At 74.2% G+C, this 230686-nt stretch carries 174 protein-coding genes and 9 pseudogenes; 87 read left to right on the plus strand and 96 right to left on the minus strand.

The window, feature by feature from the left end; all coding sequences use genetic code 11:
• Positions 1-43: 43 nt before the first annotated feature.
• Complete coding sequence (locus BS72_RS10970; protein ID WP_037909005.1) at positions 44-1276, minus strand: cytochrome P450; 1233 nt, start codon at positions 1274-1276, stop codon at positions 44-46.
• A gap of 479 nt (positions 1277-1755) precedes the next feature.
• Here BS72_RS10970 and BS72_RS39175 point away from each other — a divergent pair, with 479 nt between their 5' ends.
• Positions 1756-6033 carry a carboxypeptidase regulatory-like domain-containing protein gene (locus tag BS72_RS39175; RefSeq protein ID WP_051950930.1) on the plus strand — a complete coding sequence of 1426 codons (4278 nt, stop codon included), beginning with the start codon at positions 1756-1758 and terminating at the stop codon, positions 6031-6033.
• 152 nt (positions 6034-6185) lie between these two features.
• On the opposite strand, the gene BS72_RS10980 is transcribed toward BS72_RS39175, so the two are convergent.
• The 3 genes from BS72_RS10980 to BS72_RS10990 all read right to left on the minus strand — a co-directional run bounded on the left by BS72_RS10980 (position 6186) and on the right by BS72_RS10990 (position 8523).
• Positions 6186-6557 carry a YybH family protein gene (locus BS72_RS10980; RefSeq protein WP_037909007.1) on the minus strand — a complete coding sequence of 124 codons (372 nt, stop codon included), beginning with the start codon at positions 6555-6557 and terminating at the stop codon, positions 6186-6188.
• A gap of 81 nt (positions 6558-6638) precedes the next feature.
• A complete protein-coding gene (locus BS72_RS10985; protein ID WP_037909010.1) occupies positions 6639-7352 on the minus strand; it encodes an SDR family NAD(P)-dependent oxidoreductase in 714 nt (237 codons plus the stop codon).
• Between the two features lie 187 nt (positions 7353-7539).
• Positions 7540-8523, minus strand: a complete 984-nt coding sequence (locus BS72_RS10990) for a helix-turn-helix transcriptional regulator (RefSeq protein ID WP_063836051.1) — start codon at positions 8521-8523, stop codon at positions 7540-7542.
• Positions 8524-8703: 180 nt separating this feature from the next.
• Here BS72_RS10990 and BS72_RS10995 point away from each other — a divergent pair, with 180 nt between their 5' ends.
• Positions 8704-11319: a bifunctional FO biosynthesis protein CofGH gene (locus BS72_RS10995; protein ID WP_037909015.1), complete on the plus strand. Its 2616-nt coding sequence runs from the start codon at positions 8704-8706 to the stop codon at positions 11317-11319.
• Between the two features lie 94 nt (positions 11320-11413).
• Here the strand turns inward: BS72_RS10995 and BS72_RS33915 are convergent, their stop codons facing one another.
• From BS72_RS33915 to BS72_RS11005, 3 genes and pseudogenes are all read right to left on the minus strand, one after another.
• Positions 11414-11779: a UBP-type zinc finger domain-containing protein gene (locus tag BS72_RS33915; protein WP_078901290.1), complete on the minus strand. Its 366-nt coding sequence runs from the start codon at positions 11777-11779 to the stop codon at positions 11414-11416.
• A gap of 169 nt (positions 11780-11948) precedes the next feature.
• Positions 11949-13388: pseudogene (locus BS72_RS11000) on the minus strand (ATP-binding protein); the annotation flags it as partial.
• Positions 13385-15061: an FAD-dependent oxidoreductase gene (locus tag BS72_RS11005; RefSeq protein WP_037909018.1), complete on the minus strand. Its 1677-nt coding sequence runs from the start codon at positions 15059-15061 to the stop codon at positions 13385-13387. The gene BS72_RS11005 and the pseudogene BS72_RS11000, both read right to left, overlap by 4 nt.
• Positions 15062-15348: 287 nt before the next feature.
• Between BS72_RS11005 and BS72_RS11010 the strand changes: the two genes are divergently transcribed.
• Entirely contained in the window at positions 15349-15744 is a 396-nt protein-coding gene (locus BS72_RS11010) for a TOBE domain-containing protein (RefSeq protein WP_037909020.1), read from the plus strand.
• A gap of 63 nt (positions 15745-15807) precedes the next feature.
• On the opposite strand, the gene BS72_RS37160 is transcribed toward BS72_RS11010, so the two are convergent.
• The 8 genes from BS72_RS37160 to BS72_RS11055 all read right to left on the minus strand — a co-directional run bounded on the left by BS72_RS37160 (position 15808) and on the right by BS72_RS11055 (position 26115).
• Positions 15808-17109: a helix-turn-helix domain-containing protein gene (locus BS72_RS37160; RefSeq protein ID WP_198545849.1), complete on the minus strand. Its 1302-nt coding sequence runs from the start codon at positions 17107-17109 to the stop codon at positions 15808-15810.
• Complete coding sequence (locus tag BS72_RS35380; RefSeq protein ID WP_037909022.1) at positions 17013-18386, minus strand: ATP-binding protein; 1374 nt, start codon at positions 18384-18386, stop codon at positions 17013-17015. Before BS72_RS35380 ends, BS72_RS37160 begins: the two co-directional genes overlap by 97 nt.
• A 1951-nt stretch (positions 18387-20337) precedes the next feature.
• Positions 20338-21483 carry a serine hydrolase domain-containing protein gene (locus BS72_RS11025; protein WP_078901227.1) on the minus strand — a complete coding sequence of 382 codons (1146 nt, stop codon included), beginning with the start codon at positions 21481-21483 and terminating at the stop codon, positions 20338-20340.
• Positions 21480-22403, minus strand: a complete 924-nt coding sequence (locus tag BS72_RS11030; protein ID WP_037909024.1) for a DUF6895 family protein — start codon at positions 22401-22403, stop codon at positions 21480-21482. Before BS72_RS11030 ends, BS72_RS11025 begins: the two co-directional genes overlap by 4 nt.
• Positions 22404-23426: a DUF6895 family protein gene (locus BS72_RS11035; RefSeq protein WP_322942194.1), complete on the minus strand. Its 1023-nt coding sequence runs from the start codon at positions 23424-23426 to the stop codon at positions 22404-22406. It lies immediately after the preceding gene.
• Positions 23423-24169 carry a hypothetical protein gene (locus BS72_RS11040; protein ID WP_232792325.1) on the minus strand — a complete coding sequence of 249 codons (747 nt, stop codon included), beginning with the start codon at positions 24167-24169 and terminating at the stop codon, positions 23423-23425. The genes BS72_RS11035 and BS72_RS11040 overlap by 4 nt, the downstream gene beginning before the upstream one ends.
• A 16-nt stretch (positions 24170-24185) precedes the next feature.
• Positions 24186-24374 (minus strand): hypothetical protein, encoded by a 189-nt coding sequence (locus BS72_RS11045; protein WP_037909027.1) that lies wholly within the window; start codon positions 24372-24374, stop codon positions 24186-24188.
• 901 nt (positions 24375-25275) lie between these two features.
• Positions 25276-26115, minus strand: coding sequence for an aldo/keto reductase (locus tag BS72_RS11055; protein WP_037909031.1), 840 nt, complete (start codon positions 26113-26115; stop codon positions 25276-25278).
• 212 nt (positions 26116-26327) lie between these two features.
• On the opposite strand from BS72_RS11055, the gene BS72_RS11060 reads away from it, so the two are divergent.
• Positions 26328-27917 carry a glycoside hydrolase family 43 protein gene (locus tag BS72_RS11060; RefSeq protein ID WP_051950932.1) on the plus strand — a complete coding sequence of 530 codons (1590 nt, stop codon included), beginning with the start codon at positions 26328-26330 and terminating at the stop codon, positions 27915-27917.
• Between the two features lie 258 nt (positions 27918-28175).
• Here BS72_RS11060 and BS72_RS11065 read toward each other — a convergent pair whose 3' ends face one another.
• On the minus strand, positions 28176-29027 hold the full coding sequence (locus tag BS72_RS11065) for a LysR family transcriptional regulator (protein ID WP_037909033.1): 852 nt from the start codon (positions 29025-29027) through the stop codon (positions 28176-28178).
• A 187-nt stretch (positions 29028-29214) separates the two neighbouring features.
• Here BS72_RS11065 and BS72_RS11070 point away from each other — a divergent pair, with 187 nt between their 5' ends.
• Entirely contained in the window at positions 29215-29577 is a 363-nt protein-coding gene (locus BS72_RS11070; RefSeq protein WP_037909035.1) for a DoxX family protein, read from the plus strand.
• Between the two features lie 377 nt (positions 29578-29954).
• Entirely contained in the window at positions 29955-31211 is a 1257-nt protein-coding gene (locus BS72_RS11075) for a cellulose binding domain-containing protein (RefSeq protein WP_051950933.1), read from the plus strand.
• Positions 31212-31318: 107 nt separating this feature from the next.
• On the opposite strand, the gene BS72_RS39840 is transcribed toward BS72_RS11075, so the two are convergent.
• The gene (locus tag BS72_RS39840) at positions 31319-31990 is read right to left on the minus strand and encodes a hypothetical protein (protein ID WP_407638957.1); all 672 of its coding nucleotides are present in this window, start codon (positions 31988-31990) and stop codon (positions 31319-31321) included.
• 108 nt (positions 31991-32098) lie between these two features.
• On the opposite strand from BS72_RS39840, the gene BS72_RS39845 reads away from it, so the two are divergent.
• Positions 32099-32227: a hypothetical protein gene (locus BS72_RS39845; protein WP_407638958.1), complete on the plus strand. Its 129-nt coding sequence runs from the start codon at positions 32099-32101 to the stop codon at positions 32225-32227.
• Here the strand turns inward: BS72_RS39845 and BS72_RS39850 are convergent.
• The 3 genes and pseudogenes from BS72_RS39850 to BS72_RS11090 form a co-directional block, all read right to left on the minus strand.
• Positions 32179-32631: pseudogene (locus tag BS72_RS39850) on the minus strand (cellulose binding domain-containing protein); the annotation flags it as partial. The gene BS72_RS39845 and the pseudogene BS72_RS39850 overlap by 49 nt on opposite strands.
• Positions 32632-32752: 121 nt before the next feature.
• Positions 32753-33268 (minus strand): cupin domain-containing protein, encoded by a 516-nt coding sequence (locus BS72_RS11085; protein WP_037909037.1) that lies wholly within the window; start codon positions 33266-33268, stop codon positions 32753-32755.
• 328 nt (positions 33269-33596) lie between these two features.
• Positions 33597-34334: a YoaK family protein gene (locus tag BS72_RS11090; RefSeq protein WP_051950934.1), complete on the minus strand. Its 738-nt coding sequence runs from the start codon at positions 34332-34334 to the stop codon at positions 33597-33599.
• Between the two features lie 206 nt (positions 34335-34540).
• On the opposite strand from BS72_RS11090, the gene BS72_RS11095 reads away from it, so the two are divergent.
• Together BS72_RS11095 and BS72_RS11100 are read left to right on the plus strand one after the other, a co-directional pair.
• Positions 34541-36085, plus strand: coding sequence for an MFS transporter (locus BS72_RS11095; RefSeq protein WP_037909040.1), 1545 nt, complete (start codon positions 34541-34543; stop codon positions 36083-36085).
• 333 nt (positions 36086-36418) lie between these two features.
• A complete protein-coding gene (locus tag BS72_RS11100; protein WP_063836025.1) occupies positions 36419-37387 on the plus strand; it encodes a COG4705 family protein in 969 nt (322 codons plus the stop codon).
• A 275-nt stretch (positions 37388-37662) separates the two neighbouring features.
• On the opposite strand, the gene BS72_RS11105 is transcribed toward BS72_RS11100, so the two are convergent.
• The gene (locus tag BS72_RS11105; RefSeq protein WP_232792326.1) at positions 37663-38223 is read right to left on the minus strand and encodes a GNAT family N-acetyltransferase; all 561 of its coding nucleotides are present in this window, start codon (positions 38221-38223) and stop codon (positions 37663-37665) included.
• Between the two features lie 386 nt (positions 38224-38609).
• On the opposite strand from BS72_RS11105, the gene glgA reads away from it, so the two are divergent.
• Positions 38610-39782, plus strand: a complete 1173-nt coding sequence (gene glgA / locus BS72_RS11110; protein ID WP_037910086.1) for a glycogen synthase — start codon at positions 38610-38612, stop codon at positions 39780-39782.
• A gap of 186 nt (positions 39783-39968) precedes the next feature.
• Positions 39969-41189, plus strand: coding sequence for a glucose-1-phosphate adenylyltransferase (locus tag BS72_RS11115; protein WP_037909042.1), 1221 nt, complete (start codon positions 39969-39971; stop codon positions 41187-41189).
• Between the two features lie 90 nt (positions 41190-41279).
• Here BS72_RS11115 and BS72_RS11120 read toward each other — a convergent pair whose 3' ends face one another.
• On the minus strand, positions 41280-42122 hold the full coding sequence (locus BS72_RS11120) for an aldo/keto reductase (protein WP_037909044.1): 843 nt from the start codon (positions 42120-42122) through the stop codon (positions 41280-41282).
• Between the two features lie 452 nt (positions 42123-42574).
• Positions 42575-43186: a LysE/ArgO family amino acid transporter gene (locus BS72_RS11125; protein ID WP_037909047.1), complete on the minus strand. Its 612-nt coding sequence runs from the start codon at positions 43184-43186 to the stop codon at positions 42575-42577.
• 229 nt (positions 43187-43415) lie between these two features.
• Between BS72_RS11125 and BS72_RS11130 the strand changes: the two genes are divergently transcribed.
• Positions 43416-44315 (plus strand): LysR family transcriptional regulator ArgP, encoded by a 900-nt coding sequence (locus BS72_RS11130; protein ID WP_037909049.1) that lies wholly within the window; start codon positions 43416-43418, stop codon positions 44313-44315.
• Positions 44316-44384: 69 nt separating this feature from the next.
• Here BS72_RS11130 and BS72_RS11135 read toward each other — a convergent pair whose 3' ends face one another.
• Together BS72_RS11135 and BS72_RS11140 are read right to left on the minus strand one after the other, a co-directional pair.
• Entirely contained in the window at positions 44385-44948 is a 564-nt protein-coding gene (locus BS72_RS11135) for a putative glycolipid-binding domain-containing protein (RefSeq protein ID WP_037909052.1), read from the minus strand.
• A 128-nt stretch (positions 44949-45076) separates the two neighbouring features.
• The gene (locus BS72_RS11140; RefSeq protein WP_037909053.1) at positions 45077-45451 is read right to left on the minus strand and encodes a hypothetical protein; all 375 of its coding nucleotides are present in this window, start codon (positions 45449-45451) and stop codon (positions 45077-45079) included.
• Between the two features lie 261 nt (positions 45452-45712).
• On the opposite strand from BS72_RS11140, the gene ykgO reads away from it, so the two are divergent.
• Positions 45713-45835 (plus strand): type B 50S ribosomal protein L36, encoded by a 123-nt coding sequence (gene ykgO / locus BS72_RS11145; RefSeq protein WP_037909055.1) that lies wholly within the window; start codon positions 45713-45715, stop codon positions 45833-45835.
• Positions 45836-46068: 233 nt separating this feature from the next.
• Positions 46069-46656 carry a DinB family protein gene (locus BS72_RS11150; RefSeq protein WP_037909057.1) on the plus strand — a complete coding sequence of 196 codons (588 nt, stop codon included), beginning with the start codon at positions 46069-46071 and terminating at the stop codon, positions 46654-46656.
• 506 nt (positions 46657-47162) lie between these two features.
• Here BS72_RS11150 and BS72_RS39855 read toward each other — a convergent pair.
• Positions 47163-47717 (minus strand): annotated as a pseudogene (locus BS72_RS39855) (TetR/AcrR family transcriptional regulator); the annotation flags it as partial.
• Complete coding sequence (locus tag BS72_RS11160) at positions 47714-49171, minus strand: MFS transporter (protein WP_078901232.1); 1458 nt, start codon at positions 49169-49171, stop codon at positions 47714-47716. The pseudogene BS72_RS39855 and the gene BS72_RS11160, both read right to left, overlap by 4 nt.
• 588 nt (positions 49172-49759) lie before the next feature.
• Here BS72_RS11160 and BS72_RS39860 point away from each other — a divergent pair.
• From BS72_RS39860 to BS72_RS11185, 6 genes and pseudogenes are all read left to right on the plus strand, one after another.
• Positions 49760-50488, plus strand: a pseudogene (locus BS72_RS39860) (lytic polysaccharide monooxygenase auxiliary activity family 9 protein); the annotation flags it as partial.
• Positions 50474-51067: a cellulose binding domain-containing protein gene (locus tag BS72_RS39865; protein ID WP_407638963.1), complete on the plus strand. Its 594-nt coding sequence runs from the start codon at positions 50474-50476 to the stop codon at positions 51065-51067. The pseudogene BS72_RS39860 and the gene BS72_RS39865, both read left to right, overlap by 15 nt.
• 185 nt (positions 51068-51252) lie before the next feature.
• Positions 51253-51963, plus strand: coding sequence for a class I SAM-dependent methyltransferase (locus BS72_RS11170; protein WP_037909063.1), 711 nt, complete (start codon positions 51253-51255; stop codon positions 51961-51963).
• A gap of 248 nt (positions 51964-52211) precedes the next feature.
• On the plus strand, positions 52212-52568 hold the full coding sequence (locus tag BS72_RS11175) for a DsrE family protein (RefSeq protein WP_037909065.1): 357 nt from the start codon (positions 52212-52214) through the stop codon (positions 52566-52568).
• Between the two features lie 197 nt (positions 52569-52765).
• Complete coding sequence (locus BS72_RS11180) at positions 52766-53407, plus strand: TetR/AcrR family transcriptional regulator (RefSeq protein WP_051950935.1); 642 nt, start codon at positions 52766-52768, stop codon at positions 53405-53407.
• A gap of 306 nt (positions 53408-53713) precedes the next feature.
• Positions 53714-54958, plus strand: a complete 1245-nt coding sequence (locus BS72_RS11185; RefSeq protein ID WP_063836026.1) for an MFS transporter — start codon at positions 53714-53716, stop codon at positions 54956-54958.
• Between the two features lie 92 nt (positions 54959-55050).
• Here BS72_RS11185 and BS72_RS11190 read toward each other — a convergent pair whose 3' ends face one another.
• Positions 55051-55485, minus strand: a complete 435-nt coding sequence (locus BS72_RS11190; RefSeq protein WP_198545851.1) for a universal stress protein — start codon at positions 55483-55485, stop codon at positions 55051-55053.
• 514 nt (positions 55486-55999) lie between these two features.
• Here BS72_RS11190 and BS72_RS33160 point away from each other — a divergent pair.
• Positions 56000-56614, plus strand: coding sequence for a MarR family winged helix-turn-helix transcriptional regulator (locus tag BS72_RS33160; protein WP_063836027.1), 615 nt, complete (start codon positions 56000-56002; stop codon positions 56612-56614).
• 31 nt (positions 56615-56645) lie between these two features.
• Here BS72_RS33160 and BS72_RS11205 read toward each other — a convergent pair whose 3' ends face one another.
• Positions 56646-57065 carry a PPOX class F420-dependent oxidoreductase gene (locus BS72_RS11205; RefSeq protein ID WP_037909072.1) on the minus strand — a complete coding sequence of 140 codons (420 nt, stop codon included), beginning with the start codon at positions 57063-57065 and terminating at the stop codon, positions 56646-56648.
• Positions 57066-57227: 162 nt separating this feature from the next.
• Between BS72_RS11205 and BS72_RS11210 the strand changes: the two genes are divergently transcribed.
• From BS72_RS11210 to BS72_RS11220, 3 genes are all read left to right on the plus strand, one after another.
• A complete protein-coding gene (locus tag BS72_RS11210; protein ID WP_051950936.1) occupies positions 57228-59768 on the plus strand; it encodes a SpoIIE family protein phosphatase in 2541 nt (846 codons plus the stop codon).
• 93 nt (positions 59769-59861) lie between these two features.
• The gene (locus BS72_RS11215; protein WP_037909074.1) at positions 59862-60602 is read left to right on the plus strand and encodes a Type 1 glutamine amidotransferase-like domain-containing protein; all 741 of its coding nucleotides are present in this window, start codon (positions 59862-59864) and stop codon (positions 60600-60602) included.
• Between the two features lie 158 nt (positions 60603-60760).
• Positions 60761-61003, plus strand: a complete 243-nt coding sequence (locus BS72_RS11220) for a DUF6480 family protein (protein WP_157856202.1) — start codon at positions 60761-60763, stop codon at positions 61001-61003.
• Positions 61004-61211: 208 nt separating this feature from the next.
• Here the strand turns inward: BS72_RS11220 and BS72_RS39505 are convergent.
• The 4 genes and pseudogenes from BS72_RS39505 to BS72_RS11240 all read right to left on the minus strand — a co-directional run.
• Positions 61212-61740, minus strand: a pseudogene (locus BS72_RS39505) (helix-turn-helix domain-containing protein); the annotation flags it as partial.
• Between the two features lie 51 nt (positions 61741-61791).
• Positions 61792-62058, minus strand: a complete 267-nt coding sequence (locus BS72_RS11230; protein WP_037910100.1) for a hypothetical protein — start codon at positions 62056-62058, stop codon at positions 61792-61794.
• Between the two features lie 42 nt (positions 62059-62100).
• The gene (locus BS72_RS11235) at positions 62101-63879 is read right to left on the minus strand and encodes an MOSC and FAD-binding oxidoreductase domain-containing protein (protein WP_037909078.1); all 1779 of its coding nucleotides are present in this window, start codon (positions 63877-63879) and stop codon (positions 62101-62103) included.
• Between the two features lie 157 nt (positions 63880-64036).
• Positions 64037-64987, minus strand: a complete 951-nt coding sequence (locus tag BS72_RS11240; RefSeq protein ID WP_037909080.1) for a winged helix-turn-helix transcriptional regulator — start codon at positions 64985-64987, stop codon at positions 64037-64039.
• A 93-nt stretch (positions 64988-65080) separates the two neighbouring features.
• Here BS72_RS11240 and eno point away from each other — a divergent pair, with 93 nt between their 5' ends.
• The 3 genes from eno to BS72_RS11255 all read left to right on the plus strand — a co-directional run bounded on the left by eno (position 65081) and on the right by BS72_RS11255 (position 69928).
• On the plus strand, positions 65081-66364 hold the full coding sequence (gene eno, locus BS72_RS11245) for a phosphopyruvate hydratase (protein ID WP_037909082.1): 1284 nt from the start codon (positions 65081-65083) through the stop codon (positions 66362-66364).
• Between the two features lie 554 nt (positions 66365-66918).
• On the plus strand, positions 66919-68160 hold the full coding sequence (locus BS72_RS11250) for a PP2C family protein-serine/threonine phosphatase (RefSeq protein WP_051950937.1): 1242 nt from the start codon (positions 66919-66921) through the stop codon (positions 68158-68160).
• Between the two features lie 361 nt (positions 68161-68521).
• A complete protein-coding gene (locus tag BS72_RS11255; RefSeq protein WP_051950938.1) occupies positions 68522-69928 on the plus strand; it encodes a glycoside hydrolase family 76 protein in 1407 nt (468 codons plus the stop codon).
• A 165-nt stretch (positions 69929-70093) separates the two neighbouring features.
• Here the strand turns inward: BS72_RS11255 and BS72_RS11260 are convergent, their stop codons facing one another.
• A complete protein-coding gene (locus tag BS72_RS11260) occupies positions 70094-71701 on the minus strand; it encodes a purple acid phosphatase family protein (protein ID WP_078901234.1) in 1608 nt (535 codons plus the stop codon).
• Between the two features lie 495 nt (positions 71702-72196).
• Between BS72_RS11260 and BS72_RS11265 the strand changes: the two genes are divergently transcribed.
• A complete protein-coding gene (locus tag BS72_RS11265; RefSeq protein ID WP_037909085.1) occupies positions 72197-74254 on the plus strand; it encodes a phosphocholine-specific phospholipase C in 2058 nt (685 codons plus the stop codon).
• Between the two features lie 189 nt (positions 74255-74443).
• Here the strand turns inward: BS72_RS11265 and BS72_RS11270 are convergent, their stop codons facing one another.
• The gene (locus tag BS72_RS11270) at positions 74444-75121 is read right to left on the minus strand and encodes a sigma-70 family RNA polymerase sigma factor (protein ID WP_037909087.1); all 678 of its coding nucleotides are present in this window, start codon (positions 75119-75121) and stop codon (positions 74444-74446) included.
• Between the two features lie 146 nt (positions 75122-75267).
• On the opposite strand from BS72_RS11270, the gene BS72_RS32210 reads away from it, so the two are divergent.
• The gene (locus BS72_RS32210) at positions 75268-75723 is read left to right on the plus strand and encodes a hypothetical protein (RefSeq protein ID WP_051950939.1); all 456 of its coding nucleotides are present in this window, start codon (positions 75268-75270) and stop codon (positions 75721-75723) included.
• A 52-nt stretch (positions 75724-75775) separates the two neighbouring features.
• Here BS72_RS32210 and BS72_RS11280 read toward each other — a convergent pair whose 3' ends face one another.
• Positions 75776-76351 (minus strand): LysR substrate-binding domain-containing protein, encoded by a 576-nt coding sequence (locus BS72_RS11280; protein WP_232792327.1) that lies wholly within the window; start codon positions 76349-76351, stop codon positions 75776-75778.
• Between BS72_RS11280 and BS72_RS11285 the strand changes: the two are divergent.
• Positions 76289-77172, plus strand: a pseudogene (locus tag BS72_RS11285) (3-beta hydroxysteroid dehydrogenase). The gene BS72_RS11280 and the pseudogene BS72_RS11285 overlap by 63 nt on opposite strands.
• 69 nt (positions 77173-77241) lie before the next feature.
• Here BS72_RS11285 and BS72_RS11290 read toward each other — a convergent pair.
• Positions 77242-78222, minus strand: a complete 981-nt coding sequence (locus BS72_RS11290; RefSeq protein ID WP_078901236.1) for a LysR family transcriptional regulator — start codon at positions 78220-78222, stop codon at positions 77242-77244.
• A 93-nt stretch (positions 78223-78315) separates the two neighbouring features.
• Here BS72_RS11290 and BS72_RS11295 point away from each other — a divergent pair, with 93 nt between their 5' ends.
• Genes BS72_RS11295 through BS72_RS11305 form a run of 3 tightly spaced genes read left to right on the plus strand, consistent with a single transcriptional unit; the run spans position 78316 to position 81726 of the window.
• Entirely contained in the window at positions 78316-79020 is a 705-nt protein-coding gene (locus BS72_RS11295; protein ID WP_037909089.1) for a succinate dehydrogenase cytochrome b subunit, read from the plus strand.
• Positions 79021-79030: 10 nt separating this feature from the next.
• Positions 79031-80980, plus strand: coding sequence for a fumarate reductase/succinate dehydrogenase flavoprotein subunit (locus BS72_RS11300; protein WP_037909091.1), 1950 nt, complete (start codon positions 79031-79033; stop codon positions 80978-80980).
• On the plus strand, positions 80977-81726 hold the full coding sequence (locus BS72_RS11305; protein WP_037909092.1) for a succinate dehydrogenase/fumarate reductase iron-sulfur subunit: 750 nt from the start codon (positions 80977-80979) through the stop codon (positions 81724-81726). The genes BS72_RS11300 and BS72_RS11305 overlap by 4 nt, the downstream gene beginning before the upstream one ends.
• Before the next feature lie 51 nt (positions 81727-81777).
• Here the strand turns inward: BS72_RS11305 and BS72_RS38130 are convergent, their stop codons facing one another.
• Entirely contained in the window at positions 81778-82050 is a 273-nt protein-coding gene (locus tag BS72_RS38130) for a hypothetical protein (protein ID WP_232792328.1), read from the minus strand.
• Complete coding sequence (locus BS72_RS38135) at positions 82044-82526, minus strand: maleylpyruvate isomerase N-terminal domain-containing protein (protein WP_232792329.1); 483 nt, start codon at positions 82524-82526, stop codon at positions 82044-82046. The genes BS72_RS38130 and BS72_RS38135 overlap by 7 nt, the downstream gene beginning before the upstream one ends.
• Before the next feature lie 107 nt (positions 82527-82633).
• On the opposite strand from BS72_RS38135, the gene BS72_RS11315 reads away from it, so the two are divergent.
• Both BS72_RS11315 and BS72_RS11320 read left to right on the plus strand, forming a co-directional pair.
• The gene (locus BS72_RS11315) at positions 82634-83011 is read left to right on the plus strand and encodes a DUF427 domain-containing protein (RefSeq protein ID WP_037909094.1); all 378 of its coding nucleotides are present in this window, start codon (positions 82634-82636) and stop codon (positions 83009-83011) included.
• A gap of 93 nt (positions 83012-83104) precedes the next feature.
• On the plus strand, positions 83105-83689 hold the full coding sequence (locus BS72_RS11320; protein WP_051950940.1) for a sugar O-acetyltransferase: 585 nt from the start codon (positions 83105-83107) through the stop codon (positions 83687-83689).
• 129 nt (positions 83690-83818) lie between these two features.
• Here the strand turns inward: BS72_RS11320 and uriT are convergent, their stop codons facing one another.
• Together uriT and uriH are read right to left on the minus strand one after the other, a co-directional pair.
• Positions 83819-85288: a uridine transporter UriT gene (gene uriT / locus BS72_RS11325; RefSeq protein ID WP_456049132.1), complete on the minus strand. Its 1470-nt coding sequence runs from the start codon at positions 85286-85288 to the stop codon at positions 83819-83821.
• Positions 85285-86268, minus strand: coding sequence for a uridine-preferring nucleoside hydrolase UriH (uriH, locus tag BS72_RS11330; RefSeq protein ID WP_037909096.1), 984 nt, complete (start codon positions 86266-86268; stop codon positions 85285-85287). Before uriH ends, uriT begins: the two co-directional genes overlap by 4 nt.
• Positions 86269-86795: 527 nt before the next feature.
• Between uriH and BS72_RS11335 the strand changes: the two genes are divergently transcribed.
• Both BS72_RS11335 and rbsK read left to right on the plus strand, forming a co-directional pair.
• Positions 86796-87947, plus strand: a complete 1152-nt coding sequence (locus BS72_RS11335; RefSeq protein ID WP_078901237.1) for a LacI family DNA-binding transcriptional regulator — start codon at positions 86796-86798, stop codon at positions 87945-87947.
• A gap of 33 nt (positions 87948-87980) precedes the next feature.
• Entirely contained in the window at positions 87981-88883 is a 903-nt protein-coding gene (gene rbsK / locus BS72_RS11340) for a ribokinase (RefSeq protein WP_037909098.1), read from the plus strand.
• A gap of 195 nt (positions 88884-89078) precedes the next feature.
• Here rbsK and BS72_RS11345 read toward each other — a convergent pair whose 3' ends face one another.
• On the minus strand, positions 89079-90134 hold the full coding sequence (locus BS72_RS11345; RefSeq protein WP_232792330.1) for a LacI family DNA-binding transcriptional regulator: 1056 nt from the start codon (positions 90132-90134) through the stop codon (positions 89079-89081).
• A 474-nt stretch (positions 90135-90608) separates the two neighbouring features.
• On the opposite strand from BS72_RS11345, the gene BS72_RS11350 reads away from it, so the two are divergent.
• Positions 90609-91196, plus strand: a complete 588-nt coding sequence (locus BS72_RS11350) for a helix-turn-helix domain-containing protein (protein ID WP_037909104.1) — start codon at positions 90609-90611, stop codon at positions 91194-91196.
• A 148-nt stretch (positions 91197-91344) separates the two neighbouring features.
• Here the strand turns inward: BS72_RS11350 and BS72_RS11355 are convergent, their stop codons facing one another.
• From BS72_RS11355 to BS72_RS11415, 13 genes are all read right to left on the minus strand, one after another.
• Positions 91345-93312, minus strand: coding sequence for an N-6 DNA methylase (locus BS72_RS11355; protein ID WP_063836028.1), 1968 nt, complete (start codon positions 93310-93312; stop codon positions 91345-91347).
• 311 nt (positions 93313-93623) lie between these two features.
• Positions 93624-94652: an SDR family oxidoreductase gene (locus tag BS72_RS11360; protein WP_037909106.1), complete on the minus strand. Its 1029-nt coding sequence runs from the start codon at positions 94650-94652 to the stop codon at positions 93624-93626.
• Positions 94653-94772: 120 nt separating this feature from the next.
• Complete coding sequence (locus tag BS72_RS11365) at positions 94773-96032, minus strand: beta-ketoacyl-[acyl-carrier-protein] synthase family protein (RefSeq protein WP_037909109.1); 1260 nt, start codon at positions 96030-96032, stop codon at positions 94773-94775.
• Positions 96029-96409, minus strand: a complete 381-nt coding sequence (locus tag BS72_RS11370; RefSeq protein ID WP_232792331.1) for an acyl carrier protein — start codon at positions 96407-96409, stop codon at positions 96029-96031. The genes BS72_RS11365 and BS72_RS11370 overlap by 4 nt, the downstream gene beginning before the upstream one ends.
• 185 nt (positions 96410-96594) lie before the next feature.
• Positions 96595-97893, minus strand: coding sequence for an aspartate aminotransferase family protein (locus tag BS72_RS11375; protein ID WP_198545853.1), 1299 nt, complete (start codon positions 97891-97893; stop codon positions 96595-96597).
• Entirely contained in the window at positions 97890-98453 is a 564-nt protein-coding gene (locus BS72_RS11380) for a type II toxin-antitoxin system RatA family toxin (protein WP_037909111.1), read from the minus strand. The genes BS72_RS11375 and BS72_RS11380 overlap by 4 nt, the downstream gene beginning before the upstream one ends.
• Positions 98441-99658, minus strand: coding sequence for a GNAT family N-acetyltransferase (locus tag BS72_RS11385; RefSeq protein WP_037909114.1), 1218 nt, complete (start codon positions 99656-99658; stop codon positions 98441-98443). The genes BS72_RS11380 and BS72_RS11385 overlap by 13 nt, the downstream gene beginning before the upstream one ends.
• 191 nt (positions 99659-99849) lie before the next feature.
• Complete coding sequence (locus tag BS72_RS11390; RefSeq protein ID WP_037909116.1) at positions 99850-100980, minus strand: acyl-CoA dehydrogenase family protein; 1131 nt, start codon at positions 100978-100980, stop codon at positions 99850-99852.
• A 52-nt stretch (positions 100981-101032) separates the two neighbouring features.
• The gene (locus BS72_RS11395; RefSeq protein WP_051950941.1) at positions 101033-102235 is read right to left on the minus strand and encodes a cytochrome P450; all 1203 of its coding nucleotides are present in this window, start codon (positions 102233-102235) and stop codon (positions 101033-101035) included.
• A gap of 764 nt (positions 102236-102999) precedes the next feature.
• Positions 103000-105393 carry a beta-xylosidase/alpha-l-arabinosidase gene (locus tag BS72_RS11400; protein WP_037909121.1) on the minus strand — a complete coding sequence of 798 codons (2394 nt, stop codon included), beginning with the start codon at positions 105391-105393 and terminating at the stop codon, positions 103000-103002.
• On the minus strand, positions 105390-106208 hold the full coding sequence (locus tag BS72_RS11405) for a carbohydrate ABC transporter permease (protein WP_037909124.1): 819 nt from the start codon (positions 106206-106208) through the stop codon (positions 105390-105392). The genes BS72_RS11400 and BS72_RS11405 overlap by 4 nt, the downstream gene beginning before the upstream one ends.
• The gene (locus BS72_RS11410; RefSeq protein ID WP_037909127.1) at positions 106208-107140 is read right to left on the minus strand and encodes a carbohydrate ABC transporter permease; all 933 of its coding nucleotides are present in this window, start codon (positions 107138-107140) and stop codon (positions 106208-106210) included. The genes BS72_RS11405 and BS72_RS11410 overlap by 1 nt, the downstream gene beginning before the upstream one ends.
• Before the next feature lie 13 nt (positions 107141-107153).
• Positions 107154-108458 (minus strand): ABC transporter substrate-binding protein, encoded by a 1305-nt coding sequence (locus BS72_RS11415; RefSeq protein WP_037909130.1) that lies wholly within the window; start codon positions 108456-108458, stop codon positions 107154-107156.
• A gap of 139 nt (positions 108459-108597) precedes the next feature.
• On the opposite strand from BS72_RS11415, the gene BS72_RS11420 reads away from it, so the two are divergent.
• Entirely contained in the window at positions 108598-109620 is a 1023-nt protein-coding gene (locus BS72_RS11420; protein WP_037909132.1) for a LacI family DNA-binding transcriptional regulator, read from the plus strand.
• 310 nt (positions 109621-109930) lie between these two features.
• Here the strand turns inward: BS72_RS11420 and BS72_RS11425 are convergent, their stop codons facing one another.
• Positions 109931-111037, minus strand: a complete 1107-nt coding sequence (locus tag BS72_RS11425) for an alcohol dehydrogenase catalytic domain-containing protein (RefSeq protein ID WP_051950942.1) — start codon at positions 111035-111037, stop codon at positions 109931-109933.
• 253 nt (positions 111038-111290) lie between these two features.
• On the opposite strand from BS72_RS11425, the gene BS72_RS11430 reads away from it, so the two are divergent.
• Positions 111291-111509, plus strand: a complete 219-nt coding sequence (locus BS72_RS11430) for a TrfB-related DNA-binding protein (protein WP_037909134.1) — start codon at positions 111291-111293, stop codon at positions 111507-111509.
• Between the two features lie 302 nt (positions 111510-111811).
• Here BS72_RS11430 and BS72_RS11435 read toward each other — a convergent pair whose 3' ends face one another.
• Both BS72_RS11435 and BS72_RS32215 read right to left on the minus strand, forming a co-directional pair.
• Positions 111812-112117: a hypothetical protein gene (locus BS72_RS11435; RefSeq protein WP_037909136.1), complete on the minus strand. Its 306-nt coding sequence runs from the start codon at positions 112115-112117 to the stop codon at positions 111812-111814.
• A gap of 725 nt (positions 112118-112842) precedes the next feature.
• Positions 112843-113319, minus strand: coding sequence for a DUF6233 domain-containing protein (locus BS72_RS32215; RefSeq protein ID WP_051950943.1), 477 nt, complete (start codon positions 113317-113319; stop codon positions 112843-112845).
• Between the two features lie 310 nt (positions 113320-113629).
• Here BS72_RS32215 and BS72_RS11450 point away from each other — a divergent pair, with 310 nt between their 5' ends.
• Positions 113630-115660, plus strand: coding sequence for an NPCBM/NEW2 domain-containing protein (locus BS72_RS11450; RefSeq protein ID WP_051950944.1), 2031 nt, complete (start codon positions 113630-113632; stop codon positions 115658-115660).
• 150 nt (positions 115661-115810) lie between these two features.
• Here BS72_RS11450 and BS72_RS11455 read toward each other — a convergent pair whose 3' ends face one another.
• Positions 115811-117937, minus strand: coding sequence for an ATP-binding SpoIIE family protein phosphatase (locus BS72_RS11455; protein WP_232792332.1), 2127 nt, complete (start codon positions 117935-117937; stop codon positions 115811-115813).
• A 227-nt stretch (positions 117938-118164) separates the two neighbouring features.
• On the opposite strand from BS72_RS11455, the gene BS72_RS11460 reads away from it, so the two are divergent.
• The 3 genes from BS72_RS11460 (at position 118165) to BS72_RS11470 (ending at position 120348) form a co-directional block, all read left to right on the plus strand.
• The gene (locus BS72_RS11460) at positions 118165-118899 is read left to right on the plus strand and encodes a hypothetical protein (RefSeq protein WP_051950945.1); all 735 of its coding nucleotides are present in this window, start codon (positions 118165-118167) and stop codon (positions 118897-118899) included.
• A 181-nt stretch (positions 118900-119080) separates the two neighbouring features.
• On the plus strand, positions 119081-119335 hold the full coding sequence (locus tag BS72_RS11465) for a DUF397 domain-containing protein (RefSeq protein WP_232792333.1): 255 nt from the start codon (positions 119081-119083) through the stop codon (positions 119333-119335).
• 185 nt (positions 119336-119520) lie between these two features.
• The gene (locus BS72_RS11470; RefSeq protein WP_037909138.1) at positions 119521-120348 is read left to right on the plus strand and encodes a helix-turn-helix domain-containing protein; all 828 of its coding nucleotides are present in this window, start codon (positions 119521-119523) and stop codon (positions 120346-120348) included.
• A gap of 79 nt (positions 120349-120427) precedes the next feature.
• Here BS72_RS11470 and BS72_RS11475 read toward each other — a convergent pair whose 3' ends face one another.
• The 7 genes from BS72_RS11475 to BS72_RS11505 form a co-directional block, all read right to left on the minus strand.
• The gene (locus BS72_RS11475; RefSeq protein ID WP_265736795.1) at positions 120428-121246 is read right to left on the minus strand and encodes an SAM-dependent methyltransferase; all 819 of its coding nucleotides are present in this window, start codon (positions 121244-121246) and stop codon (positions 120428-120430) included.
• Between the two features lie 318 nt (positions 121247-121564).
• The gene (locus tag BS72_RS11480) at positions 121565-122296 is read right to left on the minus strand and encodes a methylated-DNA--[protein]-cysteine S-methyltransferase (protein WP_232792334.1); all 732 of its coding nucleotides are present in this window, start codon (positions 122294-122296) and stop codon (positions 121565-121567) included.
• Positions 122297-122329: 33 nt separating this feature from the next.
• Entirely contained in the window at positions 122330-122950 is a 621-nt protein-coding gene (locus tag BS72_RS11485; RefSeq protein WP_107498735.1) for an RNA polymerase sigma factor, read from the minus strand.
• 191 nt (positions 122951-123141) lie between these two features.
• Positions 123142-123948: a family 1 encapsulin nanocompartment shell protein gene (locus tag BS72_RS11490; RefSeq protein WP_037909140.1), complete on the minus strand. Its 807-nt coding sequence runs from the start codon at positions 123946-123948 to the stop codon at positions 123142-123144.
• Positions 123945-125114 (minus strand): Dyp-type peroxidase, encoded by a 1170-nt coding sequence (locus tag BS72_RS11495; protein ID WP_063836029.1) that lies wholly within the window; start codon positions 125112-125114, stop codon positions 123945-123947. Before BS72_RS11495 ends, BS72_RS11490 begins: the two co-directional genes overlap by 4 nt.
• Before the next feature lie 289 nt (positions 125115-125403).
• Positions 125404-125961: a GNAT family N-acetyltransferase gene (locus tag BS72_RS11500; protein WP_051950946.1), complete on the minus strand. Its 558-nt coding sequence runs from the start codon at positions 125959-125961 to the stop codon at positions 125404-125406.
• 48 nt (positions 125962-126009) lie between these two features.
• The gene (locus tag BS72_RS11505; RefSeq protein ID WP_078901239.1) at positions 126010-127362 is read right to left on the minus strand and encodes an MFS transporter; all 1353 of its coding nucleotides are present in this window, start codon (positions 127360-127362) and stop codon (positions 126010-126012) included.
• A gap of 309 nt (positions 127363-127671) precedes the next feature.
• Between BS72_RS11505 and BS72_RS11510 the strand changes: the two genes are divergently transcribed.
• The 8 genes from BS72_RS11510 (at position 127672) to BS72_RS11545 (ending at position 141441) form a co-directional block, all read left to right on the plus strand.
• Positions 127672-128598 (plus strand): LysR family transcriptional regulator, encoded by a 927-nt coding sequence (locus BS72_RS11510; protein WP_037909143.1) that lies wholly within the window; start codon positions 127672-127674, stop codon positions 128596-128598.
• A gap of 496 nt (positions 128599-129094) precedes the next feature.
• Positions 129095-129748: a hypothetical protein gene (locus tag BS72_RS11515; RefSeq protein ID WP_037909146.1), complete on the plus strand. Its 654-nt coding sequence runs from the start codon at positions 129095-129097 to the stop codon at positions 129746-129748.
• Between the two features lie 411 nt (positions 129749-130159).
• Positions 130160-130387: a hypothetical protein gene (locus tag BS72_RS11520; RefSeq protein ID WP_037909148.1), complete on the plus strand. Its 228-nt coding sequence runs from the start codon at positions 130160-130162 to the stop codon at positions 130385-130387.
• A gap of 658 nt (positions 130388-131045) precedes the next feature.
• The gene (locus BS72_RS11525; protein WP_037910156.1) at positions 131046-131918 is read left to right on the plus strand and encodes a DMT family transporter; all 873 of its coding nucleotides are present in this window, start codon (positions 131046-131048) and stop codon (positions 131916-131918) included.
• 505 nt (positions 131919-132423) lie between these two features.
• Positions 132424-132627 carry a hypothetical protein gene (locus tag BS72_RS11530; protein WP_037909151.1) on the plus strand — a complete coding sequence of 68 codons (204 nt, stop codon included), beginning with the start codon at positions 132424-132426 and terminating at the stop codon, positions 132625-132627.
• A 174-nt stretch (positions 132628-132801) separates the two neighbouring features.
• Positions 132802-135099: an FUSC family protein gene (locus BS72_RS11535; RefSeq protein WP_232792335.1), complete on the plus strand. Its 2298-nt coding sequence runs from the start codon at positions 132802-132804 to the stop codon at positions 135097-135099.
• Positions 135100-135320: 221 nt separating this feature from the next.
• On the plus strand, positions 135321-137912 hold the full coding sequence (locus BS72_RS11540) for a polysaccharide lyase family 8 super-sandwich domain-containing protein (protein WP_037909154.1): 2592 nt from the start codon (positions 135321-135323) through the stop codon (positions 137910-137912).
• Positions 137913-138270: 358 nt separating this feature from the next.
• The gene (locus BS72_RS11545; RefSeq protein WP_232792336.1) at positions 138271-141441 is read left to right on the plus strand and encodes a GH92 family glycosyl hydrolase; all 3171 of its coding nucleotides are present in this window, start codon (positions 138271-138273) and stop codon (positions 141439-141441) included.
• Between the two features lie 97 nt (positions 141442-141538).
• Here the strand turns inward: BS72_RS11545 and BS72_RS11550 are convergent, their stop codons facing one another.
• Positions 141539-142510, minus strand: a complete 972-nt coding sequence (locus BS72_RS11550; protein WP_037909157.1) for an NAD-dependent epimerase/dehydratase family protein — start codon at positions 142508-142510, stop codon at positions 141539-141541.
• Between the two features lie 324 nt (positions 142511-142834).
• Here BS72_RS11550 and BS72_RS11555 point away from each other — a divergent pair, with 324 nt between their 5' ends.
• A complete protein-coding gene (locus BS72_RS11555; RefSeq protein ID WP_051950947.1) occupies positions 142835-144118 on the plus strand; it encodes an MFS transporter in 1284 nt (427 codons plus the stop codon).
• A 6-nt stretch (positions 144119-144124) separates the two neighbouring features.
• Here BS72_RS11555 and BS72_RS11560 read toward each other — a convergent pair whose 3' ends face one another.
• Positions 144125-144484 (minus strand): hypothetical protein, encoded by a 360-nt coding sequence (locus tag BS72_RS11560; RefSeq protein WP_037909160.1) that lies wholly within the window; start codon positions 144482-144484, stop codon positions 144125-144127.
• Between the two features lie 167 nt (positions 144485-144651).
• Between BS72_RS11560 and BS72_RS11565 the strand changes: the two genes are divergently transcribed.
• A complete protein-coding gene (locus BS72_RS11565; RefSeq protein WP_051950949.1) occupies positions 144652-145095 on the plus strand; it encodes a universal stress protein in 444 nt (147 codons plus the stop codon).
• A gap of 223 nt (positions 145096-145318) precedes the next feature.
• Here BS72_RS11565 and BS72_RS11570 read toward each other — a convergent pair whose 3' ends face one another.
• The gene (locus BS72_RS11570; protein ID WP_232792337.1) at positions 145319-146620 is read right to left on the minus strand and encodes an MFS transporter; all 1302 of its coding nucleotides are present in this window, start codon (positions 146618-146620) and stop codon (positions 145319-145321) included.
• Between the two features lie 111 nt (positions 146621-146731).
• On the opposite strand from BS72_RS11570, the gene BS72_RS11575 reads away from it, so the two are divergent.
• Positions 146732-147859 carry a LysR family transcriptional regulator gene (locus BS72_RS11575; protein ID WP_063836030.1) on the plus strand — a complete coding sequence of 376 codons (1128 nt, stop codon included), beginning with the start codon at positions 146732-146734 and terminating at the stop codon, positions 147857-147859.
• A 119-nt stretch (positions 147860-147978) separates the two neighbouring features.
• Here BS72_RS11575 and BS72_RS11580 read toward each other — a convergent pair whose 3' ends face one another.
• Positions 147979-148692 carry an endo alpha-1,4 polygalactosaminidase gene (locus BS72_RS11580; protein WP_198545854.1) on the minus strand — a complete coding sequence of 238 codons (714 nt, stop codon included), beginning with the start codon at positions 148690-148692 and terminating at the stop codon, positions 147979-147981.
• Positions 148693-149558: 866 nt separating this feature from the next.
• Between BS72_RS11580 and BS72_RS11585 the strand changes: the two genes are divergently transcribed.
• Positions 149559-150368 carry a transglycosylase SLT domain-containing protein gene (locus BS72_RS11585; protein WP_037909161.1) on the plus strand — a complete coding sequence of 270 codons (810 nt, stop codon included), beginning with the start codon at positions 149559-149561 and terminating at the stop codon, positions 150366-150368.
• 271 nt (positions 150369-150639) lie between these two features.
• Here the strand turns inward: BS72_RS11585 and BS72_RS11590 are convergent, their stop codons facing one another.
• Positions 150640-150963: an L-rhamnose mutarotase gene (locus BS72_RS11590; protein WP_037909163.1), complete on the minus strand. Its 324-nt coding sequence runs from the start codon at positions 150961-150963 to the stop codon at positions 150640-150642.
• A 346-nt stretch (positions 150964-151309) separates the two neighbouring features.
• Here BS72_RS11590 and BS72_RS11595 point away from each other — a divergent pair, with 346 nt between their 5' ends.
• Together BS72_RS11595 and BS72_RS11600 are read left to right on the plus strand one after the other, a co-directional pair.
• On the plus strand, positions 151310-152353 hold the full coding sequence (locus tag BS72_RS11595; RefSeq protein ID WP_037909165.1) for a zinc-binding alcohol dehydrogenase family protein: 1044 nt from the start codon (positions 151310-151312) through the stop codon (positions 152351-152353).
• Between the two features lie 158 nt (positions 152354-152511).
• Positions 152512-152787 carry a DUF6191 domain-containing protein gene (locus BS72_RS11600; RefSeq protein ID WP_037909167.1) on the plus strand — a complete coding sequence of 92 codons (276 nt, stop codon included), beginning with the start codon at positions 152512-152514 and terminating at the stop codon, positions 152785-152787.
• A gap of 128 nt (positions 152788-152915) precedes the next feature.
• On the opposite strand, the gene BS72_RS33935 is transcribed toward BS72_RS11600, so the two are convergent.
• Positions 152916-153257 (minus strand): chaplin, encoded by a 342-nt coding sequence (locus BS72_RS33935; protein WP_078901242.1) that lies wholly within the window; start codon positions 153255-153257, stop codon positions 152916-152918.
• A 230-nt stretch (positions 153258-153487) separates the two neighbouring features.
• On the opposite strand from BS72_RS33935, the gene BS72_RS11610 reads away from it, so the two are divergent.
• Entirely contained in the window at positions 153488-154234 is a 747-nt protein-coding gene (locus BS72_RS11610; RefSeq protein WP_037909170.1) for an SOS response-associated peptidase, read from the plus strand.
• A gap of 124 nt (positions 154235-154358) precedes the next feature.
• Here the strand turns inward: BS72_RS11610 and BS72_RS11615 are convergent, their stop codons facing one another.
• Positions 154359-154826 carry an SRPBCC domain-containing protein gene (locus BS72_RS11615; RefSeq protein ID WP_037910179.1) on the minus strand — a complete coding sequence of 156 codons (468 nt, stop codon included), beginning with the start codon at positions 154824-154826 and terminating at the stop codon, positions 154359-154361.
• Between the two features lie 545 nt (positions 154827-155371).
• On the opposite strand from BS72_RS11615, the gene BS72_RS32220 reads away from it, so the two are divergent.
• Positions 155372-156625 carry a polyprenyl synthetase family protein gene (locus BS72_RS32220; RefSeq protein ID WP_232792371.1) on the plus strand — a complete coding sequence of 418 codons (1254 nt, stop codon included), beginning with the start codon at positions 155372-155374 and terminating at the stop codon, positions 156623-156625.
• A 48-nt stretch (positions 156626-156673) separates the two neighbouring features.
• Here BS72_RS32220 and BS72_RS11625 read toward each other — a convergent pair whose 3' ends face one another.
• Complete coding sequence (locus BS72_RS11625) at positions 156674-157849, minus strand: esterase-like activity of phytase family protein (RefSeq protein WP_037909173.1); 1176 nt, start codon at positions 157847-157849, stop codon at positions 156674-156676.
• Between the two features lie 678 nt (positions 157850-158527).
• Between BS72_RS11625 and BS72_RS11630 the strand changes: the two genes are divergently transcribed.
• Positions 158528-159532 (plus strand): AI-2E family transporter, encoded by a 1005-nt coding sequence (locus BS72_RS11630; protein WP_232792338.1) that lies wholly within the window; start codon positions 158528-158530, stop codon positions 159530-159532.
• Positions 159533-159637: 105 nt separating this feature from the next.
• On the opposite strand, the pseudogene BS72_RS33940 reads toward BS72_RS11630, so the two are convergent.
• From BS72_RS33940 to BS72_RS11645, 4 genes and pseudogenes are all read right to left on the minus strand, one after another.
• Positions 159638-160126: pseudogene (locus tag BS72_RS33940) on the minus strand (universal stress protein); the annotation flags it as partial.
• A 137-nt stretch (positions 160127-160263) separates the two neighbouring features.
• Entirely contained in the window at positions 160264-162384 is a 2121-nt protein-coding gene (gene glgX, locus BS72_RS11635) for a glycogen debranching protein GlgX (protein WP_037909178.1), read from the minus strand.
• A gap of 142 nt (positions 162385-162526) precedes the next feature.
• A complete protein-coding gene (locus tag BS72_RS11640) occupies positions 162527-163399 on the minus strand; it encodes an aldo/keto reductase (RefSeq protein ID WP_407638964.1) in 873 nt (290 codons plus the stop codon).
• Positions 163400-163673: 274 nt separating this feature from the next.
• Positions 163674-164645, minus strand: a complete 972-nt coding sequence (locus tag BS72_RS11645) for an aldo/keto reductase (RefSeq protein ID WP_037909182.1) — start codon at positions 164643-164645, stop codon at positions 163674-163676.
• A gap of 142 nt (positions 164646-164787) precedes the next feature.
• Here BS72_RS11645 and gndA point away from each other — a divergent pair, with 142 nt between their 5' ends.
• The 7 genes and pseudogenes from gndA to BS72_RS11680 all read left to right on the plus strand — a co-directional run bounded on the left by gndA (position 164788) and on the right by BS72_RS11680 (position 170732).
• Positions 164788-166230, plus strand: a complete 1443-nt coding sequence (gndA, locus tag BS72_RS11650) for an NADP-dependent phosphogluconate dehydrogenase (RefSeq protein WP_037909183.1) — start codon at positions 164788-164790, stop codon at positions 166228-166230.
• Positions 166231-166377: 147 nt separating this feature from the next.
• The gene (locus BS72_RS11655; protein WP_037909187.1) at positions 166378-166734 is read left to right on the plus strand and encodes a PRC-barrel domain-containing protein; all 357 of its coding nucleotides are present in this window, start codon (positions 166378-166380) and stop codon (positions 166732-166734) included.
• A gap of 141 nt (positions 166735-166875) precedes the next feature.
• Entirely contained in the window at positions 166876-167058 is a 183-nt protein-coding gene (locus BS72_RS11660) for a hypothetical protein (protein WP_037909189.1), read from the plus strand.
• On the plus strand, positions 167055-167669 hold the full coding sequence (locus BS72_RS11665) for a DedA family protein (RefSeq protein ID WP_037909191.1): 615 nt from the start codon (positions 167055-167057) through the stop codon (positions 167667-167669). The genes BS72_RS11660 and BS72_RS11665 overlap by 4 nt, the downstream gene beginning before the upstream one ends.
• Positions 167670-168260: 591 nt before the next feature.
• Positions 168261-168650 (plus strand): DUF4232 domain-containing protein, encoded by a 390-nt coding sequence (locus tag BS72_RS36445; RefSeq protein WP_157856203.1) that lies wholly within the window; start codon positions 168261-168263, stop codon positions 168648-168650.
• A gap of 10 nt (positions 168651-168660) precedes the next feature.
• Positions 168661-169503: a GH25 family lysozyme gene (locus BS72_RS11675; RefSeq protein ID WP_037909192.1), complete on the plus strand. Its 843-nt coding sequence runs from the start codon at positions 168661-168663 to the stop codon at positions 169501-169503.
• Positions 169504-169699: 196 nt separating this feature from the next.
• Positions 169700-170732: pseudogene (locus BS72_RS11680) on the plus strand (PHP domain-containing protein).
• Between the two features lie 261 nt (positions 170733-170993).
• Here BS72_RS11680 and BS72_RS11685 read toward each other — a convergent pair.
• Both BS72_RS11685 and BS72_RS11690 read right to left on the minus strand, forming a co-directional pair.
• Positions 170994-171737 (minus strand): 3-keto-5-aminohexanoate cleavage protein, encoded by a 744-nt coding sequence (locus BS72_RS11685; RefSeq protein ID WP_037909195.1) that lies wholly within the window; start codon positions 171735-171737, stop codon positions 170994-170996.
• A 294-nt stretch (positions 171738-172031) separates the two neighbouring features.
• The gene (locus BS72_RS11690) at positions 172032-174116 is read right to left on the minus strand and encodes a cellulose binding domain-containing protein (RefSeq protein ID WP_232792339.1); all 2085 of its coding nucleotides are present in this window, start codon (positions 174114-174116) and stop codon (positions 172032-172034) included.
• A gap of 463 nt (positions 174117-174579) precedes the next feature.
• Here BS72_RS11690 and BS72_RS11695 point away from each other — a divergent pair, with 463 nt between their 5' ends.
• Complete coding sequence (locus BS72_RS11695; protein ID WP_037909197.1) at positions 174580-175548, plus strand: DUF4184 family protein; 969 nt, start codon at positions 174580-174582, stop codon at positions 175546-175548.
• Between the two features lie 736 nt (positions 175549-176284).
• Entirely contained in the window at positions 176285-176761 is a 477-nt protein-coding gene (locus BS72_RS38150) for a hypothetical protein (protein WP_232792340.1), read from the plus strand.
• A 36-nt stretch (positions 176762-176797) separates the two neighbouring features.
• On the opposite strand, the gene BS72_RS11705 is transcribed toward BS72_RS38150, so the two are convergent.
• On the minus strand, positions 176798-177298 hold the full coding sequence (locus tag BS72_RS11705; RefSeq protein ID WP_037909198.1) for a MarR family winged helix-turn-helix transcriptional regulator: 501 nt from the start codon (positions 177296-177298) through the stop codon (positions 176798-176800).
• Positions 177299-177644: 346 nt separating this feature from the next.
• On the opposite strand from BS72_RS11705, the gene BS72_RS11710 reads away from it, so the two are divergent.
• From BS72_RS11710 to BS72_RS11720, 3 genes and pseudogenes are all read left to right on the plus strand, one after another.
• Positions 177645-178460 (plus strand): DUF899 family protein, encoded by an 816-nt coding sequence (locus BS72_RS11710; RefSeq protein WP_037909199.1) that lies wholly within the window; start codon positions 177645-177647, stop codon positions 178458-178460.
• 1372 nt (positions 178461-179832) lie between these two features.
• Positions 179833-182166: pseudogene (locus tag BS72_RS11715) on the plus strand (GH92 family glycosyl hydrolase); the annotation flags it as partial.
• Positions 182167-183360: 1194 nt separating this feature from the next.
• Positions 183361-187302: a GH92 family glycosyl hydrolase gene (locus BS72_RS11720; protein ID WP_078901244.1), complete on the plus strand. Its 3942-nt coding sequence runs from the start codon at positions 183361-183363 to the stop codon at positions 187300-187302.
• A gap of 109 nt (positions 187303-187411) precedes the next feature.
• Here the strand turns inward: BS72_RS11720 and BS72_RS11725 are convergent, their stop codons facing one another.
• From BS72_RS11725 to BS72_RS11740, 4 genes are all read right to left on the minus strand, one after another.
• Positions 187412-188584 (minus strand): carboxylate-amine ligase, encoded by a 1173-nt coding sequence (locus BS72_RS11725; RefSeq protein WP_063836033.1) that lies wholly within the window; start codon positions 188582-188584, stop codon positions 187412-187414.
• Positions 188585-188769: 185 nt separating this feature from the next.
• Positions 188770-192102, minus strand: coding sequence for a TIM-barrel domain-containing protein (locus tag BS72_RS11730; RefSeq protein ID WP_107498737.1), 3333 nt, complete (start codon positions 192100-192102; stop codon positions 188770-188772).
• A gap of 232 nt (positions 192103-192334) precedes the next feature.
• Complete coding sequence (locus BS72_RS11735; RefSeq protein ID WP_232792341.1) at positions 192335-194812, minus strand: beta-L-arabinofuranosidase domain-containing protein; 2478 nt, start codon at positions 194810-194812, stop codon at positions 192335-192337.
• Between the two features lie 344 nt (positions 194813-195156).
• A complete protein-coding gene (locus BS72_RS11740; RefSeq protein ID WP_078901245.1) occupies positions 195157-197391 on the minus strand; it encodes a glutaminase family protein in 2235 nt (744 codons plus the stop codon).
• A 606-nt stretch (positions 197392-197997) separates the two neighbouring features.
• Between BS72_RS11740 and BS72_RS11745 the strand changes: the two genes are divergently transcribed.
• The 9 genes from BS72_RS11745 to BS72_RS11785 all read left to right on the plus strand — a co-directional run bounded on the left by BS72_RS11745 (position 197998) and on the right by BS72_RS11785 (position 211779).
• Positions 197998-199116: an ABC transporter substrate-binding protein gene (locus tag BS72_RS11745; RefSeq protein ID WP_037909201.1), complete on the plus strand. Its 1119-nt coding sequence runs from the start codon at positions 197998-198000 to the stop codon at positions 199114-199116.
• A gap of 128 nt (positions 199117-199244) precedes the next feature.
• Positions 199245-201011, plus strand: a complete 1767-nt coding sequence (locus BS72_RS11750) for a sugar ABC transporter ATP-binding protein (RefSeq protein ID WP_051950952.1) — start codon at positions 199245-199247, stop codon at positions 201009-201011.
• On the plus strand, positions 201008-201976 hold the full coding sequence (locus tag BS72_RS11755; RefSeq protein WP_037909202.1) for an ABC transporter permease: 969 nt from the start codon (positions 201008-201010) through the stop codon (positions 201974-201976). The genes BS72_RS11750 and BS72_RS11755 overlap by 4 nt, the downstream gene beginning before the upstream one ends.
• On the plus strand, positions 201973-202980 hold the full coding sequence (locus BS72_RS11760; RefSeq protein ID WP_037909203.1) for an ABC transporter permease: 1008 nt from the start codon (positions 201973-201975) through the stop codon (positions 202978-202980). The genes BS72_RS11755 and BS72_RS11760 overlap by 4 nt, the downstream gene beginning before the upstream one ends.
• A gap of 146 nt (positions 202981-203126) precedes the next feature.
• Positions 203127-204152, plus strand: coding sequence for a LacI family DNA-binding transcriptional regulator (locus tag BS72_RS11765; RefSeq protein WP_037909205.1), 1026 nt, complete (start codon positions 203127-203129; stop codon positions 204150-204152).
• Between the two features lie 315 nt (positions 204153-204467).
• Positions 204468-205553 carry an aldose epimerase family protein gene (locus tag BS72_RS11770; RefSeq protein WP_037909207.1) on the plus strand — a complete coding sequence of 362 codons (1086 nt, stop codon included), beginning with the start codon at positions 204468-204470 and terminating at the stop codon, positions 205551-205553.
• Between the two features lie 197 nt (positions 205554-205750).
• Positions 205751-209053, plus strand: a complete 3303-nt coding sequence (locus tag BS72_RS11775; RefSeq protein ID WP_051950953.1) for a GH92 family glycosyl hydrolase — start codon at positions 205751-205753, stop codon at positions 209051-209053.
• Between the two features lie 115 nt (positions 209054-209168).
• Positions 209169-211028 carry a phospholipase C gene (locus tag BS72_RS11780; RefSeq protein WP_051950954.1) on the plus strand — a complete coding sequence of 620 codons (1860 nt, stop codon included), beginning with the start codon at positions 209169-209171 and terminating at the stop codon, positions 211026-211028.
• Positions 211029-211455: 427 nt separating this feature from the next.
• Positions 211456-211779: a hypothetical protein gene (locus BS72_RS11785; RefSeq protein WP_157856204.1), complete on the plus strand. Its 324-nt coding sequence runs from the start codon at positions 211456-211458 to the stop codon at positions 211777-211779.
• 216 nt (positions 211780-211995) lie between these two features.
• Here the strand turns inward: BS72_RS11785 and BS72_RS11790 are convergent, their stop codons facing one another.
• Complete coding sequence (locus BS72_RS11790) at positions 211996-212493, minus strand: NUDIX domain-containing protein (RefSeq protein WP_037909211.1); 498 nt, start codon at positions 212491-212493, stop codon at positions 211996-211998.
• Between the two features lie 102 nt (positions 212494-212595).
• The gene (locus BS72_RS11795; protein ID WP_037909215.1) at positions 212596-213255 is read right to left on the minus strand and encodes a hypothetical protein; all 660 of its coding nucleotides are present in this window, start codon (positions 213253-213255) and stop codon (positions 212596-212598) included.
• 143 nt (positions 213256-213398) lie between these two features.
• Between BS72_RS11795 and corA the strand changes: the two genes are divergently transcribed.
• Positions 213399-214382: a magnesium/cobalt transporter CorA gene (corA, locus tag BS72_RS11800; protein ID WP_037909217.1), complete on the plus strand. Its 984-nt coding sequence runs from the start codon at positions 213399-213401 to the stop codon at positions 214380-214382.
• A gap of 87 nt (positions 214383-214469) precedes the next feature.
• Here the strand turns inward: corA and BS72_RS11805 are convergent, their stop codons facing one another.
• Together BS72_RS11805 and BS72_RS11810 are read right to left on the minus strand one after the other, a co-directional pair.
• Positions 214470-216845, minus strand: a complete 2376-nt coding sequence (locus BS72_RS11805; RefSeq protein WP_037909219.1) for a glycoside hydrolase family 65 protein — start codon at positions 216843-216845, stop codon at positions 214470-214472.
• Positions 216842-217585 carry an HAD family hydrolase gene (locus tag BS72_RS11810; protein ID WP_037909221.1) on the minus strand — a complete coding sequence of 248 codons (744 nt, stop codon included), beginning with the start codon at positions 217583-217585 and terminating at the stop codon, positions 216842-216844. Before BS72_RS11810 ends, BS72_RS11805 begins: the two co-directional genes overlap by 4 nt.
• Before the next feature lie 600 nt (positions 217586-218185).
• On the opposite strand from BS72_RS11810, the gene BS72_RS11815 reads away from it, so the two are divergent.
• A complete protein-coding gene (locus tag BS72_RS11815; protein ID WP_037910208.1) occupies positions 218186-219406 on the plus strand; it encodes an alpha/beta hydrolase family protein in 1221 nt (406 codons plus the stop codon).
• A gap of 267 nt (positions 219407-219673) precedes the next feature.
• Here BS72_RS11815 and BS72_RS11820 read toward each other — a convergent pair whose 3' ends face one another.
• The gene (locus tag BS72_RS11820; protein ID WP_051950955.1) at positions 219674-220648 is read right to left on the minus strand and encodes a PfkB family carbohydrate kinase; all 975 of its coding nucleotides are present in this window, start codon (positions 220646-220648) and stop codon (positions 219674-219676) included.
• Between the two features lie 47 nt (positions 220649-220695).
• Positions 220696-221181, minus strand: a complete 486-nt coding sequence (locus BS72_RS11825; protein ID WP_037909224.1) for a MarR family winged helix-turn-helix transcriptional regulator — start codon at positions 221179-221181, stop codon at positions 220696-220698.
• A 286-nt stretch (positions 221182-221467) separates the two neighbouring features.
• On the opposite strand from BS72_RS11825, the gene BS72_RS11830 reads away from it, so the two are divergent.
• Complete coding sequence (locus BS72_RS11830; RefSeq protein ID WP_037909227.1) at positions 221468-222688, plus strand: MFS transporter; 1221 nt, start codon at positions 221468-221470, stop codon at positions 222686-222688.
• 93 nt (positions 222689-222781) lie between these two features.
• On the opposite strand, the gene BS72_RS11835 is transcribed toward BS72_RS11830, so the two are convergent.
• The 3 genes from BS72_RS11835 to BS72_RS11845 form a co-directional block, all read right to left on the minus strand.
• Positions 222782-223309 (minus strand): GNAT family N-acetyltransferase, encoded by a 528-nt coding sequence (locus tag BS72_RS11835; RefSeq protein ID WP_407638959.1) that lies wholly within the window; start codon positions 223307-223309, stop codon positions 222782-222784.
• A gap of 125 nt (positions 223310-223434) precedes the next feature.
• Positions 223435-223836, minus strand: a complete 402-nt coding sequence (locus tag BS72_RS11840; protein ID WP_037909229.1) for a DUF2795 domain-containing protein — start codon at positions 223834-223836, stop codon at positions 223435-223437.
• Between the two features lie 164 nt (positions 223837-224000).
• Complete coding sequence (locus tag BS72_RS11845) at positions 224001-224759, minus strand: G1 family glutamic endopeptidase (RefSeq protein WP_037909231.1); 759 nt, start codon at positions 224757-224759, stop codon at positions 224001-224003.
• Between the two features lie 603 nt (positions 224760-225362).
• Between BS72_RS11845 and BS72_RS11850 the strand changes: the two genes are divergently transcribed.
• Positions 225363-226304 carry an NADP-dependent oxidoreductase gene (locus tag BS72_RS11850; protein WP_198545855.1) on the plus strand — a complete coding sequence of 314 codons (942 nt, stop codon included), beginning with the start codon at positions 225363-225365 and terminating at the stop codon, positions 226302-226304.
• 221 nt (positions 226305-226525) lie between these two features.
• On the opposite strand, the gene BS72_RS11855 is transcribed toward BS72_RS11850, so the two are convergent.
• Positions 226526-228142: an MFS transporter gene (locus BS72_RS11855; protein WP_051950956.1), complete on the minus strand. Its 1617-nt coding sequence runs from the start codon at positions 228140-228142 to the stop codon at positions 226526-226528.
• Positions 228143-228396: 254 nt separating this feature from the next.
• Between BS72_RS11855 and BS72_RS11860 the strand changes: the two genes are divergently transcribed.
• Positions 228397-228909, plus strand: coding sequence for a peptidylprolyl isomerase (locus BS72_RS11860; protein WP_037909232.1), 513 nt, complete (start codon positions 228397-228399; stop codon positions 228907-228909).
• 160 nt (positions 228910-229069) lie between these two features.
• Here BS72_RS11860 and BS72_RS11865 read toward each other — a convergent pair whose 3' ends face one another.
• Positions 229070-230320, minus strand: a complete 1251-nt coding sequence (locus BS72_RS11865; RefSeq protein ID WP_078901246.1) for an alanine--tRNA ligase-related protein — start codon at positions 230318-230320, stop codon at positions 229070-229072.
• Positions 230321-230686: the final 366 nt, after the last annotated feature.

Consider the following 230686-nt stretch of genomic DNA (forward strand, 5'->3'; position numbering starts at 1 on the left):
GGGGCGGGGCGGGACGGACGGGGGCGGGGCGGGCGGCTCGCCGTCACCAGGCGACCGGCAGCTCGTGCAGGCCGTAGACGGCCATCTCGTGCCGGAAGCGGAGGTCCTCGAACGGGACGGCCAGCCGCAGGCCCGGCAGCCGGTCCAGGACGGCGGGCAGCGCCACCCGCAGTTCGAGCCGGGCCAGCGGCTGGCCCAGGCACTGGTGGACGCCGAAGCCGAACGCCAGGTGCCGCCGGGCGCCCGGCCGTTCGAGGTCCAGCTGGTCGCCGTCGGGGAAGGCCGCCTCGTCGCGGTTGCCGGTGCCGAGCATGCACAGCACGCCCTCGCCGGCCCGCACCAGCGTGCCGCCGACCTCGACGTCCTCCACGGCGACCCGCGAGAGGCCGCTGTGCACCACGGTCAGGTAGCGCAGCAGCTCCTCCACCGCGGTGTCCAGCGCGGTGCCGTCGCCCTCGGCGTCCTGCCGGGCCGCCTGGCGCAGCCGCTCGGCCTGGGCGGGCTCGCGCAGCATCGCCAGCACCGACAGCGAGGTCATGTTCGCGGTGGTCTCGTGCCCGGCGACCAGCAGCAGCCGGCCCATCGAGGCGATCTCCTCGTCGTCCAGCTCGCCCTGCGCGACCAGGCGGCTGATGATGTCGTCGTCCGGTGCGGAACGCTTGGCGCGGGCGAGTCCGGTCAGGAAGTCCAGCAGCCGCTTCTGGGCGCCGCTCACCTCCTCGGGCGGCGCGTCGGTGCGGAGCATCGTGGAGCTGCACTCCTGGAAGAACGCGTGCTCGGCGTAGGGGACGCCGAGGAGCAGGCAGATGACGACCGACGGCAGCGGCAGCGCGAACTCGGCGACCAGGTCGGCGGTTCGGCCGGGGCCGGCCGTCATCCGGTCCAGCAGGTCGTCGGCCACCGCCTGCACGGCCGGGCGCATCGCGGCCACCTTGCGGATCATGAAGTCGGCGGTGAGCATGCGGCGGAGCCGGGCGTGCGCCGGGTCGTCCATCCGGATGAAGGTGGGTAGGTCGGTGGTCAGCGCCCGCCGTCCGGCCGACAGGAACGGGAAGCCGGGCCGGGACGCGTCCGCGCTGAACCGCTGGTCGCGCAGCACGGAGCGGATGTCCGCGTGCCGGGTGACCATCCAGCACGTGGACCCGTCCCACAGCTGGACGCGGCTCAACGCCTGCTCGTCGCGGGCCTGTTCGTACGCGGGCGGGGGGTCGAAGGGGCAGCCCCCGCGCGCGGCGGGGACGGTCAGGGGAGCGGACGGGTGCGCGGCTGTGGTCATGGCGGACTCTCCTCCGAAGCAGTACGGAAGGTGCCGAAGAGGTACCCGAGGTGGTTGGGGTCGATGCTCCCAGCAGTAGATGCTGTAGGCAACTAACCAGTTGATCACGTTAGTTGACCCTCCGTGCCGACGGAAGGCCGAATCCGGGCCGTGCCGGAATCTGGCCCGAACCCGACCCCGGCCGCCGCGCCGATCCGGCAGCGGGGCGTGAACCCGACACGGCGGTAAACCGCCAGGGCGCCGCGTTGACCCCGGGGCGGCCCATGGGGATCTTGAGTCACATCGCGTCCGCCCGACACCACGGGCCGCCCTGAGGTCGTCAGCCTCACCACCCACGGGAGATGACCCTTGCCCGCCGTATCCCCGCTCGCCCCGCGTCCTTCCGGGGGTGTTCCCAGACCGCGTGCGAGGACCTCTCTCGCCGCCTTCGCCGTCACCGCCCTGCTCGCCTGCTTCGCCCTGCTGCTGCCGGCCAACGCGTGGGCAGCCCCGCGCAGGCCCCGGCGCCCACCACGGCCGCTGCCACCGGTGCCACCGCCGCCACCAACTCCGCCGGTTCCAAGGCCGGTTCCCAGGCCGGTTCCGCCGCCGCCGCCGAACCGCTGTGCGGCACCCCCAAGCCCGGCGCCTTCACCTGCTTCGCGCTGCGCCGCACCGACACCCGCCGCGCTCTCGGCCTGCAGCGCGACACCGCCGGCCAGGCCACCGCGCCCGCCGGCCTGTCCCCGGCCGACCTGCTGTCCGCCTACGCCCTGCCCGCCGACGGCGGCCAGGGTGCCACGATCGCGATCGTCGACGCCTTCGACGACCCCACCGCCGAGGCCGATCTCGCCGTCTACCGCGAGCAGTTCGGGCTGCCCGCCTGCACCGCCGAGTCCGGCTGCCTGCGCAAGGTGGACGAGCACGGCGGCGCCGACTACCCCGCCGCCGACGAGGGGTGGGCCGGGGAGATCTCGCTGGACCTGGACATGGTCTCCGCGGTCGCCCCCGAGGCGCACATCCTGCTGATCGAGGCCGCGAGCGCGAACACCGACGACCTCGGCACCGCAGAGGACACCGCCGTCGCCCTGGGTGCCCGCTACGTCTCCAACTCCTACGGCGCCTACGTCGACGACCCGGCCGAACCGGCCATCGACGAGGCGTACTTCGACCACCCGGGCACCGCGCTGGTGTTCTCCTCCGGTGACGACGGCTACGGCGCCACCTACCCCGCCGCGTCCCCCTACGTGACCTCCGTGGGCGGCACCAGCCTCACCCGCGACACCAGCGCCCGCGGCTGGACCGAGTCGGTGTGGAACTCCACCGTCACCGACGGCTCCGGCATACCGCACTGGGGCGCCCCCGCCTCGGGCTGCTCCTCCGCGGAGCCCAAGCCCGCCTTCCAGACCGACGCCGGCTGCCCCGGTCGGACCGTCACCGACGTCAGCGCCGTGGCCGACCCCGCCACCGGCGTCGCGGTCTACAACAGCTTCTCCGACGGCGGCTGGAACGTGTACGGCGGCACCAGCGCCTCGGCCCCCATCATCACCAGCACCTACGCGCTGGCCGGCGCGCCCGTCTCCGGCACCTACCCCAACTCCTACCCGTACAACAGCCCTTCGGCGCTGCACGACGTGACCACCGGCGACGACGCCAGCTGCGCCGACGCGTCGCTGTGCGGCTTCGGGACGACCCCGAGCTGCGACCCGTCCTACCTGTGCGCGGCCCAGGCCGGCTACGACGGCCCGACCGGTCTCGGCACCCCCGACGGCCTGGCCGCCTTCCGGCCCGGCCCGCACGCCACCGTGCACGGCACCGTCACCGACGCCGACACCGGCAAGCCCGTGGCGCAGGCCGCCGTCGACATCGGCGGGCACCAGACCACCACCGGCTCCGACGGCACCTACCGGATCGACGTGCCCGCCGGCTCCTACCCGGCGCACGCCGGGGCCTTCGGCTACGCCGACCACGACCTCGGCACCCTGGACCTGCCCGACGGCACCGACCTCACCGAGGACATCACCCTCACCGCGATACCGGCCGAACCGGTCTCGGGCACCGTCAAGGACAGCGCCCACGCCTGGGGCGTCTACGCCCGCGTCACCGTCGACGGTGTGCCCGGCCAGACCTTCAGCGACCCGGCCACCGGCGCGTACCGGCTCACCGTCCCGATGAACCGCGACTACACCGTGCACGTCACCCCGCTGGTGCCCGGCTACCAGCCGCTCACCCGCGAGGTCCAGGTCGGCGCCACCGCGCTCACCGGCGTCGACCTCGTACCGCAGCTGAACACCTCCGGCACCCTGCCGGCCGGCTACGAGATCACCTACCACGGCGGCGGGCAGCAGCACTTCGACACCGCCGCCACCCCGCAGGGCTGGACCGTCAAGAACAACACCCCGGCCGGCGGCTGGCAGTTCGACGACCCGCTCAACCGCGGCAACCAGACCGGCGGCACCGGCCGGTTCGCGATCGTCGACGACTTTGCCGACGGCTGGTCCCCCGTCGACACCGAACTCATCAGCCCGGCCTACGACTTCAGCGCCGAACGCACCCCCGAAGTGGACTTCGCGAGTGCCCTGCCCGCCGACTACCGGCTGTTGGACGCCACCGCCGACGTCGACGTCAGCACCGACGGCGGCTCCTCCTGGACCACCGTGTGGCACCACGAGGACCTCGTGCCCGGCCCCTCGTACCAGAGCGTGCCGCTGGACGCCTACGCCGGCGACCCGTCGGTCCGGCTGCGCTTCCACTTCACCGGAAGCCTCACCGGCATCTGGGAGCTCGACGACGTCGCGGTGGGCACCCGGACCCTCACCGCCCTGCACGGCGGCATGATCGTCGGCCGGGTCACCGACGCCAACACCGGCGCCGGCGTCCCCGGCACCGTCCTGACCGTGCCCGGCGGCAGCGGTGAACCCGACGCCACCGCCCGTGCCGTCGCCTCCCCCGGCGACCCGGCCGTCGGCGACGGCGTGTACTGGCTGTACTCCGACCGCACCGGCAAGCAGACCCTGACCGCGGGGCTGCCCGCCTTCGGCTACCCCGACACCACCGCCAAGGCCACCGTGACCGCCGACCGGGCCGTCACGGCCGACGTCGCGCTCCACCCGGGCCGGCTGGCCACCGCGCAGACCGCCCTGTCCACCTCCGTGGCCTGGGGCGACAGCCGTACCGCGAACCTCACCCTGACCAACACCGGCGGCTCCCCGGTCACCTTCTCCCTCGGCGAGCAGAACCTCCCCTCCAGCGTGCCGGGTTCGGCCGCCGGCACCGGGAACGCCCCGGCCGTGACCGCCCCCACCACGCTCACCCCGCTCACCGCCTACGCGCCCGCCGCCCGGTCCGGCGACCCCGCGAACAGCACCCCGCAGGGACCCACCGCCGACCTCACCGCGCACGCCGCCGCCGGCACCCCGGCCCAGGGCTGGCAGACCCTCACCGATCTGGCCGTACCCAGCTTCGGCGGTGTCGCCGCCACCGACCAGGGCGTCCTCTACGAGGGCCTCGGCGTCGGCTCCGACGGCAGCTGGACCACCGACTTCCGCGCCTACGACCAGGCCACCGGGGCCTGGCGGCAGCTCGCCTCCCCGGTCACCAAGCGGGACTCGCCCGCCTACGGCTTCATCGGCGGCAAGCTCTACGTGGTCGGCGGCCGCGACGAGTCCGGCCACGGCATCCGCGGCGGCGAGGTCTACGACCCGGCCACCGACACCTGGGCGCAGATCGCCGACGCGCCGCTGGGCTTCGGCGGTTCGGCCTTCGGCACCGCCGGCGGCAGGCTGTACGTCATCGGCGGCTGCGACTTCTCCGTCGGCTGCGGCACCACCGACGTGCAGGTCTACGACCCGGCCACCGACACCTGGAGCACCGGCCGGCCCTACCCCGAACCGGTCTCCTACGCCGCCTGCGGCACCGTCGACTCCGTGCTGACCTGCGCCGGCGGCTCCTACGAACCCGTCGACGGCGGCGTCCAGGACAGCCGCCACACCTACCGCCTCGACACCGCCACCGGCAGCTGGCACAAGGTCGCCGACGCCCCCGACGCGTTCTGGGGCGCGGCCGGCACCGCCGCCGACGGAGACCTGCTGATCGCCGGCGGCGCCAGCTCGGCGACCGGCGAGATGACCGGGCAGACGTACGCCTACGACCCGGCCGCCGACGCCTGGAACCCGCTGCCGGGCCTGCCGCAGCCGCAGATCCTCGGCCAGGCCGCGCCCGGCTGGTACGTGCTCGGCGGCGAGAACGCCGAGGGCGGGGTCCTCGGCAGCGCCCTCCAACTGCCCGGTTGGGACGCACCGCACGCGGACGTGCCCTGGCTCGCCGAGAGCGCGCAGAAGTTCACCCTCAAGGGCGGCGCCTCCACCACCGTCAAGGTCACCTTCGACGCCACCGCGATGGGCGCCGCCGACTACGGGGACCACCGGGCCGCCCTCGTCGTCGACAGCGACACCCCGTACGCCTCGCTGACGGTGCCGCTCACGATGTCGGTGACCGCCCCCGCCGGCTGGGGCGAGCTGTCCGGCACCGTCACCGGGCAGACACCGGACGGCGGGACGGCGCCGCTGCCCGGGGCCGTCGTCGAGGTGGACAGCAAGAACGGCGACACCACCCTCACCACCGGCGCGGACGGCGGCTACCGGCTGTGGCGTCCGGTCTCGGACGGCAAGCTCACCGTGATCACCGCCGCCGACGGCTACCGGCCCGCCACCCGCACCCTCACCCTCGTCAGGGGAGGTGCCGTCACCGCCGACTTCACGCTGGCCGCGCTGACGTAGGCGCAGCCCCCACGGTGCCGCCCTGCCGGTGCCGGCGCGCGACCCGCGCCGGCACCGGCCCCCCAGGGTCGTCCGTGCCGGGCACACCGCCTCGTCACGGACGCCCCGAGCGGCCTCCGCCGGTCCGGCTCCCGCCTGGCGCGGGGGTCGGATCAGGGCAGGCTGGACACCTGGTAGTGGGCGATGTACCAGCCGTCCGCGAGGCGCTTGAGCAGCAGCCCGAGGCTCACGTTCAGCGGCGGCCGCCCGCTGAAGGCGAACACCACGCTCTGGTATCCGAGCAGGAGGTCGTCGGCGAGCCGGCGCGTCTCCAGGATCTCGTACCGGGCCGTCATCCCCAGCGGCTGCGAGGCGTAGTAGGCGACGACGCCCTGCCGCCCGACGCTGTAGGGGTGCAGCCCCTGGAAGATGGCGTCCTCCGTGAAGCGCGCGGCGACCCGCTCCGGTTCGTGGGCGTCGACGCCCGCCTTCCACGCGTCGAGCACCTCGCGCAGGACCGCTTCGTCGTCCGTCGTGCCGGTCATCGGGCTCTCCTGTCGTTCTGGACGCGGGCGCGGGCGGACCGCCGTGCCCGGGACGGGATCGGCCAAGGGCCGACCGGTTGTTCAGTGGCCCGCGCTCTGCCCGCCGTCGACGTGGGAGATCTCGCCGGTGACGAACGGGGCCTGCTCCAGGTAGAGGACGGCCCGGACCACGTCGTCGACCTCGCCCATCCGCCGGACCGGGTGCAGGGCGGCCTGGGCGCCGCCGGGGTCGGCCGGGTGCGTCGGGGCGCGGATCACGCCGAGGGAGACGGCGTTCACCCGGATGCCGCGGGTGGCGTACTCGATCGCCAGCGATCGGGTGACCGCGTTCAGACCGCCCTTGGTCAGGGAGGCGAGGCCGCCGGTGACCCGCGCGTCCGCGTTGTCGACCAGGCTGGTCGAGATGTTCACGACGTGGCCGCCGCCCTCACGGGAGAGCATCGCGGCGATCGCGCTGCGCGAGAACGCGAAGAAGCCGCGCAGGTTCACCCCGACCACCGACGCGTAGTCCGCGTCGGTGTACTCGGTGAACGGCTTGGCGACGAAGACCCCGGCGCCGTTGACCAGCGTGTCGACGCGGCCGAACCGTTCCACCGCCGCGCCGACGACCCGGGCGCCCGCGCCGGCCTCGGCCACGTCGCTGGGCACGGCCAGCACCTGGGGGTCGTCCGACACCTGGAGGGACCGGGCGGTCGCGGCGACCGCGTAGCCGAGCGAGCGGTAGGCCGCGACCAGGGCCGCGCCGATACCTCGTGAGGCTCCGGTGATGACGGCGACCTTCTGCGGGGAGTCCATGACCGGATTCTCACCCCGCCCCCGCCCCCGCCGCCCGGCGCGCGCACCGGGCGGTGTGTCGTGGCGTGCCGCCCGGGACGGCCGCCGGGGTGCCGCGGAGGACGCCGGCCCCGTACCGGCGGGGCCGGTGTCGGCGACTCGCGCGGGTCCGACCCCGCCGGGCAGGGCGCCGACGGCCGCGGAGGGGTCAGTCCCGCGGGCGCCACCACCCCCGGTCCGCGGCCAGCACCCCGGCCTGGAAACGGCTGGCCGCCCCCAGCCGCTGCAGCAGCGCCCGCACCCGGCGCTGCACCGTGCGCAGGCCGATGCCCAGCTGCCGGGCTATCGCCTCGTCCGACAACCCCACCGCCAGCAGCGACAGGATGCGCCGCTCGTCGGGCGTCGGCCCGTCCTCGGCCTGCGTCCCGCCGCCGTCCGGCACGTAGGGCTGCGCCTGCTGCCACAGCGTCTCGAACAGCTCCGACAGGGCGTCCAGCAGCGCCGAAGGGCGCACCAGGATGCAGGAGTCCAGCACCTGAGGCGTCGCCACCAGGGGGATCAGGCCCGCCTGGCCGTCCGCGAGGATGAGCTTCATCGGGGCCCGGGGCAGCACCCGGATCTCCTCGCCCTGCGCCATGTCCCGCTCGATCCGGTGGATCGTGCCCGGCCGGGTCAGGTTCTCCCGGCCGTGGATGAACCGGCTGCGCACCCCCGGTGAGGCCATGTTCCTGCTGGAGTTCACCGCCGCGCCGTCCCTGGCCAGCGCGTACGGCGGGGCGTCGACGCCGCGCAGCTCCCGCTCCACGCTGGTGAACAGCTGCTGGCCGCACCGGGCCACCGCCTCCGGGCCGTTGATCACCTCGATCAGCCCGGCCGAGCCCTGCCCGACCCGGCCCTTGCGGTGCTTCTCACCGAGCCACTGGGACAGCGCCCGAACCCGGCGGATGTCCCGCTCCCGGGCCAGCAGCAGCACCTCGATGGCGTGTTCCGGAGGCAGCGCCGTCCACCGGGCCGGCTCCCCGGGCAGCCGCGACACCAAGCCCCGGTCCTCCAGCCGGGTCAGCGCACCCCGGACCGTCTCCGGCTCCAGGGCGGTCCGGGCGACCAACTCGTCCCGCCCCAGCGGGACGCCCTCCAGGAGCACGAAGTAGGCCGCCTCCTGACCGTGGTCGAGCCCGAGTACCTCCAGCACCCCGCCCACCTCCCCTCCACAACCTGAACAGCGCGCGGCACCCCGCAATTCCGCCGGGGAACACTGCTGGACGAATTCCGTCCAGTCTGGCCCGTCCGGGCACTCCGGCGCGCGGAGCACGAGGCGGAGGGCGTCGGGACGTGCCTCCACCACCCCGGCACATCTGCTTATGCTCGACCAATGACGACGCCTTCTCCCGTTGCCTCCGAAGAGCCCGCGGGCGCCCCGCACTCCGCTCCCTCCCCGAACGCGATGCGCCGGGCGCTGCACCGCGCCGAGGAGGGAGTCGCGCTGGACACCGCCGAGGCCGCGGTGCTGCTCCAGGCCCGGGGCGCCGACCTGGAACGGCTGTCGGCGGTCGCCGCGCGGGTGCGCGACGCGGGGCTGGAGGCCGCCGGCCGCCCCGGCGTGATCACCTACTCCCGCAAGGTCTTCATCCCCCTCACCCGGCTGTGCCGGGACCGGTGCCACTACTGCACCTTCGTCACCGTCCCCGGCAGACTGCGCCGCGAGGGCCACGGCATGTTCCTGTCGCCCGACGAGGTACTCGACATCGCCCGCCGGGGCGCGGAACTCGGCTGCAAGGAAGCCCTTTTCACCCTCGGCGACCGCCCAGAGGAGCGGTGGCCCGAGGCCCGCGAGTGGCTGGAGGCGCACGGCTACGACGACACCCTCGCCTACGTGCGGGCCATGTCCGTGCGGGTACTGGAGGAGACCGGCCTGCTGCCGCACCTCAACCCCGGGGTGCTCACCTGGACCGACTTCCAGCGGCTCAAGCCGGTCGCGCCCTCCATGGGGATGATGCTGGAGACCACCGCCACCCGGCTGTGGTCCGAGCCCGGCGGCCCGCACCACGGCTCGCCGGACAAGGAGCCCGCCGTACGGCTGCGCGTGCTGGAGGACGCGGGACGCTCCAACGTGCCCTTCACCACCGGCATCCTCATCGGCATCGGCGAGACGCACGAGGAGCGCGCCGACTCCCTCTTCGCGATCCGCCGCGCCCAACGCCGCTACCACGGCGTCCAGGAGGTGATCGTGCAGAACTTCCGCGCCAAGCCGGACACCGCCATGCGCGGCATGCCCGACGCCGAACTGGACGAACTGGCAGCCGCCATCGCCGTCGCCCGCCTCGTACTCGGCCCGGCCGCCCGCATCCAGGCCCCGCCCAACCTCGTCGACGGCGAGTACGGCCGCTTCCTCGCCGCCGGCATCGACGACTGGGGCGGGGTCTCCCCGCTCACCCCCGACCACGTCAACCCCGAGCGGCCCTGGCCGCAGATCGACGAACTGGCCGCCCGCACCGCCGAATCCGGCTTCACCCTGCGGGAACGTCTCACCATCTACCCGGAGTTCGTCCGCCGCGGCGAACCCTGGCTGGACCCGAGGCTGCTGCCCCACGTCACCGCCCTGGCCGACCCGGAGACGGGCCTCGCCCGGGAGGACGTCCGGCCCGCCGGCCTGCCCTGGCAGGAGCCCGAGGACACCTTCAGCGCGGCCGGCCGCACCGACCTGCACGCCACCATCGACACCACCGGCCGCACCGCCGACCGCCGCGACGACTTCGACGAGGTCTACGGCGACTGGGCCGAACTGCGCGAGCAGGCCGCCCCCGGCATGGTGCCCGACCGGGTCGACGCCGACGTCAGGCAGGCTCTGAGCACCGCCGCCGACGACCCGACGCGCCTCACCGACGACCAGGCCCTCGCCCTCCTGCACGCCGACGGCCCCGCCCTGGACACGCTGTGCCGGATCGCCGACGACGTGCGCCGCGACACCGTCGGCGACGACGTCACCTACATCGTCACCCGCAACATCAACTTCACCAACGTCTGCTACACCGGCTGCCGGTTCTGCGCCTTCGCGCAGCGCCGCACCGACGCCGACGCCTACACCCTCTCCCTCGACCAGGTCGCCGACCGCGCCGAACAGGCGTGGGAGGTCGGCGCGGTGGAGGTGTGCATGCAGGGCGGCATCCACCCGGACCTGCCCGGCACGGCCTACTTCGACATCGCCCGCGCCGTGAAGGCCCGGGTGCCCGGCATGCACGTCCACGCCTTCTCGCCGATGGAGGTCGTCAACGGCGCCTCCCGTACCGGCATGTCGATCCGCGAATGGCTCACCGCCGCGAAGGAGGCGGGCCTGGACACCATCCCGGGCACCGCCGCCGAGATCCTCGACGACGAGGTGCGGTGGGTGCTCACCAAGGGCAAACTCCCCACCGCCACCTGGGTGGAGGTGGTCACCACCGCCCACGAGCTCGGCATCCGCTCCTCGTCCACGATGATGTACGGGCACGTGGACCAGCCCCACCACTGGCTGGGGCACCTGCGGCTGCTGGCCGAGATCCAGCAGCGCACCGGCGGCTTCACCGAGTTCGTCACGCTGCCGTTCATCCACACCAACGCGCCGGTCTACCTGGCCGGCATCGCCCGCCCCGGGCCGACCACCCGCGACAACCGCGCGGTCACCGCCATGGCGCGGCTGCTGCTGCACCCGCACATCCCCAACATCCAGACCAGCTGGGTCAAGCTCGGCACCGAAGGCGCCGCCGAGATGCTGCGCGGCGGCGCCAACGACCTGGGCGGCACGCTGATGGAGGAGACCATCTCGCGGATGGCCGGCTCCTCCTACGGCTCCTACCGCTCCGTCCGCGACCTCGCCGCCATCGCCGAGGCGGCCGGCCGGCCCGCCCGGCCGCGCACCACCACCTACGGCCCGGTGCCCGAGGAGCGGGTGCGGGCCGCGCTCGCCTCCGACGGCCACCTGCCGCGCCTGCTGCCGGTGCTCGGCGGCTGAGGCGCCCCCGGCCGGACCGGCGGCACGTCAGCCGGGCCGGCCGGGGCCTCCGGCGGCGGTTCGGTGCGGCCCGCGGGTCGGTCCGGCGCGGCCGTCAGCGCAGCCTCGTGCGCCAGTCCGCCGGGAGCCGGTCGGCCGGGCCCGGCACGGACTGGTCGCCCGGGTGGCTCTCCGGGGGTGCCAGCCGCGGGCCGTCCTCGACGTACTGCGCCCGCGCGTAGTCCCAGAACCACTCCTCGCCGGGTTCGAAGCTCTGCACCACGGCGTGGCCGCTGCCCGCGGCGTGGGTGCTGGCGTGCTGCGCCGGGGAGGAGTCGCAGCAGCCGACGTGGCCGCAGGCCGCGCAGCGGCGCAGGTGGAACCACCAGCCGCCGCTCGCCTCGCAGTCCGCGCAGCCGGTGCCGCTCGGCGGCACCGACGGATCGATGTTCGTGCTTCCCTGACGGTCCGGTGTGGTCATGCCGACGGCTCCCTACTGCTCGGCTCGGTCCGGTTCCGGCTTCGGCCCCGCCGGGTCGGGCTCCCGGTCCGGGTCCGGCCCTGCTCCCGGGCGGCCCCGGTGGCGGGTGCGGCTCGCGGGCCCGCGCCTCGCGCCGGGCGGCGTCGGCGGCGTCCGCCGCGCGGTCCGCCGCCGCGGCCTCGCTCTCCGGCGCGTCCAGCGGCAGCCGCACCCGGAAGCGGGTGTCGCCCGGCTCGGAGCGCACCTCCAGGTCGCCGTGGTGCTTGTTCACCACGATCCGCCAGGAGATGTCCAGGCCCAGGCCGGTGCCCTGCCCGACCGGCTTGGTGGTGAAGAACGGTTCGAAGATCCGCTGCCGGATCTCCGGCGGAACCCCGGGCCCGGTGTCCTGGAACTCGACCACCAGCCGGTCGGGCTCCTGCCACGTCCGCACGGTGAGCGTGCCCTCGCCGGCCATCGCCGAGACCGCGTTGTCCACCAGGTTCGTCCACACCTGGTTCAGTTCGCCCGGGTACGCCGGAATCCGCGGCAGGCCGGGGCCGAACTCCCGCACCACCCGGATCTTCGGGCCGATCTTGCCGGTCAGCATCTGCAGCGTGCTGTCCAGGAGTTCGTGGACGTCCACCACCTGGTACGGCGCCCGGTCGACCTGGGCGTACTGCCGTGCCGCGCCGACCAGGCCGGAGATGCGGGAGGTGGCGTCCTCGATCTCGTTCATCAGCAGCTCGGTCTCCACGGTGTAGTTGAGCCACCGCACCGCGCTCTCCAGCAGGCCGCCGTCCACCGCCGCCGCGACCTGGTCCAGCCACTCCGCGTCCAGGCCGGCCTGGACGAAGACCGGCGCCAGGTCCCAGCCGCCCGAGATGCCGTGCGCGTCCATCCAGTCGGCGACGGCGTCCTCGCGGTCGGACTCCTCCATCGGGCCGAGCTGTTCGGCCTTCGCGACCTTCTCCGCGGCCCGTTCCTGCACGCCGACCAGCGTGTCGAGGTCCGCCTGCCGGTAGGGCCCGCCGGCCAGGACGCGCAGCTTGTGGCGCATCCCCGCCACCCGGTCCCGCAGGCTGGCGGTGGCCCGCAGCGCGGCCGCGGCCGGGTTGTTCAACTCGTGCGTCAGCCCCGCCGACAGCGAGCCCAGCGCCAGCAGCCGCTCGCGCTGGCTGATCGCCTGCTGTACCGCCTTGTTGCCGAAGAACAGCCCCTCCAGCAGGTGCACCGCCATCGGGAACCAGTCGGCGACGATCCGGGCGAAGTCGTCCGCGGGCAGCACGAAGAACCGCGAGGGAACCGTCACCCGCAGCGAGTTGGTGTAGTGCTGCGGCACCCGGTCGCCCAGGTATGCCTGGAACGCGCCGCTGTACACGCCCGGTTGGGAGGTGCGGTTCACCTCCACCTCGTCCGTGCCGACCCGGCGGCTGGTCACCACCTCGCCCTCCAGCAGCACGTAGAAGCACGTCGCCAGCTCGCCCTCGGCGAACACCGGACCCGGCTCCATCCGCTCCACCCGGCCGGTCCGGCACAGCTCGGCCAGCTGGTCCGGCGTCAGGCGCTCGAACAGGAAGAGCGACCGCAGCTCGTGCGGGTCGCAGGGACAGGGATTCTCGCCGCTCACAGGCCCTCCAGGTAGCGGTGCGCCAGCATCACGGCCATCGCGCCCTCGCCCACCGCCGAGGCCACGCGCTTGGCGGACTCCGAGCGCACGTCCCCGGCCGCGAACACCCCGGGCACGCTGGTCTCCAGGTGGTACGGCAGCCGGTCCTGCGACCAGCCGGCCGGCGGCCGCCCGTCGTCCAGCAGGTCCGGGCCGGTCAGCACGAACCCGTGGTCGTCGCGCCGCACCACCCCGTCCAGCCAGCCGGTGCGCGGCGCCGCCCCGATGAACACGAACATCCGCTGCGCGTCGACCAGTTCCGTCGAGCCCGAGGCGGTGTCGCGCAGCGTCAGCCCCTCCAGGTGGTCCTCGCCGTGCACCCCCTCCACCTGCGTGGAGGTACGCACCCGGATCGTCGGGATGTCCGCGATCTGCTGCACCAGGTAGTACGACATCGACGCCTCCAGTGCCGCCCCGCGCACCAGCAGCGTCACCGACTTCGCGTGTTGCGACAGGTAGACCGCCGCCTGGCCGGCGGAGTTGGCGCCGCCGACGATGTAGACGTCCTGGCCCTCGCAGCCGGCCGCCTCGGTCAGCGAGGAGCCGTAGTACACCCCGCGGCCGGTCAGCTCCTCGACGCCCGGCACGTCCAACTGGCGGTACGTGACACCGGTGGTGAGGATGACGCTCTGCGCGGAGACCGCCAGCCCGTCGGAGAACCGCACGGTGCGTGTCGGCCCCTCCACGTCCAGCGCCGTCACCTCGCACGCCGTCAGCAGCTCGGCGCCGAACCGGCTCGCCTGGCGCCGCGCCCGGTCGGTGAGCTGCGCGCCGGAGATCCCGTCGGGGAAGCCCAGGTAGTTCTCGATCCGGGCGCTCTGGCCTGCCTGGCCGCCGGTCGCGGTGCGCTCCACCAGCACCGTGCGCAGCCCCTCCGAGGCCCCGTACACCGCCGCGCCCAGCCCCGCCGGGCCGGCGCCGACCACCACCAGGTCGTAGAACTCCTCGGCCGGCGCGGTGGACAGGCCCACCCGCGCCGCCAGGTCGTGGTCCGAGGGCTCCAGCAGCACCTCGCCGTCCGCGGTGATCACCACCGGCAGCCGCCGCTCGTCGCAGTCGGCCGCGGTCAGCAGCCGCCGGCCCTCCGCCTGGTCCGACAGGTACCACCGGTACGGCACCTGGTTGCGGGCCAGGAACTCCCGGACCTTCGACGACCGGGCCGACCAGCGGTGGCCGATCACCTTCGTCTCCGGCACCGGCCGGTGGTCCGAGGCCAGCCACGCCTCCAGCATCTCGTCGACCACCGGGTACAGCTTCTCCTCCGGCGGGTCCCACGGTTTGAGCAGGTAGTGGTCCAGGTCGACGACGTTGATCGCGTCGATGGCGGCGCCGGTGTCGGCGTAGGCGGTCAGCAGCACCCGGCGTGCGCCCGGGTAGACGTCCATGGCCAGTTCGAGGAACTCGACGCCCGTCATGTTCGGCATCCGGTAGTCGGCCAGGATCACCGCGACCAGGTCGCCGCGCAGCTTCATCTCGCGCAGCGCGTCCAGCGCGGCCTGGCCGGACTCCGCGCGCACCACCCGGTACCGCTCGCCGTAGCGGCGCCGCAGGTCGCGGGCGACGGCGCGGGAGACTCCCGGGTCGTCGTCGACGGTGAGGAGCGCGGCGCGGCGCGTGCCGTCCGGCTCGGTCATGGGCATCCCCGTCCCCGTCGTCCACGTGTTCGGCTGCCTTCGGTTCAGCCTAGCCGCTGCACCCTGCCGGGGCGCGGCGAGCAGACGCCGCTCCCGGCCGCCGCGGCCGTCACCGCCCGCCGGGCGCCGGGCCGCCGCCATCCGCGTGGCCGTCGCTGATGTGCCGCCCGGCGTGCTCGGGGGTCCTGGGGGCGGTGTCCGGCCGGCCCCGTCCGACCGCTCCCGGAACCTCCGCGCCGGTGCGCTCGGCGGGCCGTGGGCGGGAGCCCCGCGCTTAGGGTGGCCGCATGCAGTCGTACACGATCGGGCAGGCCGCGCGCCTGCTGGGCGTCAGCCCGGACACCGCCCGCCGCTGGGCCGACGCCGGGCGGGTCGCCACCCACCGCGACGACGCGGGGCGGCGCCTCATCGACGGCCGGGACCTGGCCGCCTTCTCCGTCGAGCTCGCCCAGCAGGCCGACGGCGGCCAGGAGCCGGCCCGCACCTCCGTCCGCAACGCCTTCCCGGGCATCGTCACCGCCGTCAAGCTCGGCGACGTGGCCGCGCAGGTCGAGATCCAGGCCGGCCCGCACCGCCTGGTCTCCCTCGTGACCCGCGAAGCCGTGGAGGAGCTCGGCCTGGAGGTCGGCGCGGAGGCCGTCGCCCGCGTCAAGTCCACGAACGTGCACATCGACCGCCCGTAGCCCCGGCCCGGCACCCCACCGCCGTCGACCGACGGTGCGCGGCGGCGCGCGGTGGGCCGTCCGTCAGGCGTTCGGGGTCGGAACCGTCGCGCCGGCCGGGTGCGGCCGGCGGGGGTGCGGGAAGCGCCGGTCGCTCCACTGGGCCGGAACAGCCGCCGGGCGCCCCATCGACACCCCCTGGACCAGCCAGGCCGGCAGATCCGACCGCCGGGTCACGCTCAACTTCCGGTAGACCCTGGTGAGATGCTGCTCCACCGTGCTCACCGTGATGTTCAGCAGGTGGCTGATCTGCCGGTTGCTCTGCCCCCGGGCGGCGAGTTGGGCCACCCTCCGCTCGGCGGCGCTCAACTGCTCGTCCAGGGAAGCCTCCTGCTCGGACAGCTCGGCGGCGTCCCCCGCCGGGCCGAACCAGCCGTCGGCCAGGACCGCCCCCGGCGGCATCCCGCCGGGCTCCCACACCGTCCCGCCCTCGTACCCGCACTCCGCCACCGCCCGCAGCAGCTGCCGCTCGCAGACCCGGACCCCCTCGGCGTCGCCCACCGCGCCGTACGCCGCCGACAGGTCGGCCAGCACCGGCATCAGCTCCACCGCGTCCGCCGGCTCCCGCAGCAGCCCGGCCGCCTCCCGCAGCAGCGCGACCCGCTCCTGCGGCCGGGCCGTCGCCGCCAGCGCCCGCAGGCCCACGGCCCGCACCCGGGGCCCCGCCCCACCGCGCATCCGCAGCTGCTCCTCGGCCAGCGCCCGCGCTCCGGCGCGGTCGCCGAGCCGGGCCAGGGCCAGCGCGCAGTCGCCGCGCCACGGCACCAGCGCCGGCAACTCCACCGTCCAGGACGTCGCCAGCTCCCCGCACGCCCTGAAGTCCGCCAGCGCCAGCCGGGGTTGGCCCGCCTCCAGCAGCCAGTGCCCGCGTGCCCGCAGGAACAGCGCCGCCCGCAGGCCGCGCCGCACCACGCCCTCCGGCTGCTCCAGCCGCTCCAGAAGCCCGGCCGCCGACTGGTGCCCGAGCGCGAGCCTCGCTCGCAGCAGCACCGACAGCGGCACCCCCACCAGCACACCCCAGTCCGCCGCTTCGAGCGCCCCCAGCGCCTCGGCGGCCCACTGCCGCGCACCGGCCTCCCGGCCGTCCAGCAGCGCCGCCTCCGCCCGCACCGCCGCCAGCCGAGCCCGCCACAGCGGTACCCTCGGCGCCTCGTCCCGCTCCAGCAGCACCCCGCACCAGCGCTCGACCCGGTCGCCGCGCCCGGCGTGCAGCAGCACCTGCAACGCCGTCAGCAGTGTGGCGAACGTTCCTGCTGAAGGCGGCAGTTCGGCCAGCACCCGTTCGGCCTGCGGCACCGCCGCGCGCCCGGCCCGCTCGTACACCACGGACGCCAGCGCGTCCGCCGCCGACAGGCCGCCACGGGCCGTCGTGCCGGTGTCCGGGCCGGAGCCCGGACCGGGCTCCGCCGGGGACGCCACGACGGGCGCGAGCCGCGCCGTCGGCCGCGCCCCGGCCGGCGCGCCCCGGCCGGCCCCTCCCCGCCGGCCGGCGGCTCCGTCCACGGTGACGGCAGGCGCAGCCGGGCCGGTCCGGGGCGGCCCGGCCCGCGGCCGCCTGCGGTCAGCAGCCACCGGTACGTCTCCAGTGCCTCCTCGTCGCGGCCGAGCCACAGCAGGCCGCGCGCCAGGAACGGAGCCAGTTCCGGTTCCAGCCGCCCCGCCGCCAGGTCCTGCCGCAACGGCTCCAGATAGCGGGCCGCCGCCGACAGCCGGGTGGGCCACAGCAGCCGTATCAGCTCCACCGCGAGCCCGGCCCGCACCGACGCGTCCTCGCAGCAGCGGTACGCCGCCTCCAGGAGCTCCAGCCGCGCCGCAGGCTTCTCGCGGGCCGCCCCGTCCGCGGCGCGCCGCAGCACGTCCACCGCCCACCGCTCCCGCACCGGGCCGGCCGCCAGCAGGTGCCGCGCCACCCGGGCGGGCGGGCGTCCGTCCGCCCTCAGCATCCGCGCCGCCGCCAGGTGCAGCCGGGCGCGCTGCGCCTCGACCAGCGAGTCCAGCACCGCGGAGTGCACGGCCGGTGCGCGGAACCAGCCGCGCTCCAGCAGCGCCGACTCCGCGAGGGCGGCCAGTGCCCGCCGGACCCGTCCACCCGGCAGGCCGGTCAGCCGCGCCACGTCCTCGGGCGGCGCGCCCCGGCCGAGGACGGCCAGGCCCCGTGCGGTGTCCACCGTGGCCCGGTCCCAGCGGTACAGGCAGCCCAGGACGGCCTGGCGGAAGAAGCCCCCGGTGACCGGGCGGGCCGGCAGGCTGCCGGGCCCGTCGGGCGGCGCGGCGGCGCCGTCCTCCACCAGTCCCTGGAGGAGCAGCGGATGTCCGCCGCTGGCCGCGTGGTAGGCGGGCGCCAGGCGCGCGGCGCCGGTGCCGCCCACCGCCGTGGTGAGCGCGGTGCGCACCCCCGACGGCGGCAGCAGCGGCAGCGTCATGCGCTGGCAGCCGGGCAGCGCGAGCAGCGCGGCGCGGGCGGTGGCCAGCTCCGGCGGCGGTGCGTCGCGCTCGGCGAGCACGACCAGCAGCCGCGCCCCCGGCAGTCGCGCCATCGCCGAGGCCAGCGCCTCCACCGAGCGCGGCTCGGCCAGCTGGAGGTCGTCGACGGTGACCAACACCGTTTGCTCCGCGCCGCGTCGGCGCAGCACGGCGGCCAGGGCTGCGGCGGCGCCGGTGGGGGAGGGGCCGGCGGAGGAGGGGCCTTCGTGGACGTTCGCGCGGCCGGGCCCGGTGCCGGGGGCCGCGGGGAGCCGGCGGGCGGATCGGTGGGCGGGGCCAGCCGGGCGGCGCGTATGAGCAGGTCGGCGACGTCGAACGGGGTGGGCGGCTGCGATCCGGGGGCCGCGGCCGCCAGGACCAGGCCGCCGCGCCGGGAGACGTGTCCCTCCAGGTCCTGGAGGAGTTCGGTCTTGCCGCTGGCGACCGGCCCGTCCACCAGGAGGACGTGCGGCCCGCCCCGTCCGCTGCTGGCGTACAGCTCTCTCAGCCGCGCGGCCTCCGAGCAGCGTTCGATAAACGCCATACCCAATCGCCCCCGTGCGAAAGTATTGACCGTCACGCGTGAACATATCATCCCCGGTAATGCGTGCCGATGCCGTCGGTACCTCCGCCGGCTCTTAGTCCGGCCCCCGGAGTGCCCCCGGCGCCCGGAAGCGCCGAACGGCGTACCGGTCCGTGCGGCTCCGGATATCCCGGAAAGAGGCCGTCCCCCGCCCGGCATTTCCGGCCCGGCGAACGCGGGCACCGTAACGCGGCGGCAAAGAAACCGGGGCACCATTGCGGCCTTTCCCGGGCCGAGTGCTCACCGCCGGGGCCGTACCCGAGACCCCTCCCCGGTCCTCTCCGATCCTCTCCAGTGCTCCTCGACGGTCCCCGACGGACCTCGGCCGCACCGGCGGGGCGGGAGTCATCGCTGGTGGGAGCGGTGCGCGGAGCGGCCCAGCCGCGACGGCGGCCGGATTGCCCGCCCCCTGGCGCGGGTGCCCGAGGCGGGTGTCGGCGGCCGGAGCCGACGAGCCTCCCGGGGGTGGCACGGCGGGGCCCCTGGGGCCCCCGGACCGTTCGGTGCGAGCCTCGGACCGGCGCTCCGAGGTGGCGTTCCTTGCACTTATGCACCGTGCCGGACATCCGCCTGGCGCCGCCGCCGCGCCGCCGCCGAACCGCTCCCGAACGGCCGTCGAGCGGTCCTCGGGTCATCCGCCGCCGGCCGGCGGCGGATGCGGCGTGCTGACGCTCCCGGGCGGCCGGGGCGGCGCGTCAACGGGGGGCGGATCGGTGCCGGCGGCTCCACTCGGCGTCCGGAAAAGGAAGACGGTGGCCCGGCGAAAGGGAATCGCCCGGCTGTGTGCAGCGGATGCCGGGAAAACCAGTGGTTTTCCCGGGTGAATTCGAGAGGTGGAGTGGTGGCGTCCGTTCGCGGAATACCGATTCGACGGAGAGTGATATCCGATGCTCGTCGGCCCGGGCCGGTGATGTGGCGGTGCGGTAAAGGGGCCGACGGGGTGGCGTTGCGGAATGCGTTCCGCGGTGAGGCCGGTGGAGCTCGGTCGCATTGGTGAATCCGGTGAATCCGGTGAATCGGCCTCCGGCCGGTGCCGTGCGTCGGGGTGACGGCCGTCGGTGCCGCGTGTGACGCTGTGGCCAGCGGCTTTCCCGGGTCGGCCGGCCGGCTGCCGGTCCACGCGCGCGCCAGGGTCGGGAGCGGTCGGGCCCGGCTGGGACTACTCGCGGGTATCGAACCGGTATACGACGGCTTGGCCGGGTGACGCCGGATGACGCTCCCGGTGCGAACGGCGGCCGGCGGCAATCCCGTCGGCGCGGAACCGCCCGGTACGCCCGGCCAATCCCCGTTCCCGCTACCGCTGTTGGAGCTCTCCGATGCCGGCCCGGCCCAGGGGCCCGCATTCCGAATCCCGCCCCCGGCCGAGGCGGCACCGCATTACCCCGGGAGGCGGATTGGCGGCCTTTCCCGTACATACGGCCGTTTGCTCCGGCGGCCGGCCGCTCCTCCCGACGGCGCGTCCAGACGGCGCCCGCTCCTCCCGGCGGCGCGCCGGGTGACGGCTCCGGCTATCCGAGCCTCGCCAGTTCCTGGAGGAGCCCGTAGCAGGCGTGGACCACCGCGCAACCGCGGTCGTGGCGGGTGGCGACGCCGGCGACGGCCGTACCCGTCGCGGGGTGGAAGCCGGCGAAGGACTGCTGGCCGAACGTCGACCCCGCGTGGAAGAGCAGCGGCCCGCGGGCCGCCGGGTGGAGGAGCCAGGTCAGCGTGTGGGTGTGTCGGCGGCCGAACCCGCGCCGAAGCTGCGGTACCTGGACCGCGCGCAGCGCCGCCGCGATGGGCGTGGCCTCCGGTCCGAGGTGGGACTGGGCGTAGGTGAGGAGGTCGGTGGCGGACATGCGCAGCGCGCCCGCCGCCGCGAACGCGCCCATGTCCGTGGGCGGCAGCAGGGTGTACCCGTCGCCCCTGCGGCCGACGGCGGGTGTGCGGCCGTCCTCGGCGGCGCCGGATGCGGACAGGTCGGCGGGCGGCCGGGTCGTACCGGAGGTGAGGCCCAGGGGAGCGAGGACGTGCCGGGCGAGAAGGTCCGGGTACGGCGCGCCCGCGGCCGTCTCCAGCGCCGGGCCGAGCAGCGCCACGCCGAGGTTGGAGTAGTTCCAGCGGGTGCCGGGCTCGTGACGGGGCCGGGCGCGGGTGAGGGCGTCGAGGAGGCGTTCGCGGGGGTAGCCGGCGTACCCGTTGGCGTAGGGGTGCAGGAGCGCTCCTGGCACCAGGTCGCGCGGGACGCGGGGCAGCCCCGAGGTGTGGGTGGCCAGGTGCCGCAGCGTGATCCGGCGGGTGGCGTCGTACCGGACGGGCAGGCCGGGGAGGTGGGCGGTGAGCGGGTCGTCGAGGCCGAGCACCCCGCGGTCGGCCAGGTCGGCCAGGAGCAGCACGGTGAACGTCTTGGTGAGCGAGCCGAGTTCGTACACCAGGTCTTCCCGGGGCGCCGCCGGGGCGGGCCCGGTGCCGTCCGAGGCGACGAACCGGCGCCCGCGCCGGGCGGCGGCCATCGCCACGTCCGGCGCCCGCACCCGGGCGACGGCGGCGGCGAGCAGTTCGGCGGTGCCGTCGTCGGGCTGCCCGACGTCCCCGCGGCCGGCCCGGACCCCACCGGCCGGCTCGACGGCCCGGCCGGTGGCGGTCACCCCGGTGGGCGGGAGGGCGCCGGTCACGCGGCCACGTCCGCCGAAAGGGCCCGCGAGGTGGCCATCGCCGACGCGAACGCCGCCACCAGCGTGGGGTGGTGGACCTGGTCGAAGACGTCCTGCCGGCTGCCCGTGGGCATCGCCCGCTGCACCGGCATCGCGCCCTGCGGGTCCTGCGCCGCCGCGTACCGCTCCCACGCCTGGGCGTCGAGGGTCGGGCGCGGCAGGCAGGCGTCGATCACCAGGAGCTCGCCGAGCAGGTCCCAGTGCTCCAGGTCGGCCCAGTCGGCGATCCACGCGGGCAGGTACAGCTCCAGGTACTCCGCGATGTGCGGGGGGATCCGCTCGGGGGCGGCGCCCCAGTCGGTCAGGTGGAAGACGGTGTGGGTGATGTCGTAGGCGATGTGGAGCTGCACCGTCCACGGCTCCGGCAGCTTGCCCAGCCAGGTGGCGGCCAGGGCCTGTTCCGGGTCGCCGCTGGGCACCAGGCCGAGCTTGCGCTCGGAGTTGAGGATGCCGAGGCGCCGGTTGGGCACCGTCTCCAGGGCGCGCCAACTCGCCGTGCTGCGGGCCAGGTCGATGGCGTCCTCCAACCCCGGGTGCCGGTAGCCGAGTTCGTGCAGGCTCGCGTACACCTCCAGCGGGACGGGGGAGTGGGGCTCGTCGCGCTGGAGGGCGGCCAGCAGGTTGCCGCCGTCGAGCAGGTCGCGCCAGACGTGGTCGAGCAGCCGCACCGAGATGTCGTGCATCCGCGAACCGGCCACCCCCTCGCGGGCCAGCACCCGCATGTTGACGGCCAGTTCGCCGACCGGCTTGAGCCGCTCGACGATGCCGCTGCCGGTGGCCAGGTCCTCGTCCGTGAGGCGGAAGAAGTCGCGGTGGGCGTCGAGCCAGCCCAGCGCCTGGTCGCCGACGCGGTGCAGCAGTGCGGGGGGAGCGGCGGTCACTTACCTCGCCTCGCTTTCTCGCGGCACAAGGACGGCTCGCGGCACAAGGGTGGGGGGACGGGTCCGGGCCAGGGTCGCTGCGAACGCGGCCACCAGCGTGGAGTGGTAGCAGGCGGTGAAGACCTCGCCGGGCGGCGTGTCCGGCGGCGGGGGGCCGTCCACCTCCGGCAGCTCCCCGCCGGCGGCGCGGGCCGCGGCGAGCCGCCGCCAGGCCACCGGGTCGTAGGGGGCGCCGGGCAGGACGGCGGAGACGGCCAGGAATTCCCCGGCCAGGTCCCACAGGCGCTCGTCGAGCCAGAGGTCGGTCCAGGCCGGCAGCCACAGCCGCAGGTACTCGGCCTGCGGCGCGGGCAGCCCTCCGGGGGTGCGGCCCCAGTCGGTGGCGTGGAAGGCATCGTGCGTGATGCCGTAGGCGGCCTTGCGGTCCAGTGCCCAGGGCTCGGCCAGCTGGCCCAGGCCGGTGCGGGCCAGCACCGCCGCGAAGTCGGCGTGCGGCGGCAGCCCGATCCGCCGTTCGGCGTTGAGCACGTTCAGGGTGCGGGTGTGGTCCTCGCGCGGCACCCGCCAGCGGCGCAGCGAGGTGGTGGCCGCGATCAGCTCCTCGGTACCCGGGTGGCGCAGTCCGGCCCGCGCGAACACCCCGTAGAGCTCCACCGGGTAGACGGCCAGCGGTTCACCGCGCACCAGGTCGGCGAAGAGCTCGCCGCCGCGGGTCTCCTTCCACGCGAAGGCGAAGAGGTCCGCCGCGGCGTCCCGGATCTCGGGCACCGGATGCAGACTGATGACGACATGCGTCAACTCCGCGAGCTCACCCAGCGGTTTGAGGGTGAGGTTGGGGTCGGCGTCGGTGGCCACGTCGTCGGGCAGCCGGAACGACGGGCGCATCGCGGCGAGTTGCCGCAGGCTCCCGGCCGCCACGTCGTCCAGCAGTTCGGCGTCCGGGTGCGCCGGGTAGGCGGCGCACTCCGGGGACGGGCGCTCGTCGTCCGGGGCGGCTCCGGCCCTCGGCGCGGGGCCGGTCACCGCGGCCCGCGGCCGTGGAAGCGGCGGGCCGCGGCGGTGTGGAGTGCCACCCGGGGGTCGCCGCCGCTCATCCGCCGTACGTAGACCATTCCGGCGTCCAGCCCCAGCGTGTCCGGGACCCCGGGCAGCCCGGCCAGCCAGCGGCCCACCCCGGCCGACTGGAGCCAGTCGCGGCGCCGTACCGCCCGGACGAATCCGCGCGCCAGGTCCTCCGTCCGCGCCGCGAGGCCGGCCGTCAGCGCGGGTGCCAGCCCGGGCAGCGAGAGCGCCGCGAGCTGGGAGGCGCGGTGCGCGAGCTTCGGCCACGGGGCTTCCGCCAGCCACCGCGAGCCCCCGTCGGGCAGCCCCGGCCAGCCGTCGGAGCCGCCCGGCAGGTACGCACGGGCCGCCTCCGCCAGGCCGCCGTAGGTCCACACGGACACCTCGGAGGCGTCCGCGCCCGGCGGGTAGGCGGCCAGCGCGGCCCGCACCAGCCGCTCGTCGGCACCGCCGCCCGCAACGGACGCGGCACCGCCGGCCCGGCCGCCCGCCGACGCGCCGCTGTTCGCGCCGCCGCCCGCGTAGGGGGCGAGCACGTCCGCGCCCAGGACCCGGATCACGGCGAGCGCCACCGCCTCGTCGTGCACCAGCAGTTCCGACAGCGCATAGGAGCCGTGCTCACCCTCAAGGGCGAGCACGACTCCCGATGCGACGTCGGCAACCGCAGTGCTCAGCGAGGTGTTCTCCTGCGCCTGCTCTGCCAACGCTCTCCCCTAACCGTCAGCTGTTGTCCGTCTTGGTCGGGCGCGGGGTCGGGGGCGAGATCAGCAGGAGGCCGAGAAGTAGCAGACCTCCGAAGCACTCGCGGGTGTCACGGTAGATGCCTTCGGGTTCGGCGGAATCCACCAGGCCTTCGACCTCGGCGGCGAGAGCAGCCGTCTCGATGGGGGCAGTGAGCTCCGAAGCCATGAGACCATCTCCTTTGTTCGGGGGATCTCCAGATTGGCATCGGGTACATAACCCCGCAAATCGGACAACTGTAGCAATGGTGCACCCCCCTTGGCCGCGCCGCATGTCCGCCCCGTGTCCGCCCCGGAGTCCCGCCCCCCGCGGGACGCGGGCGGGCACGTAGAGCTCTGGAGCCCGGGAACTCAGAAGCAGGTCCGCGCCGTGGCGTGTGGGAAGGGCCGTGCAGGCGCCTTCCGCCGCGCGGCCGGAGACCGTCCCGTCCGCGGGCAACGCGCGGCGCCGGGCTTCCATGGCTCCGGTCCAGTCGTCCGCGCGGCTCGGCTCCTTGAGCCGGCCGACGCAGCCGACGTACTCGCGCGAGGACGGGGAGGGCATGGGGGCGATGGTCTGCGGCATCCAGGCGACCGCCGTGCGGAGGGCCCTGCTCCCGGCGCCGAGGTCACCGATGCGCACCGAGGCCGGGTGGCGGCGCACCGAGGCCGGGCGGGGGCGGACCGCCGGCGCCGCGAGCCGGAGCGGGCCGACTTGGCGGCTCCGTGGGGGCCGACCAGCACGGTCGGCCCGCCTGGAAGCCGGTCGCTGGATTCGCTGACTTCGCCGAGGACCGTCGGCCTACGCAAGCCGGCAGCCGTACGCGCGGGAATCCAGAACCACGGCCATGGAGACCTCCCCGGCGAGCGGAGCCCGCGCGAGGATTCCTCCGGCGGGGACCAGCCGTGCTCCGTCCGCGCGGTGGAGAGCCGCCGGCGGCTCGGGAGCGATCGCCCTGGGGTGCGGTGGGCGCGGTGGGCGCGGTGGGCACGGTGGGAGCGCCCGCCCGCACCCCGCGGCGCGGAAGGCGAGGGCCCGGGCGGCCGCGGCTCCGCCGGCCGCCGCGACCACCCGGGTCCCCGGTGCGAGGTCAGAACTCCTCGTGCGTGTCCGGGTCGCCGCCCAGCCGGCGCTGCTCGCCGCTCGCGATCGCCGCCATCTCCTGCTCGGTCAGCTCGAAGCCGAAGACGTCCAGGTTCTCCCGCTGCCGGCGCGGGTCGCCCGACTTCGGGATCGGCACCGCCCCCAGCTGGACGTGCCAGCGCAGCACCACCTGCGCGGGAGTGCGCCCGTGGGCCTCGGCGACGGCCGCCACCGCGGAGGAGGTGAGCAGGTCGCTCTTGCGCCCCAGGGGGCTCCAACTCTCCACCGCCACGCCCTTGGCGGCCATCTGCGCGCGCAACTCCGCCTGCGGCAGCAGCGGGTGGAGTTCGACCTGGTTCACCGACGGCAGTACGCCGGTCTCCCGCTCCAGCCGGTCGACGTGCGCCGCGGTGAAGTTGGAGACGCCGATGGACCGGACGACGCCCTCCTCGCGCAGCTTGACCATCGCGCGCCACGAGTCCACGTACTTGTCGACCCGCGGCAGCGGCCAGTGGATCAGGTACAGGTCGACGTACTCCAGGCCCAGCCGCTGCCGCGACTCCTCGAACGACGCCAGCGTCTGCTCGTAGCCGTGCTCCCGGCCCGGGAGCTTCGTGGCGACCACGACCTCCTCGCGCGGAACGCCGGAGGCCCGCACTCCGCGCCCGGTGCCGGCCTCGTTGCCGTACCGCACGGCCGTGTCGACCAGCCGGTAGCCGGCGTTCAGCGCCTCCGCTACCGCGCGCTCGGCCGCCGCGTCGTCCATCGGGTAGGTGCCGAGGCCGACCCCGGGCAGCCTCGTGCCGTCGTTGAGGTCGTACAGGGGGGCCGGTGAGGGTGTGGACATGCGGACCGCTCCGTTCCATCGGGTGGCGCTGGGCTGGACCCGGCCCCGCTTCCGGTGCCGGACGGACAGCCCATTATCGGCATCCGCCCTGGTCCGGCAGTCCCGGGCCCCTCGTGGCACGGCCCTGGACCGGCACTGGCCCTCCGATCGGGCGTATGGCAGCCTGAGCCCGCAATGATTCGTACCGACGCACGAAAGTTTCGCCTCCTCTTATGGCCACCGAACCGCCCGCCCGGTCCCAGCTCCAGCCGTCCGTGACCGCGGTGAACCCCGTACTGCCCGGCTTCCACCCCGACCCGTCGGTGTGCCGGGTCGGCGACGACTACTACCTGGTCACCTCCACCTTCGAGTTCTGGCCCGGCCTGCCGCTCTTCCACAGCCGCGACCTGGTCCACTGGCGGCCCGTCGGCCACGCCGTCGACCGCCCCGGACAGCTCGCGCTCGACGGCGTCCGCCCCTCGGGCGGCCTGTACGCGGCCTCCCTCACCCACCATGACGGCCGCTTCCACCTGGTGTGCACCCTGGTCGACGGCCACCAGCGCTCGGGCAACTTCCTGCTCACCACCGAGGACCCGGCGGGCGACTGGTCCGATCCGCTGTGGCTGCCCGACGCCCCCGGCTTCGACCCCTCCCTCTTCTTCGACGAGGACGGCAGCGCCCATCTCCTCGGCACCCGGCAGACCGACGAGGAGGGCCACACCGCCATCTGGCTGCGCTCCCTCGACCTGGCCACCGGCGCTCTCGGCGAGGAGCACGTCCTCTTCCGCGGCGCCCTCGTCGACGCCACCTGGGCCGAGGGGCCGCACCTGTACCGGCACGGCGGCTACTACCACCTGCTGCTCGCCGAGGGCGGCACCGAGGACGGCCACGCCGTGACCTCCGCCCGCAGCACCAGCCTCACCGGCCCCTACCGGAACAACCCGCGCAACCCCGTCCTGACCCACCGCCACCTGGGAAGCGGCCAGCCGGTGACCGGCGTCGGCCACGCCGACCTCGTCGCCACCCCGGCCGGCGACTGGTACGCGCTGCTGCTCGCCTCCCGCCCCTACGGTGGCGGCCCGCACGCCAACCTCGGCCGCGAGACGTTCCTCGCCCGGGTCGAGTGGCAGGACGGCTGGCCGGTGGCCAACCCCGGCGTCGGACGGCTGGAGGAGCGCACCACCGTCGCCCTCCCGCCGCACCCGTGGCCCGCGCGGCCGGCCCGCGACGACTTCGACGCGCCCGCACTCGGGCCGGAATGGAACCTGCTGCGCACCCCGCGCACCGAGCTGCTCACCCTGACCGAGCGCCCCGGCCACCTGCGGCTGCGCCCGCAGCCGGCCACGCTCGCCGACACCGCGTCCCCCGCCTTCGTCGGCCGCCGCCAGCAGCACGCCGACGCCGCCGCGCGCACGTTGCTCGACTTCACCCCGTCCGGCGAGGGCGAGGCGGCGGGGCTGGTCGCCTTCTACGACCACCGCCACCACGCCGCGCTGCTCGTCGTCCACGACGAACAGCACGGCCGGGCGCTCCGGTTGACGGTGTGCGACGCCGGCGTCGAGACGGTACGGGCCGAACTCCCGCTGGTGCCCGGTCCGGTGGAGCTGGCGCTCACCACCCGGGGCCAGGAGTACACCTTCGCCTTCACCCCGGCCGGCGCCGCCGAGCCCGTCCGGCTGCCCGCCGTCGACGGCCGCCTCCTGAGCAGCGCCCACGCCGGCGGCTTCACCGGCACCCACCTCGGCGTGTACGCCACCGCGCCGGAGCCGGGCGGCGTGTGCGACGTCGACTGGTTCGAGTACGGCCCGGCCGAGGAGGCGTAGGCGGCGCGGCCCGCCGATCCCCGGGGAGTCCGCCCCGCCCGCGTGAGGCCGAACGTACGGCGGCAGCGCTCGCAGTGCTGTGACGCGCCCGGCTCCAGTGAGTCGGGCGCACGCCGCGGCGGGCACGTCCGGGCCGACCGGGCAGGGGGCGTGTGCCTCGCGGGCCGCTGCCCGCGGTCAGGCGCCGGGAGGTGCCCGGTCCGCGTGGAGCGGCCTCTCCTCCCCGGGGCCGGGCGGCGGTTTCGCGCGGGCCCGCGCTCAGCCGCCGTAGGTGGAGGCCGCGAGGTCGACGAACGAGCGGATCAAGGGGTTGGTGTCGCCCTTGTTCCAGGCCGCGACCGCGCGGCTCGGCGGCATGTCGGCGAGCGGTACGACCACCAGCCCCGCGCCCGGCTCGTGGCCGACGAGTGTCATCCCGACCGTCCCGTTCCACAGCACGGCCTGCCGGCACTCCTCGACGGCCGTCACCACCGGGCCCCGCCGGGGCGCGCCGCCGTTCCAGTACCTCTGCCAGACGGGGTCGGTACCGTCGGGGAAGCGGAACCAGCGGCGGTCGGCGAGGTCGGCCAGCCGGAGGCTGCCGCGGCCGGCCAGGGGGTCGTCGGCGCGCAACAGGGCCCCCACCGGGTCGGTGCGCAACTCCCGCACGGCCAGGCCGCTCTCGTCGAACGGCCCGCGGGTGAGCGCGATGTCGACGGCCCCGGTGAGCAGGCCGCAGGTGGGGTCGGGGAGCTCCGTCTCGCGTACCCGGACCTCGACGCGGGGGTGCCGGTCGCGGAAGGCGGCGGCGAGCCGGTGCGCGGCCGGATCGGTACCGCCGCCCAGGACGCCCACGGTGAGCGCCGCGCTGCCGGCCGCGTCGGCGACGCGCTCCCGTACCCGCTCGGCGTGGTCGAGCAGGGCGCGGGCCTCGCCGGCCAGCACCTCGCCGACCGGGGTGAGGCGGACCCCGGCGGGCGAGCGGTCGAACAGCGCGGCCCCCACCCCGGCCTCCAGCGCCTTGATCGCCCGGCTCAGCGGCGGCTGGCTCATGTGGAGCCGGGCGGCGGCCCGGCCGAAGTGGCGTTCTTCGGCGACCGCCATGAAATAGCGCAGCGTACGCAGCTCCATACTGCAACGATACCCGCAGGGTATCGGCTGTGCGGAACAGGTCTTGGACACGCGCCTCGCTCCTGCGGTGGGATCGTCGTATGACCTGCGTACCAAGAGTCCCGGCCCCCTCGGGCCGGACGATCGCCGGCGGCAGCGGATCGGCGGCCGCCGCCGACACTTCGGTCCTGGGCCGGGGAGGTCGGCCGTGACCGTCGCGTACTGGATCGTCGCCGCACTGCTCGCCCTCTTCTACCTCTACGGGGGCGCGCTGAAGATCGTCCGCAGCCAGGAGCAGCTGCTGCCGATGATGGCCTGGGTGGACACCACTCCGATGCCGGCCGTCAGGGCCATCGGGGCGGCCGAGGTGCTGGGCGCGATCGGCCTGGTCCTGCCCCCTCTGACCGGCGTCGCCCCCGGACTCGCCCTCGCCGCCGCCGTCGGCCTCCTGGTGGTCCAGGTCGGCGCGATCCCCGTCCACCTGCGGCGCGGCGACCGCCAGGTCGCCATGAACGTGGCACTCCTCGCCGCGGCGGCTGCGGCCATCTGGCTCTCCACGACCTGGCTCTGACCGCGTGGTGCGCCGGTGCGCGCCCGACGTCGAACGCCGGCGGGGCGCGCGCCGTGGACGGCTTCTCCGCCGGCGGCGGAGGCGTCCTGGAGGGCGCGCCGAGCCGTCCGTCCGCGGCGTTGACGCGGGGAAGCGCCGGGCGGAGTATGGGAGCGCTCCCACGGTCGTCGGGGCCGGGGAGTCCCCCCACCACGGAGACGAGAACCGATGAGACCTCCGCGCTTCCTGCCACACCGCCGCAGGCGGCTGACCGCCCTGCTCGCCGCCACCGCGGGCGCCGCCCTCGCCTGCGCGCTCACCCTGCTGCCCGCCCCGCGGCCACCGCCGGCTCCCCGACCGCGGGAGCCGGCGCCCAAGCGGCCGCGGCCGCCGCCGACGTGACCGGCAACGCCACCCACTTCGACGGTCTCGGCCAGCCCTACGGCGGCTGCGGGCTGCCGCAGGCCCAGCTCGACAGCCAGGACTTCGTCGCCCTGAACGTCTTCAACACCCCCGGCGACTACACGGCGTACCCCAGGCCCGTACCGGCCGCGCAGAGCGGCATCATCGGTGCCTGGGACAACGGCCTCAACTGCGGCCGCTACGTACAGGTCACCATCGGCGACTACTGCACCGGCACCAACGACGGCGCCCCCGGACAGCCGTTCTGCCGCGGCGGCCAGTGGGTCTCCGACGACTACGACGGCGCCACGCTGACCATGGTCGTCGCCGACAGCTGCGCGGACGCCAACGCGTGGTGCCGCGACGACCCGAACCACCTCGACCTCGACACCGCGTCCCTGGGCCGCTTCGCCAAGAGCGGCACGACCGTCCAGGGGCTGGCCGACCACTGGAACAACCGCCACATCTCCTGGCACTACGTGGCCGCGCCCTCCTACACCGGCGACATCAGGATCGGCTTCCTCCAGGGCGCCCAGCGCTACTGGGCCGCGGTCTCCCTCTCGCACCTGCCCAACGGCGTCCACGGGGTGCAGTACCTTTCCGGGGGCACCTGGCAGGACGCCGTGATGAACAGCGACATGGGCGAGTCCTACATCCTCAAACCCACCACCGACGGCGGCACCGACTTCAGCATCCGCGTCAAGGACGCCTCCGACGCCTACGTGTTCGGCGGGCGCGTCTACGACTTCTCACTGCCGGCGGCCTGTTCGAGCACCTGCTCGGCCGCCTACACGGGCGTCGACTACACCACGGAGGGCGGCACGGGCTCGCCCACCACGCCTCCGACCACTCCGCCCACCACTCCGCCCACCACGCCTCCGACGACGCCTCCCACGACGGCCCCGCCCACCACGCCTCCGACGACCCCGCCGACCACGCCGCCGTCCGCCGGCAAGAGCTGCGCCGCGTCGGCGCAGGTGACCAACTCCTGGCCGGGCGGCCTCCAGGCGACCGTCACCGTCACCAACACCGGTACCGCCGCCACCGCCGGCTGGACCGCGGCGACGGTGCTGCCCGGCGGCACCTCCCTGGCCACGGCGTGGAACGCCGTGGCGAGCACCTCGGCCTCGCCCGCGACCTTCGCCAACGCGGCCTGGAACGGCGTGCTGTCGCCCGGCGCCACCACGACGTTCGGGCTGACGCTCAACGGTTCCGCCACGAGCCTCGGCGCCCTCACCTGCCGTGCCACGTAAGGCCCTTGGCCGTCCGGGCCGGAGGTGAACCCCTGCGGCCCGGACGGCCTGCCGTGCCGGGTGCCGCGCACCCGCCGGAAGCCTCCGGCGGGTGCGCGGGCCGCGGTTCAGCAGCCGATGGGGGAGGAGCCGACGGCCACGTCGTCGAACCACAGGGTGTCGTCGCCGGTGCTGTAGCTCTCCCAGCCCAGCCGCAGTGCGGTCGGGCGCGGCGGCGTGGTGGAGCTCAGCCACTGCTGGTCGACGTCCTGCGTCGGCACGCCGTCCACGTGCAGGCCGGGGACCTGCGTGTCGCCCAGCCAGGTGTCCAGGGCGGGCTTGGTGGTGTCGACGGCGAACCGCAGGCACTGCCAACTACCCGTCGGCAGCGGCGTGCTGAGCGCCACACCGGCGGGGCTCTGGGCGGGCAAGGTGGCGTCGTCGCTCTCCCGGTTCCACTGGAGGGCGCCGTTCTGGCCGCCGATCCGCAGCGCCTTGCCGCCCTGCGAGGAGTCCGGCATCGACACGAAGGCGACGTGCCCCGACGGCAGGGCGGTGGTGTGCCGCACCCACAGCCGCACGTACATCACCGGGCCGACGGCCGACAGGTTCGCCGTACTGGCCAGGAACGCGTGGTTGCAGTAGCCGGCCTTGCCGTCCACCCGGACGGAACGGGTGCCGCTGTGCGCCACGGAGGTGTCGACGGAGACGGTCCCGGTGCCCGAGCAGTCCGGCGCGGCCACCGTCCAGCCGCCCGAGGGGGTCGTGCCCGTCTGGTCCTCGAAGCCCGAGCAGACCACCGCCCCGGAGCAGCCGGCGGGCGGCGTCGTCGGAGGAGTCGTCGGTGGCGTGGTCGGCGGGGTCGTGGGGGGAGTGGTCGGCGGCGTGGTGGGGGTGTGGTGGGCGGGGTGGTGGACGTCTGGCCGGTGCAGGCGGCGCCGTTGAGGGTGAAGGCCGTCGGCGCCGGGTCGGCGGCGGACCAGGTGCCCTGCACGCCGAAGTCCACCGAACCGCCGGTCGCCAGGCTCGCGTTGTAGCTCTCGTTGACCGCCGTGACGGCCGTGCCGCTCTGGGTGACCTGGGCGTTCCAGGCCGACGTCACGTGCTGGTCGCCGCCGTACGTCCATCCGATGGTCCAACTCCCGAGCGGATCGCCGAGGTTGGTCACGTGGATGCTGGCGGTGAAGCCGCCGGTCCACTCGTTGGCGGTGTAGGCGGCCTGGCAGCCGGCGGTGGCGCCGCTCGCGGGCAGGGCGGTCAGTGCCGGGACCGCCCCGGCGGCCACCAGCGCGGCCGCGACCAGCGGCCTCAGCCACCGGTGCCGGACGGCGCGTCGCAGGAAGGTGCGCACGGGTGCTCCTCCGTTCGTGGGGGGAAGTGTGGGAGCGCTCCCACATATAGAAGCGGGCCCGTGCCGTGTCAATGCGCCCACCGGCCACACCTGCCGCGCCCCGCGAGGGCGGTGGCCGTGCGCCCCCGTGCGGCGTGCGAGCCGTCGTCGGCGCCTGCCGCGAGGGCGGCAGATGGGCCGACATGTCCTCGCGAGGGCAGGGCGGTTGCTGTCAGCGCGCCGCGCCGCCGGGGGCGGGGCGGGCCCGGTCCCAGACCTCGCTGCCGCGGAAGTACGTGTCGTACAGCTCCTGGACGTCCAGCAGGGACTGCGGCGGCTGCCTGCCGTAGGCGACGCGCTCCAGGTGGCGGAAGTACGCGAAGCGCTCCACGCCCGGTGTGATGACGATGAGGATGTCGGCGTCGTGGCCGGGTGCCGCCGCGAAGGCATGGGCCAGGCCGGGCGGGACGACGACCAGGTCGCCGCGTTCGGCGGTGACGACCTGCTCGCCCGACAGGAGTTGGGCGGTGCCGTCGATCAGGTAGAACAACTCGGCCGAGCCGGCGTGGTGGTGCGGTTCGGCGCCGTCCGCGCCGTCCAGGAGGGTGACCCGCTGGGTGGAGAGCGCGCCGCCGGTGGCGCTGCTGTCGGCGAGCAGCCGGACCGTCGTCGGGGCACGGCCGACGACCTCGGCGTCGGCGGAGCGGACGATCACGGACTCGGTGAAGTCGGGGAGCACCAGCGACATACGGCGTACCTGCTTCCTCGGACCGGGCGACGCGCACAGGCGGTGCGGGCGGGTGGGAGCATGCAACCACGGGACGGGCCCGCCGGCCCCCGCCCGTTCCGGGGACTCGCGCGATCAGGCCGCGGCCGCCGGCCGTTCCGGGGCATCGTCCGGGCGGTGGGGTTCCCACACCTGGCCCCCGCCCGTTCCGGGGACTCGCGCGATCAGGCCGCGGCCGCCGGCCGTTCCGGGGCATCGTCCGGGCGGTGGGGTTCCCACACCCGGCCCCGCCCGGTCCGGGGACTCGCGCGATCAGGCCGCGGCCACGGCGCCCGGGACGCCGCTCCCGTCACCCGGGGCGCCGCGTCCAAGGGGCCGAGGAACCGCGCAGCGGGACCAGCACCGCCGCCACGGCCGCCATCAGCCCGGCCGCCACCCGCAGCGGCACGTCCGCCACGCCGTGGCGGATCAGGACCGTCCCCAGCAGGGCCCCGGCGAAGAGGGCCACCGGTCCGGCCAGCCGCCGCGCCAGGCGCGGGTCCCGTCCCCCGGCCAGCCGCGAGTCCGCCGCCAGGCCGGTCAGCGTGGACGTCAGCACCGTGGTGCGCAGGTCCGGCACGGCCAGCCCGGCCACCACCGCGTTCTGCAGCCCCATCGCCACCGCCAGCAGCACCACCAGGGCCGCCCGCGCACCGCCCGACGGGGGCAGCCGCACCGCCTCGGCCACGCCCAGCGCCGCCACCGCGAGGACGGCCTGCGCCACCTGACCCCACAGCAGCAACCGTGCCCGGTGCCGCGCCACCAGCACCCCCAGCCGCCCGCCGAGCACCGCACCCAGCCCGAAGCCGCCGAGCGCCAGCAGCGAGGCCGCCACCGAGAACCCCTTCGCGCCGGCCAGCGAGAACGCCAGGAAGATGACGTTGCCTGTCATGTTCGAGACGAAGACGTGGCCGAGCGCCAGATAGCTGAACGCGTCCACCAGCCCCGCCACCAGCGTCAGCACCAGCAGCAGCGGGGGCAGCGGGCCGTGCCGCCCGCGCACCCCGAGCAGCGCGCCCACACCGGGCCGGTGCGGCGACCCTGTCACGGCGGCCCCTTTTCCGTAGCCGTGCGGACCGTGGCGCGGCGCCGGACCGGCCACTGGCAGGCGTACCCCGGCGCCGCCCGGGAAAGGCGGTTCGCGCGGAGACAGCGAGGTTAACCCACAGCGGTGGCCGGGCCGCTCAGCCGGAACCGGCCGCCGCGCGTGTCCTCGCGCCCGATGCTTCACTGACCGGCAGGAGGTGATCTTCCATGGCGACGTCCGCCCCGGACTCCGCCCCCACCCCGCATCCCCGACCCGGCCCGCCCGACGACGGACCGACCGTCACCACGGACGTGCCCGCCCGCCTCGACCGGCTGCCCTGGTCGCGCTGGCACTGGATGATCGTGATCGGACTGGGCACCGTCTGGATCCTGGACGGCCTCGAAGTCACCATCGTCGGCAACATCGCCGGCCGGCTGTCCGAGCCCGGCTCCGGACTGTCCATCAGCTCCTCGCAGATCACCGGCCTGGCCGCGGCCCTGTACGTCACCGGCGCGTGCGTCGGCGCGCTCTTCTTCGGCTGGCTCACCGACCGCTTCGGCCGCAAGAAGCTCTTCATGGTCACCCTGGCCGTCTACCTCAGCGCCACCGCCATGACCGCGCTGTCCTTCGCGCCCTGGTGGTTCTTCACCTTTCGCTTCCTCACCGGCTTCGGCATCGGCGGCGAGTACGCGGCCATCAACTCCGCCATCGACGAGCTCATCCCGTCGAAGTACCGGGGCCGGGTCGACCTCATCATCAACGGCACCTACTGGCTGGGCGCCGTCGGCGGCTCGCTGCTGTCCATCGTCGCCCTGAACACCGGGATCTTCCCCAAGGACCTCGGCTGGCGGCTGACCTTCGCGCTCGGCGTCGTCCTCGGCCTGGTCATCCTCCTGGTGCGCCGGCACGTCCCGGAGAGCCCCCGCTGGCAGTTCATCCACGGCCAGGGCGACGAGGCGAGCAGGCTGGTCGACGACGTCGAACGCCGGGTGGAGGCGGAGAAGGGCACCCGCCTGCCGCGCGCGGAGCGCGAGATCACCATCCACCAGCGAAAGAGCGTCGGCTTCGGCACCATCGCCAGGACGGTCCTCCTGGTCTACCCGCGCCGTGCGACGCTGGGCCTGTCGCTGTTCATCGGGCAGGCGTTCCTTTACAACGCGATTACCTTCGGCTTCGGCACCATCCTGATCACGTTCTTCCACGTCGGCACGGGCAGCACCGGCTACTACTTCGCCGTCATCGCCGCCGGCAACCTCCTCGGCCCGCTGGTGCTCGGCCGCCTCTTCGACACCGTCGGCCGCCGGGTGATGATCACCTCCACCTACCTGCTCTCCGGCATCCTGCTGTTCGTCACCGCCTGGCTCTTCGACCGCGGTTCGCTTTCGGCCACCACGCTGACCGCCTGGTGGTGCGTGGCGCTCTTCTTCGCCTCGGCGGGCGCCAGCAGCGCCTACCTGACGGTGTCGGAGATCTTCCCGATGGAGACCCGGGCGATGGCGATCGCCTTCTTCTACGCCGTCGGTACGGCGGCCGGCGGTATCACCGGCCCGCTGGTCTTCTCCGACCTCACCTCCTCGGGGAAGGTCGGCGACACCGTGCTGGCCTTCTGCATCGGCGCCGCGCTGATGTGTGCGGGCGGTATCGTGGCCGCCTTCCTGGCCGTCGACGCGGAGCAGAGGTCGCTGGAGGACATCGCCAGGCCGCTGTCGCAGGCGGACGCGCCCGACGGGGCCTCCGCCGAGCCGCCCTCGGCTGCCACGGAACGCGGCTGACCCCCCGTCCGCCGGCTCGGGGAACGGGTGAACGCCGGCCTGAACGCGGTGAACACCGGCCCGTTCGCCGGTCCGTCCGCGGTCTGTCCGCCGGTCTGTCCGCCGGTCCGTCCGCCGGCCCGTCCGGTGGTCCGGAACGCGGTGAACACCGGCCCGGGGGAGCCCTGGACGCCGCCGGGGACCGCCGTGCGGACGACGCCGTCCCGCCCCGGGGAACGTACGGCCGCCATGGACCGTCTACAGTCATGTAGACAATGGCAGGCCCGCGCCGCCCCCGGACGGCCGCGCGGGCCCGGTGGCGGCGCCGTGGGGCGCCGGAAGGGTGGCGGTGCGGTGGAGCACACGGGTTACGACGCTGCGGGGCCGGCGGGCCGGGAGGGCCTGGCGGACCCCGGCGGCCGCGCGGCCGGGCGGTCCCGCCGGCAGGCGGGGCGCGGCCGCCGCGCCGCGCCGGCCCTGTCCAAGGTACCCGAGGCCACGGTCCTGTTCTGGATCGCCAAGGTGCTCACCACCGGCATGGGCGAGACCCTGTCCGACTTCCTCGCCCGGGTGCTCAGCCCCGTCGGGGCCGGCGTGATCGGGCTGGGCGGCCTGGTGCTGCTGCTCAGGGCGCAGGTGCGCGCGCCGCGCTACAACGCGTGGCTCTACTGGGGCACCGTGGCCATGGTCAGCGTCTTCGGCACCATGGCCGCCGACGTCGTGCACGTGGTCGCGGGGGTGCCGTACCTGGTCTCCGCCTCCGTCTTCGCGGCCGGCCTGGTGTGGGTCCTGACAGCCTGGTACCGCTCGGAGGGCACGCTGTCGATCCACAGCATCCGCACGCCCCGCCGGGAGCGCTACTACTGGACGACGGTCCTGGTGACCTTCGCGCTGGGCACGGCGGTCGGCGACCTGACGGCGGGCACGTTCGGGCTCGGCTACCTGCCCTCCGGGGTGATGTTCGCCGTCCTCATCGCGGTGCCGGCCGTGGGCGCGCTGCTGGGGCTCAACCGGGTGGCCGCGTTCTGGACCGCCTACGTGCTCACCCGGCCGCTCGGGGCGTCGTTCGCCGACTGGGCGGGCGCGTCCACCCACCACCACGGCCTGGGCTGGGGCACCGGACCGGTCAGCCTGGTGCTGATCCTCGCCATCGCCGGGGTGGTCGGCCTGCTGGCCGTACGGCAGCGCGCGGACGCGCTGTACGCCGCCACCGCGACCGGCCCGGCCGGCGGCGAGGGCGGTGCCGACGGCCCGGCGGACCCGAGCGCGGCCGGCGCCGCCGAGGGCCGGGCGCGCCACGCCGCCCCGGAGCCGCCGGCCTGACCCGCCGGCCGCCTGACCGGCCGGCCGCCTGACCGGCCGGCGCACCGCCCGGCGCACCGGCCGGGCGGGCGCGGCCGAGAGTGCTCACCCCCGGGACGGGGCAGGGCGCTGCGGGCCCGGGTCGGTCGTGCAGCCGCCTTTGCGGCAGTTCACGTCGGGGCAGGACATCGCGGATCACCTCCTCTGGGCCGAGGTCGTCGGGCGTCGCGCGGCGCGGTGCCGTCGCGTGGGGTGTCGTCGGGTGCGGGATGTCGTCGGGCACGGGGTCGGCCGGGTCAGGGGGCCTTGTCGGCCAGGTCGCCGGGCAGGCAGTCCAGCAGCAGCTTGTCGACCCGCCGGCCGCGCCACAGCGCGGCCTGCCGCAGCCGTCCCGCGGTGCGGAAGCCCGCCTTCAGGTAGGCGTTGACGGCGGCGGTGTGCGGGGCCAGGACCTCCAGCCACACCGCGCTGAGCGAGGCGATACCGAAGGCCCACTCCAGGGTCAGGGCCGTGGCCTCGGCCGCGTAGCCGCGGCCGCGGTGCTCCGGCGCGATCACCAGCGTGAACTCGGCGCTGTTGACGGACTGGTCGACGTTGAGGGCGGTGGTGCCCACCGGCACCCCGTCGGCGGTGACCAGCTCGAACAGCTGGTAGTGGTCGGTCGTGTGGGAACTGAGGAAGCGGGCCTGGAACACCTCCCAGGACACCGGCCAGCGGGCACCGAACCCGACCACGGTCGCCGGGTCGGTCTCCCACCGGTGGTAGTCCTGCATCATCTCTTCCCTCGCCAGCGCCAGGGCCAACCGCTCGCCGGCGTGCAATGGCACCGGGGCGGGGGAGTGCGGGATGGTCGTCACGGTCGGTCTCTCCTAGGTGTGCCCGGAACCGGGCAGGGGCAGCCGTCTATAAATCGTCATTCCGCCGCCGGCCGCCCCGCACCGGAACGGCCGTATTGGCCCGTACCGGGTGGTGAGGGGTTGACAGACCCGATACCCCATCCGCCACGCCCGCCGCGTCCGCCCCAATCCGGCGGTGCCGTGGCAGGGGCCGTCGCGCCGCGCCGACCGGCGGTCACCCGCCGCTTCTGGCCGGATCGGCGTCAACCGGGAAGGCGTCCACGGCGTCCGCCCCCATCCTGCGCCCCGGCGGCGCGCGGCGAAACCGGGGCGCTCCGGCGGGGTAGGCGGGGCCCGGCCGGGGAAGGCAAAGGAGCACGGTTGCCTTGCCACCGCTGGAGGTCTGGATGAAGGTCGGGCTGCTGACCCGGGAGTACCCGCCGGAGGTCTACGGGGGCGCGGGCGTCCACGTCGAGTTCCTCGCCCGGGAGCTGCGCGGCCTGCTCGACGTCGAAGTGCACTGCTGGGGCGAGGGCGACGGCCCCGGCGTGGTGCGGCACGGCCCGCCGCCCGACCTCGGCACCGCCAACGACGCGCTGCGCACCTTCGGCGTCGACCTGCGGATGGCCGCCGCCCTCCAGGGCCGCGACCTGCTGCACTCCCACACCTGGTACGCCAACCTCGCCGGGCACCTGGGCAAGCTGCTCTACGGCGTGCCGCACGTGCTGACCGCCCACTCCCTGGAGCCGCTGCGGCCGTGGAAGGCCGAGCAGCTCGGCGGCGGCTACGCGCTGTCCGGCTGGGCCGAGCGCACCGCCATGGAGTCCGCCGACGCGGTCGTGGCCGTCTCCGACGGCATGCGCGAGGACATCCTGGGCTGCTACCCCGCCCTCGACCCGGACCGGGTGCACGTCATCCGGAACGGCATCGACACCGGCACCTACCGCCCCGACCCGCGCACCGACGCCCTCGCCCGCGTCGGGATCGACCCGGGCCGCCCCTACGTGCTGTTCGTCGGCCGGATCACCCGCCAGAAGGGCGTCCCGCACCTGCTGCGCGCCGCGCGCTTCGTGGACCCCGACGCGCAGCTGGTGCTCTGCGCCGGCGCCCCCGACACGCCCGCCCTGGACCGGGAGTTCCGCGCGCTGTTCGACGAACTCAGCGCCGTACGGGACGGGGTGCACTGGATACCGGCGATGCTGCCGCGCCCGGCGGTCATCCAACTCCTCACCCACGCCGCCGTGTTCGTGTGCCCGTCGGTCTACGAGCCGCTGGGCATCGTCAACCTGGAGGCGATGGCGTGCGGGACGGCCGTCGTCGCCTCCTCGGTCGGCGGTATCCCCGAGGTCGTCGAGGACGGCGTCACGGGCCTGCTCGTCCCCTACCGCGAGGGCGCGGAGGAGGAGTTCGAGGCCGGGCTGGCCGAGGCCCTGGACCGGGTGCTGGGCGACCCGCGGGCGGCCGGGCGGATGGGCGAGGCCGGACGGCTGCGGGCGGCGGCCGAGTTCGGCTGGGACGCCGCCGCGCGCCGCACCGCCGCGCTCTACGAGAGCCTGCTCGCCCCCGGCGGCGCGAGCTGAACAGCCCGGGCGCGCCCGGCCCGTACCCGCATCCGGGTCCGTGCCCGTCCCTGTACCTGTACCTGTACCCGCTCAGTGTCCGCTCCGTATCCGACCCACCTGGTCGCTCGCCGTTCCACAGCACACACACCACCCGTCCAGCGGGTCCGCCCGGTGCGGGCCGGACAACCAACAAGGGGGAGCCATATGCGCGGTGGCGGACCATCGGTCCTGGGCATAGTGCTGGCCGGCGGCGCGGGCAAGCGGCTGATGCCGCTCACCGCGGACCGCGCCAAACCCGCTGTGACCTTCGGCGGCACCTACCGGCTGGTCGACTTCGTCCTGTCCAACCTCGTCAACGGCGGCATCCTGCGCGTCTGCGTGCTCACCCAGTACAAGTCGCACAGCCTCGACCGCCACATCACCACCACCTGGCGGATGTCCAGCCTGCTGGGCAACTACGTCACGCCGGTGCCCGCCCAGCAGCGGCTCGGGCCGCGCTGGTTCCTCGGCAGCGCCGACGCCATCCTCCAGTCCCTCAACCTCGTCCACGACGAACAGCCCGACTACATCGCGGTCTTCGGCGCCGACCACGTCTACCGCATGGACCCGCGGCAGATGCTCGAAGCGCACCTCGACAGCGGCGCCGGAGCCACCGTCGCCGCGCTGAAGGTGCCGCGTACCCAGGCCGCCGGCTTCGGGATCATCACCCCGGCCGCCGACGGCACCGCGATCGGCCGCTTCCTGGAGAAGCCCGCCGACCCGCCCGCCCTGCCCGCCGACCCCGAGCACGTGTACGCGTCCATGGGCAACTACCTCTTCACCACCAAGGCGCTCCTGGAAGCCCTCCGTGACGACGCCGCCGACCCCGAGTCCGTCCACGACATGGGCGGCAGCATCCTGCCCCGGCTCACCGCCCGCGGCGAGGCGCGGCTGTACGACTTCGACGACAACCACGTTCCCGGCGAGACCGCCCGGGACCACGGCTACTGGCGCGACGTCGGCACCCTGGACACCTACTACGAGGCCCATATGGACCTGGTCTCGGACACGCCCGCGTTCAGCCTCTACAACCGGGCCTGGCCCATCCACACCAACCCCGGCTCGCTGCCGCCCGCGAAGATCGCCGCCGGCGGGATCGTCGGCGAGTCCGTGCTCAGCCCCGGCTGCGTCATCCGGGGCCAGGTCACCCGCTCGGTGCTGTCGCCCGGCACGATCGTGGACGCCGGGGCCGTCGTGCAGGGCTCGATCCTGCACGACAACGTCCGCGTCGGGCGCGGCGCGGTGGTGCGCGGCGCGGTGCTGGACAAGAACGTCGACGTGCCGCCAGGAGCGACCATCGGCGTCAACCCCGACCGCGACCGCGAGCTCTACGCCGTCTCCCCGGCCGGCGTCATCGCCCTCGGCAAGAACCAGCGCGTCCGCTGACCGCCGGGCGCGGGGGCACCGTCGGCGGGCGGCGGGGCGGCCTCCCCGCAGGAGGCCGCCCCCGCCGCGTCGTTCCCGCGAACCCGTCGGTCAGGGAACCCAGTTGAAGGTGTCCGGATCGGGTCCGGTGCGCTCGCCCCGGTCCAGGGCGGTGAGTTCGGCCATGTCCTGCGAGCTCAGCTCGAAGTCGAACAGCCGGAAGTTCTCCGCGACCCGCGCCGGCGTCACCGACTTGGGGAAGACGATGTCCCCGCGCTGGATGTGCCAGCGCAGCACCACCTGCGCCGGCGTGCGCTCCACCCGCCGGGCGACGGCCCCGACCACCGGGTCGCCCAGCACCTTGCCCTGCGCGATCGGCGACCACGCCTCGGTGGCGATGCCGTGGTCGGCGTCGAAGGCGCGCAACTCGTCCTGCGCCAGGTACGGGTGGACCTCGATCTGGTTCACCGCCGGCACCACCCGCGTCTCCTGGAAGAGCCGGTCCAGGTGCGCGATCTGGAAGTTGGACACGCCCACCGCCCTGGCGCGGCCCGAGCGGCTGATCTCCTCCATCGCCGTCCACGTCTCCACGTAGCTCCCGACCCCGGGCAGCGGCCAGTGGACCAGGAAGAGGTCGACGTAGTCGGAGCCCAGCTTCTCCAGGGTGCGGTCGAAGGCCGCCAGCGCGGCGTCGTAGGCGTGCGCGTCGTTGTTGAGCTTGCTGGTGACGAACACCTCCGAGCGGGGCAGCCCGGACGCCGCGACGGCCTGGCCGACCTCCTTCTCGTTTCCGTACATCTGCGCGGTGTCGATGTGCCGGTAGCCGGTCTCCAGCGCGGCCAGCACCGCGGCCTTGGTGTCCTTCGGCTCGATCTGGTACGTCCCGAAGCCGAGCTGCGGGATCGAGGTGCCGTTGTTGAGCGTGATGTTCGGGATCTCGGACGCTGAGGGCATCGTGCGCGACTTCCTTGCGTGGTCGGCTGTGTGTGCTCGTTGTGGGTGTCCCGGGCCTGGCCGGGTTCTGCCCGGCGCCCGGAGCGCGCGGCGTACACCGCTCCACCCGGGCCTGCCGGGCGGCCCCGTACCTCCGTCGTACGGCGGGACCCGCGGCCCGCGACCCGCGCGGACCCGCCGCGCGGCCCAACCTCCACCGTAGCGTCGACCACCCGGCGAGGCCCCTCGGGCCGGACACCGCACCGGGCTGCCGGCGGCGTGCGGCGAGCCGGTCCGGGCCGGACGGAACCCGGAGCCGTGACCGGCAAGGTTTGCCCCGCTCGCCGTCCTGGCACGGCCGTCCGCCGCGTTGCCGTACCGGCCGAGCAGGCCCACGACGAGGCCGGTTCGGCGCCTTGCGGCCGACCGCACCAGGACACCTCGCCACCGGGCGAACCGTGCCGGTCGCGGCCCTAGCCGTTCAGAGCCATCCGCACACCGAGGGCGACCATCGTGCAGGCGATCACCCCGTCGAGCACCCGCCACGACGACGGGCGGGAGAACGGCCCGCTCAGCAGCCGCGCGCCGAACCCCAGCCCGCTGAACCACAGCACGCTGGCCGCGCAGGCCCCCGCGCCGAACGGCCACCGATCGGCGCCGTAGCTGTTGGCGACCGAGCCCAGCAGCAGCACGGTGTCCACGTACACGTGCGGGTTGAGCCAGGTCAGCGCGACACACGTGACGGCGGCGGCGCGCGGCGACAGGCGCCGGCCGGCCTCCGCGGTGAGCCGGTCCGGCCGCAGGGCGCGCCGCGCGGCCAGCACCCCGTACCCGCAGAGGAACGCGCCGCCGAGCCACGCGACGGCCTCCACCGCCGCCGGCCGCCGCCCGATCAACGCGCCGACGCCGCCGACCCCCGCGCCGATCAGCGCCAGGTCGGAGACGGCGCACACCGCCACCACGATCAGCACGTGCTCACGGCGCAGGCCCTGGCGCAGGACGAAGGCGTTCTGCGCGCCGATGGCCACGATGAGCGACAAACCTGTGCCAAGACCCGCCAAGGCAGCGACAAGAGACGTGTGCATGGCGGCAGGCTAGGCTTCCGATCGACCATCACACCAGCTCAGGATTCTTATGCCGCATTAGCCTGGCTTCATTTGCGGGTGTGCGCGCCGCGCATCGGTGACGCCCGACACAGCACCCGCCCGCCTCTCGCCCCCTGGACGCCTCATGCCGCACCCGGACCCCGCACCGGACCCCGCTCCCGCCGCCCGCCCCCCGAGCGCCGCCCGGGCGCCGTCGCCTTCCGGAGGCGTGGCCGACCTGCCGCTCGAACTCGTGCGCACCCTGCTGGCGGTCGTCGACGAAGGCACCTTCGACGCCGCGGCGGCGGTCCTGCACGTGACGCCCTCGGCGGTGAGCCAGCGGGTGAAGGCACTGGAGCAGCGCACCGGGCGGGTGCTGCTGCTCCGCACGAAGCCGGTCCGGCTCACCCCCTCCGGGGAGGCGGTGGAGCGCTTCGGGCGGCAGGTCGCGCGGCTGGAGCGGGACGCCGCCGCCGAACTCGGCATGGCGGGCGCGGCGGGCCCGACCATCCTGCCGATCGCCGTCAACGCCGACTCGCTGGCCACCTGGTTCCTGCCCGCGCTGGCCGAGGCCGCCGCCGGGCGCGAAGGGCTGGCGTTCGACCTGCACCGCGAGGACGAGGACCACACGGCCGCCCTGCTGCGCGAGGGCCGGGTGATGGCGGCGGTCACCTCCTCGCCCCGGGCGGTGCAGGGCTGCTCGGTGCGCCCGCTGGGGCGGATGCGCTACCGGGCCATGGCCACCCCCGCCTTCGCGGCCCGCTGGCTCGGCGGCGGTCCGCTGCCGGAGGCGCTGCCCGGCGCGCCGGCGGTGGTCTTCGACCGCAAGGACGGCCTCCAGGACACCTTCCTGCGCTCCGTCGCGCCGGACCGGGAGCCCACCTCGGCCCGGCACGCCATGCCGTCGACGGAGGCCTACCTCGAAGCGGTGGCGTACGGGCTGGGCTGGGGCATGATCCCGCAGCTCCAGGCCGGCACCCACCCCGCCGCCGCGGGGCTGGTCGAGCTCGCCCCGCGGCACCCCGTGGACGTGCCGCTGTACTGGCAGCAGTGGCGGCTGGACTCCCCGGCGCTGGGCGACGTGGCCACGGCGGTGGAACGGGCCGCGGCCGCCGCACTGGAACGGTGACGCGGGAGACCGGAGGCGCGGCCGCGCGCCGGGCGGAGGGCGGCGGTCGGAACCGGCCGGCCGGCGAGGTCAGGCGGGGGTGGGCGGCACCTCGCGCCGCTCCAGGCGGCGGGCCATGCCCGGGTACTCCAGCACCAGCGCGTCGGCGTCCACCGTCAGGTCGGCGTGGAAGGAGCCCGAGGCGTACCGGACGCGGCCGGGCCCGAGGTGGGTGTAGGTCTGGACCGACGGGACGACGGCCAGGTCCGGCACCCGCACCATCGCCATGGTGAAGCTCCGCTCGCCGGGGACCCGGTGCAGGCCGCGGCGGCGCACCGGCAGCGTGTTGGTCAGCGCCGACAGCCCCAGGTCGCAGTCGAGGGCGCCGGCCAGCTCCGGCGCCGGCACCCCGTCCACGGACCAGTCGCCGTCGTCGTGGCGCCGCAGGTCCAGCGCCCGCACGCCGCCGGCGGTCTCGGCGCTCACCCGCAGCCGGCGGGTCGTCCAGTCGGCCGCCGTGACCAGCTCGTAGTCGAGCCAGTAGGGCTCAGGACGGGTGCCGACAACCCGGCCGCGGGCCCGCAGGCCGCCCCCGTTCCACTGCGCCCACGCGGTCTCGAAGCCGTCGCTCTCCGGGATCCGCCACGTCAACATCAACGCCACGGTCCCACCGTAGCGGTACGAACGCCCCGGCGTCGGCCCCGGCCCGGGCCCGGCTGGTGTTCGGGTACGGTGCAACAGCCGTGCGGAGCGGGGAGGTTGGGGCGGCCGGGGTGCTCCGGCTACCGCGCCGTACCGTCCCCGCGGCGCTCGTCGCCGGCGTCGGCGTCCGGGTCGAACGGCTCGTCCAGCGAACCGGGGCTGGTGAAGTCCGGGCTGGTGAAGCCGGGCGCGCTGTACCCGGCCTCCTCCGGTACCAGGTCGTCCGCGTCCTCCGCCTCGTAGTCGGGGCCCGTGAACGGCGGCACCTCGTACGGCGGGACCTCGTACCCCGGCAGCGGCTCGTCCGGGCCGCTGAAGTCGGGGCTGCTGAAGTCCGGACTGCTGAACCCGGGCGGCGAGTAGTCCGGCTCAGAGAAGCCCGGGTCGAACCGCTCCCCGTCCTTCCCGCCGGCCCCGCGCCCGTCGTGCTCCCGGTCCTGGCCCGAGCTTCCCATGGCCTTCCCCTCCACCCGTCGCCGCCCGCTTCGCGCCCGCCGTCCCGAGGCCGGCCGGGACCCGGCCGGCCTCGGGACGGAAGCGGAATGAACCCGGTCCCGCCGACGTTGGCAAGGCCGTGGCACACAGGCTACGAGAAGACCGCGAGACCGCGGAGGCGGTCGGCCGACTCGGTGGCGGACTGCGTGCCGGCTGAGGAGGACGTCCAGCAAGGACGTCGAGCACCGTCCAGCAAGGACGTCGAGCAGAAAGGCGCGCCGATGAAGGTCCGCAACTCCCTTCGCTCCCTGAAGAACCGCCCGGGCGCCCAGATCGTCCGGCGCCGCGGCAGGGTCTACGTCATCAACCGCAAGGACCCGCGCGGCAAGTCCCGTCAGGGCTGAACCCGTCCGACGGCGGCGGTCCCCAAGACCGCCCCGGTGACCCAGGCGCGCCATCCCGCGGCTCGCGGGCGGGCGCGCCGTTCCGTACCCGGCCGCGGCAGCCGCCGTCGAGCGTCGCGGGACGCCGCCGGGGTACCGCTGAACACCGCCGAAGACCGCTGAGATCCCCGCCCGGTCCCGTCCTGGCGCCGACATGCCGTGGACGGTGACGACAGGAGCGGCACACTGGTCCGATGACCGGATCGGATGTGAAGGCGGATCTCCGCCTGTACCTGCGGGACGCCCGCGAGGCGCTGCTGTGGAAGCTGGACGGCCTGTCGGAGTACGGCGTGCGCCGGCCCATGACGCCGACGGGAACCAACCTGCTCGGGCTGGTGAAGCACCTGACCGGCGCCGAAGCGGCGTACTTCGGCGAGATGTTCGGCCGGCCGGTCCAGGCGCCGCCGCTCTGGATCGCGGGGGGCGCCGAGCCGAACGCCGACCTGTGGGCGACCGCCGACGAGACGCGCGAGCAGATCGTCGACGACTACCGCCGGGTGTGCGCTCACTCCGACGTGACGATCGAGTCGCTTCCCCTCGACACGGTCGGCCGGGTGCCGTGGCATCCGCGGCCGGAACTGCCCCTGCGCCGGATTCTCGTGCACATGATCGCCGAGACCCAGCGGCATGCCGGCCACGCCGACATCGTCCGTGAACTCATCGACGGCGCCGCGGGCCAGCGGCCCGGGAGCCGCAACCTGGCGCCCGGCGATCCTGCCTGGTGGGAGGGGTATCGAAGGCGGCTGGAACAGGCGGCCGAGGACGCGGACCCCGGCGTGTAGTGGGGCGTTGCCGTGCGTGTGGCGGTGGGCATCGGTGACGCGTTCGGAGACGACCGCCGGCACCGCTGGGTCCGCCGTACCGGGCGCGGTCTCCGTCCGGCCGAGGCTGGTGCCGCGAAAGTCCGACTCCGTCGCGGGGAGCCGGCTGGTTGGCCGGTTGGCCGGCCGACCGGCCAACCGGCACTCGTCGGCACCCGCCGGTCAGACCGGCCGGTGCGGCCGTCCGCCGTGCGGATGGCCCGCCGCCCGTTCCGCGCCTGCCGTCCGGTCCCGGTCCCGGTCGCGGGCGCCGTGGGGGCCTTCGAGGTTCGCTGGCCCCCGGGGTTCGCGAGGTCCTGAGGGCCGTCCTGGGCCCGAGTCGCGCCCGATCCCGTACCGTGCGCCTTCTCGGAGATGCGGACCAACTGGTCGCGGTCCACCGGCGGCAGGGAGTCGAGCGGGCCGGGGGCCCGCAGCCCGGCGAGGTGGAGCGCGGCGAAGCGCCGCCACGCGTCCGGCGCGACCGCCCCGGACGTCTCGACCACCCCGCGCAGGGCCCACACCAGCGCCATCACGTCGCCCAGGGCCACCTCGGGTGCGACCCGGCCGGCCTGCCGCGCCTGCTGGAGCAGTTGGCCGATGATGTCCCGCAACTGCTCGACGTGGGACGCCTTGGTCGGCCCGAGCACCTTGTCGGCGTAGCCGCGGTGCTCCGACAGCCACCGGCCCAGGCTGAGGACGAACGCCTCCAGGCCGCCGCCGTCCGGCAGGCCGATGGCCGAGCGGGCCTCCTCGACGAGGTCGCCGAGCAGCTGCCCGGCGACCTCCTCCACCAGCGCCTCCTTGTTGGGGAAGCACCGGTAGAGGGTGCCCACGCCGACGCCGGCCCGGGAGGCGATCAGCTCCATGCTGGCGTCGGTGCCGTGCTGGACCAGCACCTCACGGGCGGCGGCGACCACCAGCCCGTGGTTGCGGGCGGCGTCCCGCCGCAGCGGCCGCCGCTGCGGCTCGGTCCGGTCGGACCCCGCCGCGGCGGCCGCCGCCCGCTCCCCTCCCACGGCACCGGAGGACGCCGGCCTCATGCGGAGGAGTCGTCCCCGACCGCGGCGAGCTGGACCGCACCGTGCTCGTCCTCGGAGACCGCGACCACGCTGGCCCGGCGGCTGATCGGGATCAGCAGGGCCATCAGCGCACCCAGCAGCAGAGCGCCGGCGAGCATCGCGAAGCCGTTGGTGTAGCCGCTCTCGCGCGGCAGGCCGTCGGCGGCGGGGGAGGCGGTGACCACCGAGGTCATCAGCGCGGCGCCGATGGAACCGCCGATGGTGCGGATGTTGGCGTTCATGCCGCTGGCCACACCGGTCTGGGCCGGCGGCACCGCCGCCACGATCAGGCTGGACATGGCCGCGAAGGCCAGGCCGAAGCCGACACCCATCACGGCGGTGGCGACGTACAGCTCCCAGGTGTGGCTGTGCGCGAAGGCCAGCAGCGCCATGGACGCGGCGCCGATGAGGGAGCCCACCAGGACCACGGTCTTGCCGCCGATCTTGGCGGCCAGGCCGTTGGCACCCATGCCGACCAGGAACATCATCACGGCCATCGGCAGCAGGATCAGACCGGACTCGGTGACGGACGCGCCGAAGCCGTAGCCGGTGGCCTTCGGGGTCTGCACGAACTCCGGCAGGAACGCGAACACGGCGTACATGCCCACGCCGAACAGCAGCGCCACCGCGTTGTTGGTCCAGACCGCCTTACGGGCCATCATCCGCATGTCGATCAGCGGGGCCTGCGCGCGGCGCTCCATCTCGACCCACGCCACCGCGAGCACCACGGCCGCGACGAACAGGCCGATCACCCGGCCCGAGCCCCAGCCCCACACCGGTGCCTGGCTCAGCGCGACCAGCAGCGCCACCAGCCACGCGGACAGCAGGATCGCCGGCAGCCAGCTGATCCGGCCCGGCGTCCGCTCCTTCGACTGCGGCACGAACATGAAGGTGGCCACGGCGGCGAGGATCGTGACGATCATCGGCAGCCAGAACAGCCAGTGGTAGTTGAGCGCGTTGACGATCGGGCCGGCGAGCACGATGCCCAGACCGCCGCCGACCGCGACCAGGGAGGCGATGGCACCGACCGCGCCGCTGAGCTTCTCGCGCGGGAACTCGTCGCGGACGATACCGAAGGCCAGCGGCAGCACACCGCCGCCGACGCCCTGGATCACGCGGGCGATGATCATCACCGTCACGTTGGTGGCCAGCGCGGCCAGCAGGGAGCCCGCGGCCAGCGCCACCAGGGTGGCCACGAAGACCGGCTTCTTGCCGACCACGTCGCCGATCCGGCCCATGATCGGGGTGAATATCGAGGCCGACAGCAGGTAGGCGGTCAGCACCCAGGTCACGGTGTTCTGCGAGGTGTGCAGAGCGTTCTGGATCGTCGGAAGGACGGGGGTGACCAGTGACTGGAGCAGCGCGTACGCGGTGACGCTTGCCGCCAGGACCGCGAACGTCACCTGGTGGGGCGCGCGCCGGGTCTCGGACGCCATGGATCTCCTTAAGCAAGGGGCAGAGCGGTGGAACGGCTGCGCCGGTCGGGCGTGGGGTACCCGTACGGCAGCCGTGTGGATGCGAGCAGTGAGGGGAACGCGCGATCCGGAATAGGCATTCCGCGTCCCGCTCACAGGATAGCCGTATCCGGATGGCAGCTCCGTTTCCGGTGGGTGAGATGTGGCGCACACCCCCCGGCGCGCGGTGGTCCGACCGTAAGGCGGCAGGCGCCCCCCGCGCCCCTCTCCCGTTGCCCTTCGGGAGCGCCCTGCCGCCTGCGCCGGGCCCCGCCCGTGGGCGGGGAGCCTGTCCGAAGGGGTCGGTTAACCGGTTCAGGCATGCCCTGAAAACGCCTCTCCGGATGTCCGGGAAATCCGGCTTAAGCGTTTACAGGTCCGGCCCCGCGCGCTACGTTCCGTTGATGGGAGCGCTCCCACTCGCCCCACCCCGATCCACCACCCGCACCACTCGCTCCAGTCGCAATCGCTCGCGCCACCCCGCGGAAGCCTCCCGCTCCCGGTGGATCCCACGCGGCTCCCCCGAGAGATCCCCCCACGCATCCCCCCACACGAAGGGACCCGCATGTGATGACGCTCAGACGACTGGCGGTGCCAGGCGGACGCCCGCTGAAGCTGGCTCTGCTCACCGTCGTGGCGACCCTGGCCGCGTTCACCACCGTGCTGCTCACCGGCGGCTCGGCGACCGCGCACGGGGCGCCCATGAACCCCGGCAGCCGTACCTTCCTCTGCTACGAGGACGGCCTCTCCAGCACCGGCCAGATCATCCCGCAGAACCCGGCCTGCGCGGCGGCCGCGCAGGTGAGCGGCACCACGCCGTTCTACAACTGGTTCAGCGTGCTGCGCTCGGACGGCGCCGGCCGCACCTCCGGGTTCATCCCGGACGGGTCGCTGTGCAGCGGCGGCAACGCGACGTTCGCCGGCTTCGACCTGCCGCGCAACGACTGGCCGGTCACGCACCTGACCTCCGGCTCCAGCTACGCCGTCCGCTACAACGCCTGGGCCGCGCACCCGGGCACGTTCTACATGTACGTGACCAAGAACGGCTACGACCCCACCAAGCCGCTCGCCTGGAGCGACCTGGAGGCCACACCGTTCTCCACCGCCGACCACCCGCCGGAGACCGGCCCGGTCGGCACGCTCGACGGCCACTACGACTGGACGGCGCAACTGCCGTCCGGCAAGACCGGCCCGGCGGTCATCTACACCGTGTGGGCGCGCTCGGACAGCACCGAGACGTTCTACAGCTGCTCCGACGTCGTCTTCGACGGCGGCAACGGCCAGGTGACCGGCCTCAACGGCGGCACGTCGTCGGGCACCACGGCGGGGACCACCTCGGGGACCACGTCCGGTACGACCACTGGCACGACGGCGGGGAGCACGTCCGGTACGACCGCCGGTTCGTCGTCCGGTACGACGGCGGGGACCACCTCGGGCACTTCGGCGGGGGCCACGTCCGGTACGACCGCTGGTTCGTCGTCCGGTACGACGGCGGGGACGACCTCGGGCACTTCGGCGGGGACCACGTCCGGTTCGACGTCCGGGAGCAGCGGCGGCACCACTCCGCCGGTCGGGACGTCCTGCTCGGCCAGGTTCTCGGTGACGAACTCGTGGAACGGCGGCTACCAGGGGCAGGTCACGGTGGCCAACTCCGGCACCGTGCCGCTGCTGGGCTGGATGGTGATGTGGTCGGAACCGGCCGGCAACACCTTCGCCAGCTCGTGGAGTGCGAACTTCAGCACCATGGACGGCCAGCAGATGGCCGAGAACCTCGACTGGAACGGGTCACTGGCAGTCGGGGCCTCGACCACCTTCGGGTACGTGGTCAACGGGAGCGCGCCGTCCCCCGCGCCGGCGTTCTCCTGCCAGCCCGGCTGAGCACCACCGCGCGGCCGTGACGGGACGGCGGCGGTCAGGTGCGGCGGAGTACCGGTGCCCCGGCGCCGCCGCCGCACCACCCCGTACCCGCCCCCGGCCGCCCGCCCGCACCGTGGGCCGTCCGGCCACCGCGCCCCGGCGAGGTGGCCGGACGGCCCTCCCGCCGAGGGCACTACGCTGGCCGGGTGTTCTCCCCGCAGGGGCCAACCGCCCGCGAGTTGGCCGTCCAGGCGCTGTCGTCCGTCGAGCACGGGTACGACCTGCTGGCGCCCTCGTTCGACCACACCCCCTTCCGCACCCCGGACCGCGTGCTGGACGCCACCGGGCGGGCGCTGGCCCGGCTCGGACCGTTCGGTGCCGGGCTCGACCTGTGCTGCGGGACGGGAGCCGGGACCGGGGTGCTGCGCCGGGCGTGCGTGGGGGAGGTCACCGGCGTGGACTTCAGCGCCGGGATGCTCGCGCAGGCCCGCGCGGCCCACCCCGGGGCCCGCTGGGTACGGGCGGACGCCCGCGCGCTCCCGTTCGCCGGAGGCTTCGACCTGGCCGTCAGCTTCGGCGCGTTCGGCCACTTCCTGCCCGCCGAGCGGCCGGCCCTCTTCGCCGGGGTGCGCCGGGCGCTCGTCCCCGGCGGCCTCTTCGCCTTCCCCGTGGGCGCCCCGCCGCGGCCCGGCTCCGCGTGGTGGTGGGCGGCGGCCGGCTTCGACGCGGCCATGCGGGTGCGCAACGCGGTGCGGCGGCCGACGTTCGTGATGTACTACCGCACCTTCCCGCTCGCGGCGGTCCGCGCCGACCTCACCGCGGCCGGGTTCTCGGTGCGGACGGCCGCGCTGGAGGAGTTCGGGCGGCGGCCGGACGGCAGTCCGCGCTGCCGCCTCGTCCTGGCCCGCCGGACCTGACCGCCGTGACCCGCGCAGGAAGGCGCGGGGAGCGCGGAGAGTGCGGAGAGCGGAGAGCGGAGAGCGCGGTGAAGCCGTGCGCCGCGTCGAAGCCGTGCGCTGAGTCGACCGGCCCGCCGCGCCGGGTCCGGTCCCGCCGGGCCTGATGCCCGCATCGACCAAATAGTGAGACGGTTGATCTTCTATGCCGAGACGCGCTTACGGTATGGCCGTTCACACGTGCAGCTGAGCAGAAGGTGGGGCCGCCCATGTCCAAGACAGTCATCCACGTCTTCCATGACGACGACGACTCCCTTGTCACGGGAAGCCGCGTCGCGCAGCGCATCCAGGAGATCGCCCCGGAGCACGGGAGCGAGGTCGAGGTCTTCTGCTTCGGTCCCGCGCAGCGCCGTCTCACCGGGGGCGGCACGACGTCCGCCGACATCGTCTTCAACCGCCAGGTCGACGAACTCGTCGCGGGCGGGGTCACCGTTCTGGCCTGTGTGAACGCGGCCCGGGCCGACGGGGTGGAGGCCGAACTGGCGAGCCGCGGCCTCACGCTCCGGGTCGCGCGGGACGAGTTCCTCCGCTGGACCCTGGAAGGGGCCACCGTCGTCACCTTCTGATCTTCCGGTCTACCGGGCCCTCTGATGTTCCGGCCTTCCGGCCTCTGACCTGCCGAAGCGCGCCACCCCCCCGGGCGGGCTGCCCGGGCGGCCCGTGCGGTCCGCCCGCGGTGCTTCGCGGTGCCGGAGCGGCCGCGCGCCTATCATGAGCCGCCTGGTGCAGTGCCAGAGAAGCGCGTGGTGGGGAGGTTCCGGCCGTGGCGACCGCGGACGAGGGCGGCGGGAGCAGGGCCGGGAGGCCGGGACGGCCGCGCAGCGAGTCGCGGCGGGCGGCCATCCTCTCCGCGGCCGGGGACCTCATGATGGAGGGCGGCCTGCGTGCCGCCACCATGGAGGCCATCGCGGCCCGCGCCGGAGTGAGCAAGGCGACCGTCTACAAGTGGTGGCCCTCCCGCGGCGCGGTGGCCCTTGAGGGGTTCGTGCGGCGGGCCGCCGGCTGCTGGACGCCGCCGGCGGGCGCCGGTGCCGTGCAGTCGCTGCGGTTCCTGGTGGTCGCCGCGGTCCGGCTGTTCACCACCACGCCGGCGGGGCCGCTGATGCGCTCGCTGGCCGCCGACGCGCAGTCCGACCCGGAGATCGCGCGGGCGCTGCGCGAACAGTGGCTGGGGCCGCGCCGGGCGGTGGCCGCCGAGGTGATCCGGCGCGGGATGCGCGAGGGCGAACTGCGGGCCGGCCTCGACGTGGAGGCCACCCTGGACCTGCTCTTCGCCCCCGTCTACTACCGGCTGCTGCTCGGCCACGCCCCGCTGACCGAGGAGTTCGCGGCGGCCTGCGTGGACCAGCTGATGGCGGGCGTCCGCGCCGTCCCCGCTGAGACCGGGGGAGAGGCCCGCCCGTAGGCGGCCGCCTCCAGGCCGCACCGCGATCCGCCCCCGGAGGGGCGGCCGTCCGTCCCCCGGCGCGTGCGGACGCGGGCGGCCCGGCCCTTCGGGGCCGACGGACCCGGGCTCGACCCCGTGCGCCCGCCGTGTCCGGCACCGGCGGTGCCCGGCGTCAAACGGTGCCTGTGGTGCCCGCGGTACCCGCGGTGCCCGCCGTGCCCCTGCTGTCCCACCAGGTGGACACGGAGCGGATCGGGGAATACGGCGCTCCGGTCGGACGCTTCCTGAACGCCACGTTCAGGAACAAGATCCGGAGCAGCCCTGATGAGCAGCCCCACCCCGCCCGGCACGACCACCGAGGCCCTCGCGGCCGGTCGGCAGCCCGCCGAGCCCGCCGGGCTGCCGCGCTCGCTGCGCTGGACGATCCTCGTCCTGGCCTTCGCCTGCGGTGCCAGCGTGGCGAACCTCTACTACGCCCAGCCGCTGCTGGGCGAGCTGGGCCGCGCCTTCTCGGTCAGCCAGGGCGCCGCCACCGTCATCGTCACCGTCACCCAGGTCGGGTACGCGATCGGCCTGGCCTTCTTCCTGCCGCTGGGCGACCTGCTGGAGAACCGGCGGCTGGCGTGGCGCACCCTGCTGGTGACCGCCGTCGCGCTCGCGGTCGCCGCGGCCGCCCCGGACTTCTGGGTGTTCCTGGCGATGTCCGCGCTGGTCGGCGTCTCCTCCGTGGTCGCGCAGGTGCTGGTGCCGCTGGCCGCGCACCTGTCGCCGCCGCACATGCGCGGCCGCCTGGTCGGCCAGGTGATGAGCGGCCTGCTGCTGGGCATCATGCTGGCCCGTTCCGTGTCCAGCTTCGCCGCCGCGGCCTGGGGCTGGCGCAGCATCTACGCGATCTCCGCCGGCGTGATGCTCTTCACCGCGCTGGTGCTGGCCCGGATGCTGCCGCGCAGGCAGCCCGAGCACTCGGCCGGCTACGGCTCGCTGCTGGCGTCGGTGGTGGTGCTCGCCCGCACCCAGCCGGTGCTGATCCGCCGTGCCCTCTCCCAGGCGTCGATGTTCGCCGCGTTCACCGCGTACTGGACGGCGATCTCCTACGAACTCGCCGACCGCCACCACATGTCGCAGAACGGCATCGCGGTCTTCGCCCTGGTCGGGGCGGCCGGCGCGATAGCCGCGCCGGTGGCCGGCCGGCTCGGCGACGCCGGCCACGGTCCGGTCGCCCGGGCCGGCGCGACAGCGCTCGGCGCCGGGGCGATGGTGCTGGCCGGTCTCGGCGCGGGCAGCGTGGTGCTGCTGGCGGTGGCCGCCGTCCTGCTGGACTTCGCCGTGCAGGGGCACCAGGTGCTCAGCCAGCGCGACATCTACGCGCTCGCCCCGACCGCCCGGGCCCGCGTCAACTCCGTCTACATGACCAGCGTCTTCCTCGGCGGCGCCGTGTCCTCGGCCGCCACCGGCGCGGTCCACACGGCGTGGGGCTGGACCGGGGTGACCGTCATGGCCCTGCTGTTCACCCTCGTGGCGCTCGCGATCCGCCTCACCGAGCGCGCCCCGCACCGCTCCGGCCACTGACGCGATGCCCCCCGGGGCCCGCGCGCAACGAGCCCTGCCTGGCGCACGGTTCCCGCGCGCGTTCCGACCCGGGCGGACGGGAGCCGACCCGGTCACGGCACCACCGTGATGGGGCAGGTGACCCGGCGCACCGCCCGTACCGCCTTGGAGCCGAACAGGCGGCGGCCGAAGGCACGGCTGGCGCCGACCACGACCGCGTCGGCCCGCCGTTCCGCCGCCAGCGCGGCGAGCACCAGCACGGGCTCCCCCGAGCAGCAGACGAACTCGGTGGACACCCCGTACTCGCGGGCCAGTTCGGCCACCTCGTCCCGCAGGCCCGGCGCCGCCTCGGCTTCCCACCCGCCCTGGCCCAGCGGCGTGCCGTCCGGGGCGAGCGCGACGGTCACCGCGAAGACCGCCAGCACCGTGCTGCGTTGGCGGCGCGCCAAGCCGACGGCGTAGTGCAGCGCCCGCCACGAGCCGTCGGAGCCGTCAACGCCGACGACGACCACCGACGGCCCGTCGCAGCCGAGTTCGAAACCCTCCACGCCCTCCACATCCATGCCGGCCCCGGCTCAGGGCCGCCGCGGGGCACGGCCGGCGCCGCCCCCGAGGGACCGGCCCCGGCCCCGCGCCCAGTGCGCCCGGGGCCGGCGGAACGGACTCGGGCGCTCCGACGCGCCAGCCGTGCCCGGCCTGGCGGACGACGGGTCGCACGCCGGAGAGGACGGGGTGGACGGGGTGGACGAGCGGCTCATGGCGGCGCCTCCGATCCTCGCGCGTCCGACCGCCCGAGCGGGGGGGCGGTCCGTGGACGCGCGGTCTTTCCGGTACCAGGCCCGCGGTGGACGCGGGAGGGTCTGCCTTGACGCGATGATCGTATTGATCATCTATATACAGCGTCAATGCGTTCCCTGAGGTGTCCCGGCTGCTGGCTATGCTGCCGACATGAGCCGACCACCCGCACCGCCGCCGGGCGCCACCGCGACCTCCAGCGGTGCAGGGGCCCCTACCCCGCCGGACGCTCCGTATGCCGCAACGGGTCCTGAGGACGCGGAGGATGTGGAGGGCGCAGAGGCCGCAGAGGGCGCAGAGGGCACGGACGCCGAGAGCGCTGACTCCGACTCCGACTCCGACTCCGACTCCGACGGGCACGGGCTGCGGTCGGCGGTCGCCGTGCACGGCCTCCTGGCCTCGCTGCTGCGGCACGCCCCGCGCGACCTCAGCCTCACCTCGCTGGGCGTCCTGTCGACGCTCGACCGCTGCGGTCCCCGCCGGGTGACCGAGCTGGCCGCGCTCGAAGGGGTCACCCAGCCGTCCGTCACCACGCTCGTCAACAGTCTGGAGCGGGCCGGATACGCCGAGCGCCGTGCCGACCCCGCCGACCGCCGGGTCGTCCTGGTGGCCCTGACCCCCGAGGGCGCGGAGTACCTGCACAGCCGGCGCCGGACCAGCGCCGAGACCTACGCCCGGCTCATCGCCCGGCTCACCCCCGAGCAGGGCGCGGCGCTGGCCGAGGCCGTGCCGGCGTTGGAACGGCTGCGCGAGCTGGACGACGAGGAGCGCGAGCCCGGCACCCCCGCGTCCGGCCCGCGCCGACCCGACGAGCCCGGACCCGACGCGCCCGGGCCGGGCCTGCTGCCGCCTGCCGAGGAGGAGGCGGAGCCCGGGGCGTAGGCGGGGCCGAGGCCGCGCGGTCCGGGGGCTGTCAGCCGACCTGCTCGTTGTCCTTGTGCGCGCCCCAGCCGTGCCAGCGGTCGACCTCGATCCACGCGCTGTAGCGCTTCCGGTCGCGGACGGGGTAGGCCTTGCCGGTGTACTGGCGCGAGAGCCGGTCGATGTCGGCCAGGTCGCTGTCCTCGGTGATCCCGGTGATGTGCCCGACGATGCTGATGTGCGTGTACCAGGCGTCCCCGTCCAGGACGGTCAGCGACACCCGCGGGTCGTTGCGCAGGTGCTTCAGCCGCACCCGGCCCTCGTCCAGGTTGATCAGCACCCGGCCGTCGTCCCACAGGTACCAGGTGGCGGTGGTCACCGGCCGGCCGTCGGAGCGCAGCGTGCTCATCACGCACGGGTTGGGCTTGGCCAGCATGGCGACGGCGTCGGCGGGCAGCGGCGGTTTGGACATGGCGCGCCTCTCTCGGGTGGTCCGGGACGGGGAGGGGTCGGTCGTTCCCCACGGGGACGCATCCCCCGTGGCTGCGAAGCGTAACCATGCCGGGTCATCCGGTATACCCGCCGGTATACTCGTTGCGGAATGGATTCCTCCGCTCGCACCGGGAGCCCGCCGATGGGCGTAGCGCAGGGTGGTCGCGGTGACCAGGGGTTCGTCTTCCCTGCGCTGGCCGCCGCCGTCGTGGACCGCGAGGGCCGGATCAGCGGCTGGTCCGAGGCCGCCGCCCGCCTCCTCGGGTTCTCCCCGCAGGCCGTGTGCGGCCGCCCGTTCGCCGGCCTCCTCGCCGACGCCGACCCCTCCGTCGGCCCTTCCGCCGGTCCCGGGCAGCCGCCCCCCGCCGCGCCCGCCGCGCCCACGTCGCCCGCCTGGCCCGGCACCCTGGAGGGCCGCCGGCTGCTCCGTACGGCCGATCGCGGCGCCGGCGCGGGCACCGTGGCCGTCGACCTCCGCGCGCTGCCGCTCCTCCCCGCCGCCGAACCCCCCGGCGGTGAACGCGGTACCGATCGCGGTGACGAGCCTCCCAGCGGCACCGACGAGGCGTTCGCGGCCGCCGCCGGGTCCAGCCTGCTGCTCTTCGCCCCCGTCCGCCGCACCGACGAGTGGGGGTACGGCGTCTCCCTGATGCACGCGCTGCTGCGCCAGCGCGAGTTCGGCGTCGTCGTACACGGCCCTGACCTGCGGGTGGCGTTCAGCAACATGTACCCGGACATGTTCGGCGGACACAGCCCGTCCCCCGGCGAGGGGCTCGCCGACGTCGCCTACGACCACGAGGCCAGGGACGTGGAGGAGGTGCTGCGGAAGGTGCTGGACTCCGGGCAGACGACCCGGATCGACGAGCAGCGCCTGACCTCCCCGAGCCGCCCGGGCCGGGAGTGGACGCTCACCTGGTCCGCGCTCCAGCTCGCCGACGCCCGGGGCCGGCCGGCCGGTGTCGCCGCCGTCATCGAGGACGTCACCCAGGAGGCGCAGACCAGGCGCCACCGCGACCTGATGCAGCACGCCGCCTCCGCCATCGGCCTCTCCCTGGACCTGCGGCGCACCGCTCAGGAGCTGGCCGACGTGGTCGTCGGGGGCGGGCTGTCCGATCTGGCGGCCGTCGACCTCGCGCTGCCGGTGCTCGACGGTGAGGAGCCCGCGGCGGCGCTCGGCAGCGGGCCGGCGCTGGTCCGGGTCGCGACGGCGGCCGTGGGCGGCGGCTGGCCCGACGGGCTGCTGGGGGCCGGCGACTCCTACCCGCCGCTGCCCGAGGGACCGCGGATGTCGACGCTCCAGGGCGGCCGCGTGCTGCGCCTCCCCCGGGAGGACGTCGTGGGCGCGCTCGGCTCGGAGCGGCTGGTACGGCTCATGGTGCCGGCCGGCGCCCACTCGCTCATCGTGGCGCCGCTGACGGCCCGCGGCCTGATGCTGGGCACCGTGACGGCATGGCGCACCGCCCGCTCCCCGGCCTTCGACGGCGCCGACACCCAGCTCCTCGCCGAGATCGCCTCCCGCGCCGCGCTCGGCATCGACAACGGCCGCCGCTACACCCGCGAGCACGCCGCCGCGGTCGCCCTCCAGCAGCGGCTGCTGCCCCGGGCCGACGTGGACACGCCCGCGGCCGAGGTCTCCGGCACCTACCTGCCGGCCGGCGGCGGCACCGGCGTCAGCGGCGACTGGTTCGACACCCTCCCCCTGCCCTCGCTGCGCACCGCCCTCGTCGTCGGCGACGTGATCGGCCACGGCCTGTCCGCGGCCGCCACCATGGGCCGGCTGCGTACCGCCGTGCAGACCTACGCCGACCTGGAGCTGGACCCCGGGGAGGTGCTGTCCCAGTTGGAGGCATTGGTGCACCGGCTGGTCGCCGAGGCCCCCGCGGACCAGCGCGACGCGGTGGGTGCCAGCTGCCTGTTCGCGCTCTACGACGCCACCACGGGCGAGTGCGCCGTGGCCAGTGCCGGCCACCCGCCGCCGGTGGTGTGCGCGCCCGACGGCACCGTCCACGTCCCCGACGTCCGGCCCGGCCCTCCGCTCGGAGTGGGCGGGGTGCCCTTCCAGACCGTCACGTTCCCCGTGGAGCCCGGCAGCGTCATCGCCCTCTACACCGACGGGCTCTTTCAGCTCGACCGCTACGACGGCCCCGACGGCCCGGCCGCCCTCGGCGCGGAGCTGGCCGCCAGGCGCTCCTCCGGCGGGCCGCTGCGGGAGGTCGGCCGCACCCTGGTCGACCGCCCGCGCAGCCGTCCCCCGCGCGACGACATCGCGCTGCTGCTGGCCCGCACCAAGGCCGTCGACCCCGGCCGGATCGCCGCCTGGAGCCTGCCGCCGCGCCTGGACTCCGTGGCCGAGGCCCGCGCCAAGGCGGTACGGCAGCTGAGCGAGTGGGGTTACGAGGAGCTGGCGTTCACCACCGAGCTGGTCGTCAGCGAACTCGTCACCAACGCCGTACGGCACGGCTCCGGGCGCGTCGGCCTGCGGCTGATCCTCGACCAGGTGCTGGTCTGCGAGGTGTCGGACGCCAGCAACACCCAGCCCCGGCTGCGCCGCGCCGCCGAGACCGACGAGGGCGGCCGCGGCCTGTTCATCGTCGCCCAGTGCACCACCCGCTGGGGCTGCCGCTACGGTGCCCAGGGCAAGACGATCTGGACGGAACAGCCGCTCAGCGGCCCCTCCCTCTGAGGCGCCCCCGCTGGTCGGCCCCGGTGCGGGGCGGGCGAACGGAGACGGGGGCGCCCCTCGGACGGCCCAGCCGCTGCCCGTAGGATCGCGGCCATGACGGCACCCGAACCCACCATCCTCGCCACCTCCGGCGGCCACCGAGCGGCCGCGCGCACCCGGGTGGAGTTCGACGCCCTGGTGCACCACGCGGTGGAGCTGTCCGGTGTGCACGGGCGGCGGCCCCGCGTGATGTACGTGGGCACCGCGATCGGCGACAACGAGCACATGGCCGCCCGCATGGCCGAGGCCGCCCGGGTGTCCGGCTTCGACCTCACCCCGCTGGCCCTCTTCCCGATGCCGAACGTGGAGGACGTCGAGGGGGCCGTGCTCGACCAGGACGTCGTGTGGGTGATGGGCGGTTCGGTGGCCAACCTGCTGGCGGTGTGGCGGGTGCACGGCCTGGACCAGGTGATGCGCCGGGCCTGGCAGGCCGGGGTGGTACTCGCCGGGGTGAGCGCCGGCTCCATCTGCTGGTTCCGGGGCGGCACCACCGACTCCTACGGCCCGCGGCTGCGCCCGGTCACCGACGCACTCGGCCTGCTGCCCTACGGCAACGGCGTCCACTACGACACCGACCCCGGCCGCCGCCCGCTGCTGCACCGCCTGGTCGCCGACGGGACGCTGCCGGAGTCGCACTGCACCGACGACGGGGTCGGCCTCGTCTACCGGGGTACCACCCTGGTCGAGGCCGTCGCCGAACAGCGCGGCAAGGGCGCCTACCGGGTGCTGCGCGACGGGGACGCCGCGGTGGAGGAACGGCTCACGCCGCGGCTGCTGCCGCCCGTCGGGCGCTGACCCGCCGACCCTTCCGCTTCCGTCCGCCACGGGGGATGGCCGACAGGTCCGCCGTGCCGGGCTTCGACGCGCTCGGGGTGGGTACCCGTGAGGGCCGGGGGAGGGCCGTCGGCCATCCGCGCGGGCGGCACCGGCAGTACCCGACGGGAAGGACCACCATGGCCGTCACCACCGTGCAACCTGGCCGCCACCTCGCGGACGAGGGCATGGGCGTACCCGAGGACGCCGTCCAGCGTGCCGGGCAGGCACCGCCCGCGGAGTCCGGGGTCTCCGCGCTGGACGCGCGCGAACCCAACCGGCTCACCAAGGGCTGGGTCTGGACACCGCTCGCCCTGATCATCTTCGTCGTCGCGCTGTTCATCGCAGGGACCCTGGCGCGCGCCATCTCCCTGATGACCTGACGAGCCGAGGACCTAACGAGCCGAGGACCTGACGAGCCGAGGACCTGATGATCTGACGACCAGGTCGCCAGGTCGCCAGGTCGCCAGGTCGCCAGGTCGCCAGGGCCGGCGGACCCGGGCGGCCGACCCGGACCCGCCGACCCCGGTTCCGCCGGGGACCCGGGCCGGTGGCCCGCCGTCTGGGCCGGGGGTCCCGGTCGGGGTCCTAATGCCGGCCGCTGCGTTCGGCCCACTGGCGTCAGGGGTGCGGCTGGAGGTTGAGCGGGCCGAACTCGTCCATGCGGTGGATGACCTCCGGCTCGCCTTCCTCGCGGAGCAGGATGCGCAGGCCCTTGTGGCTGATGTCCTCGACCACCCCCCTCGGCGACCAGGAAGTCGGCCGGCCTGACCAGGCTCCACGTCGAAAACGGCAGGTTGTGCTCGGTCGGCTCGGACGTGGCGGTCTCCTTGATCTCCCGGCGCTCGGGCAGGGTGAAGGTCTTCGGCCGTCCGCCCTTGCCCTTCGGGTGAAGCGTTGCGAAGCCGCCGGCGTCGAAGTTGCGGATCACACCCCGAACCCGGTCCGCACTGGTGAACGTGACCTCGGCGGTCTTCGCCACGGCCATGCCCTGCGCGGACAGCAGCACCGTCTGGGCCCGGCGCCAGGTCACCACCGCCACAGTGCCGCGGCGGATGATCCGCGGCAACCGCCGGCCCTCGTCGTCATCCATCTCACGAATTCGTACCCGCTCGGCCATACGCACAGCCTGCCAGCGCCCTGGACCCTGGCCGCCGGAATCCCGGCCGTGTCACACCATTCGGCGGTTCCTCAGCTCGGCGAGCCAACCCCCCACTTGCTCGTCGTCGTGCAGGTAGCCGCCGCCCTCATCCGCGGGCAGGTCGATCCCCCACAGGAGGTTCAGCGCCCACCACGAGATGTCGTCCCAAGCAAGCCGGTCGTCGGCCACCCACCGCGAAGCCCAGCGATCAGCCTCATCCCTCGTCAGCCGCCCCTCGACGAGCGACGCGAGGCAACCCTCAACCTCGTCAAGCGTCGGCTGCCCCCCTGCATCCATGTCCTGACCGTACAGCCAGGGCACACCTTGCCGGGAGCGGCACTAGAGGTCCAGGACCACGCCCTCCGGCCCCTGGGCGGGGGTGGAGCAGCAGATCAGCGCGTTCCCCTCGGCCGGCGGCTCGACCGGCTCGGGGGAGTACGCCACCGAGCCCGCGAGCAGCGACAGCTCGCAGGTGTGGCACACGCCCGTGCGGCACGACCAGCGCACGGGCACGTCGCACGCCTCCGCCAGCTCCAGCAGCGTGGCCTCCCGCTCCGGCCGCCACGGTACGGTCAGGCCGCTGCGGGCGAAGGTGACGGCGGGGCCGGTGCCGGGCTCGCCGGGCGGCTGGTGCGGGGCCCGGGCGGCGGCCGGCGCGCCGATGCCGGGGGTGATCGCGGCGGCCGACCCGAACGGCTCGGTGTGCACCCGCGACGGATCGAGCCCGGCCGCCGCCAGCGCGGCCGTCAGGTCGTCCATGAACCCGGCCGGCCCGCACACGTACGCGTGCGCCGCGGCCGGCAGGCCGAGGCCGCCCACCAGCGCGGGGGTGAGCCGGCCGGCGTCGGTGTAGTCGGTGCCGAGGCGGTCGGCCGGCCGGGGGCGGCTGTAGCAGATCCGGGTGGTGGCGGCGGGCAGCGCGGCCAGCAGCCGGCGGCTCTCCGCGGCGAACGGGTGCTCGCCGCCGTCGCGCGCCCCGTACAGCCACCACACCGGACGGCCGGACCCGGAGCCGGCGAGCGCGTGCAGCATCGCCAGCACCGGCGTGGCGCCCACGCCGACGGAGGCCAGCACCACCGGATCGTCCCCCTCCGCGAGCCGGAAGGTACCGCGCGGCGCTGCGGACTCCAGTTCCCCGCCGACCGCCGCGTGGGCGTGCAGATAGCGGCTGGCCCGGCCGTCCGGCTCCCGCTTGACGCTGATCCGGTAGCCGCCCGCGCCCGGATCGCCGGACAGCGAGTAGCTGCGCACCAGCGGCGGCGCCTCCGGGCCCGGCCGGAGCCGTACGGTGAGGAACTGCCCGGGCAGCGCCCGCGGCAGCGGGCGGCCCTCCGGGTCGGCCAGCCCCAGCGACAGCACGGTGGCGCTCTCCGCGCGCACCTCGGTGACCCTCAGCGGCCGGAACCCCGGCCAGGCCGGGGGCGCGGCGGCCGGCTCGGTCAGGCCCGCGTTGCCGCCGCCGGCGCCGCCCCGCTCGTCCGCGTCGCGCAGCGCCCGCATCGAGGCCTGCCAGCCGGGGCTGAGCGCGGGGATGCGCAGCGCCCGCTCCACCTGCTCGCGGCGGTGGCCGGGCAGGTAGAGCAGGCCGTCGATCTCCGCCACCGTCATGCCCTCCGGACCGTCGGCGACCTTGGTGATCTCCTGCCCGGCGGCCACCTCGCCCTCCTGGACCACCCTGAGGTAGAAGCCGGGCCGGCGGTGCGCCACCAGCAGCGCCGCCATCCGCGGCTCGTCCAGCCGCAGGCCCACCCGGTAGCACGTCACCCTGGGCTGGGTGACCTCGAAGACGGCCCCGCCGACGCGGTAGCGGTCGCCGACGCACACCTCGTCGTCGGGCAGCCCGTCGACGGTGAAGTTCTCCCCGAAGCACCCCGGGTTCAGGTCGTCGCGGTCCAGCTCCCGCGCCCAGTGGCGCAGCGAGTCCAGCTGGTAGACCAGCACCGCCCGCATCTCCCCGCCGTGGCCGGCCAGGTCGCCCTGGCCGTCGCCGTCGATGTTCAGCCGCCGCACCCGGCGCGGGCCCTCCACCGGGTGCTTCCACACGCCGGTGTGGACCGTGCGGCCGCGCCAGGGCACGTCCTTCGGCATACCGACGTTCACCGACACCAGCGTGGCCATGGTCCACCTGCCTGCCTGCCTGCCTGCCTGCCTGTCCGTCCGGCCCGTCCCGGGTCACGGCCCCACCTCCAGCATTTCGCCCCACCCGGTGCCCCGCCACCGCGCCCAGGGAGCCCTCGTGCCGTGGTCCCCGGCCGCCTCACCCGGCGGCTCCCCCTCACCCGGCGGCGACCGCCGAGGACAGGTCCAGTGCCGCGCGGACCGCGCCCGGGATGTCCTCGACCGGGAACAGCACGTGCCGCACCGTCCGCTCCCGGTCGGCGACGAGGACCAGCCGCCTCAGCCGCAGCCGGCCGGCGCCGCGGAAGACCGGCAGCCGCAGCGCCGCCGCCAGCCGCTGCCGGGCGTCCGACAGCAGCGGGAACGGCACACCTTCGGCCCGCGCGAACGCCGCCTGCTCGGAGGGGAGTTGCGTGCTCACCCCGTGGACGGCCACGCCCGCCCGGCGGAAGTCGGGCCAGGCGTCGCGGAACAGCCGGTTCTCCAGGGTGCAGCCCGCCGCCCCCGGGATCGCCCCGTCCCAGGCCACGCCGGTGCCCGGGTAGCAGAACACGACGGTAGCCGCCGCGTCCGGCGCCACCACGGGCAGTTCCCCGGTGCCCGGCCCCTCCGCCGGAGCGTCCGGGACGCACCCGGCCTGCTCCGTACCGCCGTCCCCGGTCGCGGCGGCCGTCACGGTGGCCGGCAACGTGGCCGGGAGGGCGAGACCGGCCGGCAGCCGCTGCCCTGCCAGCGCGTGCACCCGGGAGTGCTGGGCGCCGTCCACTGCCGCTGTGGCCGTGGCGGTGCCGTCGCCGAGCACCCACTGGTCGCCCCAGTCCTGGAGGGCGACCAGCACCGGCAGCAGGGCGAGCCCGGAGTCCGTCAGCAGGTACTCGTAGCGCACCGGGCGTCGCTGGTAGAGGTCGCGGCGCAGCACGCCGAGCGCGACCAGGCCCCCCAACCGCTCGGTCAGCACCTTCCGGGACAGGCCGAGTTCGGCGGCGAGCGCGTCGAAGCGGACGTGCCCGCGTGCGACTTCGCGCAGCACCAGCACGTTCCACCAGTCGCCCATGACGACGGCGGCCTGGGCGATCCCGCAGTTCTCGTCGGCGTTGTGCATCCTCATGGAGCCATAGTAGGTTCCTTTTCGGAACTGACTATGTTTCTGTGCGGAACTAACGCCCCGCCGCCGCGCGGGCCGAACGCGAGGAGCAGCACCGTGACCGTCATCAGCCGGGTCGTGGGACGCGAGATCATCGACAGCCGGGGCAACCCGACCGTCGAAGTGGACGTGGAGCTGTCGGACGGGTCGCTCGGCCGCGCGGCCGTCCCCTCCGGCGCCTCCACCGGGACCCGGGAGGCGGTGGAACTGCGCGACGGCGACCCCGCCCGGTTCCACGGCAAGGGCGTGCGGCGGGCCGTGGACGCCGTCAACGACGCCATCCGCGACGCGGTCGTCGGCCTCGACGCCGACGACCAGGCGGCCGTCGACACCGTCCTCATCGACCTCGACGGCACCCCGGACAAGGGCCGGCTGGGCGCGAACGCGCTCCTGGGCGTGTCGCTGGCCGCCGCCAAGGCCGCCGCCGCCGGCCACCGGATGCCGCTGTACCGGTACGTCGGCGGCGTGGACGCCCGCCTGCTGCCGGTGCCGATGATGAACATCGTCAACGGCGGCGCGCACGCCGACAACCCGCTGGACTTCCAGGAGTTCATGATCGCCCCGGTCGGCGCGGCCTCCTTCGCCGAGGCCGTCCGGATGGGCTCCGAGGTCTTCCACACCCTCCGCCGCGACCTCGCCGCCGCCGGCCACAGCGTCAACGTCGGCGACGAGGGCGGCTTCGCCCCCGACCTGCGCACCGCCGAGGAGGCGCTGGAGTTCGTCGTCGGCGCCATCGAGCGGACCGGCTACCGCCCCGGCACCGACATCACCCTCGTCATGGACCCGGCGAGCTCGGAGTTCTTCCACGACGGGGTCTACGACTACGCCGGCGAGGGCGTTCGGCGCACCCCCGAGGAGCACGCCGAGTACCTGGCCGGACTGGTCGAGCGCTACCCGGTCGCGTCGATCGAGGACCCCATGGCCGAGGACGACCACGACGGGTGGCGGCTGCTGACCGAACGCCTCGGCGACCGCTGCCAGCTCACCGGCGACGACGTCTTCTGCACCAACGAGGCGCTGGTGCGCGCCGGTATCCGCGACGGCATCGGCAACTCGGTGCTGATCAAGGTGAACCAGATCGGCACCCTCACCGAGACCCTGGCCACCATCGCCACCGCCCACCGCGCCGGGTGGACCGCCGTGATGTCCCACCGCTCCGGGGAGACGGAGGACACCACCATCGCCGACCTCGCCGTGGCCACCGGCTGCGGCCAGATCAAGACCGGCTCGCTGTCCCGCGCCGACCGCACCGCCAAGTACAACCAGCTCGTCCGCATCGAGGAGGAGCTCGGCAGCCGGGCCCGCTACGCCGGCGGCGAGGCCCTGGGGCTGCGCCGCTGACCACCCGGACCCGGGCCCGGCGCCGAGCGGCGCCAACCGGGTGGCGGGGAGGGCCGGCGGCGGCGTGGCGCGGTCCGTCGCCGGCCGTGTCGCGCACCGCTTCCAGGGCCACGGGAACCTCGTGGCAGTCCTCGGCGAAGCGCCGGAACGCTTCCGGCGAGCGGTCGACCAGGAGTCCGAACAAGCCCGTTGCCCCGTCGGGGTCGGAACACCCGGCGGGGAAGTCGACAACGCCGTGCCGCCACCGACCATCCGCTGCCTCCCGCCACGGGCAGGCCGTTCACGCCCAGTAGCAGGGCCGGGAGCCGGATTGATCACCTGGCGACAGGTGAGCGCGCGAGCCCGCCAGTACCGAGGCCGGTCGCGCGCGGACCGGGCGGCCGGCGGACGGTGGTGGGGGCGGCCCAGAGCCGAGCGGCCGTCGCCTGACACCCTGCCCCTCCGCCACCCGGGTGACACAGGTGGCCGATCCCGTGGCGATATGTACCGTATGGGACCAGTGCCCGGAACCGGCGCGGAGCAGCCACGGGGAACGGCGGACGAGGGAGGGCCGGATGGCGCGGGGCGAGGGCGGTGCGGGCACCGGCCGACGGCGGGTGGTGCGCTGGCGCCGGCCCTTCCCGACCGCCGAGCCGTCGCTGCGCGTCCGCGACGTCGACGTCACCTGGCTGCTGCCGCTGCTGCTGCTGGTGGCGATCGCCTTCCTCGACTGGAACAGCTCCGGCGAGTTCCGCGTCGTCACCTGGATCGTCCTGGTCCCGCTGACCGCCTCCGCGCTGTCCGGGCCGCTGCCCACCCTGGTGTTCGCCGTCCTCGCGCCGCTGGTCTACCTCGGGCTGGACCGGGCCTGGCCGAGCCGGGAGCGGATGGGCGCCGGCGACTTCCTGCTGGTGGTGGCCTGCGGGGTCGGCGCCGTCGTGGCCTCCTGGCTGCGCCTGCGGGCCGGCCGCCGGACCCTGAGGATGCAGGACGCCGCCGAGGCCACCCGCAATGTCGTCCTGCGGCCCATCCCGCAGGGCATCGGCGGCCTCGACCTGGCCGACGTCTACCTCGCAGCCGACTCCCAGGCCCGTATCGGCGGCGACTTCTACGACGTGGTGCCCAGTCCGCACGGCGCCCGCGTGATCCTGGGGGACGTCCAGGGCAAGGGCATCGGCGCGGTCTCGGCGGCCGGCGCGCTGGCCGGCACCTTCCGCGAGGCCGGCTGGCACGAGCCGGACCTGGCGGTGGTGGCCGGCCGCCTGGAGCAGCGCATGCTCCGCAACAACGCCTACATGAAGGACCTGGGCACGCCCGCCGACCGGTTCGCCACCGCGGTGCTCATCAGCTTCCCGCCGCCCGGGCCGGGCGGCACCGTGCCGGGCTGGATCGAGCTGGTCAACTGCGGCCACGAGGCGCCGCTGGCGCTGTCCCGGCGCGAGGTGCGCGCGCTGCCCAGCGGCACCGGGGCCCCGCTGGGCCTGGCCCGGCTGACCGGACTCGCGCCGCGCACGCTGCGCGTCCCCTTCGGTCCGGACGAGACGCTGCTGCTCTTCACCGACGGCGTCACCGAGGCGCGCGACCGGCACGGGGAGTTCCTGCCGCTGCGCGCCGTCCTGGAGCGGGCGCTGGCCGCCGACCCCGCCGGCGCGACGACCCCGCGTTCGCTCGTGGCCCTGGTGGAGGCGGCTGTCCGCGCGCACAGCGTCGGCGCCCTCCACGACGACACGGCGATCCTGGCCGTCCGCCGGCTGCGCCCCGCGATTCCGGCGGTGCTCGACGAGGACGCGCTCGGCGGCGGACGCGACGACGGCTGAGGCGCGGCGCGCGCGGCTGCGCGTCCGGGCTGGGCGCGGCCGCCGGAAAGGGTCCCGCGACGGTCCCGCGAGGTTCCGTCTGCCGTCCCGCGAGGTTCCGCGGCCGTCCCGCGAGGTTCCGCGGCCGTCCCGCGAGGCTCCTCGGTCGGCGGGCCCGTCACCGGCCGTTCGCTTCCCGACTTCCGTGCGTGCGCGTTCCGTTGACGCGGCGCGGCGCTGTGGCTACGGTCCCAGGAGAGCGCTCTCTCCTCCTTGGTGGCGTGTGATCCCGGGCGCCACCGTCGACGCGGACCAGGCTCAGGAGCCCCCCATGAGTGCAAGACCACGTGGGACGACCGTACTCACGGTCGTGCTGACAACGATGTCAACCCTACTGGCGGTACTGCTCGCCACGCCGGCCACCACGGCTGCCGCGGCCAACGCGAGCATCTGCAACCGCTACTGCGACACGCGCGACCCGGCGCTCAGCCCGACGGACCGCCAGCCGGTGACCGCCGCGGTCGACTCCCGCACGCTCGTGCTCCACTTCGACGACACCGACGCGATGGGCTGGGCGTCGATCGGGGGCGGCGGCGCGGGCGACGAGGTGTGGCTGGACCGGTCCATGGACGGCGGCCGCACGTGGAGCGACGGCAGCAAGCTCGGCGACACCAAGGTGCCCTCCGGCCAGACCGGCTGGCGCACCCTGATGTACAACGTGGACGACTGGAACACCGAGGGCGTCGGCGCCCTGCGCGCCTGCGGCGAGCCGGCCGGCAGCTCCGACATCGCCTGCACCCCGTGGGCGCGCACCACATGGAACGCCGGCGAGCGCCGCACCGCGGCCGCCACCGCGCTGATGATGTCGTACGACCGCGGTTCCAAGCTCTTCGGCGGCAACGGCTGGTGGACCAGCGCCAACGCGCTCACCGCGATCATCGACAACATCCGGGACACCGGCATGGGCAGCTACGAGTACGCCATCGCCGACACCTACAACGCCAACCTCGGCGCCCAGGACGGCAACTTCACCAACGAGTACCTCGACGACACGGGGTGGTGGGGACTGGCGTGGGTGGACGCCTACGACCTGACCGGCGACAGCCGGTACCTCGCCACCGCCCGCACCGACGCCGACCACATGTGGGCCAACTGGAACAGCACCTGCGGCGGCGGCGTGCGGTGGAACACCGGCGGCGAGTACAAGAACGCCGTCACCAACGAGCTGTTCCTCGAACTGGACGCGGCGCTGCACAACCGGATCTCCGGCGACACCACCTACCTGAACCGGGCCCAGCAGGAGTGGTCCTGGTTCAGCGCCAGCGGCATGATCAACAGCAGCCACATGATCAACGACGGCCTCAGCGACGCCTGCGTCAACAACGGCCAGACCACCTGGACGTACAACCAGGGTGTGATCCTTGGCGGGTTGACCGAGCTGTACAAGGCGACCGGCGACAGCAGCCTGCTGACCACCGCCCGCACGCTGGCCGGCGCCTCCACCGTGGGCCTGGAGTCGAACGGCGTGCTGCGCGAGCCCGGTGAGGGCGACTCCTGCACCGGCGACGGCCCGTCCTTCAAGGGCGCCTACGTGCGCGGGCTCGGCCGGCTCAACTCCCAGCTCTCCGACCACCCGTACTCCTCCACTCTGAGCGCCTGGGCCGCCTCGGCGTACGCCAACGACCGCGACGCGCTCGACCAGTACGGCCCGCACTGGGCCGGCGGCGCCGGCAGCAGCGACTACGGCTGCCAGCAGAGCGTCCTGGACCTGCTCAACGCGGCCGGCTGAGCCCCCGCGCGGGACTACGCGAACCCCGCTGGCCCGGTGATCCGCTGACGTCACGTCAGCGGACCACCAGGCGAAGCCGGGACGCCGGGACCGGGCCGCCCCGCGGAGCGCGCCAGCGGGCTCGGCGGTTCTCGGCGGCTACCGGTGGCTCAGCGGCTCCGTGGCTCAGCGGGGGCCGTCGGAGCGCTTGCGGTGGAGCGTGAACTGCTCGAAGACGGACAGCCGGCCCTCGGGCTTGTCGACGTTGTAGTACGTGACGTGCATGCGGGTGGTGTCGCCCGGGAAGCGGCCGGGGTCGACGGTGAAGGCGGCGAAGCCGTAGGGGTGGTCCACGTCGCGCACCGCGCTCCACACGGCCTCCTCCTTGGTGAAGACGGAGGCGCGCTTGCCGTTGGACCCCACCGGGGCCACGGAGGTGATCACCTTGGCCGAACCGTCCTTGAAGAAGGTCTGGTTGCTGGTGCCGGAGACCCCGCCTCCGCCGAGCACCATGTGGACGGTGCCCAGGTTGGTGTCGATGTCGTCGGTCCGGGTGGAGGCCGGGGCCGGGGTGAGCGTCTCACTGCCGGAGACCACGCCGCGCACCGCGAGGGAGCGCTCGTAGTCGTGCTCGTGCCCGCACACCACCAGATCGACCTGGTAGCGGTCGAAGAGCGGCCCGTACGTGGCGCGCAGGCCGAGGTCGGCGCCGTTGAAGTCGGCGGAGCTGATCATCACCTGGTGCATCGCCACGACCACCCAGTCGATGTCGCGGCTCGCCCGGGCGGCCTTCAACTCCTTCTCCAGGAAGGCGAGCTGGCGCCCTCCGGAGTAGCCGTTGACGTAGATGTCGCCGCCGTCCTGGAGGCAGTTGTCGTCGTTCTGCAGCACGATCACCCGCACCGAGCCGGCGGTGAACGCATACCAGAGCCCGGCGAGTTCGGCGTCGGTCTCGGTGGACGGGAGCTGGAAGTACGTCTGGAACGCGCCGAAGCCCACCGGACCGTTGCCCGACTCGATCTCGTGGTTGCCGGCGGCCGGCATCCAGGGCCGGAAGCGGGCCGAACGCTCGTTGTTGGCGAAGAAGTTGTTCCAGGTGCGGACCCGGTCCACGTCCAGGTTGGCGTAGCACAGGTCGCCGTTGAGCAGGTGGAACAGGGGCGCGACCTGCTCGATGCCGGTGACCACGTCCTTGGTGGCCGGGGTGGAGTTGGCGTCCAGGCCCACCGTGCCGTCGGCGTTCCACGTCACCTGCGGCGCGGACTGGTCGCCGAAGCTGGTGAACGTCAGCGGCCTCCGTCCGCGCGGCGCGGTGGTGAACGTGCCGGTGCCCGGGGTGGAGCCGTCGTGCGAGGCCACGTACAGGTACTCGGTGCCGGGGGCGAGCCCGTCCAGCAGCGCGTGGTGGACGTACACGACCCGGCCGGACTTGCCGTCGGTGTAGCTGCGGGTGCGCGCCTGGGCGCCCTGCCCGAGCCCGTGCTCCAGCGTGCCGTACAGCACCCGGGGGCGCTTGACCGGCCCGTCGGTCAGCCAGGACACCACCATCTGGCTCGCCGGATCGGCGCCGAACTCCAGGTGCAGGCCCTGGATCGGGGGCGCGCCCCCGGCGTCGGGGGAGGGGAGGAACGCGGCGGTGGACCCGGACGGGGCGGCGGCGGCCGGCGTCGCGCCCAGCAGCGGCGCGGCCACCGCGGCGGCCCCCGCGGTGCCGAGCATGCCGACGGCGGTGCGCCGGCCGATGCGCTGCCCGGACGGCTCCTGCGGCGTCGCGTTCGTGTTGTTTGCGACCATCTGTGCTCCTCGGTGCGAAGGCGCGGTTCGTCGTGCGGGGACGGGCACGGGCGCGGTACGGGCGGTACGGGCACTGCGGGCGGTACGGGCGGTACGGGTGGCGGGGGCCCTCCGCGGGCCCCGCCGCCGGTGCGGCGCGGCGCTGCTTTCGGGCCACCGACCGTCGTGCAGGCTTCCGCCCCCCGGCGACATCCGGTTGAACAAGGGATGGCCGCCGGACGGCGGCTGCTCCCTCCGGAGGCGCCGCGACCGGGACGAGCGGCGCCGTCCGGCGCCGGACCGCCCGCCGCGCGGCCGGCCACCCGTCCGGTCCGCGCCGTCCCGGGTCCGCCGGCGGGGGCTGTTCGCCACGCGTACCGCCGGATGCCACCTCGCGGCAACGGGTCCTTCGCCCGCGATCGCTGACCTTGGACCGCCCCGCCCCACCGCTGGACCGGGCCCGACCCGGGCCCGTACCGAGCCACCGCACACCCGAGCCAAAGGGGTCTCGCGAGCATGAACGAACCCAACCGGCGCCGTTTCCTGCAGACCGCCGGAGCCACCCTCGGCTTCGCCGCGCTGTCCGGGAGCATCACCCGCGCCGCCGCCATCCCCGCCGCGCGGCGCACCGGGACCCTGCGGGACGTCGAGCACGTCGTCGTCCTGATGCAGGAGAACCGCTCCTTCGACCACTACTTCGGCTCGCTGCGCGGGGTGCGCGGCTTCGGCGACCCCCGCCCGGCGACGCTGCCCGGCGGCAAGAGCGTGTGGCACCAGCCGAACGGCACCGGCGGCGAGGTGCTGCCCTACCACCCCGAGGCCAAGGACCTGGGCCTGCAGTTCATCGAGGGCCTCAACCACGAGTGGACCGGCAGCCACGCCGCCGTCAACGGCGGCCGCTACGACCAGTGGATCGCCGCCAAGTCCCCGGCCACCATGGCCTACCTGACCCGGCAGGACATCCCCTTCCACTACGCGCTCGCCGACGCCTTCACGGTCTGCGACGCCTACCACTGCTCGCTGATCGGCGGCACCGACCCCAACCGCTACTACATGTGGACCGGTTGGACCGGCAACGACGGCAAGGGCGGCGGCCCGGTCGTCGACAACTCCGAACTCGGCTACGCCTGGACCACCTACCCCGAGCGGCTGGAGCAGGCCGGGATCTCCTGGAAGATCTACCAGGACGCCGGCGACGGCCTGGACGCCGCCGGCGGCTGGGGCTGGATCGAGGACGCCTACCGCGGCAACTACGGCGACAACTCCCTTCTGTACTTCGACCAGTACCGCAACGCCAGGCCCGGCGACCCGCTCTACGACAAGGCCCGCACCGGCACGAACGTCAAGGGCGGGGACGGCTACTTCGACCAGCTGCGCGCCGACGTCACCGCCGGCCGGCTGCCGCAGGTCTCGTGGATCGCCGCGCCCGAGGCGTTCTCCGAGCACCCCAACTGGCCCGCGAACTACGGCGCCTGGTACGTCTCCCAGGTGCTGGACGCGCTCACCGCCGACCCCGAGGTGTGGGCCAGGACGGTCCTGCTGATCACCTACGACGAGAACGACGGCTACTTCGACCACGTGGTGCCGCCGTTCGCCGCCGCCGAGGGCCAGGGCGGCTCCACCGTCGACACCGCCCTGGAGCACTTCGCCGGCGACTCCACCTACGCGCCCGGCCCCTACGGGCTCGGCCAGCGGGTGCCGATGCTGGTGGTCTCGCCGTGGAGCACCGGCGGCTACGTCTGCTCCGAGACGTTCGACCACACCTCGATCATCCGGTTTCTGGAGCGCCGCTTCGGGGTGCACGAGCCGCAGATCTCGCCGTGGCGCCGCGCCGTGTGCGGTGACCTCACCTCCGCGTTCGACTTCTCCCTCCGCCAGGACCGTCCGGTGCGGCTGCCGGACACCGAGGGCTTCCAGCCGCAGGACTCCGACCGGCACGACTCCTACGTGCCCGTGCCGCCCGCCCAGCAGGCCCTGCCCCGGCAGGAGAAGGGCCACCGGCCGGCCCGGCCGCTGCGCTACGTGCCGCAGACCGACGCCGCCGCGGACCCGGCCCGCGGGCACGTCACCCTCACCTTCGGCGGCGGCCCGGAGGCCGGCGCCGCCTTCACCGTCACCGCCGCCGACCGCACCGACGGACCCTGGACGTACACGGCCGCGGCCGGCCGTACCCTGTCCGGCAGTTGGGACACGGCCGGCACCCAGGGCGGCTACGACCTGACCGTGCACGGCCCCAACGGCTACCTGTGCGCCTTCGCCGGGACCGTGCACCGCTCCGGTCCCGAGGTGATCGCCCGCCACGAGGGTGCCACCGGCCGGGTGGACCTCACCCTGGTCAACGACGGTGCCACGGACGTCCGTTTCACCGTCCGCGACGGCTACGCGGGCCATCAGCGCACCGTCGTGGTCCGGGCCGGCCGCCGCACCGGCTACCCGGTGGAGACCTCGGCGAGCGGGCACTGGTACGACGTCACCGTCGTCACCGACCACGACCCGGCCTTCGCCCGCCGGTTCGCCGGCCACGTGGAGACCGGCCGCCCCAGCGTCAGCGACCCCGCGATCGCGACGGCCTGACCCGCGACCGCCGCCCGCGCGTACCGCTCCCCCCGGGCAGCACCGCCCGGGGGGAGCGCCGTTCCCGTCCTCCAACGGCCCGGCTACCCGCGGCAGGCGCCGCCGCCGAGGGGCCTTGAGCCGGCTCTCGTCGCGACGACACACGGCCTGACGGCCGCGCTGTCCCGTTGGGCCGGCGGCGTGGACACGTCAGGCAATGAGGCGGCGGAGTTCGGCCTGGGCGCGTTCGACGAGCTTTCTGGCGGTGTGGTCGGAGACCCCGAGGAGACGGCCGATCCGGCGGTATGACCGTTCCGGCTGGTCGTCCAGGCCGTAGCGCAGGGTCAGCGCCTCGGCCTCGCGTGGGTCGAGGCGGGCCCAGGCGATCCGGGCCGCGCTGGCGAAGTCCCGGCCGACAGCCGCGTGTTCGGGGTCGGTCAGGGCGTAGCCGGGCGCGGGCAGCTCCTCGTCGTCCTCGGCGGCCGTGGTGCGGAGCTGCCGGTGGAGCGCTGCGACGGTCGTCGGCGAGATGCCCAGCGCGGCAGCCGCCAGGTTCAGGTCGCCGGCGTGCTCGTCGAGGGCGCGGCGCAGGACGACGGCGCGGCCGATGAGGTCCGCCGGCAGGACGGCGGGGAACTCCTGCTGGGCGACGGCTCGCTGGATCTCCTTGCGCACCCAGGTGTGCGCGTACGCCCCGAAGGGCACGGCGCGTTCGGGATCGAAGCGGCTCGCGGCGATCAGCAGTCCCAGGATGCCGGCCTGCCGCAGGTCTGCCCGGTCGATGTGCCAGGTGCGGTAACGCGCCGCCTCGCGCTCGACCAGGTGCCCGTGCGCGGTCACGAGGCGTTCCCGCTCGCGGGCGTCGGGTCCGGCCTGGTGACTGCTCACAGCGGTGGTCTCCCTGGGGTTCGGTGTCCGTCTGGTCGCTGTTCCCGGGGATACCGGGCCGAGCACGGAACGCGAGGTTCGCATCGCGGCCGATCGCCGGTATCCCCCTGCCGACCGAACAACGTCCTGCTCTGAAAGGCCGCCGCATGTCCGAGGTCAGCGATGCCGTCTGGCGACCACTGGAGATCGTCCCGTACGGGGTGGTCCTGCACGTGCCCGCGGGCTGGGAGGCGCTGCCTCCCGTTCCGGCGAACGGGCCGGAGATCCTGCGAGCCACCGGGGGCCCGGGCCGGAACCTGATCGTCTTCAAGATCCCCGCCAGGGCGATGACCGCCGCGCGGGTGGCGGACGTGGCCCAGGAGAAGCTCGCGGCCCACGGCTACGGCGACTTCACGCGCGCCGAGACCCGGTTCGCCGGACAGCCCGGGGTGATGCTGGACTTCGTCACCCGCAACAGCGGGGGAACGGTCGTCTACCGGACCCGGGAGTACTTCGCGGTGCGCGGACACGCGGCCTTCGTCCTCGGCATGGGGAGCACGACCTGGGAGGAGCACCTGCCGCTCATCGAGCAGATCGCCGCGCGCTTCGAGTTCGCCGAGTGAGCTGACTCCCGCCGCTGCCGAGCCCCCCACCCGGTCCCCGCGCTGAGCGGCGCTAGAGCGCGGGGACCTGCCGGCCGGTGCCGGTCGTTCCCGTCGGCGGGGCCACCGCCGCGGCCAGGTGGTCGCGGAACCAGCGGTGGGCCGGGTCGGCGGAGTTGCGCGGGTGCCAGGCCATGCCGAGGTCGAGCGGGGCCAGGCCGAGGGGGATGGGGAAGGTACGCAGGCCCATCGCCGCGACGGTGTCGGGGAGCCAGTCCGCCACGGTGAGGGCGACCAGGTCGCTGTTCCTGGCGAGGATCATGGCGCTGGTGTGGCTGGGCACCACGACCGGGGTACGGCGCCGCAGGCCGCGGTCGGCGAGCGCGCTGTCGACGGGGCCGAGGCGCTTGCCGAGCCGGGAGATGCCGATGTGGTCGACGGCGGCGAACCGGCGGGCGTCGATCCGCCCGCTGAAGAGCGGGTGGTCGCCGCGCGCCACGCCGACCAGCGTCAGCTGCCGGAGCCGACGGGTCCGGATCTCCGGGTCCAGGGCTCCGAGCACGCCCAACTCGACGTCCACCCACCCCTGTCGCAGCGCGGGCCCGCCCTCCATCGCCTCGGGTACGAAGACCACGTCCACGTCCGGCACGAGGTCGTCGGCCTCGCCAGGTCGGAGAAGTCCGCCGAGACCCTGGCCGGGAAGGGGGCGGCCGTGCTGCGCGGCGACCTGGACGACACGGACTCCCTGCGCCGCGGGCCACCGCCGCGGACGGGGTGGTCCACCTGGCCAACAAGCACGACTGGGGCGACCCGGCGGAGTCCGACCGTGCCGAGCGGGCTGCGGTCGGGACCCGCGCCGAGGCCCTGGCCGGCACCGGCCGGCCGCTCGTCGTCGCCGCCGCCGTCTCGGGCATCGTCCAGGGCCGGCCCGCGGTGGAGTCCGACGCCTCACCGGCGGTGGGCCCGGGTTCGGCCAGGGGCGGCAGCGAGAACCTCGCGCTGGACTACGTCGACCGGGGCGTGCGGACCGTCGTCAGCCGCTTCGCCCCGAGCGTCCACGGCGCCGGGGACTGGGGGTTCGTGAACTTCCTCGTCGGGGCCGCCCGCAAGCACGGGGTCTCCGGCTACGTCGGCGACGGCTCGGCGTCCTGGTCGGCGGTGCACCGCTCGGACGCGGCCCGCCTCGTCCGCCTCGGCCTGGAGCACGCCCCGGCCGGGACGCGGCTGCACGCGATCGCCGAGGAGGCCGTCACCACCCGGACGATCGCCGAGGCCATCGGCCGGTACCTGGAGATCCCCGTCGTCTCCGTCGCCCCCGCGGAGGCCGACGCGCACTTCGGCTTCGTCGGCGGCTTCTTCGCCCGGACGATGACCGCGTCGAGCGACGTCACCCGCGAGGCGCTGTCCTGGACGCCGACGGGGCCGTCCCTGGTGGAGGACATCGCGGCCGGCGCCTACGCCGAGGGGTGAACCGTGCCCCCCCGGCCACCGGCCGGGGGGACTTCGACGGGCAGCGGCCCCGCACCGTTGACGCGGGGCTCAGCGTCCGGGGGCCGGCGCGGCGCCGGGCGGCGGGTTGAGGCCGGGCGCCCGGACGGCCTGGCGGGCCGCGGCCTGGAGCACCTCCTGGAGCACCCGGGCCGCCCGGGGCGGGGCCACGTCGCTGCGGTGGGCCAGCGCCACGGTGCGGCGCAGGCCCGGCGGCGCGATCGGCGTCATCCGCAGCCCCGCGGCCCGCGCGGCCACCGTCGTCGGCACCACGCCGATGCCGAGCCCCGCCCGGACGAAGCCGAGCACCGCGTCCATCTCGCCGCCCTCCACCGTCAGGTACGGCTCGAAGCCGGCCGCCCGGCATGCCGAGAGCGTCAGGTCGCGCAGGTCGTAGCCGTGGCGGAACATCACCATCGGCCGCCCCGCCAGATCCGCCACCCGCAGCGGCGACGGCAGCGCGTCGCCCCGGCTCTCCGGTGGGGGCTCCCCGTCCGCGCGGGCCGGGACCGGGTCCGCGGAGACCACCACCAGGTCCTCCTGGAAGAGCTCCACCGTGGTCAGCGCCGGCGAGGGGCTCGGCAGCGGCAGCACCACCAGCGCGAGGTCCAACTGCCCGCGTGCCAGCTCGCGCACGAGGTCGTGCGAGCCGCCCTCCTCCACCAGCAGCCGGATGCCCGGGTGCCGGTCGTGGAAGGCGCGCAGCACGTCGGGGAGCAGCCCCGTGCACAGGCTCGGCGTGGCGCCCAGCCGCACCCGGCCCCGGCGCAGCTGCGCCAGCTCCAGCACCTCCTGCCGGGCGGTGTCCGCGTCGGCCAGGATGCGGCGGGCCAGCGGCAGCAGTGCCTGGCCGGCGTCGGTCAGCGCGATGTTGCCGCGCGCCCGGCTGAACAACGGCGAGCCCAGCTCCTGCTCCAGCGCCTTGACCTGCTGCGACAGCGAGGGCTGCGAGACGTGCAGGTCCTGCGCGGCCCGGGTGAAGTGCCGGGTGTCCGCCACCGCCACGAAGTACGCCAGTTGCTGGAGCTGCACAGCCCCACCCTACGCCTTGATAGGCATTGCCTATCAAGACAAGCCCGATCATGTCTTGGACCACTGGCGGGGTCTCGTCCTACTGTCGCGTCCATGGCACTGGCAACGCGTGCGAACCGCCCGCACTCCACCGCCCGCACCCTGTGGGACTCCACCGTCGGCAAGAAGGCCGTCATGGCGGTGAGCGGTCTGGTGATGCTCCTGTACCTGCTCGTCCACATGCTCGGGAACCTGAAGATCTTCTTCGGCGCGAACGACTACAACGGCTACGCGCACTGGCTGCGCACCCTGGGCGAGCCGGCCCTGCACTACCAGTGGGCGCTGTGGATCATCCGGGTGGTGCTGGTCGCCAGCGTCGTCGCCCACGGGGTGAGCGCCTACCAGCTCAGCCGCCGCGACGCCAGGGCCCGACCCGTCGGCTACGTCCACCGCCGGGCCCGCTCCAGCTACGCCACCCGCACCATGCGGTGGGGCGGGGTGATCCTGGCCCTGTTCATCGTCTGGCACCTGCTGGACCTCACCACGCTCACCGTCAACCGCAACGCGGAGCCGGGCCACCCCTACCAGAACGTCGAGGCCACCTTCCACACCTGGTACGGCGACGTCATCTACATCGTGGCGATGCTCGCCCTCGGTCTGCACGTCCGGCACGGACTGTGGTCCGCCGCCCAGACGCTCGGCCTCGGCAGCCGCAGCCGCGACCGCGCGCTCAGGGCCGCCGCCACCACCGTCGGGTTCGTCCTGGCCGCCGGGTTCATCGCCGTACCGGTCGGCGTCATGACCGGAACCATCAACTGAGGGAGCCGAGTTGACCGCCTACACGCACTACGGCACCGGCGAGCCGATCGCCGACACCAAGGCCCCGAAGGGCCCCATCGCCCAGCGCTGGGACGACCGCAGATTCTCCGCGAAGCTGGTGAACCCCGCCAACCGCCGCAAGCACACGGTGATCGTGGTGGGCACCGGCCTGGCCGGCGGCTCGGCCGGCGCCACCCTCGCCGAACAGGGCTACCACGTCGTCCAGTTCTGCTACCAGGACTCCCCGCGCCGGGCCCACTCCATCGCCGCCCAGGGCGGCATCAACGCGGCCAAGAACTACCGCAACGACGGCGACTCGATCCACCGCCTGTTCTACGACACCGTCAAGGGCGGCGACTTCCGCGCCCGCGAGTCCAACGTCCACCGCCTGGCCCAGATCTCGGTGGAGATCATCGACCAGTGCGTCGCGCAGGGCGTGCCCTTCGCCCGCGAGTACGGCGGGCTGCTCGACACCCGCTCCTTCGGCGGCGTCCAGGTCTCCCGCACCTTCTACGCCCGCGGCCAGACCGGCCAGCAACTGCTGCTCGGCGCCTACCAGGCGCTGTCCCGGCAGATCGCCGCCGGGAACGTCGAGATCCACCCGCGCACCGAGATGCTCGACCTGCTCGTCGTCGACGGCCGGGCCCGCGGCATCGTCGCCCGCGACCTGGTCACCGGCGAGGTCAGCACCCACACCGCGGACGCGGTCGTGCTGGCCAGCGGCGGCTACGGCAACGTCTTCTACCTGTCGACCAACGCCATGAACTCCAACGCCACCGCGGTCTGGCGCGCCCACCGCCGAGGCGCCCTGTTCGCCAACCCCTGCTTCACCCAGATCCACCCCACCTGCATCCCGCGCACCGGCGACCACCAGTCCAAGCTGACGCTGATGAGCGAGTCGCTGCGCAACGACGGCCGCATCTGGGTGCCCCGGGCCAAGGGCGACACCCGCCCGCCGGCGCGGATCCCCGAGGAGGAGCGCGACTACTACCTGGAGCGGATCTACCCCTCCTTCGGCAACCTCGTGCCGCGCGACATCGCCTCCCGCGCCGCGAAGAACGTCTGCGACGAGGGCCGCGGCGTCGGCCCCGGCGGCCAGGGCGTCTACCTCGACTTCGCCGACGCCATCGCCCGCATGGGCCGCGACAAGGTCGCCGAGAAGTACGGCAACCTCTTCGACATGTACCAGCGGATCACCGCCGAGGACCCCTACGAGGTGCCGATGCGGATCTACCCGGCGGTGCACTACACGATGGGCGGCCTGTGGGTCGACTACGACCTCCAGACGACGATCCCCGGCCTGTTCGCCGTCGGCGAGGCCAACTTCTCCGACCACGGCGCCAACCGGCTCGGCGCGTCCGCCCTCATGCAGGGCCTGGCCGACGGCTACTTCGTCCTGCCGGCCACCCTCAACGACTACCTCGCGCGGCACGCCGGCGCCGAACCGGTGGCCCCCGACCACCCCGCCGTCACCGCCGCGGTCGAGGACGTCACGACCCGGCTGCACCGCCTCACCACCGCGGACGGCGACCGCACCGCCGACTCCTTCCACCGCGAACTCGGCGAGATCATGTGGGAGTACTGCGGCATGGCCCGCACCGAGGAGGGCCTGCGCAAGGCCCTGGACCTCATCCCGCGGCTGCGCGAGGAGTTCTGGCGGCGCGTCAGGGTACCCGGCAGGGAGGACGAGTTCAACCAGTCCCTGGAGCGCGCCAACCGCGTCGTGGACTACTTCGAGCTCGCCGAACTCATGTGCCTGGACGCCCTGCACCGCCGCGAGTCCTGCGGCGGCCACTTCCGCGAGGAGTCCCAGACCCCCGACGGCGAGGCCGCCCGCCAGGACGACGCGTTCTCCTACGCGGCCGCATGGGAGTTCACCGGCACCGGCGAGGCACCGGTCCTGCACAAGGAAGACCTCGTCTTCGAACACGTCCACCCCACCCAGCGGAGCTACGCATGAGGGTCACCCTGCGCATCTGGCGCCAGCCCGGCGCCGACGCCCCCGGCGCCATGAAGACCTACGACGTCGACGGCATCTCGCCCGACATGTCGTTCCTCGAAGTCCTCGACACGCTCAACGAACGGCTCACCCTGGAGGGCGGGGACCCGGTCGCGTTCGACCACGACTGCCGCGAGGGCATCTGCGGCGCGTGCAGCCTCGTCATCGACGGCCAGGCGCACGGCCCCGAGCGCACCACCTCCTGCCAACTGCACATGCGCTCCTTCCGCGACGGCGACACCATCGACGTCGAGCCCTGGCGGGCGGCTGCCTTCCCCGTGGTGCGCGACCTCGTCGTCGACCGCGGCGCGTTCGACCGCATCATCCAGGCCGGCGGCTACGTCAGCGTGGCCACCGGCTCCGCGCCCGAGGCGCACGCCACCCCCGTGCCCAAGGCCGACGCGGACCGCGCCTTCGAGCACGCCGAGTGCATCGGCTGCGGAGCCTGCGTGGCCGCCTGCCCCAACGGCTCCGCGATGCTCTTCACCTCCGCGAAGATCAACCACCTCGGCTCCCTCCCGCAGGGCGCGCCGGAGCGGGAGACGCGGGTGCTGGACATGGTCGCCCAGATGGACGCCGAGGGCTTCGGCGGCTGCACCCTCACCGGGGAGTGCGCGACCGCCTGCCCGAAGGGCATCCCGCTGATGTCCATCACCTCGATGAACCGCGAGTGGCTGCGCGCCAACCGCAAGGCCACCCGGCGCTGAGCAGGCGGGCTGACGGGCTGGTGACACGCACGGCCCGGCCCCTCCCCGCCCTCAGCCCAGCAGCGGCAGCCGGTCCGCGTCCGGGCCGAGGGCGCGCCGCTCGGCGGAGGTGAGCCGGGCCCGGCCGGTGGCCGCGCGGGCGTAGTACGCGTCGTCCCAGTCCAGCGGCACCGGGCGGCCGAGCAGCCCGTCCAGGGTGGCCCGGACCGCGGCCAGGCCGGGAGCCGACGGGCCGGGCGCCGACGGAAGGCGGGCCACCAGGTCCAAGTGGTGGATCGTCGCCTCCACCGCCAGCGTCGTCAGCAGGTCCGCGGCGGTCAGCACATGCCCCTGCGTACCCACCCGCGCCGCCGGGTCCGCCGCCGCCCCGCGCGCGCCGCGGCCGACGCCGTCTCCGCGTACAGGCCGCGCAACTGGTCGAAGAGCAGGAACATGCTCGCGCCCACCCGCACGAAGCGCCGCCCGTCGGCCGCGCCCCGGGTGCCCGGCCGCCAGTCCGCCCAGTAACCGGTCGCGTCCCGGTCCGGCGGCCCCGCAGCCGGGGTGTGCAGCGCGACGAGACCGCGCTGCGCGTCCATCACCAGGTGGAACACCAGATCGCGCACCGCCCAGCCGGTGCAGGCCGTCGGCCGCCACGACGCGTCCTCGTCCAGCCCCGCGAGGACGTCGAGCAGTGCCCGGTAGGAGGCGTCCAGCACCTCCGCCGCGCCCGCCGCCCCCGCGGCGTCCGTACCCGATCCCGCCGTGCCCGATCCCGTCCGCCGCCGCGCGTTCGCGCGGGCGGCCGCGCGCTCGTCCATGGCCCGTCAGCCTAGGCAGCGACGCCGGAACGGTCCAGCGGCGGCTCCCGGGGCGGGGGAGCGGAGTTAGCCTGGAACCGACCGGTCAACCCAATGGAGGCAACGCCATGGCACGCACCGTCAAGACGCCGGGTCCCGACCACCCGATCACCGTCGAACCCACCGGCGCCCGCGTCGTGGTGCGGGCAGGCGGCCGCGTGGTCGCCGACACCACCGCCGCGGTGACCCTGTGCGAGGCCGACTACCCGCCCGTCTACTACCTCCCGCTCGACGACGTCGCCCCCGACGCGCTGCGCCCGACCGACAGCCACACGTACTGCCCGTACAAGGGCGAGGCGTCCTACTACACGCTGGTGGGCGCCGCCGGGGAGGCCGCCGACGCGGTGTGGACGTACCCGTCGCCGTACGACGCGGTCGCGGAGATCGCCGGGCACGTGGCGTTCTACCCGCAGCACGTGGACATCCTGGTGGAGGAAGCCGCCTGACGTCCCCGCCCGGTACCCCGTCGGCCGCCCCGGCCGGCGGGGTACCGCGCGTTGGCGGCACCGACGCCGCCCGGGGACCCGCACACTGGGTCCATGGGCGAGAACAAGAGGCGGATGCTGGCGGGCGACTGGTACATCGCCGACGACGAGGAGCTGGCCGCGGACACCGAGCGGCGCGAACGGCTGTGCCGGGCCTTCAACACCGCCGAGGACCGCGCCGAATGCCGTTCGGCACTGGCCGAGTTGCTCGGCTCGCTGGGCGAAGGGGCCGCCGTCCGCGCGCCGTTCCAGTGCGACTACGGCACCCACATCAGCATCGGACCGCGCACCTTCGTCAACTTCGGCGCCGTCTTCCTGGACGCCGCCCCGATCACGGTGGGCGCCGACGTGCAGATCGGGCCGAACGTCCAACTCCTCAACCCCACCCACGAGATGGACGCCGAACGGCGCCGCGCCGGCTGGGAGAGGGCGCTGCCGGTCACCATCGGCGACAACGTCTGGCTCGGCGGCGGCGCCATCGTCTGCCCCGGCGTCACCATCGGCCCGGACACGGTCGTCGGCGCCGGCTCGGTCGTCACCCGCGACCTGCCCGCGGGCGTCCTGGCCGTCGGCAGCCCGGCCCGGGTGGTGCGCGGCCTGGACCGGACGGCGGAGTCCGGCGCGCCCGACCACCGCTGACAGCCGGCCCCGAGCCGGCCCCGGCGGCTTCCCGGGCGCCCCGGCACGCGAACGGGCCGCCGCCCCGAAGTGGGACGGCGGCCCGTGGTGCCGGGAGGGGCGAGCGGTCGCAGGGCAGGTGCCGGAGGGCTACGCCTTGGCCTCCGCCTTGACCGGCTTCGGTATCAGGAACGACACCGCGAGTGCCAGCAGGATCAGCACCAGACCGGCGATCATCGCGGAGGAGTAGCCGGTGGTCGACGAGGCCGAGGACGGCTTCGTGGCGTTCTGGACCGCGTCGAGGATGACGAAGCTGATGCCGGCGCCCAGGTTGAACGCGCCCGCGTTCAGGCCGGGCAGGAAGCCGGGGTTGTCGTCGGGGGACAGGACGATGCCCAGGCCGTTGAGGATGATGTTGCCGATGCCCGCGTAGGTGATGCCGACGAGCAGCGAGCCGATCAGCAGCCACGCCCGCGAGTCGAGGTGGATGGTGGCGGCGAGGATCGCGACGGACACCACGGAGCCGATCAGCCCGACCCGCAGCACGCGGCCGTAGCCCCAGGTGGCGGCGGCGCGGCCGGCCAGCGGGCCCATGGCGAAGCCGGCGAGGGCGTACGGGGTGAGCGTCCACCAGGCCGAGCCGGTGGCCGACATGCCGAGGCCCGCGTGGGCGTCCTGGGCGAAGGCGGGCACGAGGCCGTTCATGATCGCGAAGACGCCGGTCATGGTGAGCAGGGTGCAGGTCAGCAGCGACCACGTGGCGCGGCGCTTCAGGTGGTGCAGAGCGGCCAGCGGGTGGGCCGCCCGGCCCTCGTTGCGCCAGAAGAGGGCGAAGGAGACGACCGCGATGACGGCCATGACCGCGACGTACGCCCAGTTCGCCGAGCCGAGCTTGCCCGCCTCGTCGAAGGCGAGCAGCAGGGTGCCCACCGACACGGCGAGGAAGAGCGTGCCGAGCCAGTCCATGCGGGTGGTGCCGGCGGCGGCACGCGACTCACGGGTGAGGGTCGCGACGAGCACCGCGCCGATCGCGGCGACGGCGGCCATGGTCCAGAAGACGGCGCCGAAGCCGAAGTTGTCGGTGAGCGAGCCGCCAGCCACCGAGTCGATACCGGCGATGCCGCCGTTGACGGCGGTGATCACGCCGAGCAGGGTGCCGTAGAGCTTCGGCTCGCGGACCTCGTTGCGCAGCATGATGAGGCACAGCGGCACGGTCGGTCCGCTGATGCCCTGGAGCACGCGGCCGACGAACAGCACCGGCACGTTGCCGGCCAGCGCGGAGATGACGCACCCGATGACCATCAGGGCGAGCATCCCGACCAGGACGCGGCGGCGGCCGATCAGGTCGCCCAGGCGCGGCAGGAAGAGGGAGAAGACGGCCGCGGAGGTGAAGAACGCGGTCTGGGTGTTGCCGATGGACACCGACGAGGTGTGCAGCGACGTCGCCATGTCCGACAGCGCCGGGCTGAGCATGCTCGCGTTGAGCTGGAAGGCGAAGCAGGCGACCAGCAGGGCCGCCATGAGGGCGCCGATCCTGGCCGGGCGGCCGGACCGCTCGTCGAGCCCGCCCAGGGCTCCGGCGGCCTCCCCGGCCGGCGCGGGTGCGGGAGAGAAGTTCACGCCTGCTCACCCTTCGTGGCGTCGGCGCCGTCGGCGTCGCCGCCCTCGCCGATCCGCTCCAGGGCGTCGACGACCATGTCCCAGAAGCGGTCGCGGTCGAGCTTGACGGCGACCTGGGTGCGGCAGTCCTCGGGGGCCGGGCGGCGGAAGTCGGCGACGGTCATGCCGACCGTCAGCGAGCCGTGCAGCTCGATGTCGACGGGGGCGCGGCGGACCGTCATCACGTCGGGGTCGATGACGTAGGCGACGGCGCACGGGTCGTGCACCGGCGGGTGCTCGAAGCCCTGGGCCTCCAGGTACATGGTGCCGAAGAAGTCCAGCAGCTCACCGACGAAGCGGGCCGGGCGGGTGCCCACGGCGGCGATCTTCTCGCGCACCTCGGGCGTGGCCAGCGCCTGGTGGGTCAGGTCCAGACCCACCATGGTGACCGGCCAGCCGGCGTTGAAGACGATGTGCGCGGCCTCGGGGTCGATGATGATGTTGAACTCGGCGACCGCGCTCCAGTTGCCCTCGTGGTAGCCGCCGCCCATCAGGACGACCTCGCGGACACGCTCGGCGATGCGCGGCTCCTTGCGCACGGCCAGGGCGATGTTGGTCAGGCCCGCCGTCGGGACGATGGTGATCTCGCCCGGCTCGTGGGACATCACGGTGTCGATGATCAGGTCGACCGCGTGCCTGCGGTCCAGCTCGATCTGCGGCTCGGGCAGCACCGGGCCGTCCAGACCGGACTCGCCGTGGATGTCGGGGGCGGTCTCGATCTCGCGGACCAGGGGACGCGGGCTGCCGGCGGCGAACGGCACGCCGGTGATGCCGGCGATCCGGGCGACCGACAGGGCGTTGCGGGTCACCTTCTCCAGCGTCTGGTTGCCGACCACGGTGGTGACGGCGACCAGCTCAACGCTGGGGCTGCCGTGAGCCAGCAGCATGGCGATCGCGTCGTCGTGTCCGGGATCGCAGTCGAGGATGATCTTCCTGGTCAACGTGAGCCCCTTTGCTCTGCCGGGCGGTAGGTAGTGCCCGCCGGGGATACCGGCGGGGAATCCGTGGAAACGATTGCCAGCGCATGCCGCTGCCGAAGACACCCCGGTGATGGCTCCGGCCTCGGCCGCACGGGCGGCCGATGTGACGTATCCCATGGCCGGTGCCCTCAGTGTTTCCACCGCTCAGGGCGGATCACGGGCACGTCCCGGGGGATGGACGCTGTCGGCGCGACACGTTACCGGAGTCTGATCGTCCGGTTCTGCATGCCCTGCGAGAGGGCCTTGCGGTGCCTGCGGTCACGACATCAGGAAATCGTTCTCCGAAGGAAGAGTGCGGACGCGCCCCCCGAGTTGTCAATGGATGAGGCGCACATCACGTTTCATGCCGTCCGTCCGGTGAGTGGAGCCGTGACCGAGTCATCACCGTGTCGACCAACTGGCCCCACCTCGGGGTGATAACGTTTGCCGGCATCAAGGGTGACGTGGTCCGCAGTGCGGCGGTCCGCGGTGAGCGAGGAGGCTGCCCGGTGAGCGAGGTGACCCTCAGGGACGTTGCGTCGCTGTCCGGCTGCTCGGTATCGACGGTCTCCCGCGTGCTCGCCGGCACCCGGCCGGTCGGCGAGGAGATCGCCGTCCGGGTCCGCGCCGCCGCCGAGACCCTCGGCTACGTGCCCAACCAGGTGGCCCGTTCGCTGCGCAGCCGTTCCACGGGCACCGTCGGCCTCGTCCTGCCGCAGATCACCAACCCGTTCTACCCCTCGCTGGTGCGCGAGTTGACGCACGTCCTGCACTGGTACGGGCGGGCGGCACTGCTCGCCGACAGCGACGACGATCCCGAGGTGGAGGCCGGACGGATCGCCGACCTGCTCGGCCGCAGGGTCGACGCCCTGCTGGTGGTCCCGGTGGACGAGCGGCTCAGCCGCCCCGCGGTCGCCGAGGCGGCCGGGCGGGTGCCGCTGGTGCTGCTCGACCGCGGCTGCGGGCCGGGCGTCGCGGACCTGGTGGCCGTCGACAACGCCGCCGGCATCGTCCAGATCCTGGACCACCTGGCCGCCACCGGCCGCCGCCGCCCCTGCTTCGTCGGCGCCGCCGGCACGGACTCGGCGGCGGCGGAGCGCCGGGCCGCCTTCGACGCCGGCGCCGCCGCGTTCCTCCCCGAGGGGGAGCGGGCCCTGGTCGAACTCGGCGACTTCTCCGTCGCGTGGGGCCGGGCCGCCGTCGACCGGCTGTGGCCGTCCCGCCCCGACGCCGTGGTGTGCGCCAACGACCTCATTGCCATCGGGGCCCTGCAACGCCTCCGCGAGCTGGGCGTCGACGTGCCCGGCGACGTCGCCGTGACCGGCTTCGACGACGTGCCGATGGCGTCGCTCACCGCCCCGGCGCTCACCACCGTCCGCCAGCCGGTGCACGAACTCGCCTCCGAGGCGGCCGCGTTGCTGGAGAGGGGGATCGACTCCGGCGGTCCGGGGGCCGAGGGGCCGACGGAACGGCCGGCAGCCGGCGGGTCCGTACGGTACGGCTCACACCGGAGCTGGCCGTCCGCGCCTCCAGCGTTCCGCCGGTCGCCGGGCCCCGCCCGGCCCCGGAGCCGAGACCGCCGCCGCCCCGCCACCCCGAACGGGGTCCGGCAGGCCCGGCCTGCGCCGGAAGGACGCCGTACCCCGCCCCCGCCCCCATGACCGCAACGACCCGAACAGCGTGAGGAACCAGCAGTGATCACCGTCGTCGGAAGCCTGAACCTCGACCTCGTGGCGCCGGTGCCGCGCCACCCCGTGCCCGGAGAGACCGTGCTGGGCGGGGACATCGCCCAGCACCCCGGCGGCAAGGGCGCCAACCAGGCCGTCGCCGCGGCACGCCTCGGCGGGCAGGTCGCCTTCGTCGGCCGGGTCGGCGACGACGACGCGGGCCACGTGATGGCCGAAGCGGTGCGCGGCCAGGGTGTCGACACCACGTACGTGCGCACCACCGCGGACACCCCGACCGGCCGGGCGATGATCGCCGTCAGCCCGGTGGGCGAGAACAGCATCATCGTCAGCCCGGGCGCCAACTCCCGCCTCACGGCCGCCGACTGCGAGGCCGCCGCCGACGTGCTGGCCCGGTCGGCCGTCACCGTGCTCCAGCAGGAGGTGCCGGACGAGGCCAACCACGCCGCGGCCCGGCTCGCCGGCGGGACGGTGCTGTACAACCCGGCGCCGGTGACGCAGGAGTCCGTCCCGCCGCCGCACGTCGACCTGCTGGTGCCGAACCGCACCGAGCTGGCCGCGCTCACCGGCACGGACGTGCCCCGGACGATCGACGAGGTCGTCACGGCCGCCCGCCGGCTGCGCGGCGCGGGCGCGGTCGTCGTCACCCTCGGCGGCGACGGCGTCCTGCTGCTGGAGGGCACGGCGCACCTGCACCTCCCGGCCTACCGCGTCGAGCCGAAGGACACCACCGCCGCCGGTGACTGCTTCTGCGGCGCCCTCGCGGTCGGGCTCTCCGAGGGCCGCTCCCTGGAGGAGGCCGCCCGCTGGGCCTCGGCGGCGGCGGCGCTGAGCACGACCCGCGCGGGAGCCCAGTCCTCCCTGGCGACGCGGGACGAGGTCGAGGCCTTCATCGAGCGCAACCGCGCCTGATCAGGGCGTCACCCGCTCTGAGCCGCGCGGGAGCCGGGCGCGTCCGCTCGCTTGCGGGCTTACGGGCTTGCGGGCTTGCGGGCTTGCGGGCTTGCGGGCTCCGGCATCGGACCACGCCCTCGGACGCCGGCGTCGGTCCCCGGACCGCGGGCTTCGGCCACCGGGAGCCGGGCCCCGACCCGGAGGGGGCGGCGCTCAGACGACCGGCGCCGCCCCCTCCGGGACGGGGCCGGTGGAGCCGCGTACGACCAGCTGCGTCGCCAGCTCGACGTGCAGGGTGTCCACGGTGTGCCCGTCCAGCAGCCTGACCAGCAGGGACACCGCTATCCGCCCCATCTCCCCCAGCGGCTGCCGCACCGTCGTCAGCCGCGGCACCGTACTGCGGCTGAGGTCGATGTCGTCGAAGCCGGCCACGGACACGTCACGGGGCACCCGCAGCCCCCGCTCGTACGCGGCCCGCAGCGCCCCGACGGCCGCCTTGTCGTTGAACGCGACCAGGGCGGTCGGTCGCCGGGGCAGGTCCAGCAGCTCGCACGCCGCCGCGTACCCGTGGTCGGCGGTCGGCTCGATGCTGCGGACCAGCTCCGGTGCCGGGAGCACCCCGGCCTCGGCGAGCGCGGCGGTGTGGCCGGCCAGCCTGGACTGCCCGGCCAGCCAGCCGGCCGGGCCGCCGATCACGCCGATCCTGCGGTGCCCCAGCTCCACCAGGTGCGCGCTCACGCTGCGGGCACCGGCGAGGTTCGCCGCCGACACCGACGCGATGTCGCCCGGCAGCGGCGTGCGCGGGTCCACCACGACCAGCGGAAAGTCCACCGCCCGCAGCGCCTCCAGCTCCCGCACCGGCTCCGGCGGAACGATCAGCACCGCCCCGGCGATGCCCGGGTCACGCGGCAGGCCGTCCAACACGTGCGCGTCGCGCGCCGCGTCCCCCGCGCTGAGCACCAGCCGCCGCCCGTGCAGGTCCAGGGCCTCGGCGATGGAGGAGACGATCACCCCGAAGTAGTCGGTCAGCACATACGGGCAGCGTACGTAGATCGCGCCCGCGGCCGACCCCGCGGCCGCCCCCGGCCGGGCCGGCGCGGGCGCACCCAGCCGGGCCACCGCCCGCCGCACCAGCTCCCGGGTCTCCGGCGCCACGTGCGCGTGGCCGTTCATCACCCGCGACACCGTGGCGATCGACACCCCCGCCTCTGCCGCTATCGCCCGCACCGTGGCCCGCCCGCCGCCCCGTCCCGCCCCGGCCCCAGCCACGCGTCACCTTCCCCCGTCCACCCGCGCATGCTAGCGCCTCTCCCGGCCGGGTGTGCCCCGCTCGCCGCCCTGGCACGGCCGTCCGCCGCGTTGCCGTACCGGCCGAGTAGGCCCGCTACGAGGCCGGTTCGGCGCCTTGCGGCTGACCGCGCCAGCGCACCTCGCTACCGGGCACACCCTGCCGGTCACGGCGCTCGCCTCTCCCGGCCGGGTGTGCCCCGCTCGCCGCCCCGGCACGGGCACAGGCACTCGCCGTGTCGGCCGAAAACGCGACCAGCCCGCTACGAGGGCTTCCGGCCGCCGTGCGATCGCCCGCGCCAGGACACCTCGCCACCGGGCACATCGTGCCGGTCACGGCACCAGTACCCCTTCCCGCCGGGCGCGCGCCCCGGGCCGCCGCCCCGGCGGTGGTGGCGGCCGGAGAGCCGCCGTGCCGGTTTGACAAACCACCTTGCCGTATCGGCACATGGTGGCATGGAGGAAACCGACGCCGTCCTGGCCGGTGTGGGAGCGCGGCTGCGCGCCCTGCGCACCGCCCGTCAGACCACCCTGGCCGCCGTGTCCGAACGCACCGGGATCTCGGTGAGCACGCTGTCCCGGCTGGAGTCCGGCCACCGCAGGCCCACCCTGGAACTCCTGCTGCCCCTGGCCCGGGAGTACGGCGTCCCGCTCGACGAACTCGTCGGCGCCCCCGCCACCGGCGACCCCCGCATCCACCCCCGCCCCTTCACCCGCGACGGCAGGACCTACGTGCCCCTCACCCGCCACCTCGGCGGGCTGCACGCCTACAAGCTGGTCGTCCCCGGGGTCCGGCCCGGCCGCACCGACCGTCCGGAGCTGCGCACCCACGACGGCTACGAGTGGATCTACGTCCTGTCCGGCCGACTGTGGCTCGGCCTGGGGGAGCGGGAACTCGTCCTCGGTCCCGGCGAGGCCGCCGAGTTCGACACCCGCGTGCCACACGCCTTCACCGCGGCCGACGAGCGGGCCGTCGAGTTCCTGAGCCTCTTCGGCCCCCAGGGCGAGCGGCTCCACGTCCGCGCCCGGCCCGCCTCCTCCTGACCCGGCCCCTCCCAACCACCCGCCCGACCACCCCGCCCCACCCCACCCGCCGGCCTCCGCCCCTCGGGCCGGATCGAGTACGCCCGCCCAGGGAACGGGATGTGACGACCCGTCGGCCGACCGGTCCGGCGGGCGAGGCGGCGCGCCGTCACCCGGGCGTGTCCACCACCGGGTCGGAGTCCAGCGCGCCAAGCCCGCCGATCGGACCGCCGCGGTCGGCCAATCCGTCCTCAAGGCCGTCCGCCAGGCTGTCCTCCAGGCTCTGTTCCAGGTCAACCAGCTCCGGCGGACCCTCCGGCCCCTCCGCGGCCGGATGCGGGCGCCCGGCAGGATGGTCCGCCCGGTCCGCCCGGTCCGCCCGGTCCGCCCGGTCCGCCCGGTCCGCCCGGTCCGGGTAGTCCGGATCGCCGGGACCCAGGTCCGCGGCCGGGCCGTCCCACCGGGCCGGCGCGCCGTCCTCGGCTGCCGGCGCCAGCGCGCCGCTGACCAGCCCCGTCCGCCCGAGGGACACCAGCTCGCCGCACAGCTCGGCAGCGTCCCGCGCCTGCTGCTCCAGGTCGCGCAGCGCCCGGAACGCCGCGCCGTACCGCCGCTGGTCGGCCAGGCCCAGCTGCGGTACCCGGGTTCCGCGCACGTCCGGGCGCGAGGAGCCGATCGTCCCGCCCGCCCGCCGCCGCGCGCCGCCCCCGAGCGGGCCGGACAGGAACCCCTGGAGGAAGTCGGTGTCCAACTGCTCGCTCACCGACACCGGTTCGCCGTCGGCGAACTCCACCAGCCCGGCCCGTGCCAGCTCCGCCACCCCCGGCAGCACTCCGTCCGAGCCCGACCCGGCGCCGGGGCCCGCCGCGAGCTCGGGCAGCGCCCCCCGCAGCGCGGCCAGCAGCTCGTCCAGCCGGTCGCACAGCCGCCGGTACTCCGCCGCGGTGTCCCGGCGCACACCGGCCACGTGCGCCGCCGGCGTCAGGTCCACCACCTCGTCCAGCAGGTCGATCAGCGGCACCTCGGCGACCTGCTCCGGGCGCGGCGCGAACGGGCCGCCCGGCGGGTTCCCCGACACGTCGACCATCCGCACCGATCCCGTGCCCCCGTCCACCGGGCGGGTGAGGAACCACAGGTGGACCGGCAGCGTGTGGCCGGAGGCCACCCCCGGAGGCAGCCCCACCACCTGCCGCAGCACCCCCCGCCGCACCAGCTCCGCGCGGATGCGCCGCCCCGCCTTGCGGTACGCCACCGACGCCGGCATCACCAGCACCGCGCGGCCGCCGGGCGCCGTGTGCGCGTACGCGTGCTGGAGCCAGGCGAGTTCGCTCTCCGCCCGGGACGGCACCCCCAACTCCCAGCGCGGGTCCAGGAGCAGGTCCTCCCGGCCCCAGTCCACCCAGCCCGACGGGGGATCGCACACCACCAGATCCGCCCGCGCCCCCGCCCACCGGTCCGCCCGCAGCGAGTCGCCCGACCGTATCCGGGTCCGCCCGCCGCCGGCCAGTACCGCCCGGAGCCGGGCGAACTCCGCCATGTCCGGGTCGAGTTCCTGGCCGAGCCGGACCGCGGCCGACTCCCGGCCCACCCCAAGCAGCAGCGACCCGACACCGCACGCCGGGTCGAAGACCGTCGCTCCGTCCGCCACCGGTTCGGTGAACCAGCGCACCGCCGCCAGCAGTCGCGAGGACGTGACCGGCTCCGCCCCCGCCCGCCGCGACGACTGGAGGAACCGCCCGGTCAGCGCCTCCAACAGCTCGGCCGGGGCGACCTCCTGAACCGTCCGCCCGATCTGCTCCACCAGCTCCTTGTCCAGCTCCGCGGGCACCGAGGAGTCCACCAGCAGCCGCGCCACCGAGGCCAGCCCGCGCACCAGGTCGTCGCCGAACTCCCCGCGCAGCAACCGCCATACGCGCTCGGCGCCGCCGGCCTCCTGGCCCTTCTCCTGCCGGGCCAGCCACGCGCGCACCTCCGCCAGCCGGAACAGCGGGCTGTTCGCGCGGCCGCCGGCCGGGGCGGGGAAATCCTCGTGCCGCCGACGCCAGTTGGACACCGCCGCCCGGGTCACCCCGGCCAACCGGGCGATCTCCGCACCGGTGACGAGCGGCTCGGCGGCCGAGCGGGGGTCGACGCTCATGGCGGCAACCGTACACGGCCCCCCGACTCCGCTCCAGGGCCGGATATGTTGGCGTCGTACACGCATCTGCCGCGTATCCTCCCGTCGGACATGAACGCTCGGTGAAGACTCCTGCACGCCGGTACCACGGCGGACCGCTCTCACGTAGGGCCCGGAGGGGCTCCGTCCGGCTCTCCGTCCGGCTCGACGGCCCGTCGCCGTGCTCGGTCCAGCCCGCCGCGCGGGGGGCGCGGACCGCCGTGGGTGGTGGGCACGCCCTGCCCGGTGTCAGGCCCTGCCCGGACGGCGGCCCGTTCGGCGGCGTTTCCGCGTCACGAGGTGAGGAGCGTCCAGGGGTTCGGGGCGGCGAGGGCGAGGCGGGGTCTGCGCGAGGCCCAGTGGCGTACCGCGGTCTCCATGACCGCGGCCGGGTCGCGGACCGTCCTCGTGGGCTCGAAGGGCGACGACATGCTGGTGTAGCTCTGGAACATGGCCAGGAGCCGGACCGCGTGGTGCTGGAACGGCGACAGGTACCGCTCCGCCAGCGGCAGGTAGAACCGGTTCCACGTCTCCGTCGGGACGAACGGCGGCTGGTCGACGGGGGCGACACCGTGGCGGGCCCGGACCTCGTTCAGCGTCCGGCAGGTGATGCCGATCATGGCGGACAGGCGCAGGCTGCCTCCGCCGCCCGCGACCACCTCGACCCGCGGGGACGCCGGGGGCGGGGCGAGCGCGGCCGCGGCGACCGCCTCCGCGACGTCGTCGACGGGGCTGATCTCCGCGTAACCGTCCGGGTCGCCGACGACGACGGCGGCGAGGCCGGAGACCAGCGCGTGGATGATCGTGTACGGACCGGAGAAACGGGCGATCCGTCCGTTGTCGCGCCGGCCCACGATCAACGGCGGCCGGACGATCGTCAGCGGCCCGCCGTGCTCCTCGCGCACCAGGGACTCGCAGGCGGCCTTCGACCACTCGTAGCCGTTGCGGTACCCGTCGAAGTCCGCGCCGCGCAGGTCGGCGGAGGCCCGCGACCCGCCCACGTACGCCGTCGAGACGTGGACGACGTGGGTGTCCCCGTCGGCCAGGGCCAGCACCGCCCGCAGCGGTTCCACGTTGGCCGCCAGCGCCTCGGCCCTGCTCATGGTCCAGCGGGTGGAGGCGGCGGTGTGCACGATGACGTCCCAGTGCCCCGACAGCTCCCGTGGCGGCGGCTCGCTCCCGATGTCCCAGGCCGTCAGTTCCGCGTCCGAGGCCCTTCTGGCCACCCGGGTGAGCGGCCCGGGACAGGAGGGGTCCGCGCGCAGCCGGTCGACGACTTCGGTGCCCACCACCCCGGTGGCGCCGGTGACAAGGGTTCGCATGTGTTGGCCGTTCCGTGAGTCGGAGCAGGGGCAGGGGCAGGGGCAGGAGCAGGGGTAGGAGCAGGGGTGTCGGCGGTGGGAGCGCGCACGGGTACGGGCGGCTGCGGCGGGCCGGGCCCGTCAGGCCGGCGGCGCCAGCACCAGGCACGCGTTCTGCCCGCCGAACCCGAAGGAGTTGGAGAGCACGGGCCCGGGGGCGATCGTGCGGGGCGCGCCGATCACCACGTCCACCAGGCCGGACTCCGGGCTGCCGAGCGTGTTCGCGATCGGCGGGACCACCCCCCGGGCGGCGCAGAGCAGCGCCAGCAGCGCCTCCAACGCGCCCGATCCGCCGATGAGGTGGCCGCTCACGCCCTTGACGGCCGTCAGGGGCGGCGGCCGTCCCGCGAAGGACCGTTCGACGGCGGTCGCCTCCGCCCTGTCGTTCAGCAGCGTCGAGGTGCCGTGCGCGCTGATGTGGCCGATGTCGGCCGGCGCGAGGCCGGCGTCCGCGATGGCGAGCCGCATGCACTCGGCCGCCGTCGCCGCCTCGGGGTCCGGCGCGGCGATGTGGAAGGCGTCGCAGTTGGCGGCGTAGCCCGTGACCTCGCCGTAGATCCTCGCCCCCCGGGCGAGGGCCAGGTCCCGTCTCTCCAGCACGAGCACGGCGGCTCCCTCGCCGATGACGAAGCCGTCCCGGTCGGCGTCGAAGGGGCGGCTGGCCAGGCCGGGTTCGCCGCTGCGCGAGGACAGCGCCCGCATCTTCGCGAAGCCGCCCACGACGGTGGTCGTGACGGGCGCGTCGACGCCGCCCGCCACCGCGGCGTCCAGCTCGCCGTACTGGATGCGGCGGGCGGCCTCGCCGATGGCGGTGGTGCCGCTCGCGCACGAGGTGGAGTACGTCGTGCAGTTGCCGCGGAAGCCGTAGCGCATCGCCACCCGGCAGGCCGGCGAGTTCGTCATGGCCCTGGGGACGGTGTGCACCGGCATCGTCATCGGCCGCGCCCCGTAGTCGAAGGTGGTGGCCTCCATCGTCACGAGCCCGCCGATCCCCGTACCGACCTGGACGCCCACGCGCGAGGGCGGCAGGTCGGCGAGGGCCTGCTCGCCCGCGTCGGAGACCGCGTCCACGGCGGCGCAGAGCAGCAGCGTCGTCGGCCGGTCCAGCTGGCGGCGCTCGCGCCGCGTGATGTACGGGTCGACGTCGAACTCCGGCACCAGGCAGGCGATGGTGACGGCGACCTCGGCCCGCGCCTCCGCCAGGTGCCGCGCGACGGCGGCGGTCGACTCGGCGGAGAGCAGCCGCGCGTAGGCCGCCTCGGCGTCGTTGCCCGCGGACGACTTGACGCCGAGGCCGGTGACGACGACCCGGACCCGCCCGGGCGGGGGGCCGCCGCTCATGCGGGCCGTGCCAGGCGCTTCTCGAGCAGGTCGACGGCGTCGCCGACGGTCCTGGCCTCCAGGAGGTCGGAGACCGGGATCTTCACCCGCAGGACGTTCTCCAGCCGGGCGCCGACGTCCATCAGCTCCAGGCTGTCGATGCCGAAGTCGGCTCCGAGGTCGGTGCTCTCGCCGATGTCGTCCAGCTCCGTGCCGAGGACGTCCGAGACGGCCGTCCTGACGGTGCGGGAGAGTTCCGCCCGGGTGAGGGCGGGGGCGGGCGCGGTGCCGGTGGCCGGCCCGCCGGGGCGGCCACCGGGGTCAGCCGGTTCCGCCCCGCTCACCGGTCCGGCCGGGTCCGTCGGCGAGCGCTCGCCCTGCCGCTCCATGCGGTCCATACCTGTCTCTTCCGTGTGCGGTGTGGGGGCGTCGCCGGCACGAGGGGCGGTGCGTGCCGCGTGCCGGGTTGCCGGGTGCCGTGGAGGTGCGGAGCCCTCTCGGGGCTGGGAACGGGTCTGGGAACGGGGCCGGGACGGGGGTCGCTCGGGCGGACGGCCGGGCCGCCGGGCCGCCGGGCGGCCGCTCACCGCTGCGCCGCCCCGGCGGCCGAGCGCGCCGCCACCGTGATCGCCGCGTCGAGGATCTCGGCCGCCTCCGCGATGTCCGACTCCGTGCTGACCAGGGGCGGGAGCAGCCGTACGGTGCCGGGGCGCCCCAGGCACGGCGACACCAGCAGCCCCGCGCCGGCGAGTTCGACCACCACCGATCCGGCCACCGCGGGCGTGGCGAAGTCGATCCCGCGCAGCAGGCCCCTGCCGCGGATCGCGGCGATCACCTCGCCGTGCCGGCCGGCGAGTTCGTCCAGCGCGGTGTCCAGCGCGGCGGCGAGGACCCTGCCGTGTGCGGCCGCTGCCTCGATCGCGGTGAGCGCGGCGGGCAGCGCCGCGCAGCTGAGCGGGTGGCCCCCGAAGGTCGCCGAGTGCAGGAAGGGGTCGGTGCTCAGCGGGGCGTACAGCTCCTCCGAGCAGACCAGGGCCGACAGCGGTACGACGCCTCCGCCCAGCGGCTTGCCGACCAGTACCGCGTCGACGGGCAGACCGGCGGCGAGGGCGAGGGAGCGCTCCCCGCATCTGCGCAGTCCGCACTGGATCTCGTCGGCGATGGTGAACGTGCCGTGCCGCGCGGCGTCGGCGCACCACTGGCGCAGCACGTCGACGGGAAGGACGGCCGCTCCGTTCTCGCCCTGCACGGGTTCGAAGACGACCGCGGCGACCTCCCCGCCGCGCACCTCCCGCAGCACGGCGCCGGGGTCGTCGGGCGGGACGTGGACGACGTCCACGGCCGCGCCCAGCAGCCCCCGCCGGTAGAGGGGGCTGTGGGTGAGGGCCAGGGCGCCGAGGGACTTGCCGTGGAAGCCGCCCCGCACCGCCAGGACCCGGCCGCGTCCGGTGACGAGGCGCGCGAGCTTGACGGCGACCTCGACGGCGTCGGCGCCGTTGAGCCCGAAGTACACCTTCGGGAGGGCCTGCTGGAAGTACTCCGCGAGGTGGGCCGCGGCGCGCGCGGCCGTGGGGTTGGCGAGGCTGCGGGTCGAGGTGGGCATCGCGTCGAGCTGGCCGCGTACGGCCGCTAGGACGTCCGGGTGCCGGTGGCCCAGCAGGGTGACGGCGTACGAACCGAAGTCGAGGGCCGTACGCCCGTCGGACAGCGTCACCCGGCAGCCGTCGGCCGCCGTCTCGGTGGCGCCCCGGCCCGCGAACGAGCCGGTCAGGGCGAGCCGGGGCGACAGGTGGCGGCGGATCAGGTCGAAGGTGTCGCCGGACGGGACGGGGACGGCGCGGGGGGCGGGAGGTCCGCCGGACGCGCCGAGAGCTGCGGTCATACGCGGTCGCGCTCCTCTTGGGCTTCGCGGGCGGGAGGGGGCACACTCGCCGGAGCCGCCGCCCCGTCGCCGGCCGGGCTCCCCGCGGCTCCCGGACCGCACCCCCCGGCGGCCGCCCCGCCGGCCAGCAGCCGGCGCTCCAGCGCCGTCAGCATCTGGGCGGCGTTCTCCCGCAGGGCGTCCGCCGCGACGGGGTTGAGCAGGTCGGCCAGGAGCGGAATGCCGATGTCGAACGTGACGTGCAGGCAGACCCTGCTGTGTCCGCCGGGCGCGGGCCGCACCCCCCAGTGGCCGGCGAACTCGCCGAGGTCGCCGGTGACCTGGCGGAAGTCGAAGCGGCGGGCGACCGGGTCGATCACCTCGTCCTCGGTCCACTGGAGCACGGACCCCTTGAGCCGCACCGACCAGGCGCTCGTACGGCGGTGTTCGTCGGCCTGCCGGATGATCGTGACGGAGTCGACGCTGTCCATGCACGCGGCGAAGGACTCGACGTCCACGACGGCGGCCCACGCGGCCTCCGGCGGTACGGCGATGGGGAGATCGACCTCTACTCGGGGCATGGAGAGGGGGCACCTTCCTGGTCGGCGTTGCTCGGGGGCTCCGCGGCCCGCGCGGGTGGGTGCGGGCCGAGTGCCTGCGTCCGGGCGGCCGCGAGGGCCGGCGGCAGCAGCCGGCGCAGCACGGCGCGGGGCAGCGGACGCAGGTGGGTGATCGCGTACGACTGCTCGATCAGCCGGCAGCCGAACTCGACCTTGGGGGTGTACGCGGTCTGCGCGAAGCGGATGTGGCGGCATCCCGCGTCGAGTGCCAGGCGGATCGCCGCGTAGTGGACGTTGTGGTAGAGGCGGGCGTCGTGCGCCAGCGCGTAGTCGAGGCCGATTCTCGCCCCGGTGGCGCCGCGGCCGCTGAAGAGGCAGAGCAGGAAGGCGACGAGCCGTTCACCGTCGAAGCAGGCCACGAGGCGCCGGTCCGGCCCGGGGCCGGCCGCGAGGGCGGTGAGGAAGCGGGCGTCGAGGACGTCGAGCCGTTGGTCGGCGCGCTCCATGACCTGCCGGTAGAGGTCGAGCATGTCCGGTACGAGGTGGCGGAAGTCCTCGACGGTCTCCATCCGCAGCCCGGGGTGGGCGGCGAACTTGCGGATGTTGCTGCGGGCGTTGCGCCGCGGTTTGGCCGGGAGCCGCTCGACGTACTGGTCGAACGTGGCTGCGGAAAGGGGGAGTTCGGTGTCGGGCAGGCTCGGCACCGAGAAGAAGCCGGCGGCGCCGAGGGCGGCGCGCAGCGGGGCGAGGCCGGCCTCGGCGAAGTCCTTGAGGACCACGGTGCCGAGGCGCTCGGTCCGCGCGAAGCGGAGCACGGCGTCGACCAGCACCCCGCCGACCTCGTCGGTGAGCGGCCCGGCGGTGAGGACGTGGCCCTGGCCCAGGAGGTTGCCGCAGAAGAGCATCGGCACCCGCAGCAGGCCGGGCGCCACCTTCCGCACGGGGGCGAGGAGTCCGCGCTCACGCGGGCCGACGACGTCGTCGAGCCGGAGGTTCCTGAAGAGGCACAGGGGCAGGACCGCCTCGGCCCGGCTGCCTCTGCGCACCACCAGATAGGCGTAGCCGTCGGGCCCGATGCCGCCGCACTCCATGGCCCGGAAGACGGCGGGGGACCACATGGGGTCGTCGGGCGGGGCCAGTTCACGCCAGACCGACGGCGGCAGCGCGTCGATCGAACGCAGCACCTCGACGCGGCAGGCGGCACCGTCGTCACCTTCATGCTCCATGCGCCACCAGCTCCTGCTCCCTGTCGGTGTCGGGTCGATCCGGGCGGGGTACGGCGGGTCGGGGCCGCCGCGGCCGGACGCGCGGGGCGAGGGGCTGGGGGCGAGGGGCCCGCCGTGCGCGTCCGGCGGGCGGAGGCGCGGAGGCGCGGGGCGTCCGGGGCTGTCCCGGGGCCGCCCCGGGGGCCGCGCCTTCAGCCGATACGCAGGGGGGCGCCGTTCAGGAAGTCCCGCAGGGGGCCGCCCATACGGGCCCGGGACGGCGGGTGGAAGGTGAGGCAGGTGGCGGCGGAGGCGAGGTAGGCGGTGTCGGGCGCTCTGATGAACGCCATGCCGCCGAGCGCCGCCTGGCAGGCCGTGGTGGTGCGGGCGATGGCGTCCTGCGCCGCGTATCTGGCCGACAGCGCGTCGGCGAGCAGTCCCTCGCCCCACTCCTCCGTGTCCATGGCTCTGGCGACCGATTCGACGGAGAGCATCGCGGCCTCGATGTCGACCAGGAAGGGCGTCGGGTCCTGCGGGCCGCCCCCCTTGCCGAGGACGCGCTCGACGAGGGCGCTGGCGACTCCGATGTAGCCGGCGGTCAGCAGGAGTTCGAACCAGAGGAAGCCGGCGAGGTTCAGCTCGTCGGGGACGGCGTCGGCGGTGACCCGGGTGACGACCACCATCGCGGGGTCGAGTTCGACGTCGGTGAGCACGACCTGGTCGCTCTCGGCGCCGGCGAGCACGGGAGAGGACCAGAAGGGGCGCACCTCGATACCGGGTGAGCCCGCGGGGACGAGGGCGACGGCGAGCCGGTCGACGCCGTCCTCGTCCGCCATCACGACGGAGGCGGTCAGCAGGTCCATCGAACGGGACAGGCTGCACGGCATCTTGCTGCCGTTCAGCAGGACCTGTCCGCCGGCCGTGCGGCGGGCGGTGAGGTGCGGCCCCAGGATGTTCTGCCCGGTGTTGCCCTCCGCGAACGCGGAGGCGAGCAGGAGCCGGTCCTTGGCGATGGCTTCGAGCAGCAGCCCCTCCGTGCCGTTGCCGTACGCGGCGGCCCGGACGAGCCCCGCGATCGAGAAGTGGTGCATGGTGGTCGCCACCGCGAGTGAGGGGCAGCGGGAGCCGACGGCCCGTTGTACCCGTACGGCCTGCAGGGGGGTGGCCCCGATGCCGGCGTTCTGGGTGGGGACCAGCAGGGCGGGGCCGCCCGCGGCGCGGAACTCGGCGATGGCGGGGCTCGGCGCGCTTTCCAGTTCGGTCAGCGGATGGCGGGCAAGGGCCGCGTCCAGCCCCGGCAGCAGGGCTTCGACGGTGGCGCGTTCACGGTGCAGGAACGTCACGGGTGGTGCCTCTCGTCCGGCGGCGGTGGGGGCCGGTTCGGTGGGGGCGGCGTCAGCCTCGCGCGGTCAGCGGCAGGTTCTCGAAGGCCCGCAGGCTGATGGACGCGCGACGCAGGGGCGGGCCGGCCGCGATCAGGGACGGCAGGCGCTGCGGGAGCTGTTCGAGGAGCTCCCCGCCCTCCACGCGGGCGAGCGCCGCGCCCAGGCAGTAGTGGAGTCCCGCGCTGAAGCCGAGCACCTTGATGTTGTCGCGCCGGATGTCGAACGTGTCGGGGTCCGGGTGGCGTTCGGGGTCGCGGTTGGCGGCGGCGAGCACGGTGGTCACGTTGGCGCCCTCGGGGACGGTCACCCCGGCCACGTCGATCGGCTCGGCGGCGACACGCTCGGTCATCCGCACCGGGGTGTCCCAGCGGAGGGCCTCCTCCACGGCCTGCGGGGCCAGCTCGGGTTTCCTCGCGAGCAGGTCCCACTGGTCGCGGTGGGTGAGCAGGGCGTGCACCGCCAGGCCGAGCAGGCTGGCGGTGGTCTCGAAGCCGGCGACCAGGACGAGCAGGAGCGTGTCGACGAGTTCGGCCTCCGAGAGGCGTCCGTCGTCGGTGTCGCGTACCGCCAGCAGGACCGAGGTGAGGTCGTCGGCCGGCTGCCTTCTGCGGAGGGCGATGAGGTCGGTGAAGTACGCGCGCAGTGCCACCACGGCCTGGTCGGCGCGCTGCCAGTCCTCCGGGGAGCGGACGGGTTCGAGGATCCGGCCCGCGTCCTGGCCGAGCCGGTGGAACTGCCCCTGCTCCTCGACCGGGACCCCGATGAGATGGCCGATGACGGCCACGGGCAGGGGATAGCCCACGAGTTCCTGGAAATCGGCGCTGCCGCCGTCCGAGGTGGCGTCGGCGAAACCGTCGAGAAGGCGCGCGGTGATATCCCGGACGGTGTGCCGCAGCGCGCCGACGCGGCGCGAACTGAAGCCGCCGCCGACGAGGCGCCGCAGCCGTGCGTGATCGGTTCCGTTGCTGCGCAGCATCGAGGAGTAGAAGAATTCGGCGCTCGGGTGGTCGCGCCAGTCGGGCACCTCGCGTGCGCACCAGTCGAGGTCGGGAACGAGGAATTCGGGATGGGTGAGGACGGCCTGGCAGTCCGCGAACCGGGTCAGGAAGTACGTGTCGAATTCTGCGTTGTAGTAGACGGGTTCGGTCCGCCGGAGCTCCGCGAGTGCCGGGTAGGGGTTTTCCCCGCCCTCCGGGGTGAAAATCGAGAACAACAGCGCTTGCGGATCCACCTGATCCTCTTCGGTCTTCGTTGCTCTGCCCTGGCTCTTCTCTGCCCTGGCTTTTCTCTGAAGGGGGAGACGCAGGCGGTGTCCGGCATGCGGCGTGCGGCATACGGCCTGTTCCCGCAACGAAGCTTAACCGGCCCATCAAATTCGCTCGGGTGGGTCTGTCTGCTTACAAGCGGTTTGGGCGGTAATAATCGCCCCTGACGAATGAACGAGGGCACTGGTGTGCGCATGAGCATGGCCCATGTGAATGGGTCATAGGATGAGGAGGATATCGGCTTTCGTTACCCGCGGCGCGGATTCGGCCCCCCGGCCTTGTAGGGGACACCTGTTCCCGTTTTCTGCGTCAGCGCCCCAACGGGCCGCCGGCTCGGCACGCGGGGTAGCCGGACGGAAGCCGGACGGAAGTCAGAGCGGAAGCCGGACGGAAGCCGGACCGGTATCCGAACGAACGCGTCCCGGAAGCCGGACCGTTGAAACGCCGGCGCCCGCACCCGGTCCCCGCCGGGTACGCGGCGGCCCCGGCCCCCGCGACCTCCCCCGCCGGGAGGCTGCGGGCGACCGGGGCCGCCGTTCGTGCCGCGCCCCGCGTGGGGCGCGGCCTCCTCGCTCCCTCGGGCCCTCACCCGAACCCGAAGGGGCGTTCCTGTGCGCGGCGGGCCGTCCGGAGCCATTCCGCTCCGGTCGGCCCGCCGCGCCGAGTGCGACCGGGCCGTGCCGTCAGCGGATCGGCCCGAGGCGGTCCCGGGTCAGGACCGCTCGGCGCCGTCACCGCCGAGGTCGACGCCGAACTCCGCGTGCAGGCGCCGCGTGTGGTCGACGTACCGGGCCTGGCCGGTCAGCGTGGCGGCCACGGTCAGCCGCAGGTCCGTGCTGGACGCGCCGAGCCGCAGCTCCAGCGCGCCCGGCTCGACCACGCGCCGCCCGTCGCGTCCGGTGAAGGACGCGAGGTCGGCCGGGACCTCGACGCTCACCCGGGCGGACTGCCCGGGCGCCAGCGGCAGCCGCTGGTAGCCGACCAGCCGCTGCACCGGCTGCACCACCGAGGCCACCGGGTCGTGCAGGTACATCTGCACCACCTCGGTGCCCTCGCGGTCACCGGTGTTGCGGACCGTGAAGGAGAACCGCAGCTCTCCGTCGGTGCCCGCCTGGAGCTCCTCGACCTGGAGGTCCGTCCACTGGAAGGAGGTGTACGTCAGGCCGTGCCCGAAGGCGAAGGCGGCCGTCGGGTCGATGTTCGACGCGTCGCTGCGCTGGCCGAGCTTCGCCGTCAGGTAGGTCGCCGGCTGGCTGCCGGGACCGCTCGGGACGCTGACCGGCAGGCGGCCGCTGGGGGACACCCTGCCGGAGAGGATCCCGGCCAGCGCCTGGGTGCCGGCCTCGCCCGGGAAGAACGTCTGGACGATCGCCGCCGACTCCGTGACGGCCCGGCCCAGCGCGTAGGGGCGGCCCGCCAGCAGCGTGACCACCACCGGCGTGCCGGCGTCCAGCAGGGCGTCGAGCAGCTGCTGCTGCACGCCCGGCAGGGCCAGGGACTCCGCGTCGCAGCCCTCGCCGCTGGTGCCGCGGCCGAACAGGCCGGCCCGGTCGCCCAGCGCCAGCACCACGACATCGCTCTGCCGGGCGAGCGCCACGGCCTCGGCGAAGCCGTCGGTCTCCGGCGTGTCGACGGTGCAGCCGGCCGCCACGATGATCTCGCTGTCCGGGAACTCCGCGGTCAGCGCCTCGCGCACGGTGGGCAGTTCGACGCCGACCGGCACGTCCGGGTGGTGCACCCCGACGTGCATGGGGAAGGCGTAGCAGCCCAGGACGGACGTCGCGGTCTCGGCGTTGGGGCCGATCAGCGCGATGCGGGCCGGGCGGTCCAGCGGCAGGGCGCCGTCGTTGCGCAGCAGCACCACACTCTCCTCGGCGACTGCCCGGGCCACCTCGCGGTTGGCGGGGCTGTCGAGGTCGACGGTGCCGCGCAGCACCTCAAGGTCGCTGGTGTCGACGCCGGCCAGGACCGGCGGAACCGGGTCCCAGTCGGGGTCGAGCAGGCCGATCTCGGCCTTCTGGGCCAGCACCCGGCGCAGCGCCTGGTCCACGAGCTCCTCGGGGACCACGCCGTCGGCGATGGCCTTCAACAGCGGCTCGCCGAAGGCGTTCACGGTGGGCAGTTCGACGTCGACGCCCGCGGCCAGCGCGGCTCCGGCCGCCTCGCCGAGGGTGGCGGTGACGCGGTGCTGCGTGTGCAGGAAGGCGACGCCGAAGTAGTCGGCGACGATGGTGCCGGTGAAGCCCCAGGTGTCCCGGAGCAGGCCGGTGAGCAGGTCCTTGTCGGCGTGCGAGGCGATGCCGTCGGTGTCGGTGTACGCCGCCATCACCGAGCGCACACCGCCTTCGCGCACCGCCATCTCGAACGGCGGCAGGATCACGTCGGCGCGTTCGCGGGGGCCCATCCCGATCGGGGCGTGGTTGCGCCCGGCCCGGGAGGCGGAGTAGCCCGCGAAGTGCTTGAGGGTGGCGATGACGCCCGCCGACTCCAGACCGCGCACGTAGGCGGTGGCGATGGTGCCCACCAGGTACGGGTCCTCGCCGATGGTCTCCTCGACCCGGCCCCAGCGGGCGTCGCGCACCACGTCGAGCACCGGGGCCAGGCCCTGGTGCACGCCGACGGAGCGCATGTCGCGGCCGATGCCCTCGGCCATGGTGCGCACCAGGTCGCGGTCGAAGGTGGCACCCCAGGCGAGGGGCACCGGGTACGCGGTGGCGCCCCAGGCGGCGAACCCGGCGAGGCACTCCTCGTGGGCGATCGCGGGGATGCCGAAACGATTCGCCGCGGTGATGTTGCGCTGGGTGCGCAGCAGGGACAGGGCACCGACCGCCGGGTCGACCGGCACGGTGCCGAACGACCTGGTGAGCTGGCCCAGCCCCTGGGGGAGCAGCTCCTCAAGGGGAACCGGCTCCTCCATCTCGTGCTGGAACGGGGCGACCTCGCCGCCCTCGTTCGAGGCACCGACCCACACGCCGTAGAGCTGGGCCACCTTCTCGGGCAGCGTCATCGCCGCTATCAGGGCGTCGGCGCGTTCCAGGGGGGACAGCGCGGAGTCCGCCCAGGGCGGGGTTTCGCGTTGTGTTTCTTCGACCACGGTGTCGGTCACTTTCCTCCGACGCCCATGAGTCCCTGGACCAGGGCCCGGCGGGCGAACAGGTAGACGATGAAGATCGGCAGCATCGAGAGCACCACTGCCGCCAGCAGGCTGGGGATGTCCACGCCGTGCTCGGTCTGGAAGTCGTACAGGCCCAGGGTGACGACCTTGGACGAGTCGGACTGCGTCAGCACCAGCGGGAACAGGAATCCGTTCCACGCCTGGAGCGCCGAGAACACGATGATCGTGGACAGGCCGCCCTTGGACAGCGGCAGCACCAGCTGGCAGAACACCCGCCACGGCGGGGCGCCGTCCATGGCCATGGCCTCGTACAGCTCGGGGCTGATGTCACGCATCACGCCGGTGAGCACGAGGGCGCAGACCGGCATGGAGAACGCCGCGGTCGGCAGGATGACGCCGATCAGGTTGTCGTACAGACCGGCCTTGTTGATGACGTAGAACATCGGCACGATCACCGCCTGGGCGGGGATCGCCAGACCGAGCAGGAACAGCCGGAAGGCGCCGGTGCTCAGCTTGCCGTTGCTGCGCACGATCGCGTAGGACAGCGGCGGTATCAGGAGCAGTACGAGGGCGACGACCGCGACGGTCACCAGCACCGTGTTGAGGAAGTACTGCCCGAAGCCGTTGCTGAAGTCCTGCGTGTAGTTGTGCAGCGTGAAGTGCTTGGGGAAGGACAGCGGGCCGTTCTCGCTGTAGTCGCTCTGGCTCTGCAGGGTCGCCGCGAGCATGACGTACAGCGGGAAGCCGACCACGAAGAGCCAGACCAGCGAGCCGAAGCCGGCGAGGAAGTTGGGACGCCTCTTCATCACACGCCCTCCGAGGTGCTGCGCATCTTGTCGTAGCCCGACACGCGCACGACGACGAGCGAGATGACCGTGGCGATGACGACCAGGACCAGAGCGATCGCCGAACCGCCGCCGAAGTTGAACGACTTGAAGGCCTGTTGGTACATGTAGTACGCGCTGATCGTGGTGTCGGTACCCGGTCCGCCCTGGGTCAGGATGAGCACCGTGTCGAAGGTGGTCAGACCGCCGACGATCATCAGGATCATCGAGGTGATCATGGTGTTGCGCAGCTGCGGCAGCGTGATGTAGAAGAACTGCCGCACCCGGCCGGCGCCGTCGAGCGCCGCCGCCTGGTAGAGCACCGGCGGGATGGCCCGGGTGGCGCCCTGGTAGATCAGGGTGTGGAAGGGCGTGTACTGCCAGGCGCCGACGAAGATCAGGACGCCGATGGCGCCCTTCTGCTCGCCGAGCAGGTTGCCGTTGCCGAACAGCCACTTGGCCTGCGCGGGCACACCGAAGTTCGGGTCGAGCAGCGCGCGCCACAGCACGGAGACCGCGGTGGCCGACAGCAGCAGCGGGATGAAGTAGACCGCCGACAGGATGGCGCGGTTGCGCTGCTTGCCGGCCGCCCACACGCCGAGCAGGATGCTCAGCGGAGTCTGGACGACGACGCCCAGCACGGTGATCAGGACGCTCAGCCAGAGGCTCTGGATCATCGTGTGGTCGTGGATGAGCGCGCGCCAGTTGGCCGTACCGGCCCACTCGGGGGAGCCGAGGCCGTTCCAGTTGGTGAACGACAGGACCGCGACCAGCACGAGCGGGAGGACGGCGAAGAGGACGAAGAACAAGGTGGCGGGGACCGCCCAGGCAAAGCCTGGGCGGGTCACCGCGGCGCCGGCCCGGCCGCGGGCAGCGGTCCGGCGCCTAGCCACCGTGGGTGAGGTGGTGGTCATCAGGATTCCTGGGTCAGGGCAGCTGCAGGGCCTGCATGGCCTTGATGAAGCCGTCGGCGTTGATCTTGCCGTCGGCGAACTCCTGCACGGCGGTGTGGATCGGGGTGTTGTCCGACGGCGGGTACGCCTGGTCCCACGAGAGCTGGAACGACGGCGCCTTCTTGACCAGGTCGTACTGGTACTGCGCGTAGGCCGGGTCGGCGGCCTGGCTCAGGAACTGCGGCGTGTTGGTGGTGGTGGGCAGGTTGCCGATGGCCAGCTGCGCCTTCACGAACTCGTCGGAGTACATGAGCTTGAGGAAGCTCGCGACCGCGTCCGGGTACTTGGTCTTCTTCAGGACCGAGTAGTAGTTGTTCGTGTTGCCCACGATGTCGTCGGCCGCGCCCTTGCCGCCCGTGACGGTCGGGAAGTTGCTGTAGCCCAGGCCGTCCTTGGCGAAGTCCGGGTGGTCGGACTGCTGCTGCGAGTAGTACCAGGAGCCCATGAGCTCGAAGCCGGCCTTGCCGGTGGCCACCAGGGCCACGGAACCGCCGTCGGTGTACTTCACGGAGTCGTAGTTGCTACCGAAGGCGCCGGCGTCGATGAGCTGCTTGAGCATCGACAGGGCCGTCTTGCTGTCCGCCGTGTTCCAGGCGCTCTTGTCGCCGGACAGCGCCTTCTCGAACAGGCCCGGGCCCGCGACGCGGTCGTAGAGGTACTCGTACCACATCTGCGTCGGCCACTGGTCGCCGCCGCCGAGCGCGATCGGCGTCTTGCCCTTGGACTTGAGTATCTTGACGTCGTTCAGCAGGTCGTCCCAGGTGGCCGGCGGGGAGCTGATGCCGGCGTCCTTGAGGACCTTCTGGTTGTTGAAGAGCAGCACGGGCTGGGTGCCGCGCATCGGGACGCCGTAGGACTTGCCGTCCACCACGGCGCCGTTGAACACCGACGGCAGGAAGTTCGACTTCAGGCCCGGGTCCTTGGCGATCATGCTGTCCAGCGGCATGAGCAGGCCGGCCTTCACGAAGGGCTGGATGCTACCGCCACCCCAGTTGTAGAAGACGTCGGGGGCCTGCTTGGTGTTGATGATCGTCTGCAGCTTCTGCTGGTAGTCGGCACCGGGGATGGTGTCCAGGACCGCCTTGACCTTGGAGGTCTTGTTGAAGGTGTCGACGATCTGCTTCTCCACCTTGTTCGACGCGTCGCCGTAGACGAGCACGTGGAAGGTGCCGGAGCCGTTGGACGAGCTACTGCCACCACCACAGGCGGCGAGCGTCAGACCGAGCGTCAGAGTCACACCGCCGGCGACGGCGCGAGGGAGCCAAGCGCGCTTCTTCATCGGGTAGCCTTTCGAAAAGTTTCGGCATCCTCGCCGAAATTTGCTGCGCGCTGTGACGCTAAGGTGTGGACTCTGGGGGGTCAACCCTCAAGAGACGGGTTATCAAAGCGTTACAGCCGTGTGCCGTTACGCTGCGGGCATGGAGGATCAGGTGGCGGGCGAGCGGGTGACCCTGGCGCGAATCGCCGAAACTGCCGGCGTATCGGTGTCGACTGTTTCGAAAGTACTCAACGGCAGACAGGACGTGTCAGCGCCGACTCGACAACGTATCGAAACTCTCCTCGAAACTCACGGCTACCGGAGAGGGGCCAGGTCGGCGGCCGAGGCCCCGCTGATCGAGATCGTCTTCCACGAACTCGACGCGATCTGGGCCATGGAGCTCATCCTCGGGGTGGAGCACATCGCCAAGGACCACGGAGGCAGCGTGGTCCTCACCCAGTCCGGAACCCGCCACTCACCCGGGCCGGACTGGATCGAGGGTGTCATGCGCCGCAGGCCGCTCGGCGTCATCCTCGTCTTCTCGGCGCTCCCGGAGGAGTTCAAGCACCAACTGCGGTCCCGTTCCATCCCGTTCGTGATCATCGACCCGGCCGGCGACCCCGACCCGGACGTGCCCTCCGTGGGCTCCGCGAACTGGTCCGGCGGTCTCGCCGCCACCCGCCACCTCATAGAGTGCGGCCACCGCAGGATCGGCATCATCACCGGACCCGAGGACATGATGTGCTCCCTCGCCCGGCTCGACGGCTACCGTTCCGCGATGACCACCGCCGGACTGACCGTCGACCCCTCGCTGGTCGCGTTCGGCGACTTCCACGTCGAGGGCGGCTACTCCTACGCGGCCGAGATGCTCGCCCGGCCCGACCGGCCCACCGCGATCTTCGCCGGCAGCGACCTCCAGGCCATAGGGGTTCTGGAGGCGGCCAGCGCCCTCGGGCTGCGCACCCCCGAGGACCTGTCCGTGGTCGGCTACGACGACGTGGCGGTCGCCCAGTGGTCCCGGCCCGCGCTGACCACCGTCCACCAGCCGCTGCGCAAGATGGCCGAGGCCGGCGCGGAGATGCTGCTCCGGCTGCGGGCGGGCGAGGCCACCACGACGCGCATGGAGCTGGCCATCAGCCTCGTCGTCCGCAAGAGCACCGCGCCGCCCCCGGGCACCCTCTGAACCGGCCCTCGGGCGCGGTCCTCGCGGCCGGGCCCGAGGGCTCGCGGCCAGGCGCCGACGGCTGCCGGCGCACCCGGCGGAGGCGACCTCCGTACGGCCTCGACCCGGAGCCGCGGGGGCCTCGCGGGGCCATGCGCGTGGCCGCCCGGGACCGCCCGGGGGCCCGGGGCCGCGCTGGGCGAGGGGGAGCGGGTTCGGCGGAGCCCCGGTCCGCCACGCCGCGGGGGTGTGGCAGACTACCGCGCACCCGGACGGCGAGGGCGGCGCCTGGCATGGGGGTGCGACCTCCGGCGTTCGACGAGGCCGCCGGTCAGCGGGCCGCCTCCTGGCGGGTGTCCGCGCCCAGGTCCGACCGGGAGCGGAGGCCGACCGCGTCGTGGGTGGGCCCGCCCAGGACGACCTTGAGGGCGCCGGTGTCGGCGGCGCGCTCAAGGACCCCGTAGGCCTCCGCCGCGGCGTCCCACGCGAAGACATGGGTGACGAACTCGGAGGCGGGCAGCCGGCCGTCGGCCAGCATCCGCAGCAGCGTCGGGATGGAGGAGGTGTCGACCAGGCCGGTGCGGATGGTGAGATCCCTGCTCCACACCTCCTCCAGGTGCAGCGCGGCAGGTCCGCCGTGCGCGCCGATGTTGGCGACGGTGCCGCCGGGGCGCGCCATCCGCACGCACTGCTCGAACGCCTCCGGGGCGCCCACCGCCTCGACCACGACGTCGGCGCCGAGACCTCCGGTGAGGTCCTCCACCAGTGCCTCGGCCTCCTCCGGACCCGCGACCGCGTCGGCGCCGAGCCGCTTCGCGGTGTCCAGTCGGGAGGTGTCGACGTCGACGGCGACGGTACGGGCGGGCGAGAGCAGTCGGGCGGTCGCGACCACCGCCAGCCCGACCGGACCCACGCCCACCACCGCCACGGTGTCGCCGGGCCGGACCCCGCCGCCCAGGACGCCCAGCTCGTAGGCGGCGGGGAACACGTCGGCGAGCAGCACGGCGTCCCGGCCCGACACCGCCTCGGGCAGCGGGTGGAGCGCCAGATCGGCGTAGGGGACGCGGACGTACTCGGCCTGGGTGCCGTCCGCGGTACGGCCGAGCACCCGGCCGCCGCCCTCCCGGCACTGGCCGTAGACGCCACGGCGGCAGTACGCGCAGCGGCCGCACCCGCTGACGCACGAGACCAGCACCCGCTCGCCCGGCACCGCCCCGCGGACGGCCGCGCCCACCTCCACCACCTCGCCCACGGCCTCGTGGCCCAGCACCGTGCCGGGCCGCACCTCGGGCACCTCGCCGCGGCGGACGCGCAGGTCGGTGCCGCAGATGGCGGCGGTCTCGACGCGGACGATCGCATCGGCGGCGTCGCGGGGCTCCGGGTCGGCCACGTCCCGCCAACCGATCTCGCCTGGGCCCTGGTAAACGAGCGCCTTCATGGGAACCTGCCCCTCCGTCGACGGTCGGCGGGGCCGCGCGCGGGCCGGCGCGGAGGGCCGGTGCACGCTCCTCGCCCTCCCCTCCAGCCTGCACCCCCTGGTGTCGGGCCGCGCGGGGCTGATCCGCCCGGGCCGACGGGATGCCCGGCCGGCACCCGCGAGGCCCGGCGCGAACCGCCGGCCCGCCCGCGGGCGAACGCCGCCATGTCAACGAGGGGTTGACGTGACAACCAGGGGTTGTCATTCTGGGGGCATGGCTGATCCCCAGGACCTCGCAGCGTTCGCGTCGACCTTCGCCCACATCAAGGAGGTGCGGGAGAAGGCGATCCACCACACCCGGCTCGCCCGGCAGTACGCCGTCGAACGGCGTGAACTGATGCAGGGCCTCCTCGACCAGGGCGTCACCCAGGCCGACATCGCCCGCGAACTGGGCGTGACCCGGCAGGCCATCCAGAAGATGATGGCCTGCTGAGCCTCCGCCGCGGCGGCGGGTCCGGCCTCCGGCCGCCCGTTCCGAGGAGTCCCCGGAGATCCGAGCCTTCGTCGTCCGTCTCCTCTCCGGGCGCCGGCGGTGGGCGGAGACCGGGGCGGAGCGAGCGCCGGAACGGGCCCGGCCAGTGCCGTGACCGGCGAGGTCGGTCCGGTGGCGGGGGTCCTGGTGTGGGCGATCGCCAGGCGGCCCGAAGCCCTCATGGCAGGCTGTTCGGGTTTTCCGCCGACGCGGCGCGTGCCCGTACCAGGGCGCGAGCGGGGCAGACCTCGCCGGGAGAGGCGTTAGCGCGACGCTCTGGCGGCGACCACCCACGACGCCGCGGCTACGCCGCCCGCCACGGTGAAGACGGCCGGCCACGCGCCGACCTTCTTGGCCAGCGGGTGGGAGCCCGCGAACGCGGCCACGTACGCGCCGGTGAGCGCGGCGGCCGGCACCGGCCCGGCGGCGCGCCGCCACTGGCTGGCCGCGAGCACGCCCGCCGCCGCCAGTGCCGCACCGCCCAGCTCGCGCCGCCCCGTCCAACGGGCCACGGCGTAGCCGCCGATCAGTCCGCCCGCCGCGGCGGCGGTCGCGATCACCTTTGCCATCACGTTCCTCCTCGTACTTCCCGGCCTCCGGGCCTGCCCGGATCTCGACCTCCTGAGGCTAACCCGTGGCGCGCGACCGGCGTCGAGGCCCCTGTGGACAACGCTCCGGACCCCCGACGGACAGCGGTTTTCGAACCGGTCGCGCGCCGGTCGGGCACCGTACTCGGGACGTTCCCGGTGCAGGCCCGCCGGGAGCCCGGTGGGAGCCCGGTGGAAACGACCCGAACGGGTACTCGGGCCGCATGAGCCCAGACGACGGACCGCATCTGACCCCCGACCTTCCGCCGGGCACCGAAGCGCCGCCCCTGCGCGGCGAGGTGCATCCGCACCCCGAGGAGAGCCGCATCGGTCGCAGCGCGCCGCTCCCCATCCCCTACGGCCGCGACCGCGGCGAAGCGGAACCGGCGCGCGGGAGCGGCCGACCCGGTGCCGCCGGCCGCGCGGCGGCGGCCCCGGACGCCGGCCCGCGACGCCGCCAGGGGCCCCCGCCACCCGTCCGTTCCTGAGCCGCCGCCGACCGCCGACGGGCGCACCGCGAGGCAGACCTCCCGGTGCGCCCGTCGGCTGGCCGGATCCGGTCCGGCAGAAGATCGTCGTCCGCGCTCGGGCAGGGCTGTGGGGGCACCCCCGTGCGCGGCGGAGGGGAGCGCGAGGCGCCGCCGGCCGTGCGCGACCTGCCAGTCGGGCCGGGGGTGGCCGGGGGCAGGGCTGGGGGAGGCCGGGCGTCAGCGGGCCATGAGGGGGCGGTCGGGGCGGCAGACCGGGCAGGGCGCGGCCGCCGCGTCGCCGAGGGCCTCGCGGGCCTGGTCGGTGGACACCGGCCGGGAGACGTCGCGGACCGCCCGGCAGTCGCCGCGGTGCACCAGGCGCGACGGGCCGCGCTCCGCCCCGAAGTACACCGGTTCCTCGATCCGCCAGCGCGGCACCACGCCGTGGCGCTCGGTGGGCACGTCCGCGTAGTCCTGGCCGGGGACCGGCGTGCAGTGCCCGGCGGGTACCCGGAGGTCCACCGAGGAGGGCTGCGCGACCAGCCGCCCGCGCTCCTCGGCCTGGCTGGCCAGCTGGACCTGGAGGTCGTACCACCAGGAGCCGTCGCGCTCGCGGCGGCGCCGGCGCACCACCGCGTACAGCCGCTGCCCGTCCGGCAGTGCCAGGCGCACCAGCGGGCCGTCGGCCGCCGGCAGCTCCTCGCTCTCGCTCATTGTTCGATTCTAGTTCGAATGTGACGCGACCCGTCCATCGGACAACCGCTCCCTGGTGGCGCCCCGGGTGGGTCGGGTGGTGGGTGCATGCACGTGTCTTGTCAAAGTCACGTCACCGCTCCTACGGTGAGGCGTGTTCGGAAAATGCTCGACTCTGTTGCATTGCGTTTGATCGGTGTCGCCGAAGGGGTGTACCACCCCGCTGGTCGGCACAATTACCCACGCCCGCGGACAGTTGGACGCCGTCCCCGGGCGGGCAGCCGCACCACTCGTACTTCCTCCATCACCCGCACGCAGAGGACGACTGCTCATGCCACGATCCGTCCGCAGGCTGCTCGCCTGCGCGACCGCCGGCCTGCTGTGGACCGGCGCCCTGGGCGCGGTGGCCGTGACGGCGAACGTCGCCGCCACCGCCACCCCCGCCGCGGCCCTCGACAACGGGCTGGCCCGCACGCCCCCGATGGGCTTCAACGACTGGAACGCCTTCGGCTGCGACGTCAGCGAGCAGCTGATCGAGCAGACCGCCGACTACCTGGTCTCCTCCGGCCTCAAGAGCGACGGCTACACGTACGTCAACATCGACGACTGCTGGATGACGCACACCCGCGACGCCCAGGGCCGCCTCGTGCCCGACCCCGCGAAGTTCCCCGACGGCATCAAGGGCACCGCCGACTACGTCCACGCCAAGGGCCTCAAGCTCGGCATCTACGAGGACGCGGGCACCGCCACCTGCGCGGGCTACCCCGGCAGCCTCGGCCATGAGACCACCGACGCGCAGAGCTTCGCCGACTGGGGCGTCGACTACCTCAAGTACGACAACTGCAACAACCAGAGCGACGGCACCCGCGCCGACTACCTCAAGCGGTACACCGCCATGCGCGACGCGCTCGCCGCCACCGGCCGCCCCATCGTCTACTCGCTGTGCGAGTGGGGCGACCAGGACCCCGCGGAGTGGGCCGGCGACATCGGCAACTCCTGGCGCACCACCGGCGACATCAGCGACAACTGGTCGAGCATGCTCTCCATCACCCAGGCCAACCTGCCGCTGGCCGGCGCCGCGGGCCCGGGCCACTGGAACGACCCGGACATGCTGGAGGTCGGCAACGGCGGCATGACCGACACCGAGTACCGCAGCCACTTCTCGCTGTGGTCGATGATGGACTCGCCGCTGCTCATCGGCACCGACCTGCGCAAGGCCACCCCGGCCACCCTGGCCATCCTCGGCAACAAGGACGTCATCGCGCTCGACCAGGACCCGCTGGGCGCGCAGGCCACCGTGGCCTCCTCCGACGGCGGCACGTACGTGATCACCAAGCAGCTCGCCGGCGGTGACCGGGCCGTCGCCCTGTTCAACTCCACCGACCAGCCGCAGCACATCTCCACCACGGCCACCGCCGCCGGCCTGCCGAAGCGCGCCGCCTACGCCGTGCGCGACCTGTGGGCCCACAAGGACTACAACTCGGCCGGCACCCTCTCGGCCACCGTGCCCGCGCACGGCACCGTGCTGCTGCGGGTCGACGCGAGCGTGCTGGCGGGCGTCGGCTCGCTGCTCGACCCGGTGCTGGCCGACACCGGCACCACCGGCGGTCCCGACCACGTCGAGCCCGGCCAGAGCGCCACGCTGGACACCTACGCGACCAACCTGGGCGCCCTGCCCGCCGCTCAGGTCACGGTGCGGCTCACCGCCCCCGACGGCTGGACCGCCAAGGCCGCCGGCAGCACCCGCGCCGCGCTGCTCGCCCCGGGCCGCAGGCTGACCACCCCGTGGAAGGTCACCGTCCCGGACGGCACCGCCCCCGGCACGTACCCCCTCACCGGCACCGTCAGTTACGACAAGCCCGGCGGCGGCACCGCGACGGTCCCGCTCACCGGCGGCCTGACCGTCAAGGTCCCGCCGCCCGCCGGCACCAGCTACCTGAGCGACCTCGCCTGGACCTCCTCCAGCAACGGCTGGGGCCCGGTCGAGAAGGACACCAGCAACGGTGAGACCGCGGCCGGCGACGGCAACCCGATCACCATCGGCGGCACCGTCTACGCCAAGGGGCTGGGTGTGAACGCGCCGGCCACCATCACCTACTACCTCGGCGGGTCCTGCTCCCAGCTCACGGCCACCGTCGGGGTGGACGACGAGAAGAACGGCAAGGGCACCGTCGAGTTCGAGGTCGACGCCGACGGCAAGCAGGTCGCCGACAGCGGGGTGCTGAAGAACTCCGACGGCCCCAAGCCGCTGGCCGCCGACGTCACCGGCGCCCAGGACGTCCAGCTGGTGGTGACCGACGGCGGCGACGGCAACGACAGCGACCACGCCGACTGGGCGAACGCCCAGGTCACCTGCTCCTGACCGGCGGCAGCCCGGGTAGCCGCGGCTCCGCGGTCTGACCCCCGGCGGCCGGCCGGGAGCGCGGCACCCGCCCGCTCCCGGCCGGCCGCCGCACGCCGTACCGGGCCGACCCTTGCCGCGGGTCGGCACGCGGAGGTCGTACCACGCGCCTCACGCGGGCGTCTGGTCCTCGTGGAGCGCGTACCAGACCGTCTTGCCCTCGGCCTCGGGACGCACCCCCCACTGGTCGGAGAGCAGGTCGAGCAGGACGAGGCCGCGGCCCGAGGAGGCCATCTCGCCCGGCGCCCGCTGGTGCGGCAGCTCGTCACCCCGGTCGGTGACCTCCACCCGCAGCGTGCGGCGGCCCGCGTCGCCGCTGACCAGGGCGTTGAACGTGGCGGTCTGGTCGGTGTGCACCAGCACGTTGCCCAGCAGCTCGGAGGCGAGCAGCACCGCGGTGTCGACCTGGTCGGGGCGCGCCCAGTCGTGCAGCAGCGCCCGCAGCTCGGTGCGGGCCCCGGACAGCGCCTCCGCCCGGTCCTGCGCGATGGTGAGCACCAGCCGCCGCTCCCGCCGGTTCGCCCGGCCGGCGCCGCCGTCCCGCCGCACCAGCAGCAGCGCGATGTCGTCCTCGTTGCGCGGCCGGTAGTCGCGCCGCAGATCAGGCTCCGGGCCGCGCTCCGCCTCATCGGGCGACGGTCCGGTGACAGCCCGCACCAGCCGGTCCGCCATGCCCTCCAGCTCCCGCGCCGGGGCCGGCGACATCGCGTCGCGCACCCGCACCCACCCGCTGTACATGTCATGGCCACCGGTCTCGATCAGGCCGTCGGTGCACAGCATCAGCACCTCGCCGTCCCGCAGCTCGACCACGCTCACCGGGTAGTCCTCGTACGCGCCCGCCCCCGGGATCAGGCCCAACGGCAGGCCGCCGCGCACGTGCTTGATCATGCAGGTGCCGTCGGGCAGCCGCAGCACGGGGTGCGGGTGGCCGGCCCGGGCCACCTGGAGCATCCCCGTCGCCGGATCGGCCTCCATGTAGATGCAGGTGGCGAAGCGCTCCTCGTCGAGGGCGGCCAGGAACCGGGACGCGCGCGCCAGCACCGCGTCCGGTCCGTGCCCCTCGGCCGCGTAGGCGTGCACCGCCGTGCGCAGCTGCGTCATGATGCCGGCCGCGTGCACGTCATGGCCCTGGACGTCGCCGATGACCAGGGCCAGCCGGCCGTTGGGCAGCGCGATGCTGTCCACCCAGTCCCCGCCGACCACCAGCCCGCCGCCGGTCGGCACGTACCGGGTGGCCACGCTCAGCCCGGTCACCGACGGGCCGGCCACCGACGTCCCGGCCCGGCCCATGCTGCCGCGCAGCCCACGGGACAGGGCCAGCTCCGCCTCGCCGGTACGGGTGCGCTCCAGCGCCCGGGCCACCAGCCGGGACGCCACCGTGAGCAGCGCCCGCTCCTCGGCGGTGAAGGCCACCGGCTCGCGGAACGCCGCCAGCCAGACCCCGCTCAGCCGGCCCCCGCTCACCAGCGGGACGTACGCCCACGACCGGCGGCCCTTGCGAGCCGTCAGCGGGTACGTGCCGGGGAAGCGGCTGCGGTACTCCTCGGCCGTGGCGAGGAACACCGGGCGGCCGGTGCGCACCACCTCCACCGCCGGGTAGTTCGTCGACAGCGGCATCCGGAAGCTGCGGTCGGTGCCGCCGGGACGGAACCCCTCGATCGCCTCCGAGGTCAGGAAGTGGCCCTGGACGCCGAAGACCGCCTGTCCGTCCAGGCGGAAATCCGGCGCCGCGAGGGCGCTGAGCGCCTTGAGGGCCTCCTCCATGGAACCGGCGTCCGCCACGGTGTGGCCGGTGTCCAGCAGCGCCGCGTCGCGAGCGCGGTCCCCGCCGCCCCGCGCGGAGGCCCGTCCGCCGGCCGGCGCCGGGGAGCCCTCCGGACCGCCGCCTCCGGGACCGGCCGGCTCGGCCTCTGGCACGGCCCTGTCGCCGCGGGTCGGCACGGACCTGCCGGCTTCGGGGGGCAGCGGACCCTCCAGCCGGTTCAGGGCGTCGATCTGGCGGAGCTCGGCCTCGTCCGCCTCCGGCCCCTGCTGCCCCTGCCGCCGTTCCTGCCGCTGCTCCGGCTCGCGCCGCTCCCCGTGCTCGGCCTCGGCCGGGTGGCCGCGCTGCTCCCCGCCGGGCGATCGCGCCGTGCGCCGCGCCTGCTGTCCACCACCCATCCGTGCCCTCTCGTCCGCGTCCGTGCCGCCTCGCGGCGGCCACGTGCCGTATTCGGGTGATATGTCGCTGTTCTCCACGATGGCACACTTGCGTCCGATGATCCGCCGCATCCGTGCCTTCCGCACTCCCCGGCGGCCTGCCGCAGGCCCCCGGGTCCCTCTCGGCGGCGGCGCACCCGCCCCGACCCGGCGTGCGGCCAGGTCCGCGCGCTGGGGTCGTGCCTCCGCACGCTCCTTCCCCAGGGCCGCGGGGGCGTCCTTGACTGAGGGGACACAGAGGCCGGCTCACCCCACAGGAGCACGCCATGACCGCACGGCCCGCCGACCCGCCCGTGGCCCCCGTCGTCTTCGACGCCCCCTTCTCCGACCGGAACGCCTGGGCGGTGGGCCGGACCTCCGCCTACCCGCCCGGCGGGCGCAACCCCGGCGACAACAAGCTCGACTGGATCGGCCCGCTCTACGGTCCCACCGACGACGGCGTCTTCCGGGCCCGCCGGGCCACGGGCGGCCTGTGGCACACCGACCTCGTCTCCACCGAGTACGCCCCCGGCGGCTTCGAGCTGCTGCCCGGCGACGAACTGTCGGCGACCTGCACGGTCGAGGCCGTACGCGGCATCTGGCCCGCCCTGTGGACCTGGGGCCGCGACACGCCGGGCGGCCGGCCGCAGCCCGGCCACGGAGAGGTGGACGCCTTCGAGTACCACGACAGCAACCCGACGTTGCTGGAGCTGTCCAACCACGTCGGCGGGGCCGGGCGCGACGTCGACGGCTTGGTGGAGCCCGGCCGGCCGTTCCAGCTGCGGGTGGTGCTGGGCGCGGACTCCGTGCTGTGGCAGGTCGACGGCACGACCGTCTTCGACGACCAGCGCGGGGTCGGCGCCGGCTGGCGCGCGTGGCTGGTGGTCAACATCAGCGTGGCGGCCGGCGCCTACGGCCACCTCCCGCCGCTGCCCGGGACCCGCGAACTCAGCTGGCGCTGCACCGGACTGGAGGTCCGCAGGCCCGCCGGAACTCCTTCGCACACCCCCGGCCGCGGCTGAACGACGGGTCGACTGGCCGGATTTGACGGGGCGGCGCGGCGAAACCGGTGGCCATGTGGCCACTCTGGCCGCCGGGGCGCATGGAACGGGTGCGGTGCGGCCATGATTACTGGTGGCCGCGATATGCAATTGCACATCACGGCCGCACCGTCTGCTGTCGACGTCCGAGGAGGATCAGCGCATGACCAGTCCGGAGCACGGCCTTCGGCGCCGCGAACCGCCGTACGGAGCCGGGATGGCCGGATTCCGCGCCTGCTGGCGGAAGAGCTCTCACAGCAACCACCAGAGCAACTGTGTGGAAATCGCCGAACTCGGCCCGGAAACGGTGGGTTTCCGGGACTCGAAAGATCCGCTGGGCCCGGTCCTCGCCTTCCCGTCCGCCGCGGTACGCGCCTTCGTGGGCGCGGCCGCGCGGGGCGAGTTCCCCTGCCTGTGACGAGATCCGGCCAGATACGGCGGAGAGTGGGCCTGGATGTGGCACCTGCGGCACGATAGACGGGCCGCGCAAGAGGGGCTGTGGCCCCGCGAAGGAGTCCGTCCGTGCCAGCTCAGCCGTCGCGAGCCCCGCGAGGAGCCCGTAATGTACACGACCTCTCGGGTCGGCCGCCCACGGCGCAGCGCATGATTTTCGGCGCCACCCTGCGGCAGCGCAGGGAGGCGCGAGGTCTGACCACCGAGGACGTCGGCCGCCACATCGGGCAGTCGGCGTCCAAGGTCAGCCGTATGGAGAACGGCCGCCACGACTTCAAGGAGGAGGACCTCCACCGGCTGTTCGGCATCTACGGCATCACCGAGCAGGCCGAGCGGGAGCGCCTCCTCCATCTGGCCCGCAAGGCCAACGAGCGCGGCTGGTGGGACGCGTGGAGCGACGTGTCCACCAAGACCCTCCAGACGCTGGTCAGTCTGGAGGACATGGCGCAGCGCATCCGCTGCTACGAGATAGGGCAGCTGCCGGGCCTGGTGCAGACCACCGACTACACCCGGGAGCTGATCCGCGCCAACTCGCCCGCCAGGGAGGCCCAGGAGGCGGAGCGGGCCGTGGAGCTGCGGGCCATGCGGCAGTTGAGGTTCGCGGAGGCGGGCGACAGGAAGCTGCTGTGCGTCCTGGACGAGGTGACGCTGGTGCGCGGCTACGGCACCCGGCAGGTGATGCGCCGTCAACTCGAACACCTCGTGGCGCTGTCCGAGCGCCCCGACATCAGCCTGCGGCTCGTCGAGCTGACCCGGCTCAACCTGCCGGTCCAGATCGGCACCACCACCATCTTCGACTTCGCGGACGGCAGACTGCCCGACATCGTGTACATCGAGCGGCCCAACGGGGGCCTGTACCTGCACGACGAGAGCGAGGTCGACGAGCACGTCAAGGGCTTCGACCGGCTGCTGTACGCCTCTCTCGGGCACCACGCGACGGTGCGCCGCATCCAGGACCACCTCAAGAAACTGCGCTGACGGGGCGTTGACCGGGCGCGTACCGGGCGCCGGCCGGCCCGGTACGCCGTCGGCCCCGGCCGGGGCCGGGGCCCCGCGGCTACTCCTTGCGGGCCATCCCGACGTACAGCGACACCACGTTGTCGCCGAGCTGGACGGCCGGGCCGTCGGCCGGGTCGGGCCGCCACCGGTGCGCCAGCACCACGCCGGGGTCCTCCAGGACCAGGCCGGAGAAGAAGCGTTCCACCTCCGCGTGGCTGCGTACCTGCGCCGGGGTGCCCCCCTGGGCGTAGACGCCGACCACTTCCGCCCACACCTCCGGGGCGAAGTCGCCCGTGGCATGCGACAGCGTCAGGTAGGAGCCCGGCGCCAGCCGGTCCATGAGCGTGGCCACCACCGCGTAGGGCTCCTTGTCGTCCGGTACGAAGGGCAGCACCGCGTTCAGGCTGAGCGCCACCGGTTCGGACAGGTCGAGGCATCCGCCCGCGGCCACCGCCGCCAGCAGCCCGGCCGGCTCGGTGAGGTCGGCCTCCACGTAGCCGGTGCGGCCCTCGGGGGTGCTGCCCAGCAGGCTGTCGGCGTACACCAGCACGATCGGGTCGTTGTCGGCGTACGCCACCCGCGCCTCCGGCACCTCCGCCTGCACCACCTCGTGCAGGTTGGGCGCGGTCGGTATCCCCGTTCCGATGTCCAGGAACTGGCGCAGGCCCCGGTCCCGGGCCAGGAAGCGTGCCGCGCGGTGCGTGAAGGCACGGTTGACGCGCGCCGTGACCCTGATGGCGGGGAAGCGCCGCATGACCGTCTCGGCGGCCTCCCGGTCCACCGCGTAGTTGGTCCTTCCGCCCAGGTAGTAGTCGTACATCCGCCCGCTGTGCGGACGGTGCTGACGCAGCCGGTCGGCCGCCACCGGGTCGGCCACGGCGGCGCCGGCCGGCTCGGTCCCGTCGACGCGCCGGACCCCGTCGATCACCTCAACCCCTTCGCTCCGGATGGACCCTCCTGCCTCGTCGGTCCCCTCCGCCATGTCAGGCCGTCCAGCGCTTCCGGCACGCTCCGGGCTGTCGGTCGACCCCGGCCCGTGTCCGGGCGGGCGCCCTTCCCCTTCGGCCACGCACACCTACCCCCTCCACCACGCTGTGCCCAGTGGTTACCCTCCGGCACCCTTCCCTATCCCGCCCGGTGCGCGCCAGCCCCCGTCGGAGCCCGGGAGCGCACCCGGCCCCCGGGCCCGGCCAGCTCACGCGCCGGACTCCAGTGCGAGGAGGGCTCGTTTGGCCGCCTCCCCGCCCGCGTACCGGCCGGGTGTGCCGTCGGAGCGCACCACCCGGTGGCACGGCACCACCAGCGGCAGCGGGTTGGTGGCGCAGGCCGTCCCCGCCGCCCGTACCGCCCGCGGGCTGCCGGCCGCCGCCGCCACCTGTGCGTAGCTGAGCGTACGGCCATAGCCGATGTCCCGGAGGCGGTCCAGCACCGAGCGCCGGAAGCCCGTCGACAGCCGCTGGTCGAGTGGCAGTTCGAAGCGGCGCAGCCGACCGGTGAAGTACCCGTCGAGCTGCCGGCTCGCCTCGTCCAGCCGGGCCGGCGCGTACAGCACCCGCGGGCTGATCCGGTCGGCGAGCTGCCGCAGCACCGCCTCGTGGTCCTGCACTCCGAACGCCACCCGGACCAGGCCCTGTTCGGTGGCCGCCAGCAGCAGCGGGCCCACCGGGCTGTCCAGCGTGCGGTACGCGACGTCGAGCACACCCTCGGCCTCCGCCCGCCGGGCCAGCCGGTCCCGCAGCCGCTCCATGGCGGGCGGGTCCTGCTCCGGCAGGGCCGCGAACAGCTCCGCGGCGTCCTTCTGTTCGAGCGGTGCCCGGCCGAGGCCGTCACCGTTCGCCGACCCGGTCATCGTGATCCGCTCCTCGGTCTCCGTCGTCGTGCCCGTCGTCGTCACCGTCGTCATCCCCGTCGTGGTCCCCGTCGTCATCCCTGTCGCACCTCCGTCATCATCGGACGCGGCTCATCTCCGCCGCTCGTCACGGTGCCGTGCCGTGCCGCGTCGGGCGCCGCCGGCCGGACGGGCCCTCGCGAGTGTGCTGTCACCGGCCGCCGCCGGCCCTGTCCGCTGCCGGGCGCCACCGGCGCCGGTGCCGGCCCGCCCAGCGCCCGCCGGGTCCGCGTAGGCGCGGCGCAGCGTCTTCATGCCGTCGGCTGCCGCTCGCCGGGCAGCGTCCGCGGTGCCGCCGAGCAGCTCGGCGATCGCCTGGTACGGCAGCCCGGCCAGGTAGTGGTAGGCCACGGCGTGCCGCTGGCGGTCGGGCAGCGCCCGCAGGGCGCGCCACAGATCCGGGTCGTACTCCTCGGGGCGGCCCGTGGAAGCGGGCCGGTCGGGCGGCTCGGCCACGGGGACCGCGCGGCGCCCGGCGGCGCGGACGGAGTCGATCGCCTTGCGGTGGGCGATGGTCACCAGCCACGCCTCGACGTCCGCGTCCTCCGGCAGCGCCGGGTAGGCGCGCAGCGCCGCGACGAACGCCTCGGACCAGGCGTCCTCCGCCTCGTGCGGGCCCAGCACGGCCCGCACCACGCGCAGCACCATCGGCCCGTGGCGGCGGACGACCTCTTCGAACGGCGGCTTGCTCACACCAGGTAGACGCGCGCGGGGCACGGAACGTGAGATCCGGTCCTCGCACAGGGGCGGGGCGTCCCACGGCTCGCGGCAAACGGGCCTCGGACGCCGGACGGGAAGGGGACTCGTCCCGGACGGAGGGCGCGGACGCCGCCGGGGGACGCGCGGCGCCGGGGGGACGTTCGGCGCCGGGGGAGGGCGGACGGTCAGGTGCCCGCGGGCCTGAGGGCGACGCTCGCCTCCGAGGTGTGCACCAGGAAGGTCAGCGACTCCTGGAAGTACAGCTCGACGCTGCGCGCGTCGTGCCCCAGGTAGCCGATGGAGACGTCCTGGCCGAGGACCAGCTCGAAGTCGCCGCCGCGGGTGGCCAGCAGGAACGCTCCCTCGATGGCCGGCGCCCACACGATGTCACCGCTGAGCAGCCGCGCCAGGTGCTGCACGATCGGGTATCCGTGGTCCGAGGTCTCGTTGACCGCCGTGTACGCCTCGGGGCTGAGCGCCAGCGTGTACGCGCCGTCCACGCCCGCCAGCCGCAGGGTGGTGACGGCGTGGCTGATCGCGTCCGGGTAGTCCCGCACGTCGGACGGCAGGGTCAGCTGGGGGTTGGACGAGGCCGCGCGGATGCCGGTGATCCCGGCCGCCGGATAGCCCTCGAAGACCGCCCGGTCCTCCGCCCGTGCCAGCTGCCGGGCGGCGTCCTTCACCGGCTGCCAGTCGGTGTCCTTCGCACCGCGCTCCACGTCGTCCACCTGCCCGCGGTCGACGGTGAACGGCACCCGCAGCTCCACCACCGGCTGCGCCCTCCGGGTGCGGGCGATCACGCCTTCGGCGGGGGCGGCGGTGTCGGTGAGGTGGCCGAGCGGGACGGCCGCCAGCCGCGGGCCGGCCGGCTCGGGCACGTCCACGATGCGGCGGGCCGCGACGTTCCGCTTGAAGGTGCGGCGGGCCTCGGCCTCCAGGTCCGCCCAGGCCGCGTCGGAGATCGGGGCGAGTTCGCGGTGCAGGTTGTTCACGAGTGCCTCCTCCTGTTCAGACTGCCGATGCCGAGACTGCCGTCCGCGCACCGGGCGGGGCCTGGCGCGGCGGGCGGTGCGGGTGCCCGCCGTGCGGGTGCCGGCGGTTCGGGCGCGGGCCCGGGGACGGTGGGGCCGGCCGGGAGCGAACCGGGCACGGTGGGCGCGGGAGCGGGGGACGCGGCGGCGCCGGTGAGTGCCTCGGCCGGGGCGCCGGCCGAGGCGGCGGGCGGCGGGTCGTCGAGGAAGTCCGCCGACGGGACGAAGAACAGCGCGCCGGTGACCGCCGTGGAGAAGTCCAGGATCCGGTCGTGCGTGGCGTCCGGGGTGCCGAGGAACATGTTCCGCAGCATCTGCTCGGTCACCCCGGGGTCGCGGGAGTACCCGATGAAGTACGTCCCGAACTCGCCGCGGCCGGGGCTGCCGAAGGGCATGTTGTCCCGCAGGATGTCTCGCTCCCCGCCGTCCGGCCCGGTCACCGTCGTGAGCGCCACGTGGGAGGCACCCGCGTCCAGTTCGACGTTGGCCGCCTTCGTCCGGCCGATGATCCGCTCCTGGGCCTCCACCGGCAGCGTGTTCCAGTCCGCCACGGCGTGCAGGTACTTCTGCACGTGGACGTACGAGCCGCCCGCGTGCTCCGGGTCCTCCGCGCCGACCAGGACGGCCGCCCGGGCGCCGGCGCCCACCGGGTTCTCGGTGCCGTCGACGAACCCCAGCAGGTCACGCCGGTCCAGGAAGCGGAAACCCTGCACCTCGTCCTGGACGGTGACCGCGCCGCGCAGCCGCTCCAGGATCTCCGAGACCAGCGCGAAGCAGAGGTCCAGCCGCTCCGCCCGCAGGTGGAACAGCAGGTCGCCGGGGGTCGCGGGGGCGGTGTGCCGGGGGCCCTTCAGCTCCGGGAAGGGGTGCAGGGAGGCGGGTCGGGGCGCGTCGAAGAGGCGGTCCCAGGCGTCCGAGCCGATCCCGGTCACGCAGGACAGCGCCGCGTCGGGCGAGCCGAACCCGTAGGCGCGGACCAGCCCGGCCAACTCCGGCAGCAGCGCGCGCACCTTCTCCTCGCCACCGGGGTCGACCGTGGCGACAGTGAAGACGGCGGCCGCCGACAGCGGGCCGACGACCGCCTGCGGTTCCGGTTCTTCCGGGCCGTTCAGTGGGTCGGTGGCCACGGCGTACCCCCGATCTGTCGCGACGTCCTCACGGACGGTGATCAAGATGACTGCCTCGGACCTTACTGCCGCCGGGGTGCGAACAGGCAATCGACTCGCCGTCGCCGGGACGACGCCTGCCCGCTCGGCGAAGAGCCTCGTCCGCGAACAACCGCTTCCGCCGACCACGCCGCGCCTCCGGCGAGCGGGTGCCGCCCAACGGAGGCGCGGCCCTGGCGTGCGGTCTCCCGTCCTGGCCGTCCCGAGTCCAGGGGGAGCCGGCCGCGGCCCCGCCCGCGGGGCAGTTCAGCTAGGGCTCCGGCTGCTCCTGCGTACGCAGGTCGAGGCGCCAGTCGTTGGACGCGATCCAGGTGCCCTTGGGGTACTCGAAGCGGACCGGGCCGAGGAGGGTGAAGCCGGCGCGGCGGCACACGGCGTTGGACGCCGGGTGGTCGGTGGAGGGGAAGGCGTGCAGGTACCTGTTGCGGCCGTCGTCTCGGGCGGCGGCCGCCACCGCGCGGGCCGCCCGGGCGGCCAGGCCGCGGCCCTGGAACTCCGGAAGGACGCCCCACCCCGTCTCGTAGACCGTGGAGCCCTCCCACTCCCGCTGCCAGAAGCCGATCGAGCCGACCGTCCGGCCGCCCGCCACCACCCGGAACATCTGCCCGGGCACGGACAGCCCCAGGTAGCGCCGGTGGCGCTCGGCCAGCCGCTCCGCGCTCTCCGGGCCGCCGAGGTGCTCGGTCATCTCCGGGCTGTTGGTGCGCTCCAGCAGCCAGAAGTCGCCCTCCCCCCACGGCTTCAGCCGGACGCCGCCGTCCCCACCCGCCGCCGCGCCCCATGCCTGGGCGTCCGCTTCCGTCTCCATGATCCGGACCCTAGCGCCGACCACCGACACCGACGGGCTGGGCGACCGTCAGCCCGCCGCCGGAGCCGCGGGCGGGCGCCGCAGTGCGACCGGCGCCGCCACGGCCATCGCCGCCAGGGCGACGGCGACAGCGGCACCCCATCCGGCCGCGTGGTAGGCCGCGGCACCCAGGGTGCCGCCGAGGCTGTTGCCGACGTAGTACGCCGTCAGGTAGAGCGCCGACGCCTGGGCGCGACCGGTGGTGGCGGTGCGGCCCACCGTCCCCGACGCGACCGAGTGCCCGATGAAGAACCCGCCGGTGACCAGTACGAGGCCGCCCAGCACCGCCGTCAGCGGTCCGGCCAGCGTCAGCAGCAGTCCGCCCGCGCACAGCAACAGCGCCACCAGGAACGCGCCGCGCCGCCCGATCCGGGCCACCAGGGTGCCCGACCCGGCCGAGGTGCCGGTGCCCACCAGGTAGACCAGGAACACCGCGCCCACCGCGGACTGCGACAGGTGGTAGGGCGCGCCGGTGAGCCGGTAGCCGAGCACCGTGTACAGCGCGCCGAAGACCGCCATGAACAGCAGCCCCAGCGCGTACAGCCGGCGCAGCCGGCCGTCGCGCAGGTGCCCTGCCACGACGCGGGCCACGGCAGCCGGGTGGACCGGGCCCGGGGTGAAGTGCCGGGCCTTCGGCGCCAGCAGCCGGAAGGCGGCCGCGCAGGCCAGCGCGGCCACCCCGACCACCAGCAGCGCGGTGCGCCAGCCGTGCGCCTGGGCGATGGCACCGCCGGCCACCCGGCTGCTCATGCCGCCGACGGAGTTGCCCGCCACGTACAGGCCCATCGCCGAGGGCACGGCCGACGGGTGCACCTCCTCCGACAGGTAGGCCATCGCGGTGGCCGGCAGACCCGCCAGCGCGACCCCCTGCAGCGCTCGCAGGACCACCAGCACGGTGAGGTCCGGTGCGAACGGCACCGCGAGGGCCAGCAGCGAGGCCGCGAAGACGGAGGCGGTCATCACCGGCATGCGGCCGTACCGCTCGCTCAGCGCGCTCACCGGCAGCAGCGCCACCGCCAGCGCGCCCGTGGCGGCCGACACGGTCAGGCTCGCCCGAGCGGGGGACAGGTGCAGGCCGGAGGAGAGCGCGGGCAGCAGCGCCTGGGTGGAGTACAGCAGCGCGAAGGTGGCCAGACCGGCCGCGAAGAGCGCGAGGATGGCCCGCCGGTACTCCGGGGTGCCCGCCCGCAGGCGTTCGTCGGGGTGCTCGGCCGTCCGGGCCCGAGCAGCGGCGGCCGGGGCCGTGGTCACGGGGCCGGGGGCGGCGGTTGCGGGGGTCGCGGGGGAAGGGACGGTATCCGGTCCGGTGCGGGCACGCTCCGCCGTCCGGTTGGCGGCTGGACTGTCGGCGGATGGCTCCATGCGTGTGACGCTAGGGCGGTCGCGTTTCATGCGTCCAATGCATGGAAGATGGTACGTCGATCCCTTCACGCATGACCGCACGTCACAGGGGGCTTTCTTGGCCGGCGAGGACACCGCGAAACCGGACGACCCGCGTCCGGAAGGGGAGGGGAGACCGGGGTCGGCGGGCTCGCGCGAGGCCCGGGGGCGGTCGGCCCGGACGCCGGATGCGCCCACGGGGAGGCCGAAGGGCTGCTGGCGCGGACCCCGGAGCAGTCGTCAGGGGCGGCTGCGGCGCGGCCGGCCGGCGACGGGCTCCGGGACGGGCCCGTGGCCCGCGCCGGACTGGACGGTGACGCCTGGGCGGCCGCCCTCGCCCCGCGGCTGGCGCGGTTCGCGGCAGTCGCCCGGCTCCAGCACATGACCCGCGCGGCCCAGCAGATGGGCGTCCCGCAGTCCACGCTCAGCCGTTCGGTGGCCCGACTGGAGGCGGAGCTCGGGGTGACCCTGTTCGCGCGGCAGGGGCGCGCCCTGCGGCTGACCCGGGCCGGGCTGACCTTCCAGGGCGCCGTGGAGCGCGCGCTGGCCGAGGTCGAGCGGGCCGCGGAGTCCGTGCGGGCGGACGCCGACCCGGACGCCGGCCGGGTCGCCTTCGGCTTCCTGCACGCCCTCGGCCACGAGACCGTGCCGGCCCTGCTGAGCGCCTTCCGCGCCGACCACCCCCGGGTGCGGTTCCAGCTGGCGCAGACCTACGGCGAGGAGCTGCTCGCCCGGCTGCGCGCCGGTGCGCTCGACCTGTGCCTGATCTCGCCGCTCCCGGACGCGCCCGGAGTCGTGGTGCGCCGCCTGGACGAGCAGCGTCTGCGGCTGGTGGTCCCCGCCGGGCACCGCCTGGCCGGGCGCAGCCGGGTGCGCCTCGCCGAGTTCGCCGCCGACCCCTTCGTCACCCTGGAGTCCGGGTACGGGCTGCGGCGCATCACCGACGCGCTGTGCGCCGAGGCCGGGTTCACCCCCAGGGTGGCGTTCGAGGGCGAGGAGGCGGAGACGCTGCGCGGCCTGGTCGCCGCCGGGCTGGGCGTGGCCCTGCTGCCGCCGCCCGCCGCGCCCCGGCCGGGTGTGGCCGAGCTCGACCTCATGGGGCAGCGGGCGGTGCGGGAGATCGGGGTGGCCTGGCTGGACGGCCAACGCGACACGCCGCCGGTGGCGGCGTTCAAGAGCTTCCTGCTCGGACGCAAGGGACGGCTGATGCCGCGCTGAGTGTCCGGGTGCCGGGGTGCCGGGGTGCCGGGGTGCGGGGCGCGGGGGCACCGGGTGTCGGGGTGCGGGGGCGCCGGGTGTCGGGTGTCGGGCTATCCGGCTGCCGAAGCGGCGGCCCGAACCCCCGGGACCGACCTGATCGCCGCCCGGTCTCGGCGGATTTCCGGGTGATCCTTTTATGTATTTCCCGCGCGGCCCCTGGCTGGCCGGTGTTCTTTCATGGAACTCGTTCGACTGATTATCCACCGATACCATCGGTATTCATCTCGCGTCCCACTGGTTGCACCGTGAGAGCGCGCTCGGAGAATCGTGCACGCTTGCGATACGAGAGAGCTGAATCGCGAGAGTTCGCAGGTCGCGGCCGAGGTGGAGAGCGATCCAGGAGGTGGCGGGCGGTTTTTCCGTCCTCCTGAATTGATTATTCCGTGAGAACCCGATGAACGATCATGAAATGTGGGCTATCGTCGCGCGCAAGTCAGAATCCGGAGGCAAACCGATGACTGCTGCAGATGCCGCGCAGACGCTGCCGAGGCCGCGCGCCGACGCGTTCTACAGACTGGCCGTGGGGGCCATCACCAGTGAGGAGGACGCCGAGGCGGCGGCGCGGCGGATCGCCGAGGCGCACGAGAGCGAGCGCGCCGCGTGGGACGCGCGCTGGCGCGGCGTGCAGGCCGAGGCGTCGCAGATGTCCGCCGACCTGCGCCGCCGCGTCGAGATGCTGGGCCACGCCGCCAACGTCGCCAGCCGCGAACTGGCCGCCGGTGCCGCGATGGCCGCCACCGTCGCACACCAGGCCACCCTGCTCGCCCGGCTGCGGTCGGCGGCGCAGCAGTCGCTGGACGGCACCATGGCGGCGGTGGACGTGCTCGCCATGCTCAGCGAGGACGTCCCCGCCCCCGACGTGCAGCCCATGGTGGTCGGGTTCGTCGCCGACTCCCGCTTCCGCAGCGGGAGGTTCGCCAGCGGCTCGGGCGACATCACCGTGGTCTACCCGTTCGTCGGCTACTCGCTGATCGTGCGCGGCCCGGGCACCGGTGCGGACGTCGAGCCGACGTTCCTGGTCGAGGACCGGGCGCTGTGCCGTTCGGCGATCCAGATCGAACGGGGACTCATCATGCAGGGCGCGCTCCAGCCGACCGTCACCCGCTGAGCGCTCCGGCGGCCCCCGTGGGGATCTCCGGCCGGCGGAGTCCGGGCACCCGCCCGGCCCTGCCCAGGCTCGGGACCCTTCCGCCCGGGTGGCCGCGTTCCGGCCGCGCCGGGCGTCGGGTTCCCGTCGCGGTCGGCCCGGGGACGGTGTGTGGCGGGGAGCCGCGCCGTCCCCGGGCGGGTTGCGCGGCGCGCTCGTCGCGGCCGTCGTAGGTCGCCGTGGGCTGCCGCCGGCCCTTGGGGGCGGCCGTGGGCCGTCGTCGTCTTCGTGAACGTTTCCCATGGGCCCGCGCCGTCGCGGGTCCCTTCGTGTCCGGCCCGCCGGGTCATCAGGCGCCCACCGCCGTGCCCGCGGCGGGCGGACGGGCGAGGAGCCCGGATGCATGCTCACCGCAAACCGAGGAGAACGGGGGTGGGAGGGCCGCGGCGCGCCGCCGCTTCCGCCGCCGGAGAGATGTTCCTGGTCGGGATGGACCGTCAGGGCGTGGTGCGGATCAGCCGTGCGGTCGACGAGCGCACGCTCGGCCTGTACCTGAGGGAGATCGCCGACGAGCTGATGGGCGGCCCCGGCCCCGGCCCCGGCCTCGGCCCCGACTCAGGTCCGGGCTCCGGTCCCGGGGAGGGACCGTCGGCCCGGTGATCTCTCGAACGCGCTTTCCTTTCACGATCTCGCGAGGGTGCATATATGCCCCCAACTATGGCGGTGGTGGCCGATCAAGTGCTAAGAAAGGCGGGACGGTGAAAGCGATGTCGCGGATCAGGCGCCGTCGCCGCCCTGTGGACCCGGCGACCCGCCGAGCGGCGCGCCGTCGCACGTGATTCCACGTGATTCCACGTGATTCCACGTGATTCCACGTGATTCCGCTTGGCGCCGCCGAACGCGGCCGGAGCAATCCGCCACGGTCACGGGAAAGGTCGCCGGTACGGACCGCGCCGGGCCATCCGGAGGCAAACCAGGGCCCGGCGCAGCCTTGAGAGGGCGCTTGAGAGCACCCGATCCCACGCAGAGCGTACTGGTTCGTTCCCGGGCTCCGGAGTAATACGGTCGGACGGCCCCCCGATTTCCGATCTTCGGGCGGGAATGGTGGAACGTGTGCTATTCGCCGATGGCAATGGCGGCCCCCGCTCCTGGCCTCCGCCGGCGGAACAGGCCGGCCCGCTGCCGTCATCCGAGGGCCGTCCGCGAGGGCCGGCCCCGCGAACCGCGCCCGGCACGGGGCGCGGAGCGGGGGCGGCCCCCGGAACAGGCGGGTAGGTTGGCAGCAGGGGGCGTCGCTTCTGGCTACGGGAGGTCCGCCCTGCTGGCGTTGTGCGTGGTCTTCGCGCTCTTCGGCGCGGCGAGTAACGCCGCCGGGACCGTGCTCCAGCGCAAGGCGGCGCTGCGGGTACCGGCCGAGGACGCCATGCGCTTCCGGCTGCTGTTGGACATGGTCCACCAGTCGGTGTGGCTGCTGGGCATCGGCGCCGTCGCCGGGGCCGCGCTCTTCCAGGCGCTGGCCCTCGTCACCGGCCCGCTGGCGCTGGCCCAGCCGGTGTTCGTCCTGGAGCTGCCGTTCGCGCTGCTGATCGCGATCCCGCTGCTGCACCGCACCCTGCCGGGCAGGGGCTGGGTGGCCGTCGGCGCGATGGTGGTCGGGCTGGCGGTGGCGCTCGCCTGCGCGGCACCCGGCGGCGGCAGCGTGCAGGCGCCGCTGGACCGGTGGATTCCCGCCATCGTGGTCGTCGGCGGCCTGGTCGTGGTCATGGTCGCGCTGTCCCGGCGGCGGCGGAACGGCGCCGTGCGCGCGGCGCTGCTGGGGGTGGGTGCCGCCGCCTCCAACGCGCTCACCGCCGCGATGATGAAGTCGGCCGCCGACACGTTCTCCGACCACGGCTTCGGCGCCTTCATCACCTCCTGGCAGACCTACGGCTTCGCGGTGTTCGGGATCACGGCCGTCTTCCTGCTGGAGAACTCGCTCCAGGCCGGCACCATCGCCGCCTCGCAGCCGGCCCTGACCCTCGGGGACGCCACGATCAGCCTGGCGCTCGGCCTCACCGTCTACGGCGAGACCGTCCGTACCGGCTGGTGGCTGCTGCCCCAGCTGATCGGCGTCGCCCTCGTGGTCGCCGGCACGTTTTACCTCTCCAAGGCCGTCACGCTGACCCGGGAGCTGACGGCGAACCGCCGCTGACGGTGCCGGTCAGGTGGGCCCGGACGCTCCCGGACGATGTGGTGGGTCGGTGGGTCGGTGGCTCGGCGGTCCGCCCCACGCCGTACCGGCCCGGCCTCCCGCGCGTGGTCGAAAATTTCGCCGGGCACGCGTAGGCCGGCTTGCCGGAACGGCCCCCCGCGCATCCTCGGGGCGGCGCCGTCCGTTCCGATGCCCTTCACCACCCCGCGCTCACGGGGTGGTGAAAAGCCGAACTCACGTGCGGAAACGCCGATCCTGCCTGGTGCGGGGCCCTGCCGGGGCGGCCGACCGGGAATTTCGGTGCCCTTTCGGAAACCTCCGTTGACCGGGGGCGCCCGGCAGGGCCACACTCGTCACCGCTCCCGTCCCCCGGCCCCGGAAGCACTCCGCAGCCACGCCCCGGCCACCTGTGCAAGCGCCCCCAGATCTGCCTGCGGCGCCCCGCCGCCCGCCGTGGACCCGTACGCCGTCGGCCGGCCGGACCGACCCGGAGGAGAGGAACGACATGACCGGCGCATCCCCCCGCACCCGCGGCGCGGCTCCACCATGGCGCCACTCGCGCGCCCATCGGCTCCTGGCGGCCGCCGCGGCCGGCCTGCTGGCGGCGACGGTGCTCATCCTCCTGTCCGCGACGGCCCACGCCGCCGGTCCGTCCGGCCCCCGGCTCCCGTCCGGCAGCCTCCGCTCCGGCGCTCCGCCGGCCCGCTGACGTCCCCGCGCCACCACGGCACCCGCGGCACCGGCCCGGCCCGCGCCCCAGCCGCGGGACGGACGGCTCGCGGCGGCGCGCCGTCGGCGACGCGGGGCCCCCTGTACCTCCTCCGGCGCTGTGACGTGCGATGCTGGGCCCATCGACGCCGCCGTAGGGAGCGCGCACGTTCGGATGACACGCACACGCAGGGCACTGGCCGACCTCTGGGACCGCTACGCGGCGTCCGACCCCGGGCTCCTGAGGCTCATGGCCGGGCTGCGCACGGTCGGCTCCATCGGTCTGGCGCTGGTCGCGCTGTCCCTGCTCGGCAGCGCCATCCCCCAGATGGTCGCCGGGGCGATAGTGGCGATGGTCTCCACCTTCGCCATCCGCGAGAAGCGGCGCGGCCGCCAGGCCGTGACCCTCGCACTGGGCCTGCCCACCGCCCTCGCGTCGGTCTCGCTGGGGGCCGTACTCAACCAGTACGTCGTCATCGGCGACATCTTCTTCGTCCTGCTGATCTTCGGCGCCGCGTACGTGCGCCGGTTCGGTGAGCGCTGGACGGCACTGGGCCTGATCGGGTTCCAGGTCTACTTCGTCTCGCTGTTCGTCCACGCCACGCCCTCCGCCCTGCCCCGGCTCTGGCTGACGCTGGCCATCGCCTTCGCCTGCAGCGCGCTGGCCCGTTTCGCCTTCGTGACCGAGACCCCCGAGCGGACCCTGCGCCGGCTGCGGCAGGCGTTCCGGGCCCGCACCGCGCAGCTCGTCGACACCCAGCGCGAGGTGCTGACCGCCGACGCCGAGGACCTCGAAGACGTCGTGGCCCACCTGCGCAAGGCCACCGCGCGGCTGCACGAGACGGCCCTGATGATCCAGGACCGGCTGGAGGACGGCACCCGCGACGAGGCCACCGCCAACCTCGTCCAGCGCCGCGTCGTCGACGCCGAGATCGCCGCCGAGCGGCTGGGCATCCTGCTGCTCAACACCCGCAGCACCGGCCGCACCGACACCCTCACCCTGCACCTGCCCGGCGCCACACTGTCCGCTGCCGCCCTGCCGCTCTCCCAGGAGGACGAGGCGGTGGCCAGGCTCGGCCGCGAGATGGCCGCGCTCCACCTGCTCGTCACCCGGCTCTCCGAGAACCGGTCCGGCACCGCCGTCACCATGCTGCGCAACCGGCTGCTCGCCTACCGGGACGAGAAGAACGTGCCGCAGGCCACCCCGGCCGTCCAGGACGCCTTCCGCGGGGTCGGCGAGGCCGCCCGCGCCGTCCTCGGCCTGCGGCTGGCCCTTGAGGGCACCGGCGTGGCCGACGCCGAGCCCGACAGCGACGACGCGCCCGAGACGACCCGCTCCCGCGAGGAGTTCGAGGCCGAGGACCTGGCCCTCGCCGACCAGGACGCCCCCGTCGCCGCCCGCACCGGCCTGGACCGCCGGACCACCCGCGCGGCCTTCCAGGTCGCCACCGGCTCCGCGCTGGCCGTGGTCGGCGGCGAGTTCCTGTCCTCGCAGCGCTGGTACTGGGCAGTCCTGACCTGCTGGGTCGTCTTCCTCAACACCACCTCCACGGCCGAGATCCTGGTCAAGGGCTACCGGCGGCTGATCGGCACGATCGCCGGCGTGGTCGCGGGCGTGCTGCTCGCCGGCGCGGTCGGCCACCACACCTGGACGGCCTTCTCGCTGGTCCTCGTGCTGATCTTCGCGATGTTCTTCACGGCGCCGCTGTCGTACGCCCTGATGTCGTTCTTCGTCACCGCGATGCTGGGCCTGCTCTACACGCTCCTGCACACCTACAGCCTCGCGGTGCTGGTGCTGCGGATCGAGGAGACCGCGCTCGGCGCAGCCTGCGGGTTCATCGCCGCCGTGCTGGTCCTGCCGGTGCACACCGACGAGCACACCGACGAGCAGCTGATCACCGTCCTGGGCAGGCTGCGGGACGTGTCCACCGCCGCCGTCGACCAGCTCAGCGGCGGCCCCGCCACCGACCTGGTGGACATGGCCCGCGACCTGGACTCCGCACTCGACGCGCTGCGCCGCTCCACCGCCCCGCTGGTCTACCCGATCACGCCGCTGCGGGTGCGCCGCCAGACCGCCCGCTACCTCGTCGCCCTCCTGGAGACCTGCGCGTACCACGCCCGCTCCCTGGCGGCGACCTCCGAACTCGTCCCGCACAGCAACAGCGTCGCCGCCGACCCCAGGCTGGCCGCCACCGGGCCGCGGCTGGCGCACAACATCGACGCGCTCATCGCCCACCTCCGGGGCGAGGACGCCGGGCAGCGGGTGCGGACCGGTCCCAGCATCGCCTCGATGTTCGAGGGCTCCGGAGCGCCGCCCGGACTCCGCTCGGGCACGGTCACCTACCGGGTGCTGCGCCACCTCCAACGGCTCGACGAGAGCGTCGCCGCCCTGGCCCGTCCGCTGAAGGTCCCCACCGACCGCGACTCCGCCGCCCCCGGCGGCGCCCCCCGCCCGGCTCCGTCCCGTCCCTGAGGGCCCGCGTGCCTGAGGGCCGCGTGCCTGAGGGCGCCGCCTCTGACGGCGCCGTGGGCCCTTGAGGGTTCCGCCGCGTCCGGCGCCTCCACCGCGGGCCCGGCGGACGCGGGCGGACCGAAAACCCGCAGCGGCCCTAGTGACAGCCGGGGCCGGTGTTGCTTCAATGCCGAAAGCGCTTACTGCTCCGCCCCGCCCGTCCACCCCCGGGAGCGTCCGCCGTGCAGCTTTCCCGCCGTGCTCTACTGGCCACCGTCCCCGGCGCCGCGCTGCTGGCCGCAGCCGGGCCCCTGCGCGCGTGGGCGGACGGGACGGGAGGCGCGCCGGGCGCGGCCGGAGCGGCCGGGGGAGCGGCGGACCGGGCCACCGTCCTGGCCAACACCGTGGCCGTCTTCGCCGGGACGGCCGAGTCCAACGCCCGTGCCGACATCGCCGGCAAGCTCACCGCGATGGCGGCCACCGCCCGGACCCGGCTGGCCGCGATGGACGCCGCCGGCAGCGGCGAGCTCTTCTCCGGCCTGCCGCTGGGCACGGACGACGCGCACCTCACCTCGTCCTACCAGTACCTCTACGAGATCGTCCTGGCCACCCGCGCCCCCGGCGCCGCCGCCCCCGACCTGTCGGGGAACACGGGCGTGCAGCAGCGCGTGGCCGACGGCCTGGCGGCGCTGTACGACGGGTACTTCGGCGACCAGGCGGCCGGCTACTACGGCAACTGGTTCAACTGGGAGATCGGCATGCCCCAGTACGCCACCAAGGCGCTCATCCTGCTCAAGGACACGGCAGCCGTCCAACGCCCCGGCCTCGCCGCCGACTACGTCGCCGCGATGGACGGCTACCTGCGCAACGGCAAGGACGGGGACGTCGACCTCGACTCCCGTTTCCACACCGGAGCCAACCTCGCCGACATCACCACCGACCGCATCCTGCAGGGCGCGCTCCTCGACGACGACGCCCGCATCACCAAGGCCGTCTCCGACCAGTCGACGGTGCTCGCCGCCATCGACCCCTACGCCCTCCGGCACGGCGTCACCGACGGCTTCTACGCCGACGGCTCCTTCGTCCAGCACGGCTCCGTCGCCTACACCGGCTCCTACGGCACCGGCCTGCTCACACGGGTGGTGCAGACCGTCAAGCTGCTCGACGGCACCGGCTATCCGGCCGGCGCGGACCTGGCCGGCGCCGCGCGCGGCTGGGTGGCCGGCAGCTTCGCCCCGCTGCTCTTCGAGGGCTGGATGATGGAGGCGGTGAAGGGCCGCGCGGTCTCCCGCACCACCACCGGCTACGCCGACGCCGCCACCGTGGTCGAGTCGGCGGTGGACCTCGCCGAGTACTACACCGGCGACGAGGCGAGGGCACTGGCCGGCTTCGCCAAGTACGTGCACACGGTGTCCCGTTCGGCGCCCTCCCCGACCTCCTTCACCTCGCCGGTCAGCGCCGCCCGCTTCGCCGACATCCTCGCCGACGCCTCCGTGCCCGCCGCCGACCTCAACGCCCCCGCCCAGCACAGCGCGTTCAACGCCATGGACCGCACCGTCCATCGCCGCCCCGGCTGGACCTTCACCCTCGCCCGCAGCTCCACCCGGATCAGCGGCTACGAGTACATGAGCGGCGAGAACCTCACGCCCTGGTTCCAGGGGGCCGGCGCGCACTACCTCTACCTGTCCGGGCAGGACCAGACCCAGGCGTTCGGCGTCGACCACTTCACCGCCGTCTCCCCGTACGCGCTCGGCGGGACCACCGCACCCGTCGAGGAACGCGAGACCGTGCCCGAGCTGTACGGCACCGCCTGGTACGACAACCCCGCCGCCGGGTTCACCTCCTCCTCGGACGCGCAGAACGCCTACGTCTACTTCCCGCTGTCCACCGGCGCCCACTCCGGCGGCGCCCGGCTGGGCACCTACGGCACCGCAGCGCTGGTCCTCTCCGACGACGCCGCCTGGGCCGCCGAGCAGGCCGGGCTGCTGCCCGCCGACTTCACCGCCTACCGCAACGCCCAGGCCGTGAAGTCCTGGTACATGTTCGACGACGAGATCGCCGTCCTGGCGGCGGGCGTCGGCGACGCGGCCGGCCGGGCCGTCACCACCACCTTCGACACCCGGATCGCGGCGGCCGCCGACCCGGTCGCCCTGACCGGGCGGCTGCGCGACGGCAGCCCGCTGGCCGGCCCCGGCACCGCGCCACTGGCCTGGCTGCACTACGCCGACCCGGCGCAGGGGGTCGCCGTCGGGTACGTCCTGCTCGACTCGCCCGGCGCCGACCCGCGCGCCCGCCACCGCGTCACGCTGGAGACGGTGACCCGCAGCCGCCGGCTGGTCCGCACCTCCAACCCGGACACCGCCGTCACCAAGCAGGTGTTCTCCCTCGGCCACGACCAGCCGGCCGGCGCCGCGCACACCGCGCTGGCCTACGCGATCCTCCCGCAGGCCGCGCCGGACGCCCCGGCCGCGCACCACCGCGACCGGCCCCTGACGGTGCTGGCCAACTCCCCTTCGGCGCAGGCGCTGCGGCACGAGCGGCTCGGCATCACCGCCGTCAACACGTTCACGCCCGGCATCCACCGGGTCGGCCCGCTGGAGGTCGACGGCCCCGCGTGCGTGCTGCTGCGCGAGCACCGCGACGGCACGCTGGAGGTGGCCGTCAGCGACCCCACCACCGGGCGCGACACCGTGGGCCTGAGCGTGCACGGCCGGCCGCGCCGGGCGGGCGCCGCCGACGCCGGGATGACCGTCACCCCCGTCCCCGGCGGCACCCGCGTCCAGGCGGCCACCCGCCACACCTACGGCGCCACCCTCACGGCCACCCTGCGCTGACGGGCACCGCGCGGCCGAAGGCGGCATGCGCCGACAGGTACCGCGCGCCGAATGCGGCATGTACGGAAGGCCGTTGGCATGCGGGGTGGCCAGATCACCGCTCCGCCGATTCGTGCCGTCGCGCCAGGTCCTCGGCTCCCACCGTCGACCTGTCGAACTGATGGTTTGTCATCTCCCGTGGTCGTGACCGGGTGATGGCCGCCCCTGGTCCTCCGCCGGCTCCGGTCGTCCGCAAAGGGTCCTGACAGCAAACTCCTTGACGGGGTTCGCCGTTCCGGACAAGACTGCCTACGCGCTTTTGACAACGATGTCAAGCAAGTTATTTGACATCATGCTCCGTACGAAGGGTCAGGGAACCGTGACACGGACTCAACCGCAGGCCGGCGAGCCGCTCCGCCGCGCCCGCAACCACAGCCGGACACGCGGCAGATGGGCCAGAATCGGCGTGGTCGCCGCCGTTCTCGCGGCCTGCGCCGGCACCGCCCCGGTCGCCGCGCAGGCCGCCGGCTCCGGGCGCTCCGGGCTGGTGGCCGATCCGACCGGCTACGTCAACCCGTTCATCGGCACCCAGAAGGGCACCGACTGGGAGAACACCTTCCCCGGGGTCACCGCGCCCTTCGGGATGATGCAGTTCAGCCCGGACACCGCCAGCGGCCCCACCGGGTACGACTACGCCTCCGACCAGATCCGCGGCTTCAGCTTGGACCACTTCTCGGGCGGCTGCTCCTCCTTCGGCGACATCCCGCTGCTCCCCGTCACCGGTGACGTCGGCGCCAACCCGGCCGCGCGGACCGAGCACTTCTCGCACGCCGACGAGCAGGCGTCCCCCGGCTCCTACGACGTGAAGCTGGCGGACTCCGGCGTCCAGGTGCGGCTCGGCGCCACCACCCGCACCGGCATCGCCGACTTCCGCTACCCGGCCGGCAGCCAGGCCCAGGTGCTGGTGAAGTCGGGGACCAGCCTCGGCGGCGACCTCTCCTCGCACGTCCAGTTGGTCAACGACCACGAGCTGGTCGGCACCTCCACCCCGCACGGGCTGTGCAACAACAGCCAGTACACGATGTACTTCGACATCGTCTTCAACCGGCCGTTCACCGCCCACGGCACCTGGCAGGGCGGCACCGTGACGCCCGGCGCGTCGAGCGCCGACGGCTCCGGCTCCGGCGCCTACCTCACCTTCGACACCGCCAAGAGCACCGAGGTCACCGCCAAGGTCGGCATGTCGTACGTGAGCACCGAGGGCGCCGCCGCCAACCGCGCCGCCGAGATCCCCGGGTGGGACGTCGCCAAGGTGCAGGACCGGACCCGCGACGACTGGCGCGACGTGCTGCGCAAGGTCGACGTGGGCGGCGCCTCGAAGGACGAGCTGACGACCTTCTACACCTCGCTCTACCGGAGCTTCCAGTCGCCCAGCGTCTTCAACGACGTGGACGGCCGCTACATCGGCTTCGACAACGCGATCCACACCGTGGCGCGCGGCCACACCCAGTACGCGACCTTCTCCGACTGGGACATCTACCGCTCGCTCGCCCCGCTGCAGACCATGCTCTACCCCGACCGGGCCGGCGACATGGCCAACTCGCTGCTGCGCGACGCCCAGCAGCAGGGCGGCTGGTGGCCCAAGTGGCCCTCGCAGAACATGACCGGAAACGTCATGAACGGTGACAACGGCGTCCCCCTGTTCGCCCAGTACGTCGCCTACGGCGCCCGCGGCGTGGACGTCCGCGACGCCCTGCCGATCATGGAGAAGGCCGCCAACCACTCGGAGAAGGTCGGTTGGGGCTGGGTGGAACGCCCCGGCGTGGAGGACTACGTCAAGCTCGGCTACGCGCCCAACGACGCGGTCTCCCAGGGCGACCACGGCCTCCAGGGCGCGTCCGAGACGCTGGAGTGGGCCACCGACGACTTCACCATCTCCCAACTGGCCGCGTCCGTCGGCGACTCGGCGACTGCCGCCACCTACGCCAAGCGCGGCAACAACTGGCAGAACATCTACGACCCGGCCACCGGCTACCTGCGCCCGCGCGACGACAACGGCGCGTTCCCGGCCGGCCCCGGCTTCCAGACCCCGCCGGCGGGCGCGTTCGGCCAGGACGGCTACGACGAGGGCAACGCCGCCCAGTACAACTTCTCCGTCCAGCAGGACATCGCCGGACTGGTCACGGCGATGGGCGGCGCCCAGCAGGTGGTGCCGCGGCTGGACAGCTTCTTCTCCCAGCTCAACGCGGGCGGCAACGACCCCTACGACTGGGCCGGCAACGAGATCGACACCACCGCCCCGTGGATGTACGACTACGTCGGCCAGCCGTGGAAGACGCAGGAGGTGACGCGCCGGTTCGAGACGGAGCTGTTCACCACCGCGCCCGACGGACTGCCCGGCAACGACGACAACGGCGCCCTGTCGTCGGAGTACGTCTGGGCGGCGCTCGGCATGATCCCCGCCACCCCCGGCACCCCGACGCTCGCGCTGAACAGCCCGCTGGTGAAGAAGGCGGTGATCAGCCTCGGTACCGGCCACAAGCTGACCATCGACGCGCCCAAGGCGGCCGACAACGCCCCCTACGTCACCGGGATGACCCTCAACGGCCGCTCCTACCAGGCCCTTTCGCTGCCCGCCGACACCGCCACCCGCGGCGGCGCGCTCCACGTCGACCTCTCCACCCGGCCCGACACCCACCGCTCCACCGCGGCGCAGGACGCGCCGCCGTCCTACCGCACCGGAGAGGTGCCGGCGGTCGGCTACCTCACCCCGACCGGCAACCAGGTCACCCAGCCCGGCAGCAGCGTGGCCGCCACCGTCGGCGTCTCCACGCTGGCCGGACACGCCGGCAAGGTGCGCTGGACGGCCACCACCGACAACCCCGGTGTGACGGTCACCCCGTCCTCCGGCACCCTCGACCTGAGCCGCGCCGACCGGGCCACCGCGCCGGTCACCGTGAAGGTCGCCGGCAGCACCCCGTCCGGCTACCACCCGGTGCAGATCTCCTTCACCACCGCCAGTGGCCAGAAACTGCCCGGCGGCGCCACCGTGCTGACCGTGCCCGCCGCCGACGCCACCGCCACCTCCTGCGACACCCTCGGTGCCACCGACACCGAGTGCGGGCTGCGGCTGCGCGACAACGGCGACGGCCACACCGTCCCCGTCACCCTCGGCGGGCGCTCCGGCCGCTCCACCACCGACGGCTCGCCGTACGAGTACTTCGACATCGACAACACCACCGTCCCCGGCGGCGACTACCACGCCACCGTGACGATCGACTACTACGACCACGGCACCGGCAGCTGGACCCTCCAGTACGACGCGGTGGGCAACGCCTACAAGAACAGCGCGCCGGTCCAGAAGACCGGTACGGACACCTGGAAGACCGCCACCTTCACGGTGGACGACGCCGCCTTCCACAACGGCGAGAACGCGGGCACCGACTTCCGCGTCGCCAACGGCGGTGACACCGGCACCCTCGGACGCGTCCGGGTCGCCGTCTCCGGTGGCAACGTGCTCGCCCTCCACCTCTGCCCGGACGAGAGTTGATATAGCGTCAGGCTGACGATACGTCACATCCGTGCATTCCGGCGCCCGCCGGCCGACCCCGTCACGGGTCGGCCGGCGGGCCCGTCCGTCTCGGGCGTCAGGGGGTGGGGCGGCGCTCTCCGTGGCAGCCGAGCAGGGCCCGCTCCTCCTCGTCGCTCGCGCCGGACCGGAGCGGCGGCTCGCCGCGCTCGCGGTCCCAGGCCAGCACGTCGGCGACGGTCGCCTCCAGCGGAGTCGACGGCATCCCCGCCGCCCGGGCCCGCGCTGCGCTGCGCTGCTGCCCGGCCCAGTACGGCCGCACCAGCGGGAAGGACCGCGACACCGCGTCCACCGGCACCGGCACCAGCTCCACCTGCGTGCCCGCCACCCGCGCGCAGGTCTCCACCAGGCCGCCCAGTGTCACCGGCCGCTCCGGGCCCACCGCGTGGAACGCGCCCGCCCGGCCGTCCTCGACCAGCCGCACCACCAGCCGCGCCAGGTCCCGGGAGTCCACCACCTGCACGGGCTGCCGCGGGTCGCCCGGCAGCGCGACCCGGCCGCCGCGCGCCGCGCGGCGCACCCAGTAGGCGAGCGTGTCCTCCGGGTCGTGCGGCCCCACCACCTTGCCGGGCCGCACCACCGTGGCCCGTTCACCGAAGCGCTCCCGCACCTCCTGCTCGCAGGCGACCTTGGACGGGCCGTAGGTGTCCTCGTCGAGCACGGGCGGATCGACCACCGGCGGCCGCAGCGGGGTGTCCTCGTCGGAGCCCGGGGCCACACCGACGCGGACGTACACCGCGTGGCTGGAGACGAACAGGTACCGCCCGACCGCCCCCTCCAGCACGTCCGCCGCCTGCCGGACCTGCCGGCGCAGGTAGCCGCTGACGTCCACCACGGCGTCCCAGGCGCCGCCGCGCAGCGCCGTGTAGTCGCCGGTGTCGCGGTCGCCCACCAGCCGCCGCGCCTCGGGGAAGAGGTCGCGGCCGGTCCTGCCGCGGTTGAACAGGGTCACCTCGGCGCCCGAGGCCAGGGCGTCGGCCACGATCGCCCGCCCGACGAACTCGGTCCCTCCAAGCACCAGAACGCGCATGGCCGCTGATCCTAGAGCGGCGGCCCCGGTACGGGAAGGCGTGGTGTCGGAGCGTGCGGGATCTCCGTCGGAGCCTGCCCGCAGGCGCCCTACCCGCTTGCGGCGGGCCGTCCTGTGCCGGGTCGACCGCGCGTCGACGCGCGGGAGTTCCGGCGGGTGCCGGTCCGCCCGCCCGAGGCGCGCCCCGGGGTGGAAACGCGGTTGCGGCCCGCAGCCCGTCCCGCTACGTTCCGCGCATGACCGCTGCGTCCCGTATCTCCTAGCCAGGTCACCGGACTCGACACCATCCGCGTGCCCTTTGCTGACTACGGAGCGTAACCTCTCATGCGTCCTTCCCACCGATCCGCTCTACCGCGGAACCGGGACTTCTCGCTGCTGCTCGGCGGCCGGCTGGTCTCGGCCGTCGGCGACCAGGCCCAGTCCATGGCACTGCCGCTGCTCGTGCTCACCCTCACGGGGTCGGCCGCCAGGGCCGGGATCGTGCTCGGCCTCGGCACGACCGCCTTCCTCGTCTCCGGGCCGGTCGCCGGCGCACTGGCCGACCGCTGGGAGCGCAGGGCAGCCATGATCTGGTGCGACGTCGGCCGCGCGGCGCTCACCGGCGGCGTCGCCGTCGCCGGGCTGCTGCACCGGCTGGCCATGCCGCAGTTGTACGCCACGGCCGTCGCCGCCGGGGTGCTGAGCACCCTCTTCGAGGCCGCCGGCACCGCCGCGCTGCCCCAGGTGGTCGGACCGCGGCAACTGCCGGCCGCGCTCGGGCTCCAGCAGTCCGCCGCGGGGGCGGCAGGCGTGTTCGGGGCACCCCTCGCCGGGGTGCTGTACTCCGCCGGGCGCGCCGTGCCGTTCGCCGTCAACGCGGCCTCCTTCGCCGTCTCGGCGCTGTCCTTGAGCCTGGTCCGCACCCGGTTCCAGCAGGAGCGGCCGGCCACCCCCGCCCGGCTCGCCGACGAGGTCCGGCAGGGGCTCGGCTGGCTCCGGCGCCAGCCCGTCGTCCGGTTCCTCGCCCTGGTGTCGGCCGCCGACAAGGTCCGCTACGGCGCCGGGTACCTGCTGATCATCACCCTGGCCCGGCGGCTCGGCGCCTCCCCGTTCCAGGTCGGCGCCGTCTTCGGCGGCGCGGCCCTGGGCGCCATGGCCGGGGCCCTGGCCTCGGGGCGGATCGCCCGCCGCTTCCCGCTCGGCCGGATCGCCGTCGCGACGCTCTGGCTGGAGGCGCTGATGTTCCCGCTGTACGCCCTCGCCCCCGACCCGCCGGCGCTGGCGGCGGTCGCGGCGGCCGAGTCGCTGCTGGTCCCGGTGTACACGGTGGCCATGACGACCCACCAGCTGGCCGTCACCCCCGACGAGCTGAGGGGCAGGGCGACAGCGGCCGTCTCCGCCCTCACCACGGGCGCGCTGTCGATGGGCACGCTGGCGGGCGGTGCGCTGATCACCGCGCTGGGCCCGACGACCCTGGTGTGGGTCTGCGGCGCCTGGCTGCTGGCCCTGGCCCTCGCCACGACGGCCAACCGCGCCGTACGGCAGGCCCCTCCGGCCGGCGCCCTCCCGCACCAGCGGCCCGCCGCCGGGGAGGGGGAGGCAGTGGAGCCGGCGGAAGAGGTCAAGTGACCACTGCTACCAGATGACGATCCCACCGCCTGCGGCCTTGGCGCGCAGTGCCGCCGCGACGATGTTGTCGAAGCACCTGGTGACGTACCCGGCCGGGTAGCCGCCCTGCCCGGCGAGGCGGTCGAGGTGGGGGCGGAGTGCCTCGCACTCGGCGAGGAACCCGTCGAGCTCGTCATGCTCCACGTAGAGGTCGTCGCCGTCGAGGCGCGGGAAGAACCGGGAGCCCAGGGCCCGTATCGCCGGGGAGCCCCACAGCCGGGTCCTGGTGCTCTCGAAACCGGCCAGGGTCCCGCCGTACGCGGGATCCTCCAGGAAGTCGCGGCGGCCGTCGGCATCGAGGACGACGGTGTGCACGAGAAGGCTCATGGCCGGATCTCCGAATCAGAATCCGCTGCTACCGGACCTCCCACCGGTCGGCCGGGAGCGAAGTGGCGTGCGCCACTCTCGAACGGGGAATCGATCTTCACACGCGGAAGCTGAGCCTTGTGGGGGAGAGCACGGTGCGACCCCCTCCGCAGAAGGAAGTTGGTCCCATGTACAAGAAGATCCTCGCCGCCGTCGACGGTTCCGACCACGGTGACGCCGTCCTCGACGCCGTCTCGTCGCTGGCCAAGCTCACCGGCGGCACGGTGCACGTCGTCCACATCCGCCCCTCGCAGGTGCTCGGCGCCGGCCTGACCACCGCGGTCACCCCCGTCGAGGACGCGGAGGAGAGCCGGAAGGTGCTGGACGACGCGCTGGCCCGGGTGCGCGGCGCGGGCGTGACCGCCGACGGCGAGGTGGACGAGGGGCTGAGCCAGGACCTCGCGGCGATCCTCGTGGAGCGGGCCGAGCAGCTCGGCAGCGACCTGATCGCGGTCGGCCCCGGCCACTACAGCGGCATCTCCGCCCTGCTGCACCCCAGCGTCAGCCGTGGCGTGGCCAAGACCGCGCACGTCTCCGTCCTGCTGGTGCACAGCCAGGCCGAGGAGGTCTGAGCCGGCCTCCGCGGCGCCCGGTTGCGCACCGCGCCTGACCGCGCGGTCCACCCGGTCCGCCGCCCCGGTCCGCGCCGTCCTCCGACGGCCGCGTCCCCGGACCGACTTCCCGGCCCGGCCCGTCAGGGCCGGAGCGCGACGACGGCGCCGCCCGCGAACCTCGCGGGCGGCGCCGTCGTCGTGTCCGGGGCGCCCGGGGGCGGTGCCCCGGACCCGGCCGGTCTCAGCCGACCGGCCGCGCCGCGGCGTGCCGGGCGCCGAACGCCGCCGAGAGCGCCGCGCCGAGGGTGAGCAGCACGGCGAAGCCGACCATCGTCGACTGGACGCTGACATGGTGGGTGACCACGCTGAACAGGATGGACGGCCCGCCCAGGCCCAGGTAGCCGGCGGTGAAGTACACCGCGAGCACGCCGGCCCGGGAGGTCGGCTCCGCGCTGGCGCTGGCCATGACCACACCGCCCTTGAAGAGCACGCCGGCGCCCGCGCCCGCGATCACCACCGCCACCAGGAACAGCCACAGCGCCGGGTGGTAGAGGGAGAGCGCGACCAGCCCCAGGCCGACCGCGAAGACCGCGGCGCCGGTGGCCGTCATCCGCGCCGGCCGCATTCCGCCGAGCAGCAGCTGGCCCACCGCGGAGGCCGCGAACATCAGGAACGGCGCCAGCCCCGCGATCAGGTGCGAGGAGATGTGCAGCTCCTCGTGGAGCATGATCGCGCCGAGCGAGCTGAGCAGCCCCAGCAGCGCGAAGGAGAAGAACGCCAGCGCGAGCGAGGCGGTGAACGGCCCCTGGCTGCCGGGCCGCAGCGCGAACCGGGCCGGCCGGCCCTGCGCCCGCCGCTCGGCGTCGACGGTCTCCGGCGTGGACAGCGACAGGACGAGGCACACCGCCATCGCCACCGCGAACCCGATCTGCGTCGCGGCCAGCGGGTGCGGCGCCCACTCCGCGACCAGTCCGGCGACCAGCGGTCCGAGCGCCAGGCCGCCGAGGTTCGCCATCGTGGCCACGACGCCCGGCAGCGTGGAGCCGGGACGCTCCGGGTGACGCTGGTGGTACAGGTCATGCAGGTAGGCGGTGGCGGTGGAGGCCATCAGGCCGATCGCGACGCCGTTGAGCACCCGCCCGGCCAGCAGCCCGGGCAGGCTGGGCTGGATCGCCAGCACCAGTGCCGCGACGATGCCCACCAGCAGCGAGGGCACCACCACCCGGCGGCGCCCGAACCGGTCGGAGAGGTGTCCCAGTGCCACGAAGCCGAAGGCGGAGCCCACCACCAGGACGGCGTAGGCCACCGTGACGGTCGTCGCGCCGAACCCGTCCCGCGCCTCGTACAGCGGCCACAGCGGGGTGGGCGCGGTGCCGAACGCCATCAGGACGGCGAAGGAGGCCGCCACGAACCAGAAGCCCACCCCCGACGGGGCCTGCGGGACCGGGCCGCCCCCGCGTGCGGCCCGGCCGGCGGCCGGTATCGCCGTCTGCCGCGGGCCTGTGGCCCCGCGGTCGGCCGTGCTGGTGCTTCGTGACGTCATCTGCGCCCCCTGAGTCGGATTCTGCTGCCCCTCCAGGGTCTCCGACCTGGGGCATCTCGTCCAACGCGTTCTTGCGCTGATCTCCATCGCGAATCGTGATAGACCTCTGGGGTGAACCTGCACCACCTTGAGTACTTCGTGGCCGTGGCCGCCGAGCTGAACTTCACCCGCGCCGCGCAGCGGCTGCACGTGGTGCAGTCGGCCGTCTCCGCGGCGGTGCGCTCCCTGGAGCGGGAGCTGGGCGCGGAGCTCTTCGAGCGCACCTCCCAGCGGGTGGCCCTCACCGGCGCCGGAGAGGCACTGCTGCCCAAGGCGGTGGCCACGCTGGAGGCCGCCCGGGAGGCGCGTGACGCCGTGGCCGGCGCGCGTGGCCGGCTGTCCGGAACGCTGCGGCTCGGCGGGATGCCGCTGGGCGGCCTCTTCGACGTGCCGGGCCTGCTCGGCGACTACCGGGAACTGCACCCCGAGGTGGCGCTGCGGGTGCGGCTGTCGCCCGAGGGGACCGTCGGCCTGGTGGACGGGCTGCTGACCGGCGAGATCGACGTGGCCTTCGTCTCGCTGGGCACGCGCACGCCCGCCGGGATCACCGCCCGCCGGCTGGCCGCGGCGCGGATGACGCTGGTCGCCCCGGCCGGACACCGGCTGGAGGGCCGGGGCCCGGTGCCCCTGGCCGAGCTCGGCGAGGAGGACTTCATCGACGCCCCGGCCGGCTACGGCAACCGCGACCTCGGCGACCGCGCCTTCGCCGCGGCGGGCGTCAGCCGCCGGGTGGTCGTGGAGGCCGCCGACGTCGCCACGATCACCGGTTTCGTCCGGCGCGGTCTGGGCGTGGCGTACCTGCCCGAGTTCCTTCCCGCGGTCGACCCGCACGGACTCGCCGTGCTCCCCGCCCTCGCGCCGCCGACGCACTGGACGCTGTCGCTGGCCTGGCCGTCGCGCCGGCCGCCCGGCCCCAGGTCAGGGCCCTGCTGGAACTGGTCGACGACCGCCTGGAGGGCTACCTCGGCATGCCGGCCGCGGACTCGGCGGAGGAGGAAGCCGGCTCTGGCCTCGGCTCCAGCTCCGGCTCCCGGCATCGCGAGGCATAAGGCCGTCGCGCAGGCAGCGCGGGGCAGCAGGCGGGAGGCAACTCGGCCGTTGCGGGCCGGAGGGGTGCGCTGGGCGAACGGGCCGTTACGGGGCGCGCGCACCCCTGGAGTGCCTTGTCCCCTCTATAGAGGGGGCCTCGGAACCCCCTAAAGGATGACCTCTTTACAGGGGCCGCGATGACCCCTCTATAGATGTCCCCTTATATAGGGGACGCCCGGCGGCGGGCCCGTGAAGGGCGCGTCGTCGGGCGTCCGAGCTGGGCCGCCGCGTCAGCAGGCGCGGCGGAGGTAGCCGCGGTCCGACGGAGTGACCAGGTCACGGTCACGCTCCACCAGCAGCGGCACGCGGTCCGACGCGGAGCACAGGCTGTCGAACGACACCTTCAGGTCGTCGGGGTACTCGACCTCCACGACGCGCTGCCCGTACACGGACGTGTACTGCCCGCACTCGTCGTAGACGTGGCACTCCTCGGCGATGGCGAAGTCGAAGCCCCAGTCGTCGTGGGCCGTGCGGGAGTACTCCGCGGCGTTCTTCTGCGCCGCCGCGAGCCCGGCCTTGTGCGCGGCGGCGGTGTACGCCTGGGCGAGCGCCGCCGTTCCGGACTCGGGGATGCTGGAGAAGCGGGTGAACGTGTCCAGGTTGTCGAACTCGACCGCCTTGTAGCCGTCGTTCGCACACCCGGTGATCAGCGGCTGCATGATCGCGAGGATGCCGGCCCGGTTCGCCGCCGTGGACGGGTCGAGGACGTACTCGCCGGGCCAGTTCGGGTCGGACACCACCTTGCCCTTGGAGTCGTGCAGCAGCAGCCCCGCGTGCTGGCCCGTCCACTCCGAGGCCTGGTCCGCCTGGGTCTGGAAGCCGTTGATGTAGCAGATCGAGTACACCCCGGCGGCAGGTTCGGCGCTGGCGTCGCGGACCACCACGGTGACCCCGCTGGGCGGTGTGTAGGCGCCGCCGAGCTGGTAGTCCACACCGCCGGTCACCGGGAGCGGGGTGATCTTGGACGTGGTGGACGTGGAGCCGGAGGTGGCGCTGGGGGACGGTGTCGGGGTGGCGCTCGGCGGGGTGTGCTGCCCTGGGTGGGCGTGCTGGTTCCGCCGTGCGTGCTGCCCTTGCCGTGCGTGCTGCTTCCGCTGTGCGTGCTGCCCTTGCCGTGCGTGTTGCTTCCGCCGTGCGATTCGCCCTTGCCGTGCGAGTCGCCCTTGTCGTGCGAGTCACCCTTGCTGTGCGTGCTGTACGCGCTGCCGGCATTGGCCATGCCGTCCGTGCTTTCCGTACTGCCGCCGCCCGCGCAGCCGGCGGTCACCGCGACCGCCGCCGCTGCCAGCAGTACTCCCAGGCGCCGGGCCCGTGCCCCGCGCATCGCCCTGATGTCCATCCGCTACCGCACCCCTCGGTTTTCTGTGATCCCTCCCCGTCGCCGAGGAGGCTAGCAGCGGTTCTGGGCCGGCTCTGACGGTCTCCGGCGGTCGCGTGCCCTCGGCGGGTGCGGCCGGGTCCCGGGTGTGTATCCCGGCGGACGGGCCAGGAAAGCCGCCGTGAATTCCCGGTGGATGGGCCGCCGAACGGCGCCGTCACCCCCGAATTCCACCGACAGAGCGCGCATGTCCGCTCACCGTGTGTCGGCCCGACGGGGGGCCGTTGTGATGCTCTCGATATAGCCCCGGTCACATACGACGTTCTTTAGTACCCATATGTCTGATTTGCACCCCCTGGGTATGGGGATATGCGGTGATGTCCAACCTCTTCATGGGCCATCTACGGGAATGTCCGTAGATGAGCTCTTTGACCGTTGAATCCCGAATATCTAAGACTTTGGGTGTCCCCGAACGGAAGAGGTACTTCCCGCATGCAGTTCCCCACGATCCCGAACCCGAAGAAGGCCGTCGCCGCGTTCACCCGGCTCCCCGCGAAGCGCAAGGTCACGGCAGTCGGCTCCGCAGCCGCCGCCGCGGCGGTGCTCGCAGCCGTCGGTGTGCAGGCGACAGCTGGAGCCGGCTCGGCGACCGCGGCGGGTAACGCCACCGGGTTCACCGTCTCCACCGGCCAGCACCTGAAGTCGGACGTCCAGTCCGGCGTCCAGACCACTGACCTGGGCACCCACACGACCGTCCACAGCGCCTCCCCGCAGGCCATGGCGCTGACCGGCTCGGTCGAGAAGCCCGCTCCGGCGGCGAAGAAGGTCGCTGCCCCGAAGAAGGCGACCACCGTGAAGAAGGCCGCCACCGTGAAGAAGGCGACCTCCGCGAAGAAGGCGAAGAGCACCGCGACGCACCACGCGACCGCTTCGCACGCCTCCAAGCCCGCCGCCAAGCGCGCCGCGAAGGCCGTGACCTACCCGAACAACCTGGACGGCTGGATCCGCCAGTCGCTGGCGATCATGCACGCCAAGGGCATACCAGGCACCTACGAGGGCATCCACCGCAACATCATCCGGGAGTCCAGCGGCAACCCGCAGGCGATCAACCTGTGGGACATCAACGCCCGCAACGGCATCCCCTCCAAGGGCCTGCTGCAGGTGATCGACCCGACGTTCCAGCGGTTCCACGTGGCCGGCACGTCCTGGAACATCTACAACCCGGTCGCCAACATCACCGCCGCCTGCAACTACGCGGCCGACCGCTACGGCTCGATGGACAACGTCAACTCCGCGTACTGACCGCCGTCCGCTGACGGCCCGGGCCGAGCCCGGTGACGCGAGAGAACCCGGCGCGCCCAGCGTGCGCCGCACACCACCGCCGGAGGGCGGCGGGACCCCTACCCGGGTCCCGCCGCCCTCCGGCGGTGTTTCCGGGCCCGGCTGCCGAACGCCTCCAGCGGCGGACGCCGGCCTCCTTCAGCCTCGGCGACCCGGCCCGGCCCCGGTCCGCGCGGGCCCGGCCGCGCGGGCCGGAGCGCCGACGGCTCGGGAGGCCCGACCGGGCCGGGGCTCAGTCGAGGTGGAAGACCTCCTCCGCCGGGGCCCACCACTCGCCGTCCGCGGCGCTGTCGAGTGGCTGCTGGCACGGATCGGTCACCTCCCACCACTGCCGGGTCGTGGGGTCGGCGGCGATGGCCGCGGTGTCGGCGGCGTAGTCGTCGCCCGTGTACTCCAGGTAGCTGAAGAGGAGGCCGTCGCGCAGGAAGATCGAGTAGTTGCCGATGTTCGCCCGCTTCAGAGCAGCCCGCACCCCCGGCCAGACGTCGGCGTGGAGCCGGCGGTACTCCGCCTCCTTCTCCGGCCGCAGCCGGATGACCGACGCGAAACGCTGCATGGGTGCCCCTTCCTGAACGGCCCGGACGGTTCCGCGCGGGCGGCCCGACCCGCGACCTGGGCCGACCCGACCCGACCCGGCCCGACCTGATCCGGCCCTGCTCCGGCCCTGACTCGGGCCTGCTGATACGTCGGGTCATTACCCTAGGCAGAGGCAAGCTGGTTGATCAATCCGTCGTCACGGGCTTCTCATGATTCCAGCGAGCGTCTGGTGGCGGGGTTCCAGTGGAGGTGAGTCGCCGTGATCGCCGGCCGATGTGGGGGGCGACAGATCCGATGTATCCGGTGGTGGCGGGCGCCGACAAGGCGGGATTGCCCGGTGTGCGGCCGCGCGCGACCCTGGTGTCATGACTGCTGACCGCGCAGCTGCGGGGGAGCTCACCGGGTGGGCGGTGGCCGATCCCGGACCGGTCGCGGGCGGCCCGCTGGCCCGGGTCACCCGTCCGATACCGGAGCCCGGCCCCGGAGAGCTGCTCGTCCGGGTCGAGGCGTGCGGGGTGTGCCGCACCGACCTGCACCTGGCCGAGGGCGACCTGCCCCCGCACCGCCCCCTGACCGTCCCCGGGCACGAGATCGTCGGCCGGGTGCTGGCCGCCGGACCGGGCGCCGAGGCAGCGGGGACCCGGGTCGGGGACCGCGTGGGCGGCGCCTGGCTGCGGCATACCTGCGGGGTCTGCCGCTACTGCCGGCGCGGTGACGAGAACCTCTGCCCGTCCTCCCGCTACACCGGCTGGGACGCCGACGGCGGCTTCGCCGACCACGCGCTGCTGCCCGCCGCGTACGCCTACCCGCTGCCGGAGGACGCCGACCCCGCCGAGCTCGCCCCGTTGCTGTGCGCCGGCATCATCGGCTACCGCGCCCTGGCCCGCAGCGCCCTTCCGGCCGGCGGCCGCCTCGGCATCTACGGCTTCGGCGCCTCGGCCCATCTGACGGCGCAGCTCGCCATCGCCGACGGCGCCACCGTCCACGTGCTCACCCGCTCCGAGCAGGCCCGCTGCCTCGCCCTCGACCTCGGCGCCGCCTCCGCCCGCGCCGCCGCCGAGGAGCCGCCCGAGCCGCTGGACTCCGCGATCCTCTTCGCCCCCGTCGGCGACCTCGTCCCAGTGGCACTCGCCGCACTCGACCGGGGCGGCACCCTGGCGGTGGCCGGCATCCACCTCACCGACATCCCCGCCCTGGACTACCAGCGCCACCTGTTCCAGGAACGGGACCTGCGCAGTACGACCTCCAACACCCGCGCCGACGGGCGCGCCTGGCTGGCCGCCGCCCGGCGGGCCGGCGTGCGTCCCACCGTCACCCGCTACCCGCTCGACCGCGCCGACCGGGCCCTCGCCGACCTCGCCGGAGACCGCGTCAACGGAGCGGCCGTCCTGATCCCCGACCCGTCGTGATCCCCGGCCCGTCCGGAGCCCGTCAGGCCCGCCGCTCTTCGGCCCCGTCCCCGTCCGCCGTCCCGCCGCCGTCCGAAGGGTCCCTGCGCACCGGTGACCAGCGGCCCCGGCCCACGTACGCTGGGAGGGGCAGCAGCCGCGCTGGGTAGGAGGCCCCGATGTTCAACGTTCTCGACCAGCTCTTCAACCCTGGCCGCAGGCACACCGAGGACGAGGAGCACCGGCTCCAGCTGACCCGTGACGAGGAGGGCAACGGCGACCCGGGGCGCGGGCCGATAGACCTCGAATCGGGGGCCGTCATCATCCGCCCACCGCGCGGTCCGGCCGGGACGGCCCACCCGGCGGACTCCGTGCCCCCCGAGCAGACCGCCCCCACGACTCCCGGCCCCGGCGCGGCCACGACCACGACCACGACCACGGTCCAGGGCACCTGACCGTACGCACGCCCGGGGTGCCGCACCGTACGAGGACAGGGACGATGCGCCGCGTCCTCGCGGAACACCGCCCCCGTCTCCGACGGCCGCCTCCGGGCAGGGCCGGGACACGACCTCAGCGCACCGAGTCAGCAGTCGTCGGAGCCGCTGTCGTCCGACGTGTCGGCGTATCCGCTGTCGGCACTGTGAGCCCCGGCGGAGGTGGCGGCGCTCCGGGCCCCCTTGGAACCGCTCACGTTGGCACAGGTGTTGCCGAAGGCCGGGTTGAGCAGGCCGATGATGTCCAACGAGTTGCCGCAGATGTTGACCGGGATGTTCACCGGCACCTGGACGACGTTGCCCGACAGCACGCCCGGCGAGCCGGCGGCCAAGGCCCCGGCGCCGGCGTCGGCCGAGGCGACACCGCCGGCGGCCAGTACGATCCCGCCGGCCAGCGCCGTCAGCGCCATACCCACGCGCACACGATTCACGTTCGCTCCTGAGTTCCTGGTTGTTCAGGTGCGGCCCCGCCGTGCCCGCACGGTGCCGCGACGGCCTTCCGCAGCCTCCGGCGTGCCGGGACCCGGCCCGCGACGGCGCCCCAGCGGGTCACCCGAACGAGGCGCGGCACTGGGCGTTTCGGCCCAACGGGGCCGCTCCGGCCGCAGGAGCCCGGCCGACCCGGCCCTGCGTGCCGCACGGCTGTGGCAGGGTGGAGCACATGTGCGGACGGTACGTCTCCACCCGGAGCCCGAAAGAGCTGACGGGCCTGTTCCACGTCACCCGCGAGCCGGAGCCCGCCGAGAGCCTCGGCCCGAGCTGGAACGTCGCGCCGACCGACGGCGTCTGGGCCGTGCTGGAGCGCGCCGACCACGACAGCGGCGAGGTGCTGCGGCAGCTGCGGGCGCTGCGCTGGGGGCTGGTCCCGTCCTGGGCGAAGAGCCGTGACGTGGGCGCCAGGATGATCAACGCCCGGGTGGAGACCGTCCACGAGAAGCCCGCCTACCGCCGGGCGTTCGCCAGACGCCGCTGCCTGCTGCCCGCCGACGGCTTCTACGAGTGGCAGGCCCTGGCCGCGACCCAGGAGCACAAGGCCCGCAAGCAGCCCTACTTCATCACCCCCGAGGGCGGCGGTGTGATGGCGCTGGCCGGGCTCTACGAGTTCTGGCGCGACCCGGCTGCGGCCCCGGACGACCCGGCCGCCTGGGTCGTGAGCTGCACGATCATCACCACCGAGGCGACGGACGCGGCCGGCCGGGTGCACCCCCGGATGCCGCTGGCGGTGGGCCCCGCCGACTACGACTCCTGGCTCGACCCCGCTCTCCAGGACGCCGCCGAGCTGCGGTCCCTGCTCACCGCGCCGGCCGGCGGCCGGCTGGACGCGCGGGCCGTGAACCCGGCCGTCAACAGTGTCCGCAACAACGGCCCCCACCTCCTCGACCCGCCCGAGGACGCCCCCGAAGCCTGACCGGCTCCCGGCCCCCAGGTGGGGGCACGCGCTCCGGTTACCGGGCCCCTCCCGGCGAGGTGCGCCCCGTTCGCCGCCCGCGCCAGGACACCTCGCCACCGGGCACACCGTGCCGGTCGCGGCGTCAGGAAGCGCGCTCTGCCTCCACCAGGCGGGCGAGCCGGTCCAGCGCCATCCGCAGGCCGGCCTCGTTGTCGGCGGCCGGGACCGCGTCCGGTACGCCCGCGTGGACGACGGTGACGCGCGTACCCGCGCCTTCGTCCGCAAGCGTCGTGGTCATCGTCATCACGCCCCGCAGCGCCGCGTCCGCCGTCTCGAACTCCAGCTCCTCCACCACCCGTTCACCGGCGGCCAGGTCGCGGAAGGTGCCGTGGTACGTGTCGGTGCGGCCGTGCGACTTGCCGTGCGCGCCGGGCGTGTCGTAGGTGAGGGACACCCGGAACGCCCCGCCGGGCCGCGGATCGAAGGAGTGCACCAGAGCCCGCATCCCGTCCGGGAACCGCCAGCGGGCGACGGCGTCGCCGTCCGCCAGGGCCTGGAAGACGGCTGTCCGCGGCGCGTCGACGTGCCGGGAGACCCGTGTCGTGTACATCCCGGCATCGTACGGGCCGCCCTCCGGCGGGCGCACCGGAGCGCCGTACAGGGGGCTCCGTACACGGGGCATCCGCCGCGGGGGGTGGGGGCGCACGGGGAGTCGTCGGGTGTGCTCCGGCGTGGCGGCGAGGCCGCCACGACTGGCCTCCGGCGTGTCGCCATGTCGGTGCGGCGTTCAGGACGGCCGGTCGGCGCGTCGACAATGCGACGAGCCGTCGAGTCGGCGGACCGGGCGGCCCATCCGGGCGCGGCGGATCGCGCCGTCCGGCCGCAGTATGGGACGGGAGGCCGGTCGGCATCCGATCCGGCCCGGTCCAGCGGCGGCGGCCGGACGGCGGCCCGGGGGCGGGCCAGCGCAGCCTTCGAAAGGGAAGCAACCATGCACCGGGTCCGGCCCACCGCCCGCCAGCCGCGCCGGGCCGGCCGGTGACCGGGCCCTCCGGCGCCGCCGCCCGCAAGGCCGCCGAGGCCCAGGCCGCCGACGCGGTCGCGCGGGCCGACGCCGACCCCGCCGGCGCCGTGGGTGCCGCGTTGCGTGCGCTCCTGCACCGCCGACTCGCCGGAGCCGCCGCCCTCGACGAGCGGTTCGCCCGAGAACTGGCCCACCCGCTGGCCGACTTCACCCTCAGCGGCGGCCACCGGCGCCGTGCCGCGCTGCTCTGGTGGGGCTGGCGCGCATGCGGTGGAGCCCGCCGAGGTGAGCGTCCGGACGCGGTCCTCGACCTGGCGGCGGCCGTGGAACTCATCCAGAGCTGCGCCCTGGTCCACGACGACGTCATGGACGGCTCACGCACCCGCCGCGGCCGGCCCGCCCTGCACATCGCCCAGGCGGCCCCGCCACCGACCCCGTCGGACGGACGGCCTGAGCACGCGCGGCCTGAGCCTGGACGGCCTGGACACGGGCCGGCGGAGCGCCCGGCCCCGCACGTCGAGGAGCGCGGCCGCGCGGCCGCCGCCGAGGCGCGCCGCCGGACTCCCGAGCCGGACCGTCCCGGCAGCGAGCCCGACACACCCGGCAGCCACCCGACCGCCGGCGCCGGGCCCGGCTCGGCGGCCGGACGGGAGGGCGCGGCGCCCTACGGCTGGTCGGTCGCCGTGCTGGCCGGGGACCTGGCGCTGGCCTGGGCCGACGACACGGTGGCCGAGGCCGGGCTCACCGTCGAGGCGCGGCGCCGCGTCGAGGCGGTGTGGCGCGACCTGCGCACCGAGATGGTGGCCGGACAGTACCTCGAACTGCGCGCCCAGGCCGCGGGCGACCGGTCGGCCGGGCAGGCACTGCGCACCGCCCGCCTCAAGAGCGCCCTGTACTCCGTGGCCCGCCCGCTCGACCTCGGCGCCGCCGTGGCCGGCGCGGGCGAGGAGGTCAGGCGCGGCCTGCGGCTCGCGGGCGGCTGCGCAGGGCTGGCCTTCCAGCTCCGCGACGACCTGCTCGGCGTCTTCGGCGACCCGGCCGAGACCGGCAAGCCGTCCGGCGACGACATCCGCGAGGGCAAGCCCACCTACCTCGCAGCCCTCGCGCGCGCCCGGGCCGCCGCGGCGGACGACCACGGCGCGCTGCGCGTCCTGGACTCCGCCATGGGCGACCGCGCCCTGGACCCGGCCGCGCTGGCCGCCGTCCGCGAGGTGATCACCGCCACCGGGGCCCGGGCCGCGGTGGAGTCCCGCATCGCACTCCTCGCCGAACGCTGCGCGCACCGCCTGCGCGAACTCCCGCTGGACGCCTGGCCCCGAGCCCGCATGCTCGACGTCCTCCTCACCGCCACGGGACTGCCGCCCGGCTCGGCCCCCGGGCGCTGAACCGGGCGGGCGCGCACCGGCAGGTGCCCGTCCGCCCGGCTCCGGCGGTCAGTGCCCCACGGGCAGGTGGGAGGGGAGCCGTACGGTCAGGCGGAGCAGCCGGGTGGTCTGCGCCGTGCTGGAGTTGTCGTCGCTCACCAGCACCAGGCCGGCCAGGCCCAGCGGGTGCGGGCCCGGCTCGATCGCCATGCCCTCGTAGTTGTCCATCAGCGGGTTCTGCTGCGTCTCGCGGGCGATGGCACCGAGCGACGGGCACTGGTCGACGGCCGCGACCAGCACCTTGCCGGCGAGCTTCGGCGCGGGCGCGTCGCCGAGGTCGCCGACCTTGGACACGTCGGGGGCGTGCAGGGCGTCGGGCGCGGCGTACACCGCGATCGTGTTGCCCACGGCGGCGGACCAGGCGGCCTCCAGCACCAGCAGGCCGTTCGGACCGTACGCGGCCACCTCGGATATGCGGTTGCCCGGCTGGAGCCGGTAGCCGACCTCCTTCACCAGCCGGTAGCCGCCCCGGCCGTCGGCCTGGTACACGAGGATGCGCCGGTCGTCCGCGTTGCCGGACGAGGAGACGTCGCCGGACAGCACGCCCTCCATGGCGGCGTAGACGTAGCGGCCGTCGGGGGAGACGCTCAGCCCCTCCAGGGTGGCGTTCGAGGTGGCCTCGCCGGCCGGGGCGACCCGGAAGCGGGCGGGCACGGTCAGCTCGCCGCGCTGGACCCCGTCCCGGCCGAACTCCCGGATGGACGGCTCCACCTCGGAGCTGACGAGGTAGTCGCCGTTGGGCAGCACGGTCAGGCCCTCGGCGTCGAAGTCCGTGTCGTCGTACGGGGTGCCGTCGGCCTTGCGCAGCACGAGCGTGCCGGTGATGCGGGGGTTCGCGGGGTCGGTGAAGAACCAGAGCCGGGCCTGCCGGCCGGTGGCGTGGTCGATCACCGACGCGTACGCGTGGCGGCGGGCGTCCCAGGTGAGCGCGGACAGGTCGCCGACCGTCTCGTCGCCGACGGGGAGCTTGTTCAGGGCGTCGCTGTAGCCGTCGACCCAGCCCGCGGTGCCGCAGGCCTGGGGCAGCCTGCTGCTGGCCGGAGCCTGGGCCGCGGGGGTCCGGGCGGAGGCGGTGGCGCCGGGCAGGGCGATGGTGGCGGCGGCGGCCAGGCAGCAGGCGGCGGCCGCGGCACGAGGGCCGAAGGCTCTGCGCGGCCGGGTTCCGGTGGTGCTCGACGGGGACATGGGTCCTCCCAAACAGGCATGCCGAAATCGGCAGTTGGGCAAAGGATTGGAGTCAGGCCCATCCCCCTTGCAGGCCTGCGAGCGATGATCATATGACCCCCGCATACGTTTGTCCGCGCTTTCCACCAGGCACCGGGGCGGGTACCAGGGGCGCTGTGCGGCAGCCGACGGGTGCCTGGCGCGTCGGCGGGCACACCGTGTGGGGGACGTCGGTGCCGTGCCTCCCGTCCGGCCGACCCGCCCTGGGGCGCCGCAGCCGCGGAGATACGTGAACGGGCGCGGGCGGGTGCGGCTGGGTGCGGCTGGGCGCGGGCGGGCGCGGGTGGACGGACAGCTCCGGCAGGTCGGCGACGCCCGGCCCAGGGTCCACACGGCCCGGCAGGGGGCCATACGGACCAGTGCGGTGCTCCTCCGGTAGGCCGCTCAGGGGGTTCGGGGTGACGGCGGTGGCCGGTCCGCGTTGACAGGTGAACGGGCGCCCCGCGGCTGCGGCGCGGCCCACCGCCGCGAGGGAGGACGCACAGCCATGGCCGACCTGCCGGTCGAGACGGTGCCGGTCGAGACGCCGCCGGGCACCGCCGGGGACCGGCCGCCGCCCCCGGCGCGGCGGCGCGGCGCCGGACACGTCCGCTGCCGTCCCTGCCGGGCACGGCGGCGGGCCGCCGCTCGTGGTTCACCGTGGGGTTCGGCCTGGGGCTCGGCATGCTGTCGGCCTGGCTGCTGGTGCGCACGGTGCTGCGGATCGGCGAGTTGCTGACGCTGCTGACGCTGTCGGTGTTCATCGCCGTCAGCCTGGAGCCCGTGGTGGCCTGGCTGTGCCGGCTGGGGCTGCGCCGGGGCTGGGCGGTGCTCGCGGTGGCCGGCGGGCTGGGCGGGGTGCTCGCCGGGTTCGTCGCCCTCGTCATCCCGCCGGTGAGCGCCGCGGTGGCCGCGCTCACCGCCGACGTGCCGCGCTGGAGGCAGCAGTTGCGGGACCACCACTCCGCGCTCGGCCGGCTGGAGGACCACTACCACGTGATCGAACACCTGCGGGAGCGGTTCGGCTCGGGCGGCGGCGCGGCGGAGGTGGCCGGCGGGGTGCTGGGCGCGGGGCAGGTGGTGCTCTCCGCGCTCGCGTCGGTGGGCGTCACCGTCACCGTCACGCTCTACGTGATGGCGGCGCTCCCGACGGTCAAGCGCTTCGGCTACCGGTTCGTGCCGGGCAGCAGGCGGCCCCGCGCCGAGGCGGTCTGCGAGGAGATCCTCAGCCGGGTCGGCCGCTACATGCTCGGCAACGTCGCCACCTCGGTGGTCGCCGGGGCGGCCACGTTCGCCTGGTGCGAGGTGTGGAACGTGCCCTACCCGGCGGCGCTCGGCTTCTTCGTGGCACTCATGGACATGGTGCCGGTCGTCGGCTCGACCGTCGGCGGTGTGGCGGTGAGCCTGGTCGCGCTGGCGGTGTCGCTGCCCACCGCCCTGGCCACCGCCGCCTTCTACGTCGGCTTCCGCCTCGCCGAGGACTACCTGATCATGCCGCGCGCGATGCGGTTCGCCGTCCACGTGCACCCCGTCGTGACGGTCGTCGCGGTGCTGGCCGGGGGGTCGCTGCTCGGCGTCGTCGGCGGCCTCGTCGCGATCCCGGCGGCGGTCGCCCTCGGCATCGTCCTGGACGAGTACGTCTTCCCGCGCACCGACGCGGCGTAGACGGCAGGGGGCGGGCGCCCTCGCGGGCGCCCTCGCGGGCGCCCTGGCACGGCTCACCCGTGGCCGGGGGGCGGTGGCTCCGGGGGTGGTGCGGGTCGCGGGCCCGGGCGGGTGCGGGGGAGGGGGCGGCACCGTCGCGGTGTCCGGCGCGGACTCCGGCCACACCAGCAGCACCGGGCAGGGCGCGTGGTCGACGACGAACCGCGCGCCCGGCGCGAGGCTGCGCGGCCCGAGCCGGCTGCGGTCCCCGTCCCGGGCCACCACGAGCAGGTCCGCGCCCTCCGCGGCGGCGACCACCTCCCGCTCGACCCGGCCGGTGCGCTCCACACGGGTGCACGGCCGCCCCAGCCGCTCGGCCGCCGCCGCCAGCAGGCGGTCCGCGGAGGCGGCGGCGAGCCGCTCCACCGCGGTGCCGGGGTCGCGCTCGGGATGGCCCCGGCCCAGCAGCCCCGCGAACACCCCGTGCGCGGCACCCGGCACGTCGGGCGTGTCGACGTGCAGCAGCACCACCTCGTCCGCGTCGGACGCGTGGGCCCGGGCGGCGTCGACGCACGCGGCCCACGTGCCCTCGACGATCCAGGCGATGACGGCCATGCGGCGGTCCTCCGTTCGTTGGCTGCACCCCCACCCTGCCACCCCGGCGGCGGATGGAGGAGGAGGCGGCGCCGAAACGGCCGTGCCCGGCCCGTCCGCCGACGGGCTGTCGCCGGGTCGCGTCTGGCGCGGAGCCGTCAGGGCGCCTGGACGAGCAGCAGCGCCGAGCGGGCCTCCAGTTTCAGCGACTCGCCCGCCGAGAAGCCCGGCTCCCCGGCGGGAGTTGACGGTCCGCAGGGTTCTGCCGCGGTGTCCACGACGACCGACCAGGCGGCGCCGAACTCGGCGGGAGGCAGCCGGAACGCCACGTGTTCCCAGTGGGCGTTGAGCAGCAGCAGGAACACGTCGTCCACCACGGGCTGCCCATGGGCGTCCGCCTCGGGGATCGCCGCGCCGTTGAGGTGGACGGCGAACGCGTGCGCGTCGCGCCGCGCCCAGTCCGCGCGGCCCATCTCCCGGCCGTCCGGGCGCAGCCAGGTCAGGTCGCCGGGGCCGCCGTCGGCGGACCGGCTGCCTCGGAAGAAGCGACGGCGGCGGAAGACGGGGTGTTCGCGGCGCAGCGCGATGAGCCTGCTGGTGAAGTCGAGGAGGTTCAGGCGTTCTTCGTCGAGGTCCCAGTCGGTCCAGCTGAGTTCGGAGTCCTGGCAGTAGGCGTTGTTGTTGCCGTGCTGGGTGCGGCCGAGTTCGTCGCCGTGGCCGAGCATGGGGACGCCCTGGGAGAGCAGCAGGGTGGTCAGGAGGTTGCGCTGCTGGCGGGCGCGCAGGGCGAGGACGGCGGGGTCGTCGGTAGGGCCCTCGGCGCCGCAGTTCCAGGAGCGGTTGCGGCTCTCGCCGTCGCGGTTGTCCTCGCCGTTGGCCTCGTTGTGCTTGTCGTCGTAGGAGACGAGGTCCCGCAGCGTGAAACCGTCGTGGCAGGTCACGAAGTTGACGCCGGCGCGCGGTCGGCGGTGCTCGCCGGCGTACAGGTCCGAGGAGCCGGTCAGCCGGGTCGCCAGCTTCGGCAGCATCCCGTCGCGGGAGCGCCAGAAGTCGCGGACGGTGTCGCGGTAGCGGCCGTTCCACTCGCTCCACAGCGGGGGGAAGTTGCCGACCTGGTAGCCGCCGTCGCCGACGTCCCAGGGCTCGGCGATGAGTTTGACGCGGGAGACCACCGGGTCCTGCTGCACGAGGTCGAAGAACGCCGACAGCCGGTCCACCTCGTGGAACTGCCGGGCCAGCGTGGCCGCGAGGTCGAAGCGGAAGCCGTCGACGTGCATCTCCGTCACCCAGTACCGCAGGCTGTCCATGATCAGCTGGAGGACGTGCGGATGCCGCATCAGCAGGCTGTTGCCGGTGCCGGTGGTGTCGAAGTACGACGCCGGGTCGTGGTCCACCAGGCGGTAGTAGGAGGCGTTGTCGATGCCGCGGAGGGACAGCGTGGGGCCGAGGTGGCTGCCCTCGGCGGTGTGGTTGTAGACCACGTCGAGGATCACCTCGATACCGGCCTCGTGCAGCGCCTTGACCATCGCCTTGAACTCCGCGACCTGGCCGCCGCTCCCGCCCGCCGCCGCGTAGCCGTTGTGCGGGGCGAAGAACCCGATCGTGTTGTAGCCCCAGTAGTTCGACAGCCCCCGGTCCAGCAGGTGCCCGTCCTGCACGAACTGGTGCACCGGCATGAGCTCGACCGCCGTCACGCCCAGCCGGGTCAGGTGCCCGACCACCTCGGGGTGCGCCAGGCCGGCGTAGGTGCCGCGCAGCTCCGGCGGCAGTGCCGGGTGGCGCATGGTCAGGCCGCGCACGTGCGCCTCGTACATCACCGACTCGTGGTACGGGCGCTTGAGCGGCCGGTCGCCGCCCCAGTCGAAGTACGGGTCCGCGACCACCGACAGCATCGCGTGCGGCGCGCTGTCCAGCGTGCTCGGCAGCTCCGGGCGGCCCGCTTCGTAGCCCAGCAGCGACTCGTCGCCGTCGGCCTGCCCCTCGATGGCCTTGGCGTAGGGGTCCAGCAGCAGCTTCGCCGGGTTGCAGCGCAGACCGCGCGCCGGGTCGTACGGGCCGTGCACCCGGTAGCCGTACCGCTGCCCGGGGCCGACCCCCGGCAGGTGGGCGTGCCAGATGAAGCCGTCGACCTCGTTGAGGGCCACACGCGTCTCGCGGCGCCGCTCGTCGACCAGGCACAGCTCGACCTTCTCCGCGACCTCGGAGAACAGCGCGAAGTTGGTGCCGGAGCCGTCGTACGCGGCTCCGAGGGGAAAGGGGTGGCCGGTCCATTTCTGCACGTCCGCGACCCTACTGGCGATCCTGCCCGGGCCCGGGACCACCACGCCCCGACGCGCGGACGACCCCCGCGGGGAGGTACCTGGCCGGGCGGGTGGCCACCCGCCCGGCCCAGTGCCCCGCCGGGGCCGGGGTGCCGCCGGATCAGCCGGTGGCGGCCGACAGCTCGGCGAACTCCTCGTCGGTCAGCTCCAGCTCCGCGGCGGCGACGTTGTCCTCCAGGTGCGCCACCGAGGACGTGCCGGGGATCGGCAGCATCACCGGCGAGCGGCGCAGCAGCCAGGCCAGCGCCAGCTGCGACGGGGAGGCGCCGTGCCGCTTGGCCGGCGCGTCGAGCGGGCCGCCCGGCCGCGCCAGCTCACCGGTGGCCAGCGGGAACCACGGGATGAAGCCGATGCCCAGCTTCTCGCTGTGCTCCAGCAGCGCCTCCGACTGGCGGTTGGCGATGTTGTACAGGTTCTGCACCGAGGCGATGGGCGTGACCGCGCGCGCCTGCTCCAGCTGGTCGACGTCGACCTCGGACAGGCCGATGTGCTGGATCTTGCCCTCCTCCTGGAGGAGCTTGAGCTCGCCGACCTGCTCGGCCAGCGGCACCTTCGGGTCCACCCGGTGCAGCTGGAAGAGCGGGATGCGGTCGAGGCCCAGGTGGCGCAGGCTCATCTCGGCCTGCTGGCGCAGGTACTCCGGCCGCCCCACCGGCCGCCAGTCGTTCGGCCCGGAGCGGGTCAGGCCGGCCTTGGTGGCGATCACCAGCTCCGCCGGGTACGGGTGGAGCGCCTTCTTGATCAGCTGCTCGGCCACCACCGGCCCGTAGGAGTCGGCGGTGTCGATGAAGTCCACGCCGAGCTCGACGGAGCGGCGCAGCACGCGCACCGCCTCGTCCGGGTCCTTGGGATCGCCCCACACCCCGGCGCCGGTCAGCTGCATGGAGCCGAAGCCGAGGCGGGTCACGGGCAGGTCGCCGCCGAGGGAGAAACTGCCCGACGCCTGCGCGGGCCGGGTTCCGGTCGTCACGATGATCGCTCCTAAGCGGGTCCGACAAGATACACGTACGGTTCACGGTCTCCGTACGGCAGTGGGAAGCCCGGGTCCGGCTCCCGGTATTCCCGGCGGGTACCCGAATCCGAGGAGTCGACCCGGACGGCCTATACGCGACCGGGCCGACCGGACGGCGCCCCCGCCCGGGCCCCGGGCAGCGCGAGCCGCGGTTGCGCGGTGCCGGGGGCGGGGCCGGGAGGCTCGGGCGGGCGGCGGCACGGTTCTCGCAGACCCGTGTCCGCCGCCGACCGGCCTACCGGAAGCCCGCCACCTGGTGGGGCGCGTACGGCTCCTCCAGCAGGGCCGCCTCCTCGTCGGTGAGCTCGATCTCCAGGGAGGCCACGGCGTCGTCGAGGTGCCGCTCCTTGGTCACGCCGACGATGGGCGCGGTGACGTCGGGGTTGCGGTTCAGCCAGGCCAGGGCGACCTGGGCGGCGGGGACGCCGCGCTCGGCGGCGACCTGGGCGACGCGCTCCACCACGGTCCTGTCGGACGGGTGGTAGAGGGTGCGGCCGAACTCGTCGCTCTCGGCGCGGGCGGTGGTCTCGTCCCAGGGCCGGGTGAGGCGGCCGCGTGCCAGCGGGCTCCAGGGGATGACCCCGATGCCCTGGTCGGCGCAGAGCGGCAGCATCTCCCGCTCCTCCTCGCGGTACAGCAGGTTGTAGTGGTTCTGCATGGACACGAAACGCGTCCAGCCGCCCAGGTCGGCGGTGTAGAGGGCCTTGGAGAACTGCCAGGCGTGCATGGAGGACGCGCCGATGTAGCGGGCCTTTCCGGCCTTCACCACGTCGTGGAGGGCCTCCATGGTCTCCTCGATCGGCGTGTCGTAGTCCCAGCGGTGGATCTGGTAGAGGTCGACGTAGTCGGTGCCCAGGCGGCGCAGGCTGTGGTCGATCTCGCTCATGACGGCCCGCCGGGACAGGCCGCCACCGTTGGGGCCGGGCCGCATCCGGCCGTGCACCTTGGTGGCGATGACGACCTCGTCGCGGTCGGCGAAGTCGCGCAGCGCGCGGCCGGTGATCTCCTCGCTGGTGCCGTCGGAGTACACGTTGGCGGTGTCGAAGAAGTTGATCCCGGCGTCGAGGGCGCGTTTGACCAGACCACGGCTGGCGTCCTCGTCCAGCGTCCACGCGTGGTTGCCGCGTCCCGCGTCGCCGAAGCTCATGCAGCCCAGGCTGAGGGCGGAGACTTCCAGTCCGGTCGAGCCCAGTCGTGTGTACTGCATCCGGGTCGCCTCCTCGGATTTCGGGTACCCGCCGGGAATACCAGGAGCGGAACCCGAGGTTCCCCGGTGTGTACGGAGATTGTGAACTGTACGTACAGTTTATCGGACCCGCTTAGGAGCGATCCTCGTGACAAGCAGGCAGATGAGTACGCAGGCCGACATCGGCGTCACCGGACTGGCCGTCATGGGCGGCAACCTTGCACGTAATTTCGCCCGCAACGGCTACACCGTAGCCCTCTACAACCGCACCGCCGCCCGTACCAGGGCGCTGGTCGACGAGCACGGCGACGAGGGGGCCTTCGTCGCGACCGAGACCCCCGAGGAGTTCGTCGCGGCCCTCAAGAGACCCCGCCGACTGCTGGTCATGGTCAAGGCGGGCGAAGCCACCGACGCCGTCATCCGGCAGTTCGCGCCGCTGCTCGAAGAGGGCGACGTGATCATCGACGGCGGGAACGCCCACTTCGAGGACACCCGCCGCCGCGAGCGGGAACTGCGCGAGCAGGGCCTCCACTTCGTCGGCACCGGCGTGTCCGGCGGCGAGGAGGGGGCGCTCAACGGTCCCTCCATCATGCCCGGCGGCTCCAAGGAGTCCTGGCAGTCGCTGGGCCCGATGCTGGAGAAGATCTCCGCCAAGGCCGAGGACGGCGCCCCCTGCGCCACCCACATCGGCCCTGACGGCGCCGGCCACTTCGTCAAGATGGTGCACAACGGCATCGAGTACGCCGACATGCAGCTGATCGCCGAGGCGTACGACCTGCTGCGCCGGGTCGCCGGGTACGAGCCCGCGCGGATCGCCGAGGTCTTCCGCACCTGGAACACCGGCCGGCTGGACTCCTACCTGATCGAGATCACCGCGCAGGTCCTCGCCCACACGGACGCCGCCACCGGCCGGCCCTTCGTCGACGTGGTCCTCGACCAGGCCGAGCAGAAGGGCACCGGCCGCTGGACGGTGCAGACCGCGCTCGACCTCGGGGTTCCCGTCTCCGGCATCGCCGAGGCCGTCTTCGCCCGCTCCCTGTCCGGCCACGCCGACCTGCGCGAGGCATCCCGGGAGCTGGCCGGGCCGCGGCCCACGCCGCTGTCGGAGGAGGCGGCGGCCGCCTTCGCCGACCAGGTCGAGCAGGCCCTGTACGCGTCGAAGGTCGTCTCCTACACCCAGGGCTTCCACCAGATCGCCGCCGGGTCGCAGACCTATGACTGGGACGTCGACCTCGGCCGGGTCGCGTCCATCTGGCGCGGCGGCTGCATCATCAGGGCCGCGTTCCTGGACCGGATCACCGCCGCCTACGACAAGGACCCGGCACTGCCCAGCCTGCTGTCGGACGAGCGCTTCGCCGAGGAGACCGCCGCCGCGCAGGACGACTGGCGCGCGGTGGTCTCCGCCGCCGTCCAGGGCGGCGTCCCCGTGCCCGGCTTCTCGGCGGCGCTCGCCTACTACGACGCGCTGCGCGCCGAACGGCTGCCGGCCGCCCTCACCCAGGCCCAGCGGGACTTCTTCGGTGCCCACACCTACCGCCGGACCGATCGCGACGGGGCGTTCCACACCCAGTGGGGCGGCGACCGCAGCGAGGCCGACGCCGGCTGACACCTCCGCGGCGGGGCGGGGACCGACCGGGTCCCCGCCCCGCCCGGCGGGACCGGCACAGGAGTGAGCCCGCGGTGCGGGGGAAGGCGACTCCTCGCGGGGCACCGGAGCGTGTCGGCCGTACGACGGCGGAAAGGCAGGTGGACGATGATCCGACCCGCTGATCTGCGGGAGTGGCGCGACCGCGAGGTGGTCGACGAACACGACCGCAGGATCGGTGTCCTGGAAGCCGTCTACGTGGACACGGCGACGGATCTGCCGTCGATGGCCACGGTCCGCACCGGACTGCCCACCCGGCACCGGCTGGTGTTCGTGCCGGTCGCCGAGGCGGTCGTCGGGCCGGACTACGTACGGGTCCCTTACGACAGGTCGCTGGTGAAGTCGGCCCCCTCGATCGGGACGGACGACGTCCTGCCGGTCGAGGACGAGGAGGCGGTCTTCCAGCACTACGGCCTACGCTACAGACCCGGGCCCGACGGCGGACGCCAACTCGCCCGCCGCTGACCGCACGCCCCGGCCCCGCCCCGCACCCGAACCATCCGCACCCGGAATCCCCATCAGCACCAGGAATCCCCATCCGCACCCGACCAGAGGGCCCCGACCCGAACCCCTGTCCGTCACGAAGGCGAAGAAGAGAGGCCGCGCATGAGCTTGTTCCTGCTGCTGCTCCTGGCGGCTGTCGTGCTCGGTCTGATCGGCGCCGTGGTCCACGGGCCCGGCCGGCTGCTCGCTGTCGGAGCGGTGCTCCTCGTCGCGGCCCCGGCTACGGGCTGTGGCGGCTGCGCGGCCGCGCCCGCCCGGTGCGCTGACCGGCCGGCCGCCGCATGAACTCCATCACGGACTGGCTCGACCACTCCTCGGGGCCGACCGTCTACGCGGTCGTCGCCGCCCTCGTCTTCTGCGAGGACGCGCTCTTCTTCGGGTTCGTGCTGCCGGGCGAGACCGCTGTCGTGCTCGGCGGTGTGGTGGCCAGCCGCGGCGGCGTCGACATCGTCTGGCTGTGCGTGACGGTGGTGCTCGCCGCGATCGCCGGCGACAGCGTCGGCTACGAGGTCGGCCGGAAGTTCGGCCCGCGCATCCTGGAGACCAGAGCGCTCAGCCGCCACCAGGAGCGCATCGGCCGCGCCCAGGAGCTGATCCGCCGCCGCGGGCCGGCCGCCGTCTTCCTCGGCCGCTTCATCGCCTTCTTCCGCGCCCTCATGCCCGCTCTGGCCGGCATCTCCCGCATGCCGTACCGCGTCTTCCTGCTCTTCAACGCCCTCGGCGGGCTGGTGTGGGGCGTCGGCTTCACCCTGCTGGGCTACTTCGCCGGAGACGCCTACAAGCGGGTGGAGAAGACCGCGGGCACCGCCGTCGCCATCGTCGTGGCCGTCGTGGTCGTCGCCGCCTTCGTCTTCTGGCAGATCCGCCGCCACCGCAACTCCTCCGACTCGGAGTGACCCGGAACGGACCCTGGAGCCCCCGCGACGGACTTCGCGGCGGACCTCGCGGCGGGCCCCGGGGGCAGGACCTTCCCGCCGCGCTCGGAGCCGCAGCCGGGCGCCTCGCGGCGGCGTGACCGGCGGAAACCTGGACGTGAACCGAACGACCGTCACCCGAAAGACGGTACGCGGTCCGAACGTGTTGTAGGGGAACGGCAACAATCGGCCGGTCAGCGGTATGGACCCCGCCGGGGGCGAGTATCCGCTAGGTATGCCTGAGACATCCAAGACCAGGGGGAACCGGACCCCTCGCCGCGCGGTACCGCTTCTCGCCGCCGGGCTGGCCGCACTCGCCGTGTGCGCCGCCGGCTGCGGCAACGGCACCGCAACCACCGGCGACACCGCCACGCAGGGCACCCCCGGCACCGGCGGCACGACCTCGGCCGGCGGCACGACCTCGGCCGGCGCCCCGGCCACGGCCGCGCCCCGCGGCCGGCCACCACCACCCCGGCCCCGCAGGGCACCGCGGACACCGCGCCGCCCGCCTCGTCCCCGCCACCCGGCAGCACGAGCACCGCCGCGCCCCAGGCGGCGGGGACACGCTGCACCGTGACGGACCTGAGGATGACGCTGGGCGCCGGCGACCCCGGCGCCGGCAACATCTACTACCCGCTGACCTTCACCAACACCTCCAGCCGCCCGTGCGTGCTCGACGGCTTCCCCGGCGTGTCCCTCATCCGCGGCGACGGCAGCACCATCGGCCGGGCCGCGGGCCGCCAGGGCGGGTCCCAGGGCACGGTGACGCTGAGTCCGGGCGCGTCCGTCCAGGCCGACCTGCACACCCTCAACCAGGGGGTGAAGGGCGACGAGTGCTGGCGCAGGCCCACCTTCATCAAGGTCTACCCGCCCGGTTCGAAGGACTCGATGACCCTGGCCACCTCCAGCCCGCAGGTGTGCGGCGACACCTTCACCGTGGGCTCCGTCCACTCCGCTCACTAGGAGGCCTGCCATGTCCGTCCACGGGGTCGACGTCGCCTCGTACCAGCCCACCGACTTCGCCACCTCCGGCCAGGACTTCGCCTTCGTCAAGGCCACCGAGGGCACCAGCTACGTCAACCCCCACCACGCCGGGCAGGCCGCGCACGCGCGAGCCGCGGGCCTGGTCGTCGGGCACTACCACTTCGCACGGCCCGGCTCGGCGGCGGAGCAGGCGGCGTACTTCCTCAAGCACGCCGCCGCGAAGGCCGGCGACCTGCTCGCCCTGGACTGGGAGGACGCCGACGTGTCCGGCTCCGCCAAGGACACGCTGCTGCGGCAGATCCAGCACGAGGCAGCCGGCCACCGCGTCCTGCTCTACTGCAACCGCGAGTTCTGGCTTCAGTACGACAAGACGAGTTTCTGCGGCGACGGCCTGTGGATCGCCGACCCCTCGGCCTCCGCCGGGCACCCCCGCGTCGAACACTCCTGGACCCTCCACCAGTACGGCGAGAGCGGCGGCCTGGACCGCAACCTCGGCGCCTTCGCGTCCAAGGCCGCGCTGACCTCCTGGGCGGCGAAGAAACCGGCCTCCGACGGCACCCCGCACTACGTGCCGTTCCCCGGCTCGGACTGGTTCACCGCCGGACGTCGCTCGCCCGTGGTCGCCGCGATGCACAGCCGGCTGGTCGCCGTCGGCTGCGACCACTACCACTCCAGCAGCAACAAGGACGTCATCGGCTCCGGGGACGTCGCCTCCTACGAGGCATGGCAGCGCAAGTACAGCACCCAGCACGACAAGGGCTGGACCGGTGCCGCGCTGAAGTGGCCGCCGGGAAAGGAGAGCTGGGACGCCCTGCACGTCCCCGAGAGCTGACCGGCCGCCCGGCGCGGGCCACCGCCGGCACCCGGGCCGTATCCGTACGGTCCGATGGGTCGTCCGCCGGGGTCTCCGTCGGGACGTCCACCGGGTCCCGTCCGTACGGTCCACCCGGCCCGTCGTTCGCGGGCCGGGCGGGTGACAGCGGAGACGCACGCCGTTAGGCCGCGGGGCGACGGGGAACCCGCACCCCATGGAGCCCGTCGAGGCGCTGGACCGCATCGCCTTCCTGCTGGAGCGCGCACTCGCCCCCACCTACCGGGTGCGCGCCTTCCGCAACGCCGCGGAGGTCGTCGCCGCCCGCTCCCGCGCCGACGTCGAGCGGCTCGCCGCCACCGGACGGCTCACCACGCTCAAGGGCATCGGCAGGACCACCGCGGGGGTCATCACCGAGGCGTGCGCGGGCCGCACCCCCGGCTACCTCGCCGACCTGGAGCGCGAACAGGCCGACGCACTCCCCGAGGAGGCCGGCCGGCGGCTGCGGGCCGCGCTGCGCGGCGACTGCCACGTCCACTCCGACTGGTCCGACGGCGGCAGCCCCATCGAGGCCATGGCCCGCACCGCCCGCGACCTCGGCCACGACTGGATGGTGCTCACCGACCACAGCCCCCGGCTCAAGGTCGCCCGCGGCCTCACCGCCGACCGGCTGCTGCGCCAGCTCGACGTGGTGGCCGAGACCAACCAGCGGCTCGCCCCCTTCCGGGTGCTCACCGGCATCGAGTGCGACATCCTCGGCGACGGCTCGCTCGACCAGGACGACGGCCTGCTCGACCGGCTCGACCTCGTCGTCGCCTCCGCCCACTCCGAACTGCGCATGCCGAAGGCGGAGTTCACCCGGCGGCTGGTCGCCGCGGCCGGCAACCCGCTGGTGGACGTGCTCGGCCACTGCACCAACCGGCTGATCGGCGAGGCCAGGCCGCGCCGCAGTCCGCCTTCGACGCCGAGCAGGTCTTCGCCGCGTGCGCCGCCGCGGGGACCGCCGTCGAGATCAACAGCAGCCCCACCGCCTCGACCCGCCCCGGCCGCTGCTCGCCCTCGCCCGCGACCTCGGCACGCTCTTCAGCGTCGACAGCGACGCCCACGCACCCGGCCAGCTCGACTGGCAGCGCCACGGCTGCGCCCGCGCGGAGGAGGCGGGCATCACGGCCGAACGGATCGTCACCACGTGGAGCGCCGACGAGGTGCTGCGCTGGACCGCCACCCGCACCGCGCCGGGCGGCGGCTGACCCGGCCCGCGTCCCGCCGCCCCCGCGGCAGCCGTCACAGGCTCAGCGGCAGATCAGATCCCCTACCGGCGCAGTCCGGGACAGGAACGGGTGGTGGCCGACGTCCGGCGCATGGGGCCGCGGCCGCCCGCCGCCCGCATCTCGCCGTCCGCCACCCGTCTCCCGCCGAAGGCCGCCGTCCCTCCTGGCACCCTCCCGTAGCGCCGAAGCGGAGGCACACCGCCCCGGCGTCGACGCCGTCGGCCCGTACCCCGGCGAGCGTCAGCGGCGGCTCGCGCCCGTCAGCACCGCGCGGGCCGCCTCGACCAGCGCCGCGTTGTCCGGGGCCGGCGAGCCGTCCGGGAGCAGCAGGGTGTCCTCCAGGCCGATCCGGGTGTCCAGGCCGCGATCGGCGGCCAGCGCCAGCACCGGCCACGTGCCGCGCTCCTGGCCGTGCAGCAGCACCGGGCCGCGCCCCGCCGGCCTCAGATCCAGCGCCTCGATCCGCACGAGCAGGTCCTCGGCCGCCGCGACGGCCGCCTCGGCGTCCTCCGCGACCACCTCGGCCATGACCCGCAGCACACGGCGGGCCCGCGGCCACGCCCGGAGCCGTTCGGGAGCGCCGGTCCCGGAGAACAGCCCGGCCTCCACCCCGATCCGGGCCTCCAGCAGCGCGTCGGCCACCAACTCGGCGCCCTCCTCGTGCCAGTTCACCGACGCGTGGTCGGGCAGCACCGACCACGAGCGCACCAGCGCCGCCCGGCGTTCGGGGTCGGCTTCCGTCCAGGCGCCCGTCGTCACGCCGATCGGGACCCCCGGGGCCGACGCGCGCACCGCGGCGACGGCGGCGTCGACGTGGACGGCCGCCAACGTGTCGGCGCCGTCCGCGTTTTTGGGATGGATGTGGATGGAGCGGGCACCGGCGGCGACGGCCGCCGCTGCCGCGTCGCCGAGCTGCTGCGGGGTCACCGGCAGCACCGGGCACGCGTGTTGTGTTCTCGCGCCGTTCAGGCAGACCTGGAGCATGGCGTGATCATCCCAGCCCCCGCCCGGAAGCGGCCCCGTCGAGCACCGCGGAATGCTGTCGTGTTCCGCCGAACGGGTGACATCGGAGGGTCGACCGCGAACGTCGGAAGCCGGGCCGGGAGCGGAGCGGACCGGGGCCGGGCCTGAGCGGGATGGTGAGCGGAGTCGGAGTCGGAGTCGGGGTTGGAGCCGGGAGCCGGGTCGGTGCGTCGGGCGGCGGGGCCAGGCGGCGGGCAGGCGGCGGACCCGGCCGACGAGCAGCCGGGTCCGCCTCATGCGCACGGTCCGTACGGGTCAGGTGGTCGTGCAGACCGTGCCGTTCAGGGTGAAGACGGTCGGCGACGGGTAGGCGCCGTTGTTGGAGCCGGTGAAGCCGAAGTCCGCTGAGTTGCCGCCGTTCGCGGCCAGGGTGCCGTTCCAGTCCACCGGGGTGGCCACCACGGTCTGGCCGCTCTGGGTGACGTTCGCGTTCCAGAACCCGGTCACCTTCTCGTCGGCGCCCGCCGGGAAGGAGAACGCCAGCGTCCAGCCGGTGATCGGGTTCGGGCCGGTGTCGGTGACGTTCACGTCGGCGTTGAAGCCGTTGCCCCAGCCGCCGGTGAGCTTGTACGACACCCGGCAGCCGGACTGCTGCGGGGTACTGGTGCGCACCGTGACCGGGGCCGAGGGGCGCGAGAGCCGTCCTGCGGAGTCCCGGGCCAGCACGTTCCACGTGTAGGTGGTGCCGGGCGTCAGGTTGTGCACCGTCACCGAGGAGCCGGTGGTGCCGGCCAGCAGCTCACTTGTGATGCCGTTCTGCCGGTACACCTCGTACCGGTCGGCCGTACCGCCGGAGGAGGGCGTCCACGAGACGGTGGCGGACGTGTCGTCGGACGCCGTCACGGTGGGTGTGCCGGGCGCCGACAGCGCCGACTGCGAGCCGGTCGCCGGGTGCAGGGTCAGCGTGGTCAGCGAGTACGGCGGCAGCGTCGCGGAGGTGGTGTCGGCCGTGGTCGTGGTGGTGATCGAGGACGCCTGGTCCAGGTAGGAGTCGACCTGGGCGGAGGTGGTGGCGGGGGTGTAGCCGTTGTAGTGGAACGCCACCTGCTGGGCGTTCTTCGGGTCCTTGTTGATCAGCAGCACGCTCAGGTCGCCGTCGGCCCGCCGCACCGCGTGCGCGGCCACCAGCGCGTTGTCCGTTGCCGCGCCGACCAGTTGGTCGCCCGGGCGGCCGAGCCTGCTGAGCATCTGGATCGCGTAGTACGTGGGGAACGGCGTGTTGAGCGCGGGCTCGCAGACGCTGCCGACGCAGGTGCCGCTGGAGAGGATGCCGTAGTCCTGGTAGTCGGTGGCGCCGTCGGGCGCGGTGCTGATCGTGGTCGGGCCGTTGTGCGTGTCCCACCAGTCGACGGTGAACACCCCGCTCTGCAGTGCCGTCAGGGTGGCGTCCGCGCCGAACAGGGCGTCCGGCTGGGTGTCCTCGTCCACGTTGGAGTTCAGCTCGGTCATCGCGACCGGCAGGTTCCCGGCCCCGCCCTGCACCAACTGGTCCTTCAATTGCGCGAGTTCACCGGCGAGCTGGGTCGGGGTGGTCAGCATCCCGGCGGCGTCCGAGCCGCCCGGGTACCAGTGGACGATCACGAAGTCGGCGTGCTTGGCCACGAGCGGGATGACCGTGTGGTTCCAGTCCGCGCTCTCGCCCGAGGCCATCGCGCCGTCCGGCCAGTTGCCCGGCAGCGTCAGCACCGCGCCGATCTTGATGCTGGGGTCGACCGCCTTCATGGCGGTGGCGTAGTCGGCGAGGTTGGTCGCGTAGGCGGTGGGGGAGGTGTCGGCGTGGTCGTCGGTCTCCCAGCCCGAGCCGTAGTGGCCGTTGCCGTAGAGCTCGTTGCCGATCTCCCAGTACTTCGCCCCGTACCCCTTGGTGACGTTGGCGTAGCGCACCCAGTCCGCCGCCTCCTGGGGCGTGCCGGAGCCGTAGTTGGCGATCAGGATCGGCTGCGCGCCGACCTTCTGGACGGTGCCCATGAACGAGTCGAAGTCGGTTCCGGGCGCCACGTACCCGCCCGGCGCGGTGTTGTCCTCCCAGTGGTAGCTGTCGCCGTAGCTCCCGCCGGGGTAGCGCAGCATGCCCACGTCGGCCGACGTGATCAGGTCCTGCACCTGGGGGACGTTCATCTGGGAGTCCCACACGGCGCTGTTGAGGCCGTAGGCGGTGCTGGGGATGGTGCCGAAGCCCTCGTTCGCGTTGACGGTCACGTCGACCGGAGCCGGCGCCGGGTCGGCCGCGGCGGCCCTGCCGCCGCCCGCGAGCAGGGCGGCGCCGAGCGCGGCCGCCGCGGTACCGGCGGCCAGCCGCCGCCGCAGCCGCCCGGCGGCCGGATGTCTGTGGACGAACACGGAGTTCTCACCTTCAGGAGGCGGACGTGGGGGAGTGCGTGGATCTGTTCCGTGTACGAACCCGAACCGGCCGCGGCATGGGGACCACGGCGGCGTGGGAGCGCTCCCATATTTGGACCGCGGAGTCTGGATGTCAATGGGTGCGACGGGCGCGGCGGCTGTGCGGAGCTGAGACGGAAGGAGCATCCAAGAGGTGCGTGGCGGAGCGGACCGAGGTGGGTGCGGAGCCGATCGGTGGGCCGGCCGTCCGGCGCGCCGGGGGCCGCCGGCGGGGCGCGTCGTACCGTATGCCCCCGCGTCGGGACGGGCATCGATCCCGAGAGGGTTCGAGGGGGACCGCGGCGCGCCGCTGCCGTTCCCTGCCGCGCCCAGCCCGGTGAACACCGCCAGGCCGCTGTGCGCCTGGGTCCCGCTCCGGGCTTCGGGAGTGGCGGGACCGCGAGCGCGGCGGGAGGATGGCGGCGTGCCGTTCACGCTGAGCCACCCCGCCGCCGTCCTGCCGTTCCTGCGGGCGGGGCGGGCCCGAGGACCCTGGATCGGGTCCGCGCTGGCGGCCGGGTCGATCGCGCCGGACGTGCCGTTCTTCGCCGACTCGCTGGTGCGCGGCACCTACGGGTTCGGGCGGGTGACGCACAGCGTGTGGGGGGTGCCCACGGTGGACGTGGCGATCGCCGCGGCCCTCGCGGCCGCCTGGCACGGGCTGCTGCGCGAACCGCTGACGGCGCTGCTCCCGGGGCGGTGGGCCGACGCCGCCGACGCGCTGACCGCCCCGGCCGGGCGCCCCTTCGACGCCCGAGCGGCCGGCTGGTTCGCCGTCTCGGCCGCGGTGGGCGCCGCGACCCACGTGGGGTGGGACGCGTTCACCCACGGCGGCCGGCTGGGCGAACGGCTGCTGCCGGTACTCGGGGCCACCGTGCACGGGATGCCGCTCTACTCCCTGCTCCAGTACGGCTGCTCCGCCGCGGCCCTCGGCCTGCTCGGCTGGTACGTGCCGCACGCGCTGCGGAGGGCGGACCCGGCGGGGTCGAAGGGTCGTACGGTCGGCGCGACATCGGGGGAGCGGGCCGCAACGAACCGGATTGGAAAGTCACATGACGGCATGTCAGGTGGTGTGGAACCCGAGGACGGCGCGGGCGAGGGTGTCGGGCGGGAGCCCTGGGGCGCGGCGGGCGGGCGGACGCCCCGCCGCAGGACGCGGCTGTCCGGGCGCGGGCGGGCCGCGGTCGCCGCGCTGGTGGCCGCCGCGGCGGTGGCGGGCGCCGCACAGCGCGTGGCCGGGTGGACCACCGGCCCGCTCTCCCGGGCCCGCCCTCTGGACCTCGTGCCCCTGGTGGCGTTCGGCGGCGGAGCGGGAACGGCGGTCGGCCTGGGCTGTTACGCCGTCGCCGTCCGGCTGCGCGACGCCTGCCGGCCATCGGAACAGGCTGGGTGACCCGGTGCCGTCGTGACCCGGTGCCGTTCCTGGGCGGCGGGCGCCGCACGCCGCGGCGCGCAGGTCGGACGGACGGCGCCGGTCGTCAGGCATGGGCGTGGCGCTCGGCGTTCCGTCCGCCGAAGCACCGCGAGGTGGTGCGGAGATGCCCTGCGGACCTGTCGGGCTCGTGCGGGCTCTGGCCGATCCGGCTGCCGGCGCGCTCTCCCCCACCCCGGCTGGGTGCTGTGGGTACTGCGGTACTGCGGAACTCCGCGGGGGAGGACCGTGCAGGGGGAGTGGCCGGTGTCCTGGCCAGCGGGTCTGCCCGGTGGTCGGCTGTCCTGGCGCCCCCAGGGCCCTGCGCCTGGGAGCTCTGGATCAGCGGGCGAGGTTCACCCGTTCGGCGTGGCATGGAGGGGGGAGGCGGGGGCAGGTGACGCAGTGCACGGGGTCGGCGGCAGGTCTTCGCCGTCGCAGCGCTCGGGAAAGCACGCCGTGTGGAGAGCCGTCGGACACCCGGCTCCGGTCCAGTCGGAGCGGGGTGTCCGACGGCACGTCAGGAATACGGCACACGGCAGGGGTTCGAGCGTAGGGCGGCCGGTTCGGCTGAACCGGCACGCGGGCTGACAGCCGACGCGCTCCAGTCGTGGCGACGGGCGTCTCTGACGGAATGTCACCCTTTCAGTGGATAACGACATATGCGATGCAAGCGGTATACCTGGGGGCAATTCACCGAAGGCTCAGGAGGCTTCGCATGTCCCCCTTCCGCAAGCACGCGACCCGCCTCTCCTTCGCGGTGATGCCGCTGGCCGCCGCGCTCGTCGCCGCGCCCGCCGCGGCCCACACCACCGGCGCCGACTCCCCAGCCGCGGCGACCGCCGTCCAGACGGCCGCCACCGGCTCGCCGAAGGGGCCCACCGCCACCCACACGACCGGCGCCGACCTCTCCGGCACGCCCGCCGTGTCCGCGGCTCCGTCGGTATCCGCCGCGCCGGCCACGATCCTCGACTGCACCACGTGGATTCACAACAACGACCCCCTGACCGGCGGGGTGGACTGCACCAACCGCTCGGCCGGCCCGGTCACCTTCCACGCCGACATCATCTGCGGCCTGGCCCCGGACGTGACAGGCGACTCGGTCACCATCCAGCCGGGCGAGGTCGGCGAGTCCTCCGGGCACTGCGCCTTCTACAGCACGGGTATCGGCGGTATCGGCTGGACCGTCGAATAGTCCGACGCCCCGTGCCGGACCCACGGAGCCCGGTCCTTACCAGCCCAGGCGTTCGCCCGGGGTGGGCCGGGCCTGCGGCTCGGACCCGGCGTCCGTGAAGGCGCGCAGCACGCGGACGAACCCGCGCCGCTGGGCCGCGGGCATCCGGGCCACGATGCGGGTGAGCTCGGCTCGGCGCCGCTCGGTCGCCCGGAGGACGGTGTCACGTCCGCGCTCGGTCAGCGCGATGACGCTCGCCCGGCGGTCGGCGGGCTCGGAGCCCCTGGCGACCATGCCGGCCGCCACCAGCCGGTCGATCATGCGCAGCGCCGTGGACGGCTGCACGTCCAACTCGTCGGCGAGTTGCGACAGGTTCAGCGAGCCCCGGGTGTACAGGGCGACGAGCATGCGGAACTGCGGCAGGGTGAGCGTCGCCGCCACCTCGGCCAGCGAGCGCGTGGAGACGGCGACGAGCAGCCGCGAGGCGGTGAGCAGCGCGCCCACCATCGCCTCGGCGTCGCGTTCGTCGTCGGACAGGTCGGGGAGTGCGGCGGCCATGCCTCTTTCTACCGCCTCCGGACGCGCCGGTGGACGGACTGTCCGTGGTCCGGTCGTCGGCCGTCATGGGCCGTCCCGGCGCAGTTCCGCTGCTGGATGACGGCTGCTGGATTGCGGCTGCTGGATGCCGGTCGCCGGCGGACGGCAGCACAGGGCCCGCGTCCCACCCTCCCGCCGTGTCAGGAGGGCCGGCCCGGTCCAGGCGCGCTTCCGCGATGAGTTCTGGCGTCGTCGCGAGTCTGCTCCGGTGAGCGTCTGGACGACGCGCGACGCGCGACGCGCGACGCACGACGCACGGTGCAGGACGCGCGGCGCCGACCGGTACGAGACACCCACGGAGGACACCATGACGACCACACCCGGCGCCGCGAGCGGCGATCTCCCCGGCAGGCCGCCGGTTGTCGACCTGGCCGCCTGGCAGGCGGCCCGCGACGAGCTGCTGGTCCGCGAGAAGGCCCACACGCACGAGGGAGACGCGATCGCCGCGGCCCGGCGGCGGCTGCCGATGGTCGAGACCGACGGGACGGTCGAGGTCACCGGCGCCGACGGGCCGGTCCCGTTCCTCGACCTGTTCCAGGGGCGCGACGAACTCGTGGTCTACCAGCACATGTGGTGGGACGGCGCGCCGCACCAGGGGCAGTGCGAGGGCTGCACCACCACGGCCTGGCATGTGAAGGACGCCGTCTACCTCAACGCCCGGGGTGTCTCCTTCGCCGTCCTGACCTCGGGCCCCTGGGAGGAGGTGGCGCCCTACGTCGCGTTCATGGGCTACACGCAGCCCTGGTACTCGGTGCGGGGCGTGGAGGCGCCGATCGGCGGGGTGATGGGGCACATCGCCTGTTTCCTGCGCGAGGGCGACCGGGTCTTCCTCACCTACTCCACGACGGGCCGCGGCAACGAACGGGCCAACGGGTCACTCGGTCTGCTCGACATGACGCCCTACGGCAGGGGTGAGGCGTGGGAGGACCGACCCGAGGGTGTGCCCGCGACCGGCGACGTGCGCGACGGGACCCCGTCCGGGGGCCGCGACGCCTGCTGGTACTGGCGCTCGGACGCCGACGGCGCCGCCACCTGGGGCCCGACCAGCCGGCCCGTGCCGCAGTGGACCCGCCCCGGCGCGACCCCGGTGCAGACCCTCGGCCGCCACGGGCACCACTCCTGAGCCGCCCAGGAAGGCCGGCTCGACCACGCCCGCGGCGGGCTCACCCGAGCCCGCTCCTGGGTCGTCGCCCGGCCTCCCGCGGCCGCGAGGGGCTGCCGGCCCCCTCCCGCGGGCCGCACCTGTGGACCGAACGGGATGTCGAGTACCGCAGGGCACGGCACAGTTGGCGCCGCCACCCAGCGCCTCTCCCGGCCGGGTGTGCCCCGCTCGCCGCCCTGGCGGGACGGTCCCGCTGACGGCACGCGGGCAGCCGGGTGGACGAAGGGCGGCGCGTGGCTCGCCGCCCGGCCGCCCGCGCAGCGGGCGCGCGCCGCCGGCCCGCGACCCGGGCCGTCGTTGCGTCGGTGGCCCGGCACCGGGAGGCGACCGCCCACCTGGCGGACCGGTCGGGGGCCGACCACGACGAGGTACCGGGCGCCGAGGCCGAACCCGCCCGGACACGCGTGGAGGCCGGGGACGCGGCGGGAGCGGTGACCGGCCTGGAGGACCCCGCCCCACGGGTGGCACGGGCCGCGGGCGCGGACAGCCTGGTCGCACTCACCATCCGGCGCACCCTCGCCTGGGCCAGAGCACGGGCGGGGAACCTGCCAGGGCCGCCGCGGGCTTCACCGCCCTGCTCACCGGCCAGGAGAGCGTACTGGCGCTGGACGCGGGGAAGTTGACGATACCCGGTATGAACTCGCGATCCCGGGGCGGACGTCGGGCGACCACGCGGGCGAGGCGCCGCCGCGGGCCCGGCCCGGGTGTGCCGAAGCTGCGATCGGCCACCGGGCCCGGACCACACCACCCCGTCGAGACCCGCGAGGTCCTCGCGGAGTGCCGGCGCGAGCGGACCCTGGGGCGGCCACCCGATACTCTGACCACCTGCCGGTCCGCGGCCGGCTCGCGGGGAACGGCGGGCGGCGACGCCGCCGGCGCGTACGCCGGGCCGGCCGCCCACGACCTCGGTGCCGGGCTTCGACGACACCGACCTCCGCCTCGTCCGGGAGCGCGTCTCCCGCCCGCGGGACCGGCGGAGCCCGGCGGACGGCGGCGGCACCCTCCCGGGGCGGCACCCTCCGGGCGCGGGAAGCTTACAACGTTGCACAGTCCCAACCCGGTTGGCGCGGCGTCAGGCCGTCCGGCGGCCGCCGGGCCCGGGCGCCGAGTGTGCCCGGACCACCCCCGGCCACTCACGGAACGCCAGGTTGTGCCGGTCGGTGCGGCCGGTGAGGAAGATCGCGAGACGGCGCAAACGGGCATCCCGGTCGGCGGCCCGGAACGTTCCAACGCTGCAATGACAGAACTCTTGACACCCCTTCAATGCCAGGAGGACTATTCCATGCCGGTATCCCGACAACGTTGTCGCGGAGCGACACATGGAGGACACGAGATGACCCCGAGGACACGGCTGCGCGGCTGGGCCGCCGCGGTTGCCGCCGCCGCCGCGGCCTTCGCGGTGGCCCTGCCGGCTACCGCGGCCCAGGCGTCGGCGCCGGGAGGCGACCTGACGCACCTGGTGAACCCGTTCATCGGCACGCAGAACGACGGCAACACCTACCCCGGAGCCGCCGTGCCGTTCGGCATGGTGCAGCTCTCGCCGGACACCGGTCACAACACCGGCTACGACTACAACCAGGACCACATCCTCGGGTTCAGCTCCGTGCACCTGTCCGGTGTCGGCTGCGGCCTCGGCGGCGACCTGCCGACCCTGCCGACGACGGGCGCCATCACCAGCACCGACGACGCCTCCTACGCCGCGCAGTTCAGCCACTCCGACGAGTCCGCCTCACCCGGCGCGTACTCCGTCAAGCTCGGCACCGGGATCACCGCGGAACTCACCGCGACCCAGCGCACCGGCTGGCAGCGCTACACCTTCCCGGCCACCACCCAGGCCAACGTCATGCTCGACGCCGGCCAGGCCCTGCACAAGATCACCTCCAGCACCGTCACCGTCCTCGACAACCGCACGGTGCTCACCACCATCACCGGCAGCGGCTTCTGCCAGGACACCACGCCGTACACGCTCTACACCGAGACCCGCTTCGACCGGCCGTTCACCTCCTTCGGCACCTGGAAGGGCTCGACGGTCACCGCGGGCAGCCGCACCAGCACCTCCACCGGGCTCGGCGGCGCCTACGCCACCTTCGACACCCGCAAGGACAACCAGGTCACGGCGGTGACCTCGCTGTCGTGGACCGGCCCGGCCGGCGCCGCGAAGAACCTCGCCGCCGAGGGCAGGGGCACCTTCGACCAGACCCGGAACGCGGCCAAGCAGGCGTGGCAGTCGCGGCTGTCGCAGATCCGGGTGCAGGGCGGCACCGACGAGCAGCAGGCCACCTTCTACTCGTCGCTGTACCGCTCCTTCCTCGCGCCGAACATCGGCAGCGACGTGGACGGCCGCTACACCGGCTGGGACAACAAGATCCACGACGGCGGAAGCAGCGTCTACTACCAGAACTGGTCGCTGTGGGACACCTACCGCACGCAGGAGCAGCTGCTGTCGCTGCTCGCGCCGCGCGAGTCCCGCGACATGGCGCTGTCGCTGCTGCACGTCGCCGAACAGGGCGGCCAGCTGCCGCGCTGGGGCTACGCCACGGCGGAGACCAACATCATGACCGGCGACCCGGTCACCCCCTTCCTCGTCGACGCCTGGCGGCAGGGCCTGCTCAAGGGCCACGAGAAGGAGGCGTACGACCTGCTGAAGAAGCACGTCGACAGCGCCGCCCCGGACTCCTCGCCCTCCGCCGACCGGCAGGCCGACGCGGAGTACCTCGCCGACGGCTACGTGCCGTACGACCCGTCGCGCCCGCAGACCAAGCCCGGTGACGACGACTACCAGCACGGCCCCTCCGCCACGCTGGAGTACGCGCTCGCCGACGCCGCCCTCGGCGGCATGGCGCAGGACCTCGGCTACACCGCCGACGCCAAGCGCTACCTGGCGCGCGGTCAGAACTACCGCAACATCCTCAACCCGTCGACCGGCTTCTTCCAGGCCCGCGACGCGCAGGGCGCCTTCACCGGCCCCTCGGACCCGGCCAGCAGCGTCGGCTTCCACGAGGGCACGGCCTGGCAGTACATGTGGCTGGTGCCGCAGGACATGCCCGGCGTCGTGAGCCTGATCGGCGGCGAGGACGCGGCCAACGCCCGCCTCGACTCCTTCTTCGCCTACGACCAGCTGCTCCAGGACCCGGCCGGCACCGCCGCGAACACGTGGGTCAACGGGACGTACTCGTACTACAACCAGGACAAGTACAACCCGCAGAACGAGCCCGACCTCGGCGCCCCGTACACCTACCTGTCCACCGGGCAGCCGTGGAAGACCACCGACGTGGTGCACGCCGCGCTCACCCTGTTCACCGACGCGCCCAACGGCGTCACCGGCAACGACGACCTCGGCACCATGTCGTCCTGGCAGGTGCTGTCCTCGATCGGCATCTACCCGATGTCGCCCGGCACCGACGAGTGGGGCATCTCCACCCCGGTCTTCTCCCGCGTCGACATCAGCCTGGACCGCGCCTACTACCCCAAGGGCTCGTACACCATCACCGCCCCGGGCAGCAGTGACAGCGACCGCTACATCCAGTCCGCGAAGCTGGGCGGCAAGGCGCTGACGAAGACCTACCTGACCGGCGACGACCTCAGGGCCGGCCGCGACCTGTCGCTCAGCCTCGGCACCACGCACTCCTCCTGGGGCACCTCGGCCGCCGCGGCGCCGCCCGCCCTGGACCACACCGCCGACACCCAGCAGCACACCTCCGCGGCCGTCTCGCCGACCTCGCCCGGCCTGCTCACCGGCAGCGGCGGCACCGACGTGGACGTCTCCGCGGTGCTCACCGGGCCCGGGAAGGTCACCGGCAGCGTCAGCGTGAGCGCCGGCGCCCCGCTGAAGGCCACCCCGGCCAGCAGCACCATCAAGGCCACCTCGAACACCCTGCCGACCACGACCACCATCCCGGTCCACGTCACCGCACCGGCCGGCACCCCTGACGGCAGCTACCCGCTGACCGTCACCGTCCGCCAGAACGGCGGCCCGACGGCCACCCGGACCGTCAACGTCGCCGTCACCACGGCGGGTTGCACCGGCACCGCCGGCTCGTGCCCGCAGGACCTCTCCGCCAGCTACGACACGTCCGGCACCGGCACCGCCGGCACCGCCCCCGGCGGCGGCGGCTTCGACGGGGGCGGCTACACCTTCCCGTCCGAGCAGCTGCCCGCCGCCGGAACCAGCCTGCTGAACGGCCGCGCCTACGCCTTCCCGGTCACCACCGGCAACGCCAAGGACTTCGTCTCCGCCCACGGGCAGACGATCGACCTGACGCAGCGCTCCTACTCGGCCCTGGACGTGCTGCTGTCCGCGCACAACGGGGACGTCACCGGCACCGGAACCGTCCACTACTCCGACGGCTCCACCTCGCAGGTGACGCTCAACGCGACCGACTGGGCGGCCGGTTCGCCCCGGCTGGGCGAGGACGCCGCGGTGAACTGCACCACCCGCTACGACAGCAAGGGCAACTCCGACGGCCTGGCCATCAGCATCTGGCACGAGTCCGTGCCGGTCGACAGCTCCAAGACCGCGGTGTCGCTGACCCTGCCGGACGACTCGCGCATGGCGCTGTACGCCCTCAGCGGCCGCAACGCCTGACCGCGGCCGGTCCGGCCCAGCCGGCCCGGGCCCGTACCCGTCCGCACCGGTTCGAACCGGTCGGACCCGGGCCCGCCCAGACCGCCCCGGCGCCGCCTTCCCGGCGCCGGGGCCCCTGATCAGGCGCTCCCGCCCCCGTGAAGCCCAGGGCCGCGGCGGCGGGAGCGCCGACCAGCCCCAGCGTTCCGCCGCACCCTCCCCGAGACCCCCCACGCGCCCGTGAGAGCCGTGAGCTGGCGTCGTCGTCGACGCCGTGCAGAGAAAGGCAGTTCATCCATGACAAGAGGCCGACCCAGCCGCCCCCTCGCCAGATCACTGCTGGCGGCGGCGCTGTCCCTGGGCCTGACCGCACCCGCGTCCGGGCTCGCCCACGCCGTGTCGGCACCCGGCCACGGCAGCGACGGCCCCGCCTTCAGCACCTCCTTCGAGTCCGGGCAGCCGCAGCCCGCCGCGGACACCGTCGAGACCCGCGGCGGCTCCGCCTGGCAGTCCGGCGTGACCGCCGGCACCGTCCCGGTCCTGGCCGGCAGCCTCAACGACAAGATCGCCAAGGTCACCGCCAGCTCCGAGAACCCGCCGAACGAGAACGCCCCCAAGGCGACCGACGAGGACTCCAGCACCAAGTGGCTGGCCTTCGCCAACACCGCGTGGCTCCAGTACCAGCTCACCGGTGACGAGACGGTGCGCAAGTACGCGCTCACCTCGGCGAACGACTTCCCGACCCGTGACCCCAAGGACTGGGAGCTCCAGGGCTCCGCGGACGGCACGAACTGGACGACGGTCGACACCCAGAAGGGCCAGACCTTCGACAACCGGTTCGCCACGCACGTGTACACCGTCGCCAACCCCGGCGCGTACACGTACTACCGGCTGAACGTCACGGCCAACAACGGGCAGTCCGACGGCACCCAGCTCGCGGACCTGATCCTCTCCGACGGCTCGGCCGCGCCGACGCCCACCCCGGGGATGACCACCGAGGTCGGCAACGGCCCCGCCTCCGGCGCCAACGTCAAGGCCAACGTGGGCTTCACCGGCCTCAAGGCCCTGGAGTACGCGGGCACGCACACCGTCGACGGCCCGGTGCACGCCTACAACAAGCTGTACGACGTGCACATCCCGGTGAAGTCCGACACCCAGCTCTCGTACGACATCTTCCCCGAGCTGACGGCGAGCGACCTCACCTACCCCAGTGAGTACGCCTCGATCGACCTGCGCTTCACCGACGGCACCTACCTCAGCCAGCTGCGCACCCCGGCGCAGGACGGCTACGGGGTGTCGCTGACGCCGAGCCAGCAGGGCGACTCCAAGATCCTGTACGCGGGCCAGTGGAACGCGGTCGCCTCGGACATCGGCAAGGTCGCGGCCGGCAAGACCATCGACCGCATCCTGCTCGGCTACGACGACCCGCACGGCACCGCCGCCGAGGGCTCGCCGACCCAGTTCAAGGGCTGGATCGACGACCTCCAGGTCGGCACCGTGCCCTCCGTCGACCCCAAGGCGAGCTACGCCGACCAGGTCGACACCCGGCGCGGCACCAACTCCTCCGGGTCGTTCTCCCGCGGCAACAACCTGCCGGCGACCGCCGTGCCCAACGGCTTCAACTTCTACACGCCGGTCACCGACGCGGGCTCCGACTCGTGGGAGTACTCCTACGCCGCGCAGAACAACGCGGACAACCTGCCGACCCTCCAGGCGCTGGGCGTCAGCCACGAGCCCAGCCCGTGGATGGCCGACCGCGACCTGTTCCAGGTGATGCCCTCGGACGTCTCCGGCACCCCGGACCTGGACCGCACCAAGCGGGCCCTGCCGTTCAAGCACTCCGACGAGACGGCGAAGCCGCAGTACTACGGCGTGAAGTTCACCAACGGCATCAAGGCGGAGATCGCGCCCGCCGACCACTCCGCGGAGTTCCGCTTCACCTTCCCCGGCAGTGACGGCAACCTGCTCTTCGACAACGTCGACAACAACGGCGGCCTCACCTTCGACGCCGCCAACGGCACCCTCCAGGGCTGGGCCGGGCACAAGTCGGGCCTGTCCACCGGGGCCGGACCGATGTACGTGTACGCCCAGTTCGACCAGACGCCGACCACCGCGCAGAAGGTGACCGGCGCCGGCCGCGACAACGTCACGGGCTACGCGAAGTTCGACACCTCGAAGCAGCACACGGTGACGATGCGGATCGCCACCTCGTTCATCAGTGTCGCCCAGGCCAAGCACAACCTGGACCTGGAGATCCCGGCGGGCACCTCCTTCTCCACCGTCGAGAACCGCGCGGCGGCGCAGTGGAACGCCAAGCTCGGCAAGGTCCAGGTGCAGGGCGCGAGCAGCGAGCAGACGACCACCCTGTACTCCGACCTGTACCGGATGAACCTGTACCCCAACTCCGGCTCGGAGAACACCGGCACCAACAGCAAGCCGGTGTGGAAGTACGCCAGCGCCTACCAGCCGCAGGCCGCCAGCACCGACACCCAGTCCGGTGCCAAGGTCGAGGACGGCAAGGTCTACGTCAACAACGGCTTCTGGGACACCTACCGCAGTGAGTGGCCGGCCTACTCCCTGCTGGAGTCGGACACCGCGGGCGAGCTCGCCAACGGCTTCGTCCAGCAGTACAAGGACGGCGGCTGGACCGCCCGCTGGTCCTCGCCCGGCTACGCCGACCTGATGACCGGCACCAGCTCCGACGTCGCCTTCGCCGACGCCTACGACAAGGGCGTCACCGGCTTCGACGCGCAGGCCGCGTACGAGGCCGCCGTCAAGAACGCCACCACCGTGCCCACCCAGTCCGGCGTCGGCCGCAAGGGCCTGGAGACCTCGGAGTTCACCGGCTACACCAACACCTCCGTCGACGGCAGCATCTCCTGGTCGCTGGACGGCTACATCAACGACTACGGCATCGGCACCATGGCGGCCAAGCTCGCCAAGGACCCGAAGACGCCCAAGGCCGACGTCGAGCGGTACAAGGAGGAGTCGGCGTACTTCCTGGCCCGCGCCGAGAACTACACCACGGTGTTCAACCAGAACACCGGCTTCTTCGAGGGCCGCAACGCCGACGGCTCCTGGCGTGTGCCGGACAGCTCCTACGACCCGAAGACGTGGGGCTACGAGTACACCGAGTCCAACGGCTGGAACTACGCCTTCACCGTCCCGCAGGACCCGAACGGCCTGATCTCGCTGTACGGCGGCCAGCAGAACCTGGAGAAGAAGCTCGACACGTTCTTCTCGACCCAGGAGACCGCGGTCGGCGACACCGGCTCCTACGGCGGCACCATCCACGAGATGATCGAGGCCCGTGACGTCCGCATGGGCGAGCTGGGCATGAGCAACCAGCCCTCGTACGCCATCCCGTACATGTACGACTACGCCGGCGACCCCGCCAAGACCCAGGCGGCCGTGCGGCAGATCGAGCAGCGCCTGTACACCGGCAGCGAGATCGGCGAGGGCTACCCCGGCGACGAGGACAACGGCGCCGCCTCCACCTGGCAGATCTTCAGCGCCCTGGGCATGTACCCGCTCCAGGTCGGCGGCGACACCTACATGATCGGCTCCCCGTCGTTCACCAAGGCCAGCATCCGCCTGGACAACGGCCGCACCATCACGGTCAACGCCCCCGACAACAGCGGCAAGAACGTCTACGTGCAGTCGCTCAAGGTCAACGGCAAGGCCTACGACAAGGTCTACCTGACCCAGGACCAGCTGTCGGCCGGCGCCACCCTCGACTTCACCATGGGCTCCAAGCCCTCGAAGTGGGGCACCGGCAAGGACGCGCTGCCGCCGTCCCTGACCAAGGCCGGCAGCAGCCCCGAGCCGCTGGCGGACACCACCGGCACCGGCAAGGGCACCGGCAGCTCCGCTGACGGCACCGACACCGCGGCGCTGTTCGACAACACCTCGGCCACCTCGGCCACCTTCCCGACCGCGACGCCCCAGGTCACCTGGAGCTACAGCGACGGCAAGGGCCAGAAGGCGTCCTTCTACACCCTGACCTCCGGCAAGACCGCGGGCCAGGACCCGAAGAACTGGCAGCTCCAGGGCTCCAGCGACGGCGGCAAGCACTGGAAGACGGTCGACAGCCGCACCGGCCAGACCTTCTCCGACCGCCAGCAGACCCGGCCGTTCGAGATCGCCCACCCGGGCAGCTACAGCTCCTACCGCCTGGTCGTCTCCGCCAACAGCGGCGGCACCTCCACCACCCTCTCGGAGGTCGAGCTGCTGAGCTGAGGCACCACGGGTCCGGCGGCCGCTCCTCGGCCGCCGGACCCGTACGGCACCGAGGGGGCGCGGCCTCGGCCGCGCCCCCTCGGCGTGCCCGCGCGCACCGGCCGAGCCGTCAGCCGCCGCCGGCGGGGTACCCCGGCGGCGGCCGCCGCGCCGCTCCCCGGCGTGACGCGGCGGGGTCCCGGGGCGGTGGCGGAGCGATCAGGTCGAGCAGCCCGTCCACACCGCCGGCGGACACGCTCGCGCGCTGGCGGTCGGCGCCGGCGCCGCCGTCGAGCAGCTCGCCGACGCCCGCGGTGACGCGCTCCAGGTCCCCCTGGGCCCGCAGGGCCGGGGCGACGTGCTCCAGCAGGGCGCCGACGACCTCGCGTGCCGGCGCCGGCGTCCCGCCCCGCGGGTCGACCAGGACATCGGCCAGCCCGTGCCGGGCGGCCCGCCAGCCCGCGGCGCGCAGCACGGCGTCCGCCGGGTCGCGGACCGGGACGGCGCGCTCCACCTCGCCGAGCGCGGTCACCACCAGGCCGCGGGCGAGCCCGGCCAGCGTCACGGCGCTGCGCACGTCGAGCTGGACGTCGGGCGCGCGGATCTCCAGGGTCGGGTACGTCTCCGACAGCCGGGCGTGCCAGTAGAGCTGCTTGCGGTCGGCCACCACACCGGTGGCCAGCAGCTCGCCGACCTGCCGCTCGTAGTCCTCGGCGCCGGCGGTGAAGGGCGGGCTGCCGCCGGCCGGCCAGCGGCCGAACACGATGGTGCGCCAGCTCGCGAAGCCGGTGTCCCGGCCCGCCCAGAACGGGGAGTTCGCTCCGAGCGCGATCAGCACCGGCAGCCACCGGCGCAGCCGGCCCAGGCAGGACGCGCCGGCCGCCCGGTCCGGCACGGCGACGTGCACGTGCATGCCGTTGATCAGCTGCTCGTCGACCAGCCGGGCCGCGGCCGTCCGCATCTCGCGGTAGCGCCGGTCGGGGGTCACCGGGACCGCCTCGTCCGGCGCGAACGGAGCGCTCCCGGTCGACGCCACCCGGCAGCCGGGGCCGGCGGCGGCGACCACCCCGCGCCGCAGCCGCGCCAGGTGCGCCGCGACCTCGTCAAGGCCCGCGCACACCGGTGTGGCGACCTCGACCTGCGCCTGGAGGAGCTCGCTGTCGACCTCGCCGCGCGCCAGTGCCGGCTCCCGCTCCGCGACCGCCCGGACCCGCGCGGACCCCGGCTCCGGCAGGCCGCCCGGGCCGAGCAGGACGTACTCCTCCTCCACGCCCATCGGCGGGCCGGCACCGGCGGATTCCATAGACGCCGCTTCCTTCGGTCGGGACCGCGGCACGCACACCCTCTCCCCGGTCGCCTATCCGCGACACCGGCGCTGAAACCCCGCCGGGACCGGCCGGGCGGCCCGCGGGGACCGACGGAAGGGCGCGGCCCCGGCCCGGCACATCGGCCGCGCCGGGGGCCGCGCCCCCTCTCCGTCGTACGGGCTCAGCGCAGGGTCACCGTCAGCGCCGTGTGGACGCTGTGCGGCGGCAGGGTCACCGTCAGCCGCCCGGAGGCGGCGTCGTAGCTCCAGGCGTGCGGCGAGAGCCGCTGTCCCGCCGCCGTCACCGTCTGCGGGGCCTTGGCGCCCAGGAACGACACCGTCCAGGTCCGGGTCGCCGGCTGCCCGGCGTAGGAGCCCTTCGTCGGGTCGATCCGCACCGTGGTGGTGGAGCCCGCGTGCACGGTGTGGACCGTGGTGGTGGCGTGCCGGGCCGCGTGGGTGCCGTCGTCCTCGTAGAGGCTGAACGAGCCGGACGCGCCGGGGGAGACGGTCAGCGTGGCCTTGGCCAGGCTGCTCTGGTCGTCGTTCGCGACGTTCCCGGTCCGGGTCGGCACCACGGCGCCGGCCTTCACGAACACCGGCATCGTGTCCAGGGTCGTCGTCACGTCCTGCGTGGTGCCGCCCTGGTAGGTCCTGCCGGTGAACCAGTCGGTCCACTGGCTGCCCGGCGGGAACCACACCGAGGTGGTGGCGGTGCTGCCCGGCGTGGTCACCGGGGCGACCAGCATGTCCGACCCGTACAGGTACTCGCTGCCGGAGGTGGCGTACGCCTGCGTCTCCTCCGGGTACTCCAGGTACGTCGGCCGCACCACCGGCACGCCGGTCTGCTGCGCCTGCTCCGAGAGCGTGTAGGTGTAGGGCACCAGGTCCTCGCGGAGGTTGAGGAACTTCTCCGCCGAGTCCTTCGCCGCCGTGCCGTACTGCCACGGCAGCCGGTCGCTGTGGTTGCCGTGCAGGCGGTCGATCGGCTGGAAGGTGCCCAGCTGCACCCAGCGCGCGTACAGGTCGTCCGGCAGCTTCTTGGTCTGCTGGCCGTCGCTGTTGGTCTCCGAACCGGCCAGCCCCGTCGTGTCGTTGAAGCCGCCGATGTCGTGGCTGACCGCCGACAGACCGGTGGACGCGGACTCGCCGGGCGTGTAGCCGACCTCCATCTTGAGCGTGCCCCAGCTGGAGGAGGTGTCACCCGTGAAGTGCACGGTGGTGCGCTTGTCCGCCCACGGACCGGTCGCCACGCCCGTCGGGCTGCTGTAGCCGCCCGACTGGAGCGAGCCGAACGCCCGCGACAGCACGAAGCCGCGCCCGACGTTCTTGTCCGCGTCCGAGGCGTACTGCTGGTTGATCCACGCGTCCGGTGTCACGCCCTGGAGCGAGGAGTCGGAGTTGTCGCAGCACCAGTCCAGCCACCAGAAGTCCGCGCCGGCCTGCTCCATGTCCTGGTGCAGGTCCATGTACGCCTTCAGCTGGTCCGGGTCGCCGAAGTCGAAGGTGTACGTGCACACGCTGCCGCTGCACGAGTCCTTCGTCAGCTTGCCCTTGGCGGTGGCCTCGGCGGCGGCGAACTGCGGGTCGTCGCTCTTGATGCTGGAGTGGATGTTCAGCGTGTTGTGCAGGCCCTGGCTCTGCGCCCAGTCGTAGAACGCCTTCGGGTCCGGGAACTTGGACGAGTCCATCTCCCACCCGTCCCACGTGTCGGGGGACTTGAAGTCGGTGTCGGTGACCAGCACGTCCAGCGGCACGCCGTCGGCGCGGAACTTCGGCAGGATGGTGTCCTCGTAGTCGGCCGCCGTGCGGTCCATGTACTCGGAGTACCACACGCCGTACGCCCACCGGGGCAGCAGCTCCGACGGCCCGGTCAGGGTCGCCAGGTCCGACAGGCCCTGCTCGTAGTCGTGGCCGTAGCCGAAGAGGTAGCCGTCCTGGTAGGCGCCCGAGCCGTGGCCGGGGCGGGGCGAGGTCTTCCCGGTCGCCGTGTCGTACAGCGCCGAGGAGGTGTCGTCCAGCAGGTACCAGCCGTCCTCGTACAGCAGGCCCGGGGTGGTCTGCGGGTTCCCGTTGTCGCCGTTGACGCCGTCCAGGCCGCGTCGGTAGCCGCCCAGCGCCAGGTGCGGCTGCGGCGCGGCGGCCGCGGCCGGGGCGACGGCGACGGTGTCGGCGTTGACGTGGCAGCTGGTCGCGTCCGGGCAGCCCAGGGTGACCGTGTCATCGCCCGCGGAGAGCCTGACCGGCACCGACGCGGTGCTCCAGGTGTCCCAGTCGGTGGTCGCCGGCAGGCTCACCGTGCTGGTGGTGCCGCCCGCCGTGACGGTGGCCGTGCGCGTCTGGTGCAGGTTGTCGCCGCCGACACCGTTGGCGTACCGCAGGCTGAGCGTGTACGTGCCGTCGGCCGGCACGCCGGTGACGTGCTCGGTCAGCCCCGCGCCCTGGTTCAGCTCGGCGAGGAAGCCGCCGCCGGAGTACCCCTGGTGGTTCGTGGCCGTCTTCGCCGAACCCGAGGCCAGCCCGTCCTCGGCCTCGCAGGACGTGCCGAAGGCGCAGTCGCGCACCGCCGTCGCCGACACGGCCGGGTAGGCCGCGCCGGGCGCCAGCAGCGCCACGCTGTCCACGTTGACGTTGCCGGAGTCCGCCGCGGCGCGGGTCAGCGCCACGCGGTGCTGCCCGGCCGTCAGGTTCAGCGGGACCCGGGCGGTGCTCCAGGTGTTCCAGTCCGCGGTCACCGGCAGCGTCACGCTCTGCGGGGCGCCGCCGTCCACCACCACCGACAGGGTGCGGGTGGTGTTCTTGCCGTCCCCGCCCAGCGCGTTGGCGTACCGGAAGGCGAACTCGTACCCGCCGGCCTGGGCCACGTCCACGGGCGCGGTCACGCCGTTGCCGGACGACTGGAACCCGGCCAGGAAGCCGGTGCCGGTGGCGCCGGTGTGGTCCGAGGCCACGCCCAGCCCCGAGTACGGCAGGCTCTCCGCCTCGCACAGCTGCCCGGTCGTACAGGTCAGCGGGTTCCACGGGGCCGCGGTGACCGGCGCCTGGCCGGCGGTGAGCGCCACCGACAGGTTCTTCGCGGTGAACGGGCCCGAGCCGGTGCGGTACCGCAGCGTCAGCTTGCTGGTCCTGATGGTCAGCCAGCCGCCGGAGGTCGACGTGGTGTACGGGGTGCTGGCGAAGCCGTCCCGGCCGATGGCGTTGAACGTCGCCGCGTCGGTGAACTTCCCGTCGCCCGCGTACTCGGTGCGCACCAGCGTCGGGGAGAGCACCTCGAAGCGCGCGTCACCCGAGGTCACCGTGTGGGGACGGGCGTGGGCGGCGGCGTGCGCGGGGGAGCCGCCGGTGCCGACCAGCGCCAGCGCCGCCGTGCTCAGCGCGACCGCGGCGGCGGTGCGGCGGCGCGCCGCGCCGGAACGGCGGCGCTGGAGCGGGGCGGGAAGCCCGCCGGTCTGGCCCGGCGGGAAGGGTGGTGCCGCGGTGCGGGGCCCGAAGAGCCCTCTGACAGTGCTTCGCATGGCCGTGTGTTCCTCCACCTCGAAAGCGGGTCGGCGGCCCGGCCAGGTCCGAGCCGCCCTGTGCGGTCGCGCTGTGCGGTCGACGCCGCGGGGCGCCCGGTGCGCCCCGCGCGCGGTGCGGTGCGGTGCGCGGCGGGAGCCGGACCCGCGCACGCACGCAAGGTCCGGTCCGCCGGCGGCACCCTCGTACCGCCGGCGAACCGGACCCCGTATGACCTGGCGTGGTGGCCCGTTACCTCTCCACCCGCCAGGCCAGCAGGCCGCCGGAGACGCCGGCCTGCAGCTCCACCCGGACCCGCAGGCCCTTGGTCGTCACCGGCTCGAACGCCACCCGGTTGAAGGTGTCGGCGGCCGTGCCGTAGACGGGTTCGCCGCCGACCGGCTGCCAGGCGCCCGACGCGTCCTGGTACTCCAGCACCCACGAGGCCGGGACCCGGCACGCGCCGTGGCCGGTGTCGTCGTACCAGTACACCGACACCGCGCTCACCCGCGACGGCTCGGCGTAGGTGTAGGCCACCCACTCCTCGGTACCGGTGTGGCCCCACCAGGTGAAGCGCGGCAGGGACTGGTCGTAGGAGTCGGTGGGCTGCGCGCTCTGACCGTTCATCAGCAGCGCCTGCGGGCTGTCCACGCCGCTGAACGAGGCGGTGCAGGCGGCCCACTCCACCGCCTTCGAGCCCGAGCCGGTGGTGGGGAAGGCGGTGACACGCAGCCGCGCCGCCGCCGACGGGATGAGGGTGAGCGCTTCGAGCGTCTCGCCGGTGCGGGCCGGCGAGGGCTGGAGCGGTGCCACGACGTCCTGGTCGTCGGTCTGCCAGGCCGCCACCCGGCGCCCCTTGGCGCGCATCCGCACCGGGGTGCCCTCGTGGGTGAAGGGGTTGTCGCCCCGCGCCCGGGTGCGCTCCAGGACCAGCGAGCCGGCCGGGTCGCGCGAGTCCAGCTCCAGCGCGTAGTTCCACGGCGAGCCGGCCCGCACCTCGTACTCCGGCCAGTCGTCCGTGCCGGCGAACCGGGTCCACTCCTCCTCGATCTGCAACGAGTACTCCAGCGGCCCGTGCGCCACCGACACCGCCTCCCCGTTGACGCCCCAGGAGCGTACCGCCGTGGTCATCGGCAGCCTCAGCTCGACGGTGTCGCGCGGGTGCCAGGTGCGGTCCAGCACCAGGTAGCCGCCGCTGCGCCGGGCCTCGACCGGGCGCCCGCCCAGCAGGACCGACGGCCGCTCGCACCAGCCGGGCACCCGCAGGTACAGCGGGAAGTCGACCGGGCGCGGCGCGTCCAGCACCAGGGTGACGGTCTCGTCGAAGGGGTAGTCGGTGTGCTCGGTGAACCGCACCTGCGTGCCGGCGCCGGGGCCCACCGTGGCCCGTACCTCCGACTCCGCGTACAGCGACGCGCACAGCCCCCCGTCGGGGCTGGCCAGCCACATCTCCTCGGCGTAGTACGGCCAGCCCATGCCGTAGTTGTGCGGGCAGCAGCGGTACTGCGTGAGGCCGGGCATGTACGCCTGCATCGCGAAGGAGTTGTTGAACTGCCCGTGCGACTTGGGCACGTTGTCCAGCTGCACGCTGTTGGCGGAGGTGACGTAGTGGGTGCCCTTCTGGAGCGGGTCGAACGCCGCCGGGAGGGTGTTGAGGGCCAGCTCCTCGCAGCGGTCGGCCCACACCGCGTCGCCGGTGATCCGGGTCAGCAGCTCGTGGCTGTGCATGAACTCCACCACGCCGCAGGTCTCGAAGCCCTGCCGCGGGTCGTGGAACCCGAACCGGACGTTCTCGTCGCCCGCGAACCCGCCGCCCGGGAACTGCCCGTAGGTCCCCATCACCGTGGCGTACACCCGGTCGGTGGCGGCCAGGAACTTCGGGTCGCCGGCCAGCACCCCGTACTGCGCCGGCTCCCGGAAGCCCTGCGCGAGGTTGACGTTGTGCCAGGTCGGCACGGAGGTGACGTAGTCGGCGCTGTTGGCGTGCAGGGTGCGCACCAGGTCCAGCAGGAACGCGTCGCCGGTGCGGTTGTACAGCCAGTACGCCGTGTCGATGGTGTCGCCGACCCGCGTCGAGCCCCAGCCCTGCCCGAACTGCGCCGGCGGCAGCGTGGTGAGGAAGCGCAGCCATCCGGTGAGCGCGTCCAGCACCCGGCCGTCGCCGCTGAACTCGTGCCAGGTGCGCATCGCGTCGAGCACCGGCATGAACGGCCAGTAGTCGGCGTTGCCGTTCAGCGAGGTGCGCAGCGAGGTGGGGCCGAAGAAGCCGTCGGGCTGGCGGGTGGCCAGGATGCGGTCCATCCAGGTCCGCGTCAGCTCCAGGGTGGCGCCGTCTCCGGTGACGTACCCGAGGTCGCCGAAGCCGCGCAGCCAGTACGGCAGCTCCTCCCAGCCGGTGTTGGCGGGGACCGCCCAGCCGCTGTCCGCGGCGAGGTAGTCGGAGATCTCGGACATCCGTCCGTTGAGGCCGCCCAGTTGGAGCTTCAGCTGGGTGCCGAGCCAGCCCTTGGCGGTGGTGCTGCCCGGCGGCAGCCGCAGGAACGCCTCGCGCTGGAGCGGGGCGCGGTTGGCGGTGTAGTGGGGGCGGTCGGTGGGGCCGGCCGGCTGGACCCGGCCGCGCGGGGCGGCGGCGTGCGCGGGCAGGGAGCCGGCGGCGCCGGCCAGGGCGGTCCCGCCGGCGACGGCCAGCGAGCGGGCGAGGAAGGTACGGCGTTCCACGGGGCGGGCCATACGGAGGAGGTCCTTTCTCGCGCCCGGCGGGATGGCACGGCCGGGGGGAGGGCGGTGGCGCGTCAGGAGGGAGCAGACGGGAGCAGACGGGAGCAGACGGGAGCAGACGGGGGAGAGCGCGGGTGACGCGGGGTGGTGCCGGGCAGGCCAGGTGCCGGCGGCGGAGGCACCACCGCCGGCACCCGTCGGCGCGCCGCCCGTCCGGCGGCCGGCCCGCGGGCGGGGCCGGCCGGGAGCGCCGGCCGGGCGGCGGGCTCCCCGACGGGCCCGTCGGGGCGGGCCGGACCAGGCCGGCCGGCGGCCGGCGTCCGGCGCTCCCCGGGCGGGGCCGCCTCGTCGTGCGGCTACTTGCGCAGGCTCAGCAGGGCGAAGATGCCGCCGATCACCGGGCGGTTCTGGAAGCCGCCGCTCTGGTTGTCGGCGACGGTGTCGTACCAGTCGGTGAACGGCACCCGGGTCGACGTGGTGTGCGCGAAGTCGTACAGCGCGCTGACGAGGTACTCGCTGACCGGGTGGCCCTTCAGCCAGGCGGCCGTCCACATCTCCCAGTCGCCCTTGGTGTAGCTGTGCCGCGGGTCCAGCGGGATGCCGTACTGGTTGGCCTGGGTCAGGTACCAGTCGGCCTCCTTCTGCGCGACCGCCTTGGGCACCAGGCCCAGGTCCAGCAGCGCGTCCGGGTAGCCGTTGTACTTCAGACTCCAGGTGCCCGGCTGGTCGTAGGCGAGCTTGAGGTGGTCGCCGGAGGTGTCCTGCGCCTTGGCCACCCACTGGCTGATGTAGCTCTTCGCGGTGGACGTGTACCGCGAGGCGTCCGCGGTGTTCCCGGCCAGCTCCGCGACGCGGGCCATGGCGCCGATCGCCAGGATGCCCTTGAGGGCCAGGTTGGCGCTGTGGGCGATCCAGCCGGTGAAGTCGTCCGTCTGGTTCTGCAGGCCCGGGTCGAGGGCGTTGCCCACCAGGTAGTCGGCCCACTGCTTGAGGATCGCGTAGTGGGCGGTGGCGAAGGCGCGGGCCTCGGAGGAGCCGGTCCGGGACAGGTAGGCGGCCGTCATGATGATCATGTTGGCCGACTCCTCGACCGGCATGTCCTCCTCGTTGCCGTCGTTGTGGCCGCTGGCGTTGGGGTAGCTGGAGCCCAGGTCGTGCTGGGCGAATTCCTTGGGCCAGCCGCCGTTCTCGGGGTAGTCCAGCATCGGCTGGAGCAGCAGCCCGAGGTACTCCGGGTCGAGGTAGACGAACGCCGGGATGCCCGGGTACGTCACGTCGGTCGAGGACACGTTGCCGTCGGAGGAGATCTCCTTCAGGAACGCCCACGGCTTGCCGTTGCGGCTGACCAGCTCGGTGCCGGCGTACGCCTGGCGCAGCGCCAGCGCGCACAGCGCCGCGTACTTCGGGCCGCCGGCCGCGGTGGCCTCCTTGCGCACCTTCTCGTCCAGGGCGTCGGCCCGCCTGGCCGCGGCGGCGACGTCGGCGTGGAAGAAGCCGGCCGCGTCCTGCCAGTCGGTGAAGTACGTGCGCCACAGCGGCGGCAGCTGCTCGCCCAGGTAGCTGACGGCAGGCTCGCGGACGTGGCCGATGGACAGCACCGCCTGGGTGGTGGTGCCGCGCACGGTGCCCAGGTCGAAGTGGAAGGCGAAGACCGGCCAGGAGTCGCTGATGGCGCGCGGCATGTTCGTCTCGGCGGTGTTGCCGAGCTTGCCGTCGGCCAGCGCCGCGGTGCGCACCGCGGCGTCGGCGCCGATCTGCCAGGTCAGCCCGGAGCGCTTGGTGGCACTGAAGACGACGGTGCCCCAGGAGGCCATGTCGCCGTTCTCCTTGAGGACACCAGGGGAGTCCGGGGCGAATGACAGCGTTGTCAGGCTCGTTCCGGACGGCCCGGACACCTCGTCGTGCGCCCACCCGATCTTCGTCCCGGAGTCACCGGAGGCCCACTCGCCGGAGATGTCGAAGTACAGCGAGGCGGTGTGCGCCTTCCCGTCCAGCGACCGCACCTCGGAGATCACGTACGACAGCGGCAGCGACTGGCGCCGCAGGTCGCCCGGCTCCACCGGGGAGTGGAAGGTCAGCGTCAGCCGCACGCCGCCGGCGTCGAACTCGAACCGGGTCCGGGTGGCGGTGATGGTCAGCGAGTGCTGCACCGCGCCGCGCGGCAGCGGGTGGTCGGGCACGTTGGGTGCGCCGAGGAAGAGGAAGTCGGTGCCGTCCACCCGCAGGATGCCGGTGAACGCGGTGATGCGGCCGGTCCAGAAGGTCGGCCAGTGGCCGGTCGGACTGTCGGCGCCCACCCACGTGCTCAGGTAGGGCGAGCGCACCACCAGCGGCACGGACGGCGGTCGCAGCGGGTCGAAGTCCGGCGTCGCCGCGGTGGCCGCCGCCGCGGTGGCTTCGTCGCCGTGCGCGTCGGCGGTCGCGGCCTGCGCGACGCCCGGCAGCAGCCCGGTGCCGGCCGCGGCGAGGCCGGCCGCGCCGCCCCAGCGGATCAGGCCGCGGCGGCTGAAGCCGCCGTCCGGGGCGCCGGCGGCGGGCGCCTCGGCCGGGGCGGCCTCGGGCAGATCGGCGTGGGCGTTCCTGTCAGTCATCGGTACTCCTCCAGGAGCCGCTGCGAAGAGCGGAAGGGCGGGGCGGAGCGGCGCACGGCGGGGCGGGCGCCTGCGAGATCGCCTCGGAGGTGGGCCGTGCGGATCGCGGCGCGGTGGCACGGGAGAGCGTGCGGTGGTTGCCGCGCGGCCCACGTCGGCGGGAGCTGTACTACAACGATGTAAAGCGGAGCACGAAGATGACAGCACAGCCCCGGATGGCATGTCCACCCCCGCGTCGACAGAGGTTTCCGTGGTGTTACCGGCCTCTCCCGGTGCTGTCTGCTACCGCCAACACCCATCGCGAACTGCGGGTTTGGCGTGCATTCAACTCGCCCAGGAGGTGGGTGGCGGCGTCGTCGGACGGGTTCCACTTATTTCTGACGTGACATCAGATCATCTCCGATGGCTGCGAGATGGACTCGATCCGAGCGATCCCGAAGCAATGTCTTGACAGCGATCGGGGTCATACTCCACTGTCCATCTACATCGTTGTAACACCCTTTCAGGCCAGGTCGCTCCGCAAGCCGAGCCCGGCCGGTTCCCCTTCGAAGTTCCGCACGAACTCCCGCACGCCCCGTACCGTTTCGACGAGGATGTGATCGGCGCATGTACGCCACCCTCCGGGCCAAGGCCGTGACCGCCGCGGTGCTCACCGCCGGCCTGTGTCTGACCGCGACCGCCTGCACCAACTCGGGCAACGACTCCGGCAAGGACACCGCCACCGCCGCGGCCTCCGACAACACGGCCGCCGCCCAGCAGACGGCGACCCCCACCGCGTCGGCCACCGGTCCCGCCTGCACCTACCAGACCTACGGCGGCGGTGTGTCGAAGCTCGACATCACCGACGGCAAGACCGTGGTCGGCTTCTCGCAGTCGGAGTCCACCAGCAACCCGTTCCGGGCCACCGAGACCAAGAGCATCGAGCAGCAGGCCAAGTCGCTCGGCGTCAAGCTCATCGAGCGCAACGCCAACGCCGATGTCAACGCCCAGAACTCGCAGATCGAGGACATGATCGCGCAGGGCGCCAAGGCGCTCATCGTCGCTCCCGAGAACTCCGACGGCCTCGGCCCCGCGCTCGCCCAGGCCAAGGCGAAGAAGATCCCGGTGCTCACCATCGACCGCACCGTCACCGGCACCGCCTGCTCGGACTTCGTCGCCTTCATCGGCTCCGACTTCTACGGCCAGGCGCAGATCGCCGCCGACGACCTCGCCGGCGCCACCGGCCAGGCCGCCCACGTGGCGATCCTGACCGGAACCCCCGGCAACAACGTCACCACCGACCGGACCAAGGGCTTCCAGGACGAGGTCAAGGCCAAGTACCCGAACGTCAAGATCGTCGCCTCGCAGACCGGCAACTTCGACCAGACCGACGGCCAGAAGGTGATGGAGCAGCTGCTCCAGGCGCACTCGGACATCAACGCCGTCTACGCCGAGAACGACGAGATGGCCCTGGGCGCCATCCAGGCGATCAAGTCCGCCGGGAAGACCCCCGGCAAGGACGTCAAGATCGTCTCCATCGACGGCATCCAGCAGATGGTCCAGAACGTCTCCTCCGGCCTGGCCGTCGCCGACATCGAGACCAACCCGCGCTTCGGCCCGCTCGCCTTCCAGGCGCTCCAGGACTTCTACGGCACCGCCGGGGTCCAGGACAAGGTGATCATCAAGGACGGCCACTTCACCACGGCCAACGCCAAGCAGGCCCTCGACCAGGGCCTGGTCTACTGACCGCAGCGCCGGGCCGGTCGGGCCGCGGCGGACGGGCCGGCACCGGCCCCTCCGACCGCCCCCGCCCGGCCCGGCGCCCCGGCTCGCCGGCGCCGGCCCGCGGCGGCAGCCCGTACGAGGAGACACACGTGGCAGACGTGGCAGACGGGGTCCCCAACGACCCGGGCCCCGGTAGCGACCCCGTCCTGGAGGTCGCCGGGGTCAGCAAGAGCTTCGCGGGCGTGCACGCCCTGCGCGGCGTGGACTTCACCCTGCGCCCCGCCGAGGTGCACGCCCTCATCGGCGAGAACGGTGCCGGCAAGTCCACCCTGATCAAGGTGATGACCGGGGTGTACCGGCCGGACGCCGGCACCGTCCGGCTGGCCGGGCGGCCCCGGGAGTTCCGCAACCCGCTGGAGGCCCAGGCGGCCGGGATCTCCACCATCTACCAGGAGGTCAACCTCGTCCCGCTGATGTCGGTGGCCCGCAACCTGTACCTGGGCCGCGAACCGCGCCGCCTGGGCCTGGTCGACACCGGCCGGATGAACCGCGAGGCCACCGAGGTGCTGGGCCGCTTCGGGGTCGACGTCGACGTCACCCGGCCCCTTCGCACCCTGGGCCTGGGCGCCCAGCAGATGGTCGCGCTGGCCCGCGCGGTACAGGTCGACGCCCGCGTGGTCATCATGGACGAGCCCACCTCGTCCCTGGAGCCGCGCGAGGTCGAGACCCTCTTCTCCGTCATCCGCCGGCTCAAGGAGCAGGGCATCGCGGTGGTCTACGTCAGCCACCGGCTCGACGAGCTCTACGCCGTCTGCGACCGCGTCACGGTCATGCGCGACGGCGAGGTGGTGCACACCGGCGACATCGCCCGGCTGGAGCGGCTCAGGCTGGTCTCGCTGATGCTCGGCCGCGAGATGGCCGCCGTCCGGGACAAGGGCACCACGGCCTTCGACGCCGGCCGGCGCGATGCGAGGAGCGGCCAACCCGCCCTGCGCGCGACGAACCTGACGGTCCGCCACCGAGTACGGGACGTCTCGGTGGAGGTGCACCCCGGCGAGGTGGTCGGCCTGGGCGGGCTGCTCGGCGCCGGCCGCAGCGAGACCGCCAAGGCGATCGTCGGCGCGCTGGGCACCGAGTCCGGCACCGTCGAGGTGGAGGGGCGCGAGCTGCGCCGCCGCAGCCCGGCCGGGTCGATCCGGGCCGGCGTCGTCATGCTGCCCGAGGACCGCAAGGTGGAGGGCATCATCCCCAACCTGTCGGTGCGCGAGAACATCTCGCTGGCCGCGCTGCCGCGGCTCTCGCGCGGCGGCATCGTCTCCCGCGCGAAGCAGGACGAGGTGGTCCGCTTCTTCATGGACCGGCTGCGGATCAAGGCGTCCGGCCCGGACCAGAAGGTCGGCGACCTCTCCGGCGGCAACCAGCAGAAGGTGCTGCTGGCCCGGTGGCTGTGCCTGAACCCCAAGGTGCTGCTGCTCGACGAGCCCACCCGGGGCATCGACGTCGGCGCCAAGGCCGAGGTGCAGGGCCTCATCGACGAACTCGCCGGCGAGGGCCTGGGCGTCCTGCTGATCTCCTCCGACCTGGAGGAGCTGATCGAGGGCTCCGACCGGGTGGTCATCCTCAAGGACGGCCGGGTCGTCGGGCACCTCTCCGGTGAAGAGGTCACCGAGGAGGGCCTGCTCGACGCCCTCGCCACCGCGCCCGCCGCCGCCGACCAGGCCCCGCCCGACGGCGCGGCCGCTCCGCCCGCCGAGCCCGAGCCCGCGCCCGCAGAGCCCGAGCCCGCGCCCGCCGAGCCCGAGAAAGCCGAGCCCGACCCCGCGACCCCGACCGCCGAGCCCGACGACCGGCCCGGCGCGGCCGGGGGGAAGGACCCCGGCGCCGTAGCGCCCGCCGCCAAGGAGAAGCAGCGATGACCACCCTCAGCTGGGCCGGCCGCCCGGCCCTCGACCGGGCCAGGGCGCTGCGCCTGCTCCAGGACTACGGCGTGTACGCCGCCCTGGTCGCGCTCTTCCTGGTCGCCGTCGGACTGGACACGTCCTTCGTCCAGATGAGCAACATCCGCGTGCAGCTCTTCCAGGTCGCCCCCACCCTGCTGGTGGCGCTCGGCATGGCGCTGGTGATCGGCACCGAGGGCATCGACCTGTCGGTGGGCGCGGTCATCGCGCTGGCCGCCTCCGTCGTGCCGCTCTACGCCGGCTACGGCCTGGGCCCGGTGCTGGTGGTCGGGCTGCTGCTGGGCGCCGCCTCCGGCGCGCTCGGCGGCGCGATGGTCGCCCTGGCCCGCATCCAGCCCATCGTCGCCACCCTCTCGCTGATGATCGGCGTGCGCGGCCTGGCCGAGATCGTCAACGGCAACTCCGCCAAGCCCGTGACCCAGTCCGGCGTGCTCGACCTCGGCACCAGCAACATCGCCGGGCTGCCGGAGATGGCGTGGATCGCCGCCGGGTGCGCGGTGCTGACCGGCCTGCTGGTCCGCCGCACCACCTTCGGCCGGCACCTGGTCGCCATCGGCGACAACCGCCAGGCCAGCCGGCTCGCCGGCCTGCCGGTACGGCGGGTGCTGATCACCGTCTACGTCATCTCCGGGGTGCTGGCAGCGCTGGCCGGGGTGCTGATCGTCGGGCACGGCGCCGAGGCGGACCCCGCCAACCAGGGCCTCAACATGGAACTGAACGCCATCACCGCCGTCGTGGTCGGCGGCACCCCGCTGTCCGGAGGACGGGTGCGGGTGCTCGGCACGGTGGCCGGCGCGCTGTTCATGCAGCTGATCACCGCTGTGCTCACCCAGCACAACGTGCACACCTCCTACACCCAGATCGTCGAGGCGGTCATCATCGCCTTCGCCGTGTACGCCTCGCAGGAGCGTGGTACCCGATGACCGCACCCATGGCCGTCGCGCCGGCCCGCGCCGCCGTCGCCGGCGCCCCCGCCACCACCCTCGGCGAGCGGCTGGCCGGGCAGATCCAGCGGCGCGGCGCGCTCGCCGTCCTCGTCGTGGTCTGCGCCATCGCCTCCGCGACCTCCTCCACCTTCCCGACCTGGTCCAACATCAGCAGCATCCTGGGCAACAACTCCTTCGTGTGGCTGCTGGCCCTCGGCATGACCTTCGTGATCATCACCGGCGGCATCGACCTGTCGGTCGGCTCCATGTACGCGCTCGGCGGGGTGCTCGGCGCCTACGGTGCCACCCACGGAACCTGGCTGGCGATCCTGCTGCCCCTGGCGGTCGGCGCCGCGTGGGGCGCCGTCCAGGGACTGATGGTGGCCCGCGCCAGGATGGCGCCGTTCATCGTCACCCTGGTCGGACTGCTCGGCCTGCGCGGGCTCCTCCAAGCCGTCACCAACGAGGGCGCCACCACCTACCTGGTGCCGCAGCACTCCGCGTTCCGCTCCCTGGGCCAGGGCACCTGGACCCCGGTCCTGATCACGGCCGCCCTGTTCGCGCTGGGCGCGCTGCTGCTCAACCGGACCAGGTACGGTGCCACGCTGACCGCGCTGGGCGGCAACGAGAACGCCGCGCTCCTGCTCGGCCTGCCGGTGGCCCGCGCCAAGGTGCTGGTCTACCTGCTGTCGGGCACCCTGGCCGCGGCGGCCGGCGCGCTCGGCGGGGCCCGGCTCGGCTCCGGCGTCACCACCATCGGCGTCGGGTACGAACTGACCGCCATCGCCTCGGTGGTGATCGGCGGCACGCTGCTCACCGGCGGCAGCGGATCGATCGGCGGCACCGTCTGCGGGGTGCTGCTGCTCGCGGTCATCCACAACCTGATCGACCACTACTTCTCGCAGTACGGCTCCGCCTTCACCGACACCGTCAACGGCGGGTTCCTGGCTGTGGTAGTCCTCATGCAGACCCTGCTCAGCCGCACCCAGCAGCTGGAGTGACCCCGGACCACCGCACCGGCCGCGGGGCGTCCGCGGAACCCAACGCACCCGCCGCTTCCGTCAGGCCCGCCGCCGCCCCCGGCGTGCCCGCCCGGTCGCCGGCACGGAGCCGGACCGCTCGGCCGGTCCACTGAGAAAGGAATGCCGTGGGCGTCAGCCTGAAGGATGTCGCGCTGCGCGCCGGCGTGTCCGTCAAGACCGTCTCGAACGTCGTCAACGACTACCCGCACGTCACCCCGCGCACCCGCGAACGTGTCCAGCGCGCCATCGACGAGCTGGGCTACCGGCCCAACCTGACGGCCCGCCACCTGCGCAAGGGGCGCACCGGCCTGATCACGCTGGCCATCCCCGAACTGGGCAACCCCTACTTCGCGGAGGTGGCCGGCGCGGTGATCGACGCGGCCGGCCGGCACGACCTGACCGTGCTGCTCGACCACACCGCCGGCCTGCGGGAGAAGGAGGTCCTGGTCTCGCAGGGCTTCCGCTCCCACGTCATCGACGGCCTCATCCTCAGCCCCATCCGGCTGGAGCGCGAGGACCTGCTCGCCTTCACCGAGGGCCCGCCCATGGTGCTGCTCGGCGAGCGCGAGTACGACGGCCCGTTCGACCACATCATGATCGACAACGTGGGCGCGGCCCGGGTCGCGGTCCGCCACCTGCTCGACCTCGGCCGCCGCCGGATCGCCTTCCTCGGCGCCCGCAGGGAGAGCGACCGGCAACCCGCCCACCTGCGGCTGCGCGGCTGGCGGGAGGCCATCGCGGGGGCCGGCCTGGCGCCCGACGAGTCCATGGTGGTGGCCACCGAGGGCTACGACCGGGCCGACGGCGCCGCCGCGATGGCCTCGCTGCTGGACCGCGACAAGCGGCCGGACGCCGTCTTCGCCTACAACGACCTGATGGCGCTGGGCGCCATGCGCACCCTCGTCGAACGCGGTCTGCGGGTCCCCGAGGACATCGCCGTCGTCGGCTTCGACGACATCGAGGAGGGCTCCTACGGTGCCGTCTCGCTGAGCACCGTCTCGCCGGACAAGGCGGCCATCGCCTCGCTCGCCGTCGAGTGCCTGGTGGAGCGGATCGCCGGCCGCGACGGCGAGCAGCCGCTCGCCCCACGCCGCATCCTGCCCGGGTACCGGCTCATCGTCCGGGAGTCCACCGCGATCCGCAGATCCTGACCCGCCGCCTCCGGCCCGGGAACCCGGGGCGCCCGGCGGGGAGCCGAGCCGGGTACGGCGGGTCGGCGGTCCGGACGCCGCCGGGAGTTCTCGGCCGAAAGGCCCGCGAACACCCGGCCCGGACCCCTGAGCCGCGGTGACCGCGGCCTCCCCGCCCGGCCCGCGCCGCCCTCCCCGTACGACCCGCGTCCGCGCGACGCCGCACGCCAACGCCCCACGCCAACGCCCCACGCCACCGAACCACGCCACCGAACGACGCCGCACCCGCCGAGCGCCAAGCCCCTGCCGCCCACGACACGTCCGAGGATGTCGAGGATGAACCCGTCCCGTGCCACCCTTTCCGGCTCGCCGTTCGGTACCGCCCCCGACGGCAGACCGGTGCGCCGCTGGCGGCTCGACTCCGCAGCCGGGGTGAGCGCCGAGGTCCTCAGCTACGGCGGGACCCTGCACCGGCTGCGGGTGCCCGACCCCTCGGGCGCCGTCGGAGACGTCGTGCTCAGCCTGCACGGCCTCGACGGGTACACCGCCGAACAGCCCTACCTCGGCGCCCTCGTGGGCCGCTACGCCAACCGCGTCGCCCAGGGCCGCTTCACGCTCGACGGCCGCGCCCACCAGGTGCCCGCCGCCGACCGGGGCCACGCCCTGCACGGCGGCCCCGACGGCTTCAACCGGCGGGTGTGGGAGGCCGCCCCCGACGCCGCCAACGGCCCCGACCTGGCAGCGCTCCGGCTCGAACTGCACAGCCCCGACGGCGACATGGGCTTCCCCGGCGCACTCGACGCCACCGTCGTCTACAGCCTGGACCGGCACGGCACCCTGGCCGTCGACTACCGCGCCCGCACCGACCGGCCCACCGTCGTCAACCTCACCAACCACGCCTACTTCAACCTCGCCGGCCGCGGCGACATCCTCGGCCACACCCTCGCCCTGGACGCCGACAGCTACCTCCCGGTCGACGCCGAGGCCATCCCGTCCGGGCCGCCCGAGGCCACCGCCGGCGGCCCGTTCGACTTCCGGGAGCCCCGCCCGATCGGCGGGCGCATCGCCGAGGACCACCGGCAGCTCGCCGACGCCGGCGGCTACGACCACTGCTTCGTGCTCACCCCCGGCCCCGCCGGGCTGCGCCGCGCCGCCCGGCTCGCCGACCCCGGCAGCGGTCGGGCGATGGAGGTCTGGACCACCGAACCCGGCATCCAGGTCTACACCGGCAACTCCCTCGACGGTTCGCTCACCGGTCCGGCCGCCGAACCCTACGGGCGGTACGCGGCGGTCTGCCTGGAGACCCAGCACTTCCCCGACGCCCCCAACCACCCCGAGTACCCCAGCACGGTGCTGCGGCCGGGGGAGGAGTTCCGCTCCCGCACCGAGTTCCGCTTCCCGCATCTGGCCGCCGAGCGCTGACGGCACCACCGCGTCCCACCCCGCCGGCGCACGCCCCGCCTCGTCCCGCCTCGTCCTGCCTTGTCCCGCTCCGCCCCCCGGGCGTGCGGGGCGAGTTCGGCCGGTAAGCCACGGCTGTTCACCGAACTGTCGCCCTGCCAAGATCGGATACCGACGTTCCGCTTGCTCCGCACAGTGTTCGAGAGAGGAAGGCCGGCATGCCCAGCGCCCCCAGCAGGCGGCGAACCTGGCGGAAAGGGGCGGGCGGGCTGCTGCTCGCCGCGCTCCTGTCCGGTGGCCTGACCGCCGTACCCGCCCAGGCCGCCCAGACCGCCCCGCCCGGCGACCCGACCTCCGATGTCGACCTCTTCGTCGGTACCCAGGACAACGCGTCCGCCAACGGCACCGAGAGCGCCTACGGCGACACCACGCCCGGCGCCACCACGCCGTTCGGGATGGTGAACTTCAACCCGAACACGTACAACACCAAGGGCGGTTCGTACACCAACCAGGGCGGTTACGAGTACGACGCCGACCAGATCCGCGGCTTCTCCCTCAACCGGATCTCCGGCACCGGCTGCGCCGGGCACAACGGAGCCGAGGACTTCCCGATCTTCCCGTACACCGGTCAGCTGGCGGACGGAGTGCTGCCGAGCAACCCGGCGGCCGGCATCAAGCCGTACTACGCGGACTTCAGCCACGACCAGGAGAGCGCGAGCCCGGGCTCCTACAAGGTGACCCTCGGCAACGGCGTCACCAGCGAGCTGACGGCCACCACGCGCACCGCCGACGGCCGCTTCACCTTCCCGTCCGCCGGCTCCTCCGGCACCCTGCTCTTCGACACCGCCGGCTCGCTCAACGGCAGTTCGGACTCGACCGTCCGGGTGCTCGGCAACGATGTCATCGAGGGCAGCACCACGGTCCAGGCCACCTGCAAGCAGGGCACGGCCTACAACTACACCGCGTACTTCCACGCGAAGTTCGACCAGCCCTTCACCTCGGCCGGCACCTGGCAGGACGGCGCGATGAGCGCCGTCCCCGACCTCGGCGCGGCCACCGACGTCTCCGCCTCCTCGACCGCGGCGGACGGCACCGGCGCCTTCGTCGGGTTCGCGCCCGGCTCGAAGGTCACCGCGCGGATCGGCCTGTCCTACGTCTCCGACGCGGACGCCGCCCAGAACCTCGCGGCCGAGGCCGGCACGAAGAGCTTCGACACCCTGCGCGACCAGGCCCACGGCACCTGGCGGGACACGCTGCGGCAGGTCGCCGTCACCAGCGGCAAGCCGACCGTCGCGGCCCGCGAGGAGCAGCTGACCACCTTCTACACCGCCCTCTACCACTCGTTGCTGCACCCCAACGTCTTCGACGACGTCAACGGGGAGTACGAGGGGTACGACAAGAAGGTGCACACCGTACGGCCCGGCCACCACGAGTACACCACGTACTCCGGCTGGGACGTCTACCGCGACGAGGCGCAGCTGATCGGGCTGCTCTTCCCCGACCGCGCCTCCGACATCGACCAGTCCATCACCGACATGGCCACCCAGGTCGGCGTGTACAACTGGCCGATGCTCAACGCCGGCCAGAACAAGATGGACGGCGACTCGCTCGACTCGGTGCTGGCCTCCCTGGACGCCTTCGGGGGCACCGACTACGACCGGGCCGGCGCGCTCGCCGCGCTCAAGAGCGCCCAGACCCTGGTCGCCAACGACGCGCCCGGCGCCCCGTCCGGCGGCGTTCCCGCCGCCAACCACCGGGCCGGCTTCTACCAGTACGCCGCGCTCGGCTTCGAACCCGACAGCGCCGGCGTGCAGTGGCCCACCTCCACCTCGCTGGAGTACGCCGTCGACGACTTCGGCATCGCCCAACTCGCGCAGAGCGAAGGCGACTCCGCCGCCTACGACACCTTCATGGGGCGCGCCCAGAGCTGGCAGGACCTCTTCGACCCGGGCCAGAACGCACTGGCCCCGCGGAACAAGAACGGCTTCGACCGCGGCGTGTCGCTGACCGCCAACACCGGCCAGTTCTCCGAGGCCAGCGGCGCCCAGTACGGCTGGATGGTGCCGCAGGACATCGCCGGACTCGTCGCCAAGAAGGGCGGAACCGCCCAGGCCGAGGCCCAGTTGGACGCGTTCTTCGCCAACTTCGCTCCCGGTGGCCCCGGCAGCGTCAACCCGGGCTCCAACAGCCCCTACGCCTACATGTCCAACGAGATCGACTCGCAGGACCCGGAGCTGTACGACTGGATCGGCCGCCCGGACCGCACCGCGGAGGTCAACCAGGAGATCCGGGACGCGCTGTGGACCTCCAACACCCCTGACGGCCTCTACGGCAACGACGACCTCGGCGCCCTGTCCGCCTGGTACGTGTGGTCCTCGCTCGGCGTCTTCCCGGCCGTCTACGGCCGCTCCGAACTTGCCGTCTCCGGACCGGCGTTCACCTCCGTGCAGATCACCAGCTCCGGCACCGGCCGGCACTACGCCATCAAGGCGCCCCAGCAGAGCGACAGCGCCAAGTACGTCACCGGCCTGCGGGTGAACGGCAGGGCGACCACGGCCACCTGGCTGCCGGAGTCCTTCGCGCAGCACGGCGGCACCCTGGAATTCACCATGGCGTCCAAGCCCGGCACCTGGGGCACCGGCGCGAAGGACGCGCCGCCCTCCTTCAGCACCGGCTCGGACTCCTACAACAACGTGGGCGCCAGCCCCGCCGGTGAGGGCGACCTCGCCAGCTTCGACGTGTCCAACAACTCCTACCAGGCCGGCCTGCTGCCCAAGGGCGGCTCCACCGTCTCCCTCCCGGGCAGTTCCGTCACCTACACCTGGCCGGACACCGCCGCCGGCGCGCCCGACAACTGGGTGCCGCACGGCCAGACCGTGGACATGCGCGGGCAGCGCGCCGGCGCGATCTCCTTCCTCGGCGCCGCCACCAACGGCCCCGCGGCCGGCACCGCCTCCGTCAACTACACCGACGGCACGCACCAGGTGGTGGCGATCGACCTCAACGACTGGACCTCGCCGAACCTGCCCGCCGGCGCGAACACCACCGTGCTGACCACCGCCCACCGGAACAACGCCAACGGCACCCAGGACAACACGGCGGCCAACATCTACGGCACCGCGCCGGAGGCCCTCGACAGCTGGAAGTCGATCGCCAGCGTCACCCTGCCGACCGACACCGACCAGGGCGTCATGCACGTCTTCGCGGTCGGCACCGCGCCGGTGGCCGCCACCGCGCTGACCGCCTCCTCCGCGCTGCCGGCCGGCAGCGGCACCGCCTTCGCGGCCGACCTCGCCGACCTGTCCGGCGGCACGGCGACCGCGCCGGGCGGGTACCGCGTCAGCGTCGACTGGGGCGACCACCACACCGGCGCCGCCACCGTCCTCGCCCTGGACGACACCGGCCGCTACTCGGCCTTCGGCACCCACACCTACGCCCGCCGCGGCACCTACCGCGTCACCGTCCGGATCTCCGACGGGACGCACACCGCGACCACCAACGGCACCGTGGACGTGTCCTGATGGCCCCCCGACCGCACCACACGGAGAACCCCATGCGTTCCGCAGGCTCCCCAGCCACCCGACGCGACCGGCGCCCCGGCCGGCGGCGCCTGGCCCCGCGCTCGCCGCCGCCGCCCTGACCGCGGCCGCGGTCACCGCGATCGCCCCGGGCGGCACCGCCTCGGCCGCGGAGCCGGCTGCGGCCACCACCACCCCGATCAAGCACGTGGTCGTCCTCTTCGACGAGAACGTCTCCTTCGACCACTACTTCGGCACCTACCCCAAGGCAGCCAACACCGACGGCACGCACTTCACCGCCGCCGCCGGCACCGCGACCCCCACCAACCTGCTGAGCGACAACTCCGCGCTGCTGGCGAAGAACCCCAACCAGTACCAGCCGCGCCGGCTCGGCCCCGCGCAGGCGCTCACCTGCGACCAGAACCACTCGTACAACCCCGAGCAGCAGGCGTACGACGGCGGCACGTCGGACAAGTTCGTCCAGAGCACCTCCAGCGACAAGTGCTCCGGGCTGTACGGCAGCCCCGGGCTGACCATGGACTACTACGACGGCAACACCGTCACGGCCATGTGGAACTACGCTCAGAACTACGCCATGAGCGACAACAACTTCGACGACGTCTACGGGCCCTCCACGCCCGGCGCGCTCAACGTGGTCTCCGGGCAGACCCACGGTGGGATCTCCATCGACCCCACCACCGGCAAGCAGGTGGCGGCCAGTGCCTCCAGCACCGTGCGCAGCCCCGACCCGGCCACCGGCGTCGGCACCGTCTACGGCGACTCCGACCCCGCCTACGACGACTGCTCCGACAACAACCACACCGCCACCAGCCTGGTCACCGGGGTCCAGGGCACCAACATCGGTGACCTGCTCAACTCGAAGAAGGTCACCTGGGGCTGGTTCCAGGGCGGCTTCAAGCCCACCTCCACCAGCGGCGGGAACGCCGTGTGCGGCGCCACGCACGCCAACGTCGGAGGCCAGTCCTCCGTCGACTACTCGCCGCACCACGAGCCGTTCCAGTACTACGAGTCGACGGCCAACCCGCACCACCTGCCGCCGACCTCCACCGCGATGATCGGCCACCAGGACCAGGCCAACCACCAGTACGACCTGAGCGACTTCAGCACCGCGCTGTCCGCGGGCAACCTCCCGGCGGTGTCCTTCCTCAAGGCCCCCGAGTACCAGGACGGCCACGCCGGCTACTCCGACCCGCTGGACGAGCAGCACTTCATCACCAGCGAGATCAACGCCGTCGAGAAGTCCCCGCAGTGGGCCAGCACCGCCGTGGTCATCGACTACGACGACTCCGACGGCTGGTACGACCAGGTGGCCGCGCCCGTCACCAACGGCTCCACCGACACCGCGTCCGGCGGCGACACCGCCATGTGCACCTCGGGACCGGCCGCGGCCGGCGGCTACCTCGACCGGTGCGGTCCGGGGCCGCGACTGCCCCTGCTGGTGGTCTCGCCGTTCAGTAAGAGCAACTACATCGACCACACCAAGGTGCAGCAGTCCTCGGTTCTGAGGTTCATCGAGGACAACTGGTCGACGGGCCGGATCGGCGACTCCTCCTTCGACACCACCGCCGGCTCCATCGAGGGCATGTTCGACTTCGCCCACCCGCAGCAGCGGAAGGTGCTGCTCGCCTCCGACGGCTCCGTGGCACTGACCGTGCCCCAGCAGATCGCGGCGGGCAAGGCCACGACGAGCGGCAGCCAGAGCGGCGGCTCCGGCAGCAGCGGCGACGGCCACGGCTCCACCTCCGGCCACGGCGCCACCTCCGGCCACGGCACCACGCCGGGCCACGGCTCCGCCGTGCCCGGCCGGCCCGCGCTGGCCGGCGGCGCCCCGCACACCGACCGGACCGGCCTGTCCGCCGCCGAGGTCGGCGGCGGATCTGCCGCCGTGGTGGTGCTCGCCGCGGCGGGCGGCGGCTACGCCTGGACGCGCAGGCGCCCCGGCCGCACCCGCGCCTGACGTCGCGCCACCTTCTCGGCCCGGCCGCTCCGGCGGCCGGGCCGAGGCATGTTCGTCGTCGGTCCGCGGCCGGACCCCGGAGCCGGCACGCGGCCCGCCCGCACTCTGCGACAAGAGACCGAACACCCTGGGCCAAGGCGGCGGGACCGGGACCCGGCCTAGTCTGCGGGCACCGGTACACGACGTCGGGCGGCCGCTTCCGGCAAGGGATCAGGCCTGTACGGAGAAGCGCGGCCGTCGTCGCGTGACAGCCTCGCGGCGGCGACCGTCGCGGTGCACCGGATACGACCGACCAGGGGCGCGTGATCCGGCCCCGTAAATCCATCCCGGGGGCAAAGTGAAGAAGAAGTCGGCGCTCGCACTCGTCGGGAGTGCCACCGCCGCCGTCGTGGCACTGACGACCACCTCGGCATCGGCGTACGACACGGTGTACAACGCGCGAAACCAGTACATCGCGAGCCGGCCCACGCCCGACGCCAGGAGCTGCATCAACAGGCACATCTACCTGGCGGCGGACTGGTATGCCTGGAGGCTGTCCGGTCTGGAGTCCGGAACGAGTGAGCGTGACATCTACCTCGCCACGGGCTGGTACCAGTGGCAGGACTGCCTCACGTACTCCTCGCCGGGAGACTACTACCAGACGTCGCAACTGGATCCCGACGACCCCGCCTACGAGACCGCGAGCCAGTTCAACTGGGACTACAGCACGGGAAGGACGTACTACTGGGGAAGCTGGATGATTCCGGCCTGACGCTCCTCCGAGACGCCCCGGGGCGCGCTCCCGCCCGGCTCCCGGCCTCCCGGCTCCCGCCCGCCCGCCCGGCTCCGGGCGCGGGGCGCGGAGCGGGCCCGCGTGCCACGGCGGGCCGGGCGGTGGCTCCGCCGCCACGGCTGCGGCGCTCACGGGCACTCGGTCCGATCGGATGAGCCCGTCCGGAAGAGCCGCGCGCACTCCGGCGGGAGCGGGCTACCGCCGACCCCGGGGCGGCGTGGGCCGGGCCTCGGCGAGGCGGTCCAGCAGCGGCCGCTGCCCGGCGACGACCTTCTCCCGGGCCGCCGCCAACGGCAGCCAGGCGATCCGGTCCAGCTCCGGGAACTCCCGCAGCGTCCCCGACCCGCGCGGCCACTCCATGGTGAACGTGCCGAAGACCGCCCCGGCCGGGTCCAGGTCGGCCTCCACAGCCCAGGCCGCCACCACCTTGCCGCCGGACTGCCGTACCTCGCCCAGCGGCACCAGCGGGCCGTCCGGCACCGGCAGGCCCAGCTCCTCGGTGAACTCCCGCCGGGCCGCCGCCTCGTCCTCCTCGCCGGCCTCGACCTCGCCCTTCACCACCGACCAGGCCCCGGCGTCCCTGTGCGCCCAGAACGGGCCGCCCATGTGCCCCAGCAGCACCTCCAGGCCGCCGTCCGGCCCCGCCGCCCGCCGGAACACCACGATGCCCGCGCTCCTCCTGCCGCTCGCCATCCGCCCAGTCTGCCCCGGCGGCCACACGTCCACCCCCCGGCGCGCCCGGCGGCGGGCACCGGGCCGTGGGCCGCACCCGGCAGGGACACCGCGCGCCGCCGGTCAGCCGCCGGTCACGTCCGCGCCGGCCAGCACGTCGTAGCCCACGAAGGTGAACATCGCCGTCCCCGGCGGCAGCGGCCGGGCGGGGCCGTCGTAGCGGTGCACGGCCAGGCCCTGCCGCTCGCCGTCGGGGGAGCTCCACACCTCGCTGAACCCCTCCCGCGCGAGCAGGCCCCGGATGCGGGGGAAGGCGTCGGGCGCCTTGCGGTGCCGGCTCCAGACCACGGTCGCGCCCGGCGCGCACAGCCCCGGGAGCAGCCGCACCGTGCGCTCGATGTCGGCGTCGCCGATGTTGCCGAGGACGCCCACCACCAGCACCACGTCGGCCGGGACCGCGCCGGCGTAGGCGTCGGTGAGCGAGGCGTCACCGGTGACCACCTCGACACCCGTCAGCCCCAGCCCGGCGGCCGCCGCCCGGGCCGCCGCCGTGTTGCGCGGGTCGAGCTCCACCAGCCGGGCCCGCACGTCGGCGGCGCGCGGGTGGCCGTCCAGGGCGCCGAACAGGTCCAGCCCCTGCCCCGCGCACACGCTCACCACCCGCACCGGTCCCGGCGGCGCCGCGTCCAGGGCTGCCGTGATGTGCCCGACGACCGTGCCCAGCCGCCGCGACAGCGCCGAATCCGGCCTGTCGTATGCCTCGTGCCACGCGTGCCAGTCCATGCCCGGACCCTAGGGGCCGCCCCGCCCACCCGCACCGGGGTTTCCGCGGCCGGGAGCCGGACGGGAGGGAGCCGAAGAGGCCGCTGGTGCGGAATTCCGGGTAGGCGGGTGAGGGAGAGGACAGGACGAGGAAGGGAGCTGGTGTGATCGTCGACTGCGCCCTCTACCGGGACGGCCGCCGCACCCGTACGCCCGACGACCTCGAAGAGGCGCTCGCGGCGGCCCGGGCGGCCGGCGAAGCGTTCGTGTGGGTGGGCGTGCACGACCCGACGCCGGAGGAGTTCGACCGGGTGTCGGCGGCCTTCGGGCTGCACCCGCTCGCCGTGGAGGACGCTCTCAAGGCCCACCAGCGGCCGAAACTGGAGGTCTACCAGGAGTCGCTGTTCGCCGTTGTCAGGCCGCTGGACTACGACGACGACGCCGGCACGGTGACCCCGAGCGAGCTGATGGTCTTCCTCGGCGAGGGATTCGTGGTGACCGTCCGCCACGGTCGGGCCGCCGTGGCCGGGCAGGTACGGGCCCGCCTGGAGAAGGACCCGGCGGTACTGCGGCACGGCCCGGCCAGCGTGCTGTACGCGATCTGCGACAGCGTCGTCGACGCCTACCTCGACATCGCCGCCGAACTCCAGCTCGACCTGGAGGAACTGGAGGAGCGCGTCTTCGACCCGTCCGGCGGCACCGCGACGGGGACGGCCGCCACCATCTACGCCTTCAAGCGCCAGGTTCTGGAGTTCCGCCGGTGCAGCGGACCGCTCGCCGAGCCGCTGGGCCAGCTGGCCGCGGGCGAGGTGCCGTACGTCGACCGGGGGACCCGGCCGTTCTTCCGCGACGTCGCCGACCACCTCAGCCGGGTCGCCGACGGAGGGGACGGCCTGGACCGGCTGCTGTCGGACATCCTCACCGCGCACCTGACACAGGTGGGGGTGCGGCAGAACGACGACATGCGCAAGATCTCCGCCTGGGCGGCGATGGCCGCGGTACCCACGCTCATCGCCGGCATCTACGGCATGAACTTCGACCACATGCCCGAGCTGCACCAGACGTGGGGCTATCCGGCCGTCATCGGCCTGATGATCACCGCCGTGACGGTGCTGTACCGGCTCTTCAAGCGCCGCGGCTGGCTGTGAGCGCCACCGCCCGGCGGTGCCACCGCGCGTCGGCCCGCGGCGGGGGCAGAGCCCTACCCCCGCCGTGCGACCGTCCGGGCTCGGGCGTCAGCGGGGCGGCAGGGCCGACGACGGCTGCGCCCGCCGCCGCGGTGCCCGGTCCGGCGGCTGGTGCGGCGGCTCCCGGTGCGAGACCGGCGCCAGCTTCCGCACCACCGGCTGGTGGCCGAGGGTGAACGCCTCGCCGTAGTGCACGATCTCGATCGGCTCGCCCTCGGCCAGGGTGTAGGTCGCCTCCGTGCGGCGGATCTCCACCAGCAGCCGCCGTCCACGGAACATCAGCCGGAACGCCACCCGGCTCAGCGCGTCCGGCAGCCTGGGCGCGAACCGGATCGCGTCCCCGTCGAAGAGCCGCATGCCGCCCAGGCCCGACACCAGCGCCGACCACGTCCCGGCCAGCGCGGCGATGTGCAGCCCGTCGCGCGCGTTGTTCTCCAGGTCCTCCAGGTCCATCATCGCCGACTCGCCGAGGTAGTCGTAGGCCAGCTGGAGGTGGCCCACCTCCGCGGCGATCACCGACTGGCAGTACGCCGACAGCGACGAGTCACGCACCGTCAGCGGCTCGTAGTACGCGAAGTTGCGGGCCTTCTGCTCGTCGGTGAAGGCGTCCCCGCGCAGGAACATCGCCAGCACCAGGTCGGCCTGCTTGACCACCTGCTTGCGGTACAGGTCGAAGTACGGGTAGTGCAGCAGCAGCGGGTAGTTCTCCGGGTCGGTGGCCTCGAAGTCCCAGCGCTGGTGCCGGGTGAAGCCGGCCGACTGCTGGTGGACCCCCAGGTCCTCGTCCCACGGCAGCGCCGTCGCCGCCGCCGCGTCCCGCCAGGCCGCGGTCTCCTCGTCGGTCACGCCCAGCTGCTCCGCGTGCCGCGGATGCCGCTCGGCCGCGTCCGCCGCCGCCACCAGGTTCGCCTGCGCCATCAGGTTGGTGTACAGGTTGTCGTCGCTGACCGCGCTGTACTCGTCCGGGCCGGTCACCCCGTCGATGTGGAACGCCCCGGCGTGGTCGTGGTGGCCCAGCGACCGCCACAGCCGGGCCGTCTCCACCAGCAGCTCAAGACCGGTGTCGGCCTCGAACGCGGTGTCGCCGGTGGCCGCCACGTACCGCACCACGGCGTCGGCGATGTCGGCGTTGACGTGGAAGGCCGCGGTGCCGGCGGGCCAGTAGCCGGACGCCTCGTCGCCGTTGATGGTCCGCCACGGGAACGCCGCGCCCTCGAAGCCCAGCTGCCTGGCCCGCTCCCGGGCGACCGGCAGCATGTTGTGCCGCCAGCGCAGCACCTCCGCGGCGGTGTGCGGGGCGGTGAACGTCAGCAGCGGCAGCACCACCGTCTCCGCGTCCCAGAAGGAGTGGCCGTCGTAGCCCGACCCGGTCAGGCCCTTCGCCGGGATCGCCCGCTCCTCCGCACGCGCGGCCGACTGCAGGACGTGGAAGAGCGCGAACCGCACCGCCTGCTGGATCTCGGTGTCGCCGTCGACCTCCACGTCCGCCCGCTCCCAGAACCGGTCCAGGTAGGCACGCTGCTGGTCCAGCAGCCCCTGCCAACCGGTGTCGCGGGCGCCCACCAGCGCCGCGTCGGCCTGGTCGCGCAGCGCCGGCAGCGACCGCGCCGCCGACCAGCCGTACGCCACGAACTTCTCCAGCCGCAGCCGCTCGCCCTTGTCCAGCACCGAGGTGACCGTCAGCCGGCTCACGTCCGGACCGGACTCCGACGACAGCTGGGTGGTGGTCCGCGGCCCGTCCACCCGGTGGTCGGCGGCGGTGGCCACCCGCAGCCCGGAGCGGGTGGTCGAGTGGATCAGGCCCAGCCGGGTGCCGCCCGCGAAGGTCTCCTCGGAGACCAGCGGCGACTCCAGCGCCGCGGCCACCCGCGGGTCGCCGGTGGTGCGCGGGATCTCCTCGTTGGCCGCCAGCTCCGACTGGATCACCACCCGCACCTGGTCGTCCAGCGGCTCCACCTCGTAGGCGATCGCCGCCACCGCCCGCTGCCGGAACGACACCATGCGGGTGGAGCGCACCCGCACCGTCCGCCCGGCCGGCGACTCCCACACGCACTCCCGGCGCAGCACCCCGGCCCGCATGTCCAGCTCCCGCACGTGGGAGCGGATGGTGCCGTAGCGCAGGTCGAACGGCTCGTCGTCCACCAGCAGCCGGATCAGCTTGCCGTTGGTGACGTTGATGACGGTCTGCCCCGACTCCGGGTCGCCGTAGACGGCCTCCGCGTAGGGCAGCGGGTGCAGTTCGTGCACGCCGTTGAGGTAGGAGCCGGGCAGCCCGTTCGGTTCGCCCTCGTCGAGGTTGCCGCGCCATCCGATGTGGCCGTTGGACAGCGCGAACACGGACTCGCTCTGCGGCAGCAGATCGAAGTCGAGCTCGCGCTCCCGCAGCGACCAGGGCGCCACCTCGTACGCCGGGTCGGTGATCACGCGCCCTCCCTGATCAGCTCCGCCAGGTCCGCCACCACGGTGTCCGCGCCGTGCCGGCGCAGCTCGGCGGCCTGCCCGACCCGGTCCACGCCCACCACGTAGCCGAAGCTGCCCTCACGCCCGGCGTCCATCCCCACCAGCGCGTCCTCGAAGACGGCCGCCTGGCCGGCGCCCACGCCCAGCTCCTCGGCCGCCGTCAGGAAGGTGTCCGGTTTCGGCTTGCCGCGCAGGCCGCGCTCGGTGGCGACCAGCCCGTCCACCCGCACCTCCAGCAGGTGCTCGATGCCCGCCGAGACCAGCACGTCCCGGCAGTTCGCCGACGACGACACCACGGCGGTGCGCAGGCCCGCCGCCCGCACCGCCTCCAGGTAGCGCACCGACCCGGGGTACGGCCGCACGCCCTCCTCGCGGATCTTCCTCAGGACCAGCTCGTTCTTGCGGTTGCCGAGGCCGTGCACGGTCCGCTCGGTGGGCGGGTCGTCGTCCTCGCCCTCGGGCAGCTCGATGTTCCGCGAGGAGAGGAAGGTCCGCACCCCGTCGGCCCGGGGCCGGCCGTCGACGTACGTGTCGTAGTCCGCGACCGGGTCGAACGGCTGGAAGCCGTCGCCGTTCAGGTCGCGCAGGAAGGAGTCGAACATCTCCTTCCACGCGGCGGCGTGGATCTCCGCCGTGGGTGTGAGCACCCCGTCCAGGTCGAACAGGCAGGCGCGAACACTGTCAGGGAGGCCGATCTGCGTCATGAACGACCACGTGCCCCGTACGGCCCCGGTGCATGCCCCACCCGGTCGAAGTCCGCCCGACTCGCCGAACGCCCCGGCCTTCCCCCTGCCCCCGGCCCGTCCCTGCCCCGGCCGTCCCGCCGCCCCGGCCGCCCCGGCCCGTCCCCGGCCCGCCCCGTCCCCGCCGCCCGCCGTCCTTCGGGCGCGTCGCCTGCCACCGCGCCGTCTCCGGCCGGTCGGAGCCGCGCGTACGCCCCCCCGCGCCTCGTACACGGAGGGCCGGTCCCGCCGCCCTGCCGTCCCGAGCGGGGCAGCCGGGGCCGGGGAAGGGCCGGACCGCCTGGCACCGGCACCTTCCACCCTGGGGTACGCGGGCGGGCCGCGAAGCGTTCAACGCGGGGCCGCCGGACAGGGCCGGGGGACAGCCCCCCTCGGGGTCTCCGGTCTGCCGCATGGGTCCGGTCCGGCCCCTGGGCCAGGCTGGTGCCGCACCGGTGGCGCGGACGCGGTCCGCCGCACCGGTCCGGCCGTCGAGACGAACGGAGCCGTTCCATGCCTGCTGCCCCTGCTGCCCCTGCTGCCTCTGCTGCTGCCGCCGGTCCTGTGACCCCCGCCGGGCGGATGGCTCCCGCGCCCGGCCGACGCACCCTCGTGCTGTCGGCCCTCGCCGCCGCTGCCTCCGGCGCGTGCGCCGGTACGGCCGCCGCCGTCCCGCCCGGCAGCGGCCGCGTACCGGCCGCCGGGCGGGTGCGCCTGGCGCTGCCCGCGCCCGGCGGGCCGTATCCGGTGGGTGCCCACGCCCTCCACCTGGTGGACCGCTCCCGCCGCGATCCGTGGACGGGTGCGCCGACGCGGGAGCTGATGGCGACCGTGCGCTATCCCGCCCGGCGGACCGCCGGCCTGCCCGCCGCGCCCTACATGCTGCCCGGGGAGGCCGCCGGCTGGACCCTGCTCAACAGCCTCACCGGCATCCCCGCCGAACGGGTCGACTGGGCCGGCACCCGCACCGCTTCCCGCCTCGGCGCTCCCGCCGCGCCCGGTCCCCACCCCGTCGTCCTCTACTCGCCCGGCGCCGGGGACCCCCGCTCCTGGGGCACGCTGCTGTGCGAGGACCTCGCCTCCCGCGGCCACGTCGTCGTCATGGTCGACCACACCTACGACGCCACCGCGGTGCAGTTCCCCGACGGCCGGGTGGCGTCCACGGTGCTCCCCGCCGAGTTCGCCGCGGTGGTGCCCGACCCGGAGCACCCGGACCCGGCGAAGGTCGCGACGCTGCTGCGCAAGGTCCTCCAGGTACGGGTGGACGACGTCCGCTTCGTCCTCGACGTGCTCCTCGACGCCCTGCCCGACGGCCTGCGGTCCGCCGCCGACCTGTCGAGGACCGGCGCGTTCGGCCAGTCCGCGGGCGGTTTCACCGCCCTCCAGGCGATGCACGACGACCCGCGGATCGCCGCCGCCGCGAACTTCGACGGCGTCACCGCCTACGTTCAGGACGACGACGAGAGCGGCTACCTCTCCAGCGCCGCCGCCGACGGGCTCGACCGGCCCTTCCTGCTCGTCGGCAAGGACGGCAACACCCCTGCCACGGTGCCCTCGTGGCGAGCGCTGACCCGAAACAGCCGGGGCTGGAAGCGGGCGTTGGACATCCAGGGAGCCGAACACGCCACGTTCACCGACGCGGAGGCCCTGGTGCCGCGACTCGGCCGGGACCTTCGGCTGCCGCGCGCCACCGTCACCGCCAACATCGGCACCGTCCGGCCCGCGCGGGCCCTGGCCATCGACCGTGCGCTGGTGGCGGGGTTCTTCGGCCGCTTCCTGGACGGCGGCGCTCAGGGGATCTGACGTCGTGCCACTGGTGGGACGCGGCGTGCCGTTGTGCCGGGCCGCCACCCGAACCACGCGCGGCGCGCGGCGCGCTGTGCGGCGGGCGGTGGGCGGCGTGGCGGCCATGATCCGTCCGCGGTCGGCGTGCCCTCTCCTGCCGCACGTCTCCTGTCGCACGCCGGCCGGGGGGCGGCGCCCGGACGGCCCCGGTGTCCACCGGGTCCTCGCCGAGCCGCCGAAGGGGTCCGTACTCCCGGCCCCCGGGCCCGGGACGTGGGCGACGGCTCAGCCGGCGAGTTCCGCCGCGGTGGGCGGGTCCGCGCCCTCGCGGGCGCAGGTGAGCGCGGCCACCCGGGCGGCCTGCTCCAGGGCCGCCGCGACCGCGCCCGCCAGGCGCGGGCCGCCGGCTGCCGCCGCCAGCGCCGGGCGGGCGGCGCCGGCCGGGCCGGCCAGGCCCGCGGCCAGTAGTCCGGCCAGCAGCCCCGCGGTGAACGCGTCGCCCGCGCCGACCGTGTCGGCCACCCGGACCCGGGGCGCGGCCACCTCCGCGCGAGCCCTCCGCCCGAACGCGACGGCGCCGCGCGCCCCCCGGGTGAGCACCACCAGGGCGGGCCCCGCGCCGGTCGCCCAGCCGGCCGCGACCTGCTCCGGGTCGCGGCCCGGGTACAGCCACGCGAGGTCCTCGTCACTGGCCTTGACCACGTCCGCGGCCGCCACCAGCCGCTCCACCCGGTCGCGTTCGGCGCCGGGCGGGCCGAGCAGCGCCGGGCGCAGGTTCGGGTCGTAGGAGACCGTCGCGGCGGCTCGGGCGGCCCGGACCAGGTCGGCCACGGTGTCGCCGCCGGGCGGCAGGGCGGCGGCGATCGAGCCGGTGTGCAGGTGGGCGGGCGGGCTGTCGGCCACCGCCCGCGCCGCCCGCTCCGTGAGCCGCCACTCCAGGTCGAAGGTGTACGTGGCCGCGCCGGACGCGTCCAGCACCGCCGTCGCCGTGGAGGTGGTGCCGTCGTCCGTCGAGCCCGGCAGCAGCTCCACCCCGGAGGCGCGCAGGTGCCCTGCGACCAGCGCGCCGAGCCGGTCGGCGCCCAGCCGGGTGGCGAAGCGGACGGGCCGGCCGAGCCGGGCCAGGCCCAGGGCGACGTTCGCCGGGCTGCCGCCGGGCAGCTCCCGTGTCCCGCGCGGCCCGCCGGGCAGCACGTCGACCAGCGCCTCGCCGACCACCACGGCCCCGGCGGCCGACGCGCCGCTTCCGCCCACCGTCATCCGCCGCATCCTCCTCGCCGTGTTCTCCGCTTCCGCCGCCGGGCGGCTCAGGCTCCCACCGCGGCCGGGTCGGCCGCGGCCGGGCGGCGGATCTCCTCGACGGCGGTGACCAGGGGGGCCAGGCCGGGATCGGCCGCCGCGTCGTCGAGCGCGTCCCGCAGTGCCGCGTTGTTGGTGGGGCGGGCCGCCGCCAGCAGGTCCAGACCGGCCTGGGTGACGTTCGTGTAGATGCCGCGCCGGTCGGTCGGGCAGAGGTAGCGGGCCAGCAGGCCGCGCTCCTCCATCCGGGTGACCAGGCGGGTGGTGGCGGACTGGCTGAGCACCACCGCGTCGGCCACCTGCTTCATCTGGAGGTGGCCGCCCTCGTCGTCGTGCTGCCGGCTGAGCACGTCCAGCAGCGAGAACTCGCGCACGCTCAGGCCGTGGCCGTCCTGGAGCGCGCGCTCGATGCGGGCTTCGATGCGGCCGTGCAGCAAGGACAGCGCGCACCAGCTGTCGGCCAGTGCGGTCAGTGCCGGGTCCGTGGCGGTCATGGTCCCCCTCCGGGAGCGGGCGGTGCGGTCCGGTAGCGGTATCCGAGCCGCTCCCAGCATAGCGCGTTGCCCGCGATTGCCATTAACCAGCGTCTGCAAGTATTGTTGACGCATGTAAGACGCTACCGCCGCCAATGGGCTGATGCGCCTTTCCGCCGCGGGCTTCCGGGCTCCGGCGCCCCCACCCAGGGGGACGGACCGCCCGCCCCCCGCAGGTCTCACCACCTCTCGCTTCTCGCCGCTCCGCCGAGAAGCACCACCGCACGTCTCACTGAAAGGTCTCGCCATGCCCCTCGCGCTCCTGGCCCTCGCCATCGGGGCCTTCGGGATCGGCACCACCGAGTTCGTCATGGTCGGCCTGCTGCCGCAGGTCGCCGGCGACTTCGGCGTCTCCGTCCCCACCGCGGGCTTCCTCGTCACCGGCTACGCCCTGGGCGTGGTGGCCGGGGCGCCGCTGATGTCGGTACTCGGCACCCGGATGCCGCGCAAGCGGATGCTGCTCCTGCTCATGGTGCTGTTCACGGCGGGCAACCTGATCTCCGCGACGGCCCCGGTCTTCGCCGTCATGCTGGCCGGGCGGGTGGTCGCCTCCCTCGCGCACGGCGCGTTCTTCGGGATCGGCGCGGTGGTCGCCGCCGAACTGGTCGCCCCGCAGCGGCGGGCCGGCGCCATCGCCCTGATGTTCACCGGCCTCACCATCGCCAACGTGGTCGGCGTGCCCCTGGGCACCTGGATCGGCCAGACGGCCGGCTGGCGCGTCACCTTCCTCGCGGTGGCCGCGCTCGGCGTGGTCGGGCTGCTCGGTGTCGCCCGCCTGATCCCCGACCTGCCGCGGCCCGAAGGGGTACGGCTCCGGCACGAGCTGGCGGTCTTCCGCAACGTCCAGGTGCTGCTGGCGATGGCCATGACGGTGCTCGGCTTCGGCGGGGTCTTCGCCGCCATCACCTACCTCGCGCCCATGGCCACCGGCGTCACCGGCTTCTCCGACGGCGCCGTCACCTGGCTGCTCGTCCTGTTCGGCATCGGCATGGTGGGCGGCAACCTCGTCGGCGGCCGGCTGGCAGACCGCCACCTGATGCCGATGCTGTACACCGCGCTGGCCGCGCTCGCCGCCGTGCTGGCCGTCTTCACGGTCACCGCGCACAGCAAGCCCGGCGCCGCCGTCACCGTGGCGCTGATCGGCGCACTCGGCTTCGCCACCGTGCCGCCCCTGCAGAAGCGGGTCCTGGACCAGGCCGCCGGCGCGCCGACCCTGGCCTCGGCCGTCAACATCGGCGCCTTCAACCTCGGCAACGCGCTGGCCGCCTGGCTCGGCGGCCTGGTGATCTCCACCGGCCACGCCTACACCTCGGCCAACTGGGTCGGTGTCGTGCTCACCGGCTCCGCGCTGGTGCTCGCGGTGGTCTCCGGCACGCTGGAGCGCCGCGGTCCCGGCGGCCGCGTGGTCGCCGGGCGGGCCGTGGCAGCCGACGCGGCGGTGCTGTCCCCCGCGCCCTCCGGGCGCTGACGTCCGGACGGCGGTGGGGGAGGGGGCGCGGAACCGCCGGACGGCAGCCCCGTCCGGCGGTTCCGCGCCCTGGCCGCTCTCCGCGGCCCGCCGTCACCCTCGGCGGGGGCCCGGCAGGTCAAGGGACAGGGGCAGTGAGTGCTCGGTGAAGCCGAGGGAGCGGTACAGCCCGGCCGCGTCCACGGTGGCGTGCAGGTCCACACGGTGGACGCCCTCGGCGGTGAACCACGCCAGCAGCGCCTCGACGGCCGCCCGGGCGTAGCCGCGCCGCCGGTGGGCGGGATCGGTGCACACGTTGAAGACGAACCCGAACCGGCCCGACGGCGCCCCCGGCGACGGCAACCGCTCCTCGACCGTGCCCACCGCGCACGCCGCCAGCCCGCCGCCCTCCGCGTCCACCACGAAGACGCCCATCGCCTCGCTCCCCGGAGCCGCCAGCCGCGCGGCGAGCACGCGCTCGGCCTCGGCCTCCCAGGGCCCGGCGGCGTCCCGTCCGCTCATCGCCTCGAACATCAGCCGGCGCAGCCGCACCACCTCGGCGGCGTCGCGCACCTCGGCGGCCCGCACGGTCGGCCGCTCCCGCTCTCGGGCCGCACCGGCGGCCGTGGTCCCCTGTGTCACGGCGCCACCCTATTGCCGTGGCGCGCGACGGTTCCGACCCCCCTGGACGCGGGGGATCCGTCCGCCGGCGCCCCCTCACGAGGCCGGGCGACGGCGGACGGACCCGCGCCGATCGGGGCCGGGGGCTACCCCCGGGGGCGTTCGACGCCGTAGCCGAGATCGCGGACGACCTCCTGCACGTTGGGGTAGACCCGGTCGCCGGGAAGGGACTCGACCCGGTCGACCAGGGTGTCGGGCGCCTGGTGGCGGTGGAGCGAGCCCAGCAGCGCGTTCCGCCGGGCCGGGTAGAGGGTCCGGTCGAGGTGCCGGGCCAGGTCGTTGCGCAGGGACACCCCCTCGGGCGTCATCCCCGACGGGGCCGCGCCGGTCCGGGCGGCCTCGCCCAGGGGCCGGTCCGCCGTGACGGGCTCAGGTTCGGCGTCCTGCTCGGCCCGCACCGCCCGGTTGGACCGCAGCTCGTCCAGCGTCTCCCGCTTGAGCTCGTCGTCCCGCGCGAAGCCTGTCTTGTTGGTTCCCTGGTCGGTCATGGAGCTGGTGCCTTCCTGGTCGATCGTCCTTCGACCATGTCGGGTACCCGGGCGGTACGTCCCGAAACGGACCGCTTTCGGGCGGGGGCCGGTGCCACGGCGCCGGGCGGCCCCGGGACGCCGTCGCGCCCCGGGGCCGCCCCGTCCTGCTCCCCGCCGTCCGATCAGGCGTGGTTCCAGGCGACCGAGAAGTTCTCCCCGCCGCTCAGCGCGGAGGTGGTGGCCTTGGTGGTGCTGCCCGAGGCCATGGTGATCTGGTCCGGCGAGTAGTTGCCGATCGCCTGCCCGTTCGCCGTGGCGCCGGTGAAGCTCGCGGTGCTGAAGTGCGCCAGCGGAAGCACGCCGGTGTTGCTGGACGGCGCCTCGGCGATGACCTCCGCGGACCCGTTCGACAGGCCGCTCTGCGTCTTGGTCGTGGTCTTCGTCCACCCCTTCGTGGTGTCGGAGAGGGTGAGCGTGTACGTGCTGCCGCTCCGGCTGACGGTGGCCGTGAAGTGGTCGCCCGGGCTGACCGCGTTGCTGTAGTTCACCGGGTACGCCGGGTACATCTCGTACCAGGACGAGTAGACGGCCTTGCCGCCGGAGCAGTCCGCCTCGGTGCCCGTCTGCTCCACCGAGCTGGTGCCGTCGCCGTCGATGCCGACCCAGAACGACGAGTAGGTGGTCGCGCTCGTGCAGGTGACCGACGGCTGGACCCAGCTCGCCGACACGCTGGTGAACGTCGTGCCGGTCGCGGCGTAGCCGGCCCAGTTGCCGCTGGTGCTGTTCTTGATCCCGCCGACCAGGCGGTGGCTGCCGACCTGCCCGTTCATCGGAGTCATGCGCAGGCCCGGTGCGGCGGCGACGGCGGGCGCGGTCGCCAGGGCGGACAGGACCGCCGCGGTGACGGCGGTGGCTGCGGTGAGGCGGATGGTTGCCGACATACTGCTCCTTCTCGCGGATCTCGCGGTGCAGAGGTAACTGGCGGCCACCAGTGGGGTGGACGTGCCGCCAGTGGTTGACAGTGTGCAGACAACATCGGCTCCATGGGACCCGGTTGCCTCGATCCGACGGCAAAGGTCGTACCAAGTGCGCCCGACAAAAGGGGTATTGGAGACGGAAGGGCAGTGGTCGGCGGTCTCTCGGCACCCCCTTCCGGGGGGAGGGGGAAGCTCAGGGATCGGCCGCCCATGCGGCGGGTCGCCGTCACTCGGCCGCCCTGACGGGGTTTCATGTCCGCGTCGGCACGGGGGCTTCCGGGGGCACAGCGCGGCGGGCGGCCGCGAGGGAGCCGAGGGGCGGCGAACACGCGTCCGAGCGTCAGCGGAGCCGACTCCGGGCCCGCCGGGAGCCGCGGGCTCCAGGAGCCCTGCGGGAGGTGCCGGAACGATCGGAGGCCGGCGGCATGCACCGGAGCGCGGCGGAGGACCAGCGCACCGCGGCGGAAGAGCACCGAGGGCCGCCGAAGAGCACTGAAGAGCACTGAAGAGCACGGAAGAGCACCGAGGACGACCGAAGACCACGGAAGCACGACGGAAGGCGGCGGTATGGCGGACATGCGGGCGGTGCGGGCCCACAGCCGGGGCGGTCCCGAGCAGTTGCGGTACGAGGACGCGCCGCAGCCCCGGCCCACGGCCGGCGAGGTGCTGGTCCAGGTGCACGCGGCGGCCGTCACCCCCGGCGAACTGGACTGGGACGCCACCTGGACGGACGCGTTCGACGGCGGCGGCCGGCCGCGGCTGCCGGTCATCCCGTCCAAGGAGTTCTCAGGTGTCGTGGCCGAGACCGGCGGCGACGCGGGGGAGTGGCGGGCCGGCGACGAGGTCTACGGGCTGATCCCCTTCACCCGGGACGGAGCCGCCGCCGAGTTCACCGCCGTGCCCGCCGAGGTGCTCGCCGCCAAGCCGCCCCGGCTCGACCACCACCAGGCCGCCGCCCTCCCGCTCGCGGGGCTGACGGCCTGGCAGGCGCTGGTGGTGCACGGCGGGCTGTGCGAGGGCGCGCGGGTGCTCGTACACGGCGGCGCGGGCGGGGTCGGTTCGATCGCCGTCCAGGTGGCCGCCGCCCTGGGCGCGGAGGTGACGGCGACAGCGGCCGTCGGCGACGCCGCGTTCGTCCGGGACCTGGGCGCGCGCGAGGTGCTGGACTATGCTGCCGGGCCGTTCGAGGAGGCGGCGGGCGGGATGGACCTGGTACTCGACACCGTCGGCGCGCCCGTGTGGCCGGGCTCATGGCGGGTGCTGCGGCCCGGCGGCGTGCTGGTCAGCGTCGCCGCCCCGGTGGAGGCACAGGGGCCGGAGGGCCGGCGCGGGGCCTTCTTCGTGGTCGAGCCCGACCGTGAGGGCCTCGACCGGCTCTCCGGCCTGGTCGCCGAGGGCCGCCTGACGCCACCGCTCGCCGACGTCTTCCACCTCTCCGACGCCGCGGCCGCCTACACCTCGCTCACCCGGCCGCACCGCCGCGCCAAGACCGTCCTGCGCGTGCGCTGAACGCGGGGGTGAGGGCGGTCCTGCCCGTCCCCGGCCTGTCCTTCGCCCGCGGAGCCGCCCGCGCTGGACACAGACCTCCCACGTGACGGGGAAGTCCCGGATCGGCGTGCTGCCAGCCGGCGGCGCAGAGCCATCGGCTCGTCCCCCTTGTTCGCCTGCTCCGACGGCTCCGAAGCCAACCGGCGGCGGCCACCGAAGCGGCTGCGGGCTCCCGGGCGCGGCTACGCGTCCGGCTCGGGACCCTGCCGGTCCCCGTCCGGGGTGCCGGGCGGGGCGGACGCGCCGGTGGGGTGCGCGGCGCCCGGTTCCCGGCCGGGCGGCTCGGCGATCTCCTGCTGGACGCCCCTTCGCAGGCCGAACCAGGCCACCACCGCCGCCGCGGCCATGACTCCGGCCATCACGGAGAAGACCGTCCGCGTCGCGTACGCGAAGTCCAGCCGGACGAAGTGCGGGATCGAGGAGGTGCTGCCGCCGCTGGTGGAGTGCGACTGCGCGAGGGAGCGCGCCTGCGCGTCCGCCTGGCCGCGCGGCACCCCGCGCGCGGCCAGGGAGTCGGCCAGCCGCGACTGGAAGCGGGCCACTGAGACGGTGCCCAGCACGGCCAGCCCCAGGCTGGCGGCGTAGTTGCGGACGGTCTGGGTGATGCCGGTGGCCTCGCCGTACGACAGCCGCGAGGCGCGGTTGACCGCGTCGGTGCTGGCCGGCGTCAGCATCAGGCCCATGCCGGCGCCGGCCAGCACGATCGACCACTGCTGGCTGCCGAAGTCCAGGTCCGTCACCTCGCCCGCCAGCAGGTAGAAGCCGACCGCGCACACCGCGCAGCCCGCGACCACCGGCCGCTTGGCGCCGCCGCGGTCCAGCATGCGGCCGCCGAACTGGCTGGCGACGACGAAGCCGATGAAGAAGTACAGCAGGTACAGCCCCGCCTCGGACGCCGACTTGCCCAGGGAGAGCTGCGCGTACTCGCTGGCGAAGAAGAAGAAGGGGATGAACACCAGCATGCTGATGCCCAGCACCATGTTCTCCACCAGGAACGCCCGCACCGAGAAGATCCGCACCTGGATCAGCGGCTCGGCGGTGCGCAGCTCCACCCGGTGGAACACGACCAGCAGCACCAGCCCCGCCACGATGCACAACCAGGTGCCCGGGTTGGACCAGTGCCAGATCTGCGACTGCTGGAAACCGAGGACGCTCAGCCCGATACCCGACGCCACCAGGGCCAGACCGCGGTAGTCCATCCGGGCCGGCCGGTGCTCCGTGACCGGCTTGGCCAGCGCGATGAGCACCAGCGCGACCGCCGCCACCGGCAGGTTCACCCAGAAGATGGCGCGCCACGTCCAGGAGGTCAGCCAGCCGCCGAGGATCGGGCCCACAGCCGTCAGGCCGCCGGCGACGCCGAAGAACATCGCCAGCGCCTTCCCGCGCTCGCGCAGCGGGAACGTCTGCACCACGATGCCCAGCGCGGCCGGGAACAGCATCGCCCCGCCCAGGCCCTGCACCGCCCGGAACACCACGATCCACGCCTGCGCCGCGGCGCCCTTGGGCGTGAGCCCGCACAGCAGCGAGGCGAGCGCGAAGACGACGACCCCGAGTACGACCACCCGGCGGTGGCCCACGGTGTCGGCCAGCCGGCCGCCGTAGGCGAAGAGCGCGGCCAGCGCCATCAGGTACGCGTTGACCGCCCACTGCACGCCGGTGTTGCTCAGCTTCAGCTCGCTCTGGATCTGCGGCACCGCGATCGACACGATGGTCTGGTCGATGAACGTCATCGCCACCGCGAAGATCATCGCGGCGAGCACCAGCCTGCGCGGGCGCCCGCCGCCGGCCGTGACCGTCATCCGCTCTCCTCGCTCGCGCGCGGCCCCCGGCACCCACCCTCGGGGACGGTCCGGTGACGCGCCAGCGGTACCGCCGGCGGAAGCGGCCGAACGGGCTGGGCGGGCCCGAACCACCCGAACGGGCCGGGTGCGGGCCCGGCGCGGGCGGGCAGGGGGTACGAGCGACCCGGTGCGGGCCCGGCTCGGGGCCGACAGTCGGCCCGATGGGCGGGCCGGTGGTCATCTCCGGACCCGGGGGATGACAGGATGAACCTATGGACACCAAGGACAACGTCTACTTCGACATCTCCATCGACGGTGCGCCGGCGGGGCGCATCGTCTTCCACCTGTTCCACGAGGTCGTGCCCCAGACGGCGCGCAACTTCCGCGAGCTGGCCACCGGCGAGCACGGCTTCGGCTACGCCGGTTCGGCGTTCCACCGGGTCATCCCCGACTTCATGCTCCAGGGCGGCGACTTCACCAGCGGCGACGGCCGCGGCGGCAAGAGCATCTACGGCAACAAGTTCGCGGACGAGAACTTCCAGCTCAAGCACGACCGGCCGTTCCTGCTGTCCATGGCCAACGCGGGCCCGAACACCAACGGCTCGCAGTTCTTCGTCACCACCGTGGTGACGTCCTGGCTGGACGGCAAGCACGTCGTCTTCGGCGAGGTCGTCGAGGGCCAGGACCTGGTCAAGCAGATCGAGGGCAAGGGCTCGCGCAGCGGCTCCACCACCTCCAAGATCGTGATCACCGAGTCCGGCACGGTCCCGGCGAAGTCGATCTGACCTCCTGACACCCGGTGCCCCCTGCGGGCACCCCCGGGCCGCGCCCCTGGGACACCGGTGATGACCGGCATCCCAGGGGCTCGCCCATTTACCGGCCTCCTCTTCTGGAGTTCTTGCCGCGCTTTGCTGAGCCCCCTGCCGGGCCCCTCGCCGCGCCCGCCTACCGCGGGTCCCCGGCGCTCCGCCGACCGGTGCCGGGCACCTCCCCGGGGGCTCCGCCCTCCCGCCGCAGCTGGTCGACCAGGTCCCTCGGCAGTCCGTGCGTGTCGTGCAGGTAGGCGTAGTCCTCCTCGGTCGGCGGCCGGGCGAACCGAGGCTGCCGCAGCACCCGCCGGCCGCGCTCCAGCAGGACGGCGAACCGCCGCTCCTCGGCCGGCAGCACCTCGGCCACCCGCTCGCAACCCTGTTCCGGCAGCCCGAACCGCCGCAGCGTCCCGGTCACCAGCGGCAGCGGCAGACCGTCCAGGGACCGCCCCGGGTCCACCCGCCACAGCAGTGTCAGCGCCCGCCGCAGCAGCCGGCGCAGCACGTACCCCTGCCCGCCGGCGGCCGGCCGCACCCCGTCACCGACCAGGACGACGGCCGAGCGCAGGTGGTCGGCCACGATCCGCCACGACGTCTCGCCGTCGGTCCAGCCGGACGGCAGCAGCCGCCGCCAGTCGGCGAACACCTCGCTGTCGTAGACCGACCGCACCCCCTCCAGGACGGTGACCAGGCGCTCCAGGCCCATCCCCGTGTCGACACTGCCGCGGGACAGCTCCGTCAGGCTGCCGTCCTCGTGCCGGCGGTAGCGCATGGTGACGTGGTTCCACACCTCCCACCAGCGCGGATCGGAGGCCGGTGAGCCCGTGGGCGGCCCGTCGCCGGTCCACACGAAGATCTCCGAGTCGGGCCCGCACGGGCCGGTGGGACCGTTGGACCACCAGTTGTCGCCGGTGGTCCGCTCCACCGGTACCCCGAGCCGCTCCCAGGTCCGCAGGGCGACCACGTCCTCGCCGACCTGGCCGTCCCCGCCGAAGACGGTGGCGTGCAGCCGCCCCGGGGCGATGCCGTAGCCGTCGACGAGCAGGTCGTAGCCCCACAGCAGGCTCCGCTCGCCGCCGTAGTCGCCCAGCGACCACGACCCGAGCATCTGGAAGGCCGTCAGGTGGTTGTCGTCGCCGACCTCGTCGAGGTCGGTGGTGCGCAGGCAGCGCTGCACGTCGGCCAGCCGTACCCCGAGCGGGTGCGGGCGGCCGGTGAGGTACGGGGTGAGGGGGTGCATCCCGGAGGTGGTGAACAGCACCGGATCGTCGGGGGGCCGCACCAGCGACTCGCCCGGCAGCACGTGGTGGCCGCGGTCGCGGAAGAAGCCGAGGAAGGCGGCGGCGGTCCCCTCGGCCGTGGCCACCCACGGCGGACGGGAGGCCACGGCCTCCTCCGGCGACGGCCCGGGGTCGAGGTTCCCGGGCGGGGCGGGGGTTCCGGGAGAAGCGGGGCGCTCGGGCGGGGCGGAGTGCGGGGGAGTGGTCTCGGGGTCCACGGGGGCGCTGCCTTTCTGGTCGCGGGACGCCGGGCGGGACGCCGGGCGGGGCCGCGGAGAAAGGCGCGGGCAGGCGCGGGCCGGCGGACCGTTTCCGGTCGCCGGGAGGAGGAAGAAGGTCAGGCGGCGGCAACCGGCGAGCTGGTCGCTCGCGCGGTCGCGCTGGTGCCGGGCACGGTCCCCGTGCCGCGGCTGGTGCCGTGACTCATGGGGCCGACCGTAGCAGGGAGGCGGCCCGCGCCGCCGCTCCGTTTC

The organism is Actinacidiphila yeochonensis CN732 (assembly GCF_000745345.1).
In the GTDB taxonomy this organism is placed as follows: Bacteria; Actinomycetota; Actinomycetes; order Streptomycetales; family Streptomycetaceae; genus Actinacidiphila; species Actinacidiphila yeochonensis.

Excerpts from the sequence above, each read along its gene's own strand:
- BS72_RS10970 (WP_037909005.1), bottom strand. The coding sequence starts at position 1,276 with ATGACCACAGCCGCGCACCCGTCCGCTCCCCTGACCGTCCCCGCCGCG.
- BS72_RS10980 (WP_037909007.1), bottom strand. The coding sequence starts at position 6,557 with ATGACCGGCACGACGGACGACGAAGCGGTCCTGCGCGAGGTGCTCGAC.
- BS72_RS10985 (WP_037909010.1), bottom strand. The coding sequence starts at position 7,352 with ATGGACTCCCCGCAGAAGGTCGCCGTCATCACCGGAGCCTCACGAGGT.
- BS72_RS10995 (WP_037909015.1), top strand. The coding sequence starts at position 8,704 with ATGACGACGCCTTCTCCCGTTGCCTCCGAAGAGCCCGCGGGCGCCCCG.
- BS72_RS33915 (WP_078901290.1), bottom strand. The coding sequence starts at position 11,779 with ATGACCACACCGGACCGTCAGGGAAGCACGAACATCGATCCGTCGGTG.
- BS72_RS11005 (WP_037909018.1), bottom strand. The coding sequence starts at position 15,061 with ATGACCGAGCCGGACGGCACGCGCCGCGCCGCGCTCCTCACCGTCGAC.
- BS72_RS11010 (WP_037909020.1), top strand. The coding sequence starts at position 15,349 with ATGCAGTCGTACACGATCGGGCAGGCCGCGCGCCTGCTGGGCGTCAGC.
- BS72_RS11045 (WP_037909027.1), bottom strand. The coding sequence starts at position 24,374 with ATGGCTTCGGAGCTCACTGCCCCCATCGAGACGGCTGCTCTCGCCGCC.
- BS72_RS11055 (WP_037909031.1), bottom strand. The coding sequence starts at position 26,115 with ATGTCCACACCCTCACCGGCCCCCCTGTACGACCTCAACGACGGCACG.
- BS72_RS11060 (WP_051950932.1), top strand. The coding sequence starts at position 26,328 with ATGGCCACCGAACCGCCCGCCCGGTCCCAGCTCCAGCCGTCCGTGACC.
- BS72_RS11065 (WP_037909033.1), bottom strand. The coding sequence starts at position 29,027 with ATGGAGCTGCGTACGCTGCGCTATTTCATGGCGGTCGCCGAAGAACGC.
- BS72_RS11085 (WP_037909037.1), bottom strand. The coding sequence starts at position 33,268 with ATGTCGCTGGTGCTCCCCGACTTCACCGAGTCCGTGATCGTCCGCTCC.
- BS72_RS11095 (WP_037909040.1), top strand. The coding sequence starts at position 34,541 with ATGGCGACGTCCGCCCCGGACTCCGCCCCCACCCCGCATCCCCGACCC.
- glgA (WP_037910086.1), top strand. The coding sequence starts at position 38,610 with ATGAAGGTCGGGCTGCTGACCCGGGAGTACCCGCCGGAGGTCTACGGG.
- BS72_RS11115 (WP_037909042.1), top strand. The coding sequence starts at position 39,969 with ATGCGCGGTGGCGGACCATCGGTCCTGGGCATAGTGCTGGCCGGCGGC.
- BS72_RS11120 (WP_037909044.1), bottom strand. The coding sequence starts at position 42,122 with ATGCCCTCAGCGTCCGAGATCCCGAACATCACGCTCAACAACGGCACC.
- BS72_RS11125 (WP_037909047.1), bottom strand. The coding sequence starts at position 43,186 with ATGCACACGTCTCTTGTCGCTGCCTTGGCGGGTCTTGGCACAGGTTTG.
- BS72_RS11135 (WP_037909052.1), bottom strand. The coding sequence starts at position 44,948 with ATGTTGACGTGGCGGATCCCGGAGAGCGACGGCTTCGAGACCGCGTGG.
- BS72_RS11140 (WP_037909053.1), bottom strand. The coding sequence starts at position 45,451 with ATGGGAAGCTCGGGCCAGGACCGGGAGCACGACGGGCGCGGGGCCGGC.
- ykgO (WP_037909055.1), top strand. The coding sequence starts at position 45,713 with ATGAAGGTCCGCAACTCCCTTCGCTCCCTGAAGAACCGCCCGGGCGCC.
- BS72_RS11150 (WP_037909057.1), top strand. The coding sequence starts at position 46,069 with ATGACCGGATCGGATGTGAAGGCGGATCTCCGCCTGTACCTGCGGGAC.
- BS72_RS11160 (WP_078901232.1), bottom strand. The coding sequence starts at position 49,171 with ATGGCGTCCGAGACCCGGCGCGCGCCCCACCAGGTGACGTTCGCGGTC.
- BS72_RS11175 (WP_037909065.1), top strand. The coding sequence starts at position 52,212 with ATGTCCAAGACAGTCATCCACGTCTTCCATGACGACGACGACTCCCTT.
- BS72_RS11185 (WP_063836026.1), top strand. The coding sequence starts at position 53,714 with ATGAGCAGCCCCACCCCGCCCGGCACGACCACCGAGGCCCTCGCGGCC.
- BS72_RS11205 (WP_037909072.1), bottom strand. The coding sequence starts at position 57,065 with ATGTCCAAACCGCCGCTGCCCGCCGACGCCGTCGCCATGCTGGCCAAG.
- BS72_RS11210 (WP_051950936.1), top strand. The coding sequence starts at position 57,228 with ATGGGCGTAGCGCAGGGTGGTCGCGGTGACCAGGGGTTCGTCTTCCCT.
- BS72_RS11215 (WP_037909074.1), top strand. The coding sequence starts at position 59,862 with ATGACGGCACCCGAACCCACCATCCTCGCCACCTCCGGCGGCCACCGA.
- BS72_RS11220 (WP_157856202.1), top strand. The coding sequence starts at position 60,761 with ATGGCCGTCACCACCGTGCAACCTGGCCGCCACCTCGCGGACGAGGGC.
- BS72_RS11230 (WP_037910100.1), bottom strand. The coding sequence starts at position 62,058 with ATGGATGCAGGGGGGCAGCCGACGCTTGACGAGGTTGAGGGTTGCCTC.
- BS72_RS11235 (WP_037909078.1), bottom strand. The coding sequence starts at position 63,879 with ATGGCCACGCTGGTGTCGGTGAACGTCGGTATGCCGAAGGACGTGCCC.
- BS72_RS11240 (WP_037909080.1), bottom strand. The coding sequence starts at position 64,987 with ATGAGGATGCACAACGCCGACGAGAACTGCGGGATCGCCCAGGCCGCC.
- BS72_RS11250 (WP_051950937.1), top strand. The coding sequence starts at position 66,919 with ATGGCGCGGGGCGAGGGCGGTGCGGGCACCGGCCGACGGCGGGTGGTG.
- BS72_RS11255 (WP_051950938.1), top strand. The coding sequence starts at position 68,522 with ATGTCAACCCTACTGGCGGTACTGCTCGCCACGCCGGCCACCACGGCT.
- BS72_RS11260 (WP_078901234.1), bottom strand. The coding sequence starts at position 71,701 with ATGGTCGCAAACAACACGAACGCGACGCCGCAGGAGCCGTCCGGGCAG.
- BS72_RS11265 (WP_037909085.1), top strand. The coding sequence starts at position 72,197 with ATGAACGAACCCAACCGGCGCCGTTTCCTGCAGACCGCCGGAGCCACC.
- BS72_RS32210 (WP_051950939.1), top strand. The coding sequence starts at position 75,268 with ATGTCCGAGGTCAGCGATGCCGTCTGGCGACCACTGGAGATCGTCCCG.
- BS72_RS11295 (WP_037909089.1), top strand. The coding sequence starts at position 78,316 with ATGGCACTGGCAACGCGTGCGAACCGCCCGCACTCCACCGCCCGCACC.
- BS72_RS11305 (WP_037909092.1), top strand. The coding sequence starts at position 80,977 with ATGAGGGTCACCCTGCGCATCTGGCGCCAGCCCGGCGCCGACGCCCCC.
- BS72_RS38135 (WP_232792329.1), bottom strand. The coding sequence starts at position 82,526 with ATGGACGAGCGCGCGGCCGCCCGCGCGAACGCGCGGCGGCGGACGGGA.
- BS72_RS11315 (WP_037909094.1), top strand. The coding sequence starts at position 82,634 with ATGGCACGCACCGTCAAGACGCCGGGTCCCGACCACCCGATCACCGTC.
- BS72_RS11320 (WP_051950940.1), top strand. The coding sequence starts at position 83,105 with ATGGGCGAGAACAAGAGGCGGATGCTGGCGGGCGACTGGTACATCGCC.
- BS72_RS11350 (WP_037909104.1), top strand. The coding sequence starts at position 90,609 with ATGGAGGAAACCGACGCCGTCCTGGCCGGTGTGGGAGCGCGGCTGCGC.
- BS72_RS11355 (WP_063836028.1), bottom strand. The coding sequence starts at position 93,312 with ATGAGCGTCGACCCCCGCTCGGCCGCCGAGCCGCTCGTCACCGGTGCG.
- BS72_RS11360 (WP_037909106.1), bottom strand. The coding sequence starts at position 94,652 with ATGCGAACCCTTGTCACCGGCGCCACCGGGGTGGTGGGCACCGAAGTC.
- BS72_RS11365 (WP_037909109.1), bottom strand. The coding sequence starts at position 96,032 with ATGAGCGGCGGCCCCCCGCCCGGGCGGGTCCGGGTCGTCGTCACCGGC.
- BS72_RS11370 (WP_232792331.1), bottom strand. The coding sequence starts at position 96,409 with ATGGACCGCATGGAGCGGCAGGGCGAGCGCTCGCCGACGGACCCGGCC.
- BS72_RS11375 (WP_198545853.1), bottom strand. The coding sequence starts at position 97,893 with ATGACCGCAGCTCTCGGCGCGTCCGGCGGACCTCCCGCCCCCCGCGCC.
- BS72_RS11380 (WP_037909111.1), bottom strand. The coding sequence starts at position 98,453 with ATGCCCCGAGTAGAGGTCGATCTCCCCATCGCCGTACCGCCGGAGGCC.
- BS72_RS11385 (WP_037909114.1), bottom strand. The coding sequence starts at position 99,658 with ATGGAGCATGAAGGTGACGACGGTGCCGCCTGCCGCGTCGAGGTGCTG.
- BS72_RS11405 (WP_037909124.1), bottom strand. The coding sequence starts at position 106,208 with ATGAAGAGGCGTCCCAACTTCCTCGCCGGCTTCGGCTCGCTGGTCTGG.
- BS72_RS11410 (WP_037909127.1), bottom strand. The coding sequence starts at position 107,140 with ATGACCACCACCTCACCCACGGTGGCTAGGCGCCGGACCGCTGCCCGC.
- BS72_RS11415 (WP_037909130.1), bottom strand. The coding sequence starts at position 108,458 with ATGAAGAAGCGCGCTTGGCTCCCTCGCGCCGTCGCCGGCGGTGTGACT.
- BS72_RS11420 (WP_037909132.1), top strand. The coding sequence starts at position 108,598 with ATGGAGGATCAGGTGGCGGGCGAGCGGGTGACCCTGGCGCGAATCGCC.
- BS72_RS11425 (WP_051950942.1), bottom strand. The coding sequence starts at position 111,037 with ATGAAGGCGCTCGTTTACCAGGGCCCAGGCGAGATCGGTTGGCGGGAC.
- BS72_RS11430 (WP_037909134.1), top strand. The coding sequence starts at position 111,291 with ATGGCTGATCCCCAGGACCTCGCAGCGTTCGCGTCGACCTTCGCCCAC.
- BS72_RS11435 (WP_037909136.1), bottom strand. The coding sequence starts at position 112,117 with ATGGCAAAGGTGATCGCGACCGCCGCCGCGGCGGGCGGACTGATCGGC.
- BS72_RS32215 (WP_051950943.1), bottom strand. The coding sequence starts at position 113,319 with ATGAGCGAGAGCGAGGAGCTGCCGGCGGCCGACGGCCCGCTGGTGCGC.
- BS72_RS11450 (WP_051950944.1), top strand. The coding sequence starts at position 113,630 with ATGCCACGATCCGTCCGCAGGCTGCTCGCCTGCGCGACCGCCGGCCTG.
- BS72_RS11460 (WP_051950945.1), top strand. The coding sequence starts at position 118,165 with ATGACCGCACGGCCCGCCGACCCGCCCGTGGCCCCCGTCGTCTTCGAC.
- BS72_RS11465 (WP_232792333.1), top strand. The coding sequence starts at position 119,081 with ATGACCAGTCCGGAGCACGGCCTTCGGCGCCGCGAACCGCCGTACGGA.
- BS72_RS11470 (WP_037909138.1), top strand. The coding sequence starts at position 119,521 with ATGATTTTCGGCGCCACCCTGCGGCAGCGCAGGGAGGCGCGAGGTCTG.
- BS72_RS11480 (WP_232792334.1), bottom strand. The coding sequence starts at position 122,296 with ATGACGACGGGGACCACGACGGGGATGACGACGGTGACGACGACGGGC.
- BS72_RS11500 (WP_051950946.1), bottom strand. The coding sequence starts at position 125,961 with ATGGAGACGGAAGCGGACGCCCAGGCATGGGGCGCGGCGGCGGGTGGG.
- BS72_RS11505 (WP_078901239.1), bottom strand. The coding sequence starts at position 127,362 with ATGGAGCCATCCGCCGACAGTCCAGCCGCCAACCGGACGGCGGAGCGT.
- BS72_RS11515 (WP_037909146.1), top strand. The coding sequence starts at position 129,095 with ATGACTGCTGCAGATGCCGCGCAGACGCTGCCGAGGCCGCGCGCCGAC.
- BS72_RS11530 (WP_037909151.1), top strand. The coding sequence starts at position 132,424 with ATGACCGGCGCATCCCCCCGCACCCGCGGCGCGGCTCCACCATGGCGC.
- BS72_RS11535 (WP_232792335.1), top strand. The coding sequence starts at position 132,802 with ATGACACGCACACGCAGGGCACTGGCCGACCTCTGGGACCGCTACGCG.
- BS72_RS11550 (WP_037909157.1), bottom strand. The coding sequence starts at position 142,510 with ATGCGCGTTCTGGTGCTTGGAGGGACCGAGTTCGTCGGGCGGGCGATC.
- BS72_RS11555 (WP_051950947.1), top strand. The coding sequence starts at position 142,835 with ATGCGTCCTTCCCACCGATCCGCTCTACCGCGGAACCGGGACTTCTCG.
- BS72_RS11560 (WP_037909160.1), bottom strand. The coding sequence starts at position 144,484 with ATGAGCCTTCTCGTGCACACCGTCGTCCTCGATGCCGACGGCCGCCGC.
- BS72_RS11565 (WP_051950949.1), top strand. The coding sequence starts at position 144,652 with ATGTACAAGAAGATCCTCGCCGCCGTCGACGGTTCCGACCACGGTGAC.
- BS72_RS11570 (WP_232792337.1), bottom strand. The coding sequence starts at position 146,620 with ATGACGTCACGAAGCACCAGCACGGCCGACCGCGGGGCCACAGGCCCG.
- BS72_RS11585 (WP_037909161.1), top strand. The coding sequence starts at position 149,559 with ATGCAGTTCCCCACGATCCCGAACCCGAAGAAGGCCGTCGCCGCGTTC.
- BS72_RS11590 (WP_037909163.1), bottom strand. The coding sequence starts at position 150,963 with ATGCAGCGTTTCGCGTCGGTCATCCGGCTGCGGCCGGAGAAGGAGGCG.
- BS72_RS11595 (WP_037909165.1), top strand. The coding sequence starts at position 151,310 with ATGACTGCTGACCGCGCAGCTGCGGGGGAGCTCACCGGGTGGGCGGTG.
- BS72_RS11600 (WP_037909167.1), top strand. The coding sequence starts at position 152,512 with ATGTTCAACGTTCTCGACCAGCTCTTCAACCCTGGCCGCAGGCACACC.
- BS72_RS11610 (WP_037909170.1), top strand. The coding sequence starts at position 153,488 with ATGTGCGGACGGTACGTCTCCACCCGGAGCCCGAAAGAGCTGACGGGC.
- BS72_RS11615 (WP_037910179.1), bottom strand. The coding sequence starts at position 154,826 with ATGTACACGACACGGGTCTCCCGGCACGTCGACGCGCCGCGGACAGCC.
- BS72_RS11625 (WP_037909173.1), bottom strand. The coding sequence starts at position 157,849 with ATGTCCCCGTCGAGCACCACCGGAACCCGGCCGCGCAGAGCCTTCGGC.
- BS72_RS11645 (WP_037909182.1), bottom strand. The coding sequence starts at position 164,645 with ATGCAGTACACACGACTGGGCTCGACCGGACTGGAAGTCTCCGCCCTC.
- gndA (WP_037909183.1), top strand. The coding sequence starts at position 164,788 with ATGAGTACGCAGGCCGACATCGGCGTCACCGGACTGGCCGTCATGGGC.
- BS72_RS11655 (WP_037909187.1), top strand. The coding sequence starts at position 166,378 with ATGATCCGACCCGCTGATCTGCGGGAGTGGCGCGACCGCGAGGTGGTC.
- BS72_RS11660 (WP_037909189.1), top strand. The coding sequence starts at position 166,876 with ATGAGCTTGTTCCTGCTGCTGCTCCTGGCGGCTGTCGTGCTCGGTCTG.
- BS72_RS11665 (WP_037909191.1), top strand. The coding sequence starts at position 167,055 with ATGAACTCCATCACGGACTGGCTCGACCACTCCTCGGGGCCGACCGTC.
- BS72_RS11675 (WP_037909192.1), top strand. The coding sequence starts at position 168,661 with ATGTCCGTCCACGGGGTCGACGTCGCCTCGTACCAGCCCACCGACTTC.
- BS72_RS11685 (WP_037909195.1), bottom strand. The coding sequence starts at position 171,737 with ATGCTCCAGGTCTGCCTGAACGGCGCGAGAACACAACACGCGTGCCCG.
- BS72_RS38150 (WP_232792340.1), top strand. The coding sequence starts at position 176,285 with ATGTCCCCCTTCCGCAAGCACGCGACCCGCCTCTCCTTCGCGGTGATG.
- BS72_RS11705 (WP_037909198.1), bottom strand. The coding sequence starts at position 177,298 with ATGGCCGCCGCACTCCCCGACCTGTCCGACGACGAACGCGACGCCGAG.
- BS72_RS11710 (WP_037909199.1), top strand. The coding sequence starts at position 177,645 with ATGACGACCACACCCGGCGCCGCGAGCGGCGATCTCCCCGGCAGGCCG.
- BS72_RS11720 (WP_078901244.1), top strand. The coding sequence starts at position 183,361 with ATGACAAGAGGCCGACCCAGCCGCCCCCTCGCCAGATCACTGCTGGCG.
- BS72_RS11725 (WP_063836033.1), bottom strand. The coding sequence starts at position 188,584 with ATGGAATCCGCCGGTGCCGGCCCGCCGATGGGCGTGGAGGAGGAGTAC.
- BS72_RS11730 (WP_107498737.1), bottom strand. The coding sequence starts at position 192,102 with ATGCGAAGCACTGTCAGAGGGCTCTTCGGGCCCCGCACCGCGGCACCA.
- BS72_RS11735 (WP_232792341.1), bottom strand. The coding sequence starts at position 194,812 with ATGGCCCGCCCCGTGGAACGCCGTACCTTCCTCGCCCGCTCGCTGGCC.
- BS72_RS11740 (WP_078901245.1), bottom strand. The coding sequence starts at position 197,391 with ATGACTGACAGGAACGCCCACGCCGATCTGCCCGAGGCCGCCCCGGCC.
- BS72_RS11745 (WP_037909201.1), top strand. The coding sequence starts at position 197,998 with ATGTACGCCACCCTCCGGGCCAAGGCCGTGACCGCCGCGGTGCTCACC.
- BS72_RS11755 (WP_037909202.1), top strand. The coding sequence starts at position 201,008 with ATGACCACCCTCAGCTGGGCCGGCCGCCCGGCCCTCGACCGGGCCAGG.
- BS72_RS11760 (WP_037909203.1), top strand. The coding sequence starts at position 201,973 with ATGACCGCACCCATGGCCGTCGCGCCGGCCCGCGCCGCCGTCGCCGGC.
- BS72_RS11770 (WP_037909207.1), top strand. The coding sequence starts at position 204,468 with ATGAACCCGTCCCGTGCCACCCTTTCCGGCTCGCCGTTCGGTACCGCC.
- BS72_RS11775 (WP_051950953.1), top strand. The coding sequence starts at position 205,751 with ATGCCCAGCGCCCCCAGCAGGCGGCGAACCTGGCGGAAAGGGGCGGGC.
- BS72_RS11790 (WP_037909211.1), bottom strand. The coding sequence starts at position 212,493 with ATGGCGAGCGGCAGGAGGAGCGCGGGCATCGTGGTGTTCCGGCGGGCG.
- BS72_RS11795 (WP_037909215.1), bottom strand. The coding sequence starts at position 213,255 with ATGGACTGGCACGCGTGGCACGAGGCATACGACAGGCCGGATTCGGCG.
- BS72_RS11810 (WP_037909221.1), bottom strand. The coding sequence starts at position 217,585 with ATGACGCAGATCGGCCTCCCTGACAGTGTTCGCGCCTGCCTGTTCGAC.
- BS72_RS11815 (WP_037910208.1), top strand. The coding sequence starts at position 218,186 with ATGGCTCCCGCGCCCGGCCGACGCACCCTCGTGCTGTCGGCCCTCGCC.
- BS72_RS11820 (WP_051950955.1), bottom strand. The coding sequence starts at position 220,648 with ATGACGGTGGGCGGAAGCGGCGCGTCGGCCGCCGGGGCCGTGGTGGTC.
- BS72_RS11825 (WP_037909224.1), bottom strand. The coding sequence starts at position 221,181 with ATGACCGCCACGGACCCGGCACTGACCGCACTGGCCGACAGCTGGTGC.
- BS72_RS11830 (WP_037909227.1), top strand. The coding sequence starts at position 221,468 with ATGCCCCTCGCGCTCCTGGCCCTCGCCATCGGGGCCTTCGGGATCGGC.
- BS72_RS11840 (WP_037909229.1), bottom strand. The coding sequence starts at position 223,836 with ATGACCGACCAGGGAACCAACAAGACAGGCTTCGCGCGGGACGACGAG.
- BS72_RS11845 (WP_037909231.1), bottom strand. The coding sequence starts at position 224,759 with ATGTCGGCAACCATCCGCCTCACCGCAGCCACCGCCGTCACCGCGGCG.
- BS72_RS11850 (WP_198545855.1), top strand. The coding sequence starts at position 225,363 with ATGGCGGACATGCGGGCGGTGCGGGCCCACAGCCGGGGCGGTCCCGAG.
- BS72_RS11855 (WP_051950956.1), bottom strand. The coding sequence starts at position 228,142 with ATGACGGTCACGGCCGGCGGCGGGCGCCCGCGCAGGCTGGTGCTCGCC.
- BS72_RS11860 (WP_037909232.1), top strand. The coding sequence starts at position 228,397 with ATGGACACCAAGGACAACGTCTACTTCGACATCTCCATCGACGGTGCG.